This window comes from Dictyobacter kobayashii (genome assembly GCF_003967555.1).
Taxonomy (GTDB): Bacteria; Chloroflexota; Ktedonobacteria; order Ktedonobacterales; family Ktedonobacteraceae; genus Dictyobacter; species Dictyobacter kobayashii.
In genome coordinates this window covers 1,672,468-1,903,153 of sequence record NZ_BIFS01000002.1, presented here as the reverse complement: position 1 = coordinate 1,903,153, position 230,686 = coordinate 1,672,468, and the positions used below count along the sequence as shown (strand labels likewise).

Sequence of the window (230,686 nt, the reverse complement as noted above, 5' to 3'; positions counted from 1 at the left end):
AAGCAAATGGAACAATTGAAAAGATAGCAGTTCTAAGCACTGTTGCATTAGTAATATCTCGGAATACATTAAATGCATTACTATCTCTAGCTATTGAAGTAGGATAATGCGATTCATGAATCCAGTATTGAGGGAGAGAATATAAATAAGGATCTTTATGCTGATCTCCCAACTCGGGAAGTTTACCTTGATTTGCTTGAGCCTGCGTTTGTCCTTCATAGGTTCCAAAGCGATGATCTAATTGCCAGATCATTTTACCCTCATACAATGGTAAATAACGTTCTTTATTTTTCTCAAATATATTCCCAGCTAAGATCCACTCATCCTTTTCTAGCTGCTCACGTGAACGGAAAAGGTGAGAATCATTGGCCATATCAAACATCCTATGAAATTTAACATTCCATGGGTTCTCTTCTGGTGGCCCTTCCTTTATCAGCACAGGGACATGTTCATAAATTGCAGTTGTGATCTCTTTGTCGCGCTTTGAGCGGAAGATCGGGCAGGTTCGGGTGTTTGGATTAAGTAGCTCAATGTCCCTAGCCGAAAGCGAGAAATGGCGATCTTCCTGTTGTAAATCATCCGTACGATATATGCCAAAAGCAAAATCAGCTTCGGTTACTTTTCTATTGTTGCCAGAAATAGTTAGCAGTGCAAAACCAACACGATGATCTATCCCCGGAAATAATTTTGCTTCATTGATAAAAGAGAAGAGGCTTACAAGTGACATGGTATCAACAAGATCTCTAAAGAAAAACTGTGTTGTGTTATCTGTTGCAATACCGGAAGGAACAACACAGCCAAGTCTGCCTGTTGGGCTAATGACATGGTGCATATTTTCTGCAAAGATGGTGTAGGTATTAACATCCCCACGACCACAGAGGGGATAACGTCCACTGTCACGGACAATATGGCTTTCACCAGTTGCTTTGCGCTGATCTTCATAAAATGTTTTGTACAGCTCGGGATCATCATATTGCAATCTATCGATCAAACGTTTGCGGTGCGCTGCATTAGCAGCGTTAGCAATCGAGGGTTTGCGCGCGGCGAACCATTCTTTTTCCTGGATTTTGATGCGTTCCCATGGTGGGTTGCCAAGCACGACATCGAAGCCGCCGGACCAGCCGGTTTGTTCGTTTTCGGGGATCTCGCCTTTGGTAGGGAGACGGAAGACTTTAGGAAAGGCAAGATGCCAGTGGAAGAACTGGTATTGGTCGGCAAGGCGCTTGATCTCGTCTTTCATCCAGCCGACGATGTTGTAGGGGCTTTGCTCAAGCTGGCGAAAGATTTCCTGGGTAATGGGGTAAGCGAACTCGCTGTTCTTTTTCCAGACAAAGGCGGCGCACCAGGCATCGGCGAGCAGTTTGCCGTTTTCGTAGTTGCTAGAGGTGAGCAGGCTGTTGTATTGCTCTTCTTTGCGATGGATGGCCTCCACGGTATCATCATCCATCTCTTCCATCTGCAACATGCTGGCGACCAGGTTGCCCAGGCGCTCCCAGGGCACCTCACCTGCTTCGTCAAAGAGCGAGAGCTGGCCGGACTCACGAAACTGCTTGTTTTTCTTTTTGAACTCGCTACAGATTTTTTTGTCATCGCCCTCAATGGGATTAAAGGCACTGTCAGGGATGCCGTTGCGCAGGAGGGCAGGGGTAGTGCCAAGCAGGCTGTTACCGCACTGGATATGAGCATCCAGGAAGGAGAGCGGCTTGCCGGGCTCGATGGCCTCCATCCACAGGTTGACTTTGCAGAGCTCGACGGCCATGGGGTTAATATCGACGCCATAGATACAATGGCCGACCACATCACGCAGGGCGGCGCGGCGCGCGGCTGCATCGGGCTCTTCGCTATCGGTGAGGGCGGCGGCCAGCCGGCGAGCGATGCGGTGCGCGGCGGCGATCAGGAAGTGGCCACTGCCACAGGCGGGATCACAGACCTTGAGGTCGAGGATGGCTTTTTTCGCCTCCTCTTTGTTTTTACCCTGGCAGGCCTCTTCCAACACAGGATCAAGGGCCGAATCGAGCAGGCAATCAATCAGGCTGGTGGGGTATAGTAGCTACCTGTGGTCTTGCGATCGTTACCACTGGCGGTCGTTAATGCAAAGGTGCCCGCTTCGATGTCGAGTTCAGGATGCAGTTCGAGTAAGGACTCATAGACGCTACCCAGCTCTTCGGAGCCGATGTTTTTGTAGTCAACGTGGCGCGGCACATTGTTATCATAGGTCAGCGAGAGCGAACGGACAGCCTTCAAGAGGTCATGGTTCGCCAGCTGGCAGCCGACCAGGTCGATGGCTGACTTGGAGGAGAAAAGGAAGCCATTGAGGGCGGGCAGACCCAGGCCGGGACAACCCACTGAGCCAGCTTCACCACCAATCTGCTCCATCACCAGCCAGAGCACCTGGTAGAGATCGGCATGGCGGGTGCCCAGGCGCTGCTCGGCATAACGACGCAGACGGGCCGTCGAGTAGTAGCGGGTATAGCGTTCGCGCGCCTGCTCATCGGCATCGGGAGCAAACAGCACATCACGATCCTCAGCCACAAAGAGCACGATCATACGGTAGACAAAGCGCAGCACCTGCCGATAATATTCCTGCGGCTGCAAGGTACCATCGCGCAACTTCTGGCGCAGCACGTTATTGGCTGGATGGGCCAGGTAGCCAGCACCCAGCGTATTAATCGCCGTCTCCACCCCATCGCGCAACTTGTTGAGGATACGCATCCCCTGGTCCTGGGCCAGGCGGGACCACTTCTCCAGCCAGCAATCGCTGGGGCGCTCGGCCTCGACCCGCGACTGATGACAGAGCAACCAGAGCAGGACAAAGTCGGCATAGAGCTCGCCGCGCAGCATAGTCTCCAGATCAAACTCGACATAGGAGAGACGCGTCAGGCTCACATTCTTGCGCAGAACGCGCAGCTGCAAGCCATTCGAGACCATCCCCCAGAGATGCTCCGTGGAACGGTTCAACAGCTCCTGCACCATACTATATGGGCTGCGCCTGGCGCTCCCCGAACCACCAGCAGCCGTCGTAGTCCCCCGACTCAACTGATCCAGATCCACCTTAAAGCTCACCAGGTGGATCGGCAGATGCTGCCAACCATGCGAGATCGGATAGCTATTCTCACCCACCTCCAGAGCCTTGACGCCAAATAAGCGTCCATAACCCAGCTCAGAAAAGAGCGGCAACAACCAGTGCTCACGCGTCTGGGTAGTCCCACTCTGACTCTCCCCAAGATTCATCGTGGAGTACTGGAATTTCTGCCAGGCCCGCAAGACCTTCGACCACGAGGCGCTGATAACCTCATTCAGCTTCTCGCCATCATGATAATAATCCTCCGCCCGCAGCCCGGGCAGATCAGGATCAAACCGGGCGATGCGCTGCAAGACATCAATGGGCAACAAGGCCCCTTCACTGGTCACAGTAGGAAACGTTGAACGCTGACGATTACGCATAGACTAACCGCATCCTCTCTAAAGTTTAGCCTTGCATTGGCAGATAGACATAGACACCCAGCACATCGGGGGGCAACTGCGGCTCAACCGCGACATTGCGCACACTCAAGGATGAGGCACGACGCACGCGCCGATGCGCATCCTTTAAGATCGCGCCCCGCTCAAAGGCCAGCTCCCGCAAATGCGGAGCCAGATGTTCTTGATAGCCATTGAGCACCTGCTTCAAGAAATGTTGAATCTGGACAGCCGCAAGATTGGCTTCTGATGTAGCAGAGAGCAGGGCCTCGATCGCCTGCTCATTGTCCAGCCAGCGGGCACTGGCGGGCATGCCTTCAAAGGCAAAAATCCGGCAATCCTCGGCCAGCAGCGGCTGCGCGTCACTCCCGGGACGTTGCGGAGTCGTAATATGGAAGCGCATACGCACCAGCAACAGCGTCGTCCGCGTTTGAACCTGCCTGGTCTTGATCACCCCACTACGGCGCGCCAGAGCGGGATTCTTCTCATCTGGCACGCTATCCAGCGAGGTATCCATCACATAACCTGCCAGGCCCTCAACCAGGGATGGGTACGCGTTAAATACACGGTTTCGGGCAAGCCGGGACGGCTAAAGCTGACCAGGAGATGCTTATCCTCCCCTTTGAGCGCATAGCGTTGCGCGCCAAGCGCATCCTTAACCGGCAACGGCACATCCTTCAGGCGATAATCCACGATCTCGCCATTAGCCGAGGTACTGACAAAGGCACGATAGGCCTGCAACACCTCGCTGGTAAACTTCGAGACATCGGTCGCGATACCGATCGCCGAGCGCACCGCCTCCAGCTCCTGCCGCACCTCATCCGTCTTCAGACTGTGATGGGCAAACAACGAGCGAGACACCTGCTCGCGCTCCGCCTCCACATCCCAGCGTTTAAACAGTTCATCGCGCTGCGTGTGGATCGGATTCTCAAAGCCCGGCAACTGCTGCTGCTCCGACAGATCCTCCTCATGGGTCAAGACGCTCTCAAACAGCGCCTCAACCACCTGCTCAGTATTCAGCGGCACCGGCACCGAGATCCCCAGCGTACTGCGAATCTTGCGATGTTTATTGATCAGCACATCGAGCACGATGCTATCCACAATATTGTTCTTGCCGTAGTAGGTCAGCACCCGCACCTTCGGATGCGCCTGCCCAAAGCGATCCACGCGCCCCTCACGCTGCTCATGTCGCGTCGGATTCCAGGACAGATCATAGTGAAAGACGGCGTTAAAATATTCCTGCAGGTTGATACCCTCACTCAAGCAGTCAGTACAGACCAGGACACGTTGGGGAGATTGCGCTAATTGCTCCACGCGCTGCTCACGCTCGGTTGGGGGCAGGACCCCGGTCACTGCCGCGATCTCAACCGTTTTAGGCAGAAACTTGCGTAGCTCCTGCGCCACATAGTCGGCCGTCGGAATAAAGCGGCAGAAGACGATCGGCTGATAACCATCCTTAACCATCTGCCCGATCAGCGCCATGGCCTGCTGCAGCTTGGCATCCTTCGCACCCTGCAGCGACTCAGCTTCGCGGGCCATCGCCAGCAGGCGCTGCCGCGTCTTCTTCTCACTCCCGCCAGTAGCATCATCATCATCAAAATCACTGCCCGGCGTAATGTCGATACCCTCGGTCGTATCGCTATCCGTCAGATCCAGCACGGTACGCCGTCCAATGGCATCGGCCTCCGACTCACTCTCAGCCCCCGCGACCTGGGCGCGATTGCGCAGGGTCGTAGCGGCCGCAGCCGGACTTGAGGCCATCGAGCGCAAGAGCGCCAGCACCGACCACCAGCGCACCCGCTGATGTCCACGTCCCCCACTGGTATCCTGCACCGTCTCGCGCGCATAGCTCATAATGCGATCAACCAGGCGACGATACTCTGGCGTCAAAATATAATGCTTCTCAGCGTCATCACGGCCAGGAAACGGCGTCTCTAGCTGCGTCTCCTGTTTCAGAAACGCCTGGATATCAGCACGGCGGCGCTGCACAAAATGCTCCGCCAGCTGCTGGCGATACTTCTCATTCTGCCGCCCGCTCAGATTGTCCGGGAGCTGCTTAAAATCCTCATCCAACAAGGTCAATAAAGAACGGAAGGCCTCCTCATCACCACTATGCGGGGTCGCCGTCACCAGGATCAAGTGGCGCTCTTTACGCGCAGCCAGACTGGTCAGCAACTGATAGCGCTGGTGCCGCCCACCACGGGCCTCATTGGAAAAGGCACAGGTATGGGCCTCATCCACAATCACCAGGTCAGGGCAGGCATCCACAAACTCGGCGCGCCGCTTATCGGCCTTAATAAAATCAATCGAAATAATCACAAAGGGATAATGCTGGAACAGCGACTCATCCTGACGGCAGTGGCGCTCCAACTGCGCCGCCGTACTGGATAGCACCAGGACCGCATCGATATGAAACTTCTCCTGCAACTCTGCCTGCCACTGTTCCGCCAGGTGTGGTGGACACAAGACCGCCAGGCGATCAACCTCACGCCGATCCAGCAGCTCACGCGCAATCAGGCCAGCCTCGACGGTCTTACCGATACCCACATCATCAGCAATCAACAAGCGCACCGGGTCCAGGCGCAACGCCATCAGCAACGGGACCAGCTGATAGGGGCGAGGCTCCACAGCGATATGCGCGAACGAGCGAAAAGGTCCGGCACTCGACCGGAAGCCCAGACGCACCGCATCGCGCAGCAGGCGGCAGGAACGATAATCCCCCCACTGCGTCGGATCAGGCAACTCAAACTGAGCGGGCACAACAGACGCTCCCTCTAGCGGCAAAAAGATCCCCGCAACCTCCTCATCCGTCCCACCAAGCGGTCGCACAATCAGCATCTCCTCATCAGACTCCGGCAAGACCACCCACTCACGTCCCCGCGCCTTGACCAGCGAACCAACCGCGTACATCATGCATCCCTCCTGAATAGATCCGCGTACTCCGCGAACACAGCATCCCATTGCTCACGCGCGCCAAAGCGCACCACCATATAACCCGCGTTCTCTAATTTCTCAATCAGCTCGCCATCGCGCTCCCCGCGCTGCGGCTCATCCCCATCCACATAGACCGCCAGGGCACGGCCATCCTGGGTATACAAGAAATCGGGACACGTCGATGTATTGGGGACCGCGCAATGATGCTGGTCAGGCGACACAAACTGGCGCGCTTGCGCCTGCGTCAGCCACTCCTGCTCAAGCGCCGAAAGCCCGGCCTCGACCGTAATCAGCTCACTAGCCTCAATCGCGGGCGTACTGCCAGTCAGGCGTTGCAGGTACGGCTTGATTGATTGCCGATCCAGGAAGCGATGATCCTTCTGATTGGCATAGGTCATCAGACAGTGATAGCAGGCGGCAACACACTCCTCCAAAGCCCGATCAGCCTTGCCATAGTCCACGCCAGTCTGCGGATCAAAATGGCACAGACCTAGCGCGACTGCGGCCACCTCGGCCACCGCTAACGGAGCATCGATCAACTGGCGCAAGACACCCGCACCACCCTCCGAAGCCTCATAGAACAAAATCATGCTCCGTTTTTTCGCATCCGGTAGCGGCTCAGCCGCCAGCTCATTATCCTCAAGCTGGAAACGCACCTGGATGGCATTCTTCAAGGCCGCCTGCAGCGAGATCAGCTGGGTAGCATTCAACGAGACCAGCGGCTCAAATAGCAGACAGTTACGGGTATCCTCAACGTAGGGAATCACACGCAGCCGACTGCCCGACATCGCATCGCCTGGATCATCCGCCGACTCATCATCCTTGCCCCAATAACCGCGCTCGGTATCCAGTACAAAACCATGCACATCTTTATCTTTGCGGCGCGCCGGGCCAAGGTTGATGCGCCACAAGGAAGCAGCCTGCCCATAGGTTAATCTAGCGATGCGCTCACCCTGTTCATCCTCGACATAGGCCACAAAAAACGAGGGCTTGCCATCACGGCGATTAGGGAAACGTACACCGGTGCGAATATCATAGCCCTGCCGCTGGCGCTCCTCCTCATCAGAATTAATCTTGTCCCGGCGCCGGGTCGAAACATTCTGCAATCTGTAGAGGGTGGTCAACGTCGAAAGCTTGTCATGCTTACAGCGCGCACAGACATCTACCGAGCGGGTCGTATCCAGTGGATGAAGATAGCCACAGCGCTCACACTGCTTGATAGAGCTGGTCAGCACCCCCGAGCGATCCTCACGCACCGAGAGGATGGAGCGATTGATAATATAGCGCGACCCTTCGTGGTAGACGATCGCCCGCGGAGCGAACTCCGAGATCGCCAGGAAACGGGGGCGCGAAAGATACTCATCCCGCTGTTTAGCCCGACGCGCCGGAATATAGGCCGAGAGCGGCAGGCGCGGGAAATTATAACCAGGCAAAAAGCCCTCGCTGGCAAAGTAGCGATAGCTATAGAACTCCGAGAACTCAATACGCTCGGAAGAACTACTGGCCGTCAGCAGCTCCAACTGAGCCTCTGCCTCTGAGCGCAGACGTTTGGCTTTTTGCTTATCCTCTTCACTACGTGAGGCATCACGGATAATACCATTTTGTGTATCGCGCTGCGCCTGGGCCGCACGATACAGTCCACGCCAGCGATCGGCAGCGGCATCAAAGCTCTGCTCGATCGTATCCAATTGCACCTGCACCCAATCAGGGGTAAACCAGGGAGCAGTCTCCTCGGTCAAATCATTGGCCAGGGTCTGCAAGACCCGGCGAGCATGCAAAATGGCCCGCTGGCGCGCTGGAAGATCACGCAGGGCATGCAGAATCAGCGGCTGCAACTCCAAACTCGGCTCATCCCCCTCCACATCCAACAAATCCTTCAGCGACTCACCGAGCGAGAGATTGGTTTCCGCCAACCAGATCGCATACACATGGGCGCGCAACAGATCCTCATTCGTTAAATCCAGTCGCGGCGGGCTGACCGCGCCACTGACCATATTGCCGGGGTGTTGAAAGAAATATTGATCGTGCGAGCTACCGGTAGAACAATAGGAGAAGACCAGGGCGGGCTGTCCACTGCGCCCGGCACGCCCACTGCGCTGCGCGTAATTGGCTGGTGTCGGCGGCACATTGCGCATATTCACCACATTGAGCTCGGCGATATCCACACCCAGTTCCATCGTCGGTGAACAATAGAGGATCGGCAGCTCATTGGCGCGAAACGCATTCTCGCGCTCCTCGCGCCGTTCCGCCGGTACCTGAGCCGTGTGCTCGGCCGCATGCAGATCCTCCATCCGCTGGAGGTCGTCCGCATTATCCTGATAAAATTGCAAGAAAAATTGATTGACACGTTTCTCCGGCAAATCCGGGAGGTTCGGCGTGCGCAAAGGATCATGATAGGGCTCAGTCCCATCGCCGGCATACCAGATAATCGAGGACGCCGCGAGCTGGTAACCACCAACCGAAGTATCTTCTGTCTCCGGCTCCCCATTTTTGCCTTTTCCTTTCGGGCGGGGCGGTCGCACCTCCTCAACCAGATCCGCCGTTGACAAGGCCGAGAGCAGATCCCTGATCACTTTCTGCGTCTCGTCTGCTTTGAGGGAAAGATCAAAGCCACGCAGAATCGCGCGCACATAGCGGCCATAGCTACTCAAGCCAGAGAGGTAGCGCTCACTGCGATCATCCTCTTTGCCACGCGAGCGAGGATACAAACGGGTCGCATACAGCAGTTCCTCATTTTCATCCAACCCCCACGGAGTAATCAGGTGTTGGCTACTCTGCTGCTTAAACTCGGACTGCCGGGTATCATCCAGATAATCCACCCGGATCGCCAGTTCGCGCCGCATATGATCCAGCAGCGTACGGCAGAGCCGATAACGAGCCTGTACCGGAATTGTCCGCAGCACCTCATGATATTGCTGCCACAGCTCCTGATCCTCACAGACCTCGCGTAGATCCTGATATTCAATGCGCAACAAGCCACACTGTTCCAGATTGGGAGAAGTGATACGCCAGCCGCGCCGCAGATCCAGATAGAGCCGATAACCCAGGATATTGCGCAACGCCTGCTCGGTCTTAATCTTTGCGCTATATTTAGCCTCAGGATTGACCGCATACTTATCAGGGCTCAATTGTAGCGCATCAAAAACCTTCTGCGTCAAAGTATCATGCTGAATACCAGCGGCCCCAGCCTTCTTGACGGCACAATACAAGGCCGAGCGCAGCTGACCGATCTCAACAAAATCATTGAAGTGACCGGCCTGCAAAGAGGCATCCTGGCGATTATCGGTAAAGCTCAACATCTTGGCGGCCATCTGTAAAGCATCGCCGTGCTCCTGCGCCTCACGCAAATGCCGGATCGCCGACAAACTCAGGATCGTCGTCGCGGTACTGCGCCCCTCCGAGCTCAACTCGGTCAGCTTCTCAAAGTCATTGTCGATATAAGTGCTATAGGAAACGCCACAATGCAGACAGAAACGGAACGGGGCCGGCACAAAATGGCAGAGCATCCCCTCGTCGTCATCAGTTTCCAGTACCTGCCCCGCAGGATTGACATAATAGGGTTGTGGCACATTCTTGCGCATGGAAGAAGAGATCAAACGCTCCTTACCATTGCGGATCTCTTTCCACTCACCGGGCACCCTGGCCAGAATACCATCGGAGTCAGCCGGCCATTGCTCCTGGTCATTCTGCGAGAAATACAAGAAACCAGGAATACCAACCAGCGAATTTTTATCGCTGACGATCCCATCGCCGGTATAGCGCAACTGATCCTGCACATCGCGCTCGATAAACGAATGCTCATCCTGCCAGCGCACCGAGTAATACTCCTGACCACAGGCGCGGCAGAAAACCAGGGGGAAAAGGACCCGCTCGCGTCCACCAGGCGCGAATTGTTGCCGCTGCAACGTAATATGGCGAGCGGGATCGAGCTCCAGCGTACTATAGACCGTATCACCTTTACTGATAAACTGATGCAGACGGAAAGCAAACGGAGCCCGTCCGGTCAAAGGGCTGCGGATCTTCTCATTTCCAGACAACAAGCCCTGGGTGATGGCCTCGATACATTGCTGCTCAGACTCGCCCGTTGCCCGTTGCAGCAAGGCAGCCGCACTCTCGGACTCTCCTGTCCCGGTAATACGCAGCGGCTTCTTACGACCCAACCGTCCATCCGTTTGCCGCTGCACCCCAAAGGTGCTCTCAATCCAGATCGAGAGCGGATCATGCTGGAACTCGCTATAGTTCTGCGGCTGCGACTGTTGATAGTGCGCCACCCGTTGCGTGAGCGCACGCTGAAAAGCAGGGGAAGCCTCATCAACCTCATCAGTAACGCGCACCAGGGTCTCACCGATCACATGATCGGGCTGGACCTCACAGCCAAAGATACGCGAAGCCATCGTCGAAACTTCCTGCCGCTGCTGCGCATAGGTGCCCGCACCCGCCAGCGTAGCCGAGGTACCAATACACTGCAACTCTGCCCCCCTGGCGGTCAGCCGATCCCGCACCCGGCGCACCAGCAGCGCCACATCGGCCCCCTGACGACCACGATACGTATGCAGCTCATCCAGGACCAGGAAGCGCAACTGTGCATTCTGCATCAGGCGCCGCTCGCGTAAACGCGTCAACACCAGTTCCAGCATCACATAATTGGTCAACAAAATATCGGGGGGATGCGCAATAATCTCCTCGCGCTCACTCTGTCGCTCCTGGCCGGTATAGCGCCGAAACGTCACCTCACGAGCAGAGTCAGGGAAATTGAATTGGATATACTTATTTAGCTCACCAAGCTGACTATTGGCCAGCGCATTCATCGGATAGACCACAATGGCCTTAATGCCCGGCTGCTCAGGATGGCGCAGCACATAATCCACGATAGGAATAATATAGGAAAGGCTTTTACCCGAACCTGTACCAGTCGTCAAAACATAGCTCTGCCCCTCGCGGGCCACCCGAATCGCCTCATCCTGATGCGTATGCAGGCGCAAAGGCTCACCTTGAGGATGCTCCTCATCCTTGCCACGGCGAAAGATACGAGCACAGGCCGGATGCAAAATCCCTTCAGCCACCAACTCATCAATCGTATGGCCCGGTTCAAAGACTGGATTCAACTGAATCAATGGATCAGGCCAGAGCATACTGTTATGAAACAATTCATTTTGTACATATTCACGAATGCGGGGAGTTCTAATTTGAATAAAGCTTTTAATATAGGAAGAATAATCATCAATAAGTTGTCGACGTAGATCAAAAATATTCATCGCAAAACCTCGTTGAGGAAACACAACAATGTTTACGCATTATAACTAGCACTTTCAGCATTGTCAACAAATACAAGTTGAGTCAAAAAGACACTTTTTACTTGACTTTTCCCTGTAATTACAGTAAAGTGAGAAAACAATATTGAAACCTATCAGGTTGCTCATTTTGCTTATAATTCCATATATTCAATTTCATAGAAAGCTGGGATATGAGTAAATCCTATCTCTTATTTCTCTCTTCACCCTCCATCCCCAGACACATCTCAGCACAGCAGTCACGCCTCCTGCTGAATCAGCATGCCACGCACCTGCAGGTTGGAGATAGTATCCTACTGGTTCAAGATCAGGTAGAAAAAACCATTTTGCCGGTCGTTTATACTGTCGAGGCACAGAACCGTGGCACAGGTGCGCTCACACTGAAGCGAGATGAGATTTACAACCAAACGATAAAGCTGGCTGACATTGCCACAATCCCTTCCCTTCAGCGCTATGCTGTCCAGAACAGCACACAACAATTGACAGAAAGCGACCTTACGTTTGTGACAAAGACAATGATGGGTGGAGGCAGGATGGAAGAAAGATCACTACTCAATGCAATTGCAGCTTATATTGCAGAACGAGGCTATTACTTTGAACGCGAAACGCTCGACAATTATCATATCTGTCTGAAGACCAGGCCTTTTGCTATACTGGCTGGACTCTCAGGCACGGGAAAATCCAAGCTCTCGCAGCTCTACGCCGAGGCACTGGGCCATAAAAAACAGTATCTGCGCCTGCCCGTCAGTCCCAACTGGTATAGCGACCAGGCCCTACTCGGCTATTTTGATACCATCAGTGGCCAATACATCACAGAGCAAGCAGCAGACTTTATCCTCAAAGCCAACCAGGACTCAGGTAACTTGTATTTCCTCTGCCTCGACGAAATGAACCTGGCCCATGTCGAACACTACTTCTCACAATTTTTGAGCGCCATGGAAGAGGATGATCCCGAAGAGCGTACCGTGCGCTTGATGGGAGACAATATATACCAGCGATTGGAAGAAAAAGGAAGCTTGCAGCCAACCCTCCAATTACCCACCAATCTCTTTTTTACTGGAACCATCAATGTTGACGAAACCACAAAGTCCATCAGCGACAAAGTTATCGACCGGGCCAACACACTGGAGTTCTTCAGCGTTGACCTGGAGAAAGCACCCCTGCCAGCTGAGATCCCGCCCTCGCCACTCAACATCTCAGCCTATACCTGGCAAAGTTATGTCAGCACCCAACGAGATACCACCTTTCGGCCACAGCTGATCGAGATCAGTAAAATACTCAACCGCGCCGACCTGGGCCTGGGTTTCCGTATCCTGCACGACATTGAGCGCTACATAGCAAACAGTAAGGATCTGCTAGAGCCAATCGTCGCCTTTGACCTCCAGGTCAAGCAGCGCATCCTCCCCCGTGTACGCGGCACCGAAACCATCAAGAAAAACATAGACGAACTCCATACCTTTGCCCACAACAACGGTCTTACCCGTACCGCAAATCGTCTGGATGAAATGAAATACAGGTTACAACGCGATGGCTACACCAGTTTCTGGCGCTAACAGCTGGCTCTCAATCCAGGGACGCCTGATATTTTTTCGTCCCGAAGAAGAAAACCAGCACTTCGAACTAAAAGAATACGGAGACTACACCATCAAGGTCACTCCGTATGCTCCTGAGGATGTCTCGCTCTACCTGGATGATGAAAAAGTGGAGAGCGAACATTATGGTCTGTGGAAATTTAATCCAACCCATTATGCGGGACTGTATAAAGTGACCGCTAAAGCACCTGGACAGCCAGATCAAGAGACCTGGCTGCGTGTTTTTCCCCACAAATTCACACAAAAGGCCTACGAATATATGAAAGAAGAGCTCAGCCGGACCGCGATCGACCTGCTCTTTCATCTCAATTCCCCGGCCCTGGAACGCGCCAACTATACATCCCATACCCGAGAGACCTCGGCCCTGCATGACTACCAGCAGGTACGCAGGATTATCGGAGAGATGCGCGACATTATATTGCGTATTCGCCTGGCACCACACACCACCCTGCATACCGAACTTGTACAACAGAAACTGCAACAGCTCAGACGCTTCTCACCCGAAATGCAGCCTGTAGCAGGGGCGAGAGTACCCATACCTGCGCGCAACGGCCAGGCAGCGCGATCCATCCCCCACGAATGGATGACCCGGCGCTCATACCTGAGCTATGATAGCTACGAGAACCGACTGCTTAAACACTTTATCAAACAACAACTGCTCCCTAAACTTGGTAGCATACAAGAGCGAGCCGAGCAAGAGAAAGAAAAAGTTAAAGACACCTATAACCGTTACCATAATAAAGAAGACCAGCAACTCATGGGCAGGCTAGGCCAGGCTATCGAGAAATGCAAAGAGATGAGGCAGAGCTGCCTGTATTGGACCAATGAGCTATTTTTGCAAGCGGCCCAACCGCTCGGCATACCCGGACAGGCTACCCAGGTCCTACAAAAAGATCCCGCCTATAGCCGCTTTTATCGTCTCTATCTACAATTTCAGCAGCGCCTCCAGACCACAATCGAGACCGAAAAATATATCACTGCCATCTCCCTCAGAAGGGTCAGCGCCCTCTATGAAATGTGGAGCATTTTTGGTGTCACACGCCTGGTCACCGATATCATGGAAAAAGAGGGCTACCAGATGACCGCCAATAGCACATTTGAAATCACCGAAAACCTCTTCCACTTCAGCGTCAAAACCAACACCGCCAGCATCGTCCTGGAAAAAGGCGACGCCCGTATAGAAATCAAATATGAACCCTATTATCACAACATAGCCGAGCGGGGCCTCAAGCTCCCGGCTATCGTCTCCACGACAATCAATGGAGGTCATCTCACACCAGACATGGCCATCGAGGTATATAAAGGAGGAGAACCACAAACCGCGTCTTAATCTTCGACGCCAAATATCGCTGGAAACGCCGTGGCACGAACACTTTCGTACCTAATCCAGATGATATGGATACCATGCATAAATACTACAATAGTATCCAGTATAAGCGATCCGCACCCACATCCACCACACTCCGATCGAGAGGAACCATACCACCACCGTTTGTCAGTAGCGCCTACAGCATCTATCCCGGCAACAAAATACATACCCAGGATAATGATCGCATAGGGGCCCTCCCTTTCTTTCCCAACATCTCAGAAGGCCGCCTCCACGACATCCAGGAAAAACTCAAAGACCTCCTCTACTACGCCTACGTGATCGACTAATAACCCTTTGGGACAAAGCTGCTCGCGTCCCCCGGAAGGTTCGTAGCTAACGTCTGGTAGATACCTCTCAAGAACGCTTTGTAACCAGGTTCGCCTATGATACCCAGGAGGCTTTCGAGACTAGACTGCAAGCCCCAGAGATAGTTGAGCGTGCCGGCATCGCAGGTGGTGCTTCGCTGTTCGCAGCGACCGGAAAACAAACAGTCATTCTGGAAGGCTACCTACCGTTTACCACCTATTAGCCTTGCTTTATTTGGTGGAATGCATAATTTCTTCTAAAGAATATCGCCAGTAATAACAGGCACCCTGGAACGGTAATCGCCCACGGTATCCCCCCTAAGAGCAATATAGGCACAGAGAAGGTCGGGGAGAAATAGGATATGACAAACAGTGGTGTGATTAAACCGTTGGCGAGGAAAAACGCCCTCATCCAGTGTTGTAAACCATATTTCTTAAAGACGGGAAACGCAAACAGGGTCGCCAGATTCAAAAAAACATAACCCAATCCATCTACGTCCCAAAAGAGCGAATGGGGCGTTTGATTGAGAAGGCTCAGAGCACCTACAGTCCCCTGCTGATTGTCAAAGGTCCAGGAGAAGCCTGCCGGTATCACTGTTGTGAGTTGGACAACGTAATTGAGCGTATTGTATGTTGTATAAATGACGGCAAAGGCGACCGCTGCATGGGTCCAGAACTTCTTCTCCGCTGGAACTGTATAGTGGAGGGCGAGCATAGCAATCAGGAATGGGGTCGCGATAATGAGCGAAAACACAAAGGCGATGATTGAGTCCTGCAAAGGAGTCACCACCTTGAAAATCTGCAGGGGGACGCTCACGATATAACCAATTGCCCCAATGAGCGCGACTAGAGCTGCCCAAAATCCAATTTTACTAGCGTGTCTCGCACTCGTGTCCAGCTCTCTCAACGTTTTGGCCTGTGTTTCTTTTGACATTCCTCTCAATCCTTTCAGGACGGCAAGGACGAATGATTCCCTCGCGTTCCTGTGATAGCCGATTATCAGCCGGCTTGACGCAAGCATACCAGTGCGCTATCTTTAACACAAGAACGCACAAAAAAGGTAGATACTATCCTGGAGGAAAGTATGGGAACACAGCTAGAAGATCGCTTCTTTCAATGTCCAGTCGATGCTGGATTGGCATTAATGGCTGGAAAGTGGAAGCCACGTATTTTATGGAAATTGTATCGCTACCAGACTATGCGGTTTGGTCAGTTTAAAAGGATGTTACCCGATATTACCGATAAGATGCTCACACAGCAGTTACGTGAATTGGAAGCGGATGGGCTGATTACGCGAAAGGTATATCCTGTTGTTCCTCCCAAAGTCGAGTACACGCTCTCCATCTTTGGCAAGACGCTCGAACCAGTGATCGCAGCCATCGCGACCTGGGGAGAAACGCATGAACAGGAGATTCGATCACGCTTAGAATCACACGACGTTGCTCTGCAAGAAAAATTATCTTGAGGCCAGAAAGACAATACAGAGAAATGATTCAGCTTACCTCTCTCTACCATATGGCTGAAGCCGCCAATTGGCCTGCGATCCAGCGCGACGGCTTGCACAGCGCCAGCACCCTTCTGGGCCTCGCAGGCATCCTCGGAGAGGACCGGGAACGATTAGAAAAGCACCAGCGATTGACGCATACCGAACTACCGAATGGCGTTCAACTACGGGATCAGCGTCCCATGCCTTCGACGGCACTGGCAAGTTGCTTGATCGGCATCTCCCCATCCGAATGGTACGCTCTTATCAATGCCCGCGTCTTCTTCTGGCTCGACCCGGCGCGACTCAATCGACAGCGAGCCGCCTGTGGTCCCCGCCCGCAGGTGGTCTTGACCGTGGATGCGAGCAAGCTCGTGGCGGCCTATGCCGAGAAGATTGCCGTCACCCCGATCAATAGCGGGAATGCTCGCCGCCGTCCGGCCAGGCGGGGAGCGGCAACCTTCGTTCCCTACGCGGCATGGGCCACATCTGCCTGGGCCAGTGAAGCAGCAAGCTTAGGCACCCCGATACGGCCATCGTCGCATTCTCCCGTGGAACTGACCGTAGCTGGATCGATTCTGGATATCATGCACTTCGTTGTCGGGGTGCAGCAGTTGGCACCAGATCAACTGTTCACGCCAGTCCATAGTTGATCTGGTGTTTGCTTCATGCCCTCTAAGTTTATTTATAGGCATCCTCCTTTGAGGCGATGATCAGCTCTTTCTGTGTAACTGCTAATACGCCGATTTCTCGGGCCAGATAGCTCCAGAAGGCAAGCAGAATGAGGACAAGGAGAAGCAGATACGGCATGAGCGTCCAGATGCCTTGAAACTGAGCAAGAATTCCCGCAAGCCAGGGCAAGACAGAGAGACCGCTGATGCTCACACTCACAAGTACACCTATTGCGCTGGGGACGAGGCGCTCTGGGACGAGTTTGGGGACGAGAGCGATGGTCATTGGATAAACGGGGGCTAAGCTGAGGCCGAGAAGACAGAAGCCAATGCCTGTCAGAATGCCAAACGGTATCAACCACGTGATCAGCAGGCTTAAGATCGCACCACCGATCAATATGTACATGAGTGTGGTCACGCTGACCCTTTTGCGTTCAGCCAGCGGTTGGATCAGGAAACGCCCTAGTGTCAGGCCAAGGCCAAAGCCACTGATAATCCAGCCTGCCGCGAGAGACCCGAACGCATGGGTATCCACAAGATAGGTGTATCCCCAACTACCGGCACAGATTTCCACGCCTGAATACACCAGCAGAAAAAGTGCGCTAAGCCAGACCAGGCGCCGAGTGAGCACTCCCCGAAAGGCAGGGCGTTGAGTCGAAGCCTGTTCTTGAGAAGGGCCTTTTTCAGCGGCAGGAACACCCAGGAAGAACACAGTGCCGCCGAGTTGCAGCAGGACGAGAGAGGCCAGCACCACATAGATGATGTTCCATCCCCAATGCAGGGCGAGAATGCCTGTCGCTAGCAGCGGGCCAAAGATGGTGCCCACCACAAAGAAGGCATGCAAATAGTTGAGGAGCGACGTGCGCTGAGGAAGCGCACTGATAAAAATATTGAAGCCAGTCTCAATGATGCCAGTACCCAGGCCCATACAAACGTAGGAAATCTCCAGCAGCGCGAAAGGGACTTGAAGAATAAAGCCCACCATACTGAAAAGAAAGAGGGCGGTGCCTATGATCAAAAGCCAGCGCAAGCCCAATCGTTCGGCCAGCGGGCCACAGAAAAAAGAGGAGAGGGAATAGCTCAAGTATAAGACAAAAAACAAGGTACCCAGCACGGCATCACCCACATGATAATACATGCTCAGGCTTTTGAGAATGACGCCGCCGATACCAACGCTCAAGCCAACAAGAGCAAAACTGTAGAATGACAATCCGATGGAGAGGCGTGCAGATTTGGTTGAGAGATCTTTCATGTGGCGAAGAGATTTCCTTTTTGCATGCGTTTTTGTATGCGTGGCAGGCAAGAGTTCTATCATCCCATTCAGGGTTCCAGGCCACTTGACAACTCCGCGTATCTCGAATGGAACAGATGAGTTGGTTTAGGATCAATCAAAGAGCTTCCTCTTGCTCTCACGAGACAAGAGAACTGGTTGCCTGATACGCCACCATCCCATTACTGGATAATTTTCATTATATGATATTCTGGTAGAGTTTCGTAACAAATGTTCGACGATTTTTAGGTGAATGGTAGGAAAGCGATGCGAAACATGGGAATCGAGTTCGCAGACTGCCGTAAAAAGGCGAAAGTCAGCGGCCTGTTGCATGCACATGTTGTAAATTTCGTAGGACAGCGACTTCGTCAGTACCCATGCGAGGCTTTCGTCAAGCCAGGTCAGGCGCGTCGGCTGATCTTTCCCAGGCAAGCGTCGGGCTGAGAATTTGAGCAAGATGGGAGAAGATTTTTTCTTGATCTGCCAATAGAATAGATAGACGTGCAACTTGCAAGAAAATCTACGCTCTCCATCAGTCATGCCGAATGCAAGAGGGACTTGCAGGTAGTTTAATGTAAAAGGAAACACCGATGAACACACGTGATCAGCACCAATGGTCGCCAGATGTTGGAGGAACCCGGTCATGAGAAAAGTTATTGTACTCGAATTCATCACTCTTGATGGTGTCATACAAGCCGGAGGCGCGCCAGATGAAGATACCAGTGGTGGCTTCGCGTATGGCGGGTGGCAAGCTCCATATTCCGACGATGTTCTTGGAGCCGTCATGAAGAAGCAGATGAGTATGCCGTTTGATCTGTTGTTGGGGCGCAAAACCTTTGAAATTTGGGAACCCTACTGGCCGAAGCATGCCGACATATGGCCGGGCGCCATTACAGCGACCAAATACGTTGCCTCGAATACCATGACTTCTAGCGAATGGCAGCCCTCCGTGTTTTTAGGCGGAGACATTGCGGAAAAAGTCAGCCAACTCAAGCAGCAGGAAGGGCCGGACTTGCACGTTTACGGAAGTGCACATCTCGTTCAGACGCTCATGAAGCATGATTTGGTCGATGAGTTCTGGCTCAAGATCTACCCGCTGACGTTGGGCAGTGGAAAACGGTTGTTTGTCGATGGCACCATTCCAGCGGCGTTCAAGGTAACGGATAGCAAAGTCTCCCCAAATGGCATCATTATCGTGAATTACGAGCGTGCCGGCGCGATTACAACCGGATCGCTGTCCGGAAGCTGACATCCCTGAACAATCAAGCATTTCCAAAAAAATAGCATCTGAAAGAACTTGAAGAAAAACTGCGTCGCCTCGAACGCGAGAATGAAATCCTGCGTCAAGAACGTAACATCCTAAAAAAACAGTGCATATCTTCGCGCAACAGCCATGATGAAGTACTATATAGGGGCAGCAGCATATGCTATTATAAGAGTAAACATATGCATTGGAGAAGAGATTTTTATGCGTAATGATGGATATGTATCTCATATTCCTGATCTCCATGGCCTTGCTTTTCGTCGGTTTCGAGGAGAAGAAGATATTCCAGCGTTGGTTGCAGTACATGAGGGATGTCGAGAGTGGGATCAAATAGATGAGGAGTCGCCTAGAGAACATACACCTGACTTGCAAGAACTTTCAGCGATGTATCTACATCAGGGAGTGAATACGCCAGATATGCTGATTGCGACACTTGACGATCAAGTGATTGGTTATGCACATGTGTTCTGGCGTTGGGAAGAGGGGAATCAGATCTATGTCTTTCTTCATCTTGGTTGGATCTTGCCTCAATGGCGTGGGAAAGGAATTGGCACAACGCTCCTTCTCTGGGCTCAGGGGCGTATTCGAGAGTTAGCGGAGACAGAAGCGCCTCAGTATCGTTGGATGTTCGCGACAAACGTTTCCAGTACAGAAAAAGAAGCTCGCCACCTCATTGATCGCGCGGGATATCACGCCTCAGTTACTTTATCGGATATGAAGTTGAGAACTTTTCCAGAGCAACAGCGTTCAGATCTACCCGAAGGCGTTGAGATACGACCTGCTCTCGCAGAAGATTATCGTGCTCTCTATCAGGTGGAAAAAGATGCCAGAATTGGCACCAGGAGCCAGGAAGCCGATATGCAAGATACCCCCGAAAGTGAAGAAGACTTTCAGGACTGGTTGAAGCGCAATGTCTACCGAGAAGCGTTTGATCCTGAATTATGGCGCATTGCCTGGTATAGAGATCAGCCCATTTCCATTGTTTTGGGTGAAGTGAATAACGGCATTGGGAACGTGCGAGAAGTTTCGACTGCACGTGCCTGGAAGCGCAAAGGTATCGCTTACGCCCTCCTTCTAGAAACGTTGCATGCATTTAAGAACAAGGGAATCGCAAAAGTGCGTATCTTTACAGACGCCGAAAACAAACAGGGAGCGAGAACCCTTTACGAACGTGCCGGATTTCGTGAAGTTAAACAACATCTCCTTTGTCGCAAATCCTTCCAATAAGGAACGATTCAGCAGGCTGATGCTCTTGGTCTTAAGAGCACAGCCCGTCGCTTGTTTTTGGGTACTTTTAGCTCTCCTATTTCCAGGCGTAGAGAAACTTCATATTCCAACCAAAGATTTCTGCTCCTTCCCAATTATCAAATGGTTCAGACAATTTTGACTTCGTTGCCTCTTCCAGAGGGAGGCCCTTTGTGATTTACCAAACGTTGTAGCCGCCTCGGACACAAAAGTTGGACATGATATGCAATTAGCATGCTACATCACGTATCAGCTCAAATGTGCTCAATGACGGTATCCTTTCTGTCGTACCAAAGCAGACAGTTTTTCCGTTGAAATGCGTTTACCACACATGACATGGCAGCCATTCGTTTTTCTGGTGACTGTCTGTTCTTATCTTTTTCATACCCTCTTTTCTCCTTCATTGCGGTCACTGAGCTTCTGATTGTGCCCTCACCTATTTATGTATATTAGAGTAAGATAAGAATTATTAGAGAATTACTTCTATATATTGACATGTACCTTTTTTTACCTTATATTTGAGAAAGCAGTAATAAGTGAAAGACAATCTATGACTCTTTCTCTTGATTTGGTTCTGGTGCTTTCATATTTTATCACCTTTTATTTTGCATGTTTTATGAAAAATGTCCCTGCTGCGCGAATGACAGGATGTCGACCATTCACGTCGGTATCCAGGAGCCGCTGGTCGTCCAAAAGGAATGGAGACCAGCCAGGGAGCAGCATGCCTCCACCGCGGTACGCATGCCAGCTCATTGTGTGCCCTGGTGCCAGTGAGATGCAGCGCCGTATTTCGACAACGTGTGTGCTGAGAGGATAGAGGCACTCCCCTCTGCTGCTATTTTTTTGAATAAGTGTAACGAGAAAAGGATTTCACTCTATGGATCGTTTTTCAGTGCCCTTTTTGCCTGAATTACCCCCCCACCCGCGACAAATGATCTTTCGCACGCCAAAAATATTCAACCATTCTGGTCATCGCTCTGGCGGCTCTTGCTGGTCCTTAGCCTGGCGACAGGGGCGATCTTGACCACCGTGGTCGCATCCGTTCCCTCGGCCTATGCGGCGACCGCGAACGAGGCGCTCCCGCAGACCAGTCTGCCCGCGACCTATAGCGGGGTGCGCAACCCGACGCGGAACGTACCGGTTCCCACGAACGTCCACGATACCAGTTCGCACATCTCTCCATTCAAACCGAAAACACAAGCAAAAATGGCGACGCCTGCCGCCTCACCGGTCAGCAGCGGCACACCACTCAACGGCCTGGGCGACTCGTCGCTCTACACGTTTATCGACAAATCCCTTTCCGATCACCTGGATCTGAAGGTCAACGTCGCCAACGGCAACCTGGTCCTACACACGGTGGAGCTGCAGATCTCGGGCCGGGGGCTCAACAACACGATCGGCGGCTACTACAACAGCCAGTCTAACTGGTGGCTGGCCGATCACGGCACCAACTGGAACTTCACTACCGGTCGTGGAGCTTCCCTGTACCTGGATGATCTCTCCACCACCGGCGCCATCACGCTAAATCTGCCAACGGGCCTCAAGGCCTACTTCGCCCCCGATGGCAAAGGCGGTTTCAAAGATGCTCCCAGCCTGAACGCGACGCTGTTGCCCCTGAATGGGGGAGTCTACACCCTGCAGTTCCACCAGACCGGCGAGCGCTGGCTGTTCAACCAGTGGGGCACGCGCTACGAGGTGCTGGACAAGAATAACAACCAGCTCGAATATAGCTACCTGGACAACGGCGACTGGACCGGAGCGACCGACACGCAGGGACGCACCGTGAGCGCCACCCAGAACAGCAACCACCAGGTGACGAAGGTGGTCGACAATACCGTGGTTGGCGGCAAGACGCGCACCATCACCTATGGGTACGATGCTCAGTCGAACCTGACCAGTATCACCGATGCCAACAACAAGCAGACCATCTTTACCTATGACGGGAACTCGGAGCTGCTCACCATCAAGGACCCGCTGGGGCGCACGACGACGATCACCTATGGCTCAAACGGCCAGGTGGCCACCATCACCGATGCCAACAACAAGCAGATGACCTTTACGTATAACAGCGGCAATACCGTGGTGAAAGACGTGAACAGCCATTCCACCACCTATACGTACCAGGCCAACCTGCAGGTGACCTCGACCAAAGACGCGCTGGGCCATAGCACCAGCAGCACCTTTGACGCCACCTCCTACAACGTTAATACCTACCAGGATGCGATCACATCCGATGGACCAACCAGCTTCCAGTATAATAGTAGCAACAACATGGTCTCGCAGGTTAAAGATCCTACCGGGGCCACGACCAAATACAGCTATTCACCGCTCTCGGGCGGCCAGCAACAGAATGTGCAGTATCTGCCCACCACCTCAACGGATGCGCAGAGCAATGTGAAGACGAATAACTACGACAATTATGGCAACCTGCTGTCTCAGGCCGATACGACCGGGAGCAAGAGCAATGGCAGCAAGCTGCAGTATTCCTACAACCAGGATGGCACGCCGTCTGGGAGTGAGGATGCCAATGGCAATACCACCCTCTACGGTTACGACGGTCAGGGGAATCTGACCTCGGTCACGCCGCCTGCTCCCATGGGCAAGACGACGATGACCTACGACGCCCTGAGTCGTTTGAGCACGGAGACCGACGGCAACGGCAACACGACGACCTATACCTATGACGTCTTCGATCGCGTGCTCAGCACCATCTACAACCAGGGAACCGGCTCGGCCCGCACGTTCACGTATAGCTACGACGATGATGGCAACACGCTGACCCAGAGCGATCCCACCGGAACCACCTCGTTCACCTATGACGTGCTCAATCGGCAGACCAACAAGCAGATCCCGGGTGGTCCCAACATCGTCAGTACCTTTGACAATATCGGGAATCTGACCAGTCTGAATGATGGCACCGGTCTGACCAAATACGGCTACAACGAAGTCAACCTGATGACGACGTTGACCGATCCAGGAAGCGCCGTCACCAACTACGGGTACGATAACGCGAACCGCAAGAACTGCATTATCTACCCCAACGGTACCGGCATGCTCATGAGCTACGACGCGGCTGGCCGCCAGGTGAGCAACCAGGGCGGCAAGATGAACGGGAGCCAGTGCGGCACGTCCAGTATCACCACGAACTACACGGGTTACACCTACAACTATGGCTCCTCCAATGGGTCTACGGAGGTGATGAAGAGCGCGGTGATCCACAGCGCCAACAACTATACCCAGTACGCGACCTGGAACTACCAGTACGACACGCTCAATCAGTTGACGGATGTCAACAACGGAGTGCAGCACTGGTCCCTGAGCTACGACGCCAACGGGAACTTGAAGACCAGGCAGTATACTGGAGCTTCCAGCAACGTGGCAACGTATAGTAACTATAACGCGGACAACGAGCCGACGGGGGCGACCAGCACCGGCAGCTATGCAGGCCAACCGACTTCGGGCAGTGCCACCTATGCGTATGATGCCGATGGGAATCTGACGTCGATCAGCAATGGCAGCGATGGTCGTGGAGCGCTCTCCTACGCCCAGACGCACAGCTATAACAACGCGAACCAGGATGTGAGTGGCAGCGGCACGGCGTCAGGCTCGACGAAGAGCTACAGCTACGGCTACACGGGCATCGGCCAGACGGAGCGCACCACCAACAATGGGACCAGCACGGTCTACACCGGCCTGGGCCTGAGCACGGAAAAGACAGGAGGCACGACCTACGAGTACGTCCGTTGTAGCTGCGGTCTGCTTAACAGCGAGCGCACCTCGGCGGGCAAGGTCTACTACTATCTCTTCAACGGACAGGGCTCAATCGTGGGCATGACTGACAGCGCGGGTAACCTGGTGGCCAGCTACGATTACGATCCCCTCGGCAGCATTTCCGGCAGCAACGTCCAGAGCGGCGTGGTCAACCCCTGGCAGTATGCCGGAGGCTACTACGACAGCACCACCGGCCTCACCAAGTTCGGCATCCGCTCCTACGATCCCATCTTCGGCCGCTGGACCCAGCGTACCCCCGTTGGTGGCACCCTGCAGGAGACGCTGAAGGCCAACCCCTATGAGTATGCGGATAATAATCCTGTCAATAAGACTGATGGTAATGGCAAACAACCTACTCTAGGTAGTTGTTTGGGTTCTTCTCTTGTGAATGGATTGGTTGGTAGCATATCTGTTGCACAGATAGTAATGGCTCTCGCTCCATCGGTTGTTGGACTTCTTTCTGCTCCATTCGATTTAGCAGCAGGTGCTGGTGCACTTGCTGCTTTGGGAGCCGGGGTGAGTTTCTTCGGAGGATTAATCGCTGGATTAGCGATTGTTGGTGGTGTAGCTGTTGCAATATGGTATATTGAGTCGCAGTTACAAAAAGATTGCACTTAAATTAAATTTTAACACAGGAATTGTAGTTTTAAAGAGGGTATTGAGAGTATTTCATGTGTACTTTTAATACCCTTTATTGAAAGGTTTCGTATGAATACTGCTCTATTCATTACTGCTATGATAGTATTTCTCATTGTCTTTTCGTTTTTTTTCTTCAATCGGCTAAAAAAAAGACAAGACAATTTAGGAAGTTCTACAGCTATTGCTTTAATTATAATTGTTAATGGAGTAATATTGGGGATCGGATTGATTTTAAACCAGTATAATCCTCCAGTTTCAAAGTTTGTTATAGTTTTAGCAATTTTGCTTACTATCACTTCATTACTTGTTGCGACCATTATCATAAATAGAAAAAAGTAAAATACAGCATAATCTCTTTTGTTAGCTATGTCTACTAAGTCGTGAATTGCTTAATAGTGAGCAAATTTGAGCAGACAATATTTGTTGTAGCCTTCCTTTTCGGTGATCATGACTTGATGATTACTATGCCTAATAGCAGAGGTAACATGATGGTTAGATATGTAGGCTAGATAAGGCTATAACGAAATATTGCCGACTCCGAGTTTCCATCTGTGGTTATTGCTACAATATAGTTATTCTGACTAAGTTCGACATCTGCCCCTACGATCCCATCTTCGGCCGCTGGACCCAGCGCACGCCCGTTGGCGGGACGCTGCAGGAGACACTCAAGGCCAACCCGTATGAGTATGCTGATAATAATCCTGTCAATGAAACCGATATAGGCGGTGATAACCCTCTACTTGTAGGAATTGCATTAGTAGCTGTAGGCGCATTTGCTGGTGCCGCAGCAGGTGCGGCCGTAGCTGTAATGGAAAATCCTCATGTAAGCGTAAATGAGGTTCGAAGACAGGCTCTAGTTGGTGCAGGACTTGGTGCTGCTACGGTTCTTGTTGGTTTGTTAACTGGTGGTTTTGGCCCCCTAGCTGAACTCACCTTAGGTGTGAATAGCCTATCTCTTTCAGGAACCGTTGGATTTAGCCTTGGTGTCCTTCCAGGATTTTTGTATCAAGGTGCAAAAGCATTGATACCAGCTCCTTAATTCTGAAAATTAAACTTGAAACTATTAGCATGCGTTTTATATAGGTATTGATTTATTCAGTGTCTATATAAAACGCAAAGTAAAATAAGAAGAAAGAGAAATAAGTGAAAAATAAAGTGCTACTCATCTTATTAGCAATTGAAATAATCATTACTGTTTTTGGTGGAATATCTTTTATAAAAAGTGGAATGCGAGGAGATAGCCTATCTTATTATGGATGGGCTTTTTTCTTGTTCTTAATGGCCTTCTTTGGAATTTGGCTCTTTATTGCTCTGTTTAAAAAGCAGGAATAATGAATTTCCATTGAATGATATTACGTAAAGTAATTAGGTACAGCCACACTACACAATGGATGAACTCAAAATGATTTTGCGAGATCGTTCCCTGGCAGAAAAGGCCTCCTCCTACTTCTTCGGCGTCCTTGGCTCGATCGTGGGCATGACCGATAGCGCCGGCAACATGGCCGCCAGCTACGACTACGATCCCTTTGGGAATATAGCTGGCAGCGTCATCCAACCCGGCGTCAACAACCCCTGGCAGTATGCTGGCGGCTACGCGGACAGCACCACTGGGCTGCTCAAGTTCGGGATTCGCTCCTACGATCCTATCTTCGGCCGCTGGACCCAGCGTACCCCCATCGGCGGTACCCTGCAGGAGACGCTGAAGGCCAATCCGTATACCTACGCATCAAATGATCCAGTTAACAGATTTGATGTTACTGGACGACAAGATTGTGGAGGTACACTTCTAAATCAAGGATTAGGCACGGTGGGTAGTGTTATACTTTCAACTGGCATAGGTACTGGTCTGGCAATGTTGGGTCTCACAGTACCAGTGGTAGGCCTAGGACTTGCTGGAGTCGCTATACTCGCCGCCGCTTATGTTAATTATCGTGTGATTCTTAACGGTTGGAATGCGGTTGCTCCTGAATGTGGTTGGCCATCAATGCCACAAGAAGATATTATTAAAATCAAAATAGGGAATTTTGTGTTCTAAAAGAGGACCGATGTTTTGAGCATTGTGGAGATTAATTGTAATTATACGAGTTAATTTACAGTTGATCTCCCTGCTTTAATTATAATTGAAAGGCAACTCTATGCTAGAAGCATTTGGGGCACCGTTTATTTTTGTTACCATTATATGTGCCATCCTTTTTTTTGTGATCTTTGGAATCAGTAGATGGTTTCATCTTTCTGGAAACATAATTCTGATTTCTCAGTTTATAGTAGTTTGTACTTGGTTATTTGTATGTTTCTCTCTGGTTTCTGCATATTATCCATCTACAAATAAATGGATAATATGGGTTATACTTTTCATAATATTATTAATTATATTTTGTATGTATTACCTTAAATATAAACGCAGTAAATTATAAAGTACAATAATAATCCTGCAAAAAACATTAGAAACCCACATCCCGCAGTGAAAATTTAATTTGGCTTCACAGGCTGTTCCAGAATGCAGAGATGAATGGCATCTCTGCAATGCAATCTGGCCCATCCCCTCGGCGAGCAAGGTCTACTACTACCTGTTCAACGGGCAGGGCTCGATCGTGGGCATGACCGATAGTGCGGGTAACCTGGTGGCCAGCTACGACGATGATCCCCTCGGCAGCATTTCCGGCAGCAACGTCCAGAGCGGAATCGTCAACCCCTGGCAGTATGCCGGCGGCTACTACGACAGCAACACCGGGCTGACCAAGTTCGGCATCCGGTACTACGATCCCATCTTCGGTCGCTGGACGCAGCGCGCCCCCGTTGGTGGTACCCTGCAGGAAACGTTGAAAGCCAACCCCTATGTGTATGCAGATAATGACCCTGTCAATGAGATTGATCCTAATGGTCAGGCAGCCTGTCACTTAAGTGATATAAAGGAACATGATTACTTAGGTGGTTGGGTACGAAATTTTTCGTTAGGAGCAGGATGTACCCAGCTTATTACAGATTTACCTGTTGTGGGAGCTTTTCTTAAGCCAGAAACAGATTTGAGTAACACTTCAACCTTAGCAGTTAGTACTTCCCCTATTTATCTGTTAAGCCTCCCTCCTACCCTTGCATTTATCATTCCAGATAATTTTTCCTTGTTTCAGTAAACAAATTGTTTTATCATTTAAGCATGTTTTAGAATTGTCTAAATGATAAAACATAACAATGCGATATTTGGAATGGTTGCGAAGAGAATAAAGGGCAACAAGCTGCAGATAGAAAAGATGAATGTAACAGAGCATATGAATAATTATGGTTCTGTTGCATTCATCTTTTAAGCAGGTAAGAATTTGAGTTGTTATCCCCAAATTTCAAATGATAATGAGAGGAAGAATAGATGAATCAGCGCAAAAGGATGTTACCTATATCAATTTTGTTTTTAGTTGCTTCTACCGTTACATTAGGTTTTTTAGCATTCATAAGAGTGGATATTATTCTCTGTATTCTCTTTTTTGTTCAATTTGCTTAACAGTTTTTTATAGTCTAAAATGGTCAAAGGCTTGATTATCATGTAGATACCTTAGGAATTAGAAGAAAGCAAAGAGAATAAAATCGCTAGCAGGGCCGTACTTAAACAGTAGGATAAAAGCATAATCTTAATTATATGAGGCCTTGCCATCTATATCTATGATGCTGACGGCAATCTGATGCCGATCACCAATGAGGCATGAGGGAGCTGGCACTCACGCTGGCCCAGACACATACCAACAACACAGCCAACCAGGACATCAGTGGAAGTGGGACGGCGACCGGCTCCTCGGCCAACTACACCTATGGTTATAATGATACCAATCAGACGGATCGGGTCACCAACACCGGCAACACCGCGGTCTACAGTGGCCTGGGCCTGAGCAGCAAGAAGGTAGGGAGCGCGAATTATGAGTACGTCCGTTGCAGTTGCGGTCTGCTCAACAGCGAGCGCACCTCGGCGGGCAAGGTCTACTACTATCTCTTCAACGGGCAAGGCTCGATTGTGGGCATGACCGATAGTGCGGGCAATCTGGTGGCCAGCTACGACTATGATCCCCTCGGTAGCATTTCCGGCAGCAACGTCCAGAGTGGAATCGTCAACCCCTGGCAGTATGCCGGAGGCTACTACGACAGCAACACCGGCCTGACCAAGTTCGGCATCCGGTACTACGATCCCATCTTCGGCCGCTGGACCCAGCGTACGCCCATTGGTGGTACCCTGCAGGAAACGCTGAAGGCCAACCCATATGAGTATGCCGATAATAATCCTGTCAACGAGGTAGATCCTAGTGGCAAAAATCCTATTCTAATAGGTTTGGCGATTTTAGGATTTGTTGGCTTTGCAGGTGCTGTAGGAGCAGTGCTAGGTGGTTTTCTGTCCGGGGAATTCATTCCTGGACTGATGTAGGGATATATGCTGCAGTTGGATTTGGTGGAACTATCGGAGCTTTTGTTGGAGCTCTTGTAGTAGGCGCTCTATTTACGAGTGGCATTGGAGAGATAACTTTAGCAGGACTTGCTGGAGGTGCTGCAGGAAGCCTTGCTGAAGGATTAGTAGGTGGAATAATTGCAGGTATTCTGAGTGGACATATAAAGTAATTTAACAAAAGCACAACCTGAAGTATCTTAAAATTAGCATACTTTAGGTTGTGTATATTTTAAGAAATTTTCCTCAGAAAAGGACACATGTAAAAAGGAGCATCATTCTCATGACATTTATTGTGATTGGTTTTTGCATTACTCTTATTGCTCTATGTGCATTTCAAATATACTTTAGGAATATAATAATAGAGCAGAAAAGCATTAAAAACTTTTTAATTTATATTTTTGGACCGGTAATCTATATTTTTTCGTATTTTGTTGCAGCTTTGCTTATACAAACAAATGTACTCATAACAAGGAGAGATAGCCTTTACTTTTTTGAAATTTCTTTTATTATCTTTCTTTTGATATTAGCTTTGCAGTTCTTCCTTATTATTGTGTGGAAAAGACAAGCAAAAAAGCCATGAGTCCATTGGAAACTTCTTTGATGATGTGGCTTTTAGTGTGGAGGTAGATATTATAAATATACTGGCAAAATAATCGGCACCTTTGTTCGCAAATAATACCAATGGCTTCAAAAGAATATTGTTTTTCATTTTTAGATCCTTTTCATTCTTTCTTTGACACCCTTAGCTCGATCGTAGGTATGACCGACAGCGCGGGTAACCTGGTGGCTAGCTACGACGACGATCCCCTCAGCAGCGTCACTGGCAGCAACGTGCAGAGCGGGGTGGTCAACCCCTGGCAGTATGCCGGAGGCTCCTACGACAGCACCACCGGGCTGACCAAGTTCGGCATCCGGTACTACGATCCCATCTTCGGCCGCTGGACCCAGCGTACGCCCATTGGTGGTACCTTGCAGGAAACGCTCAAGGCCAACCCGTATGTGTATGCTGATAATAATCCTGTCAATGAAGTGGATCGAGGTGGCAATCAATCATGGTGGTCAGCAACCTATGACTGTCTATCGGGGGCAGCTGGTGTAGTGGGAGGAATATTAGGTGGAGCTCTTGCTACGCTTCTTGGAAGTATGGGAGGAAGACTCGCAGCAACAGCTACTACGGGTTCAGTTGAAGCTGCCGTTGCCCCTGTCCTATCATCAATAGCTTTTTGGCTTGGGATCGCAGCTTTTGGGATTGCATTAGGTGTAATTGTAGGCTGTGCACTCGTTGGTATTGAAGTATCAAATAACCTGGAAAACAATCCATGGTGGAGCTTCCCACGATAGTTGCAACATTCGCATTGTTCATTCGATAATATTGCCGGCTTGTATAATAGCCTCTTGTTCCGTATATAGTTATGATCTTTTCCTCTTATACATAAGAGAAAAAGACCTACCGAGTGTTGATCGTCGAATAACTTCTCGTTTTCCTTAACTCATATCATTTTTTGGTGATGTATCTAGAAGCTCTCGGAAACTAGTTTATGGCATCTCTTCATTCAATAGTATTGATATACAGACCCATGTTCGATTCGAGGCTTACAGTTTGCTTTTTGTGCTTATCTTCGAGATATGACAAACATAGCAAGCGAGCAGTTTGCCTGAAAAGTAGATATGAGTTACGTTATTTGACGATCACTAGTGAGAAAGAGGAAATACCGTATGAAAAATGTGCTTTTTGCTACCCCATGCATCGATTTTTTGCTTTTTTTATGGACAAGTATTTCTCTTTTCCTTTACCTCAAAAAAAAACAAAATTCGTAGAATGAAAAAAAGTATTTGGTATAAAGATTCTACACTTATAGGTTTTTTTGGAAGAATGCTACTTCTCATTACAGTCATGCTCTTCGCAATTGTCGTATTAGGCTTTTTGCCTCAATATTTATTGATTTACCTCATTGTAGTTGTTGTATTTTTTGCTGTTTGCGGTCTGATTGTAATTATTTATGCTGGATTGCTTAATAAATAAGAAGACGCTGGACCCAGCAACCTCCGTCGGCGGGAGGGACCCTGCAGGAGACGCTCAAGGCTATGTATGCTGGCAATAATCCTGTCAATAATATTGATCCGAGTGGAAAGTACTGTCACCCCTAATGTGCTTTTTATGGTTATTATCTTTGTCAGATCTGTTGGTGCTGCCAATTAGCTTACTTGCAGCTGTGATAGATACACTTCCAGCGGATGCTGCTGGCTTAGCATTTTTTGCCGCATTAGGAAACGGACTTGTTACAACTAATGCGGGTTGGGGAGCATTGTTTGCAATAGCTACCGCTATTGGATCAGAAGGCCAATTCATTGGTTGTGGTTTCCCCTCGTAGCATAAAAGAAACATCATTTTTAAGATACTGTTTTTCGTGTTTGTCTAGTAACGGATCATATAGTGTTTGGATAAAATTTATCTAAACACTATATGATCCGCGTGAAAGATTTCACTCACCTATCCATGCAGAGGCTCTAGCCAGGGAAATCAGCTGGAACCCCATGCATGCCGAGGGTGAACGAGAGTTCGCCGCCGTGATGCATATCATGCTCCATCACATGCCCGACGACCCAGGCGCGCGACAGGTAGACCTGTTTGCCGTCCAACTCATCGGGGAAGGTTTGTTGCATGTCGGGGGGACTCCAGCGAGCCAGACAATCCGCGATGAGTTGCCAGGTAAGGTCCAGACCTTGAGCCAGTTCGGCTGCGGTTGGCACGGGTGCCCCCTGTCGCAACGCAACCCCGTTTCGCTTCAGGTACGCACTCATCTCCCCGCCAAACTCTTCTCCTAGGGTTTGAATGAACCAACCGATACGGGTACCGATGATGTGTATGGCGTTCTCACCAACGGAGCGCAGGTGAGGCGCGGCACGCAGAGCAAGCTGTTCAGCGGTAAGCGGCGCGATCGCCCCTTTGACGTGCTCCTGATACTCTTTCCAGATAGTATAGTACGTCGTGAGTGTAGCAGACTAGTTACTAAGAACCATGACAAATAGTGACAACAAGATCGTTTTGTGCTAGTGCGGGTTCCGGAGAGCTGTTGTGTAAGGGAGAAAACTCTGCTCGAATGAAGTCATGAAACCCCCGATGTATGTTCGAGCCTTGGGTCCAGCAGAGCAGGCAGGGTTGGAAGCTGGACTGCGCTCATCCGACGCATTTACCCTGCGCCGCAGTCAGATCTTGCTCGCCTCCAATCGAAAGCAGCGTCCCAAAGTCATTGCTCAGAATCTGGGTTGTGCCACGCAAACGGTGCGCAACGCCATCCATGCCTTTGAGGAGAAAGGCGTCGATTGCCTCAAGCAGGAATCTTCTCGACCAAAAACGGTGCAAGCCCAATTTGATCAAGCCAAATGTGAAGCGTTACGTGCCACCTTGCATCAATCGCCGCGCATCTATGGGAAAAAGACCAGCGTGTGGACGCTGGCTTTAGCAGCGGAGGTCTGCTTCGAGCAAGGGCTCACGGAAAGCCTGGTGAGCATCGAGACGATCCGCCAGGCGCTCCTGCGGCTGGGGGTGGGATGGCAACGCGCGAAGCACTGGATTACCCACGGATTGCGCAACGAGATGTAACTTGTAGCATATCGGCGTAGAAATGTGCCTCCTTGAAGAGAAAACAGCCAATGATTCTCACCAAGGAGGTCGGTATGACAAGTATTGCCAATGGCTCGGTGAAAATCCAGACGACTTCGGAGTCCAACCTCGCAATGCCTTGCTGGTTTGGCGAGGCAGTGCTGATCAGTCGTTATCTTCGCAAGCACGGTGTCCTGGACAAGGTCAACGAGCAGGTGCACTTTGCGCGGAAGCGTTTTGGGCACTATGAGGTGATCGACTTTCTTGCCGTGCTCTTCGGCTATGTCATCAGTGGCGAACGTACCCTGGAGGAGTTCTACGAGCGACTTCAGCCGTTTGCCGTTCCGTTCATGGCCCTGTTTGAGCGGGATCGGTTGCCCTCTCGTTCGGCGCTGTCCCGGTTTTTATCGGCATTGACAGAGGCCCCCGTCGAAGCGCTGCGCGCCCTCTTTTTGGAGGATCTGCTCAGTCGGCCCCTTACGCCCGACCAACAAACCGGAAGCCTGCTAGATCGAACAGGTCATTCCTGGACCGTCTTCGACATTGATGGCACACGGGAAGCGGCTCGGCAACGAGCCTTACCGCAGACTGATGACCTTCCCCCACCCTTTCGCCGGTTGAATGACGTCTACGCTCCTGGCTATCGGGCCGCAAGCGTGGAGAGGTGGTCAGGACACGGACAACGGTATCTCAGGCCCATAGCTACCAATGGCTCGGCAGTTTCGGAAACCGAGGCAATGGGCTGTATCGAACAGAACTGCGCCAGGGCCTCGCCGCCATCCGCCGGTATCTCACGGCGTATCAGCTCCCGCAAGAACACACGCTGCTGCGCCTCGACGGCCAATATGGGAACGGGGCCGTGCTGACTGATCTCGCAGGCTTCGCCTTTGTGACTCGTGGCAAAGACTACAGCCTGCTCGACCATCCGCTCGTTCAGGCGCGTCTGCACTTGCCCCCCGATCAGCTTCAACAGCGTCCCGAAAGCCAGATGGTTCGCAGCCTCTACGATTACCCCCAGATACCGGTGGGACCCGAGGGCGTGCCCTACCGCGTGGTCGTGGCTACGCATCCCGCGGGGAAAAAGAAGAGTCCCATTAGGGTGACCCGCGCAGGGTGGTCTACGAACTGTTCTTCACGAACCTGCCACAACATGCCTTCACGGCCTGCGATGTGGTCGAGTTGTACCTGCATCGTGGCGCCTTTGAACCGATCCTCTCAGATGAAGACATCGAGCAGGATCCCGACAGGTGGTGCAGTCATTCGGCCTGGGGACAAGAATGCTGGCAAGTGATCTCGCAGTGGACCTGGAACCTGAGACTCGAACTGGGCCATCATCTCAAGCCAGAGCCACTGCGCACGACCGAGTTTGCTCCTGCTCTTCCACCACTTCCACCGCACGCAGCTCCTGCCTCTGGCTATGCCCCTCCAGAAGTGGGTTCAGCATGGAAGGCTGGACACTTCTCAGGCCACGATTTCACCCTCCAACCAGACGGACCCTCCGGTGTCCAGCAAGCCAGGAGCTTCGTGTCCAGGAACAGCGTCGAGAAGTCGATGGCAGCATGCGTGTGGTGTATGCAGCCAGCATCCGGAGTTGTCGTCCTTGCCCCCTGCGCGAACAGTGTCAATGGCAGGGGCATGCCACGAAGAAGCCGCGCCAGGTCAGCGTGCTGCTGCATCCGCTTGCCGTTGGTCCCGCACCGCTCCTCTGGCGAGATTGGAGCCGCAGAGAGCACCGGCGTGCCTGTCTGCGGCTCGTGCGCCACCAACTGATCGAGGTGAATATCCCCCCGCAAGATCCGGTCGCTTCACCTCCCACTGCGGAAGTGGTCCTTTCTCGTGCCGAGCGAGCACACACTCGTCTCTGCTGGAAAGCGCGTCTGGCTCGCAATGCGCGCAGCCAAGCCACTGGCCAGATCACCATCACACTATTCGGCGTTCCAGAGGGGTTTGCCACCTTCCTTCGCCTGGCCGAGAGCGTCACTGGAAAGCATGCAAGCCGAGGGTTTTGATGGATGAGTGAGCAACGACTGGCGCCGGGCTCCATTGGAGCTGCTCAACTTAGGAAGAACGCTTTCAACGCAGGAGCAAGGACGTCGTCAGCCGGGCCGTGGTCCTGACCTGCCAGGAGACGGGGCTGAGCATTGGGCAGGATGCCCACGAGCGTTTGCGTTCCGTGGTGGAAAAACGCCGGGCTCGCTCCTCCGACCATGACCAGTGTGGGCACGGTAACAGAGGCCCATTTCCTGAGGGTCGCGGGATTGCCGCTCATGGTCTCGCCCATGATAGTGCCGTCGTAGGGGAGCGTATGCGCTATCGCCTCTAACTGTGGCAGCATTGGCCCATTTCGCATCTGGGCAACGAGTTCAGCAGGAACGCGCATCGCATCGATCAGGAAATACTCAATCGCCTCGCCCCGACGGTCTGCTGCGAGCAGGGCATTAAGATGCTCGACGTAATCCTGCGGGATCGGGGGACGGCTCTGGTCGACAATGAACGGGGGTTCGTACAGCGCCAGCTTCTCGATCTTGCCTCCGAGCAGGCGCGCAGCCTCCAGGGCCAGAACTGCGCCGGAGGACCCACCAAAGACGCACGCCGATCCGCCAGCCTCGGCGATTAAGGCGTCGATGTCCTCGACCTCGCGCTCAACTGCGTAAGGTGCTCTGTCCCCGCTGTCGCCTCGGCCACGCCGGTCGTAGGCGAACACGGTGAAATGTGGTGCCAGTGCTCTCGCCAGCCCTGCTTCATCCAGGCGAGTCCCCATCGCACCAATCACCAGGATGAGCGCTGGTCCCTGGCCTGACTGATCGAACGCGATGGAGGTGCCATCTTTGGAAATGACTGTTCTCATACTGGTTCCTCTCAGGTGGACTACCTTCTGCTTCTCTTTTGCTTCGAGAAACAGTGTACCACCCTGGACCGAAAAAAACTTCTCCTGGCTTGCTCTTTCCAGCCGGAGAGATTGAGCTGAGAGCCAATGACTCAATTTTTCTGAAGAGTGCTCCAGCACTCTTGTGTTGACCAGGGATGGTGTGACGATTTCGTCCCGTCAATCAGCTCGTTGCGCAAGTCGTGGGATTACCAGCCCCGACCCAGATTATCTGAAGAAAAAAAACGACGTGACGCCCTCATTGCGCTGGCCGAGCGCCAGGGATGGGTTGTCGGCTATCAGGATGAGGTGTGGTGGAGTCGCGTGAGCCAGCCCAATCTGCACAGTTGGACTGAGCAAGGTGAGCCGTTGCGCTTGCAGGAACTGAAGAAAGAGAAAACCGATCCCGACCCCAAAGCGCTCGCTTGTTATGGGATGCTTTCCGCCAACACTGGTCGCATGTACTTACGCTTTGTCGAGGGGCGCCCGGTCAGCCAGGTGACCACTGATTTTCTGGAGTGGCTGTGTGAGCAGGCCCAGGCGCAAAGCAAGCGTGTCCTGGTGCTCATTTGGGATAACGCGTCCTGGCATGTAAGTAAACAGGTCAAGACCTGGCTGCGCGAGCACAATCAGACAGTGTTGCAAGAAGCTCAAACTGGCAAAACAGGAGTACGCATCATTCCGTGCTGGTTGCCCATCAAGAGTCCTTGGCTCAACCGGATTGAGCCAAAGTGGGTGCATGGTAAACGTGCGATTGTCGAACCTGCTCGACTGCTGACGGCAAGTGAGCTCAGACAGCGCGTATCTGATTATTTTGGCTGTGAACAAGTCGAGCTGCTGCAACAAAAGTCGCGTCATTCCGTATAAAGGGAGAAGAGCACCTTCCTGAAAAGCCAGCTGGGCCTCTCGAACGAGAAGGATGCTGGCAAAAGCAGGATACCTTTTCCCGCAGCACACGTGATGATCGGATATTCTTTCCCAGAAGGAGGTTCAAGGACATGAGGATAGAAGGATTATCCAGAGTGCCACACGGCGCTATTAGCGCCGACGCAAATGTGAGCCGGTGTCGAGCTCAAATGCGTGCTTTTTTGAACAAAGAAAGAAATGATTATTTTTTTCGTTTCAATGGCTTCTCATTTATCTGAGCAGGCTTCTCACCTGGTGTCAAGGTAAAGCGCAGCGGCCTTTATACCAGGTGAGAAGCCTGCTACACTCCCTGGGTCATTGAGTCAAAACGCGCCAGGATCGGCTCACATTTGCGTCGGCGCTGACAGCGCACGCCTGCTCCTCTCTGAAGAGCGGATGCTGCTCTCCTCTTTGCTGATGAGCCTGCTTATCTGCTGGAATCTCTCGGCCTGCTCTCCCGCCAGCCCCTCTGTCACTGCTCAAACAGCAGCCCCCACACCCACATGCACCGGGCAGCCCGCTGTCTCTGCTCCTCTGATCGCGCGAGCCGGTTTGCAGACCATGTTCGCTCTGCCCGGTTCCCCGTTTGCCAGCATCGCGACCAACAACGGACGCTGGATTTTTGTGTCGCTGCAGAGTTCTGTGGCGCAGGACAACGGCATTGCGGTGCTCCTCCAGGAGGGCCATCTCTCAAACTCGCCCAGATCATTCCTCTTCCCGGTACTCCTGCGGGCCTGGCTCTCACAAGCGACGAGCAGCAGCTCATCGTTGCCGATGGCAAAGGAGTGGCGGTGCTCGATGCAGCCAGGGTCGAAGCGGGCACTTCTGGTGCGCTCCTGCACCTGATCTCCGATGGGAACAATCCGGGAACGGTCGAAGTGGCTCTCTCACGAGATGACCACTATGTCTTTGCCACGGATGAGACGGGACAAACACTGAGCATCATCGATTTTCAACAGGTGCAAACAAGGGGGTCTCTTCTCATGCCTCCATTGGACGGGTTCCTCTCGACCTGGCCCCAGTCGGCCTGGCGCTCTCACCAGATAATCACTTTCTCTATGTGACCACCGAATTCAGTACCCAGAACCTGTCGGAATCGAGGACTGCCTCTCAGTTTCCCGGAACCCTGACCGTCGTGGATGTCGCTCGCGCAGAGCATGATCCCTCTCATGCGGTCGTTGGACGCGTTCTGGCGGGATGTAGCCCGGTTCGGGTGGCGCTCTCCGCCTCGGGAGATGTGGCCTGGGTTACTGCCAGAGGCAGCAACGCGCTCCTTGCTTTCAACACCTCCCTCCTCAGATCAGACCCAGCACATGCCTTCATTGCTTCCCTGGCCGTCGGCCCTGCTCCGGTGGGGCTAGCCTTGATTCGCCAGGATACGGAGCTCATCGTGGCGGACTCCAACCGCTTCGCCGGAAACCGCTCTCCTCAAACGCTGACCCTTATCAATGTGAAGCAAGCGCTCGCAGGGCATCCTGCTTTGCTCGGGACGATCGCAGTCGGAAGTTTCCCCAGAGAGTTGGCTCTGGATGGACAGACCCTTTTGCTGACCAACTATACCTCGGCAACGCTCTCACTGATCGATCTTTCCAAGCTCCCGTGAGTGCGTCTGGAGAGGAGTGGCAACACGAGAAAATGCTTTGGCAAGCCTCGAAAACCAGGAGCCTCTTTTGTTGCTCTTTTCCCTTCTAGCTCGGGCTGGAATGAAGGTGCAACGGTCTGTCCTTCCTGCACAAGTGGTTTCTTGAACCTGCACTAGACTCATAAACATGAAGTTGAGCCAGTACGCGAAGGCACAAGGGATCAGTTATCGTACAGCCCTCAGATGGTGGAAAGCTGGGCAGATCAAAGGGTACCAGGCCGAAACCGGAACCATCATCGTCGAAGAGGGGAAACCAGAAGAGCAAGCCGCGCTCGGCGAGTTGCGATTTACGCGCGAGTCTCTTCACGGGAGCACCAGCCCAATCTGGAACGGCAAGTCGAACGACTCGAAACCTATTGTGCGGCCAAAGGCTATCAGATCACCACGGTCGTCACAGAAATTGCTTCCGGGGTCAATGATGCTCGACCGAAGTTTCTGGCCCTGTTGCGAGATGTGACGATGACGACGATTGTGGTGGAGCAGAAGGATCGTGCAACGCGCTTCGGGTTCCGGTATCTCGAGACGCTCTTGGAATTGCAAGGCAGGGGCTTTGAAGTGGTCAATGTGGCGGAAAACAATCAGGAGGACCTGCTGGCGGATCTGACAAGCATTCTCTATAGCTTCATGGCCCGGTTGTATGGGCAACGTCGAGCGAAACGGAAAACCGAAAAGATTGTGAAAGAATTGGAGGCAGAGGATGCACCTGGTTGAGCGACACCTGGTCAAACAAGATGATCCTCGCTTTGCGGTTCTCTATACTGCTGCGTTCGCTTCGAAAAACCTGTACAATCAGGCCAACTATCAGATACGGCAGACCTACACTCAGGAAGACAAGTATCTGTCGTATGTCGAGGTGTTTCATCGGGTCAAGGGCATGGAATGCTACAAGGCCCTTCCCGCCAAGGTGGCCAATTCCATTTTGATCTTACCTCATAAGAACTGGATCTCTTTCTTTGAAGCGAAGAAAGCGTACCAGGAAGATCCCTCCCGCTTCACTGGACGCCCAACGCTGCCCAAATACAAAGACAAGATCAAGGGCCGTAATATCCTCATCTACGACAAGCAGGCACTCGGCAAGCGTGCGTTCAAGAAAACCGCCAAGCTCATCCCTTCAGGATTGCCCATCGAGATTGACACCTGCGTCGCCGAATTCTGGCAAATTGCTCAAGTACGGGTTGTGCCCTGTTCTGATGGATACATGATTGAAGTGGTGTATGAACAGCAAGAAGAGCAGGGGCAGGCCGATGTCGACCCTGCCCTGGTGGCAGCCATCGATGTTGGAGTCAATGTCCTGGCCGCCCTCACCAGCAATAAGCCTGGTTTTGTTCCCGTGTGCTCAGCGGCAAACCGATCAAAAGCCTCAATCAAGGATACAACAAACAACGCGCCCAAGCCCAAAGCCGTTTAAGCCGAGAGAAACGTTTGACCTCGCGCCAACTGGATCGCAGAACGACGAAGCGCAATCGCCGTGTGGAGCACTATCTGCATACGGCAAGCCGTCGCATCATCGATCTGTTGGTAGAGGAGAGCATTGGAACGCTTGTCATTGGCAAAAATCCGCTCTGGAAGCAGGAAGTGAGCATGGGCAAACGCAACAATCAATCCTTTGTACAGATCCCACATGCTCGTTTTATCGATCAATTAACCTACAAAGCCAAATTGGTCGGGATCAGGGTCATTCTTGCCGAAGAGAGCTATACCAGCAAGGCCAGTTTCCTTGACCGCGATCCGATCCCCACGTACCGCGCAGATCAGACAAACCCTGCTGTGTTTTCGGGCAAGCGCATTGCCCGCAGTTGGTATCGGGCAAAGGATGGACAAGTCATTCACGCAGATGTGAATGGTAGTTATAACATTTTGCGCAAAAGTAGCTCCGACCTTTCGCAATTGGGGCGAGGAGTAGGGGGAGCTGCAGTTCTCCCCAGGTATTAAAGACGGTGTATACTCGAGCCGGAATAGAATTGACCGACCCCAAGAAGGCGGTATTCTGAGGAAAATCAAAAACACAACCTCAGGAGACCGACATGCTCAGGAGTCAGACCGTGAATACAATACACGATTTACATCAACAAGGGAAGACGGTTCAGGAAATTGCCCAGAAATTGGAGATTTCGCGGACCACTGTGCGCAAATATCTTGCCCATCCAGAAGCGGTGATCCCGAAACCACGCCCGCCTCGGCCTTCAAAGCTTGATCCATTCAAAGAACAGATTACGCGTTGGGTGATGGAAGATCATTGCATCAATTGTGAAGTGATCTACGCACGATTACAGCCGATGGGGTACACCGGCGGGATCAGCATCTTGAAGGAGTTCGTCCATCCCCTCCGCCCGGTGGTGGCAGGACATGCGCCCGTGCAACGCTATGAAACCGAGCCAGGCCACCAGGTCCAATTTGATTGGGGCGAGTTCACGTATGAACAGGAAGGCATCATCCATAAATTCTATGGCTTTACCGCGGTGTTGGGCTATTCGCGCATGCGCTTTGTGACCTTTGTGAAGCGCTGCGATACTCCAACGCTCATTCGCTGCTTGATGGAGGCGTTTGAATACTTCGGAGGCCTGACCCGGTCTGCGCTGACTGACCGCATGAAAAGCGTGTTGCTCGAAATGCAGGAGAACAAACCTCGTTGGAATCCTCGCTTTGCTGACTTCATGGTCTCCATTGGGGTCACCGCCCGCGTCTGCAAGCCTTACACCCCACAGACGAAAGGCAAGGTCGAGCGCACCGTGAGTTATGTGAAGCAGAGCTTTTGGGCCGGGGTGACTTTCACCGATCTCGATGATCTCAATCGCCAGGCCCATCGCTGGTGTGAGCGCATCAATTCCCGCGTGCACCGCACGACTCATGCTCGCCCGGTCGATCGTTTGGAGGTGGAGAAGCTCCAGCCCTTGCCTCAAGCCTTTGCCTGGGAGCGCTTTGCCACCGAAGAACGCAAAGTCACCTGGGATGGCTATGTCTCCTACGATGGCGTGCTCTACGGGTTGCCAGGCACGCTGCATCTGGCCGGAACCACAGTGCAGGTTCGTGAACGCAAGGGTGTGCTCACGGTTTGGTCGCAGGGCCAAGAGGTGTTCGCCATCGAGAAGCGTCCTCGCTCACAAGAGAGTGTGCCGCATCCAGAGCAATGGACGGGTATTCCCTCAGCCTCGGCGATCCGACGAGCAGGAGCACCCTTAGGCCACCAACAGCAGGCACCACAGGTGCAAAGCCGGGCCCTGGCCGAGTATGACCAGTATTGTGGCGTGTCGGCCGGAGCGGAGGTGGGAGCATGAAGTCAATCACCGCGTACAAGCAACTGAACTTGACCCACCTGCAAACGGCGTTACCCCAGTTACTGGAAACGGCCCGGCGAGAACAATGGACGTATGAAACCATGGTGGAGCGAGCCTTGGGCGCAGAGCTGGATGGCCGCGAGCAAAAAGCCACAGCTCGCCGTCTCAAGGCTGCACGCATTCCCAGCAAAAAAACGGTGGAGGGTTTCGATTTTTCGTTCCAACCCTCGCTCTCCGAGCGGCGCATCCGGGAGTTGGCCGATCTGTCCTTTGTGCGGACCTGCACCAATGTGATCTTTCTCGGCCCTCCGGGAACGGGCAAGACGCATTTGAGCCTGGCTCTAGCCAATCGGGCACTGGCAGAGGGACACAGCGTCCTGTTTACGACGCTGGCGGAACTGGCTCAGTCCCTGGAGAGTGCCTCGCATCCTGGTCTCATGCGTCAGCGCCTGCGGCGCTACATTGCGCCCAGTTTGCTCATCATTGATGAGGTGGGCTACACCAGGCTCACCGCCGAACAGGCTCATCACTTCTTTGAGTTGGTGGCAGCCCGCTATGAGCACGGCTCCATTATCCTGACGTCCAATACCAGCTTTACTGGCTGGGGAGCGTTACTGGGGGATGAGGTACTGGCGACGGCTTTGCTTGACCGGCTCCTGCATCATGCAGAGGTCATCGCCATCAATGGGAGCAGTTACCGCATGAAGGAGCGCCGAACAGAGAGCCGAACCCCCTCAACCTTGTCAGACACAGCACGACATGCCGCCGGCGATTTGCCCACCGGCGTGTAGTCAACCGGCGTTCACGATGTCGGCGTTGGGATCGCCTGGATTCCGGCGCGGTTTGGTCGGCGTTTTCATCGCTGACGTTCTCAACGTTTGTTTTTTACCGTTCGTTTGATTGGGGCGACCAATTCCAAATCGGCTCGTCATGACACCGGCCTTGACACAGGCGGCTGGCCGTCTAAACGGATGACCAAATAGGCATATTTGTCATCATTCTAAGATACTGTAAAGTTGTCTTCAGCCATAGAATGTGCTCCTTTTTGCTTCTTTTCTCGTAGATTATCATGGAAAGCGGGCAGTTTATGCCCGCTTTCCGTAGGTTCTGATAAAACCCGGGTCAATTTACAAAGCAGTGCTGAATGAAGGGTGAGATGGAGCGGGTTCTCGAACATTCAATGGTTTAACTGTCCACCCTTCACGCTGATTGATCACTCGCCAAAAACTGCCTATTAGCGTTCAATGGAATCCAGTGGATCTTGTGAACTGGTGCACCTTGGAGAGATCTGCTCGATTATGATGGCTCGTAGAGTACCATCGCCAGTCGCTTTATTGTGGGTCAAAGCTGGCATTTGGCAACGTATCCTGGAAATTTTGCAACAACAGAGCGATACCACAGGCCAAATCGATTGGGGGAAGCATAGCGTCGATAGTACGATTATTCGCCTGGTTCTTCCTGTTATCGATTTCTCGATCAGAGAATTTGTTTGAGGAATTGTTGCGCACCAGATCGACCAGTGCTATAAGGACGAGGAGATTAGGAAGCGCAACCGTGGGCAAGCTCGCCCAAGGGAGCTTTTGTTCTTGCTCATAGATCAACAAAAACGTTTCTTTAATCTCAAAACGGGCGAAGTGTGACCAGGAAAGCCACTTGTCGTCTTTCTCACCCAGAGTAAGACCTTCCTGATGAACGCCGCATGGGCCAAATAACACACGCTGGCCCGTTTCGTATTGAGCAAGCAATTGGGGCAAGAGACGTTCACAGAGATGCTCATTGATTACCGTCGTGACCTTGTTTAGATCGCCTCCGTGCCGAGTAAGCATGACCTTGTAGCCGTCTTCACGCTGGATTGTGCAGTTCTCGCTCATTGATGAACTGCTCCGACGACCACGCGCGAATACCAGCCAGATGGCTTCGATCTCGTTCCATGAAAAAAGTTGTGCTGCCTCTTTGCGTTTTTGGATAATACAACCTTTGTCATAGACGTACACAAACCAGCCATAGACAATGCTTTCATACATCCGATAGATGCCCAGGCCAATAAACAAGAACATTAAAATACCTATTACAAGAAAAAGGCATCCTATTGTGGTAATCCCTCTATCTGTCATCATGCCTTGATAGAGTTGTGCCAATATATAAAGAGAAAGGTACAATAACCCACCGCCCACAGGAAGCGAAATAAAAGCGATAAGAATGAAATTCGACATCTCACATCGATTTCGATAGATGGTGCGCCAGCGGCCAAGGTGATGTTCACGTGCCATCTTGGAAATGGTGGGAGGCACAATGGGAGATCTGAGCAGATAGGTTGACGAAATATAGGGCACTTTAGCGCTCCTCAATCAAACAAAAATAGGAGTTCCTCATATGGTGTGCAATAGACTCTTTCAGATCCTTCACAAAGGTCGATTTGCTCAGTTCAAAGATCTTGTTATAGAGTACAACGTATAGCACGGCTTACATTCCAATGGATTTCTCACAGGATATGATTATGCAAACAGGTCCTAGCACGAGAAGGATTTGATCCAATAAATCAATACGCACTTGAAAGAAGAGAAATAAACCATGCAACCTCAACAGAAGGTGTTCCCTGGCAGCTATTATGCCAATTTGATTGGCTGTATTCTAGTTTGTGTCCTTACTTTTGCGCTGATCTTCATAGAGATCATTGATATCTTCCATCCAATAGATATGGCTCCAATTAATGCGGCTATCCACTTCGTACGTCTCATTATTATGATACTGCTATTTATAAGCTCATGTGTCCTACATCAGTTGAGAAATGTAACGTCTCACGAGACTGGATTTGACAGCCTGTCCAGCTTCAGGTAAAGTCTCTTTCAAAGAGGAGGGATCTATGCTTGAGAGACCATTCATAGCCGCTAGCGAGCACAGTTGGCTGCCACATACACCCAATGAGTTAAAAGAGATGCTTGGCGATGCTGCCTGGGAAGCCGATGATTGGGGGGCGTCAGGCACCCACATCTACCGCGTCGGTCAACGCTATCTCAAAATCTTGCCCTATACCATCGGCCTCTATCAGGAACAGAGTGTGCTTGCAGCCGAAGCGGCACGCTTGCAATGGCTTGCCGAGCGTTTGCCTGTCCCTGAAGTACACTATTATGGGCACGATGAGAAGTATGAGTTTCTCTTGATATCCGAACTGAGCGGGATTGTCTCCTGTGATCAGACGCTGTGTGGCAGCGTGCCGGAGGTCGTCAGGCGGCTGGCAGAGGGCCTGCATATGGTCCATAGTGTAGATATCAGCACCTGTCCCTTTGATAAGCGCCGGGAGAAACAGCTTGAACTGGCTCATCAGTATCTTGCACAGGGAATGATTGATGCAACGCAGTTCAATGTTGAATTTCAGGGGTTGAGCGCTCAAGAGGTGTACGAGCTGGCGTTGCAACACAGCTCTTTCGACGAGGACCTGGTCTTTACTCACGGGGATTACTGCCTGCCAAATATTCTCTTGGATCGGCAGCTCAGCCAGGTAAGCGGCTTGATTGATTGGGGCGCGCGGGAATTGCTGACCGCTATAACGATCTCGCCCTGGCCGCGCGCAGCCTTGCACGCAACTTTGGCGAACAATGGGTCTCGTTGCTTTTTACAGAATACGGGCTTGCTTCACCTGATCAAGTCAAGCTGCAATTCTATCGCGCGCTGGATGAACTTACCCTCTAAGATAGAATTGCTCTTCCTACCGCATAGTCATGTGTCGGCGCCCCTTCTCACCTTTTTATGTACTTCATCATTTCCCGTTATGATATAGTAGAGCTATACAAAAACGCGAAAAGAGATCATAAGGACGACATGTTTGGCTTCAAAGCTTTGGTGAATAGAAAATTGCGGATCGAACAACGCACTCACTCTACTGAGATTTGCGAGCTTCCAGAAGAAGCATACCGTTTTGCAGAAGACGCTCAAGTTGGGTTCCCTTTGCACCTCTACAAGATGCGGCCATTAGCATTATCTATGTATAAATGGATTCTCATTATGAGTATTGCTGGGGCTATTCTGGGTATTGCTGTTGGTTTTATCGGACTCTTTATTTTTTTGTATCGGTGGTTTATCCCTCCCTGGGAAAGCTTTGTTTACTATGCATCAACTAGTATCTTTCTTCCCTGGTTCATCGGTCTTCTGTTCAGTGGATATGCTATTGCGTTAAAATCGTTATACAAAAGCGGGCTTCCTATCTCTGTTTTAGTCTGCAGTAAAGGCCTGCTCGTAATTCGTCCTAAGGGAGTTGAGGTAACACGGTGGAATGAGGTGAATTATGTCGTCAAATTCTCAGGTGGCCGCAGCAGACAGATTATACTCGGCCGGAGTAATCGTAAATCACTCACCCTGGGTAGTGCACTTGAAGATCTGGACGGTTTACAGGCCCAGATTGAGCAGCATATCAAACAAGGTATTGTGAAGGAATAGATTATTTACTGGAAACAATACTCATATCTCATATATGTGTATGTATCAATTATCCGAACGTTATCCATGCTAAGCAAACCACTTCTCCATGTTTTCTATCACTTTAGCACAAACCTCTTGAACCTGGGCTGTTTTCTCTTAATTCTATAACGGTAGGAACAACTCGGGCAAGGCCGGTCGCCACTGCAAGAACACACATAAAGGCAGTATAATACATATGTTTTTCAGCCAACGACCAGTAATGTTAAGGAGGCAAGCGTGGATAGCTCTTGTGCTCAACGAGCACTTTCCCTGTGTATCGAGATCAGCAATACTGACCAACAGCGTATACAAACTCATCATCAATAAAAAATAGATACGTATGCAGAAGTTGGGCAATAAAAAAAGTTCTCAGGTGTTTCACGAATAAACATCTGAGAACTTTTTTGAGGCTGTTAAGTCGAGAAGAAATGAGCTGAATGACGCAGTCTCATGCTGGTAATGGTAAGTGCGAGCGCTCTATCACTCACTCCATGGTCCAATGCCATAAATACGTTCAGCAGTAATGCGGGTAATATATCCCTGTGGCGCTCCATCAGGAGCGAACGTTGTGCCTGGGGCGATATAGATCTGGGCCAGTTGGTTCAGCAATTCGGGGGCACCACCCTCGGTAATTCTGGCACGACCATTGATCACGAGATAATTATCCAGTCCATTCGTTTTTCCCCCCGTCACCATTGAGAGTGCGACCCGGGCATCGCGCTGAATATTCTTCAATTTTTGGTAGAGATTGAAGTGAGCACAGACAATTTCATCGCCCTCAAGGCCAACCCAGACGATAGAGACTTGAGGACTGCCATCCTTGTTCAGGGTCACAAGGTGAGCGAGATGGCCCGCAGCCAATGCTTGCCGTACGGTATCATTCAAAATCATAATGATCAGATCCTTTCTTACGTCGTTGATAGTATCAATATACAAGTATCACGTGCCCAGGTCTGATTTGTGGTAGCATTGAGCGAGATTGCTCCGGCTTTTTCGTCCGTCTGCCTGCCATCCAGGCGGCTAAAGTATCAACCGTGCGATCTGGGAGGAGTCGAGTACCTGATGCGTTTGCAGATCCACAAGAATCGTCCCGAATGTGCGTCTACGTCGAAATGAGAAATCATCGATGCCAGGGGATGAAACCTTCCCAATTGGCTCTGAAGGCGGCACCATAATACATCGAAGAATGGTCGTTTTACTGGTCTGGATACTCAGGCGATCGGTCACTCGCATACCAGGCCTGCCCCTGGTAGCCAGGCCAAGCGTCTGTACGATCTGGAAGAGACGTGCCGTCGCACGTGCCCAGGGTGCCACAAAAGGAGTCAAACGCTCTGCGAAGAATTTCCTCTGACAAGTGGGCTCTTTGCAAAAACATTTACGCACGAGAACGCGCAAACGCACGAATTGACCTCCGCAAGGGAGGTCAGCGACCTGACGGGTATACCGACTTTGCACATGTACAGCGGGGGTGCCGCAGAGCAGAAAGCAGGGGTTTTCTGGGTTGAAACAGCAGTAATGGTGAACACCCCATCGGTTATCTCAATCTCTCTCACTTCTATGCTACTGGGCAAGGCGAGTGCTAGCTTCACTCGTAATATTCCGGCAGCTTTTTCAGCCCTTCCCACTGCTCCTTGTCATGACCGAAAATCACAAGCCCGATATGCTCCCGTTCGACCAGATCAAGCAATTTAATCGTACTGGCGCGGATCGCTTCGGCGTCCTGGTTGCTACCGTCGCCCTGCTCGTCACGGGTAAAGCCCTTGCCGAAGGGTACAGCGTCAATCGGCAATAAAATCGCCCCGGTTTTGGGCAGCCGCACCAGCACCGATTGATGTCCCGGCACATGCCCGCTCGTCTCAATCAGCTCCAGCCCTGGCAGCAGTTCCGTGTCCCCGTCCACCAGCCGGATACGCTCCATTGGCTGATCCCATTGGGGCCGATTGGCAGCAAAACGTGGGTTGCTCGCCGCATCCAAATGATGCACACGCTGAACAACATATTGCGCCTTCGTGAATGCCGCGTGTCTTCCGGCATGGTCGATATCATAATGCGTCGAAATGACTGTATCAATATCGTCCGGTTGTAAGCCAATGCTCGCCAACTGCTCGATAACGTCCTGCCCATTCTCGAAGTCCGATTCTCCTTCAGGCATAATCTCCGGTAGGCCACTGTCAATCAGAATATTCTTGCCGTCACCCGTTTGCACCAGATAGCACACAATCGGAATCTGGTATTCCGGCATGGACCCAACCAGCATCAGATAAAGACGCTTTATGGCATTCTGGCTCATAAGCTCCTCCTCGGAATTGAAACATATATTCTATCATATCAATCATGTTGGCATTCGTAGCGGCCCGGCGTTAGCTTTCTGCTAACACAATCTAACAGCTCACGTTGGCCCGTTCATAGAGCGGGCCGAAGCTGATCGCCTCTTCCTGCTCATGTGTGAGAATCGCCAGGATGGGCTTTACAAAGGAGAGCGACAAAGGCTGAATTGATGCGGCCCCGATCATAGCATGCTTGCTAGTTATCTGGTACATTAGATTTCGTCAGCAGAAAGCTAACGCCGGGCCTGTCAGTCTTGCGTACAAAGGTCTTTCGCCCCCTCATTGCATGCAAGACATTCTACCGTCAAACCTGCGCAAAAACTTCTCCTATCTTGCTCTTTTGGCCATCATGATCAGCAATACGCCGCACATCCCGACCAGGCTCTCATCGTAGAGCATTTCAAATGCTCATGCATATTCATCGGGGAACGACGGCCAGCGCGAGGCCGCCCAGGCAGACCAGGACGCATATCCAGGAGGGGCTTCTTCCAGAATGGTACCATTCAGCTCATCTTCATCCGGTTCGTTTTCGTTAAAGAACGCACGCCATTTCATCAGTTCCTCTTCGCTCATCTGCCATGTCTGGTCCGGCCTCTCTACATAGCGGCTTTGGATACGCTTCCGTTGCGTTTCTGGGTCAATAGGCAAATAAATCACCTGGCTTTTCGCTCCTATCTGCCTGGCGATCCATCTCATAGACGACCGTTCATCTTTGCTCCAAAATCCGAAATCCAGGATGACGTTAGTATGAAGCTGAAGTGCACGCAGAGCTATCCAGATCAAACGACCTTCCAAGACATCTCTTGTTGCCGGATCGTTTCTTCCAAATAATGTCTTCATCCACTCATCAGGAGTCAACCGCAAGGCGGAGGCTTCAACTTCTAATTGCCTGGCTTTTGTTGTCTTGCCAGCCCCTGGAAGCCCTACCAAAAGATACAATATTGCAGGTTCTTTCATATTTGCATTATGGCACATTGAGGGGCCGTGATGGCGAGTCTATCCCCCTGGCGTTTGTTCGGTTTATAAATCGCTCTGAAAAAAGATTCAAGTTGCTCCTGGAACTTCTAACTATGATAGTAGTTGGGTAGGCGATCTCTCTGACAACATGTTACCGATAGAAGACATGTAAGCTGGAATCATATAGAAGTGAATGCAAATTGGGGGACAACGACAATTTGGGAAGTGTCTCAGGCTCTCCATCCTTCCGGGTGGTTTGGAGAGAGGATCATTGCGAGGGCCGTCATGCCCTCAGCAGCCCTGCACGCCGCTTTCCCTCCAAAGGTCGAAGAGCCGGTAAACATTCGCTCTTGCCCCAAAAACGTATAGATGATATGATAAAGACATCTAGCAATCTTCTTTATTTATTTTCCTCATTTCAAGCAATTTCCAATCGCTGCCTTTCGTTTGCACGCCCTCACCATTCCTGTTTCTTTTTCTATATTTTTCTGAAACGGAGTACGATCATTCACATGGACATGAAAACATTCCATCTTAGTCTTGCTTCCGCTCCTGCTCTCGTAATGTTTCGTGACATTCCAGAAGAAAGAGCGCAGATGGGGACCATTCTCTTTTATCATGGTTTTGGGGAATCCAAAGACGGCTATCCGACAGTATTACAACTTCTTGCAGAAGCGGGCTTTCTTGTCGTCGGTATTGATGGTATAGGACACGGAGAGCGGCGCTATCCTGACTTTCATGAGCGCTTCCCGCCTATTGCGCCCCATCTCATCGGGAATATGCAACTCGAAGCAGCTTTCCTTTCAGTCGTTCGTGAGACGGCCCAGGAGGTCCCATTCATTCTTGATGCCCTCATTGAGCGTGGATGGGCACATCCTGAGAGGATTGGAATTGCTGGCCATTCCTTTGGAGGGTTTGTGACCTATGCTGCTGTTGTTATAGATAAGCGCATTCAGGTAGCAGCTTCTGTAGTTGGGTCACCAGAGTGGAGGCTTCCCTTGGCAGAGAGTCCCCATCTCCATCTTGACCGCTTCTTTCCTACAGCGTTGCTCTCGCAGGTGGCAGGCAACGATACCAATGTGCTGCCTGCATTTGCACAAGCATTACATCATCGACTGGAGCCATACTATACTCAAGCCCCGAAACGGCTACGCTACATTGAATATCCTAACTCCTCTCATAACCTCATAGAGACAGATTGGAAACAAGCATGGGAAAAGGTAGCAAGATGGTTTTTAGCCCATTTGTATGCGAACAAGGTGAATGGCCAACCGAGATGACATTGAGAGATCCTCATTCATTCGGAGCAGATCAACGGCCATAATAGGCTCCGTTTCGGCATGGATGTATCCGTGATCTTCTAAGACCTGTCCCAAATTGGCTGAACGAGAAGATGGCCCCACGAACCACAGAAAAGGCAGGTTGCGCCGTTGAAAATAGCCACAGACACGGCTAATGGCAGGAGAAAGGCTATCTGGCTCAAGTTGCGTCTGTAGCACGCCACTGAAACTGTCAGCATCGCTACCAGTTACATACTAGAGTATTCCTGGCTCATCCTAACATGAAACTGGTGGAGTAGTAGAATTATCCTGGTTAACTCAGAGGGTATTGCCCAAGTACTAGGGAAACCCCAAGATCGCCGTAGCCATGATCGAGACAATGCGCGTAGGAGCAAGCGGCAGAAATGCCAACGAAATGAAAGAGATGGCCAGATCCGTCCGCTTTCTGGCATAATCGACCATTGGAACCCCTTTCGCTATAAGCTATAGTATCAGCAGGTAGATGGTTGAATCTAGACTAACCATCCACCTGAGAAAAGAGATACAAAAGGGCAAAGGGAAAGCCATGACGGTTTTAGCATCGTTTCTGACAACTATTCAACAGGCGGGCGTGCTGGAGACACAGGAACAGCGCGTGTTCTTTCTGGTGCTGCCACAGGTCAACCTGTTGGACCTGGCAGGGCCAGCACAGGTCTTTCACGCAGCGGCGCAATTGGGCATGCCTTACAGGCTGATCTTCTGCGCCCATCGGCCGGAAGTGTGTAGCGCACAGGGGCTTGTCTTCGCCCACCTGCAGCCGCTCGAACCTGTCCAGCCTGGCGATCTGGTGATCGTGCCCGGTCTGCAGCTCGGCAGCGAGGAGGCGAGAAGAGGGCAATGGGAGCCAACGATCATCCGTTGGCTGCGTCAGGTCTATGATGGCGGCAGTTCCATTGCCTCCATCTGCACTGGTGCCTTCGCGCTGGGCGAGGCCGGCCTGCTCGATGGTCGCCGTTGCACCACGCATTGGATCACTCTCGCCGCTTTGCAGGAGCGCTATCCGCGTGCACGTGTCCTCGACAACGCCCTCTTCGTGCATGACAACCGCGTCACCACCAGCGCTGGTATCGCTTCGGGCATCGACATGGCGCTCTCACTCCTTGAGCAGCGGCACGGCCCCCTCTTCACTGCCCAGGTCGCGCGCTATCTCGTCGTCTATCTGCGGCGCAACGGTTCGCAGTCGCAGGACAGCATCTATCTGCAGTACCGCACACATCTGGACCCCGCCGTGCATCAGGTTCAGGACTACCTGATCAGCCACATCGCAGGATCGGTCTCACTTCAGACGCTTGCTGACATTGCTCATCTCAGCGTACGCAGCCTCACACGCTGCTTCAAAGAGGCTACTGGCCTGACTCCTGTGCAGTATCATCAGCGCCTCCAGATTGAGCTGGCCACCACGCTTCTGCACGATCCTGACCTGAGCATCGAAGAGGTCGCACACAAATGCGGCTTTGAGGACGCGCGCCACTTCCGCCGCCTCTGGCAGCGCTCTTTCGGCGTCCCACCCTCCGTCAGCCGCAATATCCAAACACTCTCATAAAAAATTATCGAGATACTCCTGCTGTGTCTCACCACTTTTTTTGGGTAAAGTCTTGCAGAACAAGCAGTTCTGCCAACAAGAGCTTTGTAGCGATAGCAAAACTCAGGATGAGAGATCTACGCTCTTCATGAAAGGAACTCTTTTTCACTATGTCGATACATGCCAAATCCTCTGCGGGAACACCCGCAGCCGGGATCAATCCGCGTATCTTTCTGCTGGCGCTGGGGATGTTTGCATTGGGGACGGATGCCTTTGTCATCGCAGGTGTGCTTCCCGTTATTGCACACGAGACCGGGGTGCAAGAAGGGCTAGCCGGACAGCTGGTCACGGCCTTCTCGCTGGTCTATGGTCTGGGTGCACCGCTGGTGGCTGTGCTGACCGCACGCTGGTCGCCGACACGAGTGTTGATCGTTGCGCTTGGCCTCTTCTGCCTGTCGAATCTGGGTTCGGCCATCGCGCCAAATTTTGCCCTGCTGCTAGTAACTCGTATCCTGACTGGCTGCTTCGCTGCGACCTATGCCCCGCTTGCTTATACGGTCGGTATAGCCCTGGCACCGCCCGAAAAGCGAGGGCAGGCGTTGGCGCTGATCGTCATGGGGACAACGGTAGCTACGGCGCTCGGCGTCCCATTGGGAACGTGGGTCGGGGAGCATCTGGGTTGGCGCTTCTCCTTTGGGCTGATCGTGCTGCTGTCGGGGATAGCTTTTCTGGCCCTGCTCGTCTTTAAGCTACCGCAGATGGCGGCTCCTGCACGGCTCTCGTTGCGTGCGCGCCTGGCTCCCATCAGTCAGCCTGTCATCGTGATGGCCCTGCTAGCAGCACTATGCTGGAATATCGGGATCTATCTTATCTATACCTATGTGGCCGTGATCTTACAGCATAACCTGCGCATCAGCGACACCAGTAGCCTGTTCGTGGCCTTCGGCCTCGGGCTCGTTGTTGGCAGCTGGTCAAGTGGACAACTGGCCGACCGCTTTGGAGCACAACGTCCACTGCTGATCAGTCTGATTGCATTGATCATCATCGAGGCAACGCTGGCGCTGGTCACTACCACATTCATCGGGAGCTATCTGATACTCTTTCTATGGGGCGCCCTGGTTGGGCTTGTCTTTATCCCGCAGCAGCATCGCCTGCTGAGCATCGCGCCAGAGCACGCCAACGTCATCCTCGCGCTCAACAATTCGGCCCTCTACCTGGGGATTGCCGGTGGGGCGGCTATCGGTGGTCTCGCATTGCATGTGGTTCCGGTTAGTCACCTTAGCTGGATTGGTGCTGCCGCGTGCCTGCTGGCGCTTGTGACCTTCCTGTTCAGCTTGCGCCTGAGCGCACACAGCAAGAAGGCCGATCCCGATACCGAAGTACAGGACATCACCGTCGCGCCTTAGTTTATAGCCAAAACAAGAATGTCACGACAGACTTCGTGATTTAGCTTTTTTTTCTTATGTGGTGCAAAAAGTGCGCCCAGCGCACTTTTTGCACCACATAAGAAAATTTCTTGAGCGCCTTTGGCGCTCAAACTCAGGTGTGAAGAGCGCGGAGATCATGAGAATAAGACACATTCTTAGAATGTGTCTGACTCCCATCGTGATCGGACGCAAGGACCCTCACTGATGGGATAGACAAAACAGCAAATGAGGAGAAAGACGAAAAAAGAGAAGTTTCGTGTGGACGAGTTTGGAGGATGGATGATCCTGTGGGATGATACAGGAAAGAAGCACAACGTACGGCAGAGTGACGGGAAAGGAGCAGGTTGCCATGTTTAAGACACGGCTGTATCGAGCGTATCCCTCCAATCTCACTGATGAGCAATGGAAACTCTTGGAACCCTTGATCCCAGCGATCAAACCGGACGCCGCCTTTTCGCTTCACGAACGGCGCACCATTGTGGATGCCATCCTCTACGTCTTGCGTAGCGGCTGCCCGTGGCGGTCGTTGCCCCATGACTTTCCCGCCTGGCAGACGGTGTACCATTATTTTCGTCTCTGGCGACAACAAGGCGTGTGGACTCAGGTGCTCGATGCTTTGCGCGGGCAGATGCGCACGCAACAGGGGCATGACCCTCAGCCGTCTGCGGCGGTGATTGATAGCCAATCCATCAAAACCAGTGCCGTTCGCGGGTCCAACAAGGGCTACGATGCGGGGAAAAAAAATCTGGGGGCGCAAACGTCACGCCCTCGTCGATAGCTTGGGCAATCTCATGGGCATCAAAGTGACCGGAGCCGATTGGTCCGATCAGCAAGGAAGCCAGCCCTTGCTCTTGTCACTGAAAACACGCTTTCCCCGCATGCTGCTGGTGTGGGGAGACAGTCACTATGGCGGCCACTTCATTACCTGGCTCAAGGTACACCTGGGCTGGATCATGCAGACGGTCAAGGCGCTCCGTGAACCCAAACGCGGCATCTTAGTGCTCGAAGGAGAGAACGTCGATTGGGATCAGTTGTTTCCCAAAGGCTTTCATCCTCTCCCTCGGCGCTGGGTCATCGAGCGCAGCTTCGCCTGGATCACGCGCTGGCGCCGTCTGTGTCGCGATCACGAGGGCTTGCCAGAAAGCTCCGAGGCCTTCATCGCGCTCTCAGCGAGCGTCGGCATGTTGACCAGGCTTGCTCCACCGTTCCCATGCTGATGGGAGTAAGACACATTCTTAAAAAGTATGGAGTAAAACCTCTGATAGCAGGAAGGGCGGAATATGAGATGATTGAAGGAAATTGGCAGTCGCAGGGGATGGTTATCCTGGAGTTTGAGGATCGAGAGCATTTCGAACGCTGGTACAACTCGCCCGAATATCAAGGGATTCTCCCGCTCCACCTGCAGGCCACTTCCGGTCGGTTGCTTCTTATCAAGCTGGACAACTAGAATAATCTTGTTGTTTTGCGATAGCTTCCTGGGGTCACCAGGAAGCTATCGCTTAAACTGCCGGGTGAAGTGCGATTGATCAGCAAAGCCGGTTTCATGGGCCACATAACCGACCCACATCTCACTTTCTCCATCAATCATCTGTAAATTGGCTGCTCGTTTCCTTCGCCAACGTATTCTTCATGTCACCAAAAAAGCATGCGATTAATCAGTCGATGACCAATTCGCTCCCAAGCCAGTCTGCTAAAGTAGATTGGAGAAGTTGCCGTGCCCCATCCCAGGGGAACCAAAGGAACTTGACAAAACGTTGGTCCCCGACGTTCAAACGAAGCCGATCTGTGATGATCCCGTGATGTAAGTATGCTTTTTGAATAGCTTCACGCGGGACCCACACATTTTTCTGCGAGGTCAAGAGTGTTTGGAGAGTGGTCTGGTCAAAAGATCGCTGCGGTCGTTGCTGTTCATTGATAGTTGGCCCTATCGCGTGTCTCTTCGTTGTTTCAAGATCCAGTGGAATACGGAGCAAGCCATCAGAAAACAACCAGAGTTCCCCATGAATCCAGTCAAACCAGCCAGTAGTAGCACTTGCCGTAAGCAGAGTTGCGACAACGGCATCGTTTTGAATGTGTGGTTTATCAGACTGTTGCATCTTTTCTTTCCTTCATAGCTATTTAGGGCAAGTATAGATGAGAAATAGTTCTAAAACAAGACACGCGTTTTCATGCCCATTGCCGAATATAAGTGTATCACAAGGTCTGGCGAGATCTGCTCCAAGATTTGCTCATCTTGAGCCCGCACCATCTCAAGAAAATCGATGAGCCGGGTATCAACAAGCGAGTGCGTGAAAGATGGGGGAAGTTGGGAGAGAGAAACCGTCGCATCGAAAGGAAGGTCACGCTTTGCCCAGGGAAGCTCTTTATAGATGTTCTCAACCATCTCGGGATGCATGATTGCTCCCCCACAGGATGAGAATAAATCAATATAATCATCCCAAACTACAAAGCCTAACTACGAAGACTCACTACAAAAACAACACCTTTCAGGTCGAGTGCTGGAGCGACTCACAGCCATGGAGACCACCCTACCATCCTTCGACAATCAAAGAATGTAAAATTCAATGATTAACAATTAATATTATTAGAAATTAAATCATTAGAATGCTTCACAACTATAGAATTAAGTAGTCAGTTCATGATTCAAAATGAGTAGCTTGTTTTTGGCTTTATCTTGCATGCATGGGTTGCTATATATTATATTTCTCTCCATTTAATTCGTTTATTTCTTTAGACGCAATTTCTTTGTGACGCTTTGTCGGAATTGAGACAATAAGACAGATAGATAATAGAGGAGTACAGAAATCTGATGGAACTTCTCCTCGCTCACCAGGATGAGACACAGATACATGTGACTTGTGATGGCCAGGATTCTCATGTATTCGATGTGCGGCCTTTACAGTTGGTATCAGGAAAGGAACACGAACGGCTTATAGCTGATCCTATAGGATACGGGCAAATGTTGTATGCAGCCCTTTTTGCGGTTGAAAGCAGGACGCGGCAAGCACTTGAGAAATCTCCCGAACGGATTATGCTTATTGCAGCAGATGACGACGTAGATGCAATCCCTTGGGAGTATCTCTATGGACCTGATGGCTTTCTCGTACAGGAATGCCAGTTCGTTCGTGGTCTGCCTGCCGAGCAACGTCAACCAGCGCCGACGATGAAGGCTGGTTTACATATCGTGGCAGTACCCTCCAATCCACTCAGTGATCAAGTTGAACCATTGGCTATCGATGCGGAATGGATGAATTTGCGCGAAAGCGTGCAAGCACTCCCCTCAGCTCTGACGCTGGAGAGGGTCCGTCCTCCAACCATTCGTCAACTGCGCAACGCCGTCGCAGGACAGCGCCAGAGGGTCGTCCACTTTATGGGTCATGGTGGACAGATGGACGATGGGGCGGTGCTCTGCTTCGAGAAAGAAAACGGGGACCTGGATCTGGTCAAATCAAAGGAGATAGCCATGCGGCTGCGTGGCACTACGTTTCTGGTCACACTCAACGCATGCGTTACGGCCAGTCCTGGCGACACTATGTTTAGTAACCTTGCAGCAACCCTGGTACGCCAGCGCATTCCTTATGCTTTGGGCATGCGACTAAGCATCTACGATAAGGATGCTCGCCTGTTCGCACGCGCATTTTACGACGAGTTGGCACGTGGCACCCCGGTCGAAGAAGCGCTGTTCCAGGCTCGACTAACCCTTGCCAGTGAGACTACACACCCATGGGTGGTTGGCGTTCCAGTTCTTTATACCTCTCTCACAGAGTCTGCCCATGGCGTTGAACCTCAACCAGGCACTCCCACAGTGAAAGATCATCAGCCACCACTAGACGTAAACGCATTACCACGAGCAGAAGGAATCTTCCAGGGGCGTGTCTCAGATCTGCGACGACTTGGTACGCTGCTTACTGGCGACAAGCGTCCACGCATCATCAACATTCATGGTGGAGGAGGACAGGGTAAGACAGCACTGGCACGCGAGGCGGTCGAACGCTTTGCCTGGGCCTGGCCTGATGGCATCTGGAGTACCACGTTGGAGAAACTATTTGATCGGGCCTTCTTCGCCGCTGAGCTAGCTCGCTTCCTGGGCATTAATACCCAGGATATTGCACATCCCAACGAGATTGAACATCTACTCTTCAACTGTCTGAGCACCAGACGTGTCTTGATCGTACTCGATAACGCGGAAACCCTCATTGAGGCCATTGAAGCCAACAATGTAGGCGCACAACATCTAGCGCAATTGCTGCAGCAACTTCCCAGTCCTTCAGTTAGTCTGCTCATTACTTCTCGTATCGTACTAGGTTGGCCTAGTGAGATTGAACACGAAATTGGAGGCCTCACGTCAGAAGAAGGAGCACAGTTGTTCATCCAGAGCAGCCCCCAGCGGCGAGAGGCCATGGATACGATTCTCGCGAATGAACTCAGCCAAAGAGTCGAGGGGCATCCCTTAAGCCTGCGGCTACTCGGTGGAGCTTTTAACTTCAGTGCGATCCCCCTCGCAGCCTTCGTCCAACACTGTGAAGAGCAACTCATCAACGCAGAAAACACATACCTTGGATTGGAACATCGCCACCGAAAACTCTATGCCTGCCTTGAAACAAGTATACGCTATCTGACTGATGAACTAAGGAATGTGCTCGGCAGTCTCTGGATCTTTCATGCTCCTTTTATACCAGAAACGGTGGTCGCCATTCTTGACCCAGAGACAAAAGAAACAGAGGACACACCATCAAAGCTGCGTACGCACCTCCACAATTTACGGCTACGTGGGCTACTCACCACACAGAGGATAGCAACCGATAATTGGATACTCGATTTCTATTATCTCTTGCCTACTACTCGCCCATATATCGAACAACAGGTGCAGTATCCAGGCAACCGCCAGGGCTTACTCCTTCGCTTTGGTCGAGTATATAGTATGCTGCTTGATTTTATATCCAATGAAATGGGTCGAACATCACGTGGAATGACGCTCGTTGAGAAAGCCGAAATGGATTTTGAACGTGCCATGGGCTATCTCAAAGGAACAGAGCAGGCTCAGTACAAAATACGGTGGGCGTCGATCTTGCACCGCCTCAGAACAACACCACAACGCAGCCTCAAGCTCTTAGAAGAAGCTCTGGACGAATTACAAGGCCGCGACAAAGAGTGGGTTGTCCAGGCATTCCAGATTATGGGCGGCATTTATAACCATATCGGTGAACCTGAACGCGCCTTGCAACTCTTTGGACAGGCCCTGCCTCTCATACGCGAAACAAGTGATCGCGCTAGCGAAGCTGCCATTCTCACCAGCATGGCCAATGTCTATAGCAATATTGGCGATCCTGTCCAAGCCTTGCAACTTCTCGAACAGGCTTTGCTTCTCACGCACAAAGTTGGAAATCGCGATAGTGAGGCCTACATTCTTAACAACATGGCCAACGTCTACGAGGATATCGGTGAGCCCACTCGGGCCTTGCAGTTATATGCACAGGCTCTATCTCTCATGCACGAGATCGGCGATCGCGCTGGCGGAGCCACTGCGATCGCTAACATAGCGAGCATCTATGCCACTATAGGCGAGCCTGCTCGTGCCTTGCAGTTGTATGAACAGGCTCTGTCTCTCATGCGCGAGGTCGGCGATCGCACGGTAGAAGCCGCCGCGCTCAACAACATGGCCAGCGTCTATAGACATATTGGTGAACCCACACGTGCCTTGCAGTTATACGAGCAATCTCTGACTCTCACACGCGAGAACAGCGATCGTGTTGGTGAGGTTGCCACGCTCAACAACATGGCAAGCATCTATGCTGATATTGGAAAACCTACTCAGGCCTTACAGTTATATGAGCAGATTCTGCCTATTACACGCAAAACAGGTGTTCATCATGGCGAGGCTGCTACGCTTAACAACATGGCCCTCGTCTACACGAAAATAGGCAATCCTGTACGGGCGTTACAACTATATGAACAGGCACTGCCTCTCAGGCAAGAAATCGGAGATCGCCCTGGAGAGGCCGCCACTCTCACTAACATGGCTAGCGCCTACATCAGTATAGGCGAGTCCGCTCACGCCTTGCAGCTGTATGAGCAGGCTTTGCCTATCCGACGCGAGGTCGGCGATCGCGCTGGCGAAGCTGTCACTCTCGCTAACATGGCAAATGTCTATATTACTATCGGCGAGCCTGCTCGTGCCTTACAACTATATGAAGAGGCTTTGCTTCTCATGCGAGCAATCAGCCATCATAATGGTGAGGCTGGTATTCTCTCTAGCATGGCTCTCGTCTACAGCAATATCGGCGACCATAGTAGTGCCTTGCAACTCCTTAAACAAGCTTTACCGCTCATGCGAGCGGTCGGCAATCGCGCTGGCGAGGCCACTACACTCAATACTATGGCCAGCGTCTATACCAATTTAGACGAGCCTGCTCATGCCTTGCAGCTGTATGAGCAGGCTTTGCCTCTCAGGCGCGAAGTCGGAGATCGCCCAGGTGAAATCATCACACTCATTAACATAGCAATAGTGCTCTATCAAGTCCTGGAACACAAAGAAAGAGCCATCTCTACTTTACAACAAGCACTGCAGATATTGGAGCAAGCCGATCTCCCACAAGATATTGCAAGACAAAACCACAAGCAACTCTCACTCTTATTGCAATATATGAAAAGCGGAATGTCTCTCAACAAGTCTCATCCTTCAACAAAGGCCTCACCTGCTAAAATAATAGAAACACTTATAACTGCTACTATTGCGGTAATGACTACTGAGCCAGAGCAGCAACCTCAATATCGAAAGGTGCTCGAAGATGGATTACGAGAAATTCAACTCAAAGGTCCCGAGTGGCAAGCAGAGGTTGAATTGTTTAACTCCTTGCTCATGGTATTAGATGGCCAAATGCCTGTATTACCAGCCGATCATCCGTATGCGTCCGTGTTGACCGAGATCCAGGCAGGCATTGCAACAGATGGCCGAAGAGAGAATGACGATGTATCAGAGGGAAATGACAACATTACCCACTTCATCACAAATACAGTAGCGGTACTTGGGCCAAAACGAGAACACTTGCCCTGGTGGAGAGAAATGGTTGTACAGATGAAATTCCAGGCTAGTAAACAAGATATGAAAGAGTTTGTTGCATTCTTAGATGCAGTCATCAAATTGTTGGATGCACAGGGAGATCCCACAGGACTGGGAGAGCAGCTAGCACAGGGACATGCACAGGTATGGCAGAAAATCATTCAGCAACTTGCAATCAATAAAGAATAAATAACTTTTTTGCATTGTGTGCGAAATATTTGAAAGGGCAAAGCATGTATTAAAAAGCCATCTGCTTTTTTAGACACGGCTGTCTTTGATATTTAGTTATGAGAATGAATCTTACTATGCTCTTTTTAAGCGATATATTGGTGTTTACGGTTGATGTAAGATAATCGTTTGCATTGTTGCGTTTTCTGTAAGGATGAGGTATATATGGTGCCGCTAAAATGAGAGGTTTTGGGAGCTAGGGTACTAGCTTCTCAGGAAAGGTGTTAAAAAAGACCGTGAGCGGTTTCTTCGCGCTAGCATAAAAGCTCATTTCACTCTGGGGCGGGGACTGTTCAACCAAAATGATTCCCATATGGCAGGCATACTCTTCCACTAATTGGACGAAAAGTTCCTTCGCTCTCTTTTCGTTCTCTGGTTTGGCACCCTCATCATCAATCGCAACCCCTAGGATGAGTTGGTCATCAGAGGTAAAACGCAAAATCACGGAAACCTATTCCTTTACGACGAGAAAAATAGGAACTCAGTCAACCGTAATCCACAGTTATGGCGGTCTCCACTAAGCGTTGCATATGTGATGCCGGACGACAATGATGCGGAACGCAGACTGTTGGGAAATGAGCTAGCACGCGTTGGGTCAGAGGGTGCTCCAGTACTCGATAACCTCTTTGGACTTCAATACACTGGTTCGATCTCATATACAGAGAGATCTCTCATGATAAAAGATGTGATTATTTGCTTGCTAGCGGTCTTTTTTTCATTTTTGCTACTAGCTAGCTTGCATCTCATTACCTATCTGGTAAATGACCTGAAACCTGGACGTTTTTTGCCCTGAATCATGAGTGGAAGCATCATCGACTGGTCGCAATCCGTTCCAGAGGCCGAGAATGGTCACCCGTTTTTGTACATTCAAAAGAGACGAACTGCCTCTCTCCTGCTCAAATGGCAGAGAATCCAATGGCAAACAGGGAGCGAAGATGGTAAGATGGGGTGAGTTATTTCTTCAATAGAGGAAAGTTCAACAGAAAAGAAGGTGTCTTCATGGACAATCACACTTCTCCAAATAGATCCAGGCTATTTCTCCCGATTCTGGGCCTTGCCAGTGCACTGGGAGTGGGATTGGGAGCAGCCATTGCAGTAGCACTCCACAATCCCGGTATAGGAACTGCCATAGGAACCACTATCTTCGTCGTTGGGATAGCTATCGGCCTAGCCAATAGAGGCAGATGACGCTAATCTCTCGACCGAAGTGAAAGGGAAAAATCTGTAGCCCCTCTACGAGTCACTGTATGAATTTACAACTCTGGAAGATCGTGATTGGCTCTGGAGCCACAAGATGGTGAATAGCCTCAGATTTTTGTCTCACATCATCGCCAGCCTGGAATTGTAGAAGAAAGAGATGCAAGCATACATTTCCCCTTCTTGAGATAAAAGAGAAGATTGCAAGAGTACGCCATTGAGGGTTCGAGGTGTTCACACACCGATTCGGGCTGCGATTTTCCACGCTCCCAGTTAAGCGGATTCGATTCGCCTTACGCGGCGGGTTGGCCGATGAGTTCGAGCGAGAGCGTCCACAGTTTCTGTGCGATGTCCGGCTCAATCGCCCACTGCTTGACACCGTCACTGTTTTTGAACAAGTCGGCGTCGTTGGGCACCGTGTGGGCCTCCTGGCCGTCGGTAAGATAGTGTCCGCCGGTGTGGGCGAATTCGGGGCAACTGCCGCAACGAGGGTAGTAGCGGCACCTTGCTCGACAGTCTTGTAGACGAAAACTCCCGCGGCCTCGGCGGCGACCAGGTAATCTTTTTGTTTCTGTGTGAAGTCTCTTTGCAATCCGGTGGCGATACCGCCGGGGTTGGCAGTGTTGGTGACGATGCCGTCGGCGGCCCAGCGGCGCGTGGATTCGACCGCAAATAACGAGTTGGCTGTCTTGGACTGTGCGTAGGCCGCCTGCGGGTCGTACTCGCGTCGTTCAAAGTGAATGTCGTCGAACACGACGGGTGATCTCATATGTGCTGTGGAACTGACCGAGACGATGCGTGCCTCGCCCCGTTCGCGGGCACCAACGGTGAGAGCGTCATGCAATCCAAGGCTCAGAGTGAAGTGGCCAAGGTAATTGGTGGCGAACTGCAGTTCCCAGCCTTCCACAGTCCGGGACAGAGTGCTCGGAATGGCCCCTGCATTGTTGATCAGCAGATGCAGCGGTCCCTTCCAGCTCTGGACAAAGTTGGCTACTGAGGCTTGATTGGCAAGATCCAGAGCGATGACGCGCACACGCTCATTCCTGGTTGACTTCGCAATGTCCTCGGCAGCCTTTACACCAGCGGCGGTATTGCGGACCGCGAGTGTTACTTCCGCGCCAGCACTAGCGAGTGCCCGAGCGGTCTCAAGGCCGATGCCGGACGAGGCTCCGGTGACGATGGCACGAACACTGGTGAGGTCGAGACCGGCCACGACGTCCGCAGCGGTGCTTGTGGCATTAAATCTGGTTGTGATGAGTGAATTGGGTGTGGTCATAAAAATCTCCTGAAGAAAATATGCGTGTTTACGGTTGTACCAGGAGTGCGGAGAGCCGTGATTGATCACATACACGCCCCATTTGCCCTGGCACAATCTCCTAGGCAGACAACGTTTGACACTCATTTAAGAAAATAAATAAGTGTTTAGGCACTCATTTAAGAAAATAAATTTTTAGGGTCCTGTCACCGCATTCCAGAAAGCGGTAAAGCCAGCATCCCAAAAACGGTCTGCCTCTGAAGGATGGAGTGCAATGAACTCAATGGTCATATTCATGAGAGAAAGGAGTAAGGCCGTACCAAATTCATAGGGCTGATCTTTAAGAGCGCCACAGGCAAACGTCTCTTGAATCATCGCATGAAGAGCTTCGTATCCTTCCAGACTCAGGCTTTTAGTCTGTTCCCAGATGGAATCCGAAACGCTCAATTGGGTGATGACTTTGTATTTATCAGGATGAGCAATGCCGAACCGAACATACATGTCCCAAACCCAACGAGCACGGACCCCTAAGCTTGCATGGGCAGGATACGCGTCAAGCATATTTGCTCGCACTTCAGCCTTCAATTCCAAATACAATTCATTGAACAGTGTCTCCTTGGTCTCAAAGTAAGTAAATAGTGATCCTTCAGAGACTCCGGCTACTTTGGCGATTTTGGACGTAGGGACACTCAAACCTTGCTCGGCGATCAGCTGAACTGCTGCCGCAAGGATAGCGTCGCGTTTCTCTAGACTTTTGGGTCTTGCCATACACTCTCACCAATCGAATAATGACTGAGTACGCACTCATTATAGTAGAAAGGAAAGCTTTTTGCAAGGCTGAGCGATATATCCGAACAAGACGTTTTAAGACGAATCATGGCGCGTCGGTACGCATGTACTTTTGAGGTCAATTTCCTGGAAAAGACATCTTCTGTATTCCCCTCGTTGAAGCGGATTTGGTAAGACTGGTATAAGACGGTACAATTTTTGTGTCTTCATTTCAATGTCTTGTACCATACATTTTAACTACTTTGTCATGACATTATTCTGGGTTTCCTCCGTTTTTGCCTGCCAACTGTAGGCATGTGTGCGTGCATATCTTCATATATATAGTCATTCATTGTCCCGGCGAGTAACAATTTACTTTGCCAGGTTTTTTTATATTGTTCCTCCCACTTCAATTCGGATTCCTCCCTCCTTAATTCATTGTGCATTTGCCATTGGTTTGTGGGCAGGTATTAAGACCATATAAAAGACTTTGGAAGAATTCTAGGAGATGGTCGAAAGCTTAACGCTCTATACTCATCATAGATTTTGTACTTGTAGCAATATGTTTCTTAGGTTTGTAACTCTGATGCATGTGAGAGCGGCATGCAAGAGGAGTCATCTTGGTGAAGAATAAATCAGTTTTACAGTTAGAACGGGACGATCAGACAGCAGACAAGCGGTTGTCGTTCCAGTCTCATGCTACTGAGCTGCCTCCCAGGCCTTATACGACAAGGCCACGCGTTATTGGCAAAACGGCCAGTAAGCAGCCAATGGCGCTATGGCGTCTGCGCATTGTTGCGCTATTGCGCGTACTTTGTGGTGGCTTTTGTCTGGGAGATGTCTGGTTTAAGTGGCACGCGTCCTTCGCTGATACGTATCTCTTAATCCTATCCCGTGCCGTTGGTGCCCATACGCCGATTGCCGCCAACTGGTTCGCCTGGTGGCTACATGTCGCGCAGCTGCATACACAGGCATTTGTCGTCGGTACGCTGCTGTTAGAACTTTGTCTGGGCATCTGTCTTATTTGTGGACTGCTTACCAACCTTTCTTGCCTGGTCGGCATGTTCCTGACATTGCTGGGCTGCATGGGCACTGGCATGTTTGCTGGTTTCTTTGGACAGGGTTCACTCGATGTGGGTGTGCTGGTCGTTTTTTTACTGGCCTTCCTGGGCTTGATACTGAGTCGCGCCGGCCAGTACGTTGGCCTGGATCACTGGCTGCGTCCGAGCAATTAAGCTTGCAGCATTGGCTGCAATGGATAGTGTACATGTAGTCTGAGAGGATCGTTTATGGCATACAATGAAGCATCTCAATTTTCGGGCTACCTGGGTGGATCACCGGGTTCACAGCTTCCCAACCCTATGATGCAAAGTGGTGAGTCAGCGTTTGAGCAGGGTCAGCTCCCTGGCGCTGGCCAACAGAGGGCGAAAGAGAAAGATACCTCTTTCTTTCACGGTGAAGCATTGGCTCGCGATTTCTGGGCTGAACATAGTGGACCTGGATTGTGCTGATTTTTTCAGCTGCTTTCTCACTATTCCTGGTCTGTATGGTCTTGTTTGGTCAGATTCCCGGGAAGAGCTTTTCTTTGAAGAGCGCTTCGGATATCTTCCAGTTCGTTGGCGAGGGTATCGGTCTCTTCTTTTGTACGCGTATTGCTTTACGACTCTATCGGGTCTCTAATCAATTGCGCCGCCAGTTGCTTGAGAGCAAGGCTGCCCGGCGTGCCCCAATGAGCTAGCTAATATTCATAATGAGGCGCAGGCGGCTCGCCGGGCGTTTATGGCCTGGGCCTTGCTGGCCTGCGGGATTGCTCTTTATGCGAGTGGGCAGGCTATCTGGACCAGCTATGATATACGGATGAATAGCGCCGATGTGCCATTTCCTGGTCTCTATGATATTGGTTTTGTGGCCTCGTATCCTTTCTTTCTGCTAGGAACGCTTTTCCTGACCCGGCGTAATAAGGCTTCGGTCGGCCGGGTGCGCTTACTACTGGATGCGCTGGCGGTGATCGGAACAGCGCTGGCCCTGTCCTGGTTCTTCCTTTTGAGTCCTTTGATCGCGGGCCTTACGCAGTCTCCAAGCGCGGGAGCCTCTATCCTTTCTATCTACTTTCCAACTGGAGACCTGTTCCTGGTTGCGATTGGCGCCTTCTTGATGTTCAGTCCGCTGGCCCATCGCGCCCAACAACCAGTCTTTATTCTCCTGTGTATGGGACTCTTCTTTCTGGCGGTCACGGATAGTTTGCTGGCCTTCTATAGTCTTTCAGGCAGCTTTAATACTGGTACCTTGCAAGATGTGCTCTGGCCCTTGAGCCTCTCTTTGATTGGATTGGCGGCCGTTGAATATCCACGCAGTATCGCCCGTGAACAGGAACAGGATGAGCGCTTAAAAAATATACGCATGACGGGCAGCTCAAACCTGGCTCCGACCCGGCTGACACAATTGAGTATGACGGCACAAACGATCGCGCCCTTTATTCTGGTGTTGGGCACCTGTGCCATCCTGTTGACCAATATCGCACGGCGCGGTGGCACAACATTGATACAGGCCGATATAGTGGCCCTGCTGCTGATCTTGATCGTGATTGCCCGCCAGGCTATGACACTGTTGGAAAATAACCGGCTGACGATGCAGATGCGCGGCGAGCTGGTGATTTCCAGACGTGAACTACAGGTGACGCGACGTGAGGCTGATGAGGCGACACGTTCAGCCCAGGAAAAGCAGATCATGGAACAGGGGATCGCGGCCCTGCGCGATGTACATGCCCGCGTGGCTCGCGGAGATATGGTGGCCCGCGCCCCAACAGTCAGTGGTCCACTGCTGCCGATCGCCATCAGTTTAAATCTGATGTTGGACCGTATCAGTGCTCTTTCACAACGGGGCGCCAAATACGATCAACTGGCCCAGGAGTGTCGTGTCTTGCAAGAAGGGGTTGATCGACTTGGGCAGGGGCTGCCTCCATGGGCACCTAATCAGCCAATGCCTCAGGGCGCGGCCGAACTGCGCTCAGTCTATCTGGGCCTGGCCCATATCCAGCGTCGTCAGGAGAGTCAGTGGCGCCGGGTCGGTGGCTCAATGGACTCGATTAGCAAACTTACCCGTCGTATCCATGAAGCTCTAAATGAAATCAAGCATTCTAATCTCTTTAAAACACAGGTGAATGCAAGCTTTGAGCGTATGGTGCTGGACCGCGTTATTCGTGAGGTAGATCTGCTAGCAGAGCAACAGCACAATATCAGTAACCAGGTCTCCCAGATCAATCTGCGCAATGAGCGCTCAAGCCAGAGTGAAGAGAGCGGCAATCACCATAAACCAGCGCTGTCGCCTCAGCGACCGATCACCGATGCGGCCCATGAGATCCGTTCACTGCTCCCGCCACGTCAGGATCATTCACATGTCTTGAGCTCAAACGGGCACAGCGAGCTGAGTCAACATCTCTATCAACCACATCATCACTTAGAACATTTACCTTTGGACGAATAACGGAATGGGGGAAGGTTTAACATATTGTGCTCAATTATAGGCAATGTGAGCTCCTTCTCCCCTCTAGTTCATGTGTGGCGCTAATATTTCCATAACTCAGAAGAGAGGCCGAATGAGATGGAACACAATATGCAATACGAGCCGCAGGCTGGATCTAAGGCTCTGTTTTGTCTGGGACATCCCTCGCACGCTCTACAGCCCGAGGAGGTCGTCTGCCGTGTATGTGACGCACTGGCGGCTCATACTACGCTGGGGATCTATGAGGTCCAAAAACTTCTGGGGATTGGAAGAAGCGGCCATGCCTATCAGGCGATTCATCAGCGCTCTGGACAACCAGTGGCGATCAAGTTGTTTCCAGCTTTTATGGCGAATCCAGAACTATGGGAGGCGGCTCGGCGCGAGGTGCGTGTGACGACGGCTTTGCGTCATAGCTCCATCCTGTCGGTTTTTAGTTGCAGTACCTGGTCACCCGAGCAGTTAGATGGCGGAAGCGGCGCTCACTACGAGTGGCCATCTGACTCGACCAGTATGTATCTGCTGACACTTTGTCAGTATATCCCGGGCACGCTCAGCCACTTTGTAAACTACCTGCAAAAGGGTGAAAATCAGCAGGCGCTTTACGAACATGGCAGTTCGCCGCGTGCCCTGGTGATACATGTGTTGCAACAAATCGGCTCTGCGCTGGCAACTGCCCATGCACGGGGCATCGCCCATGGTGCGCTGGTCCCCGGCAATATCCTATTTTCTAGCTATGAGCGGGTCTGGGTAGCTGATTTTGGCCTGGCACGCCTGCAGCCACCTCCCGCACCTTATCTACCACCTGAACTGTATGCAGCGGCCCAGGCAAGTCAACAAGGCAATGTGCAGGCTTATTGGAAGGCAGCGAATCCTGCCAGCGATCAATATATGTTTGCCATGCTCTGCCAGCAATTATTGCCGCAAACCTTGCAAAAACAGGATTATGAGCCATTGTTGCCAGTTTTAAATCGGGCCATCCATCCTAAACCGGAACGGCGCTATCCTTCCTTGCAGTTGTTGATCCAGGATCTAGTAGCGCTAACGGGTAGGCCGGCCCAGCCGCAGTTAGCCCAGCAGTTCAAACAGCCCCGGTGGGACCACATAGACGTCTTTCAGCGCCTTCCAGTGCATCGTCAAGCACGGGCTCTGATATGGCTTACTCACGGCGCAATAGCAATCCATTAACGCCTATACCCGCGTTTGCCTCTGGACCGCTGACGCCAGCCCTGCCAGCGACTCCGCTTACTCCCGCTACGCCATTGACGCCTGAGGACTGGGAGAAACGCGGCGATAAATTATTTACGATGCGTGAATACGATGAGGCATTGAAGGCTTATCACCGGGCGGTCGAAGTAACGTGGGGCAAGGCACAACTCTGGCTGGCGCTAGGCGATACTTACTTTGCCCTGGAACGCTATAAAGAAGCCTTAATGGCCTATGAACAGGCCATGCATATCAATCCGAACGATCCACAGATCTGGATCAACCGTGGCACCGCATTGGATGCGCTGGGACGCCATCAGGAAGCGCTTGACTGTTATGAACGCGCCGACCAACTACGCTCGGCTTGATCTTGAAGCTCGATCTCCTGTTTTTTCTACTCCCTACATACGTTATTACAGTATGCATGTTTGTGGTCAAACAGGGAATGCAGAGGAGTTTTTGTATGCAGACGATTACCAGGGTACAACCACATAATATTTATGAGGATGAACAACAGCGGGCCAATCTACGCCAGCTGTTGATTCGTGGCTGTACCCTCCTGGCACCAGATGAACCCGGTAAATTGCTCCATGATCAGGATATTCTGATCGTGGACCGCTATATCGTCGCCGTTGGTCCCAGCGGGACGCTATCATTTAATCCAATGCGGGTCGAAAGAGTCATTACAGGTAAGAATCGTTTAGTACTACCGGGACTGATTAACGCCCATACGCACTCTTTGGAGAATCTGCTTAAAGCGACCTCTCCTTCGCTACCATTGGAATTGTGGCTGGTACCTTTATTCGGCGATGCGCTTGAATGGTCGCCACATCTGGTGTATCTGAGCACGCTGCTGGGTGCGTTAGAGATGTTGAAAACTGGCACGACCGCCGTCCTGGACCACCTTTGGACCAGTGCAGGCGTGGCCGGTAAGTATCTGGATGCTACAATGCATGCATATCATGATGCGGGTATCCGGGCTGCGGTAGCGCCATCTATCGAAGATCGTGATCTGGTGCTGGAGGCTGGCTTGAGATATGGTCTGCGCTTTCCATCTCACCCTTTTACAGATCGGTTTAGAGACTGGGAGCCTATCGCGACCCAACTGGAGGTACTGGAACAGTTTATCACTGATTGGGATGATAGCGCCAATGGCCGTTTGCGCTGTTTTACTGGCCCCAGTGGTATCCATTGGTGCAGTCCGGGTTTATTGGAAGCCTGTCTTAACCTTTCCGAGCGCTACCAGACAGGGATGCATTTACATGCGGTTGAGACTGAATTGCAGGCGGCGGTTATTCGTGAGGCGCTTGGTCAGGGTGGCATTCGCTACCTGGAACAGATGGGGATGTTACGGCCCGGAACGTCGCTGGCCCATACAATCTGGCTGGAGCCGGGCGATCTTAACATACTGGCCCGTAGCGGCGCGACTGTGGTCCATAATCCAATCAGTAATTTGCGTCTGGGCAGCGGCCGCTTCCCATTATCGGATGCCCTTGATCAAGGTGTGACGGTAGCCCTGGGCAGCGATGGCTCGGCCAGCAATGATAGACAAAATATGTTTGATGTGCTCAAACAAACCGGTTTAATGCATAATCTACCGCATATAGATTATCATAAATGGCCACAGCCAGATGATATATTACAGGCCGCCACCCATGGAGGTGCGACCGCACTAGGACTTAGCTCAGAACTTGGACGCATCGAGGAGCAGCAACTGGCCGATCTTATATTGCTTGACCTGGATGCAGATGCTTTTGTGCCTTTGCGTGATCCATATTTACATTTAATTTATTGCGAGCATGGTACGGCGATTGATAGTGTCATTGTCAACGGTGAGATCGTGGTAGAACAGGGAAAACTGCTGAATGTTGATGAAGCAGCCCTGCGACAAGAGATCCGCGATCAATGTCGCTTTGCCCTGGCGCACGCGCCAACATCACAAACACTTGTCGCCCATACCAATGAGATTCTGGCCCAACTTGATAAATTACGTCACTTAATCCTTCAGAAAGATTAAGGACTGTAGTTATTTTTAACAGGCACCTGTATTTTCATAATTTCAGGTTATCTCTACTCTATTTTTTAAGGGAGGACTTTCCAGATGGAAGATTCATTGAAGCAGCCAGAGAATGTTGAGGTCAACCGCAATTATCCCGACGAGCCACCAGCAATTGAGGGAAGCGAATCAACCAGCATCCGCTATACGTTTCGCTTTACTGGCTGGCCCGGTCTATCTCAACTGGTCGCGATAGCTGTAGCGACGGCGGTCTATACTGTCTTATCCTGGCTTGCGGTGGTGACGTTGCCGAGCCCGGCCCTTGGTGTTAGCACAATCTTTATCGCTATTGGCTTTGGTATCCCCTTCGCCCTCTGGTTTGGTGGCTGGGCCTTTGTCATTGCCTATATCGGTAACTTTGTAGGAGCAGGCCTGCTAACTGGTCTGCCGGTGCTGGTAGCGATCCCATTTGGTGCCGCTGACTTTATCCAGCTCTGTATCCCGATGCTGCTCTATCGCTTCTTTGCCTATCGCTTCGGTGTCAGCCCGGTCGGCAAGGATGTCTTCACCAGACGCGGCTTTATCTTTTTCCTGATCTGCGCCGTTATTCCCAACAATATCGTCGGCGGCCTCTATGGCAACCTTGTGCTGCTACTGACGGGACAGGAGCCCGCCAACGCGTTTGTCCTTAGCTGGTTCACCTGGTCGGGCACCAACATGATAGTTGTGCTGGTCATCAGCTCAATTCTGCTCTCAACCCTGACCCCCATTGTTGAGCGCTTCGGCCTGACCGTGCGTGATGCCCTACGCTAAGCTCTCTCCTTATCTGGCTATGCCAGGCCCGCCCCTTTCAATTGAAAGGGGCGGATTATTTTATTTGCAATTATTGTTGCATACAATGTATAGTCATCACTATAATCAAAGAACCGAGGTTTGTAGACAATGGTAGAAATCTCGATCATGATCGAGGGCCAGAATGGTCTGAATTGGCCTTACTGGAAACAACTCGCGGCCGAAGTCGATCAGCTTGGCTTCGCCGGCCTATTTCGCTCCGACCATTTTACCAATCCCAATCCACCCGATTTAGACTCACTGGAAATGATTATCTCCCTGGGCTACCTGGCTGATCGGACAAAAAATATCCATTTTGGTCCCCTGGTGGCGCCAGTCTCTTTCCGCGAACCCACCTTGCTGGCCCGCCAGGCCGCAGCCATTGATGATTTAAGCAATGGCCGTATGATCCTGGGCTTAGGAGCTGGCTGGCAGGAGCGTGAACACCATCTTTTTGGCCACGAACTGGGCGATGTAAAGACACGTATGGCACGCCTGGAAGAGGCTCTGGAGGTTGTAACACGTCTGTTCCGCAGCGATGAGCCGGTCACTTTTGAGGGCCATTTCTTTCAGCTGCATGGCGCGACACTGCTGCCACGCCCACAACGGACCGGCGGACCGCGCATCTTAATTGGTGGCAATGGTGTGAAGCGTACCCTGCCACTGGCCGCCCGCTATGCCGATATCTGGAATGCCGTCTTTCTGACGCCGGCCGATTTCAAGGAGCGCTCGCAAATCCTGGATACGCTACTGCAGCAGGAGGGACGCCAACCATCCGCGGTCAAGCGCACGGTAATGCATGGCCTGATCTTTGCTCGCGATACCAATGAGTTGGAGCATAAGTTGGGTCAGTTTCGCCAGGACCCGGAGTTTAATGGTCTGACAACCGAAGAATTGGTCAGTAAGCTTGTGGCTGCCAACAAGTCTATCATTGGTACCCCGGATCAGATCGTGCAGCAGCTCCAGGCTTATACGCAGGTGGGAGCCGAAGAAATTATGCTGCAATGGTTCGACTTTGAAGATATTGAAGGTCTGCGTGCTTTCGCCAACAACGTTTTGCCGCGCCTATAAGCTTTGTAAAATGCATATGGACAGCCTGCCACGTTGTCCATATGCATAGTCATAGATTATTTATGGGTGCCGTGTAGGGCGTGGTGGAATGGCAAAGGTGTTTTTCCTCTGAGCGTTTGTGACAGCGCCTACATCCTCTGGCTTAGGATCTGCTGCTTTCTCCGCATACGGGGGCCACTGATTTTCTACGCGCTGTGGGAGCGGCGGTGGCGGCATGATACGATGAACATATCTGACTTTCGGTTGTGATTTGGGGACCGATACCTTGCTAGCACGGGTTTTTAAGACATAGATGAAGGCCTCGAGTACAATACTGCGTGACATCTTGGATTGACCCAGCCGGCGATCGACAAAAGTGATGGGCGTCTCAACCACGGTAAAGCCTTTATTCAACACGCGGTACGTCATCTCTACCTGGAAGGCATAACCATGTGACTGCACCGTATCCAGATCGATGCTTTCTAAAACCTGGCGCCGGTAACAGCGAAAACCACCGGTACAGTCACGCACGGGTAGCCGCAGAATACTACGGGCAAAAATATTACCGCTACCACTGATCAAACGACGAATAAATGACCAGTTGGGCATACTTCCCCCGGAATATAACGTGAACCGATAACAAGATCAGCATTATTGATAGCACTCAAAAAGGCGGGCAAGTGTTGTGGGTCATGAGAAAAATCAGCATCCATTTCAAAGGCAGCATCATATTTATGGGCAATCGCATACTTAAAACCAGCTATATAGGCCGTGCCCAGCCCTAACTTTCCAGGTCGGTGCATAATATGAATACGCCCATCCTGTTTTTTCATCTCCTCCACCAATTGGCCCGTACCATCTGGCGAATTATCATCCACGACCAGCACCTCCGTCTCTGGCACGTAAGCAAAAATACCACTTAATAAAGATGGCAAATTTTCGGCTTCATTATATGTTGGAATGATAATCAGTGTTTTCATGTGTTTTTTCCTTTGCTGCTGTTTGCTTGAATATAGAACTCTGTTCAACACAACGCTCAACAGCCATATTCAGCTACACAACAAAGTTTACTGTTAGCGCAAAATCTGCATGACTTGACCTCCAATTAAGCAGCAAAAGTTGCCTCAAAAGACTCTGATGTCTCGTACTAAAAGTGAGTTCCCTGAAAAAATATAGCCCTACGCCTTCCCGATTTTCAGGGAATAAGCTAGATTATGTTCATCCATATGATGTGATGAATAATAGTATGTGATAGAGGATGGAGATATATGAAAATTGGTACGGTTCAGACTGCTTTAAAAAAAGCAAGCCTGGTACGTTTGTCGCCGTATATTAAGGTCTTGATTAACCCCGCCATCAAGCTCAAGACTACACCTGTCAAAGATGCTCAGTCGGAGGCGAAACTGCCGGTGGGTATATCTAAGGTGGGTGGCGTTCCAGATCTGCCAGCAGGACAGCAGTGGCCGGTGTGGAAAGACATTCCACAATCTTTTGTGGCACAAATTCTGCTCTCGGATGCCGCACCTTATGATGCCAATCATGTATTACCCGAGCAGGGAATGCTCTGGTTTTTCTACGACGCCGGGCAAGAGACGTATGGAGAGAATCCACAGGATGCGGGTGGCTGGCGTGTCTTCTACAGCAGCGATGTACAACATTTACAGCGAGCAACTATACCCAAAGCGCTACCTGCCCAGGCTCGCTTTAAGACCTGTACCGTTAGCTTTGCATCCACACTGACAATGGCTCAACAACCACAACTGGAGGTTGCTGATCTGACATGGAATAATGACGATCAGGCCAAATACGATGCTGTGTACGCTCGCTTTACCGATACCGGCGACAAAACGTTGCCTCACAATCAAATGCTGGGACATCCTGAGACGCTTCAGGATGATATGCGCCTTCAATGCCAGATGATGACTAATGGGGTCACCGATATCGATGATCCAAAAGTCGCTGAATTGACCAAAGAGGCGAATGCCTGGCAACTCTTATTGCAGGTAGATAGTGATGAGAGGATTGGCATGAACTGGCCCGGCTCTGGTATGCTTTACTACTGGATCAAGCTGCCTGATCTACAGGCACAGAAATTTGATGGTACCTGGCTCGTGGCACAGTCAGATTAAGTTCCAGCGGAACACCACATCTGAAGGATCAGACATAAGGAGAAGTCGAATTATGAGGAAAGGTATCATGTGGGTAGGGCTGTTCACTCTTCTTGTCATTTTTTTCAGTTCGTGCAATATTCCTATTGATATAGGGGTCTTTGGTGGCCACCAGACATCAGGAGGGCAGCAGAACGCGTCAGCTGGCGCCTCAGGCGCTTTTAATGAGGCTGCCCCTGATTGGGGCCACCAGACCAAAACCACTGGCTGCCAGGCGCAAGGGCCAATACAGGATAAAGAGTGTACCCCTGGCAATATTTTCGCGAATTTGACCCGCGAACAGGTCTGCACACCTGGCTATGCATCATCTGTACGCAATGTAGCGGTCAGTACAAAAAATCTGATCTATGCTTCGTATGGCATCACCAAACGCAGTCCGGGACAGTATCAGATCGATCACCTGGTCAGCCTGAAGTTGGGCGGCACCAATGATATCTCGAATCTATGGCCCGAAAGCGCCACACCTGTACCTGGATATCACGAGAAGGATAAAGTAGAAAACTATTTAAGCGACCAGGTCTGTAGCGGGAAACTATCCCTCAAAGATGCACAGATCCAGATTGCCACCAACTGGCTAGAGGTATATAACCGCATGCCCGACAAATCATCAAACAAATACAATGCCCCCACCGATTAATAAGTAAATCTTCTGTGGTGCAAATTTTGCGCAGTGCGCAAAATTTGCACCACAGAAGAAAAAAACTCGGGCGCGAAGCGCACGCACCCAAGAAAGCTCACCTCCCTCAACAGCATTATAGTTTTATTGGAGAATCATGAGAAGTTTCTCATGATTCTCCAATAAAACTATAATGCTGCCAACTTATGCTTACTTCAACCGAGAAAAAACATTCTGCTTAAAAGTTGAAGGAGTTTTCACCCATTATGAAGTTTCTTGATCACGTACGTGGCGAGGTACGTATCTTAGGCTGGTTACTCTTTATTATTCCTGTTGCTATTATGCTTGCCTTTGCCTTATTGGCCATGATGATGTTTGTTGGGCACGTCAACCGGGATTTCACAGCCGCTATGCTTATCGCGGGCCTGGAGGCCTGCGGCCCTCTAACACTGGGATTGCTGATGGCAACCATGGCGATCCAGGACCCCGCGCTCGAGTTGCAGTTGACGTTACCTGTCCGTTATCGGGTTACGATGTTCTTACGCTTCTTCTTGATTGTCGTGTGGACCATGCTGGTTGAATGCCTGGCCACGCTGCTACTGCATGCCATCCTGCCCTGGGTTTTGCCCAAAGATCTGCTCGCCTCACAATTAACCTGGCTTGCCCCAACCATCTGGTTTGGCGCTAGCGGCACCATACTGGCCCTGCTTTTACGCAATCGCGCTACCTGTGGAGCGGTACTGGGCTTTTTGTGGTTGATTGAACTGGCCTTTCACGGCTACTTTGCCGCCCAGGCCTGGACGCAACCATGGTTTCTGTTCGCCACTTTATATACACCCACTGCCAACTTCTGGTTAACTAATCGGCTCGAACTGTTAGCAACAGCCTTACTACTCTTTATTGTCTCATGGTGGTATCTCGGCCATAGTGAATGGCGTTTTTATGGAGAGGATAACTCATAATGAATAGTATTTCTGTGATCGGCGGAACCTTACGCTACGAATTTTCCATGCAAATACGTCGCCGTGCCGTCTGGCTGGTGCTACTATTGATGAGCGCATTCATCTTCATATTGTGGTATGCCTTTGCGGGTCCTGACTTACTGCATGGCTACTATAGTCACGGTCCCGATCATCCAACTCCGGTCTGGGTAGCGCCACAACCGCGAGATGCCGTACTTTACCTGGCCCAGTTTGCCGCCTGGTTTTTCCCTATTGGCTGTGGCCTGATGCTGGCGGACCGCATTGCCCGCGACTACACATTGCATGTCAATGAAATCCTGGATACCTTCCCTGGCCCACTTGGAGCTCGCCTGCTGGGTAAATATATCGGCAGTACCCTGGCCACTCTTCTGCCAGCCTTACTCATTTATAGCCTGGGTATTGGTTATATCTTCAGTCAGGCCCCTGACCCGCAGTTGATCCCATTGGCCCTGGAAGCCTTCTTAGCTGTCCTCTTACCAGGCATCCTGTTTGCCGCTGGCTTCTCAACCGCCTTACCCACCTTTATCAAGGTACCGATCTACCAGCTACTTTTCATCCTCTACTGGTTCTGGGCCAATCTCATGAGTCCGCGTTTCCACATCCCAACCCTGGTCGGAACTATGCTTAATGCCACCGGACCCTGAGCGCAGGAAGCCTTCTTTCACTTCCAGTGGGTCTTCCTCAAACTCAATCCAACCCCAGGCCAGGGCCTGCTCAGTATTGCCCTCCTCATCGGCTCTGGCTTTGCCGCCATCGGACTGGCCTGGCTCTACCTACAGTGGAGGTATGCTCACCGCTAATAGTATCAATTCAAAGAGTCAAAGCAGCATGAGGATTGGCCCTCATGCTGCTTTGTGGTCTGGAAATCTGGGTATGGAAGTTGCAGACGACACTCTTCGTTAGCGTAGCTCCATACTTCAAAATTACCGCTTTTAATGCTCTTCCTGAGAATATATAGAGGAGGAGAAAAAAGCTATGGCACATTTACGCTTCATGAATCCACAGAACTCTAAAATTACGGGATCGCTCAAACGCGCACAGCAGCTTATTCGTAGTCAGTATGTCTATCTGGAGGAACATCCTGATCTCGCGCCCAAAAATTTTCGCCGTCTGTGTAAAATCTCCCAACGTTTCGAGGCCTTAAGCCGGCTTCACCCTCAAGACGTTGATGAGGCTGAACTAAATCGGCTCCTGCAAGAACTCTCCTCTATTATTGCTAGCATGCAACAGGCCGCCTGAGAATATACGACATCAATAGTGTAGTTTACAAACAAAATGATATATAGAAGAGAAGGGGAATACATGTATTTCCCTTCTCTTCCTCTTTCCAGCGCAACACATGCCCCTCACTACAATGTTGCTGCCTTATCCACTTTTACGACACACACTATAAATTCGCGACCAAATATCGAGGCAGGCTAACATTTATGCTAACCCGGTGTTACAATGTTTTCCAATGACGAGTTCGCGAATAATTGTTTATCAGCGTTTATTTGTGTAGTTGCAAAGAAAGAGAAATGCTTTGCCTTATCATCATATAAAAACCCATCGTTCATTGGCAGCAACCCTACATAACATTGAGAAGGTGATTTATACACCTCTCATTGAACTGCATACTGAGGCATGGATTACTCCTGAACCGGTCGCTTTTGCAGAACGTCAGGCTGGCCGACATGAAACCATTTCCCTGGGTCAGAGCTGGGGCAAACTATGGGATTGCGCCTGGTTCCATTTTACTGGTCGGGTGCCCGAACAGGCTGCGGGCAAAGCAGTGGTATTGCTAATTGACCTCAGTGGCGAGGCCTATGTGGTAGATTCTAAAGGCTGTCCAATTCAGGGCCTGACCACTGTGAGCTCTGAATTCGATCTGAGCCTGGGCCGGCCGGGTAAGCGTGTGTTTCCTTTGACCAATAGTGCACAGGGAGGCGAAAACATCGATCTCTGGGCTGATGCTGGCTGCAATGATCTGTTTGGCAAATATCAAGATAGTGGCACATTAAAAGAGGCCCATGTGGCGCTCTTTCATGAGGAAATATATCAGCTCTATTATGATTTTGAGGTTCTCCATGAGCTGATGAACCAGCTGCCAGCAGATAGTGCCCGGCATCAGCGGATTCTCTTTGCGCTCTCTAAGGCAGCCAACGAGCTGGTGGATTATACGCCAGAGGAGACCAGGCTGGCCCGGGAACATCTGGCTGCGGAACTGGCAAAAACTGGTGGCACGCCTTCATTGCATTTGAGCGCGATTGGTCATGCCCATATCGATCTGGCCTGGCTCTGGCCGCTGCGGGAAACCATTCGCAAAGGGGCGCGTACCTTCTCGACCGCGCTGGCTATGCTGGATCGCTATCCCGATTATATCTTCGGTGCCAGCCAGCCGCAGCTCTATCAGTGGATGAAAGAGTACTATCCACAGCTCTACAAAAAGATTGCTCCCCAGGTCGCGGCTGGCCGCTGGGAAACGCAGGGAGCGATGTGGGTCGAGCCCGATACCAATATATCGGGCGGCGAGGCCTTGATTCGCCAGATCCTCTATGGCAAACGCTTCTTCCGCGAGGAATTTGGGACCGAGCCAAAGATGCTCTGGCTGCCCGATGTCTTTGGTTATTCGGGGGCGCTCCCTCAGATCCTGAAGAGAGCCCGGGTCGATTATTTCCTGACCATTAAACTATCCTGGAATACCTTCAATGTTTTTCCACACCATACCTTCTTCTGGCAGGGCATCGATGGCTCACGTGTCCTGGCCCACATGCCGCCCGAAGGTACCTATAATAGTTCCGCTGCCCCACGCGCTTTAATTGCTGCGGAAAAAAACTTTGCCGATAAGGCTATCTCTGAGTATAGTACCCTGCTGTTTGGTATTGGGGATGGTGGTGGTGGCCCCGGTACCGAGCATCTGGAGCGCCTGGCCCGCGAAAAGAATCTGGCCGGCCTGGTTCCAGTCAAACAAGAGCCGATCGAGACCTTTTTTGAGCGTATCGCTGCTGATGCGGATGAATACAAGACCTGGGTTGGTGAGCTCTATTTGGAGAAACACCAGGGTACTTACACTACACAGGCGCGCAATAAACGCTTTAATCGTAAGATAGAGCTGGCCCTACGTGACCTGGAGTTCGTGGCCGTGCTGGCAGCGCGCACGCCTGATTACACGTATCCCACGGCAGAGCTGGATACAATCTGGAAAGAGGTCCTGCTCTATCAGTTCCATGATATTCTGCCAGGCTCCTCCATCACTCGCGTCTATGATGAGTCACTGGCCCGTTATGAAGAGTTGATCCAGCAGGTGCAGGAACTGTCCCAGCAGGCCCGGGCGGCCTTGCTCACGAAAACAGAAACGGCCTCAGTTACACTCTTTAACTCGCTGTCATGGGAACGGCAAGAGTGGCTGCAAATCAATGGGCAATGGCACCATGTCACCGTTCCTGCTCTAGGCTATACCGCCCTGGAACAGGCCGCCAATAGCGGCCGCGAGGATACCACCGGCCAGATGGCAGCCAGCAATGAAGTACTGCAGAACGATAAGTTGCGCGTACATTTCGCGCCTGATGGTAGCATCCAGTCCATCTTTGATAAAGAGCTACAACGCGAGGTGCTGGAACCAGGCACTTATGCGAACCGGTTAGCGGTCTATCATGATGAGGGTGACGCCTGGGACTTCCCAATCCAGTATGATGAGCAGAAGCCACGCTATTTCAAACTGGAAAAAGTAACGGTCCGCGCTGAGGGCCCGCAAGCCATCGCCGAGCAGCATTATAGCTTTGGCGAATCAAGCTTACAGCAGCGTATTATCCTGACAGCTGGTAGTCCACGCCTGGATTTTGTGACGCACGTGGATTGGCAGGAGAGCCATAAAATGTTGCGTACCAGCTTCCCGCTGGCCATTAATGCCTCTGAGGCCACCTGCGACATCCAGTTTGGCTCCATCAAACGTCCAACACACCGCAATACCAGCTGGGATATGGCCCGCTATGAGGTCTGCGCCCACAAATGGGTCGATCTCTCACAGTGGGATTATGGCGTAGCGCTATTGAATGACTGCAAGTATGGTCATAAAATCACCCAGAACATACTGGACCTCAATTTACTGCGCAGCCCTTCACATCCCGATCCAGTCGCAGACCGGGCGGAACATGACTTCACCTATGCGCTCTATCCTCATGCCGGCAATCATATCACCGGCAATGTGGTACGCGCTGGCTATGAGCTTAATGTCCCACTCCAGTATGCACAGGGTCAGCCTCAGCAAGGACAGCCAACAGCGAGCTCTTTTGTCCAGGTAGCGGCAGAAAATGTTGTCGTCGAAACGATCAAAAAGGCAGAAGAGAATAATGATATAGTTGTACGACTATACGAATCATCAGGTGCTGGCACCCATACAGCTGTGACCATCAATACCCCGCTCAAGGCGGTCAGCAGTACCAATCTGCTGGAAGAGGTTGAACAACATTTGCAGCCACAGGACAATACTGTCGAAATTAATTTCAAGCCTTTTGAGATTGTCACTTTACGCATTCAATTATAAGTAGCACTTAATGGGCGGTCCATTATTTCTCAAAAAAGTAATGGGCCGCCCGTAGTTTTATATGCCAGGGCTGACTAGATGCGCACTGCCAGTCGGAGTAAACGTCACTGGTAGGTTGTTGACCCGGCGAAAGAAGGTCAGGGTGGTTGGCTCGGTGACGGTGCCAGGGACAACATGCAAATTGGGCAGCTGCTCCAGGATCATGGGTAAGGCAATAGCTGATTCCAGGCGCGTGAGTGGCGCCCCCAGACAGGTATGAACCCCATGGCCAAAGGCGAGGTGCTTGATTGGCTCACGCTCAATATCAAAACGCTCGGGATCAGTGAAACGCTCAGGATCACGGTTGGCCGCGGCCATCCAGGCAAACACCATATCGCCAGCATGAATGAGTTGATCACCCAGCTGCACGTCGTTTTTGGCCAGCCGAAACATTCCCCACAGGATGGCGCGATAACGTAATACCTCCTCGATGGCCCCGGGCATCAGCTCAGGCCGTCGCTGTAACTGCTCTATCATGCCAGGATATTCGTCAAAACACATAATCGCCAGCGCCAGGAGGTTCTTGGTTGTTTCGTGGCCCGCAAACAAGAGCAGAATACAGAACGAGATCAGTTCTTCCTCTGGGAGATGCACACCATCAACTTCAGCCGCCAGCAATTTGCTCATTAAATCTGCCCTCGGCTGCAAGCGCCGCTGGCGCAACATACCAGAAAAGTACTCCGACATCTCATCCAGGGCCTGGGCTCGTGCCTTCTCTATCTCTTCATCAGGCTCATTCCCATTGCCAATGCTATCAGCCCAGCGTCGATAGAGATCACGATCACTTGGCGGTATGCCGATCAACTCCGCAATTACAGTGACAGGAAACGGATAAGAGAAATCCTGCACAAAATCGCACGCCCCCTTCTGCTTCATGTCATTCAATAAATTCTGCGCAATCTCCTGGATACGCCCCGAGAGCTGCGTAATTGCTTTGGGCGTGAAGACCTGGGCCACAATATTGCGCAACTGATTATGGCGCGGCGGGTCCATCGTCAAGAAGCTAATACCATTGCGCTGATTAGGTGTATCCTCTGCTATCTTCTGTGTGCCCACTCCGAAGAAAACTGATTGTAATCCGTAAGTACCCGCTCAACATCTCGATAGCGAAATACATACCAGCGTTCAGTCTCAGCATCATAATGGACTGGATGCTCAGCACGCATCTCACGAAACCAGGCAAAAGGATCCTGTTCATGGATCGGCATAAATTGATTCGCCTTGCGTACCATCTGGACACTCCATTTCATCGCACATATAAAGAAGTTTGGTTAAACAGGTTACGCGGCCAGGCCACAATCAATAAACGTCTTGATGAACTGTATTGAGACGCTATGGCTTTATTAAACGTGCTTATAAAGAATTTAATAGAGCGGTTTCGCAAACAAACACAAATAAGCAAGCCATAGTATAAAAAAGGATGGTTTTTATGAAGGCAATTGGATTATATCGCTATCTGCCAATTGAGGATCCTGAGAGTTTAGTGGATGTTGAAATCGACAAACCGACCGCTACCGGGCGTGATCTTCTGGTGAGGGTGCAAGCAATCTCCGTCAATCCGGTTGACACCAAGATACGAGCTCCTAAGCCACAGCAAGAGAAGACGCCGAAGATTCTCGGTTGGGATGCGGCTGGAATTGTTGAGCAGGTCGGCCCCGAGTGCCAGTTATTTAAACCGGGCGATGAAGTCTATTATGCAGGCAGCGTTACCCGTCCAGGTGGCTATAGCCAGTTTCATCTGGTCGAGGAGACTATTGTTGGGCATAAACCCAAAAGCCTGAACTTCGCGCAGGCGGCCGCCCTTCCACTCACCGGCCTGACAGCCTGGGAAGGACTGTTCGATCGCCTGGAAATCAACAAAGATGCAACCCCCAATGCTAATAAAAGTATCCTGATTATCGGAGCCTCGGGTGGAGTCGGCTCCATTGCCACACAACTGGCTCACTTCGCTGGCCTCAAAGTAATTGGTACCGCATCCCGACCCGAAACAATCAAATGGGCTAAAGACCATGGTGCCGACTACACCATCAATCACCATCAACCTTTTGCAGGGCAATTGAAAGCACTGGGACTAGAAACAGTTGATTATATCTTCTGCCTGAACAGCACCGATAAACACTGGGATAATATTGTTGAAACCATCGCCCCCCAGGGAAAAATCTGTTCAATCGTAGAAACCGAAGGACCATTGAATCTCAGTGCGCTACAACACAAAAGCGCCACATTCGTCTGGGAATTTATGTTCACGCGCTCAATGTTCCACACCAGCGACATGATCGAGCAACATCACATCCTCGATACCCTGGCCGAACTAATCGGTAGCGGCAAAATCCAAACCACGCTCACCGAACGCCTGACCCCCATCAACGCCGCCAACCTACGCACCGCCCACCAAAAACTCGAATCCGGCAACACCATCGGCAAAATCGTACTAGAAAACTTCAACTAACTCCGCCACATCACTCATTTACATGGGCATGTAAATGAGCATGAGAAGCTGTCTCCTCCTCTAATATCCTAAAGGAGCAACCAATAAAAAGGCGCGCGCGCGCGCGCGCCTTTTTATTAGAAATTTCTCATAAATTTCACACAAACTTATAATCCTCATGCCTTATGCTACCCACAACGAACAAAAAGACCAGCATGCATAAACAAATTTCTAGCAAAAACAAAAAGGATTTTTCGAATGCAAATTATTATTCAAGATGTAACCAAAACGTATCGCGGCGGCGTACAGGCACTCAAAGGACTAGACCTGACCATCCCCAACGGCATGTTTGGCCTGCTAGGCCCCAACGGCGCCGGTAAAACAACCTTGATGCGCATACTCGCCGGAATTCTGCATCCAAGCAGTGGAAATATTCAAATTGGTGCACTGGACGGAACCACTGAACGCGGTCGGACCGAGATCAAACATCTGCTGGGCTATCTACCACAAGAATTGGGAATGTATCCCGACCTGAGTGCGCGTGAGTTCCTGGATTATGTGGCTATTTTGAAAGGACTCGCTAACCGCCGCGCGCGCCAGGCCCGCGTAGATGAATTATTAGAGTTAGTAGCCCTCCAGCAGGTCGCCGGGCGCAAGATCAAAACCTTTTCAGGTGGCATGAAACGCCGCGTAGGCATCGCGCAAGCATTACTCAACGATCCCCAGTTCCTGATCGTCGACGAGCCCACAGCTGGCCTTGATCCCGAAGAACGCATTCGCTTTCGCAATCTACTCTCCGATATGGGCGGCAACCGTACCGTGCTACTTTCCACCCATATCGTTGAGGATATCGGCCAGACATGTAGAAATCTAGCCGTCATGAAAAGTGGGCGCGTCATTTTCCAGGGTACTATTAGCGAGCTGATTCAACAGGCCCGGGGACACGTCTGGCTACTCACAATGCCGGGTAACCAGCTAAAGCCCGAGGGTGATTTCACCATTGTCTCCACTTTCCACCAACAAGAGGGTATTCAATATCGCATCGTTGGCACACCACCATCCACCCGGGGAGCCTTACAAGCTGAACCAGGTCTGGAAGATGGCTATGTCTGGCTGATGCGCGCGGACCTTCCAGTCACGCAGCAATTATTACGTTCATAACTGCTATTGATAGGATATGCATTATCATTCTATTTCCAGGCGATTGCTTATAATATATACTTAACCATAGATATTACTCCCCATTTAGAAAGAGGAATGGTGATGCACATTCTCGTGGTAGAGGATGAGCCTAAGATGGCTCGTATGTTACGTCGTGTCCTGACTGAAGAACGCCATACGGTAGATCTGGCCCAGGATGGAGCGGTCGGACTCGATCTGGCCGCCAGCAATACATATGATCTGATTACACTGGATCTGATGCTACCCGTCTTCGATGGGCTGGAGATTTGCCGCCAGGTACGGGCAATGGATGTAACCTCTCCCATCTTGATGCTGACGGCGCGCGGAAGCCTGGAAGATCGCGTCAAAGGGTTGAACACAGGTGCCGATGACTATCTGGTAAAACCCTTTGCCATGGAGGAATTTCTGGCACGCGTCAACGCTTTGCTGCGCCGCCGCGAGCGTAGTATCGATGCCTCTACTGAGCTATATGTGGCAGATTTGAGCTTGAATTTGCTCCGCCATGAGGCGCGCCGGGGAGGCCGTATTATTGATCTGACCGCTAAAGAGTTCGCCTTGCTGGAATATTTGATGCGCCATCCCGGGCAGGTATTGACGCGCACACAGATTATTGATCGTGTCTGGCGTTACGATATGGATACCTTATCAAACGTAGTTGATATCTACATCCATTATTTGCGCGATAAGATCGATCAAGGTTCTCCAAAGGCGCTGATTAAAACTGTACGTGGCATTGGCTATAAAATAGAAGGCTAAGAGATGCAACACACAAAGCCGCCGTGGCACCTCCTTCCACTCATATTTATCTCAAAACAGAGAGCTAAAAAATATCAATATCGCGACCCAGAACTGGCGCTGTTCGCCAGGCTACGCTTTCAATTTGTGCTCTGGTCTAGTTGTGTGCTGGGAGGGATGTTGCTCGTTATCGTCGTACTGCTTTCGTTCTCGGTGCCACGACTTTTCGCCTATACCACCCAGTCCGATCTCTCAGCGCAAAGCGAACACATGGCCCAGCGCTGGCAAGCTCATCCACAACAAACATGTCCAATCTCAATTGATGCCACAAAATACATGGTCGCCTGTTATGATGCCCATGGCAAACTACTCAAAGTTGCCGGCAACTCGGTTGCGCAAAAGTTTCTTAAGTATCCACTCTTTCCCACGGTTAACCATGGAGATAGAAATAGTGATGACTCGATCCCTACAGCCGATGGTCTTACCATCCTGTATCGCCACGCCCTCACAGTCACAGCCCCTCAAGGACATGGCATATTGGGGACTATTCAAATGGGCACCTATACCTCCAGTCCACAGATACTTGTGCTAATCACCTTTATTGTTGGCATTGTACTACTGGTTTTGATCTGCGCCCCACTGGTCAGCATCACACTGGCGAACCGCGCCATTGCTCCGGCGGTGCTGGCATTCAAGCGCCAGCAGGATTTCATTGCCAACGCCTCACACGAGTTGCGCACCCCTCTGTCCCTCTTGCGGGCCGATGCCGAGTTCCTTTTACGCAGCCGTAACCGATTAGAGCCCGATGATGTGGAGCTATTAGAAGATATTGTGAGCGAGGCCTCATATATGACGACGCTGGCCAACAATATGCTAACGCTGGCGCGCATGGATGCTGAACAATACCATCTTGAGCAAGAGGTAATAGATCTGGCAGAAGTAATTGGCTCGCTCACCCAGCGGATTCGGCCCATGATGCGCGACCAACAGCTAGCACTCGAAGTGGCAACGATTCCCAATGCACTGGTACTTGGAGATAGATTCCAGATCGAACAGGCACTCCTCATTCTGCTAGACAATGCCATTAAATATAATAAGCTGAACGGTCAGGTGCTGATACAATTGTCGCTGGCAGACAACTCTGTATATGTAGAGATCAAAGATACCGGCATCGGCATCGCAGCAGAACATCTTCCCCGCCTGGGCACACGCTTCTATCGAGTAGATAAGGCACGCTCCCGCGAGCAGGGTGGCAATGGCCTGGGACTCTCGATTGTGCGCGGTATCGTGCATGCCCACAATGGCAAACTGGAGATCCTCAGCCAGATCGAAAAGGGCACCACCGTACAAATCCAGCTCCCCTTACTGCGCCAGAACCCCCTACCCACGCTGGGTTTTCCAATACTCAAGCAGGATGTACCGGAGAAGGCCTGATCCATCTGCCTTGACAAGCTATTTTCACGTTTTGTATAGTGGAGTTGCTCGTTGTTTCTCGGCTAATAAATACCTTTGCATGGATAAAAAATTATGGATGCTACAATTGCTACCTTGCCTCCTGGCCCTACAGGGCTGCCACTGCTGGGCAACACAGTCCCGCTGATCAATGATCCACTGCGCTTCTTTCGTGAGCTTGAAAAAACGTATGGCAGCATGGCCACCATCATGAGTAGTCCCCAACCACTGGTGATCTGCTTCAGGCCAGAACATGTGCGCTATTTCTTGATCGAGCAGGCGCAAAATTTTAAGAAGCCGGTCGCGGGAGAAGCGGCAGGTCTGAAACAATTTCTGGGCGATGGCTTGCTGACCATTGACGGAGATTTTCACCGTCAGCAGCGCCGCCTGGTGCAACCCGCGTTCCACCGCCATCGCGTCGATAATTATGCTGATACTATGATCCAGTTCACACAGGAAATGGTGGCTGGCTGGCAAGTTGGGACCGTGGTTGATATGGCGCAAGAGATTCAACGGCTGACGCTGCGCATCATCCTCAAGACACTGTTCAATATCGATTCACATGCAGAAGCAGCGCGCCTGGGTCGGGCCTTTACAGATGTCATTGATGCTCCACGCCCTGCCGTGAGCGTGTTCGAGCGCTTGCGCTGCATCAATCTGCCCTTTACAGCTTATGGAAAAAGCGTACAGGGTGAGCAGCTAATCAAGACCTTTGTGGCCCGCTTGATTCAGGAGCGCCGGGCCAGCGGTGGGGATGTGGGGGATGTGCTTTCCATGCTATTAGCGGCAGACGACAAAGGTATTACTATGAGTGACCAGCAGATCCATGATCACGTCCTGACCTTCGTGGCTGCCGGCCATGAGACCGCGCAGAATACCCTTTCCTGGACATTCTATCTGCTAAGCCAGCACCCAGATATCTATAGCAAGCTCAAGGCAGAATTGCAAACGGTACTCGCTGGCCGTACACCAACATTGGCCGATCTCCCCAACCTGCCCTACCTGGAGGGCGTCGTCAATGAGTCCTGGCGCATCTATCCACCAGCCTGGCGCATGGGACGCGAGGCCATTGCTGACTTTACCCTGGACGGCCATCATTTTCCGGCCGGAACGATTGTGCTGCTCAGCCAATGGGTGACGCACAATCTCGCCGATATCTGGGGAGATCCCGAGGTATTTCGACCCGAACGCTGGTATGCGGAACAACCAAAACCACCCCAGGGCGCATACTTCCCCTTCGGCCTGGGAACACATACGTGTATCGGGATGCCTTTTGCGCAATTGGAGGCACGCTTACTGCTGGCCACGATCCTGCAGAGCTATACGCCACGCCTTGAGCCGGGTTTCCGCGTTACCATTCAGCCACGCATCACCATGCGCCCACAACATGGCCTGCGCATGGTGCTAGAATCTGCTTCAACGGCTTAAGGGAGGATAGAGATAAATTATAATGGAGACTGAACAGCTGGCAATTTTTAGTCCTACTATGGAACGTATTGGTGTACGCACACGGGCCGAGGTTCATGCACAGGGATACTGGCATGAAACCTTCCATTGCTGGTTCTTGCAGGAAGTAGCAAGCAAACGCTATATACTCTTTCAGCAACGTGCTTCGCAAAAGAAAGATTTTCCTGATCGGCTGGATATTACGGCCGCTGGACACCTGCTGGCCACTGAGACAGCCGCGGATGGTGTGCGGGAGATTCAAGAGGAGTTAGGCCTGGACCTGGCGCTTGCAGATCTTGTTCCGGCCGGGATCGTTCCCGATCCAATTCTGATTCAACAGTTTCAGGATCGTGAGTTCTGCCATCTGTTCTTCTATCAAATACCAGTCCCCATCACAAATCTGGTCTTGCAAAGAGAAGAGGTAGCTGGCATCGCCTATGTGGAGTTTACCGATTTCGAGCATTTATTGCGCGCACAAATAGAGACCGTCACAGCACAGGTCTATCTCACCGAGCCGCATGATCCCCAAAAAATTATTACCAGGCACTTCAAGCTCGCTGATTTCTGTCCCCATAGTGCTCATTACTATGAGACCGTGCTGAGTGCGGGCAGTGCAATTTTTGAGCGGCGCCAATCTGGCACGCAAATATCAAAATTTTTGAGCGAATCGTGAGCAAAAAATCATCGTCTGAGAAGACTTTGTGATATCCACAACGTATGCTAGTTATGGATGGAGAAGAGACCAAGTCCAATAGAGACATTGCTAGAGCTTATTAATTGAGGGGCCATGCTTTTCCATCTATTTATTGCATACAAAAAACATTAATCATAGATAATGGAGTTGCATCAGTGCCAGTCTCTGCAAGAGTGAACGATGGAGACATCACTCACTGACCTCTCCTAACGATGATATCCCCTCTTCTGGAAACAACAGAGAGGGGATATTTTTATTAGGCCAGGACCTCTTTCCACTGTTCAACAGTGAGTAGCGGTGGTAGGGCAGGCTGGAGTTGGCGTAGTTGGCTGCTGAGGGCTGCCGCTGCCGGTGGACGTAGGCCGGTGCGTTGCAGCATCTCGTCGTTGCCAAAGAGCGCAGCGGGCGCGCCAGTAAAGGCCAGGTCTCCATCGCGGAAGGCCACCACCCGCTGGCAATACTCAGCAACCAGGGTCATGTCATGGGTGATGACCAGGATCGTTTTTCCTCTTTGTTGCAAATCACAGAGCAGGCGCATGATCCCTGTGATCGAGCGGTAATCCTGGCCCGTCGTGGGCTCATCTACCACCAGGATATCGGGTCCCATCGCTAATACCGCCGCGACAGCCAGGCGCTGGCGTTGCCCTTTGCTTAAGAAAAGAGGATCTTCAGCGGCATAGTCGGTAAGGCCAACCGCATCTAGTGTTTCCGACACTATGCGGTGGCGCTGTTTGGCAGCGATGCCTAGATTCTTCAAGCCATATTCGATCTCATCGCTCACCTTGCGGCAGAAGAGCTGGTGATCAGGATTCTGAAAGACATAACCGACTGAACTGGGCAGCCGGGCACGCACTTTACGCGCTGTAGCATCCTGTCCAAAGACGCGTAGCTGCCCACGCGTGGAGCGATAGATGCCGGCTAGAATCTTGGCGAAGGTTGTTTTACCACTACCATTTGGACCTAGCAGTGCCAGCATTTCACCGCGATAGAGCGTGAGATCCACACCCTTCAATGCCAGTGAGCCATCCCCATAGTTGTAAACTATCTTCTTTGCCTCTACCACTACCTCGCGCTCAGTTGAAAGCACAGGAACCACTACCTCTACTGGCTGTTGCTGCTGGATGGCGGGCTTAAACGCCTCTACCGCCTCGGTAAAGTTCAGCGGAGGTCGTCCCTGAAAAGTATAGCCAGTCTGCCAGGAGATGCGTGCCAGTTCACCAACCGAGGCCCCACAACGCTCCAAGATGCTCCGCTCATGATAGAAGTCCGCGGGGGTCGCCACCAGTTCAATGCGTCCTTCGTGCAGCAGGGCGATGCGATCACAGAAGGTGGCCAGAATTTCAGGATCTTGCTCAACCAGGATCACGGTCATATTGTAATCCTGGCGCAAGCGGGCAATCGTTTCGATCACTTCTCGCTTGCCTACTGGGTCCAGGTCGCTGGTTGGCTCGTCTAGAATCAACACTTCGGGCCGCAAGGCCAGGAAGGCCGCGATAGCCACGCGCTGCTTCTGGCCTCCCGAAAGATCTGATGGATGCAGGTAGAGTGCTCCATGCCAGAGCTTTTGGAGGCCTACCCACTCCAGGGCCTCATAGATACGCTGCACAATTTCATCCTGGGGCACACTTTGAATTTGCAGGCCTAAGGCAAGTTCATGCAGCAAGCTCATACGCAAAAATTGGTTCTCAGGATCTTGTAGGACCATGCCAATTTTATGTGAAGTAGCGGTCTCATGGGTCACAGGCGCTTGCAAAATCTCGATCTGGCCACGAAAGTGATGAGGCAGTTGTTCTTTGGTCAGGCGAGCCGTATGTGGGATCAACCCCATCAACGCCCGGCAGAGCGTGGTCTTTCCGGCCCCGCTCGGGCCAGTGATGCCAAAACACTCTCCTTGCTTGACCTGTAAGGTAACATTACGCAGGTTCCACGTGCCCGCTTTCTCGCTAAAGGTAGGATAACGCCACCAGAGTCCGGTGACATTTACAGCATTCTGGCTGGCTTCCGTAGTACTCATAGTCTGAGTTCCTGCCTGCATGTTGGCAAACTGCCGATCGCTAAACTCTTGTGCCACCATCGTTTATCCCCATCTCTGAAATAATGCCGTCAGACCAGGGTAGGGGCCTACAGCCAGGTACAACAGGACGAGACAGGCCACCAATAGCGACCAGTCTAGCGGACGCCAGGGACTTGTCTCGTAAAAATCGCTATCCTTCTGACCCAGGGTATAACCACGGGCCAGCAGGGCATCTCCAATTTCGCTGGAGCGTCGAATCATCATCGCTACCATGGGTACCGCGATACTGGCCAGATCGCGTAGACGCCGCAAGAAACTACGAGGCTGTGCATTCACCGCCCGCGCAATCTGCGCCTGGTAGATCGTCTCATAATCGGTTAAAGCCAGATTTAAGGCGCGGAAGACGGTACTTAAAAAGAAGATGATTGGCCGAGGGATACGCAATTGGCGCATGGCGCCCATCAGTTCGATATCGCGGCTGGTCACAACCAGTGCAATAGTGGAAAACATCATGCCTGAGTAGCTAATGACTTTGGTCAGGGCAAGCAAGAGGCCCTGCTCACTGATATAGAGCGTCAACGGATGAAAAAATGGTACGCGCGCGATGGTCCAGGTCGGCAATGGCAATAGATAAGAGATAGCGATAGCCGCCACGCTGGCCAGCAAAATACCATTCACGATGCCACGCTTCCACCTGTAGTAGCCAACCACGATTCCAATCCATAATACCTGCCAGAACGCCAGGCTAAGCGTCAAAAAGCCTGGATAGACCTGGCGTTGCACAAAAACAATGCTTCCCGGCACTGGATTGAGCAGCGTCCATGAAAGAAAGAGGCTAAAGACTGTTGGCAAAATCAAGAGTATATAGATACGGGCCACCTTCCCATGCATCCCACTTAACAAGAAGATTGAGATACTGGGTACCCATAACACAATCGCGCCCACAATATCTGGGTGGGCTGTATTCATAGTCCGAAGCTGAGCCGCCGATAGACAGATAACTAGAAGGATACGCACCAATAGATGTACCTGCACTAAAGGCGCATTTACACGGCGCGAAAACAAAAATGATCGCACATAGCGCCGTCCAGGAGGCGGTTGTAGATAGGCCGCCTCCTCAGCCATGCTTGAAAAATATTCCTGCTTAGACAATCAATATGGCCTCCAATAGTAAAAGACACAGCGAAATAATCTGGCACACACAAATTATACGATATGCACTTCAATCAGATGGGCACAGCCGTCCCAAATTCCGTAGCTGTGAACTTCAACAATCACTTGTCGCCCTCGGCGGCGCTTCCCCTGCGTCCACCTGCGCCATGGGCCCCGGGTGGTTCCGTATGCCAATCTGTAGTATATAGAAACAAACAGCCTTCCCTCATGTTTTGGGATAGAAGTCCCTTTAGTGGTGTGGATCAAAGGCATCCCGCAGGCCATCACCAATAAAAGAAATGGCCAGCACAATAATCGTCAGGACAGCGGTAGGAACAAAAACTTCCCAGGGATGAGATTGTGTCACCTCAAGGGCGTCCGCGATCATCAGGCCCAGACTCGATCCGGGGTCCTGAACTCCAACCCCGAGCAAGCTCAAACCGGCCTCACCAATGATGGTACCTGCGATATTGAGGGTTGAGGCGATAAATATCAAGCTAAAGAGGTTGGGAATGATATGGCGGGTGATGATACACCAGTCAGATGAACCGACCGTACGAGCAGCCTCCATAAATTGTTGTTCTTTTAAATGGAGGGTCTGACCACGTACATAGCGGGCCATTAAAGGCCAGGCAGTCAAGGCCAGCGCCAGTGACACGATCAGCAAGCGGGAGTTACCAGGATCCCCAAACAAGGGAAAGCTAGCAAAGAAATCGTTAGCATTAGGGCCAAACACACCCACCAGAAGGAGTGCAAATAACAATGAGGGAAATGCAAACATGATATCGGTAAAACGCGCTAAGAACTGATCAATCCAACCTCCATAATAACCTGCCAGCAGCCCGACGCACAATCCCAGGCCGATATCTACAACCTCGACCGTGACCGCTACGGTGAGCGAGATCAACAATCCTTGCATCAGGCGCGCCAGGATATCGCGCCCAACACTGTCGGTCCCCAACCAGTAGGCCGGGGAGGGCAGTTGATCCTGTCGGGATAGCTCTTCATGATAATAGACATGATAGCGTGTTGGCCCAATGCGGCCCGCTAGATCGCTCTGAATCTCTATCCCCACTCTTTGATAAATAAATGGACCGATCAGGGCCAGCACAATCAATAGCAGCAAGATAATTGTGCTGGCGAGCGCCCGGCGATCGCGTAGAAAGATCTTTAAGCCTCGTTGCCAGCGCGGTCTTATGCGTTGCCAATTGTCATCCTTATTCTCTTCGTCAGGTCGCAGAGTCTGAACTCCGTTGGCAATCGGTTGTACTCGCGGATCGAAATCTTGCATATCCATGCGCCCACCTCTTTAGGATAGCTTGATACGTGGATCAACAATGGTATAAAGAATGTCTGAAATCATATTGCCCACGACCACCCCCAGGGCCGCCAACAAGGCGGTTGCTTGAATAACAGGGTAATCCCCCTGGGTCACAGCATTGATAGTCGTCAACCCTATGCCTTGAATATTAAAGATGCGCTCAATAAAAAAAGCGCCCGTGATCAACAGGCCAATTGAGAGGCCAAGCACCGTAATCAAAGGCAACAACGCGTTACGTAGAGCATGGCGATAGATGATAACACTCTCATATAAACCCTTGGCCCGCGCCGTCCGAATGTAGTCCTGGCGCAGCACTTCAAGCATACTGGTACGCGCCAGGCGAGCATAGTAAGCATAGCCGGCCGCTCCATAAACGAGCACGGGCACTAACTTGTATTGAATGTCGCTCCAGCTATATTGCCAGGGATTGCCCCAGTTGGTGACGGGCCAGCCAAGATCCCAGTTGACATTCAGCCAGACTATCAGCAATTGGGCAAAGATAGCAATAATAAAACCGGGCAAGGCATAAAGGATCAAAGCGAACACCATATTTGTCGTATCAATCCAGGTATTCGCTTTCACCGCGGAGAGAATGCCTGCTGGTATCCCCAGTAAAAGCGTGATCAGTAGTCCCCAGGTGGCGATTTCTGCTGAGATGGGGATACCATCTTTGAGGATATCTATCACACGTCGGCTCTGATTGTGAATGGAGCGCCCAAAATCGAAATGGAGCAGGTTGATGACATAGTGGGCGTATTGTATATACCATGGCTGGTCCAGGCCATATTCATGACGTAGGCGCACATAGCTCTCGGGTGTATAATGCTGACCCAATAGTTGCAATACTGGATCGATTGGCGAAAAATAACCAATGATGAAGGTAATAAAAGAAACGCCTAGCAGGACAAAGAGTAGTCCAAGGAGGCGTTTTAGAAGAAATCGTAGCATTTTTTTCTTTGCGGGCGTGCGCTGACGCGCCCGCACCTTTCTTGTTATGGTGTGGTAGAGAAAATGCGCAACGCGCATTTTCTCTACCACACCATAAATGAATTTGCTGAAGGAAAGAGTCTACTTTAAGATGTAGATGTTCCCCCAATCTTCGGGGTCGATAATGCCTAGTGAATTGTCGGCGTAGCCGTGAACACGCGGGCTGAGCATGATATCTGCGGCGGTTTGGTACATTGAGATCCAGGCCGCTTCGGTGGATAATTTCTGCTCAAGTACGTTATAGGTTCGAGCACGCGCATCTTTGTCCAGGATATAGTCGGCTTTCTGTAGCTCATCCTGTAATGCTTGTTGATCTTTGGCCAGCGCTGAGTTGTTCTGCCCATAATTCATATTATTTTGCAGTTCGCCTTTGCCAAAGAAAATGTTCAGCCAGTCATGGGGATCTGGGAAATCGGCCTGCCAGGCATAATCCCACATCTGTAAGCCGGTTTTTCCGGTGTTGTCATGCAGAAGCTTGCTGTAGGTTTGCGGATCTACCGCATTGACCTTGATGTTGACTCCCAGAACCGTTTTCCATTGATCTATCAAGGCATTGGCGCGTTTGAGGGAACCACTCGCGTTCGCTTCGGTAAAAGTAATAGCTGGTATGGCATCGGCACTCTTATATCCCTCTTCTTTCAGTCCTTCTGCCAGTAATTTTCTGGCCAGATTAGGATTGCCAGCGGTGGTAGGGGTACCATCTGGGCCGTTGACAGGCCCGGGGTTGGCCCCATACATTCCTTCAGGAATAAAACGGTTAGAAGGTATGACTAAACCACGGAGTAGCGTCCTGGCCAGTAGGTCGCGGTTAAGGGATAGAGAAAAGGCCTGGCGTATCTTTAAATTGTCAAACGGCTTTGTAAGATAATTCATCTGAATCATACGTAGCGCCAATATCGGTACATGCTCATGATCTGGGCGCTTCAAGGCCTCATCCAGCATGCCACTGGGAATCCCTGTATAATCCAATTGTCCACTTATATATGAATTATAGGCGGCTTCAGGCTGGCCCGTCATGTGAATCTCAAGCCTTTTAAGCTTCGGTTGTGCGCCATAATACTCAGGATTAGGGACCAGATCCAGGCCAACTGTATGGCTATATTTCTCTACTTTAAAGGGTCCCGCCCCACCACCTTCATTCAGGTGATCGGTCCAACTTTTACCATACTTTTCAACAATGCTCCTTTCGACCACATACGATGTGGGATAGGCTAGAGACTGTAAAAAATAGGCCACCGGCTTTCTGATCACAATGGAGATTGTCTGGGGATCTTTAACGATCAGGCTATCATTGATAATGGTTTTGATCTTACCATTCACCATCGCATCCGAGTCCTTGATCAGGCTGAGATACGAGCTTACAGGTGATTGTAGAGACGGCTCAAGGGTCCGGTTGATACTATAAGCAACGTCGCTGGCTGTCAATGGTTTTCCATCACTGAACTTCAGACCAGGCTTTAAAGTAAAGGTGTATGTCAGACCATCAGAAGAAACTTGATAGGAAGATGCCAGTTGAGGTTTGATGTCGCCTTTATCATTAAACTGGACCAGGCCAGTAAAGATTGTTTGAATGGCCATTGAGTCGCTGGCATCCGTGGTCAAAGCGGGGTCCAGGGTCGCAAAATCGGTGCTTCCCAGTATACCCCAGCGAAACACTTGTTGGTCCGCTGGCGCGATTACATTTGATGCTTTCCTCACCGGTTGCGCGTTGGTTCCACACGCTGAGACGAGTAAACCTAAAACCACTAAACATGAAAAGAGGAAAGCACTACGTTTTTGAGTACTTCTATGCATACATTGCTCCTACAAAACTACATCGACGACATATTCCACCCATTCTGATACGCATGTAGTACATTATGACATATTATATTTTAAATTGCTATAAAAAATGCTTAAGTTATTTTAATTATTAATACATATATATGTGTTGTTTTTATTGTTGCGAGCACCTGCGGCCCCATCCTCACATCCACACGATAACTTATAGTTTAGGTCGATACATATTCCTCAGTTGCTAGTGTGGTTGAGAGGCGGCCGCAGCCGCCTCTCAACCACACTAGCAACTTTCACACTTCACACGAGCGCCGGGAGCGCTTGGTTACAGATAAAGGACTGGCATACGGCGACATTTAAATAAAAAAAGCGGACCGCCAATCTTTCCTTAGGATTGGCGGTCCGCTTCATTCCCAGCAACGTATCTATAGCAATTACAGGAAGACAGTTAGAAGTCCGCCTCCCTGCAAGACATGGTTAAGACTGGATCATTTGCATAAATTCCATACGCAAATCACGGTCAGTGCGAAATGTGCCGCGCATAACTGATGAGGACATCACACCTGGGGTGCGGATGCCCCGGGCAGACATGCAGAGATGCTCACCTTTGATGACGACGGCAACGTGGTCTGTACCAGTAATGCGGCTGACCTCATCGGCGATCTGCTGGCCCAGGCGCTCCTGAATCTGCAGCTGATGCGCGAACTGGTGGGCAATACGGGCAAATTTTGATAGACCCAGCACTTTATCAGCAGGAATGTAGCCAATGGCGACATCACACCACATTGGCAGCAGATGGTGCTCACACAGCGAGAAAACACGCATGCCTGATACACAGACGATTTGATCAGTTGCGACTGAACTGAAAGTGGTTTCAGTCTTTCCTGGATCATATTCAATAAACTCACGCCACCAGTCGGCCCAGCGACGAGGAGTACCGGCCAATCCTTCGCGATCAGGATTTTCGCCCAGTGCTACAAGCAATTCGCGCCCTAGCTCAAGCAAGCGGGGATAATCAACCTTTGGCGCCACTGGCTGCTCAGCAGGAACAATAATCTGCTCTTGTTCCTGATCCAACACATGGGCATCTTCCCTATGCCCATTATGTTGAGCATGACCATTGTTCATTGAGTGATCCCGATCTAAGTGCAATACCATAATTTATCTATCCTCATTTCAGTGCATTTGCTGCGTTGCCCCATGGGAATTAGGAATTATACGCCACGCTTGTTTCCCCACAAAAGTGTGTGTAGCTGTGGGAGCACTGTTACTCCATACCAGCGATCCGCAATTGTGCGCTGGATGAGCCAATCCATACGATTCAAGATGCCGGATATGTCAATCTCTTTCGCTTGTTGCGGTGGCGTGTGATTACCTGCTTGCAGGTACATTGGTAAGGTTGGATAACGCTCGGCAACATATCTGGCATATGCGTAATCTTCCTCATCAAAGATAACAATTTTGAGGTTGATTTGTATTTCATGTCCGTGCTTATTATTTGTTGCACACAATATACTACGATCTAGCCGCTCCCAACGAGTCACTTGTTTACTGCTAGGCGGCTTAGGCGAGAGCGTCAGGTAGTCCAATTTGGAGAACCAGGGCTGTGCTACACTGCCTTGAGTCTCAATGGCAAATGTGTAGCCATGCTCGTGCCCAAGATCGATAAGGGCTTCAAGCGGTTGAATGGCAGGATTACCACCTGAGAGCGTCACCAGAACAGGTGTGTCGCCAGAAAGCCGTGCGATCTCAGCAAAGATTTGCCGGGTCTCCATGGGATTCCATTCAGCTTTATGTTCTGGCAAGACGGCATAGAGACTATCACACCAGGCACAACGATAATCGCATCCACCTGTACGGACGAAAACCGTTGGTTTGCCTATCAGTGCCCCTTCACCCTGGATCGTGGGTCCAAAGATTTCAGACACCTGGACCGTCCTGGTTCCTACGCCAATGTTCTGTGCTGTTTGCGTCATCCCCTACACCTCCTCGCGCTCAGCATGCGTAATCTCCACATATCCTTTTTCTGTTTCCCATAATCGGATGCGGTAAAGCAACGGATCGGGTACACCACCAGCTACCAGGGCATCCCAGATCCAATGCACCAGATTCTCTGCGGTGGTACGAATACCAGTCAGAGCATTTAGATCGTTATGGTCCATCCCCCTTTTTCCACCACCTGCGCAGCATCACCCCGTGGGGCAGAATCCGAGAGGTTCTCAATAATCGTGGCATTGACGATGCTCTTGAGATCATCAAAGTCCATCACCATTCCATCACTGGACTCGCCCGGCGCCTGTAAGATGGGTCCACGCAAGGAAATCTGGAGGCGATAGGAGTGTCCATGTGGACGGCGGCACTTGCCACGATGATTGGGAAGATGATGGGCAGCCTCAAAGGCAAATTCTTTCGTGATAATGGCATATTTAGTCATCAGATTTCCTCGCATCGTTTCTTTCTACTCGTGTTATGCGTTGGCCTGGCCAGGGATATGCAGATATTGCTCTGGATCGTTGGCATAGACAGTGGGATCCGGCACACCCGCAACCTTGAAGGCTTCGTATCTCTCCACACAGGTGCCGCAAACGCCGCAATGCTGGTCCCCCAGTCCTTCGTTGCCACCTTCGTAACAACTCCAGGTCAGTTCAAATGGCACATTCAGATTCGCGCCCAGGCGGGCGATCTGCGCCTTCGAGAAACGCATAAATGGGGACTCAACCTCTATCTTCTGCCCTCCATTGAAATGGCCAGCAGGTTGTTAAACGCATCCACAAAAATTTTGCGGCAGTCGGGATATTGCGCATAGTCTCCCTGGTGGGCAGCATAGGCAACAACGCTCGCATGCTCGTTCCAGGCCACCGTGGCAGCCTGTAGGAGCATATTTGGATTACGATAGGGAACAACCGTCGCCTTCATGCTATCGTCAGTGTAGTGGCCGTGTGGCATTTTACGCTCTGGATTGATCAGGGCTGAGTCTGAGTTGCTCAGGAGTCGCGCGATCGGCAGATCAACGGTATCGTGCGCGATCTCCAGCTGATTGTAGCGCGCACGCAGATCAGCTATATAGCGCTCCGCGTAGTTTAATTCTTTAACATGTTTTTGTCCATAATTGAATGAAAGCAGGTGCAGGTGAAATCCGGCTGCGGCATAATAATGTGCCAACACGCAGCTGTCCATTCCACCGCTAACAATCAATACTGCTCGGTTGCTTTTAGGCATGATATACTCCCTTTCAGAGCCAGGTAAATTGTGCAGAATAGAATTAGCCGATAGCAGGTAAGAAACGTTTGAGCTCTGGACGTGGACCCTGGTAATCGGGGTTGGCGTATTCAGTAGTAATAACCGTTTTAATATTGCCGCGTACAGTAAAGTCTCCTACTACACGCATCCAGCGAGGTGCCAATAGTTCCACCAGGTCATCCAATATAGCATTGCTCGATGCTTCATGGCTAATCTGGCGATTGCGATACGTATTAATATACAACTTCAAGCTCTTCAATTCAACCACATGTTTGTCGGGTACATAATCAATAATAATAGTAGCGAAATCCGGGAAACCCGAGCGAGGACACAAACAAGTGAACTCGGGGATCTCAAAATGCGTGACATAGTCACGTTCGGGATAAGAATTAGGCCAGGCTTCTAGCTGATTTGCAGCAATTTCATCAAAGCCATAGCGACCGGGTATACGGTCCTGCTCAGACTCTGGCATCGGTAAACCTCCACATAGAACTAATATGATCTTTCAATATCAACAATATCACAACCTTGCAATACAATCAGGCCAAAAAATCACCATGGTCGAGAATGTCTTGATGTTGTTTTACTGCGATAGAATCCAGTTCTCGTATGGAGGTCCAAAAAGCAGACGATGTCTGGCAGCGCTTTCTTCGCTATTGCTCGCTAGGCCAACCACTCCAACCAGCTACCATGGGCTGAGGCGCGCGCCAGCACCTGTTTGGTCTCTAAACTTTGTAAATAGAGATAAAGCTCAAGCACAGGGTCTTCACTTTCAGACTGAGATTCATAGGAAATACGGAAGATTTCTCGACTCTTGCTGGCATTGACCAGGATATTGGAGAGTTGCTTCCGCCCCTCGTCTGAAAACTGATTAAGCGTGAATGAATGAAAAACACAGAGCGTGGTGTCGGCTGGTACGTTGGTCATGATGACTGGTAGTAATTTCAGGGCATCACCGGCCATAATCAGGGGCCGTTGTTGCCTGGCTATTTCAAGGGCCCGCTGCAGTCGTACGACCCGCTCGCTATGTTCAGGCCAGATGAGCGCACGCAACCAGAGAACTGCGTCCGGATCACTGATATTGATAGGATGCAGATCTAAACCTACTCTCAATGTAACATTCGGCAGCTCTGCCGGGAATGGGGGGATTCTGGAGCCTTGCAGGTCGCAATCGAGCTGCAAAGCGGAGGTACGCGTACCGGAGGAAAACACATCACTATAACGATAGCTATACTGATCCCACAAAAGATTGAGGCCCGCACTGGTACCAATCTCAATGATGGCTAGCGGCCGTTTGCGTCCCAGTTGCGCAGCAATTTCAAACATCGGCAACAGACAGGCACAACGACAGACCTCATTGGTCTGCACGCCCCGACTACTAATAATATCAATTATTTGCTCTGTATGCTCTCGACAAAAGTTGCGAAAGACCGGATAGACACCTATCGATATTTCGGGCAGGGTCGTTAAACTGGGATAAAAAGCTGCCAGTGGATGCTGAATACCACTGAGTAATAAATAGTGAACGGCCGCCAGAAATAAATTAGCAACCGGCTGATCGGGCCGGGCAAACCTGGCTAACATAAGCATGTCTGGATCTGCTGCTATATTGCGCGCCAACACGGTATAAAGGGGCGAAAAATTAACCTCGCTCTCTCTGCTGGCAAAGAGTCGGAAACGCTGCGCAAGATCATCTAATCCAGAAGCCGGATTGGACTGAGACATGAATACTCCCTTCAAACACATAAAACGCAAAAAGATTACATATTAAGCATAATTTAATTTATTTTATTAACACCGTAATTTAATTATATCATGTATTACTCAATATGCCATATGAGCCTGATTACTTTATAAGAATCCTATAATTCTAGTTAATATTATATTGCTTGCCACTCCCTTGCTAAAATTGAAAAAATGAGCGAGTCAGATAGCCGCCCCTGGATGATTCTGTTTTCACGCAGCCAACCTTCTTTTTGCATACCAACTTTTTGCATGACACCAATCGAGGACAGGTTGTCTGGTACACAGGCACCAAAGATGCGTCGAAATTTTAATGTTTTGAAACCATAGTCGAGCAGTGCAAGGACCGCCTCAGACATATAGCCCCGACCCCAATAAGCGCTATGTAATGCATATCCCAGCTCGGCTTCGCCAACCGCCCGATTGGTTATCTGTAAACTACAAGTCCCTATCAAGCGCTGCTCGCTCTCCAGTACAATCGCCAGCTGGAAGATAAGACGATTTTGTTCATGCTGATGCTCAACCAAAAAATCCAAATTACTCTGGCATTCACCTGGAGATGATGCAGAATAAGCCAACCACTTCTTCACTTCAGGATCAGCTTCATAGGCATAGACATCCTGCCAATCTGTCAGCTCGAACTCGCGCAATTTTAAACGTTCCGTAGTCAACAATACCATCGTATCCTTCTTTAACTGTTGAACTCTCTTTCAAACTACCGGGCGGCTTAACATACATTTAGCATCATTCTTAACTCTTTGTTGCATAATGTCACGTAAAAATATTCTTGTCAAGAAATTAGCAAAAAAAAGAACATATCAATAGTAACTCTGCAGAGTTACTATTGATATGTCCGTCAGATTGTGCTTATCAATGGATAAACTGGTTGTCCTGGATCAGAGCATCCAGTTGCTGGCATCTTCTCCGCTGGCTAAACCCACCACTACGACACTAACATTGTCGGCTCCGCCATGATTGAGGGCAGCCTGAATCAGAAGCGCGCTCAATTGGGAAGGATTGTGTGCGGAAGAGGCGATAATGCGCTCCAACGCCTGATCGCGTACCATTTCCCAGAGACCATCGGAACAGAGTAATAGTACGTCATTAACCTGCAAGGGAACCGCAAACGAGTCTATCTCAACCGAGGCATGCTCTCCCAGACAGCGATAGATCTGATTGCGCTGAGGATGGGTATAAATCTCTTCTCGCGTGATTACACCATCATCAACCAGGCGGGCAACGACCGAATGATCATGGGTAATCTGGGACAAACCTTCCCCAGGCCGATAGAGGTAGGTACGACTATCCCCAACGTTAGCGATATACGCCGTCCTATCAACGACTAATGCGGCGGTCAGGGTGGTGCCCATCATACGTGGCATCTCCCGGTTCCGTCGATATAAGGCGATATTGGCCCGGTGCACGCCATCCTTGAGCATATCCTGGAACAATGTTTTTTCTGCCCTGGCATCACTACCACTGACATCGCGCAACAAGGCGGGCACAATAACATCACTGATAGTATGGATAGTGGTCCGGCTGGCCTCACGTCCATTAGCGTGCCCACCCATACCATCCGCTACCATAAAGAGGCCAGCCGGCTTTGATCCCTCATCCGTGACGCGCATACCTTGAATAGCAAAGATACTATCCTCGTTCGGCGCATCCTTACGCGTCAGGCCAGGGTCCAGGCCAATGCCAACTATAAAGCGGGGAGCGGCAGCTTCAGTACTGACAGCATCTGTCCCGGTCTCATGAGCAGGCTCATGAGGGGATGGATACACTTGTTGATCAAAATCAAAACTATCGCCCGCAGCAAGCTCCGTATGCTGTTGCGCCTTATGAGATGTTGGGGCGGGCAAAGTATCATCCAGGCCCTGAGCAGTATCATACAGCTCAATATCAATATCTTCATCGAAGTCGCCTGGCCGCGTCTCCCAGAGATCCACTTCCAGATCGTCTTCATCCGTTTGCCGTTCAAACTGTAGTGCCTGGCGCTCCCTTTTTTGCCGCTCTAATAGCTCGGTAAAGGCCTGATCGATATCGACATCTTCCTCGGTATCAGGCATCTCTTCCAGTGTCGCTGGCGGTACGATCCGTAGTTGCTGGCGCACAGTATGCGCTGGTTGAGCAACTGGGCGATCTAAATCTGGCATGGCACGTTGCGCTGGCCGCTGTAGATCGGTTGTACGCCGATTATTGACAGGTACAGACGGCTCACGACCAGTCTGACGCAACACCGGAGTTGGATAGGTCAGGCCAGGGAAGCGCACGTCTCCTACGGCCTGCGGTACAGCAGTATAGGCCGATTGGCGGGCGATCGGCACTGGCATAGCGCGCGTTTGCGGCCGCTCCACCTGCCGGGCTGGCCGAGAGGGCGCCTGTGGTGGCGCTATCGGTGCCCGATTTAGCACCGCGGTAGCCCTGGACCGTACTGGCGGAGTTGGAGGTAGCTCATCTTCCATAAAATCTTCTTGTTGCACTGCTTGCTCGGCCAGCAATTCAGCCTCTCGTAGATCATCTTCGAAAGATTGGCGGGTATTGAAATCATTCCATATGTGCCTGAACACCTTTATTCCTGATAGCACAAGCACCAACCACAAGATGAGCAGCGCTAGCGAAAGCAAGCAGAGTCCAATCAATGGCAGCAAGACGACCGCCCCGCGTGCCTGCCAGAGTATAGGAAGCTGTGGTAAAACCTGGAACAGGAAGCGCCATGCCCATGGTGGAAAGCCTCCTGAACACAATGCCAGCAGAAGGCCACTGACACACAGGCCAGCAAACGTTCCAATCTTAACCCAGCGATTATGTGTATATGCCTCTTTCAGATTCTCGCTCATCATATCCCATCCAGACTTTCTGCTTTAGATCCATTACGTCATGCCATTCCTCTATAGGTCATTTCCCATGGTGGCAGGTGTCGCCAGAAACGAGGTAATGCTTATCACTGTTGTTGGCTGCAGTACCATACGTAAACCGGCTTGCCCATTCGTCAAATCAGGGTCTGAGATTGTAATCATCCAGTGCGCAGGCTCGGGCAAATCGCTGCGCCATACTTTCGTAAAGAGCATAGCCCCGATAGCCTGGAAACGAATATTATAGACTCGGCCATTTTGCGCTTGAAAAGGGACCGTCCGTACCTGGGAAGATGTTCCATTGACCCTTTTTAAAATGCTCAAATGCTCCCCATCGATCAAGGCTTTATACCAGTTTTGTGCATCGGTCCAACGCAACACAACACCCATATTGACCCCATTGCCGAATTGATTGACTGCTCCACTGGCAACTACATTGACATTGTTATTCGCTGGCCCCAGTACGGCATTCACGCTACCCCGGCCATTGGCAATCTGCCCGGTAGAGCCGGTAATCGAGAAAGCCTGTAAGGTATTGGCGTCGCCCTGCCACTTACGCCCATCCGAGGCCTGCCCCCAGAACGATTGATTCGTACGCTGAAATGTATCCTGGGCCAGAATATTAACCTGCGTAGGAGCGAGCGCGGGCTGTGTCTTTCCGGGCTGCGGGACTTTCGTCGCCCTGGCCTGCTGTGGACCATTGTTCGGGTTGGCATTTTTTCCCATCGCATTCGCATTGGTCATTGGCGCTGTCAGGGCCTGCTGGATCGGGCCTGAAAAGAGTCCCACTACCAGACCGCTAATAACGAGCATAATGATTAGCGTAATAACCAACAAACGTTTGTTCATGCGCCTATTCCTCTCTATCATTATGCAATCAATGAATATTCTAAAGTTGTGATTCTATATGATTTCTGGCATTCCATCATCTTTTCGCCCCATTCAGTACAAATGCTCTGGGATGCATGTTGCCTGGTACTATCTGTGGTACCAATCCGCTGGCGTCTGGCTTAACGGCGGTCAGATTGATGGTCGCCAGTGCCTGCATATGGTCGTGTAACCAGATTACTCCTTCGCGCATCTGATTGGTCGATGGGTCGAGTTGACCGGCAAAGGCATGATTGGTGTTATCAATCATGTTATTAATCAACGTGAGCGTCATTGGCTGTAGCAGCTGTTTATCGTTCAGCTTAACAATCTGTTGTGCGTTTTGCCGCACCTGCCCCAACCAGAAATTGATATTGCTTATCGCTGTGGTAAGATCGTTTATCTGCTTACGCAGCGTTGCTGAAGAGCTATCAGCCTGCAACAGGCCACTCAAATGATGATTAATATGGTCCAGATAGCTCGGCGGCTGCTGATTGGGGCCAGCCACATTTATCAGGCCGATACGTGCCAGCCGCTCGTCGACCAGCAATGGTGATTTAGGTGGAAGATCCTTATTAAGGAAGGTGGTCCCATCTAAATAAGCCAGCACCCGTAGCGTCTGACGACGGATAAACCCGCTATCTTTGGTGTCCTGCCAGGTTTCACGCATGCTGGTGGTCCATTCCACAAGTTTACCAGTATTGTTATATAACCAGTTATTCAGTCCACCGGGCAACTCAAGCTCCTCCAGGGTCGGATCAGAAGCCAGCAAATGGCGCAGGTGGTCCAGGTAGCTATAATTATTTATATTGTCCGCAGCTTTAATCGGCGTACTAGAAAATTCTCCATAATAACGCCAGCTATGCATATCTACCGAAGGAGAAAGTGGCGGCATTGTGGCATCTTCCTCAGTAATCAGGACGCGGCTAGTAATTAATAAAAGATTCGAGTGCTGGGCGTCTCCGGCATAAAACAGGTGTGTATTCCCATTATTAATAGTCAGTGCTCCCAGGCCAACCGAAGTAGGATCGCTTTGATTTTTATCCCCTAATAACCAGGCATAATATTTTTTCCCCGGTGCCGGATCGGGCAGGTTGTGGGCATCCAATATTACTTGATCAGCAATACCCTGGCTGCTACTCTCATTGACCTGGCCGCTACTCACAAAGGTCAGGCGTCCGATGTCGACCAGGGCCGCTGGCTGCGAAGCCAGCGACTGGAACGATTGCGAGAAAAACAGAAATGAGCCAATAATTGCCAGTATCAGGGCCATAGTAATCACGGCCAGCACTGTGGGCAAGCGTCGAGAGCGCCGCTGCTTAGGTTTAATATGAGGCAGCGGCTGTGACACTGACTGCTTCTGTGCCTGTTGCATCTGTACCTTCATGGCTGTCTCGTGCATAGCGTGAAAACCGGGCGCCGGACTTGAGCCTATGGATTGTTGATGCTCGGTTTTGGTGTAAAAATCGGGCGCTGTACTTGAGCCTATGGGTCTTTGGTTTTCAGGCATAGAAGAAAAATCGGGCGCCAGTCCCGGACCTATGGGTTGCTCTTTTGCTCTTAATGGCGCTGTGTTCCTGCTGGTTATTTCTACTCCTGCTTTTGTCTCCAATGGAATAGTGGGCCGGGCCAGGGAGCGTTGGCGCGATAATTGACCAGCACTGACCGCTTGAACCAGGTCTTCCATCGATTGATAGACTGGAAAACCATTTCTAGAGGCCAGTTGAGCCATCTGGGCACTGTGTGCAATCACAAAAACGATGGTAAGACTATACTGGCGCTTGATATGTTTTAAGGTCGTAAAGTCATCTGGACGCTGAAAGGCTTGTGCCTGTTCGGCCAGCATCAATACCACTGGTTTCTTCTGCCCGGCAATCACGGGAAACAGCGTTGTCTTTTCATCAGTTGGCTCTACATAGAGCACACTGAAATCGCCAGAGTCATTTTTCTTCATCGTTCCCTCGCTTCCATGGCTCCATGCTCGCCCCCCAGGGCCAGCGCTGTACATCTTGATATGTCTGTTGTCGCGCTACGATAGTACGTCGTCCGGGGACATGGGTTGGAGCTTCATATATCTGATCATCGGCTGGCTCAATGCGTGCCAGCCGCACCGGACGGTGAAGTGGGCGTTGCGGCAGCTCTTCATTAGCCAGTGGTACAGCTACGAACTCCTGCGTCTGCTGTGTATAACCCATCTGCCTTAGCGTGCGTACGTCTCGTTCAACAACCGGGTTCATGGTGGTAAACAATTTACTACCCACTCGATAAAAGACCAGTATGCCCAGCACAATCAGTGCCAACCAGGCTACCAGCCAGGAAACTGATTGGGCCAGCAACAAAAGCGTTTCCATGTGCTGTGCACCCTGTAACAGCGCCGGCAACTGTGACCAGTTTCGATAAAGGTCAAGCCAGACTCCCGGCGGGAAGCCGCCGACTTTGAAGGCGATACAGGCACCTAGACTGCAACAGATGAGTGGGTAGATAAAGGATTGAAACCAGGACTGCTGCAGTTGCTGTCTTGTCCATGTTTGTGCCTGGGCACGTGGTCGCTCAACACTTCCCCAGGTATGAATAAGCACGCCAGTAACCACCAGCAGTCCGCCCAGATAGCCATCCAATGGCAGTACTTCATGCAAATAGAGATAGGCTACCAGGGCACCGAAAATCGGCTCCAGGATATAAATAAAAGAGACCGTTACCGGCGAGATATATTTCTGCAATAAAACTGTAAACAGGGTTGGCAGGAAGATGGTACCCAGGCCGATATAAAATACAACCCCCATATCCCAGGGGAGCGCAAAATGTACGATATCCCAGTCTCCAAACAGAAGGGCCAGCAGATTGGCCCACAGTGCCATGGTCAATAGCTCAATGCCGAAGAGGGGCCAGTAGGCCGCTTGATCCTTCTGCTCATGGTCGGCCAGGAATACGTAGAAGGTGCAGAGTAATCCACCGATAAACGCGATCAAGGCACCACGCGCACCACCCATAGAAGCATTTACCATCAAGAGCGCAGCCCCACTGACCGAGACAACGCCCGCAAACCAGGTCGCTTTCGTGATCGGCTGGCGCAGGAATAACCAGGTAAAGATAGCGGCCAGCAAGCCATTCAGTGAGGGAAAGAAAGCGGTGCCGGTAGCACTATTATATTTGAGCGCCACCGCCAGAGAAAACAATCCAAGACATAGACAGGTGCCTAGCAAGAAACCGCTTTTGACAGCGTTACGCGTAATATGGTGTCGCGAGAAAATCAATATACAAATTGCCGGAGGTACCAGGGTCATCATCGTGAAAAAAGTGAAGACAATAGGATCAATCCGTCCCAGCATCTCCTTGGCCACCGAATAGTAGGAACCAAACAGAAAGGTATTTAGCACAAAAGCGATTCCGGCCAGCACCTTTAATTTTTTCACCAGGGCACCTCGCAAACATATTAAAACGAAATCTGGGGGTGCATGGACTTTTCCAATCCAGCTAGAGCGCGGCCAGACTGGGAAGCGAGAGCTCAAAAAACATAAGGCGGTAGGAAGCGGTTTACCGTGTAGTAGCTTACGAGAAAACAGCCACGCTCATCAAGCGAGCTGTTCAGGTAATTTCGATATACTTCTCAAGTTCTCAATCACACACCCTGCCAAAAGTATACCTAAATGCGGCTATAGAATGAGGCGGATTCTTCTACAAATTGCCTGTGCCTGCTAGCAGTGCGGGACTAGAAAGCCATTGCAAATTTGGACGCCGCGCTAACTATTTTCAGTTATGGCATTGCCGATTTTTTGGACGTCTTATCTCATCCATAACATAAAAACCCTGTCGACGGCAATAATTTTATGCCATTATCTCCCATCCTTGATACCTTGCATCTTAAAAACGCTCCCCTTTAACTATCCCAGCAGCAGGGCTTTTTCATATTCCTCTTTGGCGCCTGAGGCGCCGGGTTGAGAGTGTGTTTGTGTCTGGTGGGCGGCTACGGCCGCCTACCAGACACAAACACACCAGAAAGCATGAACATCTTATCCCTTGCTCGTGATCTCCCTGCGATCTCGAAGCTATCGAAGATACACGGTACCTGAATAGTGACATAATATATATAATTCTTTAATCATCTGAGCTGTTGATAGACTTATTATAATCTGTTCTGCTGCACTGACACCGGTAAAACAATCCGGCTGTAGAAAGCAGGCAAAGTACAAGATGGTTTTATAGGGTGCGACAACAGGAGAAAGAGCGATGAGCAAAAAAAAGCGCAGGGCACAGTATTCGCAAAGAATGCTCTCACAGCGTATGGCCTCGCAAGGTACAACCTTTTTAAGCTGGGGCATCTTTGCCCTTGTCGGAAGTGCATTCCTGTTTATCATAGGTGTACTTTTTATCTACTTTGCTTATAAACCAGCGCACCCACAGGTCCAACTCAGCTTGCCTCTGATGCTCACATTATTGTCTGGCCCCCTGATTATCGAAGCACTACTGGTAATTGTGGGCATCATTGCTATCATCATTGGTTTAAGAAAAAAGAGGCAAATATAGCATTTAATGATAATATGGTCCATGCTTCGATAAGCAGCTAAAAAGTACGTGTTTTTTGGACTACACCATTTAATTACGTAGCCAGAAAACATGTACCCCGCCCCTACCCTCCTTCACCGATTAGTACTTTATGATGGCAAATTTGTACAAATTTGCCACTTTATACTGTAAAATACAATATAACTACTTTATATACATGTTCACTATACATGACAGAGGATATCCCGGGCATACGCAAAGGGAACAGTTAAGAACCTTTTATAGTTCTATGGTAGATCGAAAAAACTCAACTTGGATTAAAGAGTATACTTGTAAAAAGAAGCTTTATGTAGATCTCTTCTGAGAAGTGAGCATAGTACTATAAGAAGCGAATTTACTTGACAAAGAGGCTGTTTTCTCGGTAATCTTTTTTTACGTATATATCCGCTGTAGATACAGATCAGCTACAGGCTATAGGACATATCACTTATCTTTTGATAGGACATCCGCCTCAAAGTTTGTGAATTGTGGTAGTTGTGATATTCTTCTCATTAAGCGAGCAGAATGATCGCAAGCGCTCTAAGGTAGACATAATAGCAGAATCTAGCATATATATCCTTAATGATTGGAAATGGAGAAGCATAATGGAGATATTTCCTTCACATACCATTCATGACCTATCCACATCGCAACAAAAGGAACAGCGCCAGGGCGTGGCCTCGCGTGTTCGACAACTTTTTTTTAAATCATCTACCGCGCCAGCAGTGTCGGCGGCACAGAAACGTGGATATAAAACACGACCATTGGGATTGAATGTAGCGCAACGCACAGATGTTGGGCGCAAACGCCAGCATAATGAAGATAGCGTTGCTTATATTATCCCTAAAGATCAGCAGCTTCTAGAACAGAAGGGTGCCTTATTTATTGTGGCCGATGGCATGGGTGGTCATGCCGCGGGAGAAGTGGCCAGCGAGATTGCTGTTGATACTGTCTGCACTCTCTATTATCAGGATGCCGATATCGATGTGGCCGCTAGTTTGACCCGCGCCATCCAGTATGCAAATGCTACTATTTATCAACGCGCCACTGAAAATGCACAACATAGTGGAATGGGGACTACCTGTGTGGTGGCAGTTCTACGTGGAGAAACAGCGTATATAGCGAATGTAGGTGATAGTCGCGCCTATCTGGTTCGCCGAGGCCAGGTTCGTCAGATATCCCTGGATCATTCATGGGTCGCCGAGCAGGTTCGCCTGGGACAAATGACTCCCGAAGAGGCGGAGATGCATTCTATGCGCAATATTATTACCCGTTCCCTTGGACCCTTTCCAGAAGTTGAGGTAGATATCTTCGTTGAGCATGTTGAAGAGGGCGATGCCCTGGTACTCTGCAGTGATGGACTCTGTGGCATGATCAATGACCATGAACTTACCAGTATCGTAGAGCAGTTTGGCCCGCAGGAGAGTGTTTATCGCCTGGTCGAATACGCTAATGCCCAGGGGGTATTGATAATATTACCGCTATTGTGGCCCGGGCTTATCAAAGATAATTATAATTGAGCAAGCTAATACATCGCTAAGCATCGATATTTTTTATTAAAGCTGTTACTGTAACACGTTGAAGCTATTTATTTGTGAGTATTCCAGTAACAGATAGTATCGTATGTCGTCTTCGCTTGCCCCTACGCTTGCGCAAGCAGTTGACCGGCTTTCTCCATAATTTGCAGATGCTCAGTGCGTCGCGCCTCTTCCATGATATGCTCAAACGCTCTCCTGGCCTCATCCTGTTTACCACGCTTCAATAGAATCTGGGCTGACACCAGCTGTCCTTTCAAGCGCGTCTCAGCATCGACTTCCAGCGCTAATGCGCGTTCAATATTTTTCTGTGCATGACCTAGCAAGCGTACACATTTTTGTTCATCTGTTTGTAAAGTCAGCGCTTGCGCAAGCCGGAAATTAGCCAGGGCCACCAATGCCTGCCCTATCGACGGGGCATTCTGCATCGAACGGGCGATAGAGAAGGCACTACGAATACACCTGGCGGCCTCAGCCCATTCTCCACGCGCCTGTAAGATACCAGCCAGGCTGGCGTTCCATTTGCTGGTATATTCCCGATCACCCAGCACACTACTCGACTGCAGGGCAAATGCATATTCTTTTTCGGCCTCTTCCAGATTCCCCAATGCCGCATCTAATTCGCCCAGATTGCTTGACACCAGCGATAGCAGCGGTCGATCCCCAATATCTTTAGCCCGCAGTTGCGCTCGCCGTAATGCAGCCTGGGCCTGCGAATAGTGCGCCATTTTAAGATGAATGAACCCAATATTTGAGGATACATGGGCGATCTGTCGCAGCTCCTCATTCTGCTCAAAAAAGGCCAGCGCCTTATTCTGATAAGCCAGGGCCTGACTTAACTGTCCCATGGCAACCGCGATAGAACCCATATGCCGCTGCAGCCGACCCAGCAGGTCTGGATAACCCTCGATAATACGTTGGATCAACGTCTTGCACATCTTGCGATCTGAAGGACCAGCGGCAGGACTTTGCTTCTGGCCGCTCTCTAACAGGGAGAGGGCTTCCTGAGCACTATGCAATGCCTGCTCATATAAACCCTCCAATTGATAGAGATTACTCCGAGTATAATATAGCCGCGCCCAGACCGGGCCGCCGACAATATTAACGCCGTTCAATAATTTCTCACCCTGACTCCAACAATTCCAGGCCTGCTGTAGATCTCCCCGATAACGCCAGGTCCAGCTAATCTGATCCCAGAGCAAAGCCTGTAGCAATACTTCAGATTGGGCATCCTGGGATGTCATATGGCGACTACGTAGTTCGAGTACCTCGTGGAAAATATTACATGCTTTTTCATAATCGCCACCCCCATTCATGGTACATTCCGCCAGCCGCTCAAGCAATGAAATCAATTGGGGCAATACATCGGTGGATTGGACCTTCTTCAAGTAGTGTACCGCGGTCTGGTAATGGGTTGCGGCATCAGCGTAAGCCGATACGATATAGGCATCGTTGCCGGCTAACTCAGCGTAATAGGCGATCCTGGCCGCGTCGGCACCCGCTTTTTCCAGGTGCATGGTTACGGTCGCCGCCACATTCTCTTCGCGTCCCTTGTTCATCTGGAGAATAATATCGGCTACCCGTTGATGCAGCCGGGCGCGGCGCATAGAAGACAGGTCACCATAGAGATAGGACACCAATAAGGGATGCCAGAAATGATAGGAGATGCGGGTACCACTTCCCTCATCGGTAATCACCCCGAATTTTAAGGCCTCTTCCAGTAAAGGGAGAATCATATCGTCTTCATCTGTATCAGAGCCGGTCTCTAGCATACAAATAGTCGGCAACTCAAAGGCACCACCCAGCACAGCAGCATGGCGCAATAATTCACGGCACTCGGGCTTGAGCAACTTCATACGATCGCCCAGGGCCCCACTAATCGTGACTGGCAGGTCAGCGGCATCTGAACAGGCTAATTGTTCAGCGAAAAAGGGATTGCCCGCTGCGTAGGTTTGAATATGGGTTACGGCTTCCTCGGGAAGAGGTGAGAGGCTGGTAACCAGTAGTTTGATCTGTTCGGGGGAGAGCGGCTTGATATCCAATGGCAGGATGGTATGTTCGCGCTGCATTTCCAGGATCATCTTGCGCAGGGGATGGGTGGCTTCACGAGGGACCTCAGATTCCCGGCAGGTAGCAAAAAAGGCGATTGGATAACCTGTGAGCTGGCGCGCCAGGTGCCCCAGCAATTCATAGCTGCTGACATCAGCCCATTGAATATCATCCAGGACAATTAGAACCGGTCCAATCTCACTCGTTTGCTTGAGCAGCTCGCTGACAGCATTATACAATGCGTATTTGGCCTGCTCAGGAACCAGCATATGGGCTGGCAGATTGCTCGTAATATCTGCGGGTAGTACATCAAGTAATCCGCTCAGCGTAGAGAGGGCGCGCAGCGTTTCCAGACTGAGTAAAGAGGTAATACTGGGATTCTTAGTCAATATATTGCGCAGGGCCTCGATCCAAACACGATAAGGAATTACGCTCTCTAATTGATAAATACGATTCCAGATAACGTTCCAGCCGTCACGCTGGGCCTCACGCCCCAGTTCCTCGGCCAGACGCGTCTTGCCAATACCCAGGTCACCATTCAGCAAGAGAAACTGAGGTTGGCGCTGGGTATCCAACGGGATACCACCAATGCGGCGTGAGCCGACCAGTTGCAGGTGAGCATTCTGCAGTAGCTTACGCATAGCGTGTAGCTCGTTATCGCGCCCGATTAAACTTCCTTGATGGATACGCCCGATTGGCTCACTTGGAATCGATACCGGGAGCATATGACGTGCATGACTGGATTGACCGGAATTGGATGAGTGGCGCTCGGTTTTCTTAACGGTGGCGGGGGCCTTTTCTGAATTTCGCGTGGCCATGGCTTTTGAGGAGAAAGCGCTACCAGTTAATCCTTCACCTGAACGTATCGCATCGTGGAGCGCACGCGTTTCGGCCGATGGCACAGCATTGTAGTCGCGCTGCAGCGTCTTCTCAAAGTGCTGGTAGGCCTGGATCGCCTCGCCACGACGCTTTAAGTTCATCAAAGCAACCAGCAACTGTTGGATCGCCAGTTCATTGGTCGGGTCCTTTAGCAACAGATTATTCAAGATATTAATAGCCTTGACATAATCATTACTGCTTGCATAAAGGCTTGACAGCTTTAAAAGCAACTCGACCCATTTTTGTCTTAATATCTGGCGCCGCCTGACCGCCCATTCCGCGACCCGCTCTTCAGGTAGGAAATCACCACTATATAGTGCAATCGCATCCTGGAGATTTTTTTCGTACTCCGGTAGCTTATTTCCTTCCTGATCAACCTGCTCAACCAGCCGTTCAAATTCATCGACATCGATCCAGATCCGCTCCTGGCCAGCTAAGCCAAACCAATCGCCATCTGTCAAAAAACGTTCCACCGCATCGCTGGATTGTGTCTGACCAGGTTTCACCGATGGATGTCCCAGCACTTTACGCAGGATATTCAGGGTCTTATTGAGGGTGCTGCTGGCAGTGTTGATATCATCATTTGGCCAGAGGGCCACGATGGCCTGGATCGCGTGGTCCGGCGACCGGGGCAACAAAGCAGGTAGGATAATAGTGCACGCACGGAACGCTGCTGCCAGGCCGCATCATCAATCACATGCCAGTCACGTCCTTTATGCTTACTGCGCCCCGGTAGCACCTTCTCTTCCAGGCGAAATTGCCCTAATGTGGAGATCCGTAGCACCACATTCTCTGCATCTGCGGCCAGTTCTGTTCGGTTTGAACGAGAGGAGAGCGGGGAGAAATTTAAGGCCATGGCACTATCTCCTGTAGTAGTTGATGGGGTATCCAGACATAGCTGTACCTCTTGTGGCAAATTCTTGCCAATATAGGTCCGCGTGGTCTGCCCATTTACCGTCTGGTAAGCATACCAATATGGACCATGCCCGATCCCTTCCCGGCACCTGCGGCAACGTGGCTTTCCACAATAAGTCACTTGCTGATGATAGGTGATCTTGCTATGCTGTGTCATGCCACAATCTCCTCTAGTAGATTCCACGCTTCTTATACTTGCCCGACTCAATATATACAGAAGAATGATGAGTACTTTGTGTACAGATCAGTGCTATTCTTTTGTATTATGACACACGCTTTACTACTATCACATTGACCGGGCCAGGAAGCCCCGTGTCTTTAGACCGGGGAAGAATGGCCCGTTCCTTTTTGATAGCTATAGCCATCGCAACGATGAATCGGAGTGCAAAAGCGATAGCTAATCCCCTGTACCCGGCCTTGCTTCGTTCGGATATCGAATGAGCCAGTAGCTCGTACCAACACCCGACCAACATATGCTCCCACTTTCTTCCCTGACGTGACCACTGCTCTGACCATATCTCCCGTTTGGTACCCAAAGTACTGCTTTTGCCTTTGGCGATGTCGAGAAGGGAAACCATATTTGTCTGTACCGCACATTTGACGCTTCCCATGACCAGTGGCCGTGATGAGAAGTGGAACCATCCCTGTGACGTGCAATCGTTCAGGTGTCCTTTTCCCCACGTTGGCGGCATCTAACCAGTGCGTCTTTGGCAGTTCTCTCGTTGTTCGGTTGAACTTTGTCAACCCTCCCGATCCACACTCAATCGGCAAACCTGTTGCCTTGAGTCGCTCGTAGAGTGCCCAGCGCGTGGAGTTGACCGCCGCCGCATCCTTGAGTGGCTTTTTTGCCTGGGCCTGGATGCGTTTCAACACATCAGGCTTTTTCTTGAGAAACACCGCGATATCCTGCGTCCCTTTGGTTGTGTTGCACTTCTCACACGCGAGACAAAGGTTGCTGACTCTGTTCGTGCCACCATTGGCGCGGGGTGAATGTGTTCTATTTGCAAAGGAAGGTCTTTCGCCCCGCAATAAGCACATTGACGGTCCCACTTCTCCAGAAGATATTCATGCACCTCATAGCCTGCCAGGGTGCCTTGTTGGTACTCAACACCCGACACTTCAGGGTTCTCCATCTGTTGCAGATCAAAGCGCACCAACTCCATACTAATCGCTGAGATAGGCGCATACCGCGAGAGGCGACGAACCCAGGTCAGCACATTGGCTATTCGGCTTTCTAACGATGGTGAGATGCAGCCCTGCTTTTTGTTCTTTCGATTGGACCATCGGGGCTTTCTGTAGCGTGTTTTTCGTTGCCGCCTTGATCTGCGAACGGCGCGGCGATCATCCAGGGCTGCCTTGATGTTGTGTCCACGGTGGGCAAGTTCCGCGGCAAAGACCACCTCACCACTGGCATCATTGACGATGGCAATACCCGTCGTACGGCTGCCAGGATCAAGTTTGACTCTGAGTGGTTGCACATAGGGATGCGCGACACTCTCGGCTTTGAGGATGAGCGTAAACGGGAATCTTTTCCACACGGCTGCTTTCCCCCGCTTCAACAAGAAACGTGCATGCCCTGGGTGAATCGGATCAAGTGGTTTCTTCTCGGGATCAACCAGGAATATTTTTGACATGATTGCTTGCTCCTTTGAGAGCCTCCTGTTTCCAGGGTGAATATGGCCTCGACAATGTTATAGAGCGGTTTGACGCGGACAACACTGAGTTAACCATCTACCTCTGTTTAATTATCCGCCGTAGAGGTTGGAACTGGCCTCGCATTCCAACGTACCTCATTTCGCTCCTAACGTAGGCTGTATTTCAAGCCTGAGTCTGGTCATGTCCGGCTTGCAAACATCCTTTCGTCCGTTTGCAAGCCCCCGCTTTTAAGCGGGTGGTTCATGACTCGATTCCTACTTTTGATGGAGAAATAACTGGTCAGGCAAATGGCTATAGGCTAGCCATTTTATATACGCTTTAACTTCTGAAAATATCATACTTTTCCAAAATCATCAATATTTGGATGTAGCATGTCAGGGCTTTTTTATTTTCCTCTTTGGCGCTTGTGGCACAAACACACTCCACCCCTGAAAGAATGGACATCGTATCGCTTGCTCGTGATCCCTGGACGAACAGTAAAAAGCCCTGGTAGCATGTAGCTGGCAAACAAAATACTATCTTGCCTGGTATATAAAACGCTATGGAGATCTTCATATCCAATAAAACAATTTTACTACTATCTTATAATAAAACACAAAAAATAGGAACTATTGTCTCTGGTGATGGGGGTTACAGTTTATTTATTTGCCGCCTCGAGGCGGCAAATAAATAAACTGTAATGGTTGGGGATATTCTGAGGTCGCTGCTATACATCTAGCCAGCGCTGAAGCGCTTGCAGCATTCGGTTCATCCAGCCAGTGTGGGACTCACCGGTATCTTCAAAGTCAAATTGCAAAAAATCGATGGTATGGATGGCTGAATAGAAGTTAATAATCTGGCGCTGTTGCTCAGTTACATTCCACAAGCGACAAAGCTCTTCTATATAAAAAAGGCCGTGCTCGCCGACATCACTGACAATACCGGTCTGGGTTAGACTAATGGTAAATAAAGGATCTCCATAACAGACGCAGTCAAAATCTACAATACCTTGCAACTCTCCATCCTGCACCAACACATTTTTAATCGTGAGGTCATCTAAAAAACAAGTGGGGGGAACGTGGCGTAGATACGTTTCAAACCGGGCTATCTTCTGCCATGGATCTGGCACCTTCTCTCCAAGCGGACCCTGGCGCACCACGCTCAGCGGTCTGGTCACCGTATCCTCGATCAGTTGATACCATGATTGATAAGGTCCATGGCCGCCCAGTGCCACATAACCATAGCCGCTTCCGGCTGGTAAGGCTATTACTTTGCGTTGAAAGGCTACAATCTGGGTCGCCAGTTGCGTCATCTGAGCATGGGTCATAGAGGAAAGCTCATAGCGCAAATCTCGTCCCGCGATCTTTTTAAAGATCATATAAGCGAAAGGATAACGCGCCATAGTTAAATCGCTGGCAATTAACTCCGGCACCGGCAACCCTAGCTGTGCCAGCGCATTGATATTCTGCTCGGTATAGGCAAAGACAGCAGGATTGGCATGGGTGCGTACTATGACATGGCGCTCAGGCAGTGCAACATCATAAGTGATGCTACTATGTCCAAAGGTCATATGTTTGGCTACCAGCGGCACGCTACCGAGCACCTCTGCCACCAACGCCATCACACTCTGTTCATTCATTTAGCTTCCTTACTATCAATTCATACAAGCTATTAGAAACAACAAAAGGGCCTCAAGGGCCCTATAACTGTTGTCTTTAGCTGTGATTAAAAACAGGAGATTTGCACGGTCCTCTGGCGAGGTCCATCCAACTCGACCAGGATGATGCGCTGCCAGACGCCCAGGAGCAGGCGGCGATTAGCATACGGTATGACCAGCGAGGGCCCAATTAGAGAAGACAGAATGTGATCTGGTGCATGCTCAGGATCATGTGGATGGCGATAATTGAGATCGGGCAGAATGGCTCTCAAGGCATCGAGAAAATCCAGGTCTGTACCAGGATCGAGGTCAGCAGTCGTAATGGCACAGGTAGTATGAGCTACAAAAAGTGTACAGATCCCGCTTTCGTTCTTAACTCGCTGGATATACTCTTCTACTGTTTCTGTAATGTCGACGATTTCATCTTTTTCTGAGTACGAATATGCAGTGTTTTCATTTGAGTATCGATACTGGCCTCTTTAGATATAAGAAGTTACAGTTGTATTGACCAAATTTTAGCATGCTGGCAATTGTATATACAGTGTACAGTGTTCGTTCTTAACTCGCTGGATATCTTTACTGTTTCTGTAATGTCGACGATTTCATTTTTTTCTGATACGAATATGCAGTGTTTTCATTTGAGTATCGATACTGGCCTCTTTAGATATAAGAAGTTACAGTTGTATTGACAAATTTTAGCATGCTGGCAATTGTATGAGGTGGTCGGCTGGAAGATGGTATACTTCTTTTATTTGATTATCAGACAGAATTTTTCCCACTATAATGCTCCAGCACACAAGCAGCCAGTTGGGTAATCTCTGCCCGTAATTCGGCTGGCTCTAACACTTCTACCTGGTCACCAAAGCTCATGATATAGGCACATGCCTCATAGGGTGTATCGAAGCCCAATTGGAAGGTGATCCAGCCCGTGCTCGCGTTAACATCGATCTGCTCAATGCGAAATAACCTGCTCGATCCATAAATACGTGCTACAGCGTCCGGGGCCGCTTGTATAGTAGCCAGGTACCAGCGTAAAGAAGAGGTGAAATCTCTGGAGGACTGTGCCCAGTAAGCGGCCAGGTCAAAATCAAGCGGGCGCACGTAGCTATCTTCCAGCATACGAGCGCTCTGGATACGTGAGACGCGATAACTGCGCAGTTGCCCTTCAACAGCAGCTACCAGGTACCAGGTACTGCCTTTAGCTACCAGGCCCAGAGGATCAACCACGCGCTCTACCAGCGTCTCTCCGCGTAAATAAGTGAAACATATTTTGCGCTCCTGCCAGATAGCTTGCTGCAAGGTAGGAAGTGCAGGAATAGCCTCCTCGCGATTATGCCAGCCAGATGTATCGATATGGATACGCTGGCTTACATATTCAGCGTCCTGTCGGCGAACAGCGGGCAAGGCAGCCAGCAATTTAAGCAAGGCCGCCTCAGATGCCTTATGCAGACCAAGGTCACTTAATACATGCGAAGGTCTAGCCAGAAAAAGGGTCTGGATCTCATGCTCATTCAAACCAGTCAGATTGGTACGATACTCTTCAATTAAGCTCCAGCCACCGCCGGTACCACGCTCGGCGACCACTGGTATACCCGCGCAACTTAAAGCCTCCATATCGCGATGAATGGTACGTTCAGAGACCTCCAGGCGTTGCGCCAGTTCACGCGCAGTCATACGCCGATGCACCTGCAAGAGCAACATAATAGAAAGCAAACGATCTGCACGCATCCCTCTTCTCCTCCCTGGGCAAGCATAATATTATATCTATTTCTCTCAGCATGTATCCGCCTCCCATTAGCATGGGAAGTGTGTCGCCCGTGTGCGGGCGGCCGCTGGCGCGCCCGCACGTTTTTTTTTAAGTGGTGCAAAATTGCGCCGGGCGCAATTTTGCACCACTTAAGATGACTTCTTAAGCACCAAAGGTGCGAAAGCTCATATAGATTTTTGCCTGGGTGGTGTAAACAGTGCGCCGGGCGCACTGTTTACACCACCCAGGCAAAAAGGTTCGGGCGCGGCAGCGCACATCCGTACGAGAACGACACACTTCCCATGATAGTGGGAGCAAGATACTCTGTCATAAATGTAACACACCAATATGACAATAGGTGTCATATTGATGATGAATAGCCTGTCCCCAGGCTGATCGTTTCAGTTCGCAGGTATATACCTATGTGTTACTATTACAAGGGACGTGGTCCGTAAATTGTTAAAAGGACGGAAGACATACGTGAGTAATAACGACATTCAAAGCAGCGAGTTATGGGAAGTTTCTCGTCAGTTGATTAGTTTTGACACGGTCAGCGCACATAGTAACCTGGAAGCAGTCCATTACCTGGAAAACTATTTAAAAGAGATTGGCTTTACAGTTAAAGTTATTATAGATGACATTGATGGAGTCAAAAAGGCTTCAGTCCTGGCGTGGTTCGGACCCAGCGAGCCTGGCGGGTTAATGATCTCGGGACATATTGATGTTGTCCCATTCGATGGCCAGCCTGGCTGGAAAACAGATCCACTGGTGATGCAGACGGATGGCCAGCGTATCTATGGGCGGGGCACGGCCGACATGAAGATCTTTATGGCCCAGGCCCTGGTGGCTGCCAAACAGGTCCTGCAGCAATCACAGGACTTTAAACGTCCCTTGCTATTTATTTTTACCTATGATGAAGAGGTGGCGGGTCAGGGCTCGGGCAGGCTGGTAAAAATTCTGCCGCAGTTTTTTAAGGAAACCATTCCGATGCCAGAGGTAGCGCTGATCGGAGAGCCAACCGATTTTGAAATTTATCCAGCCCATAAAGGATATGCGACCTTTGATCTGGTGGTACGTGGGAAAGGCGGCCATAGTAGCGTGCCTAAGAAGGGCTTGAATGCCATCGAAAAAATGGGTGATGTGATCCGTATTATTTCGGAGATCGATGCCCAGCTAGAGCAACGCATCACGCAAGAAAATATCATGCTCTTCCCCGAATGCCCTCCCTCAGCCTTTAACTACGGTATCATCAATGGTGGCCTGGCTGGCAATATGATCGCCGATACCTGTCGTATGAAGATGAGCTTGCGTGTCTCTCCTGGCGAGACCTCAGAGGAAATTATCGGTACGCTAAAGGAGCGCATCGAGCGTGAAGTTGCCAGCAAGATGCGTGCATTCTCACCTGATTGTGATGTGACCATTGAGAATCTGCATGCGACCCCGCCGATGAAATCACCAATGCATACCCCTCTCAGTAGCTTACTCGGCCGCGTCTTTGATAAAGCCGTTGAACATGGGCTCCCTATGGGACAGATGCCGGCCAATTTCAGCAGCTCGGCATTAACTCTTATATCTGCGGCCCAGGCGCGCTGGAACAGGCCCATCAACCAAATGAGAGCATTCCGGTGGAACATTTTTTGAGCGGCCAGCAGAAAGTAGAACAGATCATCAATGCCTGGTGTATCCAGGATGAGGGCGCGCGCTAAGCGTGCCCGGCTGGCAAGAGACAAAATAAGAGGACCACTGAAAGTAGTGGTCCTCTTATTGTTGGCTCCTCGAATAGGATTCGAACCTATAACCAATCGGTTAACAGCCGATTGCTCTACCATTGAGCTATCGAGGAATATTGCGCTCTTTGAACGTAAATATAATAAACCACGACCAGCGATTTGTCAATACCTGGTGAGATCTTTTTTTACTCTAGTTATCTCGCATTTTTATGCATGAGTATACTCATTAATAGAAGAGGCAAAAAAGGCCATACGGATCGTTCTCTTAGCAGAAGATAACTATGGGGCGGATACACATCCGTACCGGCTGGAAATCGGTGACTATGAGCGATGTAAAAGTAGAGGTATAATCAAGCTTGTACAGGATACTTGTCTAAACTCAGGAAAAGAGATACCACATTGAAGACCTCAGATGAAACCCTGGCATCAATAACTAATGCCTTTTTAGATGGCGATACAACTGTGTTAGCCGCGCTTTCAGTCGGGATTACTCTTCCATATGCAATCCAGGATGTGACTGTTACCGATGTCACTACAGGACAACGCATTGGCGTCACAGCGATTAAAAATGCTCATACCTTTCATGCTACGATAGTAGGAGATCTACAGCATTTATTGGGCGCCCCCAACGATTGGAATACTGACGACGATCATACACGCTTGCAGGAAATAAATCCTAATCTCTATCAATATACAGCCTTATTGCCAGCCGGAACCTATCATTATAAGATCGCCTTTAACAATGGCTGGAGCGATGTCATCCCTTATGAAAATATTACCTTGACGGTTCCAAAAGATAATACCGAGGTTACGTTCTCTTATGTGCCCTATGACAATATCACGCAGCATGCTGAGATATACGACACCATTAATAATCCTAATGTCGCCTTGCCAACCGTGAATGATACCGCTACGAATTTAATTGCCATCACCCTGGATAGCATACCAGATGTCTCTCATACTCTGGAGCTGCAATTGAGTGGCTATGCGGAAACACCGATCGTGCCTCGCTCGATTCTGGATGCAGAGCGCTTTTTCTATGCGGGAGATGATCTGGGTTATATATTGACACCACAGTCCACCGGCTTCCGCCTCTGGGCTCCGACCGCCGCTGATGTTCAGTTGCTCCTTTTTGAGAGTGAGACAGGTGGTATCAGCCAGCAAGTAGCCATGCATCAAGCAGAAAACGGCACCTGGCAAGTCAGTGTAGAGCAATCCCTGGAAAACTGGTACTATCTCTACCTGGTAACAGTGCAAGGAAAAACGCAGACCGCGCTGGACCCCTATGCGCGCGCCCTGGCGGTCAATGCGACTCGGGCCATGATTGTAGATCTGGCAAAAACACAGCCAACCAATTGGGAGTCGGATAGCTATCAGAAATTAGCCAATCCAGTCGATGCCGTCATTTATGAGGTGCATGTCCGGGACTTCTCGATTAACCTTAACTCTGGCATGAAACATAAAGGAAAGTTCCTGGCCTTTACCGAACATAATACCAGCAGCCCCGATCAAATATCGACCGGTATGGAGAGCTTACAAGAGCTGGGCGTTACCCATATCCAGGTACTGCCTGCCTACGAGTTTGCCAGTGTTGATGAGCAAAAACCCGATCAGTATAATTGGGGCTATGATCCTCGCAACTACAATGTGCCTGAGGGAGCCTACGCCACCACGCCTCATGGTCCAGCCAGAATCAGTGAGTTCAAGCAGATGATTCAAAGTGTGCATCACAATCAGATCGGCGTGGTTATGGATGTGGTTTATAACCATACCTTCTCGACTGGCGATTCCGACTTCGATAAGATCGTGCCCCAATACTATTATCGCACTGATGCACTGGGACACTACACTAATGGATCGGGCTGTGGTAATGAAGTCGCCAGCGAACGCCCAATGGTGCAAAAGTTTATTCGCGACTCGCTTGTTTATTGGGTCAAAGAATATCATGTCGATGGATTCCGCTTTGATCTGATGGCTCTGCTGGGTGTGGATACCATGCAAAAAATTGAAAAAGATCTGCATGCGATCCATCCCGGGCTCTTGATCTATGGAGAACCCTGGATTGGAGGCTCTTCAGCCCTATCTAGCCAGCAGTTGTTCACCAAGGGACAACAGTGCAATCGCAACCTTGGAGTCTTCAATGATCATATGCGCAATGCCTTGATTGGAAATGTTTTCGCGCATGATATGCAGGGCTTTGCGACCGGCGCTAGCGATCAAGTTGATGAGATTAAACAAGCTGTAACGGGAAGTGTCCATGATTTCACAGCTGCCCCGAGCGAGACAATCAATTATGCTTCTAGCCATGACAACCTGACCCTGTGGGATAAAATCAGCGCCAGCAATGCTCAAGTCAGCGAAGCCGAGCGCATCAAAATGGATAAGTTGGTACAGGCGATCCTGATGACCTCCCAGGGTGTACCATTTTTTCAAGGTGGTGAAGAGTTTTTGCGCACAAAAGAGGGCAACGATAATAGCTACAATGCAGGTGATGCCGTCAACCAGTTCGATTGGTCCCGTAAGGCCAAATATAAGGATGTGTTTGAATACTACGCAGGACTGATCAAGTTACGCAAGAATCATCCAGCATTCCGCATGACAACAACTGCTGCCATTGATAGTCATCTGTCCTTCCTGGATGGTCCAGCGAATACAGTTATGTTCCAGCTTGGACCGCACGCTAATCAAGACAGTTGGCAGCATATCCTGGTCATTTATAATCCTACCAATGCCGCAGTCTCGTTCTCATTGCCTGAGGGCATCTGGAATCTGGCCGTCTCAGAGGATCAAATTAGCGAGCAAGGTCTACAACAAATGACCGGGCAGATTGAAGTTCCTGGTATCGCTTGCCTGGTCCTGTATCAAAACTAGCAATAACGCCACGCCTGCCCGGCATTGAAGGGATTGGATCAAGCAGCTTGAACCATTTGATCCAATCCCTTCAATCCTATAGATAATTCTTCAGCTTTTCTAGCGCGGGATCAAGTTCGAGAGCCCGTTGATAATCTTCTGCTGCCTGCTCTTGTTGTCCTAAAGATTTATATACGGCCCCTCGCTCATAGTAAGCAACAGCCAGTTGAGGCTGCAAATGGATGACCTGGCTATAATCTGCCAATGCCTGTTCGTATAACTGCAAAGAAAGATAGTCATGGCCACGATTCATATATGCTTGCGCAAAGGCAGGTTCCCGCTCTAAGGCCTGACTATAATCCGTGATAGCTTTTTCTGGCTCTTTAAAAACCACGCTATACAAAATTCCACGGCAATAGTAGGGTTCAGCCAGCGTAGGGGCTACCTGCATAGCTGTGGTATAGTCGGCCAGCGCCTGCTCATATTGCTCAAGCATCTTGTACGCAACGCCTCGGCTACAATAAAAATGCGCCCGCTGCGGATCTAACTTCAATGCGTGCGTGTAATCCGCGACCACATTGGCATGCTCATCAAGTTTACGATAAGCTTCAGCTCGCTGTCGATATAAATCGATCAGTTTATCTTGCTCTTCTGGACGCTGCATATATATCTCTATCGCAGAAGTGAATTCATCAATAGCGTCACGATAGACATGCAAGTAATAATAGAGAGCGCCTTGCATACTGTGCACGATAGCACTATCAGTATCTTCTTTTACCCCTGGCATAGCAATATCCATCATAGTACCATCGTTCAATGATGAAAGATAGTATGAGTCATCCTCACGATAGACCATGATGCAAAACCTTTCTTTTTCTTACATTCAATGTACAGTGAAATGTTCGATGACATCCATCCATTAGATCAAAGAGATAAGCTGTTCTTTATGGCAATGGAAAAACACGTACAATATACTTTAATCTATGGTGAGTCAGAAACAAAAGAAATATGCATTTATCACCCAAAAGAACCATAGCATTTGCGGGCTCTCCGTCCTTCTCTCGGAAGGATGGAGAAACTCAGATATACATACTGGAGCCTCTCTATTTAAACAATATAGCTTGAATCACTTTTTATAACACATTTCTGTGATCTTACACAAATAAGTATTTTCTAACTCCACATCCACATCATACAATCTCTGGCAACACAATTCCATTTTCTATATCCTCATTTTTTACATAAAATTCCTGTATTAAACTGTCAAAATATCCATGAAGGCCGCAAAAAAAACATTATTTTCTGCTACGATAAGCGTTTTTTGCATCTCACTCAATCGGACAGACGTGTACAACAATAATTAACATCATTTTGAGAAATATGGAGGAACCATATGCCCGATGCGATCAACACGGTCGGACAAACAGGGACCGACCCCCATCTTGCAGAAAGGACGGCTAGCGGCGAGGATCGGCATGATACCCATATTCGGCGTATCATTGAAAGAATCCTTTGGATTATTGGCCTATGTGTCCTGCTATCGGCTGCCTATTATCTGCATTTGCATAAGGGACCATTACCGGGAGAAGTAGCCTTCTCACGTGCGGTTCAGTCTATTCATTATTGGCCCTGGATGCTTTCATTATTGACTTTCTTCAGTACGGCCAATGATATTCCACCTTCAATCGTTGAGACTACAGTTGTATTCATCTTCTTTTTAGCTATTCGCTGGTGGAAGGACGCCTTTTTCTTTCTATTGACTATTGGCGTTGGCAACAGTATCAACATCTTAATCGCCGACCTGGTAGTACGGCCGCGCCCAAGCCCCAAGCTGATTCACGTCTATACACCCCTGACATATAATAGTTTCCCATCCGGCCATACCGAGCATGACGTCGTCTTCTATGGCTCGCTCTTATACATTACTTTCACCAAACAGGTGCGTGAATGGCGTTATCACTGGATCTTGTTACCATTCCAGATTTTCGCCGCCATGGCCATTCTAGGCATTGGCTACTCACGCGTACTGGAAGGCGAACACTGGCTCAGCGACGTACTTGGTGGCTACCTCTCAGGAACCTTATGGCTATTCTTATTGATCTTTTTATATCGCTGGGTCACTAACCTACAATACAAACACCGCCTGAAAAAAGAACAGGCCTCAAACAACCAGCCCGCCAAGCAGAACACACAACATGTTTGATTAGAATTTAAGAATGTGCCTTACTCCCATTATCATGGGAAGCGTGCCGTCCTTGTACGGACGTGCGCTGGCGCGCCCGCGCTTTTTTTCTGATGTAGTGCAAAAATTGCGCAAAGCGCAATTTTTGCACTACATCAGAAAACTTCTTGAGCGCCTTTTAAGGGGCTGGTTGCACTCTTGCCCCATCCCTTAATTTGAGGGGCTGGTTGCACTCTTGCCTCATCCCTTAATTTGAGGGGCTGGTTGCACTCTTGCCTCATCCCTTAATTTGAGGGGCTGGTTGAACGGGCGCCGGGCGCCCGTTCAACCAGCCTTTTAAATTCTTCAGATCGGGCGCGCATGCGCACGTACCCAACAAAAAAGAAAAATCAAAACTTCCGCAAAAGAGGACGCGGCGACTTCTTCTCCATCTGCTGCTTAATAAGATTGGTATAAAAACCATTTTTCAACAACAAATCCTGATGCGAACCACTCTCCACAATAGTCCCCTGATCCATCACCAGGATCAGATCAGCGTTGCGAATTGTGCTCAGGCGATGCGCAATAATAATCTGGGTACAGGGCAATGCCTCCAGATTCTGGGCCACCATCTGTTCGGTCACCACATCCAGATTACTGGTCGCTTCATCCAACAAAAGGATGGCTGGATTGTGAGCAATAGCGCGCGCCAGAGAGAGGCGCTGACGCTGGCCGCCCGATAAGGCGCTTCCGCCCTCAGCGACAGGAGTTTCATAGCCCAGTGGCATCCTGACGATATCATCATGGATAGAGGCCATCTGTGCGGCGCGCACCGCATAGTCCTTGTCCATGTGTGGATTGTTAAACAGAATATTTTCCATGACGGTCCCGCTAAAGATGGCCGATTCTTGCAGGACCACCCCAAATTGCCTTCGTACTTCCTGATATTGCAATGCCTGCAATGGAATCCCATCATAATAAATCTGACCCTCGCCTGGAATATACAGACCCAGCAGGAGTTTTCCCAGCGTGCTTTTGCCTGATCCGGTACGCCCGACAATAGCGACTTTCTGACCTGCCTCAATCTGGAGGTTAATGTTGTGCAGTACCCGAGGAGTCTCAGGAGAATAGCGAAAGCCAACGTTCTCCAGTCGAATATAGCCAGCCAGTTTAGGAGGCGATTTCACAATCTGAGCATGTTGTTCTGGCTCAGCAGTCATGATGTCACCCAGGCGTTCAAGGTGCGCCTGTACGATTTGCAGCTGCTGCCCACTACTTACCAGGGATGACAGAGGCGAGAGGAACGAGGTCGCCAGCGAGCTTAAGGCTAACATGGTACCCACAGAGAGCGTCCCATTGAGCACCTGGGTAGCTCCAACCCAGAGGAGGGCCATGGGGGCAAAGCCTCGTAAGAGCAGTAATATAGTACTGGCAATAGTTGATATATAGCTTCTACGGGTAGAGATATTTAGTTGATCAAAGAATAAATTGGTCCAGCGATCATGGGCACTATATTCGGCGCCGGCCGCTTTCAAGGTGGCAATACCCGCCAGGGCCTCAGCCATATAGCCCTGTGATTTGCCCTGTGCAGTCAGTTCCTGGGCCGCCAGGCTGGCAATTGTACGGTAAACGCACAAAATCAGGATCACTTGTAGGAATCCGATGACAAGCGCCAACAAGCCAAAGGTAGGTGCCTCTAATAGCAGAATAGCCAGGTAGAGAATAACCATACTCCCATCCAGAAAGGTTGAGATCACCTGACCACTAAGCGTATCCCGAATTATGGTATTACTGCCCATACGCGTCAGCAGGTCTCCAGTGGAACGCTGCTGGAAAAAACTATAAGGTAGAAGTAATAAGTGTTCAAAAAAACTAAGCATCATGTGTGTATCAATACGGGCCCGCACATAAATGAGTAACCACTCTCTTAGCAGCGTAATGAAACCCTGCGAGAAGAGCATCATAAGCATGCCAGCACCTAACAACGTCATGGCGCTGGTGAGATGAAAAGGGATAATTTTATCAATTACCGTTTGCGTTAAAATGGGGGGAATCAGACCAATAGCCTGCAGCAAGATAGAGGCCAGGATAACCTGCACCAGCGCCCTGGAGCCTGCTGGATAGCCTGAATTGCATACATTTTTAAAGAAAGCGATGAGGTAATTTTGCGGCGATGAAAATTCATGCCAGGCTCCAGCATCAACACGATACCGGTAAAGCCCCATTGAATTCCTCTGCGGTCATCTGCCTGCGACCATTGGCAGGATCAACCACCGTCACCTGCTCAGGAGTCCAACGCTCCACAATAATGAAGTGGTTAAACTCCCAATGTATAATAGCAGGCAGGGCAACATCTTTAAAATCGTTCTTTTGTAACGCGAGCGCCCGCGAGATCATACCCATGTTGCGGGCCGCTTTGACCAGGCTTAGCGCCGAGACACCATCTCGGCTGGCACCATAGCTTGTACGTAACTCAGAAATGGTCGTCTGGCGACCATGATAACTCAGAACCATAGCCAGACAGGCCAGACCACACTCAACCTCGCTCATCTGTAACATAACAGGAACGCGCTTCTTCAATATTTTATTGACAATCGAGCGTCTTGAATATGCAGCTTCTTTTTTTTCTTTTCCCCCTTCTTTGGCTAGAACCTGTGTCTTTTGTTCGCTGGCATCCATAATCTACCCCCCACAATATTACCCAGACCCGGCAACATCGAAATGATACGTTGCGACCCTGTCTGCACATTGGCCACGATCATACTGCCTGCATAGGTGGCAGTTGGAATATTTTTTAGTTGTATCAGCACCACAATCGATGGCTGAGTGACAACCTGCGCTACAAATCCATAGCGTTGATAAATCGTATTTGGACTGACAACCGCAGGCTCAATCTTGATGATTTGGCTGGCAAGCTCTTCTTTAGATGCACCAATATGCACCACTGCCCGCTGACCTACCTTGACCTTTGAAAATTGACCGGCCGCAAAAAAAAGCGCAGCCACCGTATCGTGTTGATCAGCTGCGGCCGTGCTATGCTGGTCCAGGATAATTCCTGGCGCGCTCGCATAGATAGGGATCTGATCGCTCCAGGCAATACCACCCACCAGCAGGGCCAACCCGAACAAGCCCCATAATAAGAACGTTACCGGAAAAGCCATAAAACGAGGTAGGGTTGTTTTGTCTTTCCTCCTCTTATAATGCTTTATGGCCTCATCCCTGAAGATTTGCGAAGATGTCGACATATCTACAATCCACCACTATTCCATACTCTATAAACTAGCCGCTCTATATAGTATAAGCGTTCATACAAATAACGCTTGTATAACAATTATAGTTACTATTTAGTAAATTTTGTTCATTTTACGGATTTCAGCGATATTCATAAAATAAAATATAACTGAACATAAATAAGTTCATATTAGCAGTCGAAACTGTCTTAGCAATAAATAATGCTCGTAATAAGTATTAAAATCTTCTTCATTATGACTAGACATAATATTACATACAAACAACATTGTTAATTTTCTTTAAATTTTAGCTTTGTTTTCTCTGTATGCTTGTTTTATGGATTTTTATAATGCATTTAGGTACCGAGATCGCGAATTAGAAAACGGAGTTCAATACGAGAAGCAGTATTTAGCGATAAAGAAACTCTTATTAAAGTAATCGCGAATCGCTAGTTTGGCTTCAAGTATCTCTTAGTAAATTTTGTACGGTACCGATAAATTCAGTCTTTGCAACATGCAGAGAGAAAGGATACAACACATCATGAACACAGAAAACACAACAAACGCGATAGAGTTGAATGACTCTGATCTGGAAAATGTTAACGGAGCCTTCTTCGGACCAGACTTCCATCATTTCCATCATGGCTATGGCTATGGCTATGGCGGCTTTGAGGGCGGCTTTGGTTATGGCTATCCATTCATTGGCGAGGGCTGCGGCTACGGCTACCCATTCGTTGGTGGCTACGGCTACCCATTCGTCGGTGGCTGCGAGGTCTGCTAATAACGGAATCTTTTACTTCTCGATTGCTTGCTTAAGCTCTGGCGGTGCCGGTGCGAACCTGAGAAGCAATTAAATAATTGCTTCTCAGGAAACACAAATGTATCAAACAGTGGTCTTAAGAAGAGAAGAGATACTCTGTTTTAGACACAGCAAGGTTATCATCATTCGGTGATAACGAACACAGTGGTAGTGGTTGCTACCAATAATCGTTATTCACTCATTCTGCCAACAAAATGCAATGTGTGAGTTGCACCTTTATAGCTTGCAAGTGCCCGTCATCATTTTAAAGGCTACGCAAGCAAGATACCTGTAAACAAGAATTTTTAGAACGGAAGGACACAACATATTATGAATATCGACATTGCACGCGCCTGGAAAGATGCCCAGTATCGGGGAACCCTCACCAGCGAGGAGCTCGCTCAGCTTCCTGAGAATCCTGTTGGTGCCCTGGAATTAACAGATAATGACCTGGCCAGCGTAACTGGTGCTTTCAGCATCGGTGGTAATGTTTCTAGCAGTTGTGGCATCAATGTGAACCTCGGCAGTTGCTGCACAAGCGGCAGTGGCACCAGCACTGGCAGCGTCGGCTACCCTCAGCCAAGCGCTCCTTCAACTGGCTATCAGGGAGGCAGCTGGCATCTCTCATATGTCTATGATAGTGGCGCATCTACCCCATATTCAGGCGCAAGCTGCTGTGACACAGGATACGTCTCCTGCAGCGTTTGCTAGCCATTAATTGACACGTCTTACTGCCTACTTACGAACAGCCAGGCAGTAAAGCAAAACAAATACAGTTTTGCAAGGTCAACATTTTGATCAGGTGTCGCACTGCACTCTGTGGTGGTGCGGCACCCACCAGCTATTTGCCAGGAACCGACTCCAATTAAAAACTCTATATCCATAGAGTTACACCTATGCATAATAGGAGCTCATCTCAAGCGATATTGTCCGAATTTTTTGATGGGAATAGAAATTATCATGAAACAAATTTTGCAGACCAATGAGCAGCAAGATAGTTATAGTGCTGTGTGGTATCGAGCTTTGAGTTTAACTGAGCGCGCGATTTTGTTGCCTGACAATAGCCAGGACGTGTCGACAGCGACAGCAGGGTCGCAAAGCGAAATGGCTCGCAAACGCTTCCAGCGCTGGCAGGAACAGTCGCCTTTCTCCAGAGCAGACTACTTTTCCCAGCGCCTGGCCAGCGCTACCCTTACAGAAGAAGATCTACTAAACTTATTAGCCGAAACACCTGAAGCTCTCCAGGCGCGCCTGGCTAAAGCAACTTCTTTACCCTGGCTAGCCACGCTGATTGATACATTTAAACGTTACAGACCAGAACAATCGCTCTTACAAGCCTTCAAGCTCAAACAAAGACCAAACAATACCGGGCATTTCTGGATACCATTGAACCTTTGATCAATGATGGGCTGATACGTCTACAAAAAGGTATCCAGGAATTATCTCAGATGTATAACTACCTCCCATTCGATTCCGATAACGTGCTTCCTCTCCTCCTGGCACATATGCCAGATCGTTTGCTACCAAAGATGGTGAAGGCACTGGTCCTGGAGATGCACGTGGCGCGCATGCAGGGACGTTTGCAAGGTGAGACGGCGGAACAGCGTTTTCAGCATTTTATCCAGCAACTCAGTCAGCCACAGAACATGCTCCAGCTGCTTGAAGAATATGTGGTGTTGGCCCGGCTGCTGGTTGAAGCCATCGATATGTGGGTGGATTATGAGCTAGAGCTGCTGACACGACTCTGCGATGATTGGCCAGAAATTCAAGCCACGTTGAATACGCCGGATAATCTGGGATGGCTGGTTGAGGTACGCTCGGGACAGGGGGACACACATCGTAAAGGTCGTAGTGTCGCGATACTGGTATGGAGCTCGGGCTTCCACCTGGTCTATAAGCCGCGCTCATTGGCGGTCGATGCTCATTTTCAAGAGCTATTGAGCTGGCTGAATGAACATGGTTACCAGCCTGGTTTCCGCACGATTAAATCTGTACAGAAGGCTTCTCATGGATGGGTCGAGTTTATTGCACCACAATCCTGTACTTCACCAGAACAGGTGCAGCGCTTTTATGAGCGCCAGGGAGGTTACCTGGCTCTGCTACATGCACTGGCCGCCACCGATTTTCATGCAGAAAATATCATCGCAGCCGGTGAATATCCCATTCTGATTGATCTCGAAGCTCTGTTTCATCCCTATATGCGCAATGAGATAGAGTGGCAGAAGCAAGCACCAGCCGTGCGAGCATTGGATTATTCGGTGCTACGTATCGGTCTGCTGCCTCAGCGTATCTGGGGCAATGACCACAATGAAGGGATCGATATCAGTGGACTGGGTGGGGCCGCTGGACAATTGACGCCAACACCGGTGACACGTTGGGCGGATGTAGGTACCGATACGATGCAGATGCGGCTTGAACATGTAGAGGTTAAATTAGGAGATCATCGTCCAACCTTGAGTGATCAAGAAGTTGATACCCATGCGTTCCATAGCTCAATTCTTACTGGCTTTCGCACTGTCTATCAATTGTTGAGACAACATCGGCAGGAATTGCTCAATAAGGTACTACCACGCTTTGCCAATGATGAGATACGCTGCCTGGTCCGGGCTACTGGCTACTATGGTATCCTGGTCAGTAATAGTTTCCATCCCGATATCCTGCGCGACGCACTGGATAGAGATCGTTTCTTTGATCGTTTGTGGATCAATATTGAGCAAGATGCTCACCTGGCCCGCGTTATCCCACTGGAACACCAGGATCTGTTGAGGGCGGATATTCCTCTTTTTACAACTCGACCAGCCTCCACGATCTTATCAGCAGTCACGGTGAGGTTATTGCGGATTTCTTTGAAGAAACTGGCATGGATGTGGCTATCCGCCATATTCACTCTATGGATGATAAGAACTTGTCACAACAGGAATGGCTAATCCAGGCGGCTTTTGCCAGCCTTGCACCAGTGTTGGATCAGCAGGTAGTGCGTTCGGTGCGCCTGCATGCTACCACACAGGATGCAACGGTGGAGCAGTACTTATCACAGGCGCGCGCAATTGGGGATCGTTTAATTGCGACCGCCCTGCATAGTGCCGAGATGGTCGAGTGGCTGGAGTTGATTGAGGCGGGCGAACAGGAATGGCAGGTGGTGTTTACCGATGCGGATCTATACAATGGAACGGCCGGTATTACTCTCTTCCTGGCCTACCTTGGAAAGCAAACTGGCAGCGAGCAATATACCACCCTGGCCCGCAAAGCGTTCGAGACCACACGCCGGAAAATTCATAGCCATGCAGCACAAATAGATCTATACGGACTGGGGGCCTTTATTGGTCTGAGCTCGTTCATCTATCTACTCGCCCAGTTAGGTACATTGTGGGAAGATGACCAGTTATATGTAGAGGCGGAGTACCTTGTTCAACAACTATCACCTATCATTGCGCAAGAGACTGCATTTGATGTCAATAGTGGGACAGCTGGCTGTCTGTTAACGTTGCTGGCACTCTATAAAGTCAAACCGACCCAGGCCATTTTACAGGCCTCGATTGAGTGCGGTGAACATCTACTCAAACACATGCGTTCCACCCTGATGGGCAGGTTGGAGCACTGATGATAAGCAGGTGCCCCTGACAGGTTTTGCATATGGTAATGCAGGGATTGCGTTGAGCCTGTTTCAACTCTATGCGATCAGTAGTGAGCAGCGCTTCCTGACTGCAGCCCTGGCTGCGGTAGAGTATGAAACGGCCCATTATTCATCGCAGCAACAAAATTGGCATGACCTGCGCAACAGCAGAAAAAATACCAGAACCAACACTGAACAACCCAATAGCAATGAGGGAGAACCAGCGTATATGGTCTCCTGGTGCCATGGGGCCGCTGGTATCGCCCTTGCGCGCCTGGGTTCGCTGGCATCCTATCCCACCAACTCCATGTACAAAGAAATAGAGGCGGCCCTGGAAACGACGCTGGCGCATGGCTTTGGCGCGAACCATTCCCTCTGCCATGGCGATCTAGGCAATCTGGATATCTTACTCTCTGCTGATCAACTACTGGCCACAGATAAATATCAAGCAGATATTCAGCGCCTGGCTGCGATGCTCTTGCAAAGTATAGCTGAGCAAGGTTGGATCACTGGTGTGCCATGGGGACTCGAAACGCCGGGATTGCTGACGGGCCTGGCTGGCATTGGTTATGCGTTCCTGCGCCTGGCGGCCCCCACACAAGTTCCATCCGTACTTCTCCTCGCGCCACCCATCCAACAATAATATAGCTTCCAGACAGGAGTCGGGGGAATTCAAAGCTCCATCCCCGACTCACCACCTTTTCTTCCTATGCTGTTGTTAGCTCCATCTAGCTATTAGCGCTACTCATATCATAAATTCCACTAGCTCATGCGTTATAAGAGATGGAACACAGCGACACTTATGGTTGTAAAAGGTGGTGGTGGAATGCATATTCTTTTTATCTCACGTTATTACTATCCCGAAAAGGCGGCGGCAGCGGTATGTGTGGGAGAGACAGCTAAACGCCTCAGCAATTACGGACACAAAGTTACTATCCTGACGACATTTCCTAGCTATCCCACTGGTATCGTGCCACAACAATATCGCGGACGCCTGCTTCAAACCGAAAATATCGATGGGGTAGAGATCATTCGTACGTGGAGCTATGTCAGTCCAAATCGCGGCTTCTTTAAGCGCATCAGCTCCTATCTGTCCTTTGGTTGCCTGGCAGCTTTGCTTAGCCTCAAAGTTCTTGGCATACCGGATCTGATTATCGTTGAATCTCCGCCCTTGTTCAATGTGATCGCGGCCCACCTGCTAAACTGGCGCTACCGCATACCGCTGATCTTCTGGGTAGCGGATCTCTGGCCCGAATCAGCCATCCAGCTCGGCGCTGTACGCAATCCCTTTTTGATTAAGCTGGCCCGCTGGCTGGAGTGGTCAACCTATCGAAAAGCCAGACTGGTATGGGCGGTGACTGCGGATATGCGCTCTAAACTTATTCAGTGGGGATTGGCACCAGAAAAAATCTTTCTCATTCCCAATGGCGTCGATACAGCGCGTTTCTCTCCTTCCTCTCAGACTATGGCACGCCAGGAATTAGGGTGGCCGCAGGCCTTTATTATCCTTTACGCCGGTACGCATGGCCTGACCCATGGTCTCAGTACCATACTGGAGGCGGCGGACCGCTTGCGTGGCTATCCGGCCATTCGCTTTGTGCTGGTTGGCGATGGAGCAGAAAAGGCTGCCCTCCTGAGCCAGGCCCGTCATAAAGCACTGTCAAATGTGCATTTTCTCGATCCCCTTCCACATGAGCTGATGCCGACTGTGCTCGCAGCCAGCGATGTCTGCCTGGCCCATACACGCAAACTTCCCATCTTTGAAGGTATGTTACCGATGAAGATGTTCGAGGCCATGGCCAGTGGGCGCCCGTTAATACTGGCTCTCAACGGTGAAGCGCGCCAGGTTGCCGTGCAACAGGCACAGGCCGCCCTTTATTGCGAACCAGAAAACGCCGAAGCACTGGCATCAGCAGTCTATTATCTCTATACCCACCCCGAAGTGGTCGAGCAACTGGGTCGCAATGGCCGGACTTATGTAAAGTCTCACTTTGACTATACGCAATTAACCCATCAACTTAATGTACAGCTACAAAAATTATTACCTGAAACGATCCTGCACCATTAAACATATATATCAGACTATGTGGCCGGTAAGAGCACTCAAGCGCTTTTACGCTACTATCCACACGCTTATAACGCTATCTAATTTAACGTATACGTGTACGTATACGTTAAATTAGAGGCGAGGTCATGACGTACATATCCTCTCTGAGAGTGTCAGACTCTCATGATCATCGCCCGCGGCCTGCACGAGTTTTCGCACCTGCGGTGCTCAAAAAGCCGTTTCTATGTTGGTGCAACAGGGACGCATCCGCGCTCCTGTTGCACCAACATAGAAAGCCAGCGCGGCCGCGCATGCGGACGCCTGTGTGAGAGCGCTCAAGCGTCCCGGTAAGATAAGAGTCTGGCACATTCTTTGAGAGCTTATAAAATGCGAACAATCCCCCTCGCCGCAGGCGGGAAAGGAACAGACCGATGAAGATGATTTTTCCTGCAAATGAGAAAAGTTATGTGGAGGATTTGCAGCTTCCAGCTTCGCTGCATGTATGTGTGCATGTGGTCAGGGATATTCATTCCGATGTACGCCTGCAACGCAATGCTGGCACCCTGGCTGCTGCGGGCTGCCAGGTGACGGTGGTGGATGTCGCTACGACAAATCACCAACCACTACTTGAGCCATATACTTATCAAATTCAGCATATCGCTGTTAATCAACAATTTAAGCGTACACGCTTTGAGCAACATGGCTGGTTTAAAGCTCTTACTGTATTCATTCGTAGCACTATCGCCTTGTTGAAATTGTCGGCGGACATCTATCATGCCTGCGAATTAACTGCCTTACCCGCCTGCTACGTGGCTGCCCTGGTACGACGTAAGCCGCTGATTTTTGAGGCCTACGAGCTGCCACTGCAGGATATGCCTCTGGCGGCGATGAAGAAGAGTCGGCGCGTCTTTTATGCCCTTATGAAATGTTGCTTAAAATATATATTGCCGCGTTGCGCGGCTGTGATCACAGTATCACCTCCGATTGTGCAGGAATTACAGCGGCTATCGCATTCAACAAATTATCCTGTTACGTAATGTACCCATTTATCATACTACCGTGAAAACAAATAAGTTACGTCAACACCTGAATCTACCTAAAAATTCACGCATCGCCCTGTATCAGGGAAACATACAACCTGACCGTGGACTGGAGCGCCTGGTGCGGGCAGCCGCCTATCTGGAACCAGAGAATGTCATTGTCATTATGGGACAAAATATTGGTACGACGCGCATGGAACTGGCGCAACTCATTACGCTGCAACAGGTGCATGAGCATATCAAAATTATCCCGCCCGTTCCTTATAAAGATTTACTCAGCTGGACGGCATCGGCGGATATCGGCCTGACCATTATCCCATTGGATTACACGCGTAATATGCGTACGTGCCTGCCTAACAAGCTCTTTGAATATATTCAGGCCGGTCTGCCAGTACTCTCATCCCCTCTTGAAGCGGTGCGTGAGATCCTGACCACCTATGATGTAGGCAATATTGTGCGTTCAATGGACCCGGCTGATGTTGGGATGGCCATCAATACTATGCTCAGCCAGCCCGATGAGCTGGCCCGCATGCGCGCCAACGCTCTCCAGGCAGCCCAACAGGATCTCTGCTGGGAGAAAGAGAGCCAGAAATTGCTGCGCCTATATCAGCAATTTCTGGCCAACTAGCCATAAGCGTTGCCAGGTCGCTCAATATAAGGTCCTCATCCATGTCGTTTAGAAGGCAGTGGAGCTCAGAAACGATGACGTCCATCTTCCACGTGCAATATCGCTTATTAGCTATTGATTGTTAATACATGCTTGATAGCGCACCTGGTCCAGGTCAGTAAAGAAGGCGCAAGCATTAATGACATTAGGGCCTGCCAGCATATTCGAAACGGCGGGCCAGCCGGTGCTACCATTATAATATGCAGCGTTACTTGTGCTAGAAGGACAGTTCACATTCTGATTGACACTATAGTCTGTTCCAGGGAAACAGGTATATTCCGTCTGCTGCTGCGCGTTCTTGGTGATGTCCATGATAGCAACACCAGTGGCACGTGTAGAGGTGATAGTTGCTTCGGTCCAGTTAGCATTACAGCTGCTGGAATGTACATTGGCAACAGTGCCGATCACATATCCTTCATAATCGGTCACCGTGAGAGTCTTTGTGGTAATACCAGCCAGATTACATTTAAGTTGGGTGGGGTCCAGGCCATTACAGCTCTCGCCACCACACTGGGTTGGCACTGGCCTGTCAACCTTAATACCAGCACCACAATTACTCTGGCCACTAACACTCCTGCCAGGATTTCCAACGCCACCCTGACCGTTATTCCCGCCGCCAGCACTTCCTACACCACCCTGACCGCTGACGTTCCCTCCGGCACTTCCTACGCTACTCTGACCACTGACATTGCCGCCAGCGTTTCCAACGCCAGCGCCAGCGCCAGCCGGTACAGGTTGATGGTGATTGCCATGCGTGTCGGTCGGTTGCTGGTGATTGCCTTGTGTGTCGGTCGGTTGTTGGTGACTACCTGTATTCGTAGTACAGGTCGCGGTAGGTGTCAGTGTTCCTACATTGCCTCCTCCAGGATTCACAGCATTAGTTTGGGCCTGTGTAGTTGCATTATCAGCCAGCAAAAAGACGCTAGCAATAGAGACCGCAAAAAAAGCGGTTAGCAGAAGACGCAAGATTTTATTCTTCATATTGAACCTGCCTCCTGATTTTTAGTCATGTCATTTAACTAAACAGTAGCCTGCAAAAAATTGGGTTCTCCGTCCTTCCGGGGGAAGGACGGAGAGGGTGGGTGGCGAGGACACCTCGCGCTCCGTCAGGGGCTGCCGCCCCTGCACCCCGCTTTCCCCCTAAAGGACATAGGCCCCAAAATTGCAGTTGAAAAACTTATTCTACATTCTCTTATTCTAAAAACACATATCGATATACTCATACATACCAAAACAAATTATATACTAAATTACTCGTCCTGTGATCAAAAATATCGTCATTTTTAGCGACCTTTTAAGCCATTTAAATACATCCATGTCATGAATAATAATTAAAAGCCGCTTATATGCTATAAAGATAGGCGCTGATAAGGATGCAGCAAGGTAGCTTATTCTACGTAGCGCCGCCTTTTCCAATTACCTCTGAGAAAGAGCCAGGCCAGCACGACCATTAGGGCCGCAACCAGAATGCCGGACTCGCTTGTCCAGTGGGAGGTGTCGCCATCACGATTTAGAGAATTGAAGATCTCGACAATAAAGCTGTTCCAGGCAGCATGGAGAACGACAGACGGCCAGAGGCTGCCGGTTTGTAGGCGTAAACGCGCTTCCAGGCAACCCAGGCTGGTGATGGTGACCAGGAAAATACAGGCGGAGAGTACGACGGGCCATCCCATCACGGGCGCGGTCAGAAAGATCAGCGGCCAGTGCCATAGGGACCAGATGAGTCCACTCACCAGAACAGGCTGTGGTACTCCGGCGTCGATCAAGCGGGTCAGCATGTAGCCGCGCCAGCCGATCTCTTCGCCAGTTGCGTTGACAAGCTCGGCCGCAAAAAAGGCAACGATCAATAGCAGGGTGAGCGGCCAGGCGGCATGGGCTCCAAACAGCGTGATGGCAAAACCGAGGCTCACAGATGGTCGAAAAGGAATGAGCTGTGCCAACCCGGTTGACCAGGCCAGGCCATAGGCCACCAGCGCTACAGCCAGCGGCGCCAGTATAGCGACCGCAATCGCGATCCAGGTTCGGCGACCACCAAAATGGAAAGAGACATCGCGCCAACCTTCGCCCAGAATCAAGCGCGTCAGTATGGCCGCGCAACCTGGTGACCACATCAGGAAGAAGCTACTAATCACACTCTGCGTAGCCAGGGCGAACCAGACCGCGAGCCCGGAACAGATAAGCAGGAGAAGAAAGAAAAGGAGTAAACCACGGCGAGCAGCAACTTTAGGGGTTATGCCCTCATCGGTCATGGTCTGGCCAGTCTCACTGACCCTCAACGAGGGGCTACTTTTTTGTGGTAAGAGCATATATGCAAATCCTTTTGTGCAAGCGCGGTATCCACTTATATCTATTGTACCATAAGTTTTAAACAGCTATCATGGATATTATTCGCCCATAACCACCCCCAATCTACATTCCAGGCCCGGACAGTTCCCCTGTACCAGGGGCAAAAATAATGGTGAGCTGACAGAAAACTCCTGGTTTCCTGTCAGCTCACCATCGATCAAAAGGTCAGCGTCAGTATAGTGTCTATCTGCTCGAACTGTACACTGCCGTGCTAAGGTTGCGTGGTGGTATATGGAACGGTGACCAATGCGGATGAGCACGATGAGCCGCAGCTACTGGGATACGAGAAGTTATAGATGCGACCATTATTAATGGGCTGGTTCGAAGCATCAAAGACTTTGATCTGGTAATTATTCCCACCCGAGCTGGTTGGGAGTATGATATAATCCTGCCCCAGATCACTATCCATGGATGCATTGACCCAGGAGCCGTTCTGATAATATTCCACACCGTGAATGCCATTAGCCAGGTGATTGATTGAGATGGCAGACCAGTATGGACTGGCACCCTGCAAAAATCCAATCTGGATATCCCCGCTGTAGTTGGGCGCCGGAATGAATTGCCAGTTAATCTGTCGATTTTTCCAGGAATTGGGATACATGTCACCAACCGGTTGCCCGTTGAGGGCAAACTGATTCAGCGAGTTCTGTGCCAGGTCCAGGTGATTGGGATCGTCACGACACCAGGCGTTTCCGTCCTGACAACTATCGGCCACCAGCATGTCGAGTGTCGCACCATTATACTTATCCGTGATCCAATTTCCATTACGACAGAAAGGCATATTCTGGGCACCATCGTTGATGCCAGTACAGAAATCGCCAATGGTTACACGTACCCAGCGTCCACAATTAAGTCCGTTGCTAAACATGCCAATCTTACTGGCATCTTGCGCCCCGATAGGACGAGTGAGATATGTGTTGTAATCTCCCGGTGTAGTCTGCACATTCATGGCGACGAAATTCTGCGAGTCCAGGTTAGCCTGGGGCACACCACATCCACCATAAGGGGAGCCCAGCGCGGAGAACCAGGTAGCGTTGCCAGTATGGCTTCCAGTGAGCGTCAATGATGTGGGTGTAACGACCGGCACAAAAGAACCAGGTCCCGGTGTGGGCGTTGGCGTTGGTGTTGGTGTCGTTCCAGGTGTTGGTGTTATGCCAGGTGTGGGCGTTGGGGTCGCTCCGCTGCCTCCATTACAGGGATTGCCGTTGACGCTAAAAGAGGTGGGGATGGGATTACTGGCATCTGAGTTCGCGGAGAAACCTGGTACAACTGTCCCATTCACCGCAACGTTCCCATTATAGCTGGCATTCACGACCTTTACCTGCTGTCCGGACTGGGTAAAAGTGCCGTTCCACCCCTGCGTGACAGTCTGGTTGCTAGCTGGAAATGCAAAACTGAGGGTCCAGTTCGTCCATGCGCTGGCGCTGGTATTCTGAATAGTAATATTTGCGTTAAAACCACCTGACCACTGATTGGTCACGGCATAAGTTGCCTGGCAGTATGCCGCTGCGGCATGTGTGACCTGGAGGCTTACAAATAAAACACCTACCAGGCAACAGGTTAGCCAGATAGCCAGGGTACTGACGACGAAGCGAATAGATTTTCTATCTTTCATCATTTCTCCTTACCAGGAAAATGAAACATTATACTGTACAAGCGACGAAGGTATTGAGATACTTCAATAGTTGGCAATACCTTCATCGCTGTCCAACCCGCCTTTACTATGAGTTCCTAGACCTCATATGTTGGGCGCGGGATTACGATACTGTGCAGGATGATCCGTTGAGTGTAAAGGCTGTGGGATTATTATTGTTGTTAGTAAAGGAAGCGCTAAAGCCAATACTGGTCGATGCCCCCGCAGCAATCGAGCTGTTATAGCTGGCATTTGTTACCGTCACCTGCGCTCCTTGCTGGCTAAAGGTGCCATTCCAGCCGCTGGTCACCTGTTGGCCGCTCGGGAACGAGAAGACCAGGGTCCAGTTGTTGATGGTAGTTGAACCTGTATTTGTAATGTTTACATTGCCGTTAAAACCACCTGACCACTGATTGGTGATACTATAAGCAACGCTACAGCTACCTCCAGCAATCGGTGTACTGGTTGGCGTTGGCGTGGGTGTCGGCGTATTGGTTGGTGTCGGCGTGGGTGTATTGGTTGGCGTGCTGGTCGGGGTTGGTGTCGGCGTACCAGTGGTGCCACTTCCGGTATAGGTTACCTGCGCGATCTGAGGATCCCATGCATTAGTGGCATTGGTAGGAAAGACCACCTTCACATAGTTCGTTCCATTGGGCACGCTCAGTGTGTACTGGATGTGTGTCCAGTTTCCACCCAGATTGCTAACCTGCGGGCTAATTGCAGTATAGGTCTTATTATCTGCCGAGACAAAGAATTGGAAGTCGCTCACCCCTGTCTGGCCGGGCCAGAAGTAGGTATCGGCCTGGAACGAGGTCATGCCACTTAATTGCCAGACCGCCCACTCGGCTGAGGTGGCGCTACGCGTCAGGCGCGACTGGTCGTTATTAAAGTATTGGGTATTGGTCCCATCAAAGGTTAGATTGGCTGAATGGGCGGCAATATTGCTAAAATCGTTGAGGTTATCAACAACGGTCGTGCCAGATCCGCCGCCACCACCGGAGATGTTGCCGACGCCAACCTGCCATATCAACGAGTAGCTACCCGCTCCACCAGAGAGATTGTAGGCGCGCGCTCGATAAAAGATTGGGCCACTACCAGGCTGCGATGAGTCGGTCCAGGGTGCGTTGTTATCTGTCACACAGCGATTACAGACGACGGTCCAGGGACCATTGCTGCTGCTCGCACGTTCGATTGAATAGGTATCGCCACCGGCAGAACCACGCCAGGCAATCTGGTTTCCCGACACACTGGTAATCAACGGAGCCGGAGGAGTGCCATCGGGCGGCACGGAGCGCCCTTGCATCTTGTATGCGTGGGTGCGCAGGAGTTGGGCCGCCGAGCGCATATTTGAATCATCACCAGGATAATGCAGGGTATAACCATCGTTGTGCTGTACATATCCAGATGTGTCGGCATGCGGGAAAAGGGACCAGAAGGTGTCACCGGCGGTATTGCTGTTCTCTATATCACTCAGGAAGGTGTTGAGGGGATCGCCACTATTCCAGCCGTATTCGCCAACGTAGAATACTTTGCCAGCAGCGCTTACAGCCTGGGCGTACGATTGCAGCCAGGAGACGCTCATTGGATAATAGTGCATGGTATACATGTCAACGTCGGGCAGGGAATATTCTGAACTGGCTGGCCCGCTATGACCATCAAGTACGAGGTGATTGTGATCAACACTTTTGATATAAGAAGCAATGGTTTCGGTCCAGTTATCAGGAGGGATAATCTCATTACCTGTCTCCCAGGCCATGACGGTGGGATCGTCCTTCCAGGCAACTCCGGTATAGGTATTAACATGATTCAATAAGGTGCTGATATATTGCTCGAAGTCTCCGATGACGGTGCTGTTCGTATAAAATTGATTCTCGTCCGAGATACCACGCCAGTCAGTGAAGTTGTGCTTTCCACCATGAAAGTAATGATAATTATCAGTGAAGGGGATAATTAACCGAATGCCATGGTCACCTGCCGCTTTGATGGCGTAATCCATATGCTGTAAAGCGGTTTGATTGAATACGCCCAGCGAGGGTTCGACGCAGAGGCTACAACCAGTAGAGATGCCCAATGTGTGGGAACGTACGACGTTGGCTCCCATCTCTTGCGCGGTGGCCAGTGCATCATCGACACGAAATTGCGTGGGATAGTTTACCCCACCAACGTTTTCATCGAGCCCCAGCCAGTAAATATTGGTGCCCGCGAAACGAAAATTACTACCATTTAACTGCAAATGCGAACCAGAGCGCGTTACAAATCCGCTGATCGAGGCATGGGCAGTAGAGGTTCTGGCAGCGGGGAGCAAAAAGAGTAGTGAAAGTACGGCGGTAAATACGACCATACCCGCTACCAGCAAACGTGTAAGGCGGTTTGTTGATCTCCTCATCAAAACGATTCCTTTCGCATTATCAGGATAACCCGTCATCGGGATAGCTGATAACTATTCTTCCAGATATTCATGTGTATTTGCGGTTCGTTCATTGAACCAGCCACAGCATTGGCGGGGTTCCGTTCATGAAAAATGGCTATCTCCATGAAATTCCATAAATGCTTCTATGGATATCTTTATACATCTTTATATCCTCGCTTATCAATCCTTTTAAGGGTGAATTTCTATGCAAAAATTATTCAGTTTTTGTTCAGGCATAAAAATTACTCCTGGTCCTCTTTTTATTCATTCATTGAATAATTTGCATTTATTCAATGAATGAATAAAAAGATCATGTTGCGCGCACACGTACCACGCCTGAGCTGTTCTTATGATGTGGTGCGGAAATATGCATGGAATGGCTGGCCAGCCAGGAGGCGCTGACGCCCCAATCTATCTTTTATATGTTGTTGCAAAAGGTGCGCGTTTGCGCATCTTTTGCAACAACATATAAAAGATATGATGAGCGCTGCAAGCGCGAACAGTCAGGGGCCGCAGGCACGAACAGCATGAGGCAGCCAGGTGATAGCATATATCAGAATCAGGCTGAGAAATTATTTTGTGTATGCTATTTATGAAGCGAAGAAGAGGACCTGCAACATGGATTATGTGCATAAACTTTTTACAGATACGGTAAATGCATTCAGTCAGCGTTTAGAGGTACAGGAAATTCTGGCTTTTGGTTCTTTCTGTCATGGCAATTATGATCAGTATTCAGATGTAGATCTACATGTTGTGTCGGCGGATGTCCAGCAAACTATTGAGGAACTTCAACAAATACTGGTCCCGGTAGGTGATATTCTGCTACAGTATCCTCTCCGCATCGAATCCGGGGAAGCAGCTTATACACTGCTGTTTAAGAATTATCCACTCTACCAGAAGTTAGATGTGACTATTTTAAGTCCTGTAGCAACAGTACCCTTTGATGGCTATCACAGTGTTTATCAAACCAGTTTACCGCTACTTTATAATCCTACTGATTTTCTAGCCCCCAGATTAGAAGAACCAGCACGGACCCTTTATAATTATTATCTGGGCGCGTTACGCTATGCCAAATATCGCCAGCGCGGCAAGCATTTTAGCGCCTATAAATTTTATCGCTCTCAGGTCGATCGTTACCTTCTACAAATACACCAGCAAGTGACCGGAAAGGCAGAGCCAAAACTGGGCATCCTGGAGTATCAGGCATTAGATAAAGAGCCGGCAGCCACGGATTGGAGCAGATATCTCTATCCATATAGCGCTGCGAACATGAATAGCCTGTACGCCGAATTGCTCCAACGTATGCTCGACGATGCCCTACCAGCCCTCCCTACATCCCATCGGGCAGCCATACAAACGATTCATGCATTTATTCAACAAGAATTGCGGATCAATCATCCGCTGTAAATTCTATCTATCGCACCCAGGCCATTCTATGTGCCCATCAGGCAGGCCTGGGTTACCCATCCCGGCGACATACAGCTCCAATCATGTGTTATATTGAAGAGGATTATTGCAGCACCGGGGGTGAGATCCGGTGTTTTTCTATGTGCACTAAAGGAAATAATTAAAGGTATGTCTAACAACAGAACCATTCTTTATATAACCCGGCATGGTCAGACTCAGTGGAACGCTGAACATAGGATGCAGGGCCATGCGGATGCGCCGCTAACCGATATGGGTGTGCGGCAAGCAACGTGGCTACATGATGCCTTGCTCACGGTAGATTTCGCGGCCATCTATGCCAGTTCCAGCATGCGTGCCTATCGGACGGCGGAGATTGTTCGTGGCTCTCGTAACCAATCTGTCATCGCCAGCGAGGATCTAAAAGAGATTGGTTTGGGCACGTGGGAGGGCCATCTGACCACTGAGTTGGAGCAGCAAGAGCCGGATGAGTTCTTTGCCTTCTGGAATGCGCCCCAGCTTTACCAGGCCCACAATGGTGGCGAGACCTTCGCCCAGGTGCGTCAACGTGTGCTCCCCAAAGTCGAAGAGCTGGTCAACCTCCATACAGGCCAAACCATCCTGCTCGTCACCCACGCGGTAACCCTCAAAACCATCCTAAACGACTTCGGGCAGCGACCCCTGACACACTTCTGGGACCCACCTGTGATCCATCCAACCTCGCTCAGCAAAGTCGTCATCGAGGACGGTGTACCCACCATCGAACTCTACGCTGACGTCTCCCACTACCAGGTCCCACCATCTTCGCCGCTGCTCGAAAAAAGCGCCCACGGCCCCCGACCTTAAACGGCTAACGCATGGATGCGGGCTCAAGATCCGCATCCACGCAAAATAGCTATCCTGATACCACAATCAACACAAAAACGCCCCCGCAATTGCGAAAAGGCCCCCGAAACACGAAGCGATACCCACCATAACGGCAACGCCCCCCAACACGAAACGATACCCACCATAACGGCAACGCCCCCCCAACACGAAACGATACCCCGTAGGCGGCATAGCACTGCGACCCATTCAACCCTACCCACACGAAAACTCAGCAGTGCGGCCTTGTGCATGCCGCTTACTTCGCGTACGAAATGCCGGCTACCATAGTACGAGACGCTGGCTACCATATTATATTATTCGCTCACGAAACCATTTCATACACGTTTCTTAGGAACGGGTGATACGCCAACTGGGCGGCATGCCCAAGGCCGGATTACTGCTGGTTTTTTCGCGTTGCCTGGGTGATAAGGCCGTAATCCTATGCCGCCTACAGGGTTTCGTTTCGTGTTAAGGGGACGTTGGCGTTATGATGGCCACTTTTTCGTGTTTCGGGAGCTTTCACGTCATGATGTAAGCATTTGGCGTCCCGGAGTTGGGCCAATTTAAATGCTCCTCGCCCTGCCAGCTGAAGTTTTGCGTGTAGAGATCCTCGCCAACCGCGACCACAACCACGAAATTGACACCCTGTTACTCCTGCTCGTCGACGACAAACAACGAGCCCAATCTACCCCATCCACCAAAACAGTAAGAGGCCCACCTTCTAGATCAATCGATCACGGCGGGCCGCTTCATCTATGGCTATGTATTTATACTTCTTGCTAATCAAAATGAGACATCTGAAACGCTCCTTTCAACTTAATACATGATGACCGCAAATCGTCTTAACAATAAGACCGCTTGTCCGGTATTACGTATGTGAGCGAATATTAATCTCTCTTAGAAGTATGGAAAAGCAACACTTGGAATAATATGGAGTGCTTGTCCAATATTAATGTGAGCGACACTAACTATAATGAAGGCAATTAAAAGTAAAGTTAACACGATTAGAGCAATAAAAGTCATCATCTGTTTGTTACGAATTGCAAGCATCATGTTTTTTCCCTTCCTTGTCAAAGTTTCTGTTTAGTAGCTCAATAAAAAACTATATGAGTGTGTAAATCCTTATAAATTGCTCTGTTAGAAACACGCTCATAAGTTTTGCTTTCTAAACAGCGTCTACATCATCTTGTGATTAAAATATACACGACTCTATGAAGAAACATGGTCAATATTATCCATGATCCTCAGTATTGCCTCTCTATCAAAAAGACAAGAAGAACACCTTAATTGGTTGAGGGTTTCAAAGGTAGAAGGTGGTCATACAAATTTGGGGTAGGGATACCAAAATGAGGTGGACATCACAAAATTTTTGGATGTTGCATTACCTGAAATAAGAATCATATAAGGAGCGATATGCATATCGCTCCTCAATTTGTCTAAAAATCAAAGTGCACACTGCTATACTGCTTTGTAAGTATCTCCACGAGTCACTTTGTATTCCCAGGATTTTTTCCTGCTTCGAGACAATATGTTGTCATATAATGATTAGACTCCTCTAAATCCAATTCCGCATCACTGGATTCAAATATCCGAGCAGACTCATTTAAATACTCCCTCCCTTTATGGAATTCAATCTCGCTTATTCTATATAGTCTTAACAAAAATAGGCCATAATCTCGCAATATTCTTCCGTGATATAGTCGCATACTACTTTTACTAATAAATTTTAACGCTGACTCATAACATTCAATGGCTTCATAATGCTCTTTCTTTATTGCAAAAACATTTCCAAGAGCATGCTGAGAACGAGCAATCAACCAATTTAATTCAAAAAAATTTGCTTCTTCTAAAGCTTGACAAGCCTGAATATATGCACCTTCAATATCGCCAAGCTGCAAAAGAGCTTCAGATAATCCTAATCTACTTTCTATCTTTGTTTCTGCTTCTATTCCTTCTAATTCCAACACATGTTTAAAGGTTTTCTTTGCTTTTATAAGCGTTTTTTTATTTTCAATACAATTTTCATCGATTTGTTTTTCTATTTTTGATCTTCTAGACTGTACAAGTCGAAGATAACCTAATATTACCAACGATAAACCTGTATAAATTACCATACGAGTTTTTCTTCCATTGAGTAATGCCAGATAGAGCGCTTCTTTGGATGATTTGATATTGCCCTTTTCAAGAAAGGCCAATGCTAGATAATTATAAATGATGCAAACTAATGATTGATCATTTATTTTTTTATTTAAATCTGCAACTTCTTCAATTTCTTTTACTGCTTCAGACAGATTTCCTGTTCGCGTATCAACAATCCCCATATTTAATTTATTAAACATTTCCAAGAGCAAATCGCCTATAATTTCAGCAATACTTAAAGATCGGCGAAAAGCTGCTTGAGCTTGTGAATAATCAGCAGTTCTTAAATATAAATCACCCATATTACAGCTGATGATAGCAATTTCCCTCTGAGAATTATAACGCTCTGCAATAGAAAGAGCTTTATTAAGATAGAGCAGTGCTTCTTTAACATGGCCACTGGACGCCTCAACGTTACATAATAAAGTATAAATTCTCACCACGTCGACAGAATTCTGCTCTAAAGCCCTCTTAGATAGAGATAAATAAGATCGATTTTTTGTTTCTATTTCTTGGTTGTCAAGTACTTCATATAACATATTCAAAGCTGTATTTGCAGTCTCTTTAGTTTGGTTATAATTACCTTCTCTCCAAAGCACATAACTTTGCTGTAATTTTATTTTTGCCCATACTATGCCAGTCATAAGATCAGCATCTATCAACAATTGAGATGCACGCTCCATATAATCTCTACATTGTACAGTTTCTCCCTGGCTATACCAAGTTACTCCAATCTCCCATAAAAGCATAGCTTGTACCTGTGCTTCTTGTTTGCTTTCAACTGAGCTAATATTACGATGATTAAAATGAATCTCTAATGCTTGAGTAAAATAATGACGTGCTTCTTCAAACTCACCATTAATTCTTGTACATTCACCAAGGCGCTCTAAAAGAAAAGACACACGCTGCCAATCTGGATAATTAATCCCCAAATTATCAAAAGCAATACGATAATATTTTTCAGCTTCACGATATGAAGAAAGAACTGAGGCATTATTCCCAGCTAGTTCAGCATATTGAGCAATAATTTGACTATCCGCCCCGCCTTTTACAAGATGATTAGTAATAGTAGCTGCACCTTTTTCTTCGTTATTTTGGTACATTTTTCGAAAGACTTCGGCGGCTCTCCTATGCTGGCTAGCACGTCTGGCTGCTGATAGGCGGTCATAGAGATAGTTTTGTAGCAGGGGGTGCCAGAAGTGGTAGGTGATTTTGGTGCCGGTGCCTTCTTCGGTGAGCATGCCGGAGGTGAGGGCTTCTTCAAGCAGGTCGAGGACGATGTCTTCGTGGTTGGGGAGCTGCGATTCCATTTCGCTGATGACCTGGAATTCGAAGGAGCCTCCGAGGACGGCGGCTTTGCCGAGTAGTTGCTGGCATTTGTCGCTCAGGCGGGCAAGGCGCAGCGCTAGCACGGCGTTGATGGTATCGGGCAGGTTGTCATTGCTGGCCCTTGTGAGGGCTTCGGGGGTGGGCAGGCTTTCGACGACGCTGCGGGCCAGCTCTTCGGCGAAGAAGGGGTTGCCGCCAGCGCGACTGGTGATTTTCTCGACCATAGGCTCGGGGGCGTGCGAGACCTGGGAGACGAGCGAGGTGATATGTGCCTCACTCAAGAGTTCCAGGGAGATGGTTTCGACGGCATTCTCACGGCGCAGATCGGTGAGCAGCGGGCGCAGCGGGCTATTCTGCTCCAGTTCGTTCTCGCGGCAGGTGCCAACGATGGCGATAGGATAGCCATAGGTGCGGCGAGCCAGGTAGGCAAGCAGCTCACAGCTACTGCTATCCGCCCACTGTAGGTCGTCCAGGGTGATCAGCAGCGGGGTGCTCTCGCTGATCAGGGTGAGCAGTTCACGGGCCGCCTCCAGAGGCGCAGCTGTTCTTGCTCAGGAGAGAGCGAGGAAGGGAAGTTGACCGTCGAGAGGAGCTCATTGATTTCTGGCAGCAAAGTACCCAGCGGCTGGAAGACCAGCGGCCGCCGCTTGACCTCCTGGCGCTGCCAGACCCCTTGATCCATAGCTTTACGCAGCACTTCGGTCCACAGGCGATAGGGGATAGTACCCTCCTGGGCATAGACGCGGCTCCATGCCACGGCCCAGCTTCTCTTTTTGGCTTCGCGGCCCAACTCTTCCGCCAGACGTGTCTTGCCGATACCGACATCGCCCATCAGGAGCACACACTGCGGGCGGCGATTGGGGTCCAGCGTAGCCACGGTCGAGCGGCGCTGGGCGCCCAGGCGAAAACGTGCCGTCTGCTCAGTCGTCGCCAGTAGCTCATGCAGCCGCTCTAGCTCCTGCTGGCGACCAACCAGCGGACTCTGATGGCTACGGCCAATCTGCACCGCCGGCGTCTCAACCACGACTCCCGGATTACTACTATTGTTCGCCTCGCGTTTGGCATTCTCGGCTACCGCAGCCTCATTGGCCCGAGCCTCATTACGGCCGCGCCGCAGATCATCATAGAGCTTGCGCGTATCCGGCAGGGGCGCGATATTGTATTCCTGATGCAGCACCGTCGCCAGCTTCTTATAAGCACGTAGCGCCTCACCGCGACGGCCCAGCTTCTCCAATACCACCATCAAGCGCTGCACACCAGCCTCATTGGTAGGATCTACCGAAATCAATTTATCCAACGGATCAATCGCATGCACCAGGGCATCCCGATCGATCATCAGATCGGCCAGTTCTAGCAGCAGACCAATCCAGCTACGCTGCAAAGACTCACGACGGCCACGCGTCCACTCATTGCGCCGATCTTCGGGCAAAAACTCACCACCATACAGGCTAGCAGCCTCTTTCAGCAGCTTCTCCTTTGCCCCAAGGTCCTCCCCATCCCTGATCTCATGCGCCCTGGCCAACAATTGCTCAAAGACATCGGCATCCACCCAGATCTGTGAGGAATCCGCCAGCGTTAAGACTTCACGCTCGGTCAACAGCAGCGGAGAAGTCGCCGGACGATTGCGACCCGGCTCAAAGACCTGGCGCAGGCTATACACAGCGCGATCCAGGCGACTACCAGCGGTCTCAATATCCAGATCCGGCCAGAGCGCCTCCGTGATCTGCTCACGCCCCAGTTTGCGTCCTCCCACACTCACCAGGCAGCCCAGCAAGGCCCGCACCCGTTGATGTTGCCACGAAGCATCGGTCACCGTCTGCCAATCCAACGGATCGCGCGGATCGCGCCGCTCCAGGCGGAACTGCCCCAGGGTATAAATACGAATGACCGCTTGATCCTTCTCATTTGTCTGCGCAGGAGATGGCGGTTGATTTCCCAGCATCGTCGCTTCCGCCTCAGCCGGCAAGCGCTTTCCAATATAGGTACGGCTCGTACGCCCATCTACCGTCTGGTAAGCATACCAATATGGGCCATGCCCGACCCCTTCTCGGCAACGCTTACAGCGCGGCTTGCCACAATAACTGACCTGCTGGTGATAAGTAACCTTATTATTCATCGCACATACTCCTGAGTTCACCGCCCGAAAGTCCTATAGCTAAGGTCTTCTAGTTTCAAAAACCTTATATTTTAATTCCCCGGCTGACATCGCTTTCGCCAGCTTTCCAGAATCCGCTCAACGCTCACCACCCGCATCCGCCAGACCTTAACCATCCCAACCAGCAACCTGCCATGCTCCCTGGAAAGATGACAATCCAGCAAAAAGATGATCACTACAAAGACGAACAATCCCCTGGTACATCAAATAATACACAGGAAACAGTATATATGATGATAAATAAAACTTCATTATGCCATTAAAATAGTATGAAAAGATGAGGGCAATGTATGGGATGTTTTATTCCCATGTCCATGGGAATATGTCGTTGCCGTGCGGGCGTGCGCTGGCGCGCCCGCAATTCATTATGTTATGGTGCAAAAGGCGCTCTGCGCCTTTTGCACCATAACATAATGAATTGCGGGCCTGGAAGGTGCAGATGTATGTGCGATATCCTCTTTTTGCATCATAACATAATGAATTATTAGGTATCAAAAACTATGTACAGGTTGCCGGGAGTGCAAGGAACTTGTATCTTATTTGCTAACACGAGCATAACTTTTTTTACATATGTGCATGCAGAAAGTGCGCGGATGCACACTTTCTGCATGCACATATGTAAAACAGTACGGGCACGCCAGCGCACGCCCGAAGGGAAAGAAAGGAGAAAAGAAAAGAAAGGGAGATAATTTTGGTATACAAAAAAAAGTGGTGGCGGGGGTTCATAGTTCGAGGGTCTTTTTAATAGGGCTGTGACCCACTACTACATTTCTTTCTCGCACTGTTAAAAAGACACCTCAGCTCTTATTTCTCTTCCAGCAGCACGACATAGCGTCCTACGAAGGAAACGGCCAGGGTGTCACCCTCAATGATCTCAGCCTTCAATTCCAGGCGCCCCTTCTGGTGGGTGCGCAACATCTTCTCGAAGCGTCCCAGTTGTTCGTTGGTGGGACGGTAACAATAGGCCGAAAAGTCCTTTTTCACGGGGGTGAGGTAGCGACAACTGCTATCTTGAATTATGATCTCGCCCTGCAAATCAAGCTCCTGCAACATAAACCAGATCATACTCCAGCCAGCCAGGGTCAACAACGCGCTCAGGCTGCCACCAAAGGCGGTGCCTGCATGGTTGACGTTCTCTGCCAGCGGGGCATCCAGGCGCAGCATACGCTCATTATAAGCGCCCGCCGTCAGGTGAAAATGCCTGGTGATAGGTATTTCTTTATAGAGTAAAGCCTGGAGCTCTTGCAATCGGTCCTGCATTAGATGGCTGCCTTCCTTCACGCAAAATCATCGACGTGTATAGTGTACCTCTTTTTGAACACCCTGATCAAATCAATAATACACTATATGGATTGTGCAAAAGCAGCCTTTATCGCTCTTACCAAGAATTTAAGAAGAATAGGTCCTTTCAGTATAAAAGATTCCTTGACAGAAATATTGGTTACGCGTATCTTAGTAAGAGCTCTCATTCCTGAGCAAAAGAAGCCTTTAGATTACAAAAAAAGAGCAGACAAGTGCTTGTCTGCATATGAGGTGATCGGATGCTATTTGAACTGTTTTTTTTTCTTGGCCTCCAGGCTATATTCATAATCATAAATCTTTCTATTGGCATGATCGGCTTTATACGTAGCCAGCAGGTCTGGAAAGAGACCCTGACAGCTCCACGACACGACACCCAACCAATCAATGATTTTTTAAGCTTTATAGCCAGGCGCAATGCGGCTTTTCGCCAGAGCAATATCTTAAATACATTGGTGTTAATTCTTGGCATGGGACTACTTGGGATTGGCTTCCTGCAATTACCCGATCTATTTATACACGGACCAATAGTAGTCATTAATGATAGTGATTCTCTAACACTGGCTAACCTCTACCTGATTGTTTTTTTAGTCATCTTTTTCTCACCGCTGCTAGGCCTCTCGATTGGTGGCAATATTGCCATACTACTCACCAACATTTTTGTGGATGCCAGGGCCGTTGAATTTTTCCATATTTCCACCCTGTCGCGGCAGGAATTTACCCGGCAGCGACTGTTTTTTATCCTTAACGCCGCCTTACCCCTGATCATTTTTGCCGAGGTTACAGGACTGATCGCGACCGCGACAGGTCAGTTTATTCCTGCCTTCATTGTCATACTTATTTTTGTGATCGCCATCGCATGTATACGAGTGTTTTTTGGTCGCAAACTGCTCAAAGCAACTCGCTTCTTACAACCAATCGAACAAACCAGGTGGGCCCATCTACAGCCTCGTATCACCGCCTGGTCACGTCTGGCAGGTATAGAATTTCGGGAGGTCTTAATCCAACCAGACGCACTCGGCACCAATATTCTTATCATGGGCCGCCAAAGGCCCACCCTGATTATTGGCGACTGGATACTGCAATACACTGATTGGCGTCAGCAGGATGCTATGTTCTGCATTGAACTGGCCCTGGCAAAGAAAAAGGTACTCACCTGGCGCTACTGGCACCGCTTCAGCGTGCTTATGGGCCTGGCACTAATAATTCTTGTACCAATTCTCTTGCTGATAAGCGGAGTACAGCTAGATTTATTACTTTTACCGCTACTCATTTTTGCCATGCTACTCGTGTTTATATTCATAAATCGCAGCTTCGGCAAAAAAATGCATACCCTTTACCTGGACTCCGATTGCATCGCCTGTTACTTCACAGGCGATCCCATGGCCACCATGGTTGCGCTCAGCACCTTGCAGGCCCTGAATGGCGTGCGGTCCACGCAAAAATCAGCCGTCATTCCCTCGGCCAACACACGCCTGCAACAATTGGACCAGCTGGCGCGCCAGCCCTGGCCACGCGCGCCCTTCGCCAGCGAACTGGTACCGGCCATCACCCCAGTCACCTTCGGTCCCTACCAGCTCAGCAAAGCCTTCGAGCAACAAAGCGAGCCCGCACCCGTCCCAGCGCCCCCTATGTCCCATTAAAATAACATGTACATGCGGCCCTGGCGGGCACTTTTGCTCTTCTGAATATCATAGCCAACAATAATAATTACGCGATTATTATTGTTGGCTATGACATTACCTGGTTGGCTATGACATTGCTTGCGCATATTGATCAATATTGCGGATCATAGCAGGTATCCATTTTTTGGATTCGGGGAGCTCGTACATGGCCTCGGTCAGGGTCCAGCGAATGCTGGTAATCAGGATACAGACGGCACCGAGGGCAATTTGCCAATCGAGTGGACGGCTTAGCATGAGGCCCACGCTGGGATAGGTGGCGGCCCAACGCTTAACCTCTGTTTCATAGGCATCCAGCATCAGCCTGGTTTCGATCTTGCGAAAAGCTGCCCCATGTACCAGGCTATATAGATCACCCAGATAAGGGCTCAAATAAGCCATCGCCCAATCAACCGGGACAATAGTATCGTCGCTAATCACCAGATTTTTCACATGATAGTCGTTATGGCAAAGGGTCAGAGGAAGCTGGGTATAGAGTTCCTGCAATTTATCGGGCAGCCAACGCTTCACGGTCAGCAACACCACCTTCTTGGACTCCTCCAGTTCTTCATGCTGCAGTAGATAATCAAGCGCCTGGAGATAATAATCCGCTGGCATACAATAGTGCTCTAACAACTTTGCATCCATACCTTGCAACTGTACCAGGGCGGCGCAGCGCAAGCGGGCCAGTACACGCGCAGCCTCCAAAAAATGGTCCGTCAGAGGCTGCTGCTCCAGCGTATTAAGGCCAACATCCTCTAAGATAAACAGCTGGTCAGACGCCCCCAACCAATAGGAATGGAGTTGTGGGCGGGGTGCATGTAGCGGCAGCAAAACATCCTGGTAAATCGGCAACTCACCCGCCATCGATCCCCGACTGCGCTTCGCGATCCAGGTTGCCCCATTGCGCGTCGTCATCCGCCATACTTCGGAGAGCCCCCATTTGCGTAAAAGTTCCCACTGCACCGTCTCCGCCAGCACTGGAAGCTGCAGGATGTAGTTACGCCACGGCAGAGGAATCATACTAATGTTTTGCATATATTTTCTCATTGTATGGAATAACATCATACAACACTACACATGATAGTATAGACAATCTTCTTGCCAGTTAGCAAGTATCATAGGGATCTTGTGGCTTATTTGTGTGCATGAGCTCACGCACCCGAAACAATTTTTTATCATAAATCGTGTAGGTGCAGCAGGGCAGCGAGCCCCAACTGCACCTACACGATCACCTCTCCCTTTTCATATTACCTTGATAGGGGGTACACTGTTAGGAGAAGGTTGGGTTTAAGGTCAATATGTTTTGGCCGTCTTTAAACTATAAGAAAGAGATTGGCAGCTATACTATTTCAGGAGTTCCATATGACAGATCACGCATATAATATAAATATAGATACAGATACATCCACACACGCTGAGCCATTGGCATCCTGGCAGGATGGTCCGACCAAACGGGCCATCCTCAAATTTGTACAACAGGTCACCGACAAAAGCAGCTCGACCTATGTACCGGTAGCCGAACGTATTGCTGCCTTTGATAATGACGGTACCCTGTGGTGTGAGAAACCATCATATACGCAAGAGATCTTCATTATTAAGTATTTTCACGAACAGGCAGAACGCCACCCCGAGCTACGCGAGGTGCAGCCATTTAAAGCTTTTTTAGAGAATGATCGCGCCTATTTCCAGGCTTTAAGCATCCAGGAAGTAGGCAAACTGGTCCTGCAGGCGGTCGCCGATCTACCCCAGGAGGAATATGTACAGAAGGTGCGCACCTTCTTTGAAGAGACATTGCACCCACACTATCAGCGTCCCTTTACCGAGATGGCCTATGCTCCTATGATGGAGCTCATTGGCTACCTGCGCCAGCACGAGTTCCAGGTCTACCTGGTTACCGGCGGCGAAACAGATTTTGTGCGTGAGATCGCCGAGAAGATGTATGGAATTCCTCGCAGCCATGTGATCGGTAGCGCGGTCATGGTCAAGCTGGAAACCTACCATGACCAGCCGATGCTCGTCAGGCAGAAGAGTATGCTGGAGCCATTTAATGAGGGGACCGGTAAAGTAGTCAATATCCATGTACATATCGGTCAACAACCGATCCTGGCGGTCGGTAATTCAAATGGAGATCTGGATATGCTCCTGTATACCGAGCATCAGTCGCGTCCACATTTACCTTTGTTAATCCATCACGATGATAGCGAGCGCGAATTCGCTTATGAGCGTGGGGCGGAGCGGGCACTCCAGGCCGCAACCTTGCATGACTGGAACATTATCAGTATGAAAAATGATTTCAAGCACATTTTCTCATTCGCTCAGATCGACGCCACATACAGCGTCCATCAATAAAATATTGCGCTCAACCTCCCGCTGCCAAACTTGTTCAAAGAGGTCCAGGTTTGCAGCGTCCCGCCAATTCTACTACTAATCATCCTCTTCAACCATCTAGATACAACCACAAAAAAACCCTCCATATTCACAAAGAATATGGAGGGGACTAATAATATTAGAGCAAAAGCTAACTTGGGCGATAGGGAAGATTCTCATCCGATGAAGTAGCTCTAGGCGCCTCGGACTCAGGATAGCCATTGGCTGACGATGGCACGTTTTCCGCCTTACGTGTCGGCTCGTCTTGCGGTCCGGCTGCATAAACTGGTTTAGGCTCAGCCTCAGAACGTGACTGAGGATCGGCAGGTCGCTCTGGCACAGGCTGCCTATACGGAGGTTGTCCAGGATAGGGCTGAGCAGGATAGGGCTGTCCAGCGTGAGGTTGTCCAGAATACGGCTGACCATAGGGTGGCTGAGCAGGATAAGGCTGGCCATAGGGTGGTTGTCCAGGATACGGCTGACCAGGATAGGGTTGTCCATAAGGGGGCTGTCCAGGATACGGTTGTCCATAAGGGGGCTGTCCAGGATACGGTTGCCCCGGATAGGGTTGACCATAGGGGGGCTGGCCATATGGCATTGGACCTGCCAGATAGGGATTGCCAGACTTGCGAGCCAGGCTACGACCCAATAAGCCTCCAAGAGCACCAATACCAGCACCAAAAGCAATGGTAAAGATCAGACCCATTACCACACCAAAGATACCACTCACAAGCAAAAACGAGTGTGCCGCTTGGGGCGATAAGTGTGTACCACCACTGCTTGAGGTCGCTTGCTGATAAGCACTCACCGATTGGTCTAATGTAACGGTAGATAAGAGGATTACACTAAAGATGGCATAGAGGACTCCATCAATAACCCCTGTCCATACGCCGGCCAGCGTCGCGGTGCTCACTTTACCAGTCTTTCTGGCGGCCAGTGTACCGACCAGAAAGAAGAGGCCCACATCAATAAGCAGAGCCAATCCAGTAAGAGAATAAGAGATCAACAAGCTTTGGGGAAATAAAAATGTCTTAATACAGATAAAAATGGCACCCAACACAAACATGCCCACCCCAAAGATGAGGCCATATAGAAATGAGACTTTTCCTCCCTCCGGAGGCTGTTTATAAGGCTGCATGAAGTACTCCTCACTAACAAAAGCAGCGCGGCATCCCAAGTATATCGAACATGCTTTTATTCAGATGATATAGATAGGCATAATAATTTTGTCTAGCTCTATTATAGAAGAAATTGCGTTTTATCACCAGCATATGCCTGATGATACAGGGCTTTTTCATGTTCCTCTTGGGCGCCTGCAGCGCCGGGTTGGGAGTGTGGAGTGTATGTAGTGGGCGGCCGCGGCCGCCCACTACATACACTCCACACATGAAAGAATGGGCCTCTTCTCGCTTGCTCGTCATCTCCATATTTGCAGGAGAGAGGAGGCTGCGGCCGCCCACCACACTCTCTCCACACAGGAAAGAATGTACATCGTATCGCTTGCTGATGATATCCAGGTTTTTGACAAAAATGCCCGACTCCTACATATACGCAACTCTCGTGCTTCAAGTTTCGATATATAGGTATAGTTTCAAAATATAATTGTGCTATTGCCCTGCGAAGCAGAGCAAGATTTTCCGCAACGCTACAAGTAAAGCTGGTGAATGCCGTAGGCATCTATCAGACCTTAATAGTTACGAAAAAAGAAAAAGTTAATAGCGGCTACTCTGAGTAACATTTGGACAACTAGCTATCATACATATGATAGGTGTGTACGCACTTGACACCCTATGTCTGAAATATATGTCAGATATAAAGGGATGAAAAAAAACAACAAACGCCAATATTACAACTGGCTAATGCTGTTGTACCTATTGGTTGCAGCCCCAAGCATAGCGTTTCCGCTTACGATAGTTGGACTCTCTTCCCCGCTATTTATAGGCAATATTATATTTGTGCTGTTCGGCGTGGTGGGTTTGTTACGCAGTGTGAGTGTCAGTACGAAAATAAGGCCCGACGCACGATTGCTGCCGGCACATATCCTGTTGCCAGCAATCAGTCTTGTCGTTTTTGGCCTGACCTCCATTATCTATGCGCGCCTCAAACCTGATCCAGGCGTAACCGATATCTTCCGCCATAGCCACGCCTCATGGACGCTGGTGAACATTATCGAGATGCTCTTACTCTTTGGGCTGCCCGTGGTATTAATCGTGATACCACATTCTATTCGGCGCGCCCGTGATGTAAAATGGATCGTTATCGTCTGCGCAGTACTGGGTATCATCTATGCGCTGGCCACCATCCAGGCAGCACCATTTAGCAGTTATAGCCAGTTGATGATTTTAAGCCCTACCAGTACTCCTATACTGGGGCTACTTCCTCCGCTGCCAGGCATGCAACTTGTCTTCTTCGTCTGTGTTGCCATGGGACAGGCCCTTTATGCGCGCCAGCGCACAACAGCCTTCTACTGGTGGCTCTTAACACTTATCGTTATCCTGGCCACGCTGCTCTCCTTCGATCGCACAGCCTGGATTATCTTGTCGGTCTCAACCCTGACTATGCTAGGCTTACGCACTCGCAATATCGGCGTGCTTCCACTCATCCTGGCCATCCTATTGCTACTCTGGATACCAGCCATCCTGAACTTTATTATTCCAGACCAGGCATATAACGTGGGCCAACTCTTCAAGTGGCAAGAGGCCATTGATATCTGGCGGCACCAGCCATGGATAGGTATTGGAGCAGGCAATTACCAGTTTTTTACCAATCTATATGGAATAGCAATGGGAAGCGAGACACACAATCAATATGTGGAGGTACTGGCAGAAATGGGTGTTCAGGGACTACTCTGCCTTGTGTGGATGGTCATAGCGATCGGCTATATTGCCCTGCAGCGCTTCAAACAAGCGATGACAGGCGCGAGCAAAGCTATCACCGTATCTTATCTGGGGTACTACACTGCCTTGCTTATTCTAAGCTTCTCAGGCAACTCATTTCTGCCATCCGCAGCAGACACAAATGGGACGAGCGCCCAGATTATTGCCTCTTATCACTGGTTTCTGCTAGGTATCGTGCTAAACATACCCCAATGGGAAAAAGCCGGAACACCCCCTGACCAGGCTCCACTCCTGGATACTCCAAAGAAGCAGCTGCATAATCCTAAAAAATGCCTGTCATAGCTCAAATACTACAAATCTGCTATTTAGGTCAGCTGTACAATAATCATAAGTATAAGAAACAAAGAAAGCATCTTCATTATATAGCTAAGGACTGATTATCATGCGCATCTTATTTGTCACTCCGCAGGTGCCATCACGCATGCGTGCACGCTCATTCAACCTGCTCAAGGCGCTTTCAAAAAAACATGATATCGCCCTGGTTTCACTATTAGTAGATAAATACGACATGGCATTGTTAAAAGAGGTAGAACCTTATTGTGCCTCTATTGACCTGGTTCCTCATACAAAATGGCAGAGCCAGGCCAATCGCCTGCGTGCCCTCGTCACGCGGATACCGCTGAGCATCGCTGCCTTGCGCTCGGCTACCTTGATCCAATGTCTCAAAGAAGTTGTTCAAAGGCAGCATATCGACCTCATCCACGCAGAAGTAATCACACTGGTTCCAGCCCTGAATGCATTGCGAGAAGAGATACAGATACCCATAGTCTATGACGCTGTCAATTGTGCCTCATGGCTCTTACAACAAAAACTGGATACCACCCACGATCCTCTCAAACGCTGGTTTATCCAGCGCGAGATGCAAAAAATGCGCCAGTTTGAAGCCTCCAGGCTGGCACAATTTGAACAGATCATTATCGCCAGCGCCTCAGACCGAGATCGCCTTGGCCTCCTGATGGAACATCCGCACAACATCAAGGTGGTTAGCAATTGCGTGGATACTGATTACTTCAAACCAGGACGCAGCCGACCCAGGCATACGAACTCGCTGATCTTCTGTGCCAGGCTAGATAACTGTTCCAACGCACAGGCCATCCTGCACTTCTGCGCGCGCATACTGCCCTTGATCTGGCAAGCAAAGCCCGAAACCTGTCTGACTATCGTCGGTCCCAATCCTCCAATAGAGGTCAAAGCGCTGGAGGCAGACAAGCGCATTACCGTTACTGGCTATGTACCAGATACACGCTCATACCTGGATAGTGCCGCCGTGGCCCTGGCTCCTCTACTGGTCCCGACTGGTCCACAGTTCAAAATACTCGAGGCCCTGGCGATGGAGACACCCGTCGTGACCACCCCTCGCTGCAGCCGGGCGCTAGGTACATCACACGGCCAACACCTGCTGGTTGCGGAAGGCCCCAGGCCTATGCTGAAGCGGTCATAACCTTACTCAATCATCCATTTCTGGCCCGGGCCCTGGGAGAGCATGGTCGAAAATTCGTCATCGACCACTACAGCTGGTTAAGTGCCGCTGCCAACCTGAATCAACTCTATGCCGAATTGCCAGATATAGCTGATCTCTATGATCCCCAGACACCCTTACCATTTTCACATAATTCGCACACCGAGCAGATCAGAAAAGTATGATCATCTATATAAGGTAAATGCTGTATAAAATCTAAAAACACACGGAAAGGATAGTTTCATGACAATTAATCAGTACATACATGCGTTAAAGAAGCGCTGGCAATTGATTGTTTTGTGTTTCCTGGCCGTGGGACTGGGAGCATATGCAGGCAGTAAACTGATCATTCCACGCTATCAATCTACCGCGATTATCCAGATTGTGCTTCATTCAACTAGCAATCAGATAGACATCAATAGTCTCCTGGCCAGCGATCAATTGGTGCAAACACAGGCCCAGCTGGCTGGCAGCGTGCCCGTGTTACGTGAAGTGGCATCCCATTATCCACATCTTACCCCGAACAGCTAGCCAGCGAGATCAAAATCACCCCCAAAGCTGGTACCCAGCTCTTCAACATTGATGTGTTGGATGCCGATCCCAGACGAGCCGCGACCATCGCCAACGACATCGCCAGCACCTCGATCAGACAACAGGTCGAGCTAATCCAACAGAATAAAATGGTATCGCTGCAACAGATCCAGAATGATCTGAAACAGACGCGTGCCCAGCTCAATGATATAGAGAACCAGCGCGCCAAACTGGCGGACGACAAAACAAAGGAGATCGACGCGCGCTCACTGGATACCCAGGCCGAGGATCTACATCTGCATTATAGTCAGTTGCAATCGCTCCTGGCACAGATTGAGTTGACTGAGGCCCAGGGCGTTACCTTCTTACATGTTGCTCAAATGGCTCAACCAGCCAACCAACCGGCCCAACCGAATGTGCGCTTCAATACCTTACTGGGCTCAGTCAGCGGCCTATTGTTCGGCCTGCTGCTCACCTTCATACTTGAGTTATTTGATGGTCATATATATAGTGAGGACGAGCTAGCTCAATTAGTGGACTGGCCGCTGCTCACCACGATCTGGAATGAGTCGGTCAGCAAGAAAAAGGGACAAAAGCAAAGCGAGTTATATATACCTGATAATAAGGATGCCAATAGTGAGGCCTATCGTCTATTGCGTGCCAATATTGGTCTCTACCAGGTCCATCAACCTATCCGCACCATACTGGTCATCAGCGCCACGCCCCAGGATGGTAAAAGCACGATCGCCGCCAATCTGGCCATTTTTATGGCGCGTGCCAACAAGCGAACCCTGCTAATTGATGCTGACCTGCGCCGTCCCACGCTGGCGCAAAAATTCCACCTGCAGCCGGATCAAAATGGCTTCAGCGACGCCATCCAGCACTATGCGACAGAACATACGTCTCCTAAAACCTCCACCGCCATACTAGAGGAGATCAGTACAGGCAAAAATGGCGTGCTCAAAGATTACATGCATGCAGGCAATATACCTGACCTGCTCGTAATGCCGAGCGGCCCCCTCCCTCCTAATCCATCTGAACTCCTGGATTCAAAGGCCATGGATCAATTTATGGCAGCCCTGAAGCAGTGCGAGTGCGAGACCATTATTTTTGATACCCCACCGTTGTTAGGTCTCTCGGATACGACCATTCTTTTACCAAAAGTCGATGGTGTTTTAGTGGTAGTCGATATTAAGAAAGCCAGCAAGAAAAACATCCAGCGCGTCCAGATGTTATTAGGGCAGTCAGAGAGCCGGGTCCTGGGCTGCATTATCAACAAACACAAGTATAATCCCCGTGAGCTCCCGTTTGATTATTACCATAATCAATCAGCCAGCACGGTTGTAGAGGAACCGCAAAAACAGCCAGCGCGACCCAGGCTCAAAGTAGAGAAAACAGCCAGGCGGCTCACGCTGCCCAAAGTAGCCAAAGAAAAACTTAGCGTCCAGCAGAGCATGAGTAAGCAACAGCAGCAAGCAATCATGCAAATTACGGCAATGGATACCGTTCCCTCTTTACCTGCTATCGAAAAGAGAATACCTGCGATTGAAAAGAGAAGCCCTGAAGGATACCTGGCGCTTGAGGATGGTGTGCGCCTGTATTATAAAGTTATTGGCAATAAACCCCAGACCCTGATCATCCCGGCCGCTAGCTGGCTGGCCGCCGATCTCACCGCCCTGGCGCAAGAGTATACCCTTATCTTTTATGATCAACGCGGTCGCGGTAAATCCGATGCCATCCTGGATCGCAGCAAAATCGGCATGCAGCAAGACATTGATGACCTGGAAGCCATACGGCAACACTTCAATGTACAACACTGCTCGCTGCTAGGATGGTCCTATCTGGGTGGCACTACCGCGCTCTACAGCCTGCAGTATCCAACCCGGGTCAAATGCCTGATTCTGGTGGCGCCAATGGCGCTACGCTGCTGCAAATATGAAGATAGCCGGAAGCTAGATCCAGATAAGCGCCTGGACCCTCGGGCCATCAAACGCTTAGAAGAGATGCTAAAAAAAGGCGTTGACAAAAAAGATCCCGGCACGTATAACCGCGAATATATCAAAGCCACGCGCCTTCCACGTCAGATGGGCAAGCCCCAGGCCCTGGCGCGCATGAAAAGCGATCCCTGGGTCTCACCCAACGAATGGCCGGATGCGATCTCTGCCTTCTTCGATACCTTTGCCCGCTCCATCGGCGACTGGGATTGGCGCGCCAGGATCGTCACACTGACAATCCCAACCCTCGTCATTCATGGAGAGGAAGATCTCGTGCCCCTCTCTTCATCACAGGAGTGGGTAAAAACGCTGCCTGACAGTCGCCTCTTGAGCATTCCAGCCGTAGGACATTATCCCTGGCTAGAGAGTCCAGAGATTTTCATGCCAGCAGTCATACAGTTCATCCAGGAACAATGGCCGCCTGAATTACCAGCGCACCAGAGCCTGGTCGTCTCACAGTCACATCGCAGTAAACGCTGATTAATCAACATGATAAACAACTGAACGCAGGTGTACGCGCTCAAGTAGTGAGGACACCTGCTCGCAGAATGTCCAGAAGAAAGAGACCTGGGAACCGGCACGCATCAGGTCTTCATCCATACTCTCCTGATTGGCAAACCAGGGCGCCGGATTGGTAATCCGCAGGCAAAGTACACCAAATGAGCGATCATCGGCCTTCAAAGGAATCAGGCGCAGCGTCGAAATTGGTGGCACGCCTTGATAATAACGAATATTCAGGTCGGCATCCTGTTTATAGGGCTGAGAAGTCTGGCGCCGCTCCATCATACGGCCCTGGAGCATCGATGTAACAGCCAGCAAACGCTCCTCATAATCCAACTCAAAGCCACCAGGCCCTGAGGTCATCAACTGCTTTAGCGCCCCCTGCTCATCCGGTAATAGCAAAGCGCAGTGGCTCACGCCCCAGGAGGCAAACACCCTGGTCACAGCCAGAGCAACAATCTCCAACTGATCATCGAGGGATTCATGAGAATTGGTCAGGCGAATCAGTTCATAGAGGATACGAGCTTCGCTCTCGCGTTGCCGGGCCAGAGCCGAACGTTGACGCAGCACAATCGTCAACTGACTGGTCAACAAGGCTGTAATTAAAAATACAAAGAGGGCCACCCACTCTTCCCAGCGATTAATGGTAAAGAGGTAGAGAGGCGGTACCAAAAAAAAGTCGAACGAAAAGAAAGCCACAAACGAGGCCAGGAGAGAGGCATAGCGCCCAAAGATACTGGCCAACGCCAGGATCACCAGCAGATAGATGATCGAAATATTTGGAATGCGTGGGTAGAGATGAAAAGCCGCAATCAATGCGGTCACACCTAAAGTCCCAAAAAAACCAAATACACTCTCCCATAATATCCCCTGCCAGCTCACCGGCTTTCTTCCGCGCAGTTGAGGGATACTTTCCACGTTTTGCATAGGTGTTCTTCTTTCCAAAAAGCAAAACCAGACCAAAGTTTGTTGATTTACAATTCAGCTATCTTCCAAGCGAGCAACATCTATCTTATCTATTTAAGTGTTACTATTATACGCTTTTGCGATGACTCTTGCTACAAATCATGCCCGAAATTCCCAATCTATCCCCTAAAATAGTCTCTTCCAATGCCGCCTGCGGCGGCATTGGAAAGGAAGGAGAAGTTGGGGGCACAGCCCCCAGGCCCCCAGTCAAGGGGCTCGCCGCCCCTTGCATCCCCGCCAGACCGCCTGACCGCTCATAGGTGCCACCGGGAAGATGGAGAAGTTGGGGCACACCCCAGGCCCCCAGTCAAGGGGTTCGCCGCCCCTTGCATCCGGGCTTACCCCAATACCATTTAGTTAAGAAGAATTTGAGCTCAAACATGGGATGGGAGCTTGCCCCCCCTTTTCCCTTCCTGTACGAAAAAGCGACAAGAAAGACGATGCTCATAGGTTCGGCCCTCAGCGGCCGATTGCCACCCCGGTAGGGTGGCCCGGTCTCCTCACCGCTCGGTCTCTCGTCACCGATCCCTCGACCCACGCGGTGCCCAAACGCATGGTCCGTGTGTGGGCACCGCGTGAAGGAAGGGCAAATACCACGGGGTGCTTGAGATACCGGGCCGCCCTACCGGGGCGGCAATCGGGCGCTGAGGCCCGAACCTATGACATCTCTTTTCTTGTTGCCTGGTCGTATGGGAAAGGGAGGGAGGGCTTGTCGTCCGCTAGCAATCACCATGTTTGAGCTCAAATTCTTCGTATCTTAACGGTATTGGGGCTTACCCCCTGCCTCCCTCTGCAGGTGGGGTAGAGGAGAAATATTATCTACCCATATATAGGGTAACAAAAAAAAGCTCAATTTTTGTTCAAAAATTTCCCATAAACTCTCAAAAAAACTGAGGAATAGAACAGGCACCAGCAATGGTTCCCACGATAATAGACACGGGGAACAAAAGATAGCAGAAAAGCACATAGCAATGCATAAAAATATCTATTGAAATGAAGGAGAAAGCATGCTATAACAGAAGAACAATTTTGTAAAAGACTATCAGAAATAAGGAATCGTATATGAATTCACAGGTTCCACCTCGTCTGATCGACTTTCATAGTCATTATTATGACGAAGGTTGGCTCCCTCTACCCACGCCACAAGGAACCAGTGGCATTGCACGTGCGTGGCCGCTCCTCACCAATATAGAGGATCAACTGGCAATCATGGACGTGGCAGGCATTGATGCCAAGGTGATCAGCGCCCCTTCCAGTACGATCGTTTCGCCGGTCGAGCAGCTGCCATTGATTATGATGGAGCGCATCAATGATCAGATAGCCACGTTGATTGCACGCTATCCAGAACGCTTACTGGGGTTGGCCACCATCGATGCCTTCCAGGGTAAAGCGGCGGCCCGTGAAGTGATGCGGGCGGTCCAGGAATTGCAGCTAACGGGTATCTGTATCGATTGTTCGCAGGGTGGTCGCTACCTGGATGCCCCGGAGACGCGTCCGGTGTTTGAAATAGCACACGAGCTGGGCATAACAATTTTTATCCATCCCGTTAGCCCGGCTGGACTCACAGAGCGACTGGCGCACCTGGGGCCATACTGGCACGCTGCTGGCCAGAGGCACCGAGAACGCTGCCAGTATCCTGACCCTGCTGCGCAGTGGCATATTGGATAAATATCCCAGACTGAGAATCGTACTGCCCATGATTGGTGTGGCGGCCCTTATCTTCGCGGGTCTGGCCGAACAGGAATATACGCGCGACGACGGCTGGAAGGGTTCAGCACCAGGAGCGGCACGCAAAAACCTGTATATTGATACGATGGGTTTCGATCTTTCCACCTTACGCTTCGCGCTAGATCTTTTGGGTCCTGAGCATCTTATTATCGGCAGCGACTGGCCCATTATGCCAATTACAACCCGTCGTCGCGTCGATGAAATACTGCTCCATTTAAATCTAACCGAAGCACAGAAAGCGGCCGTGCTTAGTGGTAATACCGAGCGCCTGCTCACACCAATCACTGACTAGGTCAGTTTTTCAACACAAGCAACCTGCTAGGAGAGTGAGCCAAAGCGTTGCATATGCTGACGCTCTCGCTCCAGCGCATCGGCGGGAAATGGCTTTTCACCACCAATTGAACGTGCATCCAGCGTCATCTCGGCTGCCTCCTCCATGATCACGATCAATTGAGCCGCAGCCAGGATATCGCGACTAAAAGATAACAGCCCGTGATTTCCCAACAAGACCGCAGGGACCAGAGGATGGGCGCGTAGCTGCGCGACAATATTAGTAATCGATTCCTGAGATCCGCGAGGCGCCCAATCCGCGACAGGAATATCTTCAACAATCCCAAAACGTAGAAATGCCTCATAGACACAGGGCAATGGCTGATTGGCCAGCGCGAAACTGGTAACCCGGGGCGAATGAGTATGAATAACGGCATGTACATCCTGACGCTCACGATAGACGCAGGCATGCATTCCGATGATCTCACGCGTCACTGGGTCCAGTTCACCCTCCACGACTTCGCCATCAAAGGTCACTGCCACCAGTTGTTCCGGCAACAAATGAGCAATATGGCTGGTCGAAGTGATCAACATAAGATCCTTGCCAGGCAAACGTACACTCATATTGCCATGGCCACTACGAGAAAGCACACCCGTTTGTGCGAGGCGCTGGGCCGCCTGGACCACCTGCTCACGTAACTCACTATAGCTTAATGGTTCCATTAAATCCTCTCAATCAATGCGATTTCTTTGCTACTCTTCTTGCCATAGAATATCTCACGAAAGCGTATTTTCCAAACCGAACAAAAAACTACGCACATGAAAGCGAGCTATGCTCATTTTTTGGCTGGTTGCACATAACGTACATAAATACCCTGCCCCCGACGGTGCATAAAATATTCTGGACGGGATCATAGGTCATATCACCTTGCTTCAGCAATGGCACAGCCGCCGGCTTTGGGAGCAACGATAAAATACTCTGAGTCGGTACTTTCGCGAGCGGATAATTAAAATGCTGGAACACCTGCTGAGGATGATCGCATATCTTTTGCAGGCCAGTCATCAAGGTAGCCTCACGCGTGTGGACAGTCTGTACGGCCTCCGTTTCATCTGGCATTGGGATAAACCAGACGGTAGCTAACATACATATAATCAGTAGAATACCTACCAGGCGCCATGGACGTTGTCTCATCCTATGCAAGGCTTTAAACATGCCAAACCGGTAGCGTACTATCCATCGATCGAGTTCATCAGGTGGTCCACCGAAAGATTTAGAGTTTCTTGCTCCCAGGGGTGAGGAGAAGCCACGAAAAGGATATTTCATCGCACTGATCCTCTCTAGCTTGCTGGATAAAACCAGGGGACTATCGAAGCAGCTCTTATAGATTTTACGCATTCAAGGAGTGCACATGACTTAGAAGTACATAGGTCCTAAATTAATAATAATATAAAAAGCTCTAGAATGGTAGGGATCAGCGCAAACCACATTAATATCCACCATGCTAGAACTTTTTAGTAGAAAACAGAACAGAACTAGTCACTCTTGATTTCGCCGCTCTCTAGCTGACTTTGAATCAATTTAGAATAGAAGCCGCCCAGTTTTAAGAGCTCGCGGTGGGAGCCGCGCTCAATGATCTTACCTTGATCCAACACCAGGATCTGGTTAGCGTTGCGGATAGTGCTTAAGCGATGGGCAATGATGATCTGGGTGCAGGCAAACTTACGCAGGTTACGCTCAACGGTAGCCTCGGTAACGACATCCAGGCTGCTGGTCGCTTCATCCAGCATTAAGATGGCCGGGGCGGTAGCGATCGCACGGGCGAGGGCAATACGCTGGCGCTGGCCACCCGACATGGCGCTACCACCTTCCGATACAAAGGTCTCGTACTCCATTGGCATAAGCATGACATCATCGTGCAAGGAGGCAATCTGCGCAGCTTTAATTACCCGCTCCATACCCATAGTAGGATCGTTAAAGGCGATATTTTGGCGGACCGAGCCGCTGAAAATGTTCGCCTCCTGCATCACCACACCAAATTGCGCCCGCACTGCCTGATAATTCATCACGCTGAGCGGAATATTATCATAGAAGATCTCGCCACTGGTCGGTAGATACAGGCCAAGCATCAACTTACCCAGCGTCGTCTTACCCGAACCCGATTTACCCACCAGGGCTATTTTCTGGCCAGCCGCGATATTCACATAGATGTTTTTCAAAATCGGCGGCGAGTTTGGATCATACTGGAACGATACATTCTCCAGGCGCACGCTACCTAACAAACGGGGAGGTAACTTGACCGTGGTCGCATCCTGCTCCGGTGTAGCATCCATTACATCCGAGATGCGCTCCAGATGAGCCTGGACATACTGCAAGGTCTGAGCACTGCTAATCAAGGATGACAACGGTGTCAAGAAGGCGATGGCCAGCGCATTGAGGGCTAGCATGGTACCAACTGACAATTGATTATTGAGCACCTGAATCGTACCTACCCAGAGCAACAAGAACGGGGCCAGTGAAGAAAGAGATCCCATACCGGTTGAGATGAGCGAGGAGATGTAGTTGCGCCGCGTGGCCACATTCATTTGTTCAAAAAAGAAGTTAGACCAGGTATTGCGAGCTCGCTGCTCAGCGCCCGCCGCCTTTAACGAGACTATCCCTTTGAGCACCTCTGAGAAATAGCCCTGAGCTTTGCCGCTGGCAATCAGCTCGCGCCGCGCCAGTTCGCGTACAGGACGGGCAGTCCATAATAGTAGTACACCCTGCAGCGTGCCAATAGCGATCACGATCAAGGCGATAAACGGCGAGGCCGCCAGCAGGATAATAAAGTAGACGAGCACAAAAACACCATCCAGGGCGGTTGAGATGAGCTGATTACCGATTGCATCGCGAATAACCAGATTACTGCTCAGGCGCGAGATAATATCACCGCTGGAGCGCTGTTGAAAGAAGCGCAAGGGTAATTTAAGCAGATGATCAAAAAAATTGAGCATCATTTCCATATCCAGCCGGGCCTGGAGATAAGACAACACGGTGGCTCTCAGGAGGGTTGTCACAGTCTGTGAAATGATGATCAATAACAGGCCAATACTCACCAATGTTAAGCCATCACGTAGCCTCAAAGGTAGAATCTGATCCACCACAATCTCAGTAAAGATCGGCACCACCAGGCCAAAAGCCTGTAGTAGCAACGAGGCCAGCAAAATCTGTCCCATTGCCCCTGGCGCCAGGCCCAGGTAGCGCGCCACATACGAGCGCAAATTTATACGATTGAGCTGTGAAGTCTCAGTTGAAAAGTCAGGTCCCGGCTCCAGCTTAATTACAATGCCTGTAAAACTGCGGTCGAACTCTTCTCCAGTCACGCTCCGCCGCCCGCTGGCAGGATCAACCAATTGGACCGACTCGGGGCTCCAACGTTCAACAATCAAGAAGTGATTGAATTCCCAGTGGACGATCGCAGGAAGCTTCACATTGCTGAAATTGTTCTCCTGTAAAGAGATCGCCCGTACTTTCAATCCATAGGCACGTGCAGACTTTACCAGCGCCAACGCATTCAGGCCATCACGGCCCACACCACAAAATTCCCGCATCTCGGCAACCGTGGTCTTACGCTTATAATAGCTCAAGATCATAGCCAGGCAGGCGGCCCCACACTCAACTGCTTCCATCTGCTGCAAGGGAGGAACGCGACGTCTATGCTTATACTTTTTAGTCGATGTAGTTGTAGCAGCCCCTTTAGGGGGTGTGGGAGGAGCCGGGGTAGGAGGAACCTGGGCCTGTTGGGGAGGGGGAATAGGAGCGGCAGCCTGTTCCTGAGCTTGCTCACGGGCCATAGCCGCTTGCAGGAAAAATGTCTGGGTCAACATCGTTTTTTCACGATGGTCCATTAAATCCTTTACTTCAGGCGCAAGCGGCTGATTTGGAGCCTGGAGGTCCGCCAGGTAGGCAGATCGGCGCTTGCCAGATTGCAAAATCGAGGCATCCAGATCCTCAGGTTTATTGCTCACTTATTACCCCCCACAAATTGACTAATGCCAGGAATTAATGACAGCACAGGACGGGTCCCTATCTGTATCTGGGCATTTATCACGCTGCCCGCGAACGACTTCAACAAATTTGCCGAACTATTTTTGACCGTAACCACAACTGATGGCTCCTCAATCACTCCCCAGCCGCTACTGCCCAGATTAAATTGCTGGCGCGCATCCGTGGGCGTCATCACTTTCTTGTCGACACTCTCTACAGTTGTCGTAAAATCAGGCCCATTAAGGCCAACCTGGACGCGCACAGGCATGCCCGCCTGTATAGTATTCAACTGGTTAGCCGGTATAAAAATGTACACACCCTGAGCTTCATGAGCGGTTTTCTGCCCCAGCACAATACCTGAAGCTGTAGTGAACATAGGAATCTGCCCAAACCAGGAAACAACCACGGCAATTAGCAGCACAGCCAGCACAATCCATAACACAGCCGCTGTGCGCAAAGAAATCAGTCGCGGCACCACTGCTTCTTGATTCTGCTGCGAATAATGCTTTAATGCACGCTCACGATATGGAGAAGGCCTGGTTGACATGTATACCCTTTCCCTCAACTATATATATCCCAACACTAATCACTCTATAAACGCCTGCTATATCAGATTTTGAACCCGTAATATCCTAAAATGTGTCAGGCTCCCATTATCATGGGAAGCATATCGCTCCTGTGCGGACATGCGCTGGCGCGCCCGAGCTTTTTTTCTTATGTGGTGCAAAAAGTGCGCCGAGCGCACTTTTTGCACCACATAAGAAAATTTGTATGAGCCAGTCCCTGGCGTGAAAGCTCATACGCGAAGGACGCGGTGGTGATGGGAGTCTGATAAACTCCTAACAATGTGCCTGTTATCTTGGTATGGTGCAAAAAAAGTGCGCTCGGCGCACTTTTTTGCACCATACCAGGAACTTCTTGAGCGCCGAAGGCACGTACCTCAGATGTAAAGATTGCGGCTATCATGAGAATCAGGCGCACTCCTACAACACTAACGCTTTTTGAGATATGGCGTCAATAGATATAAATATGTATTTTTATTGTGGTGCAATAAAAATAATGACTGGTCTTTACCCCTTTAGGAAATAATAGTGCCGCCGAACATTATTAATGGAGAAACTGACAAGGATTAAACAAAAACCAATAAAGACTGTAATAGTCCAATATCCATGTTTATCCCTGTCAACTCAATGGACAGTTTCATTGGTGAAACTGGTTCAGTTCATTAAGACTTATGTCTACCAAAAAATTTGTTCAGTTCTTAATAAAAAGACTGAACGCCAAGGAGATTTTTAATCATGGCTAAAGCAGAATCAGTAAATATTGATCAGTACCTGCAAGGTTTGAAATTCCCAGTTCAGCGCGAAGAGCTCGTTAACCATGCTCGCAAACAGGGTGCTGATGAGCAGACATGCCGTCAGTTGAACCAGCTCCCTAACCTGCACTATCGCACCATCAACGAAGTGAACCGCGATTGGCAGCAGAGCTGGGACGACAACAAAGCTAGCCGTAACTAGCCGACCTGTTGCTTAGAATCCCCAGAATCCCCGAGCACCCATAGTGTTCAGAGTGCCCCCGGTAGATGACTCGCAGCTACCGGGGGCACTTACTATAAGAAAATGTTTACCTACCAGCCCCCCGAAGCCTGAACACAACGTATGGGCTGCTGGCTATCAAGAAAATAGCCAGCAGCCCATAAAAAAAGCAGAACAACAAACATCAAGATAGGGGCTTTAAAGGACTACCTGGTGAATGGTTTCTTGTAACTGCTTCTGAACATCATTCAGGGCTGAGGTGGGATCAACCTTGCCGGTATTATAGACCGGAGAGAGCACATTAGAAATCACGCTATCAAACTGGTTATAGCTAATCGCCAGGTGATTGATTGATTCTTGTCCATGGTTCAAAGAACCCTGGCCGAGCTGCATCAGTTGATCTGTGGAAAGGCTGGGCATAATTTTATGGGTGTTGGCGGCCCATTCTGGCAGGAGCTGTGACCAGGGAGACATCGCGCCTGAAACCTCCATATAGGATTTGGCACCATGCGCAGGATCGCTCAACCACTGCAGAAACGTCCAGGCTTCCTTCGGATGCTTGGAATCTTTTGCCAGCATCCAGGGATCGGTAAACAGGACATCTTTGGTGTTGCTACTAAAGTGTGGTAGAGGCGCAATGGCCCAATGGAAGGTGGCGGGTTTATTGGCCCACAGGCCCCAGACTCCAGTCATAGACATACCAACTTTGCCGCTCAAGAAACCGTTAAGGAGACTGGCATCGGCCGGCAAAGGGGCAACCTGATATTTGTACATCAGATCACGCTTCCACTGCACCGATTGTACAACCGCCGGGCTGGTAGCATTGGTTGCCGCCACCACGCCATTTTGATAAGTAGACTGCTGGAAGTAATCACCACCAAACAGCATTGGATTAGCATCCTCAGGCCAGAGATCATCGCTCATACCATAGCGACGATTATTCAAGGAACTACTATGGACCGTCATCGCCTGGGCATCTTTCAGCATCGCATCCCAGGTCCAGCCAGGATCATCCCAACTGGTTGGTGGCATCGGCAGGTGAGCCTGCTTGAACATATCAACATTATAGAAAACGTAGCTGCCACCCGTCGAAAACGGAATGGCATACACATGGCCATTGACGCTATATTGATCCAGCAACTTCTGATCCATACCATCGAACGAAAAGTTGCTAGCTTTAATATAGGGGGTTAAATCGGCAGCAAAGCCACGATACACCTCATCGGCCCAGCTATTATTGCCCCAGATCGAAAAGATATCGGCCGGCTCCCAGCCTACCTGCATGGTTACTAGCTTCTGATCAAAATTGGCGCCTGAGGGAACCAGAACCATCTTAATGTGAATAGTGGGATGAGAAGCCTCAAACTCATCCACAACCTTGTACTCCCAGGGATTAATATTAGGGTCGGTCCGCACTAGCCAGGTTACGGTAGTCTGGCCGGAAAATGTTTTGGCATTGATACCCAGAACACTACAGCCTGTATTAACCAGGATAATCAGGCATAGGAACGCACCCAGTATCAGCGTTCTGCTCAACCTTTTAAGCATTGGCCACCTCGCTCAATCGGAATTTTCTATTTCCGTAATTGCCTACTTTGCAATCCATGTACATACGCATTTACTGTAGCTTCTCCAAACTCGGCCGGGCTACCACAATTCCTTGAATAATGTAGCGCTGTGAGAAGAAAAAGACGATGATACAGGGAATCACCGCTACCAGTGAGGCGGCCATCAACATGTTCCATTGGGTAGAACCATAAGCAGCCGTATACTGGGACAGACCAAGGCTAATCGGATAAGACTCATTGGTATTCAGGTAGATCAACGGACCCATCAGATCGTTCCAGTGGAACATGAAGGAGAAGATAGCTACAGCCGCCAGGGCTGGTTTGGCCAGCGGGAGTATGATCTGCCACCAGATTACCAGATGACTGGCACCATCCAGTTTGGCGGCCTCCACCACATCACGCGAGATGCCACGGAAAGCCTGGCGCAACAAAAAGATCAAGTAAGGGCTGCCAAAGAAGGTCGGCACAATCAATGGTAGGTAGGTATCAATCCATCCCAGTGAACGGAACAGCAGAAATTGAGGGATGATCATCACCTCGTACGGAATCATCATCGTTGCCAGCACGCAGATAAAAACGAACTCACGATATTTAAAGCGCACATGAGCAAAAGCATAGGCCACCAGTGAAGAGGAGAGGATGTCCCCAATAATGGTTAACAGACAGTAAGCCGCCGAGTTCCCCATATATTGGAAGACAGGTACCGTAGTCAAGGCCGTTACAAAATTCGACCAGAGAGGTGGATTGGGAATGATAATAGGCGGAAATGCACTGACATCGGCCAGCGATTTCAGGGCCGTTGAGAGCATCCAACCAATCGGTATCAAGAAGATGATGGCAAAGAAAATGAGCAAGGCATAGATAATGATCCGGTTTATGCGCTTGCGCAACAGAGCATTTTTCCTGGCGGTATCTACCTGCGTTACTTGCAATGACATATCTGTTACTCCCTCTTTAACTAAGCTTCGTAGTACACCAGGCGGCGGCTGGCCTGCAACAATGCGATGGTCAACGCCAGGATAATAACAAACAGAATCCACGCCTGACTGGCTGCATAGCCAAACTTAAAGTACTGGAATGCGTTGTTGAAAAGATAGAGTACGTAAAATTCGGAAGCATAGTTCGGGCCTCCCTGCGTAATCACATACCCCTGGACAAAGACCTGGAAGGCGCCAATTACACCGGTCACCAGATTCAGCAAGATCGCTGGACTGATCATTGGCACAGTAATATGGCGGAACTTATTCCAGCCGTTGGAACCATCCAGGGCGGCCGCTTCATAAAGTTCTGAAGGAATGTTTTGGAGGGACGCCAGGAACACGATCATCGGGCCGCCTAATCCCCAGAGGCTCATGATCACAAAAGAAGGGATTACAGTGCTCTCATCCTGAAACCAGAGGCTCGATGGCAGGTGCAGGGAATTCAATACATAGTTGGCGATACCCAGATCGGGATTGAAGATCCACTGCCAGAGCAGGGAAACGGCTACACCAGAAATGACGGTGGGGATGTAATAGATGGTTCGGAATACACCGAGGAAACGCACACGTTGATTGAGCAATAGCGCGAGCATGAGTGAGCCAATGAGCGCCAGCGGCACCGATAGCACGACGTAATACACTGTAACGGCCAACGACTTCAAGAAAATCGAGTCGGAAAAGAGGGTCACATAGTTTTGCAACCCGATAAAGTTTGGCACCGTCGATGTTCCAGTGTAATCAGTGAAGCTCAAGATAAACGACGCAATAACAGGACCGCCGGTAAAGAAAATAAAGCCAATCACCCAGGGCGAGATCAATAGCCAGAAAGATCGCGCCTCGCGTGCCTCAAGACTATTCTTGCGGCTACGCCGTTGCAGTTGCTTGTGAGAACTCGTGGTTGGCGTGGATGTTACATTGGCAACCTCGACATCAGATGTACTCACGTTCAGTCAACCTCCTTGTATACTGAAAGGCAACAAAAGTCATAGAAAGCTACTACAATCAGAAACATCGTTTCTCTGATTGCTTCCACAAAATCACGCACTATGACAGTAAGGGTTGGGGGAAAATGAGGACGTTAACCTGATGAATGAAAAGGGTAATTTACATGCATCTTAAAACCTACCTTCGTCGTTTAGCGCATCTTCAACGATCAGCTAACAAAAAGCCTGGCGAGTTTACATAAGCTACGCTACTTTAGTAAACATACATCCCGCATTCCAATCAATGAACACAGCGAAGATATCGTAAAGCATATAGTTAAGCATAATGATTTTATTGTAAAAGTCAATACTATTTTTCTGTAAATAATTTGCGTTGTAAAACGCGTTATTTTCAGAAAAATAGTAGCTTAGATCTTATCCGAAAACCTAATGATGAGAAGCATACTGAAAACAAATGAGTCCGCAAGCCAGCTGCAAGAACGCTTGATACGTTTGACCAAGCTTTTCCCAGCGGACCAGCAAGCGGCGCCACCGATTGAGCCAGGAGAAAAAGCGCTCGACCACCCATCGACGCGGCGTTTTTCCTGGTTCCAGGCTGTTGGCTTCTTCCTGGGGAGGCTGATACCACGTGTGGTACTTCCGGTTGAGCCGCACGTGTGGTTCATAGCCTCGTTCATAGAGCTCACCATAGATTGCCTCATGATCATACGCCGCATCCAAGCACAGGTTTTGAGGATGCTCCACGGTGGGTTCTGGTTGTTCAGCGACGAGAGCATCCAGGGTGGAGAAAAGCAGCTTGCTATCATGGCGGTTGGCCCCATCAATGCACAGCGCCAGGGGCAAGCCACGGCGATCACACAGAATGCTCCGTTTGGTTCCCTGTTTGCCGCGATCGGTGGGAGCGGGGCCGACGGCGGCTCTGGCGAAAGGGGCTTTCACGGTCGAGCTGTCGGCGCTCTGCCAGTCCCAGCTGATGCCGACCAAGTCGTCATAGTGTTGCAGGCCAGCCTGCCACAAGCGCTCAAAGACGCCTTGGGCTTCCCACTCGCGGAAGCGGTCATAGACGGTGCTGGATGCTCCCAACTCACGAGGCAGGGCGTTCCATTGAATGCCGGTTCGCAACACATAGACGATGGCGGCAAACATCTTGCGATCATCGGCTGCAGGCCTTCCGCCTTTGGGATGCGGCGGCCGTTCTGGGATCAGGGGGCGTACGCGTTCCCACAGTTCATCGCTGACTTCCCACGGTCGTGTTCGTACCATCGTTGTTCACCTCATCGTTTTTTGTCTGTATTGTATCACTGGTTTTCGGATAAGGTCTTAGTAAAGCTCAACATGTTTTTTTCAGGGCTTTTCATGTTCCTCTTTGGCGCCTGCGGCGCCGGGTTGGGAGTGTGGAGTGTGTGGTGGACGGCTGCGGCCGTCCACCACACACTCCACACCTGCAAGGCCCCTCTGAGCCGTGGCAAGTGGGGGATATCAAGCTGCGGGCACCCACCATACACTCCGCACCTGCAAGACCCCTCTGAGCTGTGGCAGGTGGGGGATATCAAGCTTGCGGGCACCCACCATACACTCCACACCTGCAAGGCCCCTCTGAGCCGTGGCAAGTGGGGGATATCAAGCTGCGGGCACCCACCATACACTCCACACCTGCAAGGCTCCTCTGAGCCGTGGCAAGTGGGGGATATCAAGCTGCGGGCACCCACCACACACTCCACACCTGCAAGACCCCTCTGAGCTGTGGCAGGTGGGGGATATCAAGCTTGCGGGCACCCACCATACACTCCACACCTGAAAGAAGGTTCATCGTATCGCTTGCTCGTGATCTCTGGACGAACATTACAAAACACTGAGGGATAGGTGAGCATTCATTGACAATTTGTCAGCGACATGGTATCAATCAATAGAAGAGTATTTTTTCTGTAAATTTTCATGGGGGAGATGAATAGGTGGCACGTTCGGTAACAGTAAAAGATATTGCGCTGAGCGCAGAAGTATCGATTGCAACAGTATCCAGGGTACTTAATAATCATCACAATATCAATGACGAAGTCAGGCAACGTGTTTTACAGGTTGCGGCAGAGTTGGGTTATTTCAAAGCAGCCAGCCGCCACTCTCCAACAAAGCAGAAAGATATACAGCTCAAAAAAATCTGCTTCCTCCTCTGCTACAGCGAATTTAATGACCGGCCAGCCCTCAGCGATCCGTTCTGGGCTCAGGTTTTACATGGTGCGGAAATAGAGGCGCGCAAATCAAGTACCCAGCTCATCTATCAAACGGTAGCCCACCAGGATTCTCCCTATATTCTACAGGCGCAAATTCATGAAATGGAAGCTGACGGAATTCTCCTGGTTGGTCCTTCGGAGATCAACACCGTCCAGGCTATTCAGAAAGTTAATACGCCGCTGGTCCTGATAGATAATTACGTGTCAGGATTAACCCAAAAGGTCGATACGATCTTATCTGATAATTATGAAGGGGCCAAACAGGCCACCCACTATCTTATTCAACAGGGCCATCGGCGCATCGCCTATATCAATGAATACAGCACAGATTCATATCCAGCTAATACTATTCATTCATTTACATGGCGTCAAAAGGGCTATCAAGATGCGCTACTTGCGGCGGGAATAGCTATTGACAACACTATTATTTATCAACGCTATCATGATATAGCAGAAATATGTACACACCTGATCGAATTACCTGAGCCACCCACCGCCATATTTTGCACTAATGATCCAGTTGCCAGTAAAGCCATTAAAACGTTACGCGGCCTGGGCATACATATACCACAAGATATTTCAATTATGGGCTTTGACGATATTGATCTGGCAGAGCATCTCACACCTCCCCTTACCACAATGCATGTGCACAAAGAAGCAATGGGTGCGCTAGGTGTACAAACATTAATATCCCGCGTTAGCAATCCCGACGCAATACACATGAGCCACATCCTGGATGTCCATCTAGTTGTTCGAGATTCGGTACAATCACACATCAACTAAACTCTTTTTTTTCGCATAAAAGGTTTACCAACAAACTATAGGCTCATCAACTAACGAGCATAGCTGAATTTTCCGCTTAATCTCAACAATAAATAAAGTAAAAAATTGTGGAGATTAAATATTCTGTGTAAAAAAGGCCAAAAATTGTAACCTCAAGCAATTTTTCTGTGTTTTCTTCTGTTAGAGGTAAAAAATCAAGCCCGCTTTTATACGAGGTTTAATTCTATCCAAGGGAGGATTCCTTAATTATGATTCATGAGCAACGTCAAGCTCTCGACGAAATGGTTAATAAAATGCGCTCTGGCCGTCTGACTCGCCGTAGCTTTATGCAGCGAGCAGCCGTAATAGGACTGAGCAGTTCTGCCGCAGTATCACTGTTAGAGGCCTGTGGAGGTAGCTCGAACAGCACTGGTGGTAATGGCGCTGCAACCAACATCGTCTGGCAAAGCGATAACGACACCACAAATACTTATAAAGACATCGTCGATACATTTAACAGCAGCATTGGCAAACAAAAGGGTATTCACGTTACCTGGCTGAATGGTCCAACCAATACACAGGACATGTTGACCAAATACAACAATATGTTCCGTGCACGCAGCCATACCAACGATATTATCTCGCTCGATATTGTATATCCAGCCCAGTTTGCCCAGCAGCAATGGACAGTGCCTATCGATGATAGCAAATGGCCGGCCGCCGAGCGTGCAAAATATTTACAGGGTCCAATCAAAGGTTGTACCTACAATGGCAAGCTGTGGGCCGCTCCTTTCCGTACTGACCTGGGTCTGCTGTATTATCGCAAAGATCTGGTACCGACCCCTCCCTCTACCTGGGACGATCTGACCAATTCAGCGAAAAGCGTTTCACCCTCCAAGGTGAAATATGGCTATGTCTGGCAGGGTTCACAATACGAAGGACTGGTTTGTGACTTCGTTGAGGTACTCTATGGCTTCGGCGGTTCCGTACTGGATGCCAATGATGCTACCAAGGTAACCGTGAACAGCCCACAGGCTCTGCAAGCTCTGACCCTGATGACCAGCTGGGTTGGTACCATTTCACCTGCAGCCACCACCACTTATACAGAGGATCTGTCGCTGGCAGCCTGGGAGCAGGGAAATGCGGCCTTCATGCGTAACTGGCCATATGCCTACGTGAAGAGTAATAACCCACAGGAATCCAAGATTCCCAATAAATTTGATATCTCTTCCCTCCCACATGGTGGTAGCGAGTCTGTTGGCCACTCCGCTATCGGTGGTTGGAATATCGCCATCAACGCATACTCACAGCAGCAGGATGCTTCCTGGGAATTCATTAAGTATACCCTGAGCCCTGAGGCTCAAAAGAAGGGTGCCATTGGCGCAAGCTACACCGTCACCCTGCAGAGCATCTATGATGATCCGGATGTATTATCCAAACAGCCTCTGTTTGGTAAGCTAAAACCCATCCTGCAAAATGCGCTGCCTCGCCCTGTTTCGCCTAAATATGTAGATGTTTCTGATGCTATTCAGCGCAACGTCTACCAGGCACTGAAAAAGCAGGCAACCCCTGCCGATGCCTTGAAGCAGCTTGCATCTGACTTACAAACTGTGGTGTCATCCAAGTAGTTCTTCTGATGAATGATGGCAATGGAGTCTGGGCATGCCCAGACTCCATTACAGGTTCATCAACCGGACTCGACCTCTAACCACTGACTCAAAGATATCGGGCACATGCTATCAATGATGTTCTACGGCCTCTATTATCTTTTTTGAAGTAAAGCGAAAGAGAACTATGACAACACAAACAGCTGAAGTAAGCACCAAGAAAACACCAACACGACGAGGACGTAACAAAGATGGCAGTGGAATCATGCCATATCTGCTGGTGTTTCCAACCATTCTGCTCATCCTCGTCGTCGCAGTTTATCCGATGCTGGATTCACTGCGCATCAGCATTTTGGATAATCCATTTATTCCTGCACCCGCGGTTGTTGGCCTGGCAAACTTCGCCAGAGTGCTGGCCGATCCCGAATTCCGGACTTCGATTATCAATACAGTGATCTTCACAGTGGTCAGCGTAGCACTCGAAACCGTCTTTGGACTCTGTATCGCCCTGCTGATCAATAAAACCTTTCCAGGTCGTGGCCTGGTGCGTGCGGCTATTCTGGTTCCCTGGGCCTTCCCAACGGTCGTTTCGGCCCAGATGTGGTTCCTGATGTACAATGACCAGACCGGTATTATTACCTTTATCCTGCAATGGGCCCATCTGCTCAAACCAGGTGATACTTTGATTGGTAGTACCTCGGGCGTCATTATCGCAGCGTTGATTACCGATGTCTGGAAAACAACACCATTTATGGCCTTGCTTATTCTGGCTGGCTTACAGGTAATCCCAATGGAACTCTATGAGGCATCAGGCGTAGATGGTAGTACCCGCTGGCAATCCTTCTGGCGCATTACCCTGCCGCTGTTGCGCGCTCCTATGGTTATCGCTTTAATGTTCCGTACCCTGGACGCCTTCCGCGTCTTCGATCTGTTCTATGTCTTTGGCAAGCGTTCAGTACAATCAATGTCAACCTATGCCAACTACTTTATGTTTGGTGGAACAGCGAGCGATTTTACACCTGGCGTGGCAGCCGCGGTCATTGTCTTTCTCTTCGGTATTGTCATCAGTATCATTTATGTTTATCATTTATGTTTTCTTGATGGGCAATACATTGAAGCAAGTGGATTAAAAAGCTCTGCATAAGAGCAACAATAAATTTACGAGAAGGGAAAAGACTATGGCAGTAGCAGAGCAAAAAACAGAGACACAACAACATATAGTACAGGCACGCGCCCGCATAGCAGCCAAGAAACGCATGGAGACCGCGGGTAAGGTGGGCCGCTATATTGCGGTGGTGGTCATTGTGTTTATTTCACTGGCCCCACTTTACTGGACTTTTGCAACGTCGGTGAAAAATGGTCTCGAGATTAATCAGTCACCACCAACCATTTTTCCGCAGCAATTTGATTTCAGTAACTATGTCCAGGTATTGACCAATTCGACCTTTTTCTTGCCAACGCTGAGAAACAGTACCATCATCGCAGCAGTCACCACAGTGCTGGCCTTGCTGTTTGGTATCCTCTGTGCGTATGCGCTGGGTCGCATGAAGTTCCGTGGCAAACCAATCGTGCTGGCAACAGTGCTATCGGTGCAGATGTTTCCATTTATTGCCTTGATTGGACCACTGTTCGTCTTGTTCACAGGTCCTCTCTACCTGTATAACACCTACTGGGCCTTGATCATCTCGGACCTGGTGTTGAATATTCCATTGGTAGTGTGGTTCCTGACCTCTTTCTTCCGCGATCTGCCTCCGGATCTGGAAGAAGCCGCTCGTATCGATGGAGCATCGCGCTTGAAAGCACTCTGGTACGTCATTATGCCCTTGACCGCACCAGGCATTTTCTCGTCTGCGATCCTTTCATTCATTGCGGTCTGGAATGACTTCCTGTTTGGCTTGAACCTGACGAGCGACGAAAGTGCACAGCCAGTTACAGTTGGTATCACGCGCTTCAATTCCGAGCACGTAGTGGCATATGGACAGCTGGCCGCCGCGGCCATTATCGTGACCATTCCCCTGGTCATCATTGTCCTCTTCCTACAACGCCGTATCGTCTCAGGACTTACAGCCGGCGCGGTCAAAGGTTAAGATTAATGTTTTTGTCAGACGCCCGTGGGCGTCTGACAAAAACACTCCCTCAAATCTACTTCTCTTCCCTCCCAGCTCACTATAGTTAAAATAACTATAATATGCAGCGTAAACGATTTATTCATGTGATCTAGTGGTCTAGACATCTTGACATTTGAGGGGGAAGATTTTATAGTATTTGCATGAGCTATTTAGAACTTGTTTGACAGAGAATGTCATTGCGGCTCCCAAATGGATGAGCTGAATATTTATTTCTTATCACATCTTACCGCCTTCAAACGCGATAAAATTATGTCAAGTCAACCACATGTCCTGATGAGTTCTAAATGGTAGATTTCATATTCGTACCTGCGGAAATAAAGGGAGAGAGATTACCTCTCTGCGCTAAGCTTCCTTTTTACTTTCCGCTACCCTTACTTGTTCTCGCATCGTGCAGTTAAAGTAGACGGCATTGACGCATGCCGAAATAGCTGCACCCAATTTTCAAAGGGCAACCTTTGGTAGCTCTTTAGTAGAGGAGAACTTGCGATGAGTTCAGTCAATACATCGTCGACCAGCACCGGGATCGCGTACTTGGGGCACTTCAGAGTGTAGGCCGTTCACTCATGCTTCCAATCGCCGTTCTACCAGCAGCAGCGTTGCTGTTACGCCTGGGACAAGCTGATATGCTAGGCCAGTTCCACTGGGGAATTATCCACTGGGATTGGATGGCAAAGGCCGGAGATGCTATTTTCTCTAACCTGCCTATTATTTTCGCGGTTGGTATTGCGGTTGGCCTTTCAGGCGGGGAAGGTTCTGCAGCCCTGGCGGCCCTGGTTGGCTTCCTGGTCTTTACGGCGGTCTTCAATAATATTATCCCTCAGGTCAAAGCCGCCGATGGCACTTTGTCACCAGATCCAAGCATATCGATGGGCGTGTTATCTGGTATCTTGATTGGCCTGGTTTCGTCTGGCTTATATAAACGCTTCCATGATATTCGTTTGCCAGACTATCTGGGCTTCTTCGGTGGTCGCCGCTTTGTCCCTATTATTACTGCCTTCGCAGCCCTTGTACTCGGTCTTATTTTCGGCATTATATGGCCTCCGATCAATGGTGGCATTAATGCATTTGGCGCGGTCATCTTTTCGCTGGGCCCGCTGGGTGCCGGTATCTATGGTTTCTTGAACCGCCTGCTGATCCCAACTGGTCTACACCATGTGTTGAATTCTTACTTCTGGTTTCAACTGGGTAGCTTCAAAGGTCCAGATGGAACAATTGTGCACGGTGATCTTAACCGCTACTTCGCTGGTGATACCTCTGCCGGATATTACATGGCAGGCTTCTTCCCGATGATGATGTTTGGTCTCCCTGCGGCTTGTTTAGCGATGATCCGCCATGCCAAATATCCAAAGGTAGCCGCTGGTATCCTGCTTTCGGCGGCCTTCACATCTTTCCTGACCGGTATTACCGAGCCTATCGAATTCGCTTTCCTCTTTGTGGCACCTGTACTCTTTGTGGTCCATGCTATCCTGACAGGTACTGCACTGGCCGTCTGTTATCTGCTGCAAATCAAGATCGGCTTCGGCTTCTCGGCTGGCCTGATCGACCTTGTACTGAACTTCAATAAGTCGAACACCAGCAATCCCTGGTTGCTGCTGCTGGTTGGCGTGATTTATGGGGTCATCTACTACTTTGTCTTTAGCTTCTTCATCGTGCGCTTCAATCTGGGCACACCGGGACGTGGCGAGGAGTCGACTGGCCTGGCCGCTGATTGGATCTTGCCTGAGTCGCAGCGCAGACCTGCTGCCAGCAAGAACACGGAAGCCACTGCCGCTACTGAGGTGGAAGAAGACAAAGATACGATCCTGGCTCGTGAGGTATTGAGCGCCCTGGGTGGCAAAGAAAATATCGAGAGCCTGGAAGGATGTATCACACGGCTACGTATCTTCGTGAACCAGGCAGATAAGATCGACGAGCCACGCCTGAAAAGCCTGGGCTCCTCCGGAGTCATTAAAAAGGGCAAAATTGTTCAGGTCGTAATGGGAACACAGTCTGATCGCATTGCCAGTCGCATCAATCGTATCCGTAAAGAGGATAATGTTGAAGTGTAGGTCTAACTAGAAAGTAAATATATACTATGACAAAGATTAACGTGCTCGCACCAATTGATGGTACGGTGGTTGAACTTGAGAAAGTTCCTGACGAAGTATTCGCTCAGAAAATGGCAGGAGATGGCGTAGCCATTGATCCATCTGGGGCGCTTGCGCTTGCTCCAATCAGTGGAGACCTGGTAAAGTTGTTTCCTGGTGGCCATGCCTTTGGTATCGTCGCTGGCGATGTTGAGCTGATTGTCCATATCGGCCTCGATACAATCGAGCTGAATGGTACCGGTTTTGAGAATATCGCGACCGAAGGACAACATGTAGAAGCTGGAACCCCGATTGTACGCTTCAATCGCGCCACAATCGAAGGTGAAGGCAAGGTTGTGCTGAGTCCTGTGGTCTCTAGTGGTGGCGGTACCATCGTAAGTCGAGCCAGCGGAGCAGTAAAAGCTGGTCGCGATGTACTCTTTGTCCTGGAAGTATAAGGCTTTCTGCCTGCTCAGTCGCTAGCTTAGCTCGATTGGGCAGGCTTTTATGTGCTCAAAACATGGCTGCGTTAATAAAAAAGGAAGATATTATGACGGCACGAACGGTCACGCTGGGCAGCAAATCTGGTTTACATGCTCGCCCGGCTGCGATGTTTGTACAAAAGGCAAAAAGTTTTCAGAGCCAGATCTCACTTTCAAAAAATGACAAGACAGTCAATGGAAAATCTATTCTCTCGGTCATTTCTCTGGGCGCCCTGAAAGGCGATCAGGTACTGCTCCAAACGAATGGAGAAGATGCAGACGCCGCGCTGGAAAATTTGGCCGGGCTGCTCGAACAAGATCTAGGCTAGACTCACTATCTTAGCCAGAAGCCTTAGCCGACAAAGTCGTATCCTCTGTTATAAAGGGAATACGACTTTGCTTTTCACCACCTGGATCGGCTACACTATAGGTTGGCCCCATCAGCGTTGCAGAATATTTGCTGCCGGGCACACTATATTGTTACCAGAGGGAAGAAAGCAGCATTATGCAACCACCCGCATCGCAAGCATCCTTAACTGCACATATACTAGCAGACCCGCTCAATCCATTTCCCTGGTACCGGGTAATGCGAGAACAATATCCTGTCTACTATTCGCGTGAATTTCATAGCTGGTTTATTGCACGCTATAGCGATGTGCAACGCGTAATCAATGATCCATTGCTCTTCTCTTCAGAGCAATCTATTCGTAGCCGGCCCGCTGCCAGGACACAGCCAACGGTCAGAACGCTACTTTGGACCGATCCGCCCCGCCATCGCCAACTGCGCTCTTTGATCAATCAAGCCTTCACACCTCGTACCATCGCCAATCTGGCCCCTCGCATTAGAGAAATTGTACATTCGCATCTAGATAAAGTGGCGCACCAGGGTCAGATGGACATTGTCAGTGACCTGGCCAATCCTCTGCCAATTATAGTTATTGCTGAATTATTAGGCGTTCCTACCCGAGATCAAAAACAATTCAAGCTGTGGTCGGATATTATTGTGAGCCCGGCGCGCCAGGCGAAGAAGCAGGCGGTCATTGAGATGAATACCTACTTTCAGCAGATCGTCGACCAACGTCGGCAACAGGCGCAGGATGATCTAATCAGTGCCCTGGTAAGCACCCATATCGAAGGGACTTATTTGACCGATGCAGAGATTTTAAGCTTCTGCCGCCTGCTGTTTGTAGCCGGTCACGAAACTTCAACTAATTTGATCGGCAACGCGCTGCTTACCTTTACTGAACATCCCGCGGTTTTTGAAGAGTTACGGGCACAACCCGAGCTTATTCCAGACGCGATTGAGGAGGTGATTCGCTATCGCACACCGATTCAGCGTCTACGCCGAGCAACCACAGTCGATACCCAGTTCGGGGGGCACCACATTAAGGCCGGTGAGATTGTATCGCCGATTCTAGGTTCAGCCAATCGGGATGAGACTCAATTCATCAATCCAGAGGTCTTTGATATCCATCGCAGCCCCAATCGCCACCTTGGATTTGGGCATGGCATCCATTTCTGTATTGGCTCATCATTGGCACGCCTGGAGACCAGGATTGCCCTTGAGATTCTGCTGGCGCGCTTTAAGGACCTCCAACGCGTCTCGGATGTCCCGCTCGAACATGTTAGCAGTTCTTTTGTCTATGGCGTCAAAAATCTGCCGCTGACATTCCAAAGGTGCGCATGAAATTGTTCGAGGGCATAATTCGGAAAACAATTATTCTCTACCGGGTAAACACGATCAGGGGGAAACATGTAAGCCGGCCATGGTGTGGATATTGTAACGCATGATCATTACAATCGCTAACAGGGCCAGGCCAGCACAGAAAAGATAGGCCAGTATGCCACCTGGATGCAATTCTGGATACTCGGAGGCGCTTTGATCACGCCGGATATGCATAAGTAGTCCTGAGCCAAGCAAGCTCACTAAACACAGCCATAATATCCAGGAATGGGCTTTAAGGCCTCCCGGTAAGCTATTTAAGAGCAGGCCTCCCATTATATCTAGAGCCAGGCTGCCACCAATACTCAGCAGCAAACGCTGAGGTAGATCCAGTTGCTGCTGCTTAAACATAAGTTCTGCCAGCACATAACCGGGGCAGATAAAAACCAATGGCAGTGCCAGTACACCTCCAATGGCAGGCAGCGGCGTAACCAGCCAGACATCAAAAACATTGGCCACCACTACCACTAAAAGCAATAACACATCCAGGTTTTTAAGACGCATGGCTCAACGCTCCTCTGCCATAAGTTGCAAGTTCTTCAAGCTTAAAAATGCCCCTGCAAAATCGGGTTGATCCACTCAGATAGCGCCCCGCCCAGCAGGATAAGCATTATCAAAGCAGCCATGCCGGTTATTTGCAACTTGCTCAGCCGATGAATCGGCAGTAACTGAACAGTAGCCAGCGCCAGCAATGAAGCCACAGGGATAAAGAGAAAAGCCATCGCCTGATCTGTTAGCTCTGAACTTGAACCAATAAAATGAAGCATCTGGCTTAAAAGATAGCATAAAGCGGCCCAGCCAAACGCGCGTCCGAGCGCCTGCTGGTTGTGGCGCTTGAGCAGGCAGAACAAACCAAAAGGAAAACAGCCCATTATCAAGAACTGCGCGGCGAAGGGGAGAAAACGCAGCCAGGGCGGTGGCAGCCGACCTGAATACCCGACAAACAAAGGTTGTGTTTTGCCGGCTCCCTGCACTATAACGACAAGCCTGTGTGCAGTTCCACCGCTAAGACTAAATAAGCCGCCCCGCACTGGATTCATAACCAGAAATGCATTAATCAAGGCCAGAATAATAGCGATTAAGACTATATATAACAGGCTAGAACGCCATATGGCACCAGGGTGTTGCCAACTATATTCTAAGGTCCAGATGAAGAGAAATATGATTAGGAAAAAGTCGCTGGCGTAATGGGTAAACGTCAGACCGAGCAGTAGCAGGATCGTTAACACGACAATACCGGTCAGGCGCTGCCTCAGATCTTTACGATAGGAAACTAACAACGCCACGTTAGAACGGCTGATTTTACTCGGCTCCAGACCCGCCGCACTTAGGATCTGGTGAGACTCCAGCAGCCAGAGTATCAGAGTGATCAGGGGCAATGCCAATGACTCACTCCCATACTGCGCATCAAAGAAAAAAAAGTGTGGATTAGCCATATAAAATAGTGTGGCCAGGCTGGCGATCCGGCTGGACTTAAACAATTGCTCATTCAACAAGAAAAGGGACAAAATAAGCACCAGGCGGCTGCAACCGATCACGACCAGACCGGAAGTAAAAGAGCTCAAGCCGCTGAGCGAGGAAAACGCGGCTGTAACTATTTCGAGGCCAGCATAATACGGGCTAACTGGTATGGGCCGATGATCCTGAAAGAGCTGACCAGTCTTGAGTAATGCATTCGTAGTATTCCAGTGCAAAATTTCATCAGCAAATGAGAAGTGAAGGGGGCTGATCATAATTTTCAGGAGATAGCAACTACTGCCCAGCAAACAGAGCAGGACAATGCGCTCAGCACGGCTAGTCGCGGGCCAGATCAAGCGCCAGGCAGAACAGAAAAACATCACAGCCAGGGCTGGAAAAAAGTATCGCTCCAGTCCGGGTCCACCGTGCAAGCTGAAGGCAAACCCATAGGCGCTCACCCCGAGCAGGCTAGCATACAACAAAAAGAGGCCACATGCATTGCGCAGGAGTAGCGGCCACGCAATCGCTAGATCCCGGACACGCCTGAAATACTTTTCGGCATCCGGATCACAAGCTCGCCTGTCAATAACGTAGATCAATCGCTGCAGCGGCCTGGGGCAGATAGGCAGACAGCGCGTATACACCAGCACTAGATAAGTAGTCAGCAACTTCATCCCTTACCACCCCGACCCACGACCCTATCCGGCCAGGATAATGCCGTGGACCTCTCCCTTTTCCCCAAACCAGGAGCAATATCATAATTCTTTCTATGAAATATTGACTTTAACAACACTATAAAACAAACCATTCAACCTGTAAATCATATTTTTTGCGTACACTTTTTTAGTTCAGGCCATATAATGACATATAAAGATACAGCATGGAATAAAAAGACAGAAAATTCAGGGCTCAGAAAGCTCAAAGAGAGAGCCGAAAACACACAAATAGCTATGGTTTGTCTTTAAATTGAAGTATTTGAGATCTTTACGTAAACAGATACAGCTATACATATGAGGTCATAAAAAAGATAAGAGCTAAAGCCCATACCAGATCTTCTTTATGTAGCATCTGGTATGAGCTGAATGGTAGCCGCCTGTAAACGTTAGCGGTTGGTAGCTGAGGGGCAAGAAACAGCCAGTGTACATTGGGCACAACGTGGTGAGCGAGCCACGCAAACAGCGCGTCCATGATAAATAATACGGTGGGCCAGGCCGAGCCATTCTTGCTGTGGAATGAGGCGCATCAACTCACGCTCCGCTTTGACAGCATCACTTTGTTGGGTCCAGCCGAAACGCTTGACCAGGCGCCCGACATGAGTATCAACAATAAAGCCTTCCGTAACCCCAAAAGCACTGCCCAGGATAACATTAGCGGTTTTCCGTCCCACACCAGGAATTTTGACCAGTTCAGCCAGCGTTCGTGGTACTTCCCCATTGAGGTTGGTTATGAGGTACTGGCAAGCAGCACGGATCTGTTTGGCTTTTTGACGATAAAAACCCGTTGGTCGCACGTCCTGTTCCAGTTCTTCCTGACTGACGGCGACATAATCTTCAGCGCGCCGATACTTTTGGAAAAGATCTTTGGTAACTGCGTTGACCCGTTCGTCTGTACACTGGGCCGCTAACAGGGTAGCGACCAATAAGTCGAGGGGAGTCGAGAAATCGAGATCATAGCGAGCATGTGGGTAAAGTGACTTCAGTTCATCTAGCACAATCTGAATGGGCAAAGCTCCTTCTGGTAAGGCAAAAGTAACCGTGTCCTGAGACTTATCTTCCATCATAACCCCTTTATTACAAGTTGTTTTAGCAGAGTCTATCTTAACTATTCTCATTCACATAAGGATTTATGGCAAAATAATAGGACCAACGGTCTTTATGGCCAGTACACCGGGCATATAAACATAAAACAATAGTGAGCAACCCCACCTATGAGCGGGTTGCTCCATAGTTTTTACTTACTCGATACCAGCATCATCTAAAACACCGCGACTCAGTTCTGACCAATCGCGATCACTGCGCCCCCTGGCGATGCCAGAAAGCAACCGATTGGATAAATGGCTGGCGAGCGGCATGGGGGAGACCACTTCTTTGGCGGAATCCAATACCAGATTGATATCTTTCAAGGCCAGCTGCATCGTAAAACCAACTGGTTCGAAGTTTTTTTCGGCAATCCTCTTGCCATAGCTTTTATAGGCGGGACATGCAAAGAGGGTCTGGGTGAAAAGCTCATACATTTTGGTGCGCTCAACCCCATTCTTTTCCCCCAGCGTAAATGCTTCGCCCATCGCTTCCATAGCTGAGGCCAGTAAGAAGTTCCCACTGATCTTAACAACATTGGCGTTGGCAGCTTCCTCGCCAAAATCAAAGATGCCCTGTCCCAGTGCATCCAATATCGGGCGCACGCGTTTTTTGGCCTCAGGATGGCCAGCTTCCGCGATCCAGAGCTGGCGCGCGGCCGCAGCCTCAGGGCGACCAAAGACAGGGGCGGCTACATAATGACAGCCTTGCTGCTCATGTAGCTTTTGCATTTTACGCGCCAGATCAGGCGATACCGTACTCATCGAGATGTGTATCCCACCTGGACTCAAATGGGTCAATATTCCATCTATGCCCAATGTTACAGCCTCTAATGCCTCATCGTTCGCGAGCATGGTGATCACAATACCTCCATGCTCGACTACATCACTTGGACGCACACCGCGTTTGGCGCCAGCATCAACCAGAGTCTGAGTTTTGCTCAAATCACGGTTATAGACACGCATGTTATAACCAGCCTTCAGCAAATTAATAGCCATGGGGCTGCCCATATTACCCAGGCCAATAAAACCAATTGTTTCAGTCATATTTTTATACACTCCTTCCTACTCTATATCACGTTATGATAGATACTATAGAGATACTTAAAGTGGTCTTTTTTAGTCAAAAAGGACAGGTATAGTTATTGCTATTTATCTGATCGACTATTGAAGAGATATTCAAAGTAATCATAAGATATGATATATATCTTGATTTTTTTTCTGTGTGGCAGACAGATTGTGTTAGGAGCATCAATGCGTATTCTTGTTACCGGAGGAGCCGGTTTTATTGGTAGTAATTTTGTGCGCCATATATTAACTGCTTATCCAGATGATGGGGTTGTGGTATTAGACAAATTGACCTATGCTGGAAATGTCGCTAATCTTCCACCCATTGCTGCAACTCCTCATCTGTCATTTATACAGGGCGATATCTGTGATGCAGAAGTCGTCGAACATGCATTGACAGGCTGCGACGCTATCGTGCACTTTGCCGCAGAAACCCATGTTGATCGCTCGCTCTTAAATGCTCAAGACTTTATCGCTACCAATGTACAGGGTACCTATACGCTCCTGGAGGCGGCGCGTAAAAAAGATATCCAGCACTTTCTCTATATCTCGACCGATGAAGTTTATGGTAACGCCTGCTCGCCAGAGGGGGTAAGCCGTCCTTCACTGGAGACAGATACTTTGCGGCCACTATCGCCTTATGCAGCCAGTAAAGCCGGGGCTGATATGCTCGCCTTCTCGTATTGGGCTAGCTATGGACTGCCCGTCACAATCACACGCTGTAGCAACAATTATGGACCGTATCAATATCCAGAAAAACAATTGCCCCTCTTCATCATGAATGCGCTTGAGGGCCGTCCACTGCCCATTTATGGTGATGGGCAACATTCGCGCGACTGGATTCATGTTTGTGATCATGTGGAGGCGCTGGCGTTCATCCTGCATCAACCCGCAATCCGGGTAGCCGGTGAGATATTCAATATTGGTGCACAGGAAGAACGCTCTACCCTACAAAATGCGCTGACAGTGCTGAAAATCCTGGAAAAATCTGATGAGCAGATTAGCTTTGTACAGGATCGTCTGGGACATGTGCGACGACATGCGGTGGATACGACCCGGATCAGACTGCAGTTGGGCTGGCAGTCCCATATCTCTTTCACGGAAGGCATCAGGCAGACTATCAATTGGTATCAAGAAAACACCGCCTGGATCGAAAGCATCAAAGAGAAACGCAACGATTTTCTTAATACAGCCTTGAACCTTGGGGTTCAGCGCCAGTAGCATAGGTAAGATGCCGAAAATCGGTGACATTGAGGAGTACCGTTGCTCCTTGATGGTCAAAATGGAAATTCATTCTCTTCAAACCGCGCTCTTCCAGCATCATGGTTACAATGTTCTGGGCCTCTTCGGGGCAATAGAGCAAGAGGAAACCGCCGCCACCGGCACCAGTAATCTTTCCACCCAACACCCCATGCTGGCGCGCCAGCGTATAGCACTCATCGATAAATGGTGAGGAGAGATTAGGGGCCAGGCGACGCTTTTCCTGCCAGGAATAATCAAGCACCTGCCCAAAGCCATCCAGGTCGCCACTGGTCAGACAATGCTCCACCTCGGTGACAACCCCTTTGATATTATGCAGGGCCTGTAGCACATGCTCATTTTGTTCTTCGGTAGATTTCCGCTGGTGCTTCAAGATAGAAGTAGACTCTCGTGAACTGCCAGTAAAAAAGAGCAGCAGGCGTTGTTCCAGGGTCTTTTGTGTGGATAAAGCAAGCCGTACAGGTTCGACAGTGACACCCGCGCTGGTAAAAGTCATTTTATTCAAGCCACCGAAAGCCGCCGCATATTGATCCTGCTTGCCAATAGGCATGCCCATTTTATCGATCTCAATAGCCGAGGCAATCTCGGCAATCTGCTGCCTGCCCATCGGCTGATCAGTCAAAGTAGCAAATGCTCGTACCAGAGCTACCGCCGCCGCACTTGAAGAGCCCAGACCAGTCCCTGGAGGCACCTCACTGGCGATAAACAGATTAAGGCCAGCACGAATGCCGAAATGATGCAGTACCGCCCTCGGCAATGCCAGATCCCCATCCCAGACCAGATCGGTATAGGGGGTATGCCGGAAAAGTGAACGGTAATCCGCTGAGATTAGCTGGAGGTCTTCGCCCTCTTCAGCGGTCACAACAACATAAAAGTATTTATTAATGGCGGTGCTGATAACGGCGCCCCCGTATCTGGCATAATAGGCCTCCAGGTCAGTTCCACCACCACCAAAGCTGATACGCATCGGCGCTCTAGCAATTAACACATATTCCTCCCTGCATAATAATTTTCGCAGCCGCGCTGAGATCTTCAACCACCAAAAAAGGGGTAGTAATAACATCAGCCGCCAGCCGCAACTGCTCTTTGCCACGGCCGGTCAACACCAGGATGGGAGTTACACCCGCCGCCAGCGCGGCCTGGATATCAGTAAGTCCATCGCCCACAAAAACGGCGCCTTGCAGGTCCAGTTGCAATTCCTGACTGGCCCTCAGCAACAATCCTGGCCCTGGTTTGCGACAGGTACACCCTGCCTGCTTGCTATGAGGGCAATAATAAACACCTGCCACGCGTCCCCCGGCCTGCACAATGGCGCAAAGCATACGTCTATGTATAGCTTCAACTAATTCGATGGTTAGAGATCCAGTGGCGATGCCTGCTTGATTGGTACAGATAACTACCTGATGACCAGCAGACGTAAGAAGGGCGATCGCCTCACAAGCTCCGGGGAGAAAATGAAACTCATGCCAGCTTTTGACATAATCCATTCTATTTTCATTGATAACACCATCGCGATCCAGAAAGACTACCGTCATAATAAGTGTTCTCCGTCTCCTCAATCAAATATAGAAAGCTAACGCGAGTATAAATGTGTTTTAGGGGTTGTAGCCACCGCTCTGGCCCGGGCGGACTCGCCTGTCAGTATAAAAGAGCGCATATGGCGCGTCATCATATGGGTCAGGATCATATGAGCATCTTCCTCCTGCTCGATATTCTGGCCTGGCGCTAAGATATAGGCATCGACCAGTTCTTTTAACTTGCCGCCCCGGGCTCCTAGCAATGCGACGGTCGTAGCCCCGGCGTGATGAGCATAGCAGATCGCGTTAATGACATTTTTAGAGTTGCCACTGGTGCTAATACCCATAACGACATCGCCGTCTTCCAACAGGCTGACCAGTTGCTCGGAAAAAATATCCTCGTAAGCCGTATCGTTGCTCCAGGCTGTAATCAACGGCACATGATCGGTCAAAGAGATAGCCTTGAGTCTGGGAGAATTGGGGAAGATAGTGTTTTTGGCCAGATCGAGCGCGAAATGCGAGGCGGTAGCTGCGCTCCCCCCATTGCCCATGATCAGGATGCGCTTATTGCGCCGATAGGCCTGCTCCAGGATAACAAAGATGCGTTCCAATTGTTCATGTGAGATCGCCTGCAACATGTCAGAAACTTCTGTGAAATAATTTGTAATGGTCATCCCTTTATATATCTTTCTATTTTGTTCGGGGCGCTCCTTGTTAGCTCTTAGACAATGGAACGCCAGTAGTCAAGTGTTTGTTTGAGTGCCTGCTGAAAATCCAACTCTGGTTGCCAGTTGGTATGGGTTTGAATTTGTGAGATGTCAGCCATGGTGATTGGTTGATCTAGCGGTCGCAGGCGATTGGGATCTTCGCGGATACGAATAGGGCAGTTTGCGTGCTGCAACAATATATTTAGTATGTCTCCAATTGAGTGGGCGATCCCCGAACCAACATTATAGGCTTCTCCTAACTGACCCTGTTCCGCGACAGCCAGGTAAGCTTTGACCACGTCTTCAACCGGCAAGAAGTCACGCCTGGCTCGCAGATTGCCAACGGTCAGGATCGGTTCAACTTTGCCAGCTTCGATCAAAGCGATCTGCCGTGCCAGGCTGGCCACCACAAATACAGGTAGCTGACGAGGGCCAAAATGATTAAAGGGCCGTACCCGCAAAGTAGGCAACCGATAAGCGGCAAAATACTGATATGCGTAAAAATCCTGCGCCGCTTTGGCGACGGCATAAGGATTGATTGGTCGAAATGGTTGATCTTCTTTGATCGGATTAGCTTCGAGCGGCACACTGCCATACTGCTCACTTGAACCAACGACAACGATACGCGCCATGATGCCAGCCAGACGCACAGCCTCAAACATATGTACCGCCCCCTCAGCATTGACCTGGAGTGTGCCAACCGGATCAGACCAGGAAGAGGCAACCGATGATTGTGCAGCCAGGTGAAAAATCAGGTCTGGCTGCACGCTGTCAATGACATGTTGCATGCTTTTTAACGATAAAATGTCTCCAACTATAGAGTGAATGCCGGCCAACTCAGGTACCTGGCGCGCGGCACGGCGATACAGGCCATAAATTCTAGCGTCCGGATAACAGCGCAGGCACTCTTGAGCGAGATAGCCTCCCACAAAACCGGAAATACCGGTGATAAGGATGCAAGCTGGCTTGGTCATCGTTCAAATACTCTCTTTCCGTTACTGGAAGGTTTTTCAGGGTATCTTGAATCGATCTAGCAGGGTTGGGCGGTAAGTAGATAGCTCGCGTTTTTTATGATGGCCTCCGCCTGGGTCAGTTGACGAATATCATGCTCTACCATGCTGCGAACAATATCTTCAAAAGATGTCACCGAGGCCCAACCAAGTTTCTCATGGGCTTTGCTAGCGTCCCCTAGTAACTGATCCACCTCAGCGGGCCGGAATAGCTGCGGCTCAATCTCCACATAAGGTGACCAATCATCGATGCCAATGTAATCAAAGGCGGCATCCACAAACTCGCGCACACTATGCGATACTCCGGTAGCAATCACATAATCATCAGGCTCTTCCTGCTGTAGCATCAACCACATCGCCTGGACATAATCCCCGGCAAAACCCCAATCTCGCTTTGCTTCCAGATTTCCCAGCTTCAGTTTGTCCTGTAAACCCAGGTGAATGCGCGCCACCGCATGCGAGATCTTGCGCGTGACAAATTCCAGTCCCCGGCGCGGAGATTCATGGTTAAACAAAATTCCTGAGCAGGCAAACAGGTCATAGCTCTCGCGAAAGTTGACGGTCATCCAATGAGCATATAGCTTGGCGACCCCATAAGGGCTGCGGGGATAAAAAGGTGTGTGCTCGTTCTGGGGTATGGTCTGGGCCTTACCAAACATTTCAGAGGTTGAGGCCTGATAGAAACGCACCGGCCGATCCACAAAGCGAACGGCCTCTAACATGCGGGCAGCACTGAGCGCGGTATATTCGCCGGTGGCGACTGGTTGTAAAAATGAGGTCCCCACAAATGACATCGCTGCCAGATTGTAGATTTCATCGGCACGTGAATGACGAACGGCATGAATCAAGGATGCCTGGTCCAACAAATCGGCATCAATAAACTCGATATCATTCAGCAAATGGCTAATGCGCTCACTATTAAAAGTACTGGCCCGGCGAACAATACCATAGACGCGATAGCCTTTTTGCAATAAAAGCTCGGCTAAATAGCTCCCATCCTGACCTGTAATGCCCGTAATTAGTGCATTTGGCATAGAAAATCCTCTCAATGTTTAGAATGTTTCTTATCCTCATGATCTCCGCGATCTTCACGCCTGAGTTTGAGCGCCTTTGGCGCTCAAGAAGTCCTCTTATGTGGTGTAGAAAGTGCGCTGTGCGCACTTTCTACACCACATAAGAAAAAATGCTCGGGCGCGTCAGCGCACGTCCGCATAAGGGCGGCACGCTCCCCATGATGATGGGAGTAAGACTCATTCTTACTGGTAATGTGCATCTTTGCCACTGTCATCCTTCAGGCCCCAGTATGTACGATTATGACTTTGCATGTTTTGAGCAGAATGGATAGATCAAGTAGCAGAGAACGGGTATCGATATACTGCATGTCCAGGGCGATGCGTTCCTCATATGAGGAGTGCTGCCGGCCACACACCTGCCAGAGACCTGTAATTCCAGGCCTGACCGAGAGCCGCTTATGGGCATACTCCCGATAGCGAGCCAGCTCGCTTGGATGAATGATGCGTGGCCCCACCAGTGACATTTGCCCTAGCAGGACATTGACTAATTGAGGCAATTCATCCAGGCTAGATTTGCGTAAAAAATGCCCGACCGCGGTCACCCTGGGATCAAGTGTCAGCTTCATGTTTTTCTGATACAGTTGCAGCAGATCGGGATGACGCTGTAAATAGTCATCCGCATCCAGGATCATGGTACGAAACTTGAGGGCGAAAAAATGCTTGCCATCGCGACCGACAATCTCACGAAAATGCAAAACAGGCCCTCCATCGTGCATTTTAATGCGCAAGGCAATCAATAAAAAGAGGGGGGACAGCAGCAAAAGGCCCACTAAGGCAGCGGTACAATCTATGCCGCGCTTCACCATATCAAAAAATGGCGAAGGAACATAAATAATGTCAGGGCTCATCCCATAAAGATATGGAACTGATGCCGGAGTCTGCGCCTCTACAATAATGTGTTTCTCTGTCTGATTCATTCTGTCCTCAATAATTAAAAATTTGTAGTAAAAGAGTTTTCAATGAGAAAGGGGCTGAGGCTCAACAAATAGCCGAGCATCGTTGCGCTGTAGCATCATCAGTGATATGGCCTCCCTTGCCGCCTTCCCCCACACATCCCAGTTCAGGCGCTCTTCAAAAGCCGCGCGACTCTGCTGGATCATATGCTGGTAAAGTTTTTCGTCGCGATAGACATGCGCAATCATCGCCGCATATTCTTTACCTCGCGCAGAGTAAGGGAGTGTGAAACCATTTTCACCATTGCTCACTACTTCTGGCACACCGCCAGTGTGGGTCGTCATAACGGGTAAGCCAAAAGCGTTGGCCTCACAGAGAGCAATGCCAAAACATTCATTCCTGGTTGGTAGGAGCAAAAAGGTCGAATTAAGATATAAAGCTTCTAAGCGCTTAAATTGCTCGGGATCATTCTTATCTAAAAATGGTATGATCGTGAGCCGTGGATGCTTGATCCAACGTGGAGGGATACAGCCACAGGTCGTTAATGAGGCCTCGATGCCTAGCTTTTCCAACTCACAAAGGGTCTCAAAGGCGATATCGCCGCCTTTACGTTCCCAATTGACCCCGACAAATAGTAATTCGCAGCGACGCCCTTTGCGCCGGGCCAGCGCCAGCTCTCTAGCCGGAATATGTTCTAGATTTGCTCCAAATGGTATCACCCTCACCTTTTGCGGCTCCGCCTCATAATATTCAATGGCTGCTTTAGCCGCCCAATAAGTGGCATACAATATCAGGTCCGCATTACGAATGCCGCGTGCCTGAATATCATTGACCTGGCTGGCCGAACATTCTAATAAAGCGGAAAAGTGTTGGTGATAGCCGCGTAACAGTGGAAAATTTGCATCTTCAACCAGGACAATCGGAAGAGTTGTCTTTAAAAATGCAATTTCCGTTGCGCCACTCAATGACACAATGATGTCAAAAGGTCTGGCGGCCAGGCGTTCAGAAGCCAGGCTAGCATAGCGTTTCGATACCGCGCGCGAGTGGCGAAATAAAAAGTTCTTCCCCAGGAGGAAACGGGAGGCGACGTGGGTCATACGCCCAAACAACATCTCGTTGGCGGCATTCATTGGACCAATATAAGTGATGTCGCCACAATATTTCTGCAAAGCCTGCGCAATCGAATAGAAGGTGCCGGACCAGGAACGGCGATCCTGAGCATCTAGCGCTGTTAGTAACGCGATCTTAAGTCGCTTTGTATCATCGCTCACTGATCAATTCTCCTTGATTGCGTCTATCGTGTTGGTGGGTATAACTACCCATTCGTTAATCCTTCGTGGTGCCTACAATTGGTCGGATGCGACCGGGTCAGGCACTGTGATCATCTCTTTTTGAGCTTCCCCAGAGATGGCACGCTGATAAATATGCACTAACTGTTGTGTCACATCAGACCAGCGGTGCCGCTGCTCCACATATTGGCGCGCCTGTTGACTTATCTTTTCCCGCAACGCGGCATCACGCATCAGGTGCAATGCCGCCGTGGCAAATTCTTGAGCTGATGTGGCGCTAAACATATCATGTCCCGGTCGAGCACTTAAGGCTTGCGCGGAGTGGGCTGAAATCACGGCCGGAGTGCCCAGAGCCATCGTCTCCAGGACTTTATTCTGGATACCAACGCTGTACACCATTGGGCTGAGCATAATATGCGCACGCTTGATATATGGGCGGATATCATCTACATAACCAGTAATCTCTACCCGCTGGTCCAGGCGTAGGCGCTGAATTGATTGGGGAGGGTGACTGCCAACAATCGTTAAGGTAGCGGCAGGCTCGACACGCCAGATTAAAGGCATGATTTTATGATAAAGATATTGCGCAGCGGCCACATTGGCGTGGTAGCTCATCTTACCCGAAAATACAATATTATAGGGCCGATAACGCTGGTCGCTCGGCGCAAAATAATCCAGATCCACTCCACACGGAACGACCGTGATACGTTCTGGGTTGGGCTCCTCTTTTAAGCGCGCGGATCGGGCAAGCGCAAAAAGTGACTGCCGATCACTTTCTGAGGTCGTTACAATATGCGCGATCTTCTGCTGAAGCTGGCGCTCATAACGCTTTGTGCGCTTATACTCTAGCAGCGCCACGGTGCGCAGTGCCAGGCTGGGACCGGAGCGAGCTGTCTGCCTCCATAGCTCACTGATACAATCCACGGCATCCCATACCAATGGATGATCCTGGACCAGTGCGTCCATAGATGCAATTCCACGTAGATGCTCAACATGGATGATGTCAAAGTGCTTGCGCGCGCATAAAAGTTGCGCCTGGTGTAAAAAACATCCTGAGCGGGCATATGCTACCTGTAGAGGGGTCGAACTTGCCAGCGCCAATCCACTACGCGCTAGCGCATAGCTACGCGGCTCGGATACTACTATCACCTCAAACCCTTGCTGTTGCAGAGCCAGGCAATCACGCCATTCTTGCGCATTCGAGCTCTGGGTCAAAATAGTTACTTCGTGTTCCCGACACAGTTGCTGCACAAAACCATAAGCACGCACGCGTATGCGGGACGGGGGATAAGGAGTGATAAAAAGAATTTTCATGTGGCTGATTTTTCCCCTTCTAACAACATCTCCCTGATACCTACAGCACCACATTATAGTGCCAGCTATGTATGCGGCAAGTTGTTAATTTGTTGTATTGCAGTTAATTATTGTATTTTATGGTTAAATTTTATCAAAAGAATTAATACATATAAGATTATCAAAATATAATTTTTTCTACTTGGAGAGAAATAGGATTGATGGTTAGCGAGTTACTATAATTTTGTGGAAACGTTGTATGTTGTGTTCGTGGGTAATTTTGGCGTCTCAAAGATAACAAAAGTTGCGAAGAGGCGATGGAGGTGGAAAGGTGGAAGCGGAATGTCTATTGGAACAAGCATAGGCCATTATGGGGCACTGTTGCGCCGCTGGCTCTGGTTACTGGTATTGGCGGTGGTATGCTGTACGGCAGTAACATATATCCTCAATGTTATAGCACATCCAATTTATGAAACCTCTGCACTAATACAGGTTCATGATACAAGCACGAATAACGGCAGTATTTTTGTTGATCAGGCTCTCGCTCAAAGTGATGCGCTACTGATTACGCGCCCCGATGTATTACAAGCTGCTGCGAACAGGCTGCATGAGGTGTCAGCACAACAGCTGGCTGACCAGGTAAGTGACTCGCCCCTGGATAATACACCGATTATTCAAGTACGCGTTACAGATAAAGATCCTGTTCGGGCAAGTTTGATTGCTAATACCATAGTTGATGTCTTTATCCAGGCCCAAAATAATCTTGCACTACAGCAAGTGAAAAATGTCTCTATCCGGCTGGCAAAAAATGTAAGGGATGCAAAAAAAACGGTTGATAATGATCAACAGCAACTTTCGATCCTGCAAGCATCCCAGGCAACCGCAGAAAGTATTTCTCACCAGAACGATGTTATTAACGGCGATCAGATTACTTATAATTCTTTGCTGACCAATTATACCCAGCTTCAACAGCAATTATTACAAATCCCTACCGGTCTGAAAGTGGTTCAATCAGCTAATGTTCCCAGTTCACCCAGCAGTCCCCACACCTTGCTCAATACAGTAGTCGCTGGCGCTCTAAGCCTGGTGCTCTCCCTGGTATTTATCTTACTACTCGATTGGAGCAATACCACGATTAAAACGGCGGAAGACGTAGAACAACTGGCCGAGCTGCCAGCCCTGGGCAGTGTTCCCTATATCAGAATGGCTGAGCAGAAGATGCGCAATGAGCTTCCAATTATAAATAATGATGTGATTGAACAAGCATTTGGCACCATCAGTACCAATTTGATTATGAAATGCGCCGAAAAGCATACCGTGTTGGTAACAAGCATACAAGCCAGGGCAGGTAATTCAACTACGGCGGTTAATCTAGCGATCACACTGGCCCACACCGGGCTACGCGTCATGTTGATCGATGGCAACCTGCAACGCGGCTCCCTGCACCGCATCTTTAAACATCCCAATATCTATGGGCTTACTACTGTGATGACCGAGAACATGCTCTTTCAAGAAGGACCCAATAATAAAATACAATCCTGGTTGCATCAGCATCAAACCTCGATCCCTAATCTCTGGTTTTTACCAACCGGCCCGCTGCCAGCGGTTAAGGGAAATATCCTGCGCGCACCCATTTTATCCTTGCTCATCAATTGTCTGGTTCAACCTACACAGGATCTAGAAGGACAGGCCAGTAGTTTGATCGATATTATTATCATTGATGCGGCTCCTCTAACCGAGGATTCTAACACGACGACCCTGGCTTCATGTGCTGACGCGGCTTTGCTGATTGTTGAGGCTGGCAGGGAACAGGCACGACAACTACAAAAATGGGCGCATATGCTGCGGCGGCTCCATGCCCCACTGCAAGGGGTTATCGTCAATCGGCGGCGGCCACAGCATATGCCTTACATCTATGTTTCGCCGCAAAAATACAAGCATGACTGGCTTGAACAGGACGAACATGGCGACAGGAAAAAACGGTATGTGACCGCTCCCTGGGCCAGGATCGCCATTAATAATCAGCGTCTGCTCCTTTCCGAGAGACCCATCACATCTAACCGCCATAAATCCCAGCCACAAATCCTACTGGATCCTCCAGCCCGTGACATGGGACAGCTATTACCCGCTACATACTCTACCCAGCAGCCAGGTCAATATAAAGGGTAGGGGAATGGAACGCAGTAGACAGGTTTCAATGCTAAGACAATCATCAGGATATGGGGCCAGTGCGATCAAAGCACTGGTCTCCACACCAATAACCAGGCAATATGTACTGCTGGGCGCTTGCTTTGTAGGCTTGCTTGTATTTATAGCGGTAAGTTGCTCTATACTGGCCTCTCCCCTACTTGCGGGCCTGGGTCTGGCCGCAATCGCCATTGTCGGCTTAGCGGTAAAGCGACCTGGAGTGGCAATCTTCCTGGTCTTTTTGAGCGAGGGCTTGCCCTCCTTGCAGTTGCCCACCCCGGGCCATACTCTTCGACTAAGCGAGTTAACCCTCTTACTTTGTCTGAGTATAATCTTATTGCTGCGTCCAGGCATTAGATTGCAATTTCCCCATGTAATAGCCCTGCTCTTTTTTAGCATCGCTTTGATCTCATTTATACATGTTCCTGAATTCAGTACTAACGCCACCGTCTTCGGGGCCAACAAGAGAGTTTACGATCTGGCAATTATCCTGCTGGCCTTCTTTTGCGGTACCTTCCTGTATCCCATGATCACCGATCTATCAGCTTTTTTTAAGCTGGCCCTGTTGAGCAATCTACCCATCTATCTGATCTGCCTGGGCCAGGCCCTGGGTACCCATTTGCCAACATTTATCGTGCCTGACCAGGACCCGGCTACGACAGGAGATAAAGGACGCCTGGTTGGACCATTTGACGGTGCCGCGACACTGGGTATCTATATGACGGGACTCTTTGCGCTCTCACTGGCTTGCTGGCTCCATGCTAAACGACCACATGAGCGCTTGCTAGGTGCGCTGATGACGTTTGCCACACTGGCCGTCGTTGTGGGTTCAGGGACTCGTAGCGCGCTGATGGCACTGGGAGCAATGCTTTGTATAGCTTTGCTACTGACACGCCGCTATAAACTCTTCTGGAGCTTTGCAATTGTGGTGATCGGCAGCCTGCTAGCATTCCCTGGAACGATAATCGCCCATTTTACCCATGCCTCAACTTCAACCACCAACCGTGTCTTTTTATGGCACGAGGCCTTTAAACTTATCCAGGCTCATCCAATCATTGGTATCGGGCTGGAACAATTTCACTATTACTATCAACGCCTGACCATCAGTCAGGCTACTCAACTCAACTCCCATGGTATCAGCGTACATAACCAATATCTGGAATGGGCACTAGAGGGTGGACTTCCCTGGCTTATGACAGGCCTGCTCTTTTTATTAAGTCTGCTGATAATTTGTGGCCAGGCCTACCGCAAAGCGCCGCAAAACTTTCGCATACCGCTCCTGGCAACCATACTATTGGTCTGTGCGACATTGATCACCGGTTGCCTGGATGTGCCTTTTGATAATGTTGAAACTGCCACCTTTCTCTGCCTGATAGCAGGCCTGGCGCTAGGTTGCGTAGGACAAATGAGCCGCTGGCGTCCTGAACGTCGGATAGAGGAAGTTAAGGAGAATGTTAATGCGGATAGCAATTGATTTAATCACAGCCGAATATGAGCCGGGAGGTATGCTGCTCGCTACGCGCGCCCTGCTCCATGGCCTGGCGCGTGTAGATCAACACAACGAATATATTATTGTGACAGGACGACCCGAAGCATATTGGGCCCTGGCACAGTTCCCAAATATCCAACTTCACCCTGCCGCCCTACCCTCACGGCGTGGCATCCTGATCCAGCATCAAGTACTCGGGCCGCATATTCTCCAACAAGTAAAACCGGACCTCTTACATACGCCTGCTTTTGCAGCCCCTCTTGGCTGGCAGGGCCCCCTGGTTACCACCATTCATGATCTGGCCTTCTTAAAAGTGCCAGAGCAATCGTCCTGGTATCCACGCCTCTACCACAAATATCTATTGCGCTCTGGCGTGCGTAAGTCGCAGCGCATCATCGCCATCTCAGAACAAACATATAACGAGCTAACCACCTGCTGGTCAATTCCTAGCGAGCGCATTCGCCTGATCCATCATGCGCTCCGTCCAGAGGTCAGCGAATGCCATATTTCAGAGGAAGCGATTAAGCAGATGCGCCAGCGCTACGGGCAACGCTATCTCTTGCATGTAGGGCGTATCATGCCACGCAAGAATGTAGAGCGACTGCTAGAGGCCTTCGATCTACTGGCTGGCCGCTTCGCAGATCTCCACCTGGTCTTAACAGGTGGACTCGGCTATGGTAGTGAGGCCGCGGTACAGCTTATCGAGCATTCACCATATCGAGAGCGCATACACCAGGCTGGTTGGGTCGAGGATGATGCCATGGGAGCGCTCTATGCCGGGGCCAGTGCCCTGGTTTTCCCCTCCAAACATGAAGGTCAGGGCATGCCCACGCTGGAAGCGATGGCATGTGGGACTCCAGTAGTCGCTAGCTATGAAGCCGCCAGCGTGGAGATCGCGGGCGATGCGGTTCTGCGCGCCAATTGTGCCAGCGCCCAGCCACTGGCGGACGCGATCCAGCATATTCTCACCAATGAAGAGCTACGTCGCCGCTTGATTCAACAAGGGAAACAGCAGGCGCAGGCCTTCCACCACGCAACCTGCGCAAAAAAAACATTAGCAGTCTATCATGAGGCAATAGATAGTTATCGACAGACAGCGACAAGGACTGGTGTATGAATAAAAAGTCAATTTCGTCCTTTCGTCGCCCGGCCAAGGTGCTGAAGATCCTGATGGTAACATTGGTGCTTAGCGTGCTGATAAGCATTTTTTTGCTTTATTATTTCCAACCTGGCACCCACAAATTATCGATCTCCGATCGGGATCGGCCCTATGGTATGACGGTATACAATACCTTACGCCAGCAGACCGTTAAGGATTTACAACAGCTCAACATCAATTGGGTACGCTATCAGCAAAACTGGAGCTCGATCGAGCCACAACCAGGTCACTACAACTGGCAACAGTTAGACAATGCGGTCGCGCTGGCAAACACCAGTCATATACATATGAGCTTCCCGCTACAGACAGCTCCTAGATGGGCGTTACGCCAGACCTGTGCCAGCCGACTCCTCTTCCCCGGCGCAACCGAGATGGCGGCCTATGGACGTGCGGTAGCCCAACGTTACAACGGGAAAAATGGCCATGGCTATATTGAGAGCTATGAAATAGGCAATGAAGAATTCGATAGCCTGTGGACAGGAAACTGGAATGAATCGATCAGTTGCCGCCAACCATACTTCTATGGTCCAATCCTGAAGGCAACCTATAGCGCCGTCAAGGCGGCTTCTCCAGGGGCCCTGGTAGGCATGGCCGCTATCTGGTGGGTCAATACGCCGCATATCCAGGATTATATGCAATGGCTCTACCAGCATGATCTTGGCTCATCCTTTGACTTCGCCAATTTTCACTACTATGTCTGTGCCAATGATCCTGCTAGCACTGCAGGTGAACGGCCCTCCTTCGATAAAGAGTGGCAGCTTATCCACTATGTCATGAGTCAGTATGGCGATGGGCAGAAACCTATCTGGGCTACTGAGATCGGCTGGAATACCAGTGGCGTTGCCCAGGACGTCCACTGTATCATCTCACCCCAGACTCAGGCCAATTACCTGCTTAAAACGGCGCAAATGGCGATGGCTTCGCATATCATCCGCCATATTTTCTGGTACACCATCGATCAGGGCAATGACGGCATGAGCCTGACCCAGCCAACTGGTAATTTACCCGGCTACAAAACACTGCAAGACTTCATCCATCATAATCCCACCTGGTCCCCTTGATTATGCTTGCAGCAATACAAAACTGAAGGAGCAGGCAATAAATACTAGCAAACTTTATGTCTGCTACGCGTAAACTTACGGCGAAAAGCATCCAACACAATAGCATCCTCAGGACCAATTTTGAAGAGGTAGAGGCAGCCAGCATAGCAAAGTATGAAGAGAGGAATCAGTAACAGCCGGACAGGTAGAACAGCATCAGCTAAAAGGAAGAGTAGCCCTCCTACCAGCAACGTACTGAACAGGCCGGCTCCCATAGGCTTCAAGATATGCCAGTTATAGGGATAAAACTTGAGCAAGCTACGAATCTGTATATAGCGCAGAATATTGATAATTGCCAGCGTCACCGTGGTCCCAATAGCGGTCCCCATAGCTCCAAAGTGAGGGATCAGTAACAGGCCAAGAAGGATATTCAAACTCACCGAGATCAGGGAATTTATAAACGAAATACGCTGGTGGCCAGTCATCAACAATACATAGCCCACACTGCCTGTAGAGGCGTTGATCATGCTCCCTATGGCAGACACCACCAGCAGGGGCCAGGCCGCGAAAAAACTCTTGCCTGATAATTGTAATAGAGGTTGTGAGAAAAGGGTCGCAATACAAAAAATAGGCAGACTGAGCATAATGATCCATTTGTTGACCACCTGATACATGGTCTCTAATTTCTGCGCTTCACCCTGACTATGCAGTTCAGCAATTGTAGGAGCAAACATTGTATTTAATGAAAACAAAGGCATGGCGATAAAATCGCTAATTTTTATCGCGGCATTATATTGTCCGATCTGCGTATCAGACACCACCAGAACTACTAATAAGAGTGTATCGATTGATTCAAGCACAACTTCGGTAATCGAGGTCAAAAAATTAAACACGGCAAAACTGAGCCATTCTTGAACATCATACTGCAGACGTCCGCGTTTAGGCCTCATTACAGCACGATATAGGAAGTAGGCGCAGGCCAGGGTGCCAGCCACCATACTCAAAATAGTTGCCAGGGCAATCGTATACAGACTGGGTGCCAGCCAGAAAAAAAGCATGGCAAGCAGTAAAAGAACACATGGCACTACCAGACGTTCAGCAATGACGCGCCATTTAAATAACTTTAAGCCCTGGAGAGATCCCAACCATACGGCCTGCAGGCAGAAGAGAAATACCAGCGGGGACATCAAACGCAGCAACGGAGCCAGTGCGGGTTCATGCTTGGAGACCGCGAACACAGTCGAAAATAGCAAGATGCAACATGAGCCTGTAAGCCCCATAATCGCGGCTATCATCGTACAGAAACGGAGAAGTCCCTGCAATGAACGTATCTGCTGCCGGCTCTGATAGATTGCCGTGTAGCGGATCACTGTGTCGCTCAAGCCCAGATTGCAGAGTGAGGCGACCAGTTGTACCATCGCCAGGCAGATTGAATAGAGGCCGTAGAGGGTTGCTCCGAAGCCCACTTGTAATAAATAGTTACTCCCAAACTTAAGGATGCTACCAACAATATTGCCAATTCCAATGATAGCCGCCCCGCTGGCCGCGCCTGAAATCTCCGAATGCATCACCGGTGCCACATTACCTTGCTGACCGGCAATGCCTTTCAGCACAATCATTGGTAAGGTTGCCCTCTCTGCTAGCGCTAAAGCAGTATCTTGAGCATCAGCAGTTGAAATATGAGTACAGGAGGATTGTACTTCAGGCATCGATGGAAACTTGAGCGTCCGCATATTCGAGAGGACCAGGGCATAGTCAGGCGACTTTTCTTGCGGGATAACAGGAAGAATTAAGGTATCCATATCAAAGATAGAGAAAGACTTCTGGTGAGCGGCCAGAGAGGAATGCGCAGCCGTTGCCAGTTTGGCAGGAACATTTTCCAGGCTACCCTGCTCTTTTGCATTGCTATCATTTTGCTTCGGCTGCCCTGAATGAGATTGTGACGAAAACAACTCTTTCATGCAGCACACCTCCCACCCGGCACCAATTCACACATCAACCCGCTCAAACAACCTCCGTCTCCACCACATCCCTCATAAGAAAGCAACGCACACAGGGCATTAGTTTAAATTATACCACCACGCCCTGAATCATATCATACCTATAGCACTTCTTTGCTACTACAATCAGTGCTATCATCCTAATTTCTTTTCATGATCATGCCAGATTATCAACCGTTTTTTTACTGTTCGTCCAGAGATCACGAGCAAGCGATACGATGGACCTTCTTTCAGGTGTGTGGTGGGCGGCCGCAGCCGTCCACCACATACTCCACACTCCCAACCCGGCGCCGCAGGCGCCAAAGAGAAACATCAAAAAGCTCCGGATCATCAATCCCATATTTGGCCCGCTTTATATAATTTATATGATATACGAGTAATGAAATAAGCCGTGCAGCATATTCGGCGCAATAAAGTTGGAAGAGGTGAATATCTGATGGAGGCGGCTTCTGTAAGTGTTATCATCCCTTATAGTCGGGCAGAGCTGATTGAAACAGTGCTAGAAAAGCTCAACCAGCAGACATATCCGCACGAGTTGATTGAAATTATTGTGGTTGGGCAACCCTCTAGAGCTCTGGAACAGCAATGGTCCACCCATATTGTTAATGCCGTGACAGATATGTATCCCGGTCAGAAACGCAATCAGGGGGCTCGTATGGCACGGGGCGACTATTTGCTCTTTCTGGATGATGATTGTGAGCCAGAGCCAGACTGGATAGAGCAGAATGTGCGCGAGCTGCAAAATCCTCAGATCGGGGCGGTTGGAGGACAGATAGCCGGTAAATCCGATGCTTTTTTTGCGCGTTGCCTGGATTTTAGTAGTTTTGCTTTCTGTCAGAATAGCCAAAGAAGCGAAATGCAGCTTTGTTCAGCCAGTCTGGGCGTCCGGAGCCAGGTCTATGCAGCCGTGCAAGGCTTTAATGAGACGTTGCGCGTCTGTGAAGATATCGATTTTTGCTATCGCTTAATCAAGCTGGGCTATCGCACGGTATACCAGCCAGCCATTAAAGTGAAACACAATCACCGCCGCAATAGTTTCAAGATCTTGATGCGTTATAGCTATTTCTTTGGACGTGAATCTGGCTTATATATCAAGTTGTTACATCCAGGTATGAACAGGCGCAACCAGGTGCTGACACTGGTACGACATCCCCTGGCCTATGCCTTGCTATTAGTTCCAATCGCACTCAGCATTACCATCCTCATCATCCGCACCAATATTTCTGAGTATCCCCGCGTTCTACTCTATGCACCCTTTATTTTTCTAGCCAAACTGGCCTTCCACATCGGCGTCCTACAATGGCTGCTGCAAGGACCACGCCAACCGTTACAGCCGGTAAATCCGCCTAATCAGACTGCGTATGGCACGTATGAAGGTAAGTAAGAAGCGGCTCAACAAAAGGTGTGAGTCCCTTATAAGCCAGCATCTCGGCTGGTGTGGTAGCTAATACCCTGGCCATCCTATGGGCTGCCATTGGATCTGCGGCAACCTCAGCAATGGGAGTTTGATAGGTATGAACAGTAAAGAGGATGCCACCGGTGCGGGGTAGCCGTGTCAGGGTCTGGCGCTCAACCCGTAAAAAGCACTGCTCTCCAATTGTGGTCGGCGTCAATCCTGCATAGGATTGCTGCACCTCATGGGTAGCGCGTGGAGTGATATCGAGCCGGGCCGTACTGCGGAAGGCCCAGTTCAGCCGCCAGACGGAGCGGCCAGCTTTCAAGCGCTGCAAAAGCAGGTGTGAAGAACGTCCAATCTGTTCAGCAAACAGGGGCACGGGATCGTGGATCGCCAGAAAGGATTGCCCTAGCTTTTCATCCAGGCACCACGAATTGGGAAAACACAATAGCCCGGCCACTAAAGGGAAGCCAGCCGTCGCACTCCCATCCAGGAGCAACAGATCTTCCTGCACCTGGCGGCCCAGCCACTCTAATGGCGCCTGCGGCAAGCTCCCACCATTCCCTGGATGAAATTCCTGATATTCATCCAACAAATGATTGTGCCAATGCCAGCCATCCTGCTCTATCCTCAATGTAAACCATTGCGGATAGCTGTCAGCCATATGCGGTAACAGCAACTCCAATACTTCCCATTGCAGCTCCTCAGTGCGAGGTAGCGCTTGCGCATAGTAGACAGGATCGTCAGCCAGAAGCTGATGCTTTAAAGCCATCTCTGCTTGATAATGGTCGGTATCAATCTCAATCAAACAGCCAGCACCAAGCGCCTGTACACCCATGGCCATCGTAAAATGCTCATGATCAAAAGGAAAATAAGAGAGCAACCTGTTCACTCCTCTCTATCTCTATCTGGCCGATCCTGATTATATGATCTTCACTTTTAAAAGTGGTATAAACAAAGCTCAACTCACTCGCCTGCGGCGAGAGGAGAGGGGAAAGATTTGGTGGGGAACACCCCACACCCCGGCAGGATGGGCTCGCCGCCCCTCCTGCACCTCCCCGCTTTATTTGTTTAATCAGGGAGATCAAAATTCAGCAGATGGACTGAGAGGCGCCGCAGCTCAGCACCCACCGCGCGATGGTCTGGATGCGGAAAGTAGGCTTTCAAGTGCTCCTCATCGATAAAGATCATAATAAAGCCATAGCTATATCCCTGGTTATTCAGATTGGTATTTTCACCTGCTCGAATATCCACGATGCCAGGAATCTTGTACTTGAGCGCTTTAACCTGCTCAATAGCTGCATGTAGCTCCTCTACCGTTGCTTCTGGTTTTGGCTGGAGAAAAACGGAATGGATAACGATGATGATGCTCCTTTTCTAAATAACGCCATACTCAGAGCGTCATTTTTTGTAGCGTCTCAAAAATCATTCCTCGCAATTCTTGCATTCTTCGATCTTTGCCAATCGCAGTAGTACCCAGGCGATCAGACATCTGCTGTAAGCGTATGACATAACGGGTAGATTGGCAAATTTCTGCGGACCTTAAGCCATCTAAGGCATAATCTATACCAGTATCGATATCCCCAACATAACAATATGCCTGGGCCTTGATAATACTGTACGAACATTGATCTCGTACCGATCTAAAAGGGCGCAGCATATCAGTCATCGGATAAATCTCTAAGGCTTTTTCTGGTTGCCAGAGCTGGGTGTAGCCCTGTGCCCTAACCTGCAGTACATCTACCTTATCAAATTCCTGGCTGACCGCGTCGAGATCGACATCGATATCTTCAGCAATCTCGGTGGCATGGTCGATAGCACGTAAGAAGCCCTGCTCATGTCCATAGACGAAGTGATTAATAGCATATGCCTTCCACAACACTCCCTGAAGGTATTTAGAGATCGGATATTGTTGCGCTTGCTTTTCCGCGGCCTCCATACGTCTGAAAGAAGCTTCCCACCAGCTGCGACGGCGAAACATTTCAGCCTGATTGATCAGAGCAAGAGTCTTTAATTCAGGATCGCCCAACTCTTCAGCAATATCATACATCACTTGAAAATGCGAGAGCGCCTCTTGAGTCGCGGTACGCTCAATCGAGCATCTTCCCAACATCTCATGGGTGTGGGCCAGCATGCGCAACGTTGGTCGGGTAAATTGTCCCCTGTACAAGCTGAGGGCATCATCCAGGCGTTGAGCCAAAGCCCGTAAACTTCCTTCCACATCTACCACCATACCACCGTTGCTCTCCCAGAGCAGGCGTGACATCTTTACCGTATTCTGAGCAGGCTCAATCAACGCCTGTAGCAACAGATCATCCCCCTCAGATAATGAAGACGTCTTCAGCTTGCGGAACGGCATAGACTTACCAGCTGAAGCTAATCTCTCCTCGGGAATACCCAGAATATCGGCCAGTCGCGAAACCTGCTCCTGCTTATCCAATTTCCGTTTGCCACGTTCAATCTGAGAAACGTATTCGCGCGAAAATCCCCAGCGATCGGCTAACTCTTCTTGCTTCCAACCACGCTGCAGCCGATACATCCGCACTAACTTCCCAAAAGCATTTTCATCCATAGAAACCTCATGCTAACCTGATCGTTACATTGTGTTACATACGTGTAACACCCTGTTCCTTGCTATTGTCATAAATGAACGCTACACTTCCTGAATATTCATCTGTAGCTATTAAAATATGATGAATATTTCACGTAAGCTGCCTACCATAAGTGCTGATACAAATCTCATCATTAGGAAAACATGCCACTAACATTTAGAAACAAATATAGGACGCATTTATAAATTATAATAGGTAGTTTATAGCCTAAAATGCTACAGATAATCCGAGTCAATTGGAAGTTCAGAGAGGAAGAAAAAATGACAACACGGAAAAAGGTCAAGCCTACGCTGGCTCAGGTACGTGGCAAATACTTCTTTGACATTGCAGCACTAGCAACAAGCGCAGAGGTAGGACCAATAGTTATCTATCATGCCTTAACCCGCCAACCAATCATCAAGAGCAATGCGGAAAAAATTTTGCAGGCCCTGACCGAGCTTTATCAGTCTCAGGGCCAAATTTTTACCCTGGAGAATGTCGATATTGTGCTGACCGAAGAGGCACTCGTTTTATGGATTATTCGGGCTACCCATCAACAATCTACTGAACAAGGAACGCTGGTCGATGAATATTATTTCGTCTACGCCCGTAATCAGGAACATGCCGAAACATTAAGCCGTAACTGGTTAGAGCAATTTTCCCCCCTCGTCGGAAGTTCCTTTACAGCCCGTCCCGAGGGTCTGCAAATCGGCCATATTCAGGTACCAGGTTATCTCAACTAAGCAGCAGGCTCAAACACTAACCTATATTCACAACATGTATTTGGCGGCTTCAATACAATATAGATAAAGGGATAGGAAAATAATAAACGTATATACTGTGAAATATTCATCACATGCAATATATTCCTATCTACAAAAAGATGGAGGCCTCATACATGCTTGATGTAATTATTGTTGGTGCTGGTCCTGCTGGCATGAGTGCTGCTCTAATGTTGGGACGTAGTCGTCGATCCGTCCTTATTTGTGATAATGCGCAGCCTCGCAATGCCGTCTCCCACGCGATGCATGGATTTCTAACGCGCGATGGCATGGCACCCACTGAATTTCGGCGTCTTGGTAGAGAACAATTACAGCAGTACCCAAACATAGAATTCCGCGTAACAACAGTGCTGGATGCCAAACGAGAACAGAATCTTTTTACAGTTACCCTCTCAGATGAATCAGTGCACACAGCGCGTACCCTGCTCCTGGCAACAGGTATGAAGGATGTTCTTCCTCCCATTGAGGGGTTTCAGCGCTACTATGGCGCGGGCGTCTTTTCCTGTCCTTACTGCGATGGCTGGGAGGTACGCGATCAGCCACTGGCTGTCCTTGGCAATGGACCCGCGGGCGAGGCTCTAGCGCTACAATTGCTACAATGGAGCCGGGATATCGTAGTATGCACGAATGGCCCCAGCCAGATTGATGCCAGGGAACAGGCATTTCTAAACCACCACGAAATAAAGATTTACGAAGATCCGATTACACGACTAGAAGGCACTGAACAGCAGTTTGAAAGAATTGTCTTCGCCAATGGTTCAGTATTGCCGCGTAAGGCGCTTTTCTTGCAGACCAAACACCTGAGGCGCCTGGAACTACTTGATATGCTCAACTGCCCCATGCCAGAACGATATCAAGAACCCATCGCTCCAGGCATCTACCTGGCGGGAGATGTCTATCAAACACGCTGGGTGAGCGGGGCCGTGGCCGATGGGGCCGAGATCGGCGTCATGATCAATAAAGAGCTACAAAAAGAAGATTTGACCCGTAGCTATCGCTCCTTGAAAGAAGTCTAGCGTTTCCATCTCATCCCAGGAACCGACCTCACATACTGCCATAGAATTTTTTTATGTTTTATGCGCAGTATCTTTTTTTATATTATTTCTGTGCTGAAAAGCCATAACTTGACAAAGGCCAATCTATCCACTATAGTTGTAGTGGTTGTGCTAACGTCTTTACACATGATCTACAGAAAGGAGGGCAAGTGATGAAACAGAACACAAATTTATTGTGGCTACTGTCTGGTCCGGGCCTTCCTGAGATAATCGTGTCCACGCACAACGCTTCAATCACCCCAGTTGACACAGTTCTCCGGACCATAGGGGCAGTCTGCCCACTTTCGGATACATGTGCAGCTTACTCTTCTTCTACCTGGTATTGTAGGTAGCGAACACATCCTCCGACCGTGGGCACCAGCGCGAGGCGCACCCACGGCTTTTTGTTATCTGGCACAAATCCATGGGTTGCAATTCCTGGCCCTACTTCTCAGCAGTATGTTTTCGCTTGAAAATGACTTTGACTAGTTTCATAGAAATGAGGAAGGCAACCATGTCGATTACCATCGATATCGCAGCAGCTGACTATATACGCGATCTAGGCGACGGCCTGATAGCACGCTGGTCAACAGCAGCCGATACCGAAAATATTGCCCAGGCCGCCGGGCTAGTTTTTCGTGACAAAGAGGAAGATCCTTTGAATGAGAGGCTGGTCAATGCGGTTAAAGTATTTATGAGCGGTCAGATACCCATTATGGGACCTGGCGACTATGCGATTGTCGAGGACCGCAATAAAGAGGGTAATCCGGTCATTGCAGGCATCTGCCTGCAGCGTATGGAATGGTACTACGAGGATATCCCTTTCAAAATGGGACGCCCCGAAGTTGTGTTTAGCGATCCAGCCTATCGCAATCGTGGCCTGATTCGTATCCTGTTCGAATTCGTCCATGCTCGCAGCGCAGCCGAGGGCCGACTACTGGATGCCATCACCGGCATCTACTACTTTTACCGCCAGTTTGGCTATGAATACGCCCTGGATCTGGATAGTGGGAAAGGCGTCTATCTACCTTCGATCCCCAAAGCCAAAGAAGGCGAGGCCGAGCTCTACACCCTGCGCGAAGCAACCGGAGAAGATCTTCCACTGTTGCAAGCGATCTATGAGCAGCGCGATCGGTCTACATCCGCAGTATCAACACATATTGATCAGGGCTATATGCGTTGGTTAGTGGAAGGACCCGACCATAGCGCATCTTCATCGACTCGGGTTATAGTTGATGCACAGGGACAGATACAGGGCTGGTTCTCAACCTTATCCACGCGTGGTGGCCGTGGCGTGAATGTCTGGAACCTGTATACCAGACCGCATCTCAATCTGCAGGCGATGCTGCCAGTCCTTTTACGAGCCCTGCAAGCCTACGGTCAGCAGCTACCAACTAGAAAACCTGACACGGAGGCTTTCAGCGAGATCAGATTTTATCTGGGGCAGAAACATCCAGTTTATGAGGCGCTGGGCAGCCTGGCGACCATCACTATACCAGCTTATGCCTGGTACATTCGTATCGCGGATCTACCGCGCTTTATACGCCATATCGCGCCCGCATTGGAAAAACGCTTACTTAACTCGCCCGTAGAAGGATTTACGGGTGAGCTAAAACTGGATTTCTATCGTGGGGGCTTGCGCCTGGACTTTAAAGAGGGGCGTCTGGTGACAGTTGAAAACTGGCGTTCAACCGTCCTGAATTATAATGCCGATGGTGGCTTCCCACCATTAGTCTTTTTTAAGGCCCTGCTCGGCTATCGCAGTCTGGCAGAACTGCGCCAGTCCTATCCCGATGCCTGGGTCAATAACGAGGTTCTCTTCAACACGTTATTCCCGGCCAAACCATCCTGGGCGTTTCCCCTATAAGTTCTTTAACGAGAGCATTGGATAGGCGTGGGACAGTATCGAAGTCAGTGGCTAACTTATGCAAGCTTAGCCGCTGGCTTCGACTGACTTTATAACTCTATCGTGTAGCGGGACGCTGGACTCTCGTACATTTAGTTGCCCGCGCAGAATGATCTGGCGCGCAGGACGCGCGGGCTCAGCAATGCGCTGCAGCAGCAACTCAGCAGCAGTCTTGCCAATCTCATAGGTAGGCTGGGCAATAATCGTGATCGAGGGCTGCACTAATATGGTCCAGGGGGTCTCATCAAAACCCACCAGCGCGATATCTTCGGGTATCGAAAGATTGGCGGAACGGATTGCCTGCAAGGCACCTTCCATCGTCAGACTATTGCTAGTCAATAAGGCATCGGGAGGATTGGGCAAATTCAACAGGGCGGTCGCAGCCATATAACCAGCCTCCACTCGTGGCTGTGTGTGTCTGATATACTCAGGCAACACAGGCAAGCCATGCTCCTGCAAGGCCTGCTCATATCCCTGCTGCCGCTGCAATCCAGTAGAACTGGTTTCACCGAAGATGGCCCCGATCTTCTCAAAACCATTCTGGATTAAGTGGGTCGTCAAGCGCCAGGCCGCCTCCACATTATCCAGCAATACGGTGTCGGCCTCAAAATCAGCAATAGTACGATCCACAATAACTATAGGAAAATCGAGGCTCTGTTGAGAGAGTTTGGCGGCGGTCTGGAGCGTAGGAGAAAAAATCACGCCCGCCACATTGGTATCCCGCATCAATTGCAGATAGATAGCTTCTTTATTGGCATCCTCATCGGTATTACAGAGCAGAACCGTAAAACCTTGCGCATAAGCAAGATCCTCAACCGCCCGGCTGATCGAAGTAAAGAAAGGATTACGAATATCGGATACGATCAAACCAATAGTATTTGATTGCTGAGAACGCAGGCTGCGCGCCACCAGATTGGGCCGATATTGTAGTTTTTCAACCGCCGCCATCACCCGCTGGCGCACTTCAGGGCGCACATGCTGCCCATTTGACAACACCCGCGAGACCGTGGCAGTAGAAACACCAGCAGCCTCAGCAACTTCTTTAATACTCGCCATTGCCCACTCCCTCAAATCGATCAAAAGAATTTAATTTGAGCCACGATTTGTAATCGATTGCAAATATTATACCATAATCAAAAACAAATTAAGCCAAATTAGCCCGAAAATTCCTTGACAAAAGCCATTGTAATCGATTACAATTTCTTCATCGATGTAATCGATTACAAGAGTCGAAGGTCGGTCATTGTTGACCATCTTAGCGAGACCATTCAGTTATAGGACTCTGGGAGAGCTAGCATGATTGAGATCAATGAGCAACAGATCAGCTTGCATGCCAGTCCGCGTGACAAGCAAGAGGCAATCAATCTTGTAGGACAGCTTCTTATCAATAGCGGCAATATCTTTCCCGACTATGTCGCAAGTATGAAAAAACGTGAAGAGGTTGCCAATACCTATCTGGGAAATGGTATCGCTATTCCTCATGGTTTAAATGAGCATCGTGACTTTATCCAGCGCACCGGGGTTGCCGTGCTTCAAGTTCCAGCAGGCGTGACCTGGAATCCAGGTGAAACTGCTCGTTTGGTTGTGGGAATCGCGGCCAAATCAGATGAACATATTGAAGTGCTACGCCGCCTGACGCGTGTGCTGAGTGATGAGAAACAGGTCGCGCTCCTGGCTCAGACCACTAATCCTCAAGATATAATTCAAGCTTTGACTGGCGAGCGGGCCACCGAGTCCACCAGCGCCACCAGCACGCCAGAAGACTATGAGCAATTCTTTGATGCTATAGTAAGCAATAAGACCGGCTTACATGCACGTCCAGCCGCCATGTTTGTTAATCTGGCAAAGCGCTTTAAGGCCGATATTCGGGTCCGCAACGGGGAACGTGTCGGCGACGGCAAGCGCCTGCTTTCGCTGCTCCAGCTAGGTGTTGAACATGGGATGCAGATCCGTGTTTCAGCCCAGGGGGCCGATGCCAGGACAGCCTTGCAATCACTCCAGGAAGCCCTTGAGCAGAATCTAGGCGAAGAAGAAGCTGAGGCCCAGCCCACTACTCAGCCCGATGCCCAGGCAGCCTGGACGCCTCAAACTGCCAATGCCACCTTCAGCGGTATCTCCGCAGCCCCGGCATCGCGTTTGGACCAGTGAAGACATATGTCCATCGCGTTGCTAATATCGCTGACTCTGCTGGTGATCCAATTGAAGAAGGCGAAAAATTTCAGCAGGCATTGGATGTAGCACAGCAGGAGCTTGAACAGCTACACGCGGATGTAAGCGCCCGCTCAGGAGCCAGCCAGGCCGCAATATTTGAAGCCCACCGTGAATTCCTCGCCGATGCAAACATCATTCAACAAACTATCGCCCTGGTCTATCAAGGCCATAGTGCCGCCTGGTCGTGGCAACAGGTTATTCAGGAGCGCGTCGATGCGCTGCAGCAATTGAGCGATCCGGTGCTGGCTGGACGTGCCGCCGACCTTAGAGATGTCGGGCAACGCGTGCAACAGCAGTTATCAGGAACGGGACCCCAAAAGCTCCAGCTCGATGGCACCCCGGTTATCCTGATCGCAGACGACCTGGCTCCATCGGATACCGCGACACTTGATCCTCAGGCAGTGCTCGGCTTCTGTACGGCCAGTGGTGGTCCTACCTCGCACACAGCGATTATCGCTCGTTCGCTTGGTATACCGGCTATTGTAGGTGCTGGCAAAGAGATCTTGAATATCGCCAATGGAAACGCCTGTATTCTCAATGGTTCCGCTGGCAAACTTTATCTACAACCTGGTGACGCTGATATCCAACGAGTTCGGGAACTGCAGACACAAGCACAACAAAAAGAAGAACTGGCGCGCACAGAGCGCTTTGCGCCTGCGATTACTACCGATCAACATCGGGTGGAGGTAGCGGCAAATATTGGCAATGTGCGGGATGCGCAGAAAGCAGCCGAGGCGGGAGCTGAAGGGGTTGGACTATTACGTACCGAATTCCTTTACCTTGAGCGTGATAGCGCCCCAAGCGAAGACGAGCAATTTGCGGTCTACCGCGAAATCCTACAGACAATGCAGGGGCAGCAAGTTATTATTCGTACCCTGGACATTGGCGGCGATAAAAGAGGTCAGCTATCTACGTCTACCTAAAGAAGACAATCCTTTCCTGGGTATTCGTGGTGTGCGGCTCTGTTTTGAGCATCCCGAACTCTTTATTCCTCAACTACGTGCCATCTATCGCGCCGCCGCTTACGGCTCGGCTAGCATTATGTTTCCCATGATAGCAACCATGGAAGATTGGGAGAAAGCCTTTGCGATCACCGAGCAGGTACGGCAAGAACTCGACGCTCCAGCTATACCAATCGGGATTATGGTCGAAGTGCCATCAGCGGTCATGCTGGCCCGGCACCTGGCACGAGAAATCGCTTTCTTCTCCATCGGAACCAATGATCTGACGCAATATGTAATGGCGATGGATCGTGGACATCCACAGCTGGCTAAGCAAGCTGATAGCCTGCATCCAGCCGTCTTACAAATGGTCTCACAAACGGTACAGGCAGCCAGTCAAGAGGGCAAATGGGTCGGCGTATGCGGCGGCCTGGCCTCAGATAATCTGGGAGCGAGCATCTTAACCGGCCTGGGAGTTAAAGAATTGAGTGTCAGCATTCCCAGTATCGCGTCAATTAAGGCCCATATCCGTAGCTCATCTTTACAAGCAATGCAGGATCTTGCCCGGCGGGCCCTACAATGTCGCACCAGCAGCGAGGTACGCAGTCTATGAGTAAAATTGCTACAATCACGCTCAATCCAGCTATTGATTTAACGGTACGGGCAGACCATTTTCAGACCAATACCGTTAATCGTGGGCAGGAGATGCAATTAGATGCTGGCGGTAAAGGGGTCAATGTCGCCTCATTTCTAGCTGATTATGGTCATGCCAGCGCGGTGACGGGCTTTCTGGGCCGCGACAATGCGGCCATCTTTGAGCAGCTCTTTGCGCAGAAACGGATCGAAGATGCCTTCATCCGCTTGCCAGGTCAGACGCGCACCGGTATTAAAGTGATCGATGAGGCTCAGCAACAGACAACCGATATCAATATGCCGGGTCTTCAGCCCTCGGCAAGCGAGATTGAGCAGCTCCATACTCGGATTCAGCAGCTGGCCAAAACCTGCGATTGGTTTGTGCTGGCTGGCCATCTCCCACCCGGAGTGCCCATTACTTTCTATGCAACGGTCATTGAGCAGTTAAAACAACAGGGCAAAAATATCGTGTTGGATTCCAGCCAGGCAGCCCTACGCGCAGGCGTACAGGTAGGGCCAACGATTATCAAGCCCAATATTGATGAGCTTCAACAGCTGGTAGAGCGCCCTTTGCATGATGAACTAAGTATTGAACAAGGAGCCAGGCAACTATTACGAGATACCACACAGTTAGTGGTTGTTTCGATGGGAGAGCATGGTGCCATGTTTGTCGATCAACATACTACCCTGATCGCGGAGCCACTAGCGGTGAACGTGAAAAGTACTGTTGGAGCGGGCGATGCCATGGTAGCGGGCTTAATTGCGGGCCTGAGCGAAGGCTTGCCGTTGACCGAGTGTGCCCGACTGGCAACCGCCTTTTCGGCGGGCACGATCACGCGGATTGGTCCGCATCTACCTGCTCAACACATTCTTAGAGAGTATGCACAACAGGTGCAAGTTCGCACCCTCCAACCAACCTTCGGCGTCGTAGGTGAGTAACCGCTAACACAATATCTCAATACGCTTAAGCAACGCTTTGGATAGAGATTGTATTTAATATATGCAGAGAAGCATGGTCTTATCCCGTGCGAAGGAGTATCACTATGGCAAAGATTGTGGCTATCACATCTTGTCCCACAGGCATTGCCCATACTTTTATGGCCGCCGAAGCACTGCAGCGTGGCGCGGAGGCCCTCGGGCACACAATTAAAGTGGAGACACAGGGCTCGGTCGGTGCCCAAAACACGCTGACAGGGTCAGACATCCAGTCCGCCGATGTCGTTATTATTGCCGCTGATGCAAAGGTGGATCAGAGCCGCTTTGCAGGGAAATCAATTTATGAAACCACGACCAACAAAGCGATTCGCCAGAGTCAGCAAGTGGTTGAAACGGCCCTGGCCCAACAACCTGCCGCCGCAGCGGTGGCTCAGCCCACGGCCGCGCAACCCATCGAGCAGGCTCGCATCGTAGCCATTACCTCGTGTCCGACAGGTATTGCCCATACTTTTATGGCCGCCGAGGCATTGGAACGGGCAGCGGAAACGCTGGGACACCAGATTAAAGTGGAGACGCAGGGTTCGGTCGGTGCCCAGAACACGCTAACGCCAGATGATATTCGCAAGGCGAACGTGGTGGTCATCGCCGCCGATGCCAAAGTAGACAAAGGCCGCTTTGCGGGCAAAACAGTCTATGAAACCTCCACCCATGATGCCTTGCAAAACGGACCCGGCCTCATTAAAGCAGCCCTGGCCCAGGCCGCCAGTGGTCCCCAGACCAGTGCTGCAGCTGCCAGCGCACCCCAGCAAGACTATCTTTCACAGATCCAGGACGCTAAAAGCAAAAGATCTGCCGCCAGTTCAGGTATCTATAAACATTTGATGACCGGTGTCTCATATATGCTGCCCTTTGTGGTAGCGGGTGGACTGCTGATCGCACTTTCCTTCGCCATTGGTGGCATAGATGCCGCCAAATATACAGGCACCCTGGGCTGGGCACTAAACCAGATCGGTGGGGGTACCGGCGCATTCAGTCTGATCGTTCCCATTCTGGCCGGCTATATCGCCTACTCGATCGCAGATCGACCTGGTCTGGCTCCTGGTATGATTGGCGGTGTGCTCTCCAACTCGATTGGCGCGGGCTTCTTAGGTGGCCTCATCGCAGGCTTCCTGGCCGGCTATATCACCTTGTATCTCAACAAATGGATCAATCTACCCAAAAATCTGGCTGGCTTAAAACCAGTTCTGGTGTTACCTTTGATCAGCACCGGCATTGTCGGCCTGTTGATGGTCTTTGTGATTGGCACGCCGGTTAGCTTTATACTTACAGCCCTCACCAACTGGTTGCGAACAATGCAGGGTACCAACGCCTTACTGCTGGGACTCCTGCTCGGTGGCATGATGGCTATCGATATGGGTGGACCAATCAATAAATCTGCCTATACATTCTCAGTCGGACTCCTGAGCAGCCATGTAGATGCCCCTATGGCGGCCGTGATGGCGGCTGGCATGACCCCACCTCTTGGACTGGCACTGGCAACCTATCTGTTCAAAAATCGCTTTACCGTTGAAGAGCGAGACGCCGGCAAGGCGGCGGCAGTCCTGGGCATAGCCTTCATTACCGAAGGAGCGATCCCTTTTGCCGCCCGTGATCCTTTCCGTGTTATCCCAGCAACCATGATTGGGTCAGCCATCGCGGGAGCCCTCTCAATGCTCTTTGCCTGCAATTTACAGGTCCCACACGGCGGCATCTTCGTCCTCTTTATCCCAGGTGCAGTCACCAATCTACTGCCCTATCTCATCGCCATTGTTGCAGGAACAGCGGTTACGACAGGCATACTCTTTTTCACCAAGCGCCCGCTGGCCAGTAATAACCCTGCTGTTGTGGCCGAAGCCCAGTTGGCGCAAGCCTCGTAGTAACTTCAGCCAGTAAAGCCTGACTCTTTCTCACTGAATTGTGGAAGGAGTCAGGCTTTTTCGTGCTAAACCGCCAATCCTGAGGGATAAAATAGTCAACAACGAACGTCTAATTAATAAAGGCCTTTTTTACCCTACATTTATGAATATGATTTTATGCTAATGCTGTTACCCGCCTGGGCATCCTGTGATAAGCGCAAATGAGAAAAATGAAGAGCGAGGAATACATCCATTGAAATTCATGAATGTGCTCTACTGTGCGATCTGTGGAGCTGCCAATACCGAGACAGATACTATCTGCTTTGCCTGCGGAAATGCGTTGCTGCATAGTCAGGATTTTGATGAGCCGACACAGATGCAAACCATCACAATCCTTGAGGGTCGCTATCGCCTGATTGATCGCGTAGGTAAGGGCGGCTTTGCCACTGTCTATAAAGCTGAAGATCTACACACCAAACGCATCGTGGCGATCAAGGAAATCACACTTAAAAAGTTGAAGCCACAAGAGATTATCGATGCCACCGATACCTATCATCGTGAAATACGCTTTGGCACCTTACTCAAGCATCCTTCGTTACCGGAAGTATACGCTAATTTTATGGACCCTGAGCACTGGTATATCGTGGCCGAGTTTATTGATGGCCAGACGCTGGAAGATTATCGCCAACAATTGCCCGCCGGTTTGCTCTCGCTACAAGAGGGACTCTCTATCGCCCTGCAGGTCTGCGATGTGCTCTCGTATCTGCACTCACGCCAGCCACCAATTATTTTTCGCGACATCAAACCAGATAATATTATGCGTACCAGGACAGGCCATATTTATTTGATCGATTTTGGGATCGCCCGCCAGTTCAGACCTGGCCAGCGGCGCGATACACAGACCCTTGGCTCGCCTGGCTATGCCGCACCCGAGCAATATGGTTCGGCCCAGACCACCGAGCGCTCTGATATCTATAGCCTGGGCGCTACACTGCAAGCACTACTCACCGGACAAGATCCTCTGGACGCGGATGTGGCAACGGCTCCAACGAAAAAGCCGGTGACACTACCAGCCGAGCTTTCTGCACTACTGGCCAATATGCTCGCTAAAGATCCCGCGCAACGTCCGACCTCCATCACTGAAGTCAAACGCCGCCTGGAAAAAATCAGCTCCACCGTAGGCGATACCTGGCTTACCGCCCAATCTCCGGTGATACCACCGCCACCTCCACCCCCACCGTCAACTCCATACTATGTGCCTTCCAATGCAGCAAATGTCAAAAATCCAGCTAGCCAACCCAAGAAACTTCCCGCCTGGCTAAAAGTAGTAGCGATAGCAACTATACTACTCCTCGTTACTGGCTTTGGGAATGTAGCGTTATCGACATTCCCCCATTTTTCACTCTGGCAGCATGTAGAGATTAATACTGGACCACCAGTTATGCTAGATAGAGTTCCTGCTGATCAGCAGGTGTTAAACATCGCCATGAATAGCGCAACACAAGAGCCATTGGACCCCGCAACAGTTCAATATACACAATCAATGCAGATAGTTAGTATGACTTCAGCCGGGCTGGTCTCATTCAACGATAGAATGGAAATCGTGCCTCAACTTGCGCAATCATGGGAAACCAGTTCCGATGGTTACACATGGACTTTTCATCTACGTCCCAACCTCAAATTTAGCGATGGCGCGTCCTTGACAGCCACAGATGTAGCCTATAGTCTGGATCGTGCCCTGGACCCGGCTCTAAAATATGGTACAGCGCCTTACAATCTACAATATATTCAGGGCGCAGACCAGCGTGTCTCAGGAAAGATCAAGACATTGATCGGGCAGAGCATTCTGACGCCCGACGACAATACGCTTGTCATCAAACTATCGAAAAACATTGCCTACTTCCTGGATACGCTGACCTGTCCCTGTGCATCGGTGGTGGAAAAATCGCTGATCGACAAATATAGTCAGAGCTTCACCGACCATTTGAGCGAAGGAGGTAGCTCTGGACCTTTCGAATTCTCTCCAGGGACAAAACAAAAAATAGAGCTCGTACCCAACCCTTTTTACTACGGCAGTAAACCAACACTCACTAAAATCTCGTTTACATCCTATGTCGATACTAATACTGCCTACGATTCTTACCGGGTAGCTCAGGTGGATTTTGTCGACAATATCCCAGCATCAATGATAGACAAGGTTGATCAGAACACAGATTTTCATCAATCACTACAACTATCAACCACTTATTATGCGATGAATTATCTGACCAAACCATTTGACAACATTAAAATTCGCCAGGCATTTGCACTGGCAATCAATAAAGATCTCATCAGCCAGAAGATTAGAAACAATACGGTCTTGCCTACTAACCACATCATACCGCAAGGGGACCCGAGCGCGAACACATCCCTATCAGGACCGGCGGGCGTCACAACCACGGCAGGCGATCCCGTACTGGCAAAAAAACTGCTACAAGAGGGTATGCAAGAAGAGGGCATTTCTTCGATGCAGGCATTTCCCAGTGTGACATTAACCTATTATAAAAGCTCATCAGTGGCAGTGCAAAATGAGATAACAGCCATGCAAGCGATGTGGAAAACAAATCTGGGCCTTAATATCAAACTACAAGCAATGCCTGCAAGTACTTTCTATAATAAGGTGAGTAATTCAAATGATGCCAGAAATATCCAGATGTGGCGCATAGGCTGGATTGCGGATTATCCAGATGCCAGCGATTGGACAACGCTCCAATTCGGTCAGGGTGCTGCCCAGAATACATATGCATATGGCCAGAATCAAAGTAAGGCTGCGGCACATCAACAGGAGATACAGAGATCGTTAGCCAGAGCTGATGTCACGCAAAATCAAGCGCAACGCATAAGTATGTACAGAAATGCGGAACAAGATCTTGTTAATGATGTAGCCTGGCTACCGCTTTATCAGTCCTATGATTACTATGTGGTCAAGGCAAAATTGCATGGTCTGAATGTAAACGCCATGGGCATGATTGCGCCAGAGGATTGGTCAAGTATCTATGTCACTCAATAAGCAGTGATGTTGAGGTTTAAACCTCAACATCAGCCACCGAGTTCAGGATCCAGGTGGGACGATAAGGGAAGCGCTCCACCTGTTCGCGCTTTGTGACGCCCGATAGCACCAGGATGGTTCGTAGCCCGCTTTCAGTGCCGGACACAATGTCGGTATCCATGCGATCTCCGATCATGGCCGATTCTTCTGAATGGGCATTTAACTTGCGCAGGGCCATGCGCATCATCAATGGATTAGGCTTGCCGACAAAATATGGCTTCACGCCGGTTGCGGCACTGATCAAAGCAGCGACTGCACCTGTCGCTGGCACAAAACCACCTTCACCAGGCCCCATCACATCTGGATTGGTAGCGATGAAGCGCGCACCATCATTGATAAAACGGCAGGCCTGAGAGATACGTTGAAAGCTATACATCGTAGTCTCGCCCACCACCACATATTCGGGCTCCTGGGTAGTCAAAATATAGCCAATATCATGGAGTGCCGTTGTTAAGCCAGATTCGCCAATAGTAAAGGCGCTACCACCTGGACGTTGGGAATGCAAAAACTGCGCCGTTGCTAAAGCGGAAGTAAAAATAGAATCAGCCGACACATTCAATCCCATATAAGAGAGTCGCATCTGAAGGTCACGAGGAGTGTACAGGGAATTATTCGTAAAGATTAAGAAAGGGATACCCTTGTCCTGTAATCTATGAATAAAATCAGCGGCGCCCGGAATCAGCGACGAGCCCCACAGAAGAACACCATCCATATCGATTAAATAATTTTTGACACCTTCCATTGCTTGCCTCCCGTTCTCTAAATCATGAGTCTCCCCATCTTTCCGGGGGAAAGTAGGAAAAAATAGTGAGAAAACAAACCATCAGCTTATCCTTCGTTAGATGTGGTAAGAAGAACAACCCCAGATCAAAACGAGAACAAGGATGCCGTCTCAGTATATTATAGCAGTTCAATCATGCGCAGAAGGTGAGCAACCGGAAGGGATCATCGTGCCATCCGATCTGCCAGAATTCAAGATACTCAACATCGTAATCGGCACCATCTTCGCATGCGGATTTTGTTGAGCAATGGTGTCTGAATTTCAGACGCGTTTTCTCCGCAAGGATGGAGGAGACCCTGGGCAGAAAGCCCCTTGACAATGCCTCGCTCAAGATATACCATATCAACATGACGTTAACGTAACATTTGAGGGGGTGAGCGATGAATGGCCGCATGCGCATAGGTGATTTGACGGAACGAGCAAAGGTAACTGCGCGCACCGTTCGCTATTACGAGAGCATTGGACTAATCCCTCCAGGTGAGCGTGAAGGCCACGGTCAGCACTATTACACCGAGGAGACGCTTGCCCGCCTGCGCAAAATTGACCAGCTAAAGAAGCTTGGACTCAGCCTGGATGAAATACGTGACGTTATCGACCTCTATTTTACCGACCCTGGTGGAATACAACCAAAACAGAAAGTTCTCGCCATCCTGCGTCAGCATCTGGCTGATGCAGACCGGAAGATCGGTGCGTTACAGCAATTTCGTGCTGACTTACAGGCCAATATCGAACGCTTCGAGCGCTGGCTTGAGAAAAGAGAACAGTAATCAGGCTTTTTTTTGCTCCAAACATAACGTTAACGTCATGTTTGGAGCTAACTCATTCAGGAGGATTGAGAAATATGAGTGAAACGATTGGATTTATTGGACTTGGCAATCTGGGTCTGCCACTGGCGAGCAATCTACTCAATGCCGGGTATGCTCTCCGGGTGTACAATCGCACGGCGAGCAAAGCGGAACCTCTGGTTGCTCAGGGTGCGCAACAAGTGAGCCGACCAGTTGACGCTGTGACGAGCGGAGGAATTGTTGTGACCAATTTGTGGGGTGATGCGTCTGTGGAAAGCATAGTTACGAGTGATGGTTTTTTAGAACAATTGGGATCAGGTGGTATCCATCTTGCGACGAGCACGATATCGCCTGCAATGGCAAAGAAGCTTGCGGCAATGCATGCACAACATGGCAGTGTCTATGTTGAGGCTCCCATCTTTGGAGGATCTGAGGCCGCTGTCGCCCAACAGCTCTGGATTCCTTTTGCAGGTCCACAAATAGCCAAAGAACGCGTCCGACCACTCCTGAGGGCGATAGGGGGACAGGGCATCGTTGATTTTGGCGAAGAGGTCGGCGCGGCAACGCTTGTCAAACTTGTGGGCAACTTCCTGATTGTTTCAGCAGGACAATCTCTGAGAGAAGCACTCTCGATAGCCGAGAACAATGGAGTTGATCCAAAAGCAGTACTCGATATGCTGACGACGGCACCCACGTTATTCCCCACTCCCATCTATCAGAGGCATGGCAAGAGGATTGTCGAGGACACCAAAGCCGCGCCTTTCAGGCAGAATAAGGTCCCGATGAAGGATGTTGATCTCTTCAAAACGACTGCACAACAGGTGGGATCATCCACACCCATTGCAAGTCTTTTGTCTGATCTCTTGAGAAGCGATGAAGCAAGAGTGTAGACTCTTCCTTCAGCCAATTCCCCGATTCTCTCAATGTATGAGAGAATCGAGGAATTACTTCTGGGTTATCCATTCGCGCCGTAAAACCCCTTTCAGAAGTTAGCTAAAGTTCGACAGTAAAACAAGAAAGGTAGAAGGAATCACTATGGACATTGCAACTTACACACAAGAGGTACATCGTACCTGTGATATAGAAGATCGTCGAGAGCTACTCATCCTGACCGCGCTGGGCATTGCTGGCGAATCGGGTGAAGTTGTCGATCTGCTGAAAAAAGTGCTCTATCATTCCCACGAACTGGACATCCCCAACCTCAAAAAAGAGCTCGGCGACCTGCTCTGATATATGACCCTGCTCTGCGAAACCGTCGGCCTGACCCTGGATGACGTTATGCAGGCCAACGTCGACAAGCTACGCCAACGCTATCCCGATGGCTTCGACGTCCAGCGTAGCCAATCCCGCCAGGAATAAAAAAGCCAGTAGCTTTTTCAAAACACACAACGTTTTTTGCAACAATTAGTAGACACTCCATGATATTTATCTCGTGCAGGGTGAGAAATCTTTCATGACTATCGATCGATTTCTTACCTTTTGGCCTTGTCAGCAAATATTCAATTTGTTATTATTGATTACACCACCTACACTTTTATATTTATTACCACTAAAATCATACAAATGTATCCATTCTAATTAAAGGAGTAATGAAGGGATGGCGAGGAAAAATAGTCTGATCAATACGAGGGCACGCATCCAAAAAGAGGCGGCTCGCAAACAGAAAGCCCAGCAACTGACACAGACACAAGCAGCGAAGGCAGCAGAAAAAGCGAGAAAAGCTTATGAAAATGCCCAAAAAGCAGATCAAAAAGAGCGAGCCAGACTTTATACCGAATCCAGAATAGCTCAGGTCAATCTCCAAAATGAGCAACTTGAACAAGTGATTGCAAGTTTTAATAATCTTCTAGCAGATGCGCTTAAAATTGATAGCTTTATTATGTGGGAAACATTGAAACAGCCATTAAACTTACCAACCTTTAACCCGGGCCAATTGGCGATTCCAGAACAGCCGCCGGTACCACAGAACTATCGTCCCCCTGAACTATCAGGGCTCCAAAAAATTTTTCCCGGAGCTAAAGAAAAGTATGCTCAGGAAGT

At 50.1% G+C, this 230,686-nt stretch carries 196 protein-coding genes, 1 tRNA gene and 8 pseudogenes (2 of these 205 running past the window's edge); 111 read left to right on the top strand and 94 right to left on the bottom strand.

Annotation, left to right across the window (positions count from 1 at the left end):
• The 5 genes in view from EL645_RS34725 to EL645_RS34710 are tightly spaced (at most 32 nt apart) and all read right to left on the bottom strand, a layout consistent with a single transcriptional unit that may run on beyond the window.
• A protein-coding gene (locus tag EL645_RS34725) for an Eco57I restriction-modification methylase domain-containing protein (protein WP_161977933.1) crosses the window boundary here: on the bottom strand, positions 1-1,996 show its 5' portion. It extends 602 nt beyond the left edge of the window; only the first 1,996 of its 2,598 coding nucleotides appear in the window; it begins with the start codon at positions 1,994-1,996; the stop codon falls past the left edge of the window.
• A 32-nt stretch (positions 1,997-2,028) separates the two neighbouring features.
• On the bottom strand, positions 2,029-3,444 hold the full coding sequence (locus EL645_RS34720) for a hypothetical protein (protein WP_126557007.1): 1,416 nt from the start codon (positions 3,442-3,444) through the stop codon (positions 2,029-2,031).
• A gap of 25 nt (positions 3,445-3,469) precedes the next feature.
• Positions 3,470-3,976 carry a DUF8741 domain-containing protein gene (locus tag EL645_RS41810; RefSeq protein WP_218032197.1) on the bottom strand — a complete coding sequence of 169 codons (507 nt, stop codon included), beginning with the start codon at positions 3,974-3,976 and terminating at the stop codon, positions 3,470-3,472.
• Positions 3,976-6,372, bottom strand: coding sequence for a helicase-related protein (locus EL645_RS34715; RefSeq protein WP_218032196.1), 2,397 nt, complete (start codon positions 6,370-6,372; stop codon positions 3,976-3,978). Before EL645_RS34715 ends, EL645_RS41810 begins: the two co-directional genes overlap by 1 nt.
• On the bottom strand, positions 6,369-11,648 hold the full coding sequence (locus EL645_RS34710) for a DEAD/DEAH box helicase family protein (RefSeq protein WP_126557006.1): 5,280 nt from the start codon (positions 11,646-11,648) through the stop codon (positions 6,369-6,371). Before EL645_RS34710 ends, EL645_RS34715 begins: the two co-directional genes overlap by 4 nt.
• Before the next feature lie 209 nt (positions 11,649-11,857).
• Here EL645_RS34710 and EL645_RS34705 point away from each other — a divergent pair, with 209 nt between their 5' ends.
• The 4 genes and pseudogenes from EL645_RS34705 to EL645_RS34695 all read left to right on the top strand — a co-directional run bounded on the left by EL645_RS34705 (position 11,858) and on the right by EL645_RS34695 (position 14,932).
• The gene (locus EL645_RS34705) at positions 11,858-13,237 is read left to right on the top strand and encodes an McrB family protein (protein WP_126557005.1); all 1,380 of its coding nucleotides are present in this window, start codon (positions 11,858-11,860) and stop codon (positions 13,235-13,237) included.
• Entirely contained in the window at positions 13,212-14,606 is a 1,395-nt protein-coding gene (locus EL645_RS34700) for a DUF2357 domain-containing protein (protein WP_126557004.1), read from the top strand. The genes EL645_RS34705 and EL645_RS34700 overlap by 26 nt, the downstream gene beginning before the upstream one ends.
• A pseudogene (locus EL645_RS46035) lies at positions 14,606-14,671 on the top strand (hypothetical protein); the annotation flags it as partial. The gene EL645_RS34700 and the pseudogene EL645_RS46035, both read left to right, overlap by 1 nt.
• Before the next feature lie 9 nt (positions 14,672-14,680).
• On the top strand, positions 14,681-14,932 hold the full coding sequence (locus EL645_RS34695) for a hypothetical protein (protein WP_371865808.1): 252 nt from the start codon (positions 14,681-14,683) through the stop codon (positions 14,930-14,932).
• A 238-nt stretch (positions 14,933-15,170) separates the two neighbouring features.
• Here EL645_RS34695 and EL645_RS34690 read toward each other — a convergent pair whose 3' ends face one another.
• Positions 15,171-15,884, bottom strand: coding sequence for a hypothetical protein (locus tag EL645_RS34690; RefSeq protein ID WP_136625347.1), 714 nt, complete (start codon positions 15,882-15,884; stop codon positions 15,171-15,173).
• 150 nt (positions 15,885-16,034) lie between these two features.
• Here EL645_RS34690 and EL645_RS34685 point away from each other — a divergent pair, with 150 nt between their 5' ends.
• Both EL645_RS34685 and EL645_RS34680 read left to right on the top strand, forming a co-directional pair.
• Positions 16,035-16,415: a winged helix-turn-helix transcriptional regulator gene (locus tag EL645_RS34685; RefSeq protein WP_126557001.1), complete on the top strand. Its 381-nt coding sequence runs from the start codon at positions 16,035-16,037 to the stop codon at positions 16,413-16,415.
• 23 nt (positions 16,416-16,438) lie between these two features.
• The gene (locus EL645_RS34680; protein WP_126557000.1) at positions 16,439-17,086 is read left to right on the top strand and encodes a DUF7002 family protein; all 648 of its coding nucleotides are present in this window, start codon (positions 16,439-16,441) and stop codon (positions 17,084-17,086) included.
• Between the two features lie 28 nt (positions 17,087-17,114).
• Here EL645_RS34680 and EL645_RS34675 read toward each other — a convergent pair whose 3' ends face one another.
• Positions 17,115-18,356 carry an MFS transporter gene (locus EL645_RS34675; RefSeq protein WP_161977932.1) on the bottom strand — a complete coding sequence of 414 codons (1,242 nt, stop codon included), beginning with the start codon at positions 18,354-18,356 and terminating at the stop codon, positions 17,115-17,117.
• A gap of 661 nt (positions 18,357-19,017) precedes the next feature.
• Here EL645_RS34675 and EL645_RS34665 point away from each other — a divergent pair.
• The 3 genes from EL645_RS34665 (at position 19,018) to EL645_RS44785 (ending at position 21,657) form a co-directional block, all read left to right on the top strand.
• Complete coding sequence (locus EL645_RS34665) at positions 19,018-19,623, top strand: dihydrofolate reductase family protein (protein ID WP_126556997.1); 606 nt, start codon at positions 19,018-19,020, stop codon at positions 19,621-19,623.
• Positions 19,624-19,842: 219 nt separating this feature from the next.
• The gene (locus EL645_RS34660; RefSeq protein WP_161977931.1) at positions 19,843-20,865 is read left to right on the top strand and encodes a GNAT family N-acetyltransferase; all 1,023 of its coding nucleotides are present in this window, start codon (positions 19,843-19,845) and stop codon (positions 20,863-20,865) included.
• Between the two features lie 666 nt (positions 20,866-21,531).
• Positions 21,532-21,657 carry a hypothetical protein gene (locus tag EL645_RS44785; RefSeq protein ID WP_281276452.1) on the top strand — a complete coding sequence of 42 codons (126 nt, stop codon included), beginning with the start codon at positions 21,532-21,534 and terminating at the stop codon, positions 21,655-21,657.
• A 747-nt stretch (positions 21,658-22,404) separates the two neighbouring features.
• On the opposite strand, the gene EL645_RS43440 is transcribed toward EL645_RS44785, so the two are convergent.
• Complete coding sequence (locus tag EL645_RS43440; RefSeq protein WP_246035676.1) at positions 22,405-22,692, bottom strand: hypothetical protein; 288 nt, start codon at positions 22,690-22,692, stop codon at positions 22,405-22,407.
• 240 nt (positions 22,693-22,932) lie between these two features.
• On the opposite strand from EL645_RS43440, the gene EL645_RS34655 reads away from it, so the two are divergent.
• The 7 genes from EL645_RS34655 to EL645_RS34625 all read left to right on the top strand — a co-directional run bounded on the left by EL645_RS34655 (position 22,933) and on the right by EL645_RS34625 (position 31,057).
• Positions 22,933-25,272, top strand: coding sequence for an RHS repeat-associated core domain-containing protein (locus EL645_RS34655; RefSeq protein ID WP_246035675.1), 2,340 nt, complete (start codon positions 22,933-22,935; stop codon positions 25,270-25,272).
• A gap of 829 nt (positions 25,273-26,101) precedes the next feature.
• A complete protein-coding gene (locus tag EL645_RS34650) occupies positions 26,102-26,332 on the top strand; it encodes a hypothetical protein (RefSeq protein ID WP_126556994.1) in 231 nt (76 codons plus the stop codon).
• A 104-nt stretch (positions 26,333-26,436) separates the two neighbouring features.
• The gene (locus tag EL645_RS34645) at positions 26,437-26,625 is read left to right on the top strand and encodes a hypothetical protein (RefSeq protein ID WP_126556993.1); all 189 of its coding nucleotides are present in this window, start codon (positions 26,437-26,439) and stop codon (positions 26,623-26,625) included.
• 70 nt (positions 26,626-26,695) lie between these two features.
• A complete protein-coding gene (locus tag EL645_RS34640; protein ID WP_218032195.1) occupies positions 26,696-27,328 on the top strand; it encodes an RHS repeat domain-containing protein in 633 nt (210 codons plus the stop codon).
• A gap of 439 nt (positions 27,329-27,767) precedes the next feature.
• A complete protein-coding gene (locus EL645_RS34635; RefSeq protein WP_126556991.1) occupies positions 27,768-28,424 on the top strand; it encodes an RHS repeat domain-containing protein in 657 nt (218 codons plus the stop codon).
• Between the two features lie 560 nt (positions 28,425-28,984).
• Positions 28,985-29,695: an RHS repeat-associated core domain-containing protein gene (locus EL645_RS34630; RefSeq protein WP_126556990.1), complete on the top strand. Its 711-nt coding sequence runs from the start codon at positions 28,985-28,987 to the stop codon at positions 29,693-29,695.
• Between the two features lie 702 nt (positions 29,696-30,397).
• Entirely contained in the window at positions 30,398-31,057 is a 660-nt protein-coding gene (locus EL645_RS34625; protein WP_126556989.1) for an RHS repeat-associated core domain-containing protein, read from the top strand.
• 1,167 nt (positions 31,058-32,224) lie between these two features.
• On the opposite strand, the pseudogene EL645_RS34620 reads toward EL645_RS34625, so the two are convergent.
• Positions 32,225-32,698, bottom strand: a pseudogene (locus EL645_RS34620) (DinB family protein); the annotation flags it as partial.
• A 139-nt stretch (positions 32,699-32,837) separates the two neighbouring features.
• On the opposite strand from EL645_RS34620, the gene EL645_RS34615 reads away from it, so the two are divergent.
• From EL645_RS34615 to EL645_RS43430, 3 genes are all read left to right on the top strand, one after another.
• Positions 32,838-33,320, top strand: coding sequence for a helix-turn-helix domain-containing protein (locus EL645_RS34615; RefSeq protein WP_246035674.1), 483 nt, complete (start codon positions 32,838-32,840; stop codon positions 33,318-33,320).
• A 215-nt stretch (positions 33,321-33,535) separates the two neighbouring features.
• Positions 33,536-34,186, top strand: coding sequence for a hypothetical protein (locus tag EL645_RS43435; RefSeq protein WP_246035673.1), 651 nt, complete (start codon positions 33,536-33,538; stop codon positions 34,184-34,186).
• A 247-nt stretch (positions 34,187-34,433) separates the two neighbouring features.
• Positions 34,434-35,090, top strand: coding sequence for a hypothetical protein (locus EL645_RS43430; RefSeq protein ID WP_246035672.1), 657 nt, complete (start codon positions 34,434-34,436; stop codon positions 35,088-35,090).
• Between the two features lie 283 nt (positions 35,091-35,373).
• Here the strand turns inward: EL645_RS43430 and EL645_RS34605 are convergent, their stop codons facing one another.
• Positions 35,374-36,168 (bottom strand): alpha/beta fold hydrolase, encoded by a 795-nt coding sequence (locus EL645_RS34605; protein ID WP_126556986.1) that lies wholly within the window; start codon positions 36,166-36,168, stop codon positions 35,374-35,376.
• A 210-nt stretch (positions 36,169-36,378) separates the two neighbouring features.
• Here EL645_RS34605 and EL645_RS34600 point away from each other — a divergent pair, with 210 nt between their 5' ends.
• The 7 genes and pseudogenes from EL645_RS34600 to istB all read left to right on the top strand — a co-directional run bounded on the left by EL645_RS34600 (position 36,379) and on the right by istB (position 42,800).
• A complete protein-coding gene (locus EL645_RS34600) occupies positions 36,379-37,053 on the top strand; it encodes a transposase (RefSeq protein ID WP_246035671.1) in 675 nt (224 codons plus the stop codon).
• Positions 37,054-37,595: 542 nt separating this feature from the next.
• Positions 37,596-38,156, top strand: a complete 561-nt coding sequence (locus tag EL645_RS39750) for a YncE family protein (protein ID WP_161977930.1) — start codon at positions 37,596-37,598, stop codon at positions 38,154-38,156.
• Complete coding sequence (locus EL645_RS34585) at positions 38,153-38,695, top strand: YncE family protein (RefSeq protein WP_126556983.1); 543 nt, start codon at positions 38,153-38,155, stop codon at positions 38,693-38,695. Before EL645_RS39750 ends, EL645_RS34585 begins: the two co-directional genes overlap by 4 nt.
• Positions 38,696-38,861: 166 nt before the next feature.
• Positions 38,862-39,445, top strand: a pseudogene (locus tag EL645_RS34580) (IS607 family transposase).
• A pseudogene (locus tag EL645_RS46025) lies at positions 39,432-40,666 on the top strand (RNA-guided endonuclease InsQ/TnpB family protein). The pseudogenes EL645_RS34580 and EL645_RS46025 overlap by 14 nt, the downstream one beginning before the upstream one ends.
• A 92-nt stretch (positions 40,667-40,758) precedes the next feature.
• On the top strand, positions 40,759-42,009 hold the full coding sequence (istA, locus tag EL645_RS34570) for an IS21 family transposase (RefSeq protein ID WP_126550204.1): 1,251 nt from the start codon (positions 40,759-40,761) through the stop codon (positions 42,007-42,009).
• The gene (istB, locus tag EL645_RS34565; RefSeq protein ID WP_126548540.1) at positions 42,006-42,800 is read left to right on the top strand and encodes an IS21-like element helper ATPase IstB; all 795 of its coding nucleotides are present in this window, start codon (positions 42,006-42,008) and stop codon (positions 42,798-42,800) included. The genes istA and istB overlap by 4 nt, the downstream gene beginning before the upstream one ends.
• Before the next feature lie 540 nt (positions 42,801-43,340).
• Here istB and EL645_RS34560 read toward each other — a convergent pair.
• The gene (locus EL645_RS34560; RefSeq protein WP_126556982.1) at positions 43,341-44,342 is read right to left on the bottom strand and encodes a DUF6585 family protein; all 1,002 of its coding nucleotides are present in this window, start codon (positions 44,340-44,342) and stop codon (positions 43,341-43,343) included.
• A 530-nt stretch (positions 44,343-44,872) separates the two neighbouring features.
• On the opposite strand from EL645_RS34560, the gene EL645_RS34555 reads away from it, so the two are divergent.
• Both EL645_RS34555 and EL645_RS34550 read left to right on the top strand, forming a co-directional pair.
• Complete coding sequence (locus EL645_RS34555) at positions 44,873-45,787, top strand: aminoglycoside 3'-phosphotransferase (RefSeq protein WP_126556981.1); 915 nt, start codon at positions 44,873-44,875, stop codon at positions 45,785-45,787.
• A 41-nt stretch (positions 45,788-45,828) separates the two neighbouring features.
• Positions 45,829-46,443 carry a hypothetical protein gene (locus EL645_RS34550; RefSeq protein WP_126556980.1) on the top strand — a complete coding sequence of 205 codons (615 nt, stop codon included), beginning with the start codon at positions 45,829-45,831 and terminating at the stop codon, positions 46,441-46,443.
• 501 nt (positions 46,444-46,944) lie between these two features.
• Here the strand turns inward: EL645_RS34550 and EL645_RS34545 are convergent.
• The 5 genes and pseudogenes from EL645_RS34545 to EL645_RS34530 all read right to left on the bottom strand — a co-directional run bounded on the left by EL645_RS34545 (position 46,945) and on the right by EL645_RS34530 (position 49,748).
• A complete protein-coding gene (locus EL645_RS34545; protein WP_126556979.1) occupies positions 46,945-47,355 on the bottom strand; it encodes a PPOX class F420-dependent oxidoreductase in 411 nt (136 codons plus the stop codon).
• A gap of 115 nt (positions 47,356-47,470) precedes the next feature.
• Positions 47,471-48,062, bottom strand: a pseudogene (locus EL645_RS46285) (transposase family protein); the annotation flags it as partial.
• The gene (locus EL645_RS34535) at positions 48,050-48,754 is read right to left on the bottom strand and encodes an N-acyl homoserine lactonase family protein (RefSeq protein WP_126556978.1); all 705 of its coding nucleotides are present in this window, start codon (positions 48,752-48,754) and stop codon (positions 48,050-48,052) included. The gene EL645_RS34535 and the pseudogene EL645_RS46285, both read right to left, overlap by 13 nt.
• Positions 48,755-48,845: 91 nt before the next feature.
• Positions 48,846-49,004 (bottom strand): hypothetical protein, encoded by a 159-nt coding sequence (locus tag EL645_RS39745; protein WP_161977928.1) that lies wholly within the window; start codon positions 49,002-49,004, stop codon positions 48,846-48,848.
• Positions 49,005-49,199: 195 nt separating this feature from the next.
• The gene (locus EL645_RS34530; protein ID WP_246035668.1) at positions 49,200-49,748 is read right to left on the bottom strand and encodes a P-loop nucleotide/nucleoside kinase family protein; all 549 of its coding nucleotides are present in this window, start codon (positions 49,746-49,748) and stop codon (positions 49,200-49,202) included.
• A gap of 512 nt (positions 49,749-50,260) precedes the next feature.
• Here EL645_RS34530 and EL645_RS34525 point away from each other — a divergent pair.
• The 6 genes from EL645_RS34525 (at position 50,261) to EL645_RS34505 (ending at position 55,463) form a co-directional block, all read left to right on the top strand.
• Positions 50,261-51,028, top strand: coding sequence for an alpha/beta hydrolase family protein (locus tag EL645_RS34525; protein ID WP_161977927.1), 768 nt, complete (start codon positions 50,261-50,263; stop codon positions 51,026-51,028).
• A gap of 502 nt (positions 51,029-51,530) precedes the next feature.
• Positions 51,531-52,610 (top strand): GlxA family transcriptional regulator, encoded by a 1,080-nt coding sequence (locus EL645_RS34520; protein WP_246035667.1) that lies wholly within the window; start codon positions 51,531-51,533, stop codon positions 52,608-52,610.
• Between the two features lie 149 nt (positions 52,611-52,759).
• On the top strand, positions 52,760-53,995 hold the full coding sequence (locus EL645_RS34515) for an MFS transporter (RefSeq protein ID WP_126556975.1): 1,236 nt from the start codon (positions 52,760-52,762) through the stop codon (positions 53,993-53,995).
• Between the two features lie 370 nt (positions 53,996-54,365).
• Positions 54,366-54,794: an IS5 family transposase gene (locus EL645_RS41805; protein WP_218031640.1), complete on the top strand. Its 429-nt coding sequence runs from the start codon at positions 54,366-54,368 to the stop codon at positions 54,792-54,794.
• Positions 54,745-55,233 (top strand): transposase, encoded by a 489-nt coding sequence (locus EL645_RS41800; protein ID WP_218031641.1) that lies wholly within the window; start codon positions 54,745-54,747, stop codon positions 55,231-55,233. The genes EL645_RS41805 and EL645_RS41800 overlap by 50 nt, the downstream gene beginning before the upstream one ends.
• Positions 55,227-55,463 carry a DUF1330 domain-containing protein gene (locus EL645_RS34505; protein ID WP_126556974.1) on the top strand — a complete coding sequence of 79 codons (237 nt, stop codon included), beginning with the start codon at positions 55,227-55,229 and terminating at the stop codon, positions 55,461-55,463. The genes EL645_RS41800 and EL645_RS34505 overlap by 7 nt, the downstream gene beginning before the upstream one ends.
• A gap of 45 nt (positions 55,464-55,508) precedes the next feature.
• On the opposite strand, the gene EL645_RS34500 is transcribed toward EL645_RS34505, so the two are convergent.
• The 3 genes from EL645_RS34500 to EL645_RS34490 form a co-directional block, all read right to left on the bottom strand.
• Positions 55,509-55,604, bottom strand: a complete 96-nt coding sequence (locus EL645_RS34500; RefSeq protein ID WP_126556973.1) for an AraC family transcriptional regulator — start codon at positions 55,602-55,604, stop codon at positions 55,509-55,511.
• Positions 55,605-55,671: 67 nt separating this feature from the next.
• Positions 55,672-56,112, bottom strand: a complete 441-nt coding sequence (locus EL645_RS34495) for a hypothetical protein (RefSeq protein WP_126556972.1) — start codon at positions 56,110-56,112, stop codon at positions 55,672-55,674.
• Positions 56,113-56,162: 50 nt separating this feature from the next.
• On the bottom strand, positions 56,163-56,411 hold the full coding sequence (locus EL645_RS34490) for a hypothetical protein (RefSeq protein ID WP_126556971.1): 249 nt from the start codon (positions 56,409-56,411) through the stop codon (positions 56,163-56,165).
• Positions 56,412-56,825: 414 nt separating this feature from the next.
• On the opposite strand from EL645_RS34490, the gene EL645_RS34485 reads away from it, so the two are divergent.
• Positions 56,826-61,265 (top strand): CHAT domain-containing tetratricopeptide repeat protein, encoded by a 4,440-nt coding sequence (locus EL645_RS34485; protein ID WP_126556970.1) that lies wholly within the window; start codon positions 56,826-56,828, stop codon positions 61,263-61,265.
• Positions 61,266-61,500: 235 nt separating this feature from the next.
• Here EL645_RS34485 and EL645_RS34480 read toward each other — a convergent pair whose 3' ends face one another.
• The 3 genes and pseudogenes from EL645_RS34480 to EL645_RS34465 all read right to left on the bottom strand — a co-directional run bounded on the left by EL645_RS34480 (position 61,501) and on the right by EL645_RS34465 (position 64,524).
• The gene (locus EL645_RS34480; RefSeq protein WP_126556969.1) at positions 61,501-61,749 is read right to left on the bottom strand and encodes a hypothetical protein; all 249 of its coding nucleotides are present in this window, start codon (positions 61,747-61,749) and stop codon (positions 61,501-61,503) included.
• A 1,045-nt stretch (positions 61,750-62,794) separates the two neighbouring features.
• Positions 62,795-63,777, bottom strand: a pseudogene (locus EL645_RS34470) (SDR family NAD(P)-dependent oxidoreductase).
• A gap of 174 nt (positions 63,778-63,951) precedes the next feature.
• On the bottom strand, positions 63,952-64,524 hold the full coding sequence (locus EL645_RS34465; RefSeq protein ID WP_126556967.1) for a TetR/AcrR family transcriptional regulator: 573 nt from the start codon (positions 64,522-64,524) through the stop codon (positions 63,952-63,954).
• Between the two features lie 623 nt (positions 64,525-65,147).
• On the opposite strand from EL645_RS34465, the gene EL645_RS34460 reads away from it, so the two are divergent.
• From EL645_RS34460 to EL645_RS34420, 9 genes are all read left to right on the top strand, one after another.
• Positions 65,148-65,759 carry a DoxX family protein gene (locus EL645_RS34460; protein ID WP_126556966.1) on the top strand — a complete coding sequence of 204 codons (612 nt, stop codon included), beginning with the start codon at positions 65,148-65,150 and terminating at the stop codon, positions 65,757-65,759.
• A 54-nt stretch (positions 65,760-65,813) separates the two neighbouring features.
• Positions 65,814-66,035: a hypothetical protein gene (locus EL645_RS34455; protein ID WP_126556965.1), complete on the top strand. Its 222-nt coding sequence runs from the start codon at positions 65,814-65,816 to the stop codon at positions 66,033-66,035.
• Positions 66,029-66,262, top strand: coding sequence for a hypothetical protein (locus EL645_RS34450; RefSeq protein WP_126556964.1), 234 nt, complete (start codon positions 66,029-66,031; stop codon positions 66,260-66,262). The genes EL645_RS34455 and EL645_RS34450 overlap by 7 nt, the downstream gene beginning before the upstream one ends.
• Before the next feature lie 41 nt (positions 66,263-66,303).
• Positions 66,304-68,007 carry a hypothetical protein gene (locus EL645_RS34445; RefSeq protein WP_126556963.1) on the top strand — a complete coding sequence of 568 codons (1,704 nt, stop codon included), beginning with the start codon at positions 66,304-66,306 and terminating at the stop codon, positions 68,005-68,007.
• A gap of 129 nt (positions 68,008-68,136) precedes the next feature.
• Positions 68,137-69,210, top strand: a complete 1,074-nt coding sequence (locus tag EL645_RS34440) for a serine/threonine protein kinase (protein ID WP_161977925.1) — start codon at positions 68,137-68,139, stop codon at positions 69,208-69,210.
• The gene (locus EL645_RS34435) at positions 69,177-69,596 is read left to right on the top strand and encodes a tetratricopeptide repeat protein (protein WP_126556961.1); all 420 of its coding nucleotides are present in this window, start codon (positions 69,177-69,179) and stop codon (positions 69,594-69,596) included. The genes EL645_RS34440 and EL645_RS34435 overlap by 34 nt, the downstream gene beginning before the upstream one ends.
• Before the next feature lie 95 nt (positions 69,597-69,691).
• Complete coding sequence (locus EL645_RS34430; protein ID WP_161977924.1) at positions 69,692-71,245, top strand: amidohydrolase family protein; 1,554 nt, start codon at positions 69,692-69,694, stop codon at positions 71,243-71,245.
• Between the two features lie 84 nt (positions 71,246-71,329).
• Complete coding sequence (locus EL645_RS34425) at positions 71,330-72,037, top strand: ECF transporter S component family protein (RefSeq protein WP_126556959.1); 708 nt, start codon at positions 71,330-71,332, stop codon at positions 72,035-72,037.
• Between the two features lie 129 nt (positions 72,038-72,166).
• Positions 72,167-73,126, top strand: coding sequence for a TIGR03560 family F420-dependent LLM class oxidoreductase (locus EL645_RS34420; RefSeq protein WP_126556958.1), 960 nt, complete (start codon positions 72,167-72,169; stop codon positions 73,124-73,126).
• Positions 73,127-73,186: 60 nt separating this feature from the next.
• On the opposite strand, the gene EL645_RS41795 is transcribed toward EL645_RS34420, so the two are convergent.
• Together EL645_RS41795 and EL645_RS41790 are read right to left on the bottom strand one after the other, a co-directional pair.
• Positions 73,187-73,714, bottom strand: a complete 528-nt coding sequence (locus EL645_RS41795; protein WP_218032193.1) for a glycosyltransferase family protein — start codon at positions 73,712-73,714, stop codon at positions 73,187-73,189.
• Complete coding sequence (locus tag EL645_RS41790) at positions 73,684-74,085, bottom strand: glycosyltransferase (RefSeq protein WP_218032192.1); 402 nt, start codon at positions 74,083-74,085, stop codon at positions 73,684-73,686. Before EL645_RS41790 ends, EL645_RS41795 begins: the two co-directional genes overlap by 31 nt.
• Positions 74,086-74,373: 288 nt before the next feature.
• Between EL645_RS41790 and EL645_RS34410 the strand changes: the two genes are divergently transcribed.
• From EL645_RS34410 to EL645_RS34385, 6 genes are all read left to right on the top strand, one after another.
• On the top strand, positions 74,374-75,234 hold the full coding sequence (locus tag EL645_RS34410) for a YwqG family protein (RefSeq protein ID WP_126556957.1): 861 nt from the start codon (positions 74,374-74,376) through the stop codon (positions 75,232-75,234).
• Between the two features lie 52 nt (positions 75,235-75,286).
• The gene (locus EL645_RS34405) at positions 75,287-75,910 is read left to right on the top strand and encodes an HNH endonuclease signature motif containing protein (protein ID WP_126556956.1); all 624 of its coding nucleotides are present in this window, start codon (positions 75,287-75,289) and stop codon (positions 75,908-75,910) included.
• A gap of 245 nt (positions 75,911-76,155) precedes the next feature.
• Positions 76,156-76,851: a hypothetical protein gene (locus EL645_RS34400; protein ID WP_126556955.1), complete on the top strand. Its 696-nt coding sequence runs from the start codon at positions 76,156-76,158 to the stop codon at positions 76,849-76,851.
• Positions 76,851-77,516: an ABC transporter permease gene (locus tag EL645_RS34395; protein ID WP_126556954.1), complete on the top strand. Its 666-nt coding sequence runs from the start codon at positions 76,851-76,853 to the stop codon at positions 77,514-77,516. The genes EL645_RS34400 and EL645_RS34395 overlap by 1 nt, the downstream gene beginning before the upstream one ends.
• 331 nt (positions 77,517-77,847) lie before the next feature.
• Positions 77,848-78,111, top strand: coding sequence for a hypothetical protein (locus EL645_RS34390; RefSeq protein ID WP_126556953.1), 264 nt, complete (start codon positions 77,848-77,850; stop codon positions 78,109-78,111).
• Positions 78,112-78,394: 283 nt separating this feature from the next.
• Positions 78,395-81,394, top strand: coding sequence for an alpha-mannosidase (locus EL645_RS34385; RefSeq protein ID WP_174845330.1), 3,000 nt, complete (start codon positions 78,395-78,397; stop codon positions 81,392-81,394).
• A 57-nt stretch (positions 81,395-81,451) separates the two neighbouring features.
• Here EL645_RS34385 and EL645_RS34380 read toward each other — a convergent pair whose 3' ends face one another.
• Positions 81,452-82,489, bottom strand: a complete 1,038-nt coding sequence (locus tag EL645_RS34380) for a cytochrome P450 (protein ID WP_126556952.1) — start codon at positions 82,487-82,489, stop codon at positions 81,452-81,454.
• Positions 82,471-82,665, bottom strand: a complete 195-nt coding sequence (locus EL645_RS34375; protein WP_126556951.1) for a hypothetical protein — start codon at positions 82,663-82,665, stop codon at positions 82,471-82,473. The genes EL645_RS34380 and EL645_RS34375 overlap by 19 nt, the downstream gene beginning before the upstream one ends.
• 197 nt (positions 82,666-82,862) lie before the next feature.
• Here EL645_RS34375 and EL645_RS34370 point away from each other — a divergent pair, with 197 nt between their 5' ends.
• The 6 genes from EL645_RS34370 (at position 82,863) to EL645_RS34345 (ending at position 89,349) form a co-directional block, all read left to right on the top strand.
• Positions 82,863-83,882, top strand: a complete 1,020-nt coding sequence (locus EL645_RS34370) for a zinc-binding alcohol dehydrogenase family protein (protein ID WP_126556950.1) — start codon at positions 82,863-82,865, stop codon at positions 83,880-83,882.
• Between the two features lie 237 nt (positions 83,883-84,119).
• Positions 84,120-85,022 carry an ABC transporter ATP-binding protein gene (locus tag EL645_RS34365; protein ID WP_126556949.1) on the top strand — a complete coding sequence of 301 codons (903 nt, stop codon included), beginning with the start codon at positions 84,120-84,122 and terminating at the stop codon, positions 85,020-85,022.
• A 102-nt stretch (positions 85,023-85,124) separates the two neighbouring features.
• A complete protein-coding gene (locus EL645_RS34360; RefSeq protein WP_126556948.1) occupies positions 85,125-85,799 on the top strand; it encodes a response regulator transcription factor in 675 nt (224 codons plus the stop codon).
• A 3-nt stretch (positions 85,800-85,802) separates the two neighbouring features.
• Complete coding sequence (locus tag EL645_RS34355; protein WP_126556947.1) at positions 85,803-87,212, top strand: sensor histidine kinase; 1,410 nt, start codon at positions 85,803-85,805, stop codon at positions 87,210-87,212.
• 93 nt (positions 87,213-87,305) lie between these two features.
• The gene (locus EL645_RS34350; RefSeq protein ID WP_126556946.1) at positions 87,306-88,658 is read left to right on the top strand and encodes a cytochrome P450; all 1,353 of its coding nucleotides are present in this window, start codon (positions 87,306-87,308) and stop codon (positions 88,656-88,658) included.
• Positions 88,659-88,680: 22 nt separating this feature from the next.
• On the top strand, positions 88,681-89,349 hold the full coding sequence (locus EL645_RS34345) for an NUDIX hydrolase (protein WP_126556945.1): 669 nt from the start codon (positions 88,681-88,683) through the stop codon (positions 89,347-89,349).
• A gap of 277 nt (positions 89,350-89,626) precedes the next feature.
• On the opposite strand, the gene EL645_RS34340 is transcribed toward EL645_RS34345, so the two are convergent.
• The 18 genes from EL645_RS34340 to EL645_RS34265 all read right to left on the bottom strand — a co-directional run bounded on the left by EL645_RS34340 (position 89,627) and on the right by EL645_RS34265 (position 108,738).
• On the bottom strand, positions 89,627-91,444 hold the full coding sequence (locus EL645_RS34340) for an ABC transporter ATP-binding protein (RefSeq protein WP_126556944.1): 1,818 nt from the start codon (positions 91,442-91,444) through the stop codon (positions 89,627-89,629).
• A gap of 3 nt (positions 91,445-91,447) precedes the next feature.
• A complete protein-coding gene (locus EL645_RS34335; protein ID WP_126556943.1) occupies positions 91,448-92,509 on the bottom strand; it encodes an energy-coupling factor transporter transmembrane component T in 1,062 nt (353 codons plus the stop codon).
• Positions 92,510-92,786: 277 nt separating this feature from the next.
• Positions 92,787-93,833 (bottom strand): ABC transporter permease, encoded by a 1,047-nt coding sequence (locus EL645_RS34330; RefSeq protein ID WP_126556942.1) that lies wholly within the window; start codon positions 93,831-93,833, stop codon positions 92,787-92,789.
• A 12-nt stretch (positions 93,834-93,845) separates the two neighbouring features.
• Complete coding sequence (locus EL645_RS34325; RefSeq protein WP_126556941.1) at positions 93,846-94,805, bottom strand: ABC transporter permease; 960 nt, start codon at positions 94,803-94,805, stop codon at positions 93,846-93,848.
• 120 nt (positions 94,806-94,925) lie between these two features.
• Positions 94,926-96,638, bottom strand: a complete 1,713-nt coding sequence (locus tag EL645_RS34320; protein ID WP_126556940.1) for a peptide ABC transporter substrate-binding protein — start codon at positions 96,636-96,638, stop codon at positions 94,926-94,928.
• Positions 96,639-97,097: 459 nt separating this feature from the next.
• Positions 97,098-97,778: a GTP cyclohydrolase I gene (folE, locus tag EL645_RS34315; protein ID WP_246035666.1), complete on the bottom strand. Its 681-nt coding sequence runs from the start codon at positions 97,776-97,778 to the stop codon at positions 97,098-97,100.
• Between the two features lie 56 nt (positions 97,779-97,834).
• On the bottom strand, positions 97,835-98,596 hold the full coding sequence (queE, locus tag EL645_RS34310; protein ID WP_126556939.1) for a 7-carboxy-7-deazaguanine synthase QueE: 762 nt from the start codon (positions 98,594-98,596) through the stop codon (positions 97,835-97,837).
• A gap of 3 nt (positions 98,597-98,599) precedes the next feature.
• A complete protein-coding gene (locus EL645_RS44780) occupies positions 98,600-98,782 on the bottom strand; it encodes a 6-pyruvoyl trahydropterin synthase family protein (protein WP_218032190.1) in 183 nt (60 codons plus the stop codon).
• Entirely contained in the window at positions 98,764-99,054 is a 291-nt protein-coding gene (locus EL645_RS44775; protein WP_218032189.1) for a 6-pyruvoyl trahydropterin synthase family protein, read from the bottom strand. The genes EL645_RS44780 and EL645_RS44775 overlap by 19 nt, the downstream gene beginning before the upstream one ends.
• A 33-nt stretch (positions 99,055-99,087) precedes the next feature.
• Positions 99,088-99,324: a 7-cyano-7-deazaguanine synthase gene (locus EL645_RS44770; protein ID WP_218032188.1), complete on the bottom strand. Its 237-nt coding sequence runs from the start codon at positions 99,322-99,324 to the stop codon at positions 99,088-99,090.
• Between the two features lie 17 nt (positions 99,325-99,341).
• Positions 99,342-99,839 (bottom strand): 7-cyano-7-deazaguanine synthase, encoded by a 498-nt coding sequence (locus EL645_RS44765; RefSeq protein WP_218032187.1) that lies wholly within the window; start codon positions 99,837-99,839, stop codon positions 99,342-99,344.
• Between the two features lie 43 nt (positions 99,840-99,882).
• Positions 99,883-100,332: a preQ(1) synthase gene (gene queF / locus EL645_RS34295; RefSeq protein ID WP_126556938.1), complete on the bottom strand. Its 450-nt coding sequence runs from the start codon at positions 100,330-100,332 to the stop codon at positions 99,883-99,885.
• Between the two features lie 191 nt (positions 100,333-100,523).
• Positions 100,524-101,585 carry a DUF2332 domain-containing protein gene (locus EL645_RS34290; RefSeq protein ID WP_161977923.1) on the bottom strand — a complete coding sequence of 354 codons (1,062 nt, stop codon included), beginning with the start codon at positions 101,583-101,585 and terminating at the stop codon, positions 100,524-100,526.
• A gap of 155 nt (positions 101,586-101,740) precedes the next feature.
• Positions 101,741-102,283, bottom strand: coding sequence for a GNAT family N-acetyltransferase (locus EL645_RS34285; RefSeq protein WP_126556936.1), 543 nt, complete (start codon positions 102,281-102,283; stop codon positions 101,741-101,743).
• A gap of 216 nt (positions 102,284-102,499) precedes the next feature.
• Entirely contained in the window at positions 102,500-104,446 is a 1,947-nt protein-coding gene (locus EL645_RS34280; RefSeq protein ID WP_126556935.1) for a protein phosphatase 2C domain-containing protein, read from the bottom strand.
• A gap of 48 nt (positions 104,447-104,494) precedes the next feature.
• Positions 104,495-105,307, bottom strand: a complete 813-nt coding sequence (locus EL645_RS34275) for a hypothetical protein (RefSeq protein ID WP_126556934.1) — start codon at positions 105,305-105,307, stop codon at positions 104,495-104,497.
• A 76-nt stretch (positions 105,308-105,383) separates the two neighbouring features.
• Positions 105,384-107,279, bottom strand: coding sequence for an anti-sigma factor (locus tag EL645_RS34270; RefSeq protein ID WP_126556933.1), 1,896 nt, complete (start codon positions 107,277-107,279; stop codon positions 105,384-105,386).
• The gene (locus tag EL645_RS34265; RefSeq protein ID WP_126556932.1) at positions 107,266-108,738 is read right to left on the bottom strand and encodes a DMT family transporter; all 1,473 of its coding nucleotides are present in this window, start codon (positions 108,736-108,738) and stop codon (positions 107,266-107,268) included. The genes EL645_RS34270 and EL645_RS34265 overlap by 14 nt, the downstream gene beginning before the upstream one ends.
• Before the next feature lie 814 nt (positions 108,739-109,552).
• On the opposite strand from EL645_RS34265, the gene EL645_RS34260 reads away from it, so the two are divergent.
• Both EL645_RS34260 and EL645_RS34255 read left to right on the top strand, forming a co-directional pair.
• On the top strand, positions 109,553-109,849 hold the full coding sequence (locus EL645_RS34260) for a hypothetical protein (protein ID WP_126556931.1): 297 nt from the start codon (positions 109,553-109,555) through the stop codon (positions 109,847-109,849).
• Positions 109,850-110,472: 623 nt separating this feature from the next.
• The gene (locus EL645_RS34255) at positions 110,473-111,387 is read left to right on the top strand and encodes a Stp1/IreP family PP2C-type Ser/Thr phosphatase (protein ID WP_218032186.1); all 915 of its coding nucleotides are present in this window, start codon (positions 110,473-110,475) and stop codon (positions 111,385-111,387) included.
• A 122-nt stretch (positions 111,388-111,509) separates the two neighbouring features.
• Here EL645_RS34255 and EL645_RS34250 read toward each other — a convergent pair whose 3' ends face one another.
• From EL645_RS34250 to EL645_RS34225, 6 genes and pseudogenes are all read right to left on the bottom strand, one after another.
• Positions 111,510-114,929, bottom strand: a complete 3,420-nt coding sequence (locus EL645_RS34250) for an ATP-binding protein (RefSeq protein ID WP_136625345.1) — start codon at positions 114,927-114,929, stop codon at positions 111,510-111,512.
• Positions 114,869-115,402, bottom strand: coding sequence for a DUF6788 family protein (locus tag EL645_RS40120; protein ID WP_126556929.1), 534 nt, complete (start codon positions 115,400-115,402; stop codon positions 114,869-114,871). The genes EL645_RS34250 and EL645_RS40120 overlap by 61 nt, the downstream gene beginning before the upstream one ends.
• 161 nt (positions 115,403-115,563) lie before the next feature.
• Positions 115,564-116,879 (bottom strand): annotated as a pseudogene (gene iscB / locus EL645_RS34240) (RNA-guided endonuclease IscB).
• Between the two features lie 728 nt (positions 116,880-117,607).
• Positions 117,608-118,519 (bottom strand): phosphotransferase family protein, encoded by a 912-nt coding sequence (locus EL645_RS34235; protein WP_126556928.1) that lies wholly within the window; start codon positions 118,517-118,519, stop codon positions 117,608-117,610.
• An 86-nt stretch (positions 118,520-118,605) separates the two neighbouring features.
• Positions 118,606-118,923, bottom strand: a complete 318-nt coding sequence (locus EL645_RS34230; protein ID WP_246035746.1) for a secondary thiamine-phosphate synthase enzyme YjbQ — start codon at positions 118,921-118,923, stop codon at positions 118,606-118,608.
• 373 nt (positions 118,924-119,296) lie between these two features.
• Positions 119,297-120,265, bottom strand: a complete 969-nt coding sequence (locus EL645_RS34225; RefSeq protein ID WP_126556926.1) for a helix-turn-helix transcriptional regulator — start codon at positions 120,263-120,265, stop codon at positions 119,297-119,299.
• Positions 120,266-120,986: 721 nt separating this feature from the next.
• Between EL645_RS34225 and EL645_RS34220 the strand changes: the two are divergent.
• Positions 120,987-121,781, top strand: a pseudogene (locus EL645_RS34220) (M20 family metallopeptidase); the annotation flags it as partial.
• 62 nt (positions 121,782-121,843) lie between these two features.
• A complete protein-coding gene (locus tag EL645_RS46020; RefSeq protein ID WP_126557768.1) occupies positions 121,844-121,990 on the top strand; it encodes a hypothetical protein in 147 nt (48 codons plus the stop codon).
• A gap of 62 nt (positions 121,991-122,052) precedes the next feature.
• Here EL645_RS46020 and EL645_RS34210 read toward each other — a convergent pair.
• A tRNA-Asn gene (locus tag EL645_RS34210) sits at positions 122,053-122,127 on the bottom strand.
• 286 nt (positions 122,128-122,413) lie between these two features.
• Here EL645_RS34210 and pulA point away from each other — a divergent pair.
• The gene (gene pulA, locus EL645_RS34205; RefSeq protein WP_218032185.1) at positions 122,414-124,885 is read left to right on the top strand and encodes a type I pullulanase; all 2,472 of its coding nucleotides are present in this window, start codon (positions 122,414-122,416) and stop codon (positions 124,883-124,885) included.
• 76 nt (positions 124,886-124,961) lie between these two features.
• Here the strand turns inward: pulA and EL645_RS34200 are convergent, their stop codons facing one another.
• On the bottom strand, positions 124,962-125,720 hold the full coding sequence (locus EL645_RS34200; protein WP_126556924.1) for a tetratricopeptide repeat protein: 759 nt from the start codon (positions 125,718-125,720) through the stop codon (positions 124,962-124,964).
• 537 nt (positions 125,721-126,257) lie between these two features.
• On the opposite strand from EL645_RS34200, the gene EL645_RS34195 reads away from it, so the two are divergent.
• Complete coding sequence (locus EL645_RS34195) at positions 126,258-127,067, top strand: phosphatase PAP2 family protein (protein ID WP_126556923.1); 810 nt, start codon at positions 126,258-126,260, stop codon at positions 127,065-127,067.
• A gap of 368 nt (positions 127,068-127,435) precedes the next feature.
• On the opposite strand, the gene EL645_RS34190 is transcribed toward EL645_RS34195, so the two are convergent.
• The 3 genes from EL645_RS34190 to EL645_RS34185 are packed head-to-tail and all read right to left on the bottom strand — an operon-like array spanning position 127,436 to position 130,270.
• Entirely contained in the window at positions 127,436-129,250 is a 1,815-nt protein-coding gene (locus EL645_RS34190) for a peptidase domain-containing ABC transporter (RefSeq protein WP_218032184.1), read from the bottom strand.
• The gene (locus tag EL645_RS41770) at positions 129,225-129,704 is read right to left on the bottom strand and encodes a cysteine peptidase family C39 domain-containing protein (protein WP_218032183.1); all 480 of its coding nucleotides are present in this window, start codon (positions 129,702-129,704) and stop codon (positions 129,225-129,227) included. Before EL645_RS41770 ends, EL645_RS34190 begins: the two co-directional genes overlap by 26 nt.
• On the bottom strand, positions 129,671-130,270 hold the full coding sequence (locus tag EL645_RS34185) for a hypothetical protein (protein ID WP_136625344.1): 600 nt from the start codon (positions 130,268-130,270) through the stop codon (positions 129,671-129,673). The genes EL645_RS41770 and EL645_RS34185 overlap by 34 nt, the downstream gene beginning before the upstream one ends.
• A gap of 526 nt (positions 130,271-130,796) precedes the next feature.
• On the opposite strand from EL645_RS34185, the gene EL645_RS40115 reads away from it, so the two are divergent.
• The 9 genes from EL645_RS40115 to EL645_RS34140 all read left to right on the top strand — a co-directional run bounded on the left by EL645_RS40115 (position 130,797) and on the right by EL645_RS34140 (position 138,382).
• Positions 130,797-131,036: a hypothetical protein gene (locus EL645_RS40115; protein WP_126556921.1), complete on the top strand. Its 240-nt coding sequence runs from the start codon at positions 130,797-130,799 to the stop codon at positions 131,034-131,036.
• A 348-nt stretch (positions 131,037-131,384) separates the two neighbouring features.
• Entirely contained in the window at positions 131,385-131,765 is a 381-nt protein-coding gene (locus EL645_RS34175; protein ID WP_218032182.1) for a mersacidin/lichenicidin family type 2 lantibiotic, read from the top strand.
• A 249-nt stretch (positions 131,766-132,014) separates the two neighbouring features.
• Positions 132,015-132,452 (top strand): hypothetical protein, encoded by a 438-nt coding sequence (locus tag EL645_RS34170; protein WP_126556919.1) that lies wholly within the window; start codon positions 132,015-132,017, stop codon positions 132,450-132,452.
• Positions 132,449-133,981 (top strand): type 2 lanthipeptide synthetase LanM, encoded by a 1,533-nt coding sequence (lanM, locus tag EL645_RS34165; RefSeq protein WP_161977922.1) that lies wholly within the window; start codon positions 132,449-132,451, stop codon positions 133,979-133,981. The genes EL645_RS34170 and lanM overlap by 4 nt, the downstream gene beginning before the upstream one ends.
• Entirely contained in the window at positions 133,960-134,655 is a 696-nt protein-coding gene (locus EL645_RS44760) for a lanthionine synthetase LanC family protein (protein ID WP_161977921.1), read from the top strand. The genes lanM and EL645_RS44760 overlap by 22 nt, the downstream gene beginning before the upstream one ends.
• Positions 134,656-134,665: 10 nt before the next feature.
• Positions 134,666-135,310, top strand: a complete 645-nt coding sequence (locus tag EL645_RS44755; RefSeq protein ID WP_126556916.1) for a lanthionine synthetase LanC family protein — start codon at positions 134,666-134,668, stop codon at positions 135,308-135,310.
• A gap of 159 nt (positions 135,311-135,469) precedes the next feature.
• Positions 135,470-136,735 (top strand): glycosyltransferase family 4 protein, encoded by a 1,266-nt coding sequence (locus EL645_RS34150; RefSeq protein WP_161977920.1) that lies wholly within the window; start codon positions 135,470-135,472, stop codon positions 136,733-136,735.
• 410 nt (positions 136,736-137,145) lie between these two features.
• Entirely contained in the window at positions 137,146-137,751 is a 606-nt protein-coding gene (locus EL645_RS34145) for a glycosyltransferase (RefSeq protein WP_126556914.1), read from the top strand.
• Positions 137,752-137,773: 22 nt separating this feature from the next.
• Positions 137,774-138,382: a glycosyltransferase gene (locus tag EL645_RS34140; protein WP_161977919.1), complete on the top strand. Its 609-nt coding sequence runs from the start codon at positions 137,774-137,776 to the stop codon at positions 138,380-138,382.
• Positions 138,383-138,493: 111 nt separating this feature from the next.
• Here the strand turns inward: EL645_RS34140 and EL645_RS34135 are convergent, their stop codons facing one another.
• The 4 genes from EL645_RS34135 to EL645_RS34120 form a co-directional block, all read right to left on the bottom strand.
• On the bottom strand, positions 138,494-139,402 hold the full coding sequence (locus tag EL645_RS34135; protein ID WP_126556912.1) for a hypothetical protein: 909 nt from the start codon (positions 139,400-139,402) through the stop codon (positions 138,494-138,496).
• A 407-nt stretch (positions 139,403-139,809) separates the two neighbouring features.
• Positions 139,810-140,727: a CPBP family intramembrane glutamic endopeptidase gene (locus EL645_RS34130; RefSeq protein WP_126556911.1), complete on the bottom strand. Its 918-nt coding sequence runs from the start codon at positions 140,725-140,727 to the stop codon at positions 139,810-139,812.
• Positions 140,728-140,978: 251 nt separating this feature from the next.
• Positions 140,979-142,385: a cellulose binding domain-containing protein gene (locus tag EL645_RS41765; RefSeq protein WP_218032181.1), complete on the bottom strand. Its 1,407-nt coding sequence runs from the start codon at positions 142,383-142,385 to the stop codon at positions 140,979-140,981.
• Positions 142,386-142,524: 139 nt separating this feature from the next.
• Positions 142,525-144,786 (bottom strand): cellulose binding domain-containing protein, encoded by a 2,262-nt coding sequence (locus EL645_RS34120; RefSeq protein ID WP_246035665.1) that lies wholly within the window; start codon positions 144,784-144,786, stop codon positions 142,525-142,527.
• A gap of 642 nt (positions 144,787-145,428) precedes the next feature.
• Between EL645_RS34120 and EL645_RS34115 the strand changes: the two genes are divergently transcribed.
• Both EL645_RS34115 and EL645_RS34110 read left to right on the top strand, forming a co-directional pair.
• Complete coding sequence (locus EL645_RS34115) at positions 145,429-146,217, top strand: nucleotidyltransferase domain-containing protein (RefSeq protein ID WP_126556910.1); 789 nt, start codon at positions 145,429-145,431, stop codon at positions 146,215-146,217.
• A 168-nt stretch (positions 146,218-146,385) separates the two neighbouring features.
• On the top strand, positions 146,386-147,060 hold the full coding sequence (locus EL645_RS34110) for a histidine phosphatase family protein (RefSeq protein ID WP_126556909.1): 675 nt from the start codon (positions 146,386-146,388) through the stop codon (positions 147,058-147,060).
• 1,508 nt (positions 147,061-148,568) lie between these two features.
• On the opposite strand, the gene EL645_RS34105 is transcribed toward EL645_RS34110, so the two are convergent.
• Positions 148,569-150,773, bottom strand: coding sequence for a tetratricopeptide repeat protein (locus tag EL645_RS34105; protein WP_126556908.1), 2,205 nt, complete (start codon positions 150,771-150,773; stop codon positions 148,569-148,571).
• Positions 150,774-150,815: 42 nt separating this feature from the next.
• Between EL645_RS34105 and EL645_RS34100 the strand changes: the two genes are divergently transcribed.
• Positions 150,816-151,013 (top strand): hypothetical protein, encoded by a 198-nt coding sequence (locus EL645_RS34100; RefSeq protein WP_126556907.1) that lies wholly within the window; start codon positions 150,816-150,818, stop codon positions 151,011-151,013.
• Positions 151,014-151,051: 38 nt separating this feature from the next.
• On the opposite strand, the gene EL645_RS34095 is transcribed toward EL645_RS34100, so the two are convergent.
• Both EL645_RS34095 and EL645_RS34090 read right to left on the bottom strand, forming a co-directional pair.
• Complete coding sequence (locus EL645_RS34095; RefSeq protein WP_126556906.1) at positions 151,052-152,665, bottom strand: DUF6788 family protein; 1,614 nt, start codon at positions 152,663-152,665, stop codon at positions 151,052-151,054.
• Between the two features lie 843 nt (positions 152,666-153,508).
• Positions 153,509-153,964, bottom strand: a complete 456-nt coding sequence (locus tag EL645_RS34090) for a YiiD C-terminal domain-containing protein (RefSeq protein ID WP_126556905.1) — start codon at positions 153,962-153,964, stop codon at positions 153,509-153,511.
• Between the two features lie 281 nt (positions 153,965-154,245).
• Here EL645_RS34090 and EL645_RS34085 point away from each other — a divergent pair, with 281 nt between their 5' ends.
• Positions 154,246-155,646, top strand: coding sequence for a hypothetical protein (locus EL645_RS34085; RefSeq protein WP_136625343.1), 1,401 nt, complete (start codon positions 154,246-154,248; stop codon positions 155,644-155,646).
• Between the two features lie 108 nt (positions 155,647-155,754).
• On the opposite strand, the gene EL645_RS34080 is transcribed toward EL645_RS34085, so the two are convergent.
• Positions 155,755-156,702, bottom strand: coding sequence for an aminoglycoside phosphotransferase family protein (locus EL645_RS34080; protein ID WP_161977918.1), 948 nt, complete (start codon positions 156,700-156,702; stop codon positions 155,755-155,757).
• A gap of 327 nt (positions 156,703-157,029) precedes the next feature.
• Between EL645_RS34080 and EL645_RS34075 the strand changes: the two genes are divergently transcribed.
• Positions 157,030-158,016, top strand: a complete 987-nt coding sequence (locus EL645_RS34075; protein WP_126556902.1) for an HAD family hydrolase — start codon at positions 157,030-157,032, stop codon at positions 158,014-158,016.
• A 169-nt stretch (positions 158,017-158,185) separates the two neighbouring features.
• Here the strand turns inward: EL645_RS34075 and EL645_RS40305 are convergent, their stop codons facing one another.
• The gene (locus tag EL645_RS40305) at positions 158,186-159,172 is read right to left on the bottom strand and encodes a hypothetical protein (protein WP_126556901.1); all 987 of its coding nucleotides are present in this window, start codon (positions 159,170-159,172) and stop codon (positions 158,186-158,188) included.
• A gap of 886 nt (positions 159,173-160,058) precedes the next feature.
• On the opposite strand from EL645_RS40305, the gene EL645_RS34065 reads away from it, so the two are divergent.
• The 3 genes from EL645_RS34065 to EL645_RS34055 all read left to right on the top strand — a co-directional run bounded on the left by EL645_RS34065 (position 160,059) and on the right by EL645_RS34055 (position 162,921).
• Positions 160,059-161,213 carry an O-antigen ligase family protein gene (locus EL645_RS34065; RefSeq protein WP_161977917.1) on the top strand — a complete coding sequence of 385 codons (1,155 nt, stop codon included), beginning with the start codon at positions 160,059-160,061 and terminating at the stop codon, positions 161,211-161,213.
• Between the two features lie 100 nt (positions 161,214-161,313).
• Complete coding sequence (locus EL645_RS34060; protein ID WP_126556899.1) at positions 161,314-162,372, top strand: glycosyltransferase family 4 protein; 1,059 nt, start codon at positions 161,314-161,316, stop codon at positions 162,370-162,372.
• A 261-nt stretch (positions 162,373-162,633) separates the two neighbouring features.
• Entirely contained in the window at positions 162,634-162,921 is a 288-nt protein-coding gene (locus EL645_RS34055) for a Wzz/FepE/Etk N-terminal domain-containing protein (protein ID WP_126556898.1), read from the top strand.
• Here EL645_RS34055 and EL645_RS44750 read toward each other — a convergent pair.
• Positions 162,918-163,043 (bottom strand): hypothetical protein, encoded by a 126-nt coding sequence (locus EL645_RS44750; protein WP_281276450.1) that lies wholly within the window; start codon positions 163,041-163,043, stop codon positions 162,918-162,920. The genes EL645_RS34055 and EL645_RS44750 overlap by 4 nt on opposite strands.
• Positions 163,044-163,070: 27 nt before the next feature.
• Between EL645_RS44750 and EL645_RS34050 the strand changes: the two genes are divergently transcribed.
• Positions 163,071-165,395 (top strand): alpha/beta fold hydrolase, encoded by a 2,325-nt coding sequence (locus EL645_RS34050; protein WP_136625342.1) that lies wholly within the window; start codon positions 163,071-163,073, stop codon positions 165,393-165,395.
• On the opposite strand, the gene EL645_RS34045 is transcribed toward EL645_RS34050, so the two are convergent.
• Complete coding sequence (locus EL645_RS34045; protein ID WP_126556896.1) at positions 165,396-166,343, bottom strand: DUF4118 domain-containing protein; 948 nt, start codon at positions 166,341-166,343, stop codon at positions 165,396-165,398.
• Positions 166,344-166,449: 106 nt separating this feature from the next.
• Positions 166,450-166,674 (bottom strand): hypothetical protein, encoded by a 225-nt coding sequence (locus EL645_RS34040; protein WP_126556895.1) that lies wholly within the window; start codon positions 166,672-166,674, stop codon positions 166,450-166,452.
• Between the two features lie 770 nt (positions 166,675-167,444).
• Between EL645_RS34040 and EL645_RS44745 the strand changes: the two genes are divergently transcribed.
• A complete protein-coding gene (locus EL645_RS44745) occupies positions 167,445-168,050 on the top strand; it encodes an amidohydrolase family protein (protein ID WP_126556894.1) in 606 nt (201 codons plus the stop codon).
• Complete coding sequence (locus EL645_RS44740; protein ID WP_281276449.1) at positions 168,043-168,402, top strand: amidohydrolase family protein; 360 nt, start codon at positions 168,043-168,045, stop codon at positions 168,400-168,402. Before EL645_RS44745 ends, EL645_RS44740 begins: the two co-directional genes overlap by 8 nt.
• 26 nt (positions 168,403-168,428) lie before the next feature.
• Here EL645_RS44740 and EL645_RS34025 read toward each other — a convergent pair whose 3' ends face one another.
• The 4 genes from EL645_RS34025 to EL645_RS34010 form a co-directional block, all read right to left on the bottom strand.
• Positions 168,429-169,103, bottom strand: a complete 675-nt coding sequence (locus tag EL645_RS34025) for a class II aldolase/adducin family protein (protein ID WP_126556892.1) — start codon at positions 169,101-169,103, stop codon at positions 168,429-168,431.
• A gap of 88 nt (positions 169,104-169,191) precedes the next feature.
• Positions 169,192-169,704, bottom strand: coding sequence for a hypothetical protein (locus EL645_RS34020; RefSeq protein WP_126556891.1), 513 nt, complete (start codon positions 169,702-169,704; stop codon positions 169,192-169,194).
• 209 nt (positions 169,705-169,913) lie between these two features.
• Complete coding sequence (locus EL645_RS34015) at positions 169,914-172,385, bottom strand: peptidase domain-containing ABC transporter (RefSeq protein WP_126556890.1); 2,472 nt, start codon at positions 172,383-172,385, stop codon at positions 169,914-169,916.
• Positions 172,382-172,951 (bottom strand): hypothetical protein, encoded by a 570-nt coding sequence (locus tag EL645_RS34010; RefSeq protein ID WP_126556889.1) that lies wholly within the window; start codon positions 172,949-172,951, stop codon positions 172,382-172,384. The genes EL645_RS34015 and EL645_RS34010 overlap by 4 nt, the downstream gene beginning before the upstream one ends.
• A 751-nt stretch (positions 172,952-173,702) precedes the next feature.
• On the opposite strand from EL645_RS34010, the gene EL645_RS34005 reads away from it, so the two are divergent.
• On the top strand, positions 173,703-173,921 hold the full coding sequence (locus tag EL645_RS34005; protein ID WP_126556888.1) for a DUF2795 domain-containing protein: 219 nt from the start codon (positions 173,703-173,705) through the stop codon (positions 173,919-173,921).
• A 216-nt stretch (positions 173,922-174,137) separates the two neighbouring features.
• Here EL645_RS34005 and EL645_RS34000 read toward each other — a convergent pair whose 3' ends face one another.
• The 4 genes from EL645_RS34000 to EL645_RS33985 form a co-directional block, all read right to left on the bottom strand.
• Positions 174,138-175,487 carry an ABC transporter substrate-binding protein gene (locus tag EL645_RS34000; protein WP_126556887.1) on the bottom strand — a complete coding sequence of 450 codons (1,350 nt, stop codon included), beginning with the start codon at positions 175,485-175,487 and terminating at the stop codon, positions 174,138-174,140.
• A 70-nt stretch (positions 175,488-175,557) separates the two neighbouring features.
• Entirely contained in the window at positions 175,558-176,445 is an 888-nt protein-coding gene (locus tag EL645_RS33995; RefSeq protein WP_126556886.1) for a carbohydrate ABC transporter permease, read from the bottom strand.
• Positions 176,446-176,465: 20 nt separating this feature from the next.
• Positions 176,466-177,431, bottom strand: coding sequence for a carbohydrate ABC transporter permease (locus EL645_RS33990; RefSeq protein ID WP_218032180.1), 966 nt, complete (start codon positions 177,429-177,431; stop codon positions 176,466-176,468).
• A 426-nt stretch (positions 177,432-177,857) separates the two neighbouring features.
• Positions 177,858-178,694 carry an IS5 family transposase gene (locus EL645_RS33985; RefSeq protein WP_126548740.1) on the bottom strand — a complete coding sequence of 279 codons (837 nt, stop codon included), beginning with the start codon at positions 178,692-178,694 and terminating at the stop codon, positions 177,858-177,860.
• 689 nt (positions 178,695-179,383) lie between these two features.
• Here EL645_RS33985 and EL645_RS33980 point away from each other — a divergent pair.
• The 8 genes from EL645_RS33980 to EL645_RS33945 all read left to right on the top strand — a co-directional run bounded on the left by EL645_RS33980 (position 179,384) and on the right by EL645_RS33945 (position 188,392).
• Positions 179,384-180,442: a LacI family DNA-binding transcriptional regulator gene (locus EL645_RS33980; RefSeq protein WP_126556885.1), complete on the top strand. Its 1,059-nt coding sequence runs from the start codon at positions 179,384-179,386 to the stop codon at positions 180,440-180,442.
• Between the two features lie 248 nt (positions 180,443-180,690).
• Positions 180,691-182,049: an ABC transporter substrate-binding protein gene (locus EL645_RS33975; RefSeq protein WP_126556884.1), complete on the top strand. Its 1,359-nt coding sequence runs from the start codon at positions 180,691-180,693 to the stop codon at positions 182,047-182,049.
• A gap of 166 nt (positions 182,050-182,215) precedes the next feature.
• Positions 182,216-183,172 (top strand): carbohydrate ABC transporter permease, encoded by a 957-nt coding sequence (locus EL645_RS33970; RefSeq protein ID WP_126556883.1) that lies wholly within the window; start codon positions 182,216-182,218, stop codon positions 183,170-183,172.
• 34 nt (positions 183,173-183,206) lie between these two features.
• Entirely contained in the window at positions 183,207-184,115 is a 909-nt protein-coding gene (locus EL645_RS33965) for a carbohydrate ABC transporter permease (RefSeq protein ID WP_218032179.1), read from the top strand.
• 605 nt (positions 184,116-184,720) lie between these two features.
• On the top strand, positions 184,721-186,205 hold the full coding sequence (locus EL645_RS33960; protein WP_126556882.1) for a PTS transporter subunit EIIC: 1,485 nt from the start codon (positions 184,721-184,723) through the stop codon (positions 186,203-186,205).
• A 26-nt stretch (positions 186,206-186,231) separates the two neighbouring features.
• On the top strand, positions 186,232-186,681 hold the full coding sequence (locus EL645_RS33955) for a PTS sugar transporter subunit IIA (RefSeq protein ID WP_126556881.1): 450 nt from the start codon (positions 186,232-186,234) through the stop codon (positions 186,679-186,681).
• A 92-nt stretch (positions 186,682-186,773) separates the two neighbouring features.
• Positions 186,774-187,034, top strand: coding sequence for an HPr family phosphocarrier protein (locus EL645_RS33950; RefSeq protein WP_126556880.1), 261 nt, complete (start codon positions 186,774-186,776; stop codon positions 187,032-187,034).
• Positions 187,035-187,210: 176 nt separating this feature from the next.
• A complete protein-coding gene (locus EL645_RS33945) occupies positions 187,211-188,392 on the top strand; it encodes a cytochrome P450 (RefSeq protein ID WP_126556879.1) in 1,182 nt (393 codons plus the stop codon).
• A 54-nt stretch (positions 188,393-188,446) separates the two neighbouring features.
• On the opposite strand, the gene EL645_RS33940 is transcribed toward EL645_RS33945, so the two are convergent.
• The 4 genes from EL645_RS33940 to EL645_RS33925 form a co-directional block, all read right to left on the bottom strand.
• On the bottom strand, positions 188,447-188,932 hold the full coding sequence (locus tag EL645_RS33940) for a DUF8471 domain-containing protein (protein WP_126556878.1): 486 nt from the start codon (positions 188,930-188,932) through the stop codon (positions 188,447-188,449).
• 41 nt (positions 188,933-188,973) lie between these two features.
• Positions 188,974-190,560, bottom strand: coding sequence for a hypothetical protein (locus tag EL645_RS33935; protein WP_126556877.1), 1,587 nt, complete (start codon positions 190,558-190,560; stop codon positions 188,974-188,976).
• Between the two features lie 428 nt (positions 190,561-190,988).
• Positions 190,989-191,666, bottom strand: a complete 678-nt coding sequence (gene nth, locus EL645_RS33930) for an endonuclease III (protein WP_246035664.1) — start codon at positions 191,664-191,666, stop codon at positions 190,989-190,991.
• 174 nt (positions 191,667-191,840) lie between these two features.
• Positions 191,841-192,728 (bottom strand): NAD(P)-dependent oxidoreductase, encoded by an 888-nt coding sequence (locus tag EL645_RS33925; protein ID WP_126556876.1) that lies wholly within the window; start codon positions 192,726-192,728, stop codon positions 191,841-191,843.
• Between the two features lie 207 nt (positions 192,729-192,935).
• On the opposite strand from EL645_RS33925, the gene rfbB reads away from it, so the two are divergent.
• Positions 192,936-193,970 (top strand): dTDP-glucose 4,6-dehydratase, encoded by a 1,035-nt coding sequence (rfbB, locus tag EL645_RS33920; protein WP_126556875.1) that lies wholly within the window; start codon positions 192,936-192,938, stop codon positions 193,968-193,970.
• Here rfbB and EL645_RS33915 read toward each other — a convergent pair.
• The 8 genes from EL645_RS33915 to EL645_RS33880 all read right to left on the bottom strand — a co-directional run bounded on the left by EL645_RS33915 (position 193,933) and on the right by EL645_RS33880 (position 201,813).
• A complete protein-coding gene (locus tag EL645_RS33915) occupies positions 193,933-194,997 on the bottom strand; it encodes a GHMP family kinase ATP-binding protein (protein ID WP_161977916.1) in 1,065 nt (354 codons plus the stop codon). The two genes, rfbB and EL645_RS33915, sit on opposite strands and share 38 nt — an antisense overlap.
• The gene (gene gmhB / locus EL645_RS33910; RefSeq protein WP_126556873.1) at positions 194,984-195,544 is read right to left on the bottom strand and encodes a D-glycero-beta-D-manno-heptose 1,7-bisphosphate 7-phosphatase; all 561 of its coding nucleotides are present in this window, start codon (positions 195,542-195,544) and stop codon (positions 194,984-194,986) included. Before gmhB ends, EL645_RS33915 begins: the two co-directional genes overlap by 14 nt.
• Positions 195,545-195,582: 38 nt before the next feature.
• On the bottom strand, positions 195,583-196,200 hold the full coding sequence (locus EL645_RS33905) for a D-sedoheptulose-7-phosphate isomerase (protein WP_126556872.1): 618 nt from the start codon (positions 196,198-196,200) through the stop codon (positions 195,583-195,585).
• Between the two features lie 47 nt (positions 196,201-196,247).
• Positions 196,248-197,207: a GDP-mannose 4,6-dehydratase gene (locus EL645_RS33900; RefSeq protein WP_126556871.1), complete on the bottom strand. Its 960-nt coding sequence runs from the start codon at positions 197,205-197,207 to the stop codon at positions 196,248-196,250.
• A 56-nt stretch (positions 197,208-197,263) separates the two neighbouring features.
• Positions 197,264-198,277, bottom strand: a complete 1,014-nt coding sequence (gene gmd, locus EL645_RS33895) for a GDP-mannose 4,6-dehydratase (protein WP_126556870.1) — start codon at positions 198,275-198,277, stop codon at positions 197,264-197,266.
• Between the two features lie 257 nt (positions 198,278-198,534).
• Positions 198,535-199,233 (bottom strand): sugar transferase, encoded by a 699-nt coding sequence (locus tag EL645_RS33890; protein ID WP_126556869.1) that lies wholly within the window; start codon positions 199,231-199,233, stop codon positions 198,535-198,537.
• 39 nt (positions 199,234-199,272) lie between these two features.
• Complete coding sequence (locus EL645_RS33885) at positions 199,273-200,481, bottom strand: glycosyltransferase family 4 protein (RefSeq protein ID WP_126556868.1); 1,209 nt, start codon at positions 200,479-200,481, stop codon at positions 199,273-199,275.
• A 72-nt stretch (positions 200,482-200,553) separates the two neighbouring features.
• Positions 200,554-201,813, bottom strand: coding sequence for a glycosyltransferase (locus tag EL645_RS33880; protein ID WP_161977915.1), 1,260 nt, complete (start codon positions 201,811-201,813; stop codon positions 200,554-200,556).
• Positions 201,814-202,134: 321 nt separating this feature from the next.
• On the opposite strand from EL645_RS33880, the gene EL645_RS33875 reads away from it, so the two are divergent.
• The 4 genes from EL645_RS33875 to EL645_RS33860 are packed head-to-tail and all read left to right on the top strand — an operon-like array spanning position 202,135 to position 207,688.
• The gene (locus tag EL645_RS33875; protein ID WP_126556866.1) at positions 202,135-203,961 is read left to right on the top strand and encodes a P-loop NTPase; all 1,827 of its coding nucleotides are present in this window, start codon (positions 202,135-202,137) and stop codon (positions 203,959-203,961) included.
• A 4-nt stretch (positions 203,962-203,965) separates the two neighbouring features.
• Positions 203,966-205,453, top strand: a complete 1,488-nt coding sequence (locus EL645_RS33870) for an O-antigen ligase family protein (protein WP_126556865.1) — start codon at positions 203,966-203,968, stop codon at positions 205,451-205,453.
• Positions 205,437-206,585 carry a glycosyltransferase family 4 protein gene (locus EL645_RS33865; RefSeq protein WP_161977914.1) on the top strand — a complete coding sequence of 383 codons (1,149 nt, stop codon included), beginning with the start codon at positions 205,437-205,439 and terminating at the stop codon, positions 206,583-206,585. Before EL645_RS33870 ends, EL645_RS33865 begins: the two co-directional genes overlap by 17 nt.
• Entirely contained in the window at positions 206,582-207,688 is a 1,107-nt protein-coding gene (locus EL645_RS33860; RefSeq protein WP_126556863.1) for a beta-galactosidase, read from the top strand. Before EL645_RS33865 ends, EL645_RS33860 begins: the two co-directional genes overlap by 4 nt.
• A 44-nt stretch (positions 207,689-207,732) precedes the next feature.
• Here EL645_RS33860 and EL645_RS33855 read toward each other — a convergent pair whose 3' ends face one another.
• Together EL645_RS33855 and EL645_RS33850 are read right to left on the bottom strand one after the other, a co-directional pair.
• Positions 207,733-209,628 (bottom strand): flippase, encoded by a 1,896-nt coding sequence (locus EL645_RS33855; protein WP_126556862.1) that lies wholly within the window; start codon positions 209,626-209,628, stop codon positions 207,733-207,735.
• A 196-nt stretch (positions 209,629-209,824) separates the two neighbouring features.
• Positions 209,825-210,007 carry a hypothetical protein gene (locus EL645_RS33850; protein WP_126556861.1) on the bottom strand — a complete coding sequence of 61 codons (183 nt, stop codon included), beginning with the start codon at positions 210,005-210,007 and terminating at the stop codon, positions 209,825-209,827.
• Between the two features lie 96 nt (positions 210,008-210,103).
• Between EL645_RS33850 and EL645_RS33845 the strand changes: the two genes are divergently transcribed.
• On the top strand, positions 210,104-211,051 hold the full coding sequence (locus tag EL645_RS33845; RefSeq protein ID WP_126556860.1) for a glycosyltransferase family 2 protein: 948 nt from the start codon (positions 210,104-210,106) through the stop codon (positions 211,049-211,051).
• Here the strand turns inward: EL645_RS33845 and EL645_RS33840 are convergent.
• From EL645_RS33840 to EL645_RS33830, 3 genes are all read right to left on the bottom strand, one after another.
• The gene (locus EL645_RS33840; RefSeq protein WP_126556859.1) at positions 211,014-211,946 is read right to left on the bottom strand and encodes a heme-dependent oxidative N-demethylase family protein; all 933 of its coding nucleotides are present in this window, start codon (positions 211,944-211,946) and stop codon (positions 211,014-211,016) included. The genes EL645_RS33845 and EL645_RS33840 overlap by 38 nt on opposite strands.
• 188 nt (positions 211,947-212,134) lie before the next feature.
• Entirely contained in the window at positions 212,135-212,419 is a 285-nt protein-coding gene (locus tag EL645_RS33835) for a Dabb family protein (protein WP_281276487.1), read from the bottom strand.
• Positions 212,420-212,456: 37 nt separating this feature from the next.
• Positions 212,457-213,635 carry a helix-turn-helix domain-containing protein gene (locus tag EL645_RS33830; protein WP_126556857.1) on the bottom strand — a complete coding sequence of 393 codons (1,179 nt, stop codon included), beginning with the start codon at positions 213,633-213,635 and terminating at the stop codon, positions 212,457-212,459.
• Between the two features lie 300 nt (positions 213,636-213,935).
• Here EL645_RS33830 and EL645_RS33825 point away from each other — a divergent pair, with 300 nt between their 5' ends.
• From EL645_RS33825 to EL645_RS33815, 3 genes are all read left to right on the top strand, one after another.
• Positions 213,936-214,397, top strand: coding sequence for a hypothetical protein (locus tag EL645_RS33825; RefSeq protein ID WP_126556856.1), 462 nt, complete (start codon positions 213,936-213,938; stop codon positions 214,395-214,397).
• Positions 214,398-214,552: 155 nt separating this feature from the next.
• Complete coding sequence (locus EL645_RS33820; protein WP_218032178.1) at positions 214,553-215,452, top strand: NAD(P)/FAD-dependent oxidoreductase; 900 nt, start codon at positions 214,553-214,555, stop codon at positions 215,450-215,452.
• Between the two features lie 532 nt (positions 215,453-215,984).
• A complete protein-coding gene (locus EL645_RS33815; RefSeq protein WP_246035663.1) occupies positions 215,985-217,337 on the top strand; it encodes a GNAT family N-acetyltransferase in 1,353 nt (450 codons plus the stop codon).
• Positions 217,338-217,403: 66 nt separating this feature from the next.
• Here EL645_RS33815 and EL645_RS33810 read toward each other — a convergent pair whose 3' ends face one another.
• Complete coding sequence (locus EL645_RS33810; protein ID WP_126556855.1) at positions 217,404-218,432, bottom strand: LacI family DNA-binding transcriptional regulator; 1,029 nt, start codon at positions 218,430-218,432, stop codon at positions 217,404-217,406.
• Positions 218,433-218,672: 240 nt separating this feature from the next.
• Between EL645_RS33810 and EL645_RS41760 the strand changes: the two genes are divergently transcribed.
• The 6 genes from EL645_RS41760 to EL645_RS33790 all read left to right on the top strand — a co-directional run bounded on the left by EL645_RS41760 (position 218,673) and on the right by EL645_RS33790 (position 227,041).
• Positions 218,673-219,524 (top strand): HPr family phosphocarrier protein, encoded by an 852-nt coding sequence (locus tag EL645_RS41760; protein WP_218032177.1) that lies wholly within the window; start codon positions 218,673-218,675, stop codon positions 219,522-219,524.
• A complete protein-coding gene (locus EL645_RS41755; protein WP_218032176.1) occupies positions 219,521-220,510 on the top strand; it encodes a putative PEP-binding protein in 990 nt (329 codons plus the stop codon). Before EL645_RS41760 ends, EL645_RS41755 begins: the two co-directional genes overlap by 4 nt.
• Positions 220,470-221,141 carry a putative PEP-binding protein gene (locus EL645_RS41750; RefSeq protein ID WP_218032175.1) on the top strand — a complete coding sequence of 224 codons (672 nt, stop codon included), beginning with the start codon at positions 220,470-220,472 and terminating at the stop codon, positions 221,139-221,141. Before EL645_RS41755 ends, EL645_RS41750 begins: the two co-directional genes overlap by 41 nt.
• Entirely contained in the window at positions 221,138-222,100 is a 963-nt protein-coding gene (gene pfkB / locus EL645_RS33800) for a 1-phosphofructokinase (RefSeq protein ID WP_126556854.1), read from the top strand. Before EL645_RS41750 ends, pfkB begins: the two co-directional genes overlap by 4 nt.
• A 104-nt stretch (positions 222,101-222,204) precedes the next feature.
• Positions 222,205-224,013 (top strand): PTS fructose-like transporter subunit IIB, encoded by a 1,809-nt coding sequence (locus tag EL645_RS33795; protein ID WP_126556853.1) that lies wholly within the window; start codon positions 222,205-222,207, stop codon positions 224,011-224,013.
• Positions 224,014-224,254: 241 nt separating this feature from the next.
• Positions 224,255-227,041, top strand: a complete 2,787-nt coding sequence (locus tag EL645_RS33790; protein ID WP_246035744.1) for an ABC transporter substrate-binding protein — start codon at positions 224,255-224,257, stop codon at positions 227,039-227,041.
• A 16-nt stretch (positions 227,042-227,057) separates the two neighbouring features.
• Here EL645_RS33790 and EL645_RS33785 read toward each other — a convergent pair whose 3' ends face one another.
• Entirely contained in the window at positions 227,058-227,822 is a 765-nt protein-coding gene (locus tag EL645_RS33785; protein ID WP_126556851.1) for an HAD-IIA family hydrolase, read from the bottom strand.
• A 419-nt stretch (positions 227,823-228,241) separates the two neighbouring features.
• Here EL645_RS33785 and EL645_RS33780 point away from each other — a divergent pair, with 419 nt between their 5' ends.
• From EL645_RS33780 to EL645_RS33765, 5 genes are all read left to right on the top strand, one after another.
• Positions 228,242-228,628, top strand: a complete 387-nt coding sequence (locus EL645_RS33780) for a MerR family transcriptional regulator (protein WP_126556850.1) — start codon at positions 228,242-228,244, stop codon at positions 228,626-228,628.
• A 74-nt stretch (positions 228,629-228,702) separates the two neighbouring features.
• Positions 228,703-229,536 carry an NAD(P)-dependent oxidoreductase gene (locus tag EL645_RS33775; RefSeq protein WP_126556849.1) on the top strand — a complete coding sequence of 278 codons (834 nt, stop codon included), beginning with the start codon at positions 228,703-228,705 and terminating at the stop codon, positions 229,534-229,536.
• Between the two features lie 145 nt (positions 229,537-229,681).
• Positions 229,682-229,876, top strand: coding sequence for a MazG nucleotide pyrophosphohydrolase domain-containing protein (locus EL645_RS33770; RefSeq protein ID WP_126556848.1), 195 nt, complete (start codon positions 229,682-229,684; stop codon positions 229,874-229,876).
• A 3-nt stretch (positions 229,877-229,879) separates the two neighbouring features.
• Entirely contained in the window at positions 229,880-230,005 is a 126-nt protein-coding gene (locus EL645_RS44735; RefSeq protein WP_281276447.1) for a nucleoside triphosphate pyrophosphohydrolase family protein, read from the top strand.
• Between the two features lie 238 nt (positions 230,006-230,243).
• Positions 230,244-230,686, top strand: partial view of a restriction endonuclease gene (locus EL645_RS33765; RefSeq protein WP_126556847.1) — the beginning only. 1,177 nt of this gene lie beyond the right edge of the window; the window shows 443 of its 1,620 coding nt (coding positions 1-443); the start codon lies at positions 230,244-230,246; its stop codon lies off the right edge, out of view.

What these genes read in the sequence shown, in the direction of transcription:
- EL645_RS34720 (WP_126557007.1), bottom strand. Translation starts at nt 3,444, where the DNA reads ATGCGTAATCGTCAGCGTTCAACGTTTCCTACTGTGACCAGTGAAGGG.
- EL645_RS41810 (WP_218032197.1), bottom strand. Translation starts at nt 3,976, where the DNA reads ATGGATACCTCGCTGGATAGCGTGCCAGATGAGAAGAATCCCGCTCTG.
- EL645_RS34715 (WP_218032196.1), bottom strand. Translation starts at nt 6,372, where the DNA reads ATGATGTACGCGGTTGGTTCGCTGGTCAAGGCGCGGGGACGTGAGTGG.
- EL645_RS34710 (WP_126557006.1), bottom strand. Translation starts at nt 11,648, where the DNA reads ATGAATATTTTTGATCTACGTCGACAACTTATTGATGATTATTCTTCC.
- EL645_RS34705 (WP_126557005.1), top strand. Translation starts at nt 11,858, where the DNA reads ATGAGTAAATCCTATCTCTTATTTCTCTCTTCACCCTCCATCCCCAGA.
- EL645_RS34700 (WP_126557004.1), top strand. Translation starts at nt 13,212, where the DNA reads ATGGCTACACCAGTTTCTGGCGCTAACAGCTGGCTCTCAATCCAGGGA.
- EL645_RS34695 (WP_371865808.1), top strand. Translation starts at nt 14,681, where the DNA reads ATGCATAAATACTACAATAGTATCCAGTATAAGCGATCCGCACCCACA.
- EL645_RS34690 (WP_136625347.1), bottom strand. Translation starts at nt 15,884, where the DNA reads ATGTCAAAAGAAACACAGGCCAAAACGTTGAGAGAGCTGGACACGAGT.
- EL645_RS34685 (WP_126557001.1), top strand. Translation starts at nt 16,035, where the DNA reads ATGGGAACACAGCTAGAAGATCGCTTCTTTCAATGTCCAGTCGATGCT.
- EL645_RS34680 (WP_126557000.1), top strand. Translation starts at nt 16,439, where the DNA reads ATGATTCAGCTTACCTCTCTCTACCATATGGCTGAAGCCGCCAATTGG.
- EL645_RS34675 (WP_161977932.1), bottom strand. Translation starts at nt 18,356, where the DNA reads ATGAAAGATCTCTCAACCAAATCTGCACGCCTCTCCATCGGATTGTCA.
- EL645_RS34665 (WP_126556997.1), top strand. Translation starts at nt 19,018, where the DNA reads ATGAGAAAAGTTATTGTACTCGAATTCATCACTCTTGATGGTGTCATA.
- EL645_RS34660 (WP_161977931.1), top strand. Translation starts at nt 19,843, where the DNA reads ATGCGTAATGATGGATATGTATCTCATATTCCTGATCTCCATGGCCTT.
- EL645_RS44785 (WP_281276452.1), top strand. Translation starts at nt 21,532, where the DNA reads ATGTCGACCATTCACGTCGGTATCCAGGAGCCGCTGGTCGTCCAAAAG.
- EL645_RS34655 (WP_246035675.1), top strand. Translation starts at nt 22,933, where the DNA reads ATGACCTTTACGTATAACAGCGGCAATACCGTGGTGAAAGACGTGAAC.
- EL645_RS34650 (WP_126556994.1), top strand. Translation starts at nt 26,102, where the DNA reads ATGGAAAATCCTCATGTAAGCGTAAATGAGGTTCGAAGACAGGCTCTA.
- EL645_RS34640 (WP_218032195.1), top strand. Translation starts at nt 26,696, where the DNA reads ATGATTTTGCGAGATCGTTCCCTGGCAGAAAAGGCCTCCTCCTACTTC.
- EL645_RS34630 (WP_126556990.1), top strand. Translation starts at nt 28,985, where the DNA reads ATGAGGGAGCTGGCACTCACGCTGGCCCAGACACATACCAACAACACA.
- EL645_RS34625 (WP_126556989.1), top strand. Translation starts at nt 30,398, where the DNA reads ATGGCTTCAAAAGAATATTGTTTTTCATTTTTAGATCCTTTTCATTCT.
- EL645_RS34615 (WP_246035674.1), top strand. Translation starts at nt 32,838, where the DNA reads ATGTATGTTCGAGCCTTGGGTCCAGCAGAGCAGGCAGGGTTGGAAGCT.
- EL645_RS34605 (WP_126556986.1), bottom strand. Translation starts at nt 36,168, where the DNA reads ATGAGAACAGTCATTTCCAAAGATGGCACCTCCATCGCGTTCGATCAG.
- EL645_RS39750 (WP_161977930.1), top strand. Translation starts at nt 37,596, where the DNA reads ATGCACCGGGCAGCCCGCTGTCTCTGCTCCTCTGATCGCGCGAGCCGG.
- istA (WP_126550204.1), top strand. Translation starts at nt 40,759, where the DNA reads ATGCTCAGGAGTCAGACCGTGAATACAATACACGATTTACATCAACAA.
- istB (WP_126548540.1), top strand. Translation starts at nt 42,006, where the DNA reads ATGAAGTCAATCACCGCGTACAAGCAACTGAACTTGACCCACCTGCAA.
- EL645_RS34555 (WP_126556981.1), top strand. Translation starts at nt 44,873, where the DNA reads ATGCTTGAGAGACCATTCATAGCCGCTAGCGAGCACAGTTGGCTGCCA.
- EL645_RS34550 (WP_126556980.1), top strand. Translation starts at nt 45,829, where the DNA reads ATGTTTGGCTTCAAAGCTTTGGTGAATAGAAAATTGCGGATCGAACAA.
- EL645_RS34545 (WP_126556979.1), bottom strand. Translation starts at nt 47,355, where the DNA reads ATGATTTTGAATGATACCGTACGGCAAGCATTGGCTGCGGGCCATCTC.
- EL645_RS34535 (WP_126556978.1), bottom strand. Translation starts at nt 48,754, where the DNA reads ATGAGCCAGAATGCCATAAAGCGTCTTTATCTGATGCTGGTTGGGTCC.
- EL645_RS39745 (WP_161977928.1), bottom strand. Translation starts at nt 49,004, where the DNA reads ATGTACCAGATAACTAGCAAGCATGCTATGATCGGGGCCGCATCAATT.
- EL645_RS34530 (WP_246035668.1), bottom strand. Translation starts at nt 49,748, where the DNA reads ATGAAAGAACCTGCAATATTGTATCTTTTGGTAGGGCTTCCAGGGGCT.
- EL645_RS34525 (WP_161977927.1), top strand. Translation starts at nt 50,261, where the DNA reads ATGGACATGAAAACATTCCATCTTAGTCTTGCTTCCGCTCCTGCTCTC.
- EL645_RS34520 (WP_246035667.1), top strand. Translation starts at nt 51,531, where the DNA reads ATGGTTGAATCTAGACTAACCATCCACCTGAGAAAAGAGATACAAAAG.
- EL645_RS34515 (WP_126556975.1), top strand. Translation starts at nt 52,760, where the DNA reads ATGTCGATACATGCCAAATCCTCTGCGGGAACACCCGCAGCCGGGATC.
- EL645_RS41805 (WP_218031640.1), top strand. Translation starts at nt 54,366, where the DNA reads ATGTTTAAGACACGGCTGTATCGAGCGTATCCCTCCAATCTCACTGAT.
- EL645_RS41800 (WP_218031641.1), top strand. Translation starts at nt 54,745, where the DNA reads ATGCGGGGAAAAAAAATCTGGGGGCGCAAACGTCACGCCCTCGTCGAT.
- EL645_RS34505 (WP_126556974.1), top strand. Translation starts at nt 55,227, where the DNA reads ATGCTGATGGGAGTAAGACACATTCTTAAAAAGTATGGAGTAAAACCT.
- EL645_RS34500 (WP_126556973.1), bottom strand. Translation starts at nt 55,604, where the DNA reads ATGATTGATGGAGAAAGTGAGATGTGGGTCGGTTATGTGGCCCATGAA.
- EL645_RS34495 (WP_126556972.1), bottom strand. Translation starts at nt 56,112, where the DNA reads ATGCAACAGTCTGATAAACCACACATTCAAAACGATGCCGTTGTCGCA.
- EL645_RS34490 (WP_126556971.1), bottom strand. Translation starts at nt 56,411, where the DNA reads ATGCATCCCGAGATGGTTGAGAACATCTATAAAGAGCTTCCCTGGGCA.
- EL645_RS34485 (WP_126556970.1), top strand. Translation starts at nt 56,826, where the DNA reads ATGGAACTTCTCCTCGCTCACCAGGATGAGACACAGATACATGTGACT.
- EL645_RS34465 (WP_126556967.1), bottom strand. Translation starts at nt 64,524, where the DNA reads ATGGCAAGACCCAAAAGTCTAGAGAAACGCGACGCTATCCTTGCGGCA.
- EL645_RS34455 (WP_126556965.1), top strand. Translation starts at nt 65,814, where the DNA reads ATGGCATACAATGAAGCATCTCAATTTTCGGGCTACCTGGGTGGATCA.
- EL645_RS34445 (WP_126556963.1), top strand. Translation starts at nt 66,304, where the DNA reads ATGGCCTGGGCCTTGCTGGCCTGCGGGATTGCTCTTTATGCGAGTGGG.
- EL645_RS34440 (WP_161977925.1), top strand. Translation starts at nt 68,137, where the DNA reads ATGCAATACGAGCCGCAGGCTGGATCTAAGGCTCTGTTTTGTCTGGGA.
- EL645_RS34435 (WP_126556961.1), top strand. Translation starts at nt 69,177, where the DNA reads ATGGCTTACTCACGGCGCAATAGCAATCCATTAACGCCTATACCCGCG.
- EL645_RS34430 (WP_161977924.1), top strand. Translation starts at nt 69,692, where the DNA reads ATGCAGACGATTACCAGGGTACAACCACATAATATTTATGAGGATGAA.
- EL645_RS34425 (WP_126556959.1), top strand. Translation starts at nt 71,330, where the DNA reads ATGGAAGATTCATTGAAGCAGCCAGAGAATGTTGAGGTCAACCGCAAT.
- EL645_RS34420 (WP_126556958.1), top strand. Translation starts at nt 72,167, where the DNA reads ATGGTAGAAATCTCGATCATGATCGAGGGCCAGAATGGTCTGAATTGG.
- EL645_RS41795 (WP_218032193.1), bottom strand. Translation starts at nt 73,714, where the DNA reads ATGCCCAACTGGTCATTTATTCGTCGTTTGATCAGTGGTAGCGGTAAT.
- EL645_RS41790 (WP_218032192.1), bottom strand. Translation starts at nt 74,085, where the DNA reads ATGAAAACACTGATTATCATTCCAACATATAATGAAGCCGAAAATTTG.
- EL645_RS34410 (WP_126556957.1), top strand. Translation starts at nt 74,374, where the DNA reads ATGAAAATTGGTACGGTTCAGACTGCTTTAAAAAAAGCAAGCCTGGTA.
- EL645_RS34405 (WP_126556956.1), top strand. Translation starts at nt 75,287, where the DNA reads ATGAGGAAAGGTATCATGTGGGTAGGGCTGTTCACTCTTCTTGTCATT.
- EL645_RS34400 (WP_126556955.1), top strand. Translation starts at nt 76,156, where the DNA reads ATGAAGTTTCTTGATCACGTACGTGGCGAGGTACGTATCTTAGGCTGG.
- EL645_RS34395 (WP_126556954.1), top strand. Translation starts at nt 76,851, where the DNA reads ATGAATAGTATTTCTGTGATCGGCGGAACCTTACGCTACGAATTTTCC.
- EL645_RS34390 (WP_126556953.1), top strand. Translation starts at nt 77,848, where the DNA reads ATGGCACATTTACGCTTCATGAATCCACAGAACTCTAAAATTACGGGA.
- EL645_RS34375 (WP_126556951.1), bottom strand. Translation starts at nt 82,665, where the DNA reads ATGGTACGCAAGGCGAATCAATTTATGCCGATCCATGAACAGGATCCT.
- EL645_RS34370 (WP_126556950.1), top strand. Translation starts at nt 82,863, where the DNA reads ATGAAGGCAATTGGATTATATCGCTATCTGCCAATTGAGGATCCTGAG.
- EL645_RS34365 (WP_126556949.1), top strand. Translation starts at nt 84,120, where the DNA reads ATGCAAATTATTATTCAAGATGTAACCAAAACGTATCGCGGCGGCGTA.
- EL645_RS34360 (WP_126556948.1), top strand. Translation starts at nt 85,125, where the DNA reads ATGCACATTCTCGTGGTAGAGGATGAGCCTAAGATGGCTCGTATGTTA.
- EL645_RS34355 (WP_126556947.1), top strand. Translation starts at nt 85,803, where the DNA reads ATGCAACACACAAAGCCGCCGTGGCACCTCCTTCCACTCATATTTATC.
- EL645_RS34350 (WP_126556946.1), top strand. Translation starts at nt 87,306, where the DNA reads ATGGATGCTACAATTGCTACCTTGCCTCCTGGCCCTACAGGGCTGCCA.
- EL645_RS34345 (WP_126556945.1), top strand. Translation starts at nt 88,681, where the DNA reads ATGGAGACTGAACAGCTGGCAATTTTTAGTCCTACTATGGAACGTATT.
- EL645_RS34340 (WP_126556944.1), bottom strand. Translation starts at nt 91,444, where the DNA reads ATGGTGGCACAAGAGTTTAGCGATCGGCAGTTTGCCAACATGCAGGCA.
- EL645_RS34335 (WP_126556943.1), bottom strand. Translation starts at nt 92,509, where the DNA reads ATGGCTGAGGAGGCGGCCTATCTACAACCGCCTCCTGGACGGCGCTAT.
- EL645_RS34330 (WP_126556942.1), bottom strand. Translation starts at nt 93,833, where the DNA reads ATGGATATGCAAGATTTCGATCCGCGAGTACAACCGATTGCCAACGGA.
- EL645_RS34325 (WP_126556941.1), bottom strand. Translation starts at nt 94,805, where the DNA reads ATGCTACGATTTCTTCTAAAACGCCTCCTTGGACTACTCTTTGTCCTG.
- EL645_RS34320 (WP_126556940.1), bottom strand. Translation starts at nt 96,638, where the DNA reads ATGCATAGAAGTACTCAAAAACGTAGTGCTTTCCTCTTTTCATGTTTA.
- folE (WP_246035666.1), bottom strand. Translation starts at nt 97,778, where the DNA reads ATGGTATTGCACTTAGATCGGGATCACTCAATGAACAATGGTCATGCT.
- queE (WP_126556939.1), bottom strand. Translation starts at nt 98,596, where the DNA reads ATGACGCAAACAGCACAGAACATTGGCGTAGGAACCAGGACGGTCCAG.
- EL645_RS44780 (WP_218032190.1), bottom strand. Translation starts at nt 98,782, where the DNA reads ATGGACCATAACGATCTAAATGCTCTGACTGGTATTCGTACCACCGCA.
- EL645_RS44775 (WP_218032189.1), bottom strand. Translation starts at nt 99,054, where the DNA reads ATGACTAAATATGCCATTATCACGAAAGAATTTGCCTTTGAGGCTGCC.
- EL645_RS44770 (WP_218032188.1), bottom strand. Translation starts at nt 99,324, where the DNA reads ATGCGTTTCTCGAAGGCGCAGATCGCCCGCCTGGGCGCGAATCTGAAT.
- EL645_RS44765 (WP_218032187.1), bottom strand. Translation starts at nt 99,839, where the DNA reads ATGCCTAAAAGCAACCGAGCAGTATTGATTGTTAGCGGTGGAATGGAC.
- queF (WP_126556938.1), bottom strand. Translation starts at nt 100,332, where the DNA reads ATGCCAGAGTCTGAGCAGGACCGTATACCCGGTCGCTATGGCTTTGAT.
- EL645_RS34290 (WP_161977923.1), bottom strand. Translation starts at nt 101,585, where the DNA reads ATGTCTCAGTCCAATCCGGCTTCTGGATTAGATGATCTTGCGCAGCGT.
- EL645_RS34285 (WP_126556936.1), bottom strand. Translation starts at nt 102,283, where the DNA reads ATGGTATTGTTGACTACGGAACGTTTAAAATTGCGCGAGTTCGAGCTG.
- EL645_RS34280 (WP_126556935.1), bottom strand. Translation starts at nt 104,446, where the DNA reads ATGATGAGCGAGAATCTGAAAGAGGCATATACACATAATCGCTGGGTT.
- EL645_RS34275 (WP_126556934.1), bottom strand. Translation starts at nt 105,307, where the DNA reads ATGAACAAACGTTTGTTGGTTATTACGCTAATCATTATGCTCGTTATT.
- EL645_RS34270 (WP_126556933.1), bottom strand. Translation starts at nt 107,279, where the DNA reads ATGAAGAAAAATGACTCTGGCGATTTCAGTGTGCTCTATGTAGAGCCA.
- EL645_RS34260 (WP_126556931.1), top strand. Translation starts at nt 109,553, where the DNA reads ATGAGCAAAAAAAAGCGCAGGGCACAGTATTCGCAAAGAATGCTCTCA.
- EL645_RS34255 (WP_218032186.1), top strand. Translation starts at nt 110,473, where the DNA reads ATGGAGATATTTCCTTCACATACCATTCATGACCTATCCACATCGCAA.
- EL645_RS40120 (WP_126556929.1), bottom strand. Translation starts at nt 115,402, where the DNA reads ATGACACAGCATAGCAAGATCACCTATCATCAGCAAGTGACTTATTGT.
- EL645_RS34235 (WP_126556928.1), bottom strand. Translation starts at nt 118,519, where the DNA reads ATGAATGAACAGAGTGTGATGGCGTTGGTGGCAGAGGTGCTCGGTAGC.
- EL645_RS34225 (WP_126556926.1), bottom strand. Translation starts at nt 120,265, where the DNA reads ATGCGTGCAGATCGTTTGCTTTCTATTATGTTGCTCTTGCAGGTGCAT.
- EL645_RS34200 (WP_126556924.1), bottom strand. Translation starts at nt 125,720, where the DNA reads ATGGTCTATCGTGAGGATGACTCATACTATCTTTCATCATTGAACGAT.
- EL645_RS34195 (WP_126556923.1), top strand. Translation starts at nt 126,258, where the DNA reads ATGCCCGATGCGATCAACACGGTCGGACAAACAGGGACCGACCCCCAT.
- EL645_RS34190 (WP_218032184.1), bottom strand. Translation starts at nt 129,250, where the DNA reads ATGGGGCTTTACCGGTATCGTGTTGATGCTGGAGCCTGGCATGAATTT.
- EL645_RS41770 (WP_218032183.1), bottom strand. Translation starts at nt 129,704, where the DNA reads ATGGATGCCAGCGAACAAAAGACACAGGTTCTAGCCAAAGAAGGGGGA.
- EL645_RS34185 (WP_136625344.1), bottom strand. Translation starts at nt 130,270, where the DNA reads ATGTCGACATCTTCGCAAATCTTCAGGGATGAGGCCATAAAGCATTAT.
- EL645_RS40115 (WP_126556921.1), top strand. Translation starts at nt 130,797, where the DNA reads ATGAACACAGAAAACACAACAAACGCGATAGAGTTGAATGACTCTGAT.
- EL645_RS34175 (WP_218032182.1), top strand. Translation starts at nt 131,385, where the DNA reads ATGAATATCGACATTGCACGCGCCTGGAAAGATGCCCAGTATCGGGGA.
- EL645_RS34170 (WP_126556919.1), top strand. Translation starts at nt 132,015, where the DNA reads ATGAAACAAATTTTGCAGACCAATGAGCAGCAAGATAGTTATAGTGCT.
- EL645_RS34150 (WP_161977920.1), top strand. Translation starts at nt 135,470, where the DNA reads ATGGTTGTAAAAGGTGGTGGTGGAATGCATATTCTTTTTATCTCACGT.
- EL645_RS34145 (WP_126556914.1), top strand. Translation starts at nt 137,146, where the DNA reads ATGAAGATGATTTTTCCTGCAAATGAGAAAAGTTATGTGGAGGATTTG.
- EL645_RS34135 (WP_126556912.1), bottom strand. Translation starts at nt 139,402, where the DNA reads ATGAAGAATAAAATCTTGCGTCTTCTGCTAACCGCTTTTTTTGCGGTC.
- EL645_RS34130 (WP_126556911.1), bottom strand. Translation starts at nt 140,727, where the DNA reads ATGCTCTTACCACAAAAAAGTAGCCCCTCGTTGAGGGTCAGTGAGACT.
- EL645_RS41765 (WP_218032181.1), bottom strand. Translation starts at nt 142,385, where the DNA reads ATGATGAAAGATAGAAAATCTATTCGCTTCGTCGTCAGTACCCTGGCT.
- EL645_RS34120 (WP_246035665.1), bottom strand. Translation starts at nt 144,786, where the DNA reads ATGAGGAGATCAACAAACCGCCTTACACGTTTGCTGGTAGCGGGTATG.
- EL645_RS34115 (WP_126556910.1), top strand. Translation starts at nt 145,429, where the DNA reads ATGGATTATGTGCATAAACTTTTTACAGATACGGTAAATGCATTCAGT.
- EL645_RS34110 (WP_126556909.1), top strand. Translation starts at nt 146,386, where the DNA reads ATGTCTAACAACAGAACCATTCTTTATATAACCCGGCATGGTCAGACT.
- EL645_RS34105 (WP_126556908.1), bottom strand. Translation starts at nt 150,773, where the DNA reads ATGGTCGAGAAAATCACCAGTCGCGCTGGCGGCAACCCCTTCTTCGCC.
- EL645_RS34100 (WP_126556907.1), top strand. Translation starts at nt 150,816, where the DNA reads ATGTGCCTCACTCAAGAGTTCCAGGGAGATGGTTTCGACGGCATTCTC.
- EL645_RS34095 (WP_126556906.1), bottom strand. Translation starts at nt 152,665, where the DNA reads ATGAATAATAAGGTTACTTATCACCAGCAGGTCAGTTATTGTGGCAAG.
- EL645_RS34090 (WP_126556905.1), bottom strand. Translation starts at nt 153,964, where the DNA reads ATGCAGGACCGATTGCAAGAGCTCCAGGCTTTACTCTATAAAGAAATA.
- EL645_RS34085 (WP_136625343.1), top strand. Translation starts at nt 154,246, where the DNA reads ATGCTATTTGAACTGTTTTTTTTTCTTGGCCTCCAGGCTATATTCATA.
- EL645_RS34080 (WP_161977918.1), bottom strand. Translation starts at nt 156,702, where the DNA reads ATGCAAAACATTAGTATGATTCCTCTGCCGTGGCGTAACTACATCCTG.
- EL645_RS34075 (WP_126556902.1), top strand. Translation starts at nt 157,030, where the DNA reads ATGACAGATCACGCATATAATATAAATATAGATACAGATACATCCACA.
- EL645_RS40305 (WP_126556901.1), bottom strand. Translation starts at nt 159,172, where the DNA reads ATGCAGCCTTATAAACAGCCTCCGGAGGGAGGAAAAGTCTCATTTCTA.
- EL645_RS34060 (WP_126556899.1), top strand. Translation starts at nt 161,314, where the DNA reads ATGCGCATCTTATTTGTCACTCCGCAGGTGCCATCACGCATGCGTGCA.
- EL645_RS34055 (WP_126556898.1), top strand. Translation starts at nt 162,634, where the DNA reads ATGACAATTAATCAGTACATACATGCGTTAAAGAAGCGCTGGCAATTG.
- EL645_RS34050 (WP_136625342.1), top strand. Translation starts at nt 163,071, where the DNA reads ATGGTATCGCTGCAACAGATCCAGAATGATCTGAAACAGACGCGTGCC.
- EL645_RS34045 (WP_126556896.1), bottom strand. Translation starts at nt 166,343, where the DNA reads ATGCAAAACGTGGAAAGTATCCCTCAACTGCGCGGAAGAAAGCCGGTG.
- EL645_RS44745 (WP_126556894.1), top strand. Translation starts at nt 167,445, where the DNA reads ATGAATTCACAGGTTCCACCTCGTCTGATCGACTTTCATAGTCATTAT.
- EL645_RS34025 (WP_126556892.1), bottom strand. Translation starts at nt 169,103, where the DNA reads ATGGAACCATTAAGCTATAGTGAGTTACGTGAGCAGGTGGTCCAGGCG.
- EL645_RS34020 (WP_126556891.1), bottom strand. Translation starts at nt 169,704, where the DNA reads ATGAAATATCCTTTTCGTGGCTTCTCCTCACCCCTGGGAGCAAGAAAC.
- EL645_RS34010 (WP_126556889.1), bottom strand. Translation starts at nt 172,951, where the DNA reads ATGTCAACCAGGCCTTCTCCATATCGTGAGCGTGCATTAAAGCATTAT.
- EL645_RS34005 (WP_126556888.1), top strand. Translation starts at nt 173,703, where the DNA reads ATGGCTAAAGCAGAATCAGTAAATATTGATCAGTACCTGCAAGGTTTG.
- EL645_RS34000 (WP_126556887.1), bottom strand. Translation starts at nt 175,487, where the DNA reads ATGCTTAAAAGGTTGAGCAGAACGCTGATACTGGGTGCGTTCCTATGC.
- EL645_RS33995 (WP_126556886.1), bottom strand. Translation starts at nt 176,445, where the DNA reads ATGTCATTGCAAGTAACGCAGGTAGATACCGCCAGGAAAAATGCTCTG.
- EL645_RS33985 (WP_126548740.1), bottom strand. Translation starts at nt 178,694, where the DNA reads ATGGTACGAACACGACCGTGGGAAGTCAGCGATGAACTGTGGGAACGC.
- EL645_RS33975 (WP_126556884.1), top strand. Translation starts at nt 180,691, where the DNA reads ATGATTCATGAGCAACGTCAAGCTCTCGACGAAATGGTTAATAAAATG.
- EL645_RS33970 (WP_126556883.1), top strand. Translation starts at nt 182,216, where the DNA reads ATGACAACACAAACAGCTGAAGTAAGCACCAAGAAAACACCAACACGA.
- EL645_RS33965 (WP_218032179.1), top strand. Translation starts at nt 183,207, where the DNA reads ATGGCAGTAGCAGAGCAAAAAACAGAGACACAACAACATATAGTACAG.
- EL645_RS33960 (WP_126556882.1), top strand. Translation starts at nt 184,721, where the DNA reads ATGCTTCCAATCGCCGTTCTACCAGCAGCAGCGTTGCTGTTACGCCTG.
- EL645_RS33955 (WP_126556881.1), top strand. Translation starts at nt 186,232, where the DNA reads ATGACAAAGATTAACGTGCTCGCACCAATTGATGGTACGGTGGTTGAA.
- EL645_RS33950 (WP_126556880.1), top strand. Translation starts at nt 186,774, where the DNA reads ATGACGGCACGAACGGTCACGCTGGGCAGCAAATCTGGTTTACATGCT.
- EL645_RS33945 (WP_126556879.1), top strand. Translation starts at nt 187,211, where the DNA reads ATGCAACCACCCGCATCGCAAGCATCCTTAACTGCACATATACTAGCA.
- EL645_RS33940 (WP_126556878.1), bottom strand. Translation starts at nt 188,932, where the DNA reads ATGCGTCTTAAAAACCTGGATGTGTTATTGCTTTTAGTGGTAGTGGTG.
- EL645_RS33935 (WP_126556877.1), bottom strand. Translation starts at nt 190,560, where the DNA reads ATGAAGTTGCTGACTACTTATCTAGTGCTGGTGTATACGCGCTGTCTG.
- nth (WP_246035664.1), bottom strand. Translation starts at nt 191,666, where the DNA reads ATGATGGAAGATAAGTCTCAGGACACGGTTACTTTTGCCTTACCAGAA.
- EL645_RS33925 (WP_126556876.1), bottom strand. Translation starts at nt 192,728, where the DNA reads ATGACTGAAACAATTGGTTTTATTGGCCTGGGTAATATGGGCAGCCCC.
- rfbB (WP_126556875.1), top strand. Translation starts at nt 192,936, where the DNA reads ATGCGTATTCTTGTTACCGGAGGAGCCGGTTTTATTGGTAGTAATTTT.
- gmhB (WP_126556873.1), bottom strand. Translation starts at nt 195,544, where the DNA reads ATGACGGTAGTCTTTCTGGATCGCGATGGTGTTATCAATGAAAATAGA.
- EL645_RS33905 (WP_126556872.1), bottom strand. Translation starts at nt 196,200, where the DNA reads ATGACCATTACAAATTATTTCACAGAAGTTTCTGACATGTTGCAGGCG.
- EL645_RS33900 (WP_126556871.1), bottom strand. Translation starts at nt 197,207, where the DNA reads ATGACCAAGCCAGCTTGCATCCTTATCACCGGTATTTCCGGTTTTGTG.
- gmd (WP_126556870.1), bottom strand. Translation starts at nt 198,277, where the DNA reads ATGCCAAATGCACTAATTACGGGCATTACAGGTCAGGATGGGAGCTAT.
- EL645_RS33890 (WP_126556869.1), bottom strand. Translation starts at nt 199,233, where the DNA reads ATGAATCAGACAGAGAAACACATTATTGTAGAGGCGCAGACTCCGGCA.
- EL645_RS33880 (WP_161977915.1), bottom strand. Translation starts at nt 201,813, where the DNA reads ATGAAAATTCTTTTTATCACTCCTTATCCCCCGTCCCGCATACGCGTG.
- EL645_RS33875 (WP_126556866.1), top strand. Translation starts at nt 202,135, where the DNA reads ATGTCTATTGGAACAAGCATAGGCCATTATGGGGCACTGTTGCGCCGC.
- EL645_RS33870 (WP_126556865.1), top strand. Translation starts at nt 203,966, where the DNA reads ATGGAACGCAGTAGACAGGTTTCAATGCTAAGACAATCATCAGGATAT.
- EL645_RS33865 (WP_161977914.1), top strand. Translation starts at nt 205,437, where the DNA reads ATGCGGATAGCAATTGATTTAATCACAGCCGAATATGAGCCGGGAGGT.
- EL645_RS33860 (WP_126556863.1), top strand. Translation starts at nt 206,582, where the DNA reads ATGAATAAAAAGTCAATTTCGTCCTTTCGTCGCCCGGCCAAGGTGCTG.
- EL645_RS33855 (WP_126556862.1), bottom strand. Translation starts at nt 209,628, where the DNA reads ATGAAAGAGTTGTTTTCGTCACAATCTCATTCAGGGCAGCCGAAGCAA.
- EL645_RS33850 (WP_126556861.1), bottom strand. Translation starts at nt 210,007, where the DNA reads ATGGGATTGATGATCCGGAGCTTTTTGATGTTTCTCTTTGGCGCCTGC.
- EL645_RS33845 (WP_126556860.1), top strand. Translation starts at nt 210,104, where the DNA reads ATGGAGGCGGCTTCTGTAAGTGTTATCATCCCTTATAGTCGGGCAGAG.
- EL645_RS33830 (WP_126556857.1), bottom strand. Translation starts at nt 213,635, where the DNA reads ATGGATGAAAATGCTTTTGGGAAGTTAGTGCGGATGTATCGGCTGCAG.
- EL645_RS33825 (WP_126556856.1), top strand. Translation starts at nt 213,936, where the DNA reads ATGACAACACGGAAAAAGGTCAAGCCTACGCTGGCTCAGGTACGTGGC.
- EL645_RS33820 (WP_218032178.1), top strand. Translation starts at nt 214,553, where the DNA reads ATGCTTGATGTAATTATTGTTGGTGCTGGTCCTGCTGGCATGAGTGCT.
- EL645_RS33815 (WP_246035663.1), top strand. Translation starts at nt 215,985, where the DNA reads ATGTCGATTACCATCGATATCGCAGCAGCTGACTATATACGCGATCTA.
- EL645_RS33810 (WP_126556855.1), bottom strand. Translation starts at nt 218,432, where the DNA reads ATGGCGAGTATTAAAGAAGTTGCTGAGGCTGCTGGTGTTTCTACTGCC.
- EL645_RS41760 (WP_218032177.1), top strand. Translation starts at nt 218,673, where the DNA reads ATGATTGAGATCAATGAGCAACAGATCAGCTTGCATGCCAGTCCGCGT.
- pfkB (WP_126556854.1), top strand. Translation starts at nt 221,138, where the DNA reads ATGAGTAAAATTGCTACAATCACGCTCAATCCAGCTATTGATTTAACG.
- EL645_RS33795 (WP_126556853.1), top strand. Translation starts at nt 222,205, where the DNA reads ATGGCAAAGATTGTGGCTATCACATCTTGTCCCACAGGCATTGCCCAT.
- EL645_RS33790 (WP_246035744.1), top strand. Translation starts at nt 224,255, where the DNA reads ATGAATGTGCTCTACTGTGCGATCTGTGGAGCTGCCAATACCGAGACA.
- EL645_RS33785 (WP_126556851.1), bottom strand. Translation starts at nt 227,822, where the DNA reads ATGGAAGGTGTCAAAAATTATTTAATCGATATGGATGGTGTTCTTCTG.
- EL645_RS33780 (WP_126556850.1), top strand. Translation starts at nt 228,242, where the DNA reads ATGAATGGCCGCATGCGCATAGGTGATTTGACGGAACGAGCAAAGGTA.
- EL645_RS33775 (WP_126556849.1), top strand. Translation starts at nt 228,703, where the DNA reads ATGAGTGAAACGATTGGATTTATTGGACTTGGCAATCTGGGTCTGCCA.
- EL645_RS33770 (WP_126556848.1), top strand. Translation starts at nt 229,682, where the DNA reads ATGGACATTGCAACTTACACACAAGAGGTACATCGTACCTGTGATATA.
- EL645_RS44735 (WP_281276447.1), top strand. Translation starts at nt 229,880, where the DNA reads ATGACCCTGCTCTGCGAAACCGTCGGCCTGACCCTGGATGACGTTATG.